Source organism: Winogradskyella thalassocola (assembly GCF_900099995.1).
GTDB lineage: Bacteria > Bacteroidota > Bacteroidia > Flavobacteriales > Flavobacteriaceae > Winogradskyella > Winogradskyella thalassocola.
The window spans coordinates 57,672-229,372 of the sequence record NZ_FNCZ01000006.1 but is presented as its reverse complement, the minus strand read 5'-3'; the positions used below and the strand labels follow the sequence as shown (position 1 = coordinate 229,372).

Genomic DNA, 171,701 nt, shown 5'->3' with positions numbered 1-171,701 from the left:
TTCATTGTTTTTAAACTGATAGTAATTACCATCAGAATCTGTAACATCAAAAACCTTTTGGCTGATGTCAATTCCAAAATATTTAATATCTTTATTCATAAGAAAATGTTTTTTTGAAAGGACATACTACGCGAGTTTCAACGACTTAAAATCGAGGTCTAAAAGCCTCACAGAACTGTACGAAATCTGTGTAGAAAAGAGAGGGGATTTTCAATGTTGACGAGATCTAAAGTCTCTGCGTGTATATTAACCTTATTCCTCTCTTTTGTCTTTTCTGATTTATGCTTAAATTTAATTAATTGTAAACTTAAGCCGTATATAATTTATTGCTAATTCTAGCCTACTTGCCAAAATCCTCGCAGACTTTCTTGGTCGGTAATAATTTACTAACTTAGTTACTTAACCACGCAACACCCGAGCGCAGCGAATAGGCGAAGTAAACCATATACAAAGCCGTAGGCAGTAATTTCAACAATAACCAATCTACCAAATGAAATCATTCAACAAAGCCTTTCTAATCCTAATTCTATTATCCAGTTGTAAAAAAAATAACGATTATATTTTAAACTCTTTTACAGTTGCTAAAGACACATTAATAATTCGTACTGAAAAACAAAAAGGTGAAAATTTATTTCCATTAGGTGCTGTTCCTATAGAATTTAAAAAGCAGTCAGACACCTTCCCCTATCCAATTAAATATCCAAATCAAATTCAAAATGCTCAACGTTTTTTATTGGAAACTGATTTTCAAGAAAAAGAACATTTTTATGTGGATATTATAAAAGGAATAAAAAATAGGCAGGAAGTATTTTCTGTTGATGAAAATAATAACAAAGACTTAAGTGATGATAAGATTAGACCGATTGAAATAATGAAATGGGACTCTACTGAACCTCTAATAAAGTGTAGATATTTAATTTCAAATGGAAATGAAATTGTAACGGATTCATCTTGGATAAAAATCGGTTTAGTCAATAAACGATTGTTTGTAGGTAGAAGTGAACATTTGTTGGCAAAGTTCAATATTGATAATAATAATTATGAAATTGGGATTATTGAATACAGAAATGCTAGAAGTTTTACTTATGGCCTAGATTCTGAAATATCATTAATTTCTCAAAATGGTAAGAGAATAGATTCAATAAATAAACGTGATTTAAGGAAGTTAGGCGAATTTATAAATCTAAATGGTGCGTCTTATAAATTCGATAGTATATCAAATAATGGAGAGTATATTAGTCTGGTAAAAGAAAAACATACGGAGTCAAAAATTGGAACTCAAGTTGGAATGATTGCACCTGCATTTAAAATTGTTACCACCAAAGGAGATACGATTAACAGTTCAAATTTGTTTAATAAAACAACTATAATCGCTAATTCTTGCGGCTGTGGTGGAGATGTCGAATCAACAAACGCCTTCTATGAAATTCAAAACAATTATAAGGATATAAACGTTCTTCATATAGATTCAAACATTAAAACAAATTTAGACGGACTACATATTGATATGCAGAATACATTCAACCAAGATTTCTATAAAAAATATAGGATGCAATATTGCTCAAGAATGTGTTACGTAATTGGAGATGACAAAAGAATATTAGACAAATTTTTAATTACGGACTGGAAAAATAATTTACCTGAATTAATAAAAGAATAAATCTACTGCCAACAAAGTACCATAGCAAAAAAAAATAACACGCATTAAATATTTTATTCCTTAAATTAGTTCCATAAAACACCTAAACATCCCTATACTAAAACCTAACCACACATTATGAAAAAAATCTTGATCGTAATAATCGTAGTTCTCGCTTCAAACATCGTAAGCGCACAGTTTGTAAAGGAAAAATCAATCAATGCCATAATCGGATACGGCATTAGCGTACCTTATAATAGCTTGGATGACGTAGCTGATAGCGGTATTTACTTTCAAGGAGAACTCGTACTAAAAGTCCGTTCTTGGTTTGAATTAAGACCTTATGCTGGTCTAATTTTAACGAGTTCAAATGGTAAAGATTTAAATAACAATCCTACCGATGAAAAAGCAGAATCCAAAGCCTTTTTACTTGGAGGAAAAGCGAGACTTAGAGCACCAATTCCTTGGGTGGCACCCTATCTTGAACTAGGAATAGGAGCGTCTATCGGTAAATTTGAAACCTTCACATACTACGATTATATTGATAAAGGCGGTATCATCTATCACATCCCATTTGCATTCGGACTAGAATTAGGAAAAAACAATAATGTCGATTTAGGATTTACCTATTACTCTCAACCTTCTGTTAAACAGTTTGTTGGAGCCATGGCGGTAGGAATCACAATTCCATTAAAAAAATAACCTCTTACAACAGAATACGGTTCTAAATCCCAGTTCCAATGCCATACCATAACGCGTCCAAACAAAATAGCGTTATACTAAAATGCTCCCTTTTTCATGCAAAAAACATACATTTCAAAATACAGGTTATAGCGTGGTTATAGTATGCTTATAACGTGGTTAAAGCAAGGTTAAAGCGAGTCATATTAAGGTCTAGACCGGCTTTACCCCAAATCACTAATAATTCACACACTAACTCAACTCATAAACCTGTTACACAACCAAAGAAGACTTACACTACGATTCCATGCAATGGAAAAATCTTCTTAACTTTACACTTGCAAATTATTGAAACCTCCATTATGAAAAACACCCTCCTTATTTTCACTTTTATCCTGACAAGCAACCTAATGATCGCACAAAAAACCATGACCCCAGAATTGTTATGGCAAGTAGAACGCCTTAGTGTTATGGGTTTAGATAGCGAAGGGGCTACCCTATTTTTCACAGTTAAAACACCAAACATAAGCGACAATAGTTACGACTCTAAGTACTTTAAAATGCCTGTAGATGGTGGCACTATCGTCGAAATTAAAAAGGAAGACGTAAAAGCGACAGACAAAAACACCTCTGCAGATGGTAACTATCAGTTATTTAATAACGAAGTTCAAATCGAAAACATAAAGGGTACAGACGTTTATAAGCATCTAGATAAATCTAATGTGTATATATTTTCAGACTTAGACATTCGCCATTGGGATACTTGGAGCGATGGCAACTTCAACCATTTGTTTTATAAAAAAGTAGGTTCAGAAGATGCCACAGGCATTGACATTATGCCTAATGAACCTTACCACACACCTCAAAAACCTTTTGGTGGTGATGAAGATTATATCTGGTCGCCAGACAGCAAAGCCATTTACTACGTCAGCAAAAAACTAAAAGGCAAAGCTTATGCTACCAGTACCAATACGGATATTTACAAATACAACTTAGCCACTAAAACTACGGAGAACATTACAGAAGATAACAAAGGCTACGATACCAATCCGGCGTTTTCTTCAAATGGTGCTTTGGCGTGGTTACAAATGAAAACCGATGGTTACGAAAGTGATAAAAATGACATCATTGTTTTAAACAACGGCATAAAACAGAATTTAACCCAACAATGGGATGGCACTGTAAGAAGCTTTACATGGAGTAACGACGGAAATCATGTGTATTTTACAGCAGCTGTTGATGGGACTATTCAACTTTTTAAAGTGAATTATCCAGGTAAAAAACGTATCGCTCCGGTAGTAGAACAACTTTCTGAAGGACAGTTTGACGTGACCAGTATTATCGCTCAAAAGGACAACACCTTATTGGTGACAAGAACCGACATGAACCATGCGGCTGATATTTATAATTTCAACCTAAAAAAGAAAAGCTTTAACCAACTCACCAACATCAACAAGGATATATACAATAGTGTCGATCTACCTAAAGTCGAAAAACGCTACGTGACTACAACAGACGGTAAGCAAATGTTAGTTTGGGTCATTTTACCTCCTAATTTTGATGCTACAAAAAAGTATCCAACGCTATTATATGCGCAAGGTGGACCGCAATCGGCATTATCTCAGTTTTATTCGTACCGTTGGAATTTCCAACTCATGGCGTCACAAGGCTATATTGTCGTAGCACCTAACCGTCGTGGTATGCCAGGACATGGTGTAAAATGGAATGAAGATATCAGTAAAGATTGGGGAGGACAAGTCATAGACGATTACCTTTCTGCTATTGATGCTATCGCAAAAGAACCCTATGTAGATAACGACCGATTGGGTGCTATTGGTGCTAGTTTTGGTGGCTATTCCGTATTTTATTTAGCAGGAATTCATAACAATCGCTTTAAAACTTTCATTTCTCACGATGGTGTTTTTGATACGAGATCTATGTATGGTACCACAGAAGAATTATTTTTTGTAAACCATGATTTTGGAGGTAACTATTGGGACACCACAAATGAAGCTGCACAAAAGGCTTATAATGAATTTAATCCTGTAAACAAGGTGGCAGAATGGAATACTCCGATGTTAATTATTCAAGGTGGAAAAGATTACAGAGTGCCAATTGAGCAAGGATTAGCTGCTTACCAAACGGCACAACTGCTAGGTTTAAAAAGTAAGTTATTGTATTTTCCTGAAGAAAACCACTGGGTTTTAAACCCTCAAAATGCATTAGTTTGGCAACACGAATTTTTTAAGTGGTTAAAGGAAACCTTATAAAATGTCATACCTTTTAAGCATAAACTGAATTTATTATAACTAACCAACGTCCATAATGAGAAATATAGTAGCAACCATAATTGGTTTTATTGCAGCATCTGTAACCGTTTACATCATCGAAAACCTTATTGGTCATAACCTATTTCCTTTACCAGATGGTGCAGACCCATTAAATATGGATTGGCTAAGCAACAACATGAATAAGATTCCTGTAGGCATCAAAATCTGTGTGGTCATAGCCCATTTCACAGGAGTTCTTATTGGAATGTTTGTAGCTGCCAAAATATCTAAAACCAGTATGGTACCAAGTTACATTGTTGGGGCGCTAATGCTTGCTGCTACATTTTTTAACATCATTATGTTACCAAAAGAACTGTGGTTTACACTTTCAGATGGTGTATTTGCAATTATTGGTTTCTATTTAGGGCATGTAGTAGCCTCTAAAACGATAAACAAACCTAAGGCAATTCATAAAACATAAATACAATAGTGTATTGGTAACTTTTAAATCCTCCTTCAAATAACTAATCAGTGCTTTTAACATGGCAGACAAAATAAGTTTAAAAGACGCGATTTCTATTGGTATAGGTGGTATGGTTGGTGGTGGTATTTTTGCCGTTCTCGGTTTAGCCGTATCCATAGCCCAAGGCGGAACACCTGTAGCCTTTTTATTTGCTGGTATTTTGGCTTTAATTACATCCTATAGTTATGTAAAACTATCGCAACACTATCCTGACCGAGGTGGCACCGTAAAGTTTATTAACCAAGGCTTTGGGGTGTCTATTTTTAGTGGAGCTATTAATAACTTACTCTGGATTAGCTATATTATTATGCTCTCGCTCTACGCTTCTGCTTTTGGATCGTATGCTCCTAATTTATTAGAGTTGACATCAAACACAACAGTCGACTTTCATATTTATGCAAGCGCCATTATCATCCTTGCCACAGCCATAAATTATTATAGTATTGCTGTTGTTGGAAAAATAGAATCTTATGCTGTGATCATAAAACTGATTATACTTTTTGGCTTTATAGGTGTTGGCGCTTATGGTCTCATCGGAAACCCTAACCTATCACAATTGGCCATTTCGCATTGGGAATCTCCAGTGCAATTATTTGCTGCAGGCATGGTGATTTTTGTAGCTTATGAAGGTTTTGAACTTATTGCGAATGCGGCTCCAGATATTATCAACCCAAAAAAGAACATCCCTAGAGCTTATTATGGCTCTGTTATTTTTGTTATTGTGTTATACATTATCATTGCCATAGTCACCGTTGGCTCATTGCCTTTTGATACAATTGCCACAGCAGAAGATTACGTATTAGCAGAAGCAGCAAAACCGATGTTAGGACAAATAGGATTTACCATTATTACGATTGCAGCGCTCATCTCTACATTCTCTGCGATAAATGCCTCCTTATATGGAGGTAGTCGTGTTAATTTTGAAATTGCAGAAGATGATGAATTACCACATCACTTTACATCTAAACTTTGGAATCAACCCATTGGTTTACTAGTCACAGCTATTTCGACTTTAGTTTTAGTGAATATATTAGATTTAGAAAGTATATCCACTGCCGGAAGTGTTGGGTTTATCATCATTTTTGGCATCGTTAATTTTGTGGGTTTCAAAACCTCTAAAGACACGAGTAGTAATAAAATAATTCCGATCGTTGGTTGTACACTTTGTGTTTTAGCCTTAGTGATATTAATCAATCAACAGTACAAATCGAACCTTACAGGTGTGCTCGTTTCTGGGGCAATTATTGCTTTATGCTTTATTGCGGAATGGATTTTTAAAACTTCTGAAAAGCGAAGAAAAAGCTAAGACAGCTTTAAAAGTAAATTAGGATCAGGACAGTTTGCTTTATAAAAGGCTAAATCGAGTTGATTACTCACGCCTGGATAATCTCCGCTAAAATCTTGGATATCTTTTATAATCTGAAAGTGTAAATGAGGAGGATAATCGCCATTAACCTCAGCGGTTCCCAGTGTTGCGATTAGGTCTCCTTGGGTTACTTCTACTCCAACTTCTAAATCTTGAATTGAAGTCAAGCTTAAATGCCCATATAAGGTATAAAATTCAGCACCTTCAATATGATGTTTTAAAATAATGGTTGGTCCATAATCTCCATGATTGGTATTGTTTTTAAAACTATGAATTGTTCCATTTAAAGGAGCGTAAATTGGAGTATGAGCCTCTATCCACAAATCCATACCTAAATGAATATTGCGTTCTTCCTCAGGATTTTGTTGATTAAAATAGGTGCTACGTTGGTAGATGCCACGCTTTTCCAAATAACCTCCATAAGCGATTTTGGCACCATTGGTTTTGATATACTTCCAAATAAAGCGTTCTAAATCATCTGAAGATGATACGTTAACGGCTTTTAATTCCGGATTATGAATTGATAAATCGAGTGTAATAAAATCGTTAGAAGTACGATCAGCGTCCAACAACGAATGTGGTTGGAGTGAATTTAAAAAGGCTTCGAAAGTGAGAAATGACATAAAAACAAAATTTCCATAAAAATAGAAAATCTATCTCATGGAAAACTGAATGTGAGTTTAATAATAAATTAAAAATCGAAGATTCGTCGCAGTCAATAAACAAATAGATGTCAACTACACGCAACCAGACATTATAATTACGCTTTAATTAATAATCACATTACTAAATTTAGCATTCACCATAATATTTCGGTTAGAACTTTGTCCTTCAGGATAATTACGAAGTGTTTTTTGCGTCGTTGCCTTATTATTGTACTTAGAACGGTTACCTTTAAAATAAAGGGTATAATCTATATCTTTTGGCAAATTAATAAGGGCATCACTATTTTCTAAAACTAAATTGAGATTTTTAAAAGTAGCACTTAAATTGGAAATCTTTAAATCGCCAAAACTCCCATCAATAATAGCCGTGTCTATTAAATTGCCTACAGTTACATTAGACGATTTAGAATTTAGCACTAAATTTTGAGCCGTTTTAATCTGAGCTTTATCCACAAAATTAAGATTTAAAGTCCCTAAATTCCATGTATTTACCATTACTGGAGAATAGGATACATTGATGGAAGTCTCGCTTCCATCAATGTATTCTGCTACTAAAAATGAATGTGAAATATCACCTTTCATATTATGTATTGCAGCTGTTATTTTTAATTCACCATGCCTAATATTAGTCTTTAGTTTGGCTTTCTTAGGGATTTTAATTTTAATCACCTTTTTTACTTTGCTATTATTTCCTGATTCTAATCGCTTCACCAAAATAGACGCTCTTTTATCCGCCAAATATTCATGCCGTTTTGCAAGTGCTTCCTGGCGTTTTTCCATTGACTCACCTCTCTTCTCCATGGCTTCAGCACGCTCCTCCATTTGTTTCGCTAAATTTTCTCCCCAAACTTCCATTTTCTCTTCCCATTCTTTTCCGAATTTCTCTCCAAATTCCTCTCCCCATTTTTCTATATCCTTACCGTAAATTTTGCCAAATTTCTCTCCCCATTCTTCCATATCTTTTGCCCACTTACCTTCAAAACGCTGACCGTACTTTTCACCCCATTTTTGCATTTTTTCTTGGTATCCTGACTCTCCAAATTTACGTGCCCAATCTTCCATTTTTTTCTGAAATTCTTTACCACCTTTCTTTTCATACTTTTTGCTCCATTCGGCTAAGTATTTTTCACCATCTTTTTGATATTCTTCGTAATCAAATTCTATAGTCGTAATGCCTTTTGGCAACTCAGGTAATTTTGGCATTATAGGCATTTCTGGCATTTCTGGTATCAATGGCATTTCTGCTATTGAAGGCATCATCGGCATCATTGGCATTTCTGGCATTTCTGGTAATTCGATTAATCGGTACTCTAATTCTGCTAAAGCATTAGAATATTCTGAATGCGGAAATAAGGCAGAACCACTCCCTCCTGTTGAAGATATAAGCACCCTATTACTAGACCCTTCTACTTTCAGATTCCAGTTTTCTAAAGCTTGTTTTAATTCGGCATCAGATAATTTATCGCCTTCAATATAAGCCTCAACTTCCACCACATCTTTATTCCATGTATCTATTTCTATCTCTACATAACTGGTGTTTAAATCGACAACGACCTCTTTGTTCACTTTGATAGATTGTGATGTTTTAGTCATCTTTTTTTGTGCATAACCAAACGTGGTTATAAGGCACATTACTAAAATTCTAATTGTGTTCATAATTTTTGATTTTTAGAAATACCCAATAAGCTGAATATAATCTGTTCGTTTTTTGATTTAATTGATTGATTGATTGATTGATTGATTTTATACTACTTTGACTGCGCTTAGCGTGGCACCACTTTAAACACTTTCTTCAGAAAATACATCGTCATTAAACTCTTTTAGTTTTTCTTTAAGTCGCATTACTAAATTGAGTCTAAATTTTAAATTATTAATTAAAGCATCTAAAGTGGCTTCATTGGGGCCATTGGTATTTAACTCAATGGTTAAGGCTTTATATTCATCGTTTAACTCTTTTAGCCGTTCCACATACCCATCAAATAATTCCTTATTCTCAGGGGTGAGTTGCACTTTAGATAATTCTAAATTAATGCTAGCTAAATAGTAATCTTCCACCTTTTTTAAACTCGGAGATACATCTCCTAAAGATTTTAGTTCTGCATCAACAATTTTAGTTGGCTCAACTGTTTCTGAAGGAGTTTGAAAATATTGATACCCTCCATAACTTAAGCCTAAAAGCAATACCACACTTGCAGCGATATTTAAAAAGCTAAATCTGTGAGTTGATTTTCGCTCCTTTGGAAACTCATTTTCTAATTTTTCAAGAAAACGTGCTTCATGACCTTCAGACATTTTTGTCTGCTGATCTTTTGAGTCTTCTTCAAATAAATTTCTAAGATCTTGTGCCATTTTTTTCTAATTTTAATGCGTCTTTTAATTTTTGTTTTCCTCGCGATAATTGTGTTCGAGATGCGATTTCAGAAATACTTAAAATTTCAGATATTTCTTTGTGATCGTAACCCTCTATTAAATACAATAGCACCACAACCTTATATTTTTCGGGTAAGGCTGCTATCGCTAATTTTACGTCTTCAACGGTAATATCATCTTCAACAGTCCAATCCATTTCGTTGTTGTCTTCAATCACACTTAAGTGATGCTCTTCTAATTCAACCAAACGCTGTTTTTTAGCCTTTAAAACATCAATACATCTATTGATGACAATGCGTTTTAACCACGCCCCAAAACTGACTTCAGCTTTAAAATGTTCTAATTTAGAAAACGCATTTATAAACGCTTCTTGTACAACATCTTCCGCCTCCATTCTATCTTTAACAAATCGAAGTGCGACAATTAACATGCCGTTACAGTATTGATTGTACAATTGCATCTGCGCTTGTCTATCGTTCTGTTTGCATTTTTCAACAATATGAATTTGAAACGTACTGATTTTGGTTTTGGTTTTTGATTGGTTACACATTAAAGACGACACAAAAATTGAAGTGTTGCAAGAATCTTAAAAAAAGTTTTCAATTTTATAAGATTTAGATAAAATTCAACGTTTGACATCCATAAAGTTAGGGATTTGAATTATCTTTAAATCTTGAATGCATAAGTTTGCACTTTCATTTTTAACCCGAATTATTTAAGATTAACAACTATGTTAAAACGCCTCCTTATTATCTTATCTATTTTAGCTTTAGGTTTGCTATTATATTCTGTATTTGTTGAAGATATTTTTTCCCCTCCCTTAAGTCCAAAAGATACTGCCGAAATATCACTTAACGATTTAACTCTTAAAGTAGAATATAATAGACCTGCAAAACGTGATCGAGATATTTTTGGGGCATTGGTACCATTCGACAAAGTATGGCGAACAGGTGCAAACGAAGCGACTACTTTTGAAACCAATCAAAGATTACTCATTGATGGCATAATATTAAATAAAGGGAAATATACCATTTGGACCGTACCAATGAAAGACAAATGGAAAGTCATGTTTAACTCTAAACAATACGATTGGGGTGTTGATGAAAAAATGGAACCAATGTGGGATCCCAACTACGATGCACTTGAGTTGCTTGTTCCTGCTCAAGAATTAGATGTTACTGTAGAACGCTTTACCATTGCTTTTGATAATAAGACAGGTCATTTAAAATTAACTATGGCTTGGGACAATACCTTAATTGAAGTCCCAATTGAAGTTAAAGAAGCAAAAATCTAAAAATAAATTAATTGCAAAGTGGCAAAGAAAAACAAGACATACAAATCTGCTTTGCATGAACAAGATGGTGTTCAATCGCCAAATAGTTTAAGCCCTAATGTCGCTAAAATTATAAAAGCGAATCGAAAAAAAATCATTTCAGTTGATGATCTAGTGTCTGGTATTCTCTCAGGAAATATAACGGCTTTAAGTAGAGCCATTACCTTAATCGAAAGTACCAATCCTTCACATACTAAAAAAACAAACGAGATTATAACTAAATGTTTACCTTATTCTAATACCTCTATTAGAATAGGAATTACAGGTGTTCCCGGTGTGGGTAAAAGCACCTTTATTGAAGCTTTTGGAATTCACCTCACGTCTTTACAAAAAAAAGTAGCTGTTTTAGCCGTAGACCCAAGTAGTAGTTTAAGTCAAGGTAGTATTTTGGGAGACAAAACTAGAATGGTAGATTTAGTAAAAAATGAAAATGCGTTTATACGCCCTTCTCCTTCCGGAAATTCTTTAGGAGGTGTCGCTAGAAAAACACGTGAAACAATTATTCTATGTGAAGCTGCTGGTTTTGATACTATTATTATTGAAACTGTTGGAGTTGGACAAAGTGAAACCGCAGTACATAGTATGGTCGATTTCTTTTTATTACTAAAACTCGCTGGAGCTGGTGATGAACTACAAGGCATAAAACGGGGCATTATAGAAATGGCAGATGCTATTGTGATTAACAAAGCCGATGGTGACAATTTAAAAGCCGCTAAAATGGCTAAAGTAGAATTTAATAGGGCATTGCATTTATATCCTGCAAAATCTTCAGAATGGACACCAAAAGTAACTCTATGCAGTGCCCTGGAACGTGAAGGTATACCTGAAGTTTGGAATATGATTGAAGATTATACTAAAACCACATCAGAGAATCAGTATTTTGAAACCAACAGAAATAATCAGAATAAATTTTGGCTACTCCAAACAATTGAAGACCGTTTAAAGTCTGATTTCTACAACGCCTCCAAAATTAAATTGGCATTACCTCAGCAAATTAAACTGGTTGAAGTTGGTAAAACAACGCCATTTGCTGCTGCTGAGTATTTGCTTTCGCTTTAATTAACACATCAAAAAAATTCCATTCAAAAATGAAGCAGACTGAAATGACTTTAGGTATTACGATACTACTATTAATGATATTACGATTATTCTTTACGTATCCTTATGCCGCATTATTAATTTCCTTACTTACCTTATTATTGGCAGTACTTTACTTTGTGTTGAGCTTTGGTCTTTTAAATCAAATAAGATTTAGGAATTTATTTAAAAAAGAATCTTACAAAGACATTAGCATATTGCGAATAATCGGAACTATAGGTACTGGCTTTGTTTTATCATTAATTTCAATTAGTGTTTTATTTAAATTTCAAAGATGGCCTTATGGAAATTTAAATCTATTGATAGGCTTAGTCAGCTTATTACCAATTCTTGCTATTGTCATTTTTAAATTTTTTACACATAAAAACAAATTTTACAGAATACTTTTAATTCGTCTTTCAATATTTTTTGCCGTTGGCGTCTTGTTTTACTTAACAAAACCGGAAACGCTATTAGAACTAAAATTTAGAGATTCCCCAGACTATGTAGAAGCCGTAAAGAATGAGATGAACGATCCTGAAAATATGGAATTACAGGAAATAACAGATAAAACACGATTAAAAATGGATTCCTCTAAGTAAACCGTTTGCTCTAAGAATTTCTATAGAATACACATTAAATCACAAGACCTTGCTGCCGTATAAAAAAACAATACTTTTGTACAGACAAAGCTATAGACCGCATGACGTACCAATTCACCATCATAGTTCCCGTTTATAATGAAGAGGATAATTTACAACGTGTAGAATCAGAACTACTAAAATATCTTCAAATTGCTAAGGTTACAACGTCTGTACTCTTTGTTAATGATGGCTCTAGTGATGATAGTCAAGCAGTAATTGAGGCTATTTGTGATCGCAATGATGCATTTGAATACATCTCATTTAAAGAAAACAGAGGTTTAAGCGCTGCTATAAAAGCGGGTTTTGACAATGTTGATTCAGAATTAGTTGGTTATATAGATTCCGATTTACAAACTACGCCAGAAGATTTCAATATCCTTTTAGACCATATTGATTCTTATGAATTAGTTACAGGAGTACGTTCTAATCGAAAAGATTCTTTTGTTAAAAGTATGTCGTCAAAAATCGCAAACGGTATAAGACGTGCTTTTACGCATGATGGAATGATTGATACAGGTTGTCCGCTGAAAATTATTAAAACAGATTATGCTAAACGCATTCCCATGTTTAGAGGACTACATCGCTTTTTACCTGCTATGATAATGCTTCAACATGGACGGGTGACTCAAATTACAGTCCGACATTTTCCCAGAATAGCTGGTACTGGAAAATTTGGATTTTGGAACCGATTATTTGGTCCTCTAATAGATTGTTTTGCCTATTTATGGATGAAGAAAAAATACATTAATTACGAGATTTCTAAATCGAGTAAATGATAGAATTAACTATTATAAAACACAGAAATTCAATTTGAAAGACTGGATTATTTACAGCATCGGATTCTTAGCTCAGATTCTATTTTCTTCTCGGCTCATCATTCAATGGATCACTTCAGAAAAGCAACGTAAAGTTAGTTCCCCAAAAGCATTTTGGATACTCAGCTTAGTAGCGTCTTTCTTATTGTTTATTTATGGGTACTTGCGCTTAGATTTCGCTATTATGTTGGGGCAGAGTTTGACGTATTATATATATATTCGAAACTTACAGCTGCAAGGTCAATGGCAAAAATTCCCTAAAATTATACAGTATTTACTTTTTATTGTTCCGATATTAATCGTTGTATTCTATTATAATAACAATAAAATTGATGTCGAGTTACTTTTTCAAAATACAGATATTCCTACATGGCTATTGGCATTAGGTATTATTGCCCAAGTTATTTTCACGCTTCGTTTTGTATATCAATGGGTTTATTCTGAACGCAACAAAGCATCTATTTTACCAATGGGATTTTGGGTACTAAGTTTAATTGGCGCATGTTTAATATTAGCGTATGCTATTATAAGAAAAGATCCTGTGTTATTTGTAGGTCATTTATTTGGTGTGGTGATTTACGCTCGTAACACGTATTTAATTAAACAAGCAACAGATAAAGATTATTGAAAATTTCTAAGTCTTAATTACTTAAGCTCTGTAATTATGATAGAAGTTTTGCTATAAATTAAGTTCTATTAAGCGATATATTTTTTGAAAATATAGTTGTACAGTTTATAGAATCCAAAACCCGAAAGTCCACCAAAAGTCATGCCACATAACAGGTCTAAAGGATAGTGAACACCGACATAAACGCGACTATAAGCAACAACTAAACTCCAAACTAATAAGAGATAAATTAAGTTCTTTAAATAAGGTCTTAATAACAAACCAGCGAAGATGGCAGCCGCCATTGAGTTAGAAGCATGACCAGAGAAAAAACCATATAAACTACAACGTGGTGCAACAAAACGTGTTAAATCCATAACACCTTCTGCTCTACATGGTCTTGGGCGTTCAAAAGAAAGCTTAAAAAGGTTTGTAATTTGATCTGTAAAGGCAATCATTCCTGCCACAATAACTACCGCAAGTATTAATGCTTTATAACCCAGTTTTTTATAAATTAAAAACAACAATAAAGCATATAAAGGGAAAGAGGTTAGTTTATTGGTGATTACCAACCATAAACCATCCCAAGTTTCAGACCCTAAATTATTGAGGTATAAAAAAAGTTCTTTATCGTACTCTATAAGTTGTTCTAGCATTAATCGTCGTATCTCGCAATTTCTCTATCGTAAAACTCGGTAGCTTGCTGAATATAGTTTTCAGTTTCAGTTTCTAGTTCCTTCTCATCGTGCTGATCAAATTCTTCAAACCACTCTACTTCATCATCTTCAAGATTAATTATAAAACGAGGAAATTCAGTATGTATAATAAATATGGCGTTAGGATAATCTGTATTGTCGCCTAATATGAATTTTGGTAATTCCATTTTTTTTGAATTTTGTGTTTGAAAGTCTGCAGTTTTTCAACTTAAGCTGCAAATATATAGATTTTGAATGAGCTACTCGAGTAATATTGAAATATCAAAACACTCGTTAAGATTATGCCTTAATTTGATGATTTAACGATAAGTTTTTTAGTCAGTAGATTAAACCGTATAAACAAAAGAATAGCTGCTACTGTTAAACCTGCAATGAGCCCAATCCAAATACCTAAACTACCATAAGCTTCTGCTTTTCCTAAATAATAACTAATTGGAAAACCGACAACCCAATACGAAATAAAGGTAATTATAGTTGGCATTTTTACATCTTGCAACCCACGCAGTGCACCAAGAGCAATCACTTGAAGACTATCACTTATCTGAAACACCGCTGCCGCTAACAATAAAGTTGCAGCAATACTTACAACTTCTGCCGTATCCATTGCATTTTTCGGATCATCTAAATCCACATACAAATCTGGAAGTAATTGATGGAAGGCCACAAACAGTAAAGCAAAAATCACTGCGAAAATAAAGCCCACAAAAAATATAGATTCCGCAATACGTTTTAACGCTGTAAAATCATTTAATCCTTTTTGGTTCCCTACCCTAACCATTGCCGCAACACTTAATCCTGTGGCTACCATAAACGTCATAGACGATAGGTTTAATGCGATTTGATTTGCAGCTTGTGCATTGGCACCTAGAGTTCCACTTAACCATATGGCTGCCGTAAAAATACCGACTTCAAAAAACATTTGCATGGCACTTGGAAGTCCTAAATTACTTAGTTTTCTTATAGGCCGTTTACTTAATTGAAAGAACTTTATATTAGTGACATAGGCTTTTGATTTTTCACGTTTTGCTAGTAACCACCATAAATAAGCGACCATAACAAAACGAGAAACTAAGGTCCCAACTGCTGCACCAACAATTCCCATTTCAGGAAAACCAAACTTTCCAAAAATCAACACATAGTTAATGGCGACGTTGAGTAAATTGGCAACTATTGTTGCATACATGGGGTATTTGGTTAGCGACAATCCGTCGCTAAATTGCTTAAAGGCTTGAAAAATAATCAATGGTACTAATGAAAATGCTACCAAATCTAAATACGGAATAGCTAAATCGACCACTTCTTCTGGCTGATCCATAATATACATTAAAGGTTTAGCAAACAACAAGATACCGAATAAAACTAATCCTAAAACTGTACAAAGAAAAAGACCATGCTTAAACACAGATTTTCCTTTTTCAAAATTTTTCTCAGTATCAGCTTCTGCCACTAAAGGGGTAATTGCCGTAGAAAACCCAATTCCGATAGACATGGCTATAAAAATAAAGCTGTTCCCTAAAGAGACTGCAGCCAATTCCGTTGCACCCAATTGGCCAACCATGATATTATCTATAAAACTCACAAAAGTATGACCAAGCATACCCAACATCACAGGAGATGCGAGCTTAAGATTGTATCTAAATTCTTTAGTGTAGTTGCTTAAAACCATGGCGCAAAAGTAATACTTCCATTTAGTTTTAAGAATGAATTATTTAGTAAATAATAGGCGTATTTTGAAATTATAACAAGACGCGATTAGCTCTTAAAATAAAAGGTTATTAATCAATTCTTTTTGCTTGCGTTAAAAAAGAGAGGCCTTGCTGACCAGATGTGGATGTCATTACCCCTTCAAAAATAGGTTCAGGAGAATTTTTAGGTGTCTGCCAATCAAAAATAAAGTTACCACCTGTACCACCTGCAATATCCACTTCATTAATAACAATATCTAAAGTTTCCATTGGAGTTAAGTAAACCGGTTTCTCAAAATACGTTTTTAATAAGGCGCCATGTGTATCAAAGTAATCTATTTTAGATAAGTATAGCGTGTCATTAGCACTTGTATTTCTTATACTTATCATAGCAGTAAGATTATACATTTTATGCTGAGAATAGCTATAAATTTGAGAATAAACGGATAGATATGATTTTCCGGATTCTAAAGAATCTGTAAGTTTAAGATTTGCTTGTCGTGCACTCCAATTAATTTTTTCGTACCCATCATCATTCAGCCCTTCATTACAAGAATAAAAACCATAAAGCACTATAAATAAAACTATTATTCTTTTCATATGTGATAATTTAATTCTTTTAAAATCGTATTGCTTCGCATTATTTTATCCACTTAATGATACTGATAAATTTTAAAACTACAAATAAAAACTAAACAATAATATTTACTCAACTGAAGCGCAATACTAATTTTAACCTATCAGCGTTTTATCAAGGATCATATTAACTTCATTTAAGCTGTCTTCATTATCTAATAAAAGTACTAAAGTATCATTAGCTTCAATAACCGTAGAACCTCCTGGACGTACAAATTTATTATTTCGTTTTATCATTACAATAAATGCTGAATTAGGAAAATGTAAATCTATAATTCGTTTATGTACTGCAAAACTATCAGGCGGTATTAAGATTTCCTCCATTGCTGATTTAGGCAAATTAAGAATGTAGCGGTCGTTCTCTGCAATAGGTTTCACTTCTTCTGGTAGAGCCACATTTAACCATTTCGCAAAAAGAGATAAGGTTGTTCCTTGAATTAAAACAGAGGTCACTGAAATAAAGAAGACAATATTAAATATCATGTTAGCTTTATCAATGCCTGCCAAAAGCGGATAGGTCGCAAATACTATCGGAACGGCACCACGTAAACCAACCCAGGAAATATAAAAGCGCCTTCTCATTTTCATCTTGAAAAACATGAGACTTATCAACACCGCTGCAGGTCGCGCCACAAGAATAAGGAATACTGAGATTAACAACCCAATTCCCATGTAAGGAATAATTTGAGACGGAAACACAAGCAAACCTAAAGTAAGGAATAATACAATTTGCATTAACCATGCTATTCCATCAAACATTTTTAAAATTGTCGACTTATGAATTAAATCTTGGTTTCCTAAATACACAGCACAGATATAGATGGCAAGAAATCCATTTCCTCCGACAAAATCAGTTGCTGAAAATGTAATAAACATCAGCGCAATAACTAAAACAGGATAAAGTCCTTCGAAACCTAATTTAATTCTATTAATAATAATCTTACTCAATTTACCAAAGGCGAAACCAGCAATACCACCTAAGATCATCTGTTGAAAAAACATAAAAATCATAGTAGGAACACTCTGGTCTTGATTTATTACTAAACTTAAACATGCCAAGGTTAACACATAAGCCATGGGATCATTACTTCCACTTTCTAACTCTAATGTTGGTCTTAAGTTTGTTTTTAATGCTAAATTTTTTGAACGCAAAATAGAAAATACAGCTGCCGCATCTGTAGAAGACACAATGGATCCCAACAACATACTTTCATAAATTGTGAAATCGGTTACAAACCAAACAAATGTTCCCAATGTTGCTGCAGTTAGAAAAACGCCAAGTGTAGATAAAACAAGCCCTTCTTTAAGAATGGGTTTTATAGCTTTGAAATTAGTATCTAGACCACCTGAAAACAATATAAAGTTAAGAGAAACAATACCTATAAACTGTGCTAATTTAGGATCATCAAAACGAATACCACCAATACCATCCGAACCGGCTAGCATTCCTATAGCCAAAAAAAGTATTAATGTTGGAACACCAAATTTATAAGATGTCTTACCTACAATAATACTTATAAAAAGTAATAGCGAACCTATTAAGAGGATGTTTTCAGTGGTTAAATTCATACATTACTAATTAAGATTAGCAAGCGCAAATTTAGGTTTTTTATTAAAAAAAAGTGAGTAAATATGAGTTTTAAAACGTAGTGATTCAATAAATTATCAACTTATAAAAAATAGAGCTAGATTAACTTTTTATGGTAAAACAAAACCACTTTAATTACCATATCTATAGTGACTTAAACGGATTTTAATTATCCGTAAATCTCAAAGCCAATTATAATGTAATTAAGGCTTTCTTAGCTTCCTCAAACTCACGTGTTATCTCCTCTACAATCTCAGCAACCGGTTTCACATCGTGAATTAAACCTGCTATTTGACCTATTTCTAATTCCCCATCGTCTAAATTACCTTCAAACATACCACGTTTGGCTCTAGCTCTTCCTAATAATTCTTTGAGTTGCTCTGTAGATGGACTGGTTTTATAAAGTTCTTGTAAGTCGTTGTAGAATTTATTTTTTATTAATCTAACAGGAGCTAATTCTTTTAAGGTTAGTTGTGTATCTCCTTCTTTAGCATCAACAACAACTTGCTTAAACGCTTGGTGCGCTGAAGATTCTTCACTCGCAACAAATCGACTTCCCACCTGTACTCCATCGGCACCCAGAATCATACAGGCTAACATGGCTTTTCCTGTGGCAATACCACCTGCTGCAATTAAAGGAATTTCAAGTTGTTCCTTTACCATTGGTATCAATGTCAACGTTGTAGTTTCATCTCTTCCATTATGTCCTCCGGCTTCAAAACCTTCTGCAACAACAGCATCGACGCCAGCGTCTTGCGCTTTTAAGGCGAACTTTACACTACTTACCACATGCACTACTGTAATGCCTTTGTCTTGTAACCATTTGGTCCAAGTTTTAGGATTTCCAGCAGAGGTAAAAACAATTTTCACACCCTCTTCAACAATGATATCCATGATTTCTTGAACATTTGGATACAACATGGGCACATTAACACCAAATGGTTGATCCGTTGCTGCTTTACATTTTTGAATGTGTTCTCGTAAAACGTCTGGATACATGGAACCTGCTCCGATTAACCCTAATACACCTGAGTTACTTGCAGCTGAAGCTAATCTCCAACCACTGTTCCAAATCATTCCAGCTTGGATGATTGGATATTTTATATTGAAAAGTGACGTGATTCTATTTGCCATTAGTGTTTTATAAATTTGAACGTTTTTGAAATAGATTTAGTTGAAAGTTTGATGATATATAATCCTGAAGCTAAACCCGAAACATTAATAGATTTAGAATTTTCATTTATAAATTGATTCAAAATTTCTTGACCTAATTGGTTATAAATCGAAACCTCTAATTGGTTTACTATAGAAAGTAGTATTACATTCAAGTTCGATTTTACCGGATTCGGGTAAATTCTAAAATCCTCAAAAGGTTCTTCATCCAGAGATAATGCTAAGTTCTTTGCTAATTCTAAATCTGGGATTCCGTATCCTAAAAAATCATCAGGATCAGTATATTGTGAAGCCGATTGCCTTACATAATCCATAATTTCAGTTGGTAAAGCATTCGGAATAGCTTGCCACAACGCTGCAATACCGCCACAAAGAATGGGCCCACTGAACGATGTTCCATTATTCTGAACAATAGTATTATTTTCATTAATCACATAAGCCAATCCTGCTCTAGCAACTACATCCGGTTTTTGATAACCTACTTGCGCAGCGCCTCCTTGCGAACTAAAAGTAACATAATCACCATCAGCATTTACACCTCCTATAGACAAGACATTTGGCGAATCTGCAGGTGCACCAACTGTTTGCCAATCTGTGGCTCCAGAATTACCTGCACTTACAACCACTAAAATTCCTTTTTCAACTGCAATAGAAGCGCCTTTAGAAATAAAGGCTGTTTCACCATTCATATCTGCAGGTGTATAATTGTAATTAGAATTATCAAAGGTTTGATATCCCAAGGACGTATTAATCATATCTACACCTAAACTATCTGCACGCTCCGCAGCTTCTACCCAATAACTTTCTTCTACAGGATTTTCACTTCCGGCATCTTCTGTTCTAAACACATAATATGATGCTTCTGGTGCAGTTCCAACATATTCATCTTCAACAAAACCAGCCATAGTACTCAACACTTTAGTGCCATGATTACTACCTATAAAGTCATATACCTCTGAAGTTCGATCTACAAAATCGTAACCCCCTAATAAGTCTCCATTATCGCGTAACCGTTGAAATGCGTCTATTGTATTCACCCCCGGAAATCCTGCATCCATAACTGCAATTGTAATCCCATCTCCTGTAAAATCAGCCAAATGAAGATGGTCTACATTAATCATTTCTACCTGATTTTGAGTATCCCCATAAGTAAAAGCAATCGTTTCGTCTTCGGTTTCTGTTTTGTTTAATCTTGAATTGCTTCTTGAAGATGTATTCAAATTTTGATTAGCAAAATCAATACTTTCAACATATGTTAGATTGCCTAGGGCATTTATATCATCTTCTGTCCCTCTAATATGAACGGCATTAAACCATTTCGATTTAGCCAAGACGGTGATTCCTGTTTGAGATTTTAAATCTGAAATATAGGTTTCGTTTACTGGAACATCACGTTCATCAATAGCAATATTATGATTCTGTTTTCTATCTATGGCCTTTTGAGTAAGAATACTGGTAGGATTAGCTATTGAAGCTGCAACGTTTGGTTTGTCTATTAGGTAAATCCATGCGTCTTCTTGCGCAAAACTCTTCGTGATAAAAATTAAAAGTAGTATTGTAAAAATGTTTTTCATAAAACTATACATCTAACTTGTTCTCGATATAATTTTTAACCAAAAAAAAATTAAAAATTACCCGAACTGACGACTTCTATTTCATCTATCAGAAAAATGATATTAAAGGCAAGTTAAGAAATAACTCCTGATCCTAATAATTCATCTTTTAAATACCATGCGACAAATTGACCTTCTGTAATTGCGGATTGTTTGTTTTCAAATTCCACATACATACCTGAAGCGACTTTATGCAAAATTGCTTTTTCTAAGGTTTGTCTGTAGCGAATTCTCGCCATGACTTCCATGGTTTCACCTTCGTTTATGGCTAAATCTTCGCGCACCCAATGCAATTCTTCGTTCGTCACAAACAATACATTTCTGTATAAACCAGGATGTTGTTTTCCTTGCCCTGTATAGATTATATTGTCTTTTACATCTGTATCTATTACAAATAAAGGTTCTACAGTACCACCAACCCCTAAACCTTTTCGTTGGCCTTTAGTAAAATAATGTGCACCTTGATGTTTACCTACCACTTTTCCGTCTGTTAGAGTATAGGTTGGTTTTTTTGATAAAGCTTCCAACTCATGTTCTTTTGAATCGAACTTTGGAAGCGCTTCATTGTAAATTTCAAACGTATCTGCCACTTCAACAATATCTCCCACCTTCGGTTTTAATTGTTGTTGTAAAAACTCTGGTAATCTTACTTTCCCTATAAAACACAAACCTTGAGAATCTTTCTTTTCGGCTGTAATTAAATCTTGTGCTTTGGCAATCTCTCTTACTTCTGGTTTTAATAATTCGCCAATAGGAAATAAAGCTTTCGCTAATTGCTGTTGCGATAATTGGCACAAAAAATAAGATTGATCTTTATTATCATCTGCACCAGCTAGCAACTGATGGATTTGTTTTCCGTCTTTTTCAATCGTTCCTTTTCTGCAGTAGTGACCTGTAGCGACATAATCTGCACCTAATTCTAAAGCGATATCCATAAAGACATCAAACTTTATTTCGCGATTACAAAGTACATCTGGATTTGGTGTGCGTCCTTTTTCATATTCGTTAAACATGTAATCTACAATACGCTCTTTGTATTGCACACTTAAATCTACCGTTTGAAAAGGAATGCCTAATTTATCTGCGACCAACATGGCATCATTGCTATCTTCTAACCACGGACATTCATCTGAAATGGTCACAGAATCATCGTGCCAATTTTTCATAAAAAGTCCAATAACTTCGTAGCCTTGCTCTTTTAAAAGATAAGCTGCAACACTAGAATCTACTCCTCCCGAAAGTCCTACGATGACTCTTTTCATATTAATTACCTGCAAAAGCAGGTATCACTTTTAATTAATAATTAGATGCTTTTTTAAAAACACCCCTAAAGTCCCCTTAAGGGGACAATTTAAAACATGAATATTAAATATTCATAACGTTTTAGTTCGAAAAACTTAGGCAAAATTACAAAATAAAAAAGGCAATCCTATTAAGATTGCCATTCTGAAATTCTATGTGATGTATAGCCTTAAACTATTCCTTTTTTGAAATTACTTCTTGTGTCGTATGGTTTATTTCTTTGTTTAGTTTTCCGTCTTCATAATACTTCCAAATTCCTTTTTTCTGACTATTACTATAATTACCTTCTGAAGTTATATCTCCAAGAGCATCATAATTAATCGTTTTGCCTTCTAACTCTCCAACTATATAATGGGTATGTCTTAGCAAAACACCTTTCTCTGAAAACCATTTAGATTCACCATCGAGTTCTCCATTTTTATAATGTGCACTTTCTGCAACACCTCCGTTTTTAAAATATACAAAACGTTCTCCTTCAAGTAAACCGTCCTCATTATAATTTTCTTCAATCATTTTTATTGAAGAATTTTTATGATAGAACGTCCATAGTCCGATAAATCGCTTGCCATTCATTTTACCTTCACTAATCACTTTTTTAGTAGATGCTATAAACGTAACATCAGCAATACTATCTGTTTCATTAAATACCTTTATAGCACTCAAAACACTTTTACCTCCGGATAAGGTGTAGAATTTAAACGAGTCAATTTCTTTTCCATGTTTAAAAACTCCTTCGTAACGTTTTTCTTTGGTTTTATGGTAATTTTTAGTCCAAAAACCGTGTCGTAGTCCGTCTTTATCCAATTGATTTACCGGATTTTGAGCAAGGGCAGATGTTAAAAATAGTGTTAAAGTGAAAAGTGCGCAAACTTTTTGTTTAATCATTTTGTAATTTTGTTAAACAAACCGGTCGAGGTTTGAATGTTGAACAATATAAAACTCAAAACAATGAAAATTATTTTAAAAAACTTCAAATTACTTTCAGTATTTCTATTGGTTATAGGATTTACTTCTTGTAGTGATGATGATGACAACGTAACAACACCAGCTACAACTACAGTTATAGATGTAGCATTAGAGAACAATTTAACATCTTTAGCTGCCGCTTTACAAGCTACCGATTTAGTAACTACTTTACAAGGTGAAGGACCTTTTACGGTTTTTGCGCCTACAAATGATGCATTTACTCAATTATTAAATGACACAGGTTTAGATTTAGATAATTTATCTACGGCTGAAGAAGCATTAGTAAAAAACATTCTATTAAATCACGTTATTATAGGTGCTACTGTAACGTCTACAGATTTAGTGAATGCTGGATCAGGATATACGAATACCGCTGCAACAGGGCCAAACGAAGCCAATCTTAGTTTATACTACACAACATCTAATGGAGTGATGTTGAATGGATCTTCAACCGTTACAAATGCAGATAACACTGCAACAAACGGTATTGTTCATATTGTTGACGAAGTTATTGGTTTACCAACTATTGCAACGTTTGCAACAACCAATCCTGCTTTATCAAATTTAGTAGCTGCTTTACAATTGGCTGACAGTGGTACACCTACAGTACCTTATATCGCTACAGTATCCGATGCAACTGCTGGACCATTCACTGTATTTGCTCCTTCAAATGATGCTTTTGCTGATTTATTATTAGAGTTAGATCCTTCTGGAAATACTGCTCTTGGTGATTTAGCCCCAGCAACAGTTGATGCTGTTTTAACATATCATATTGTAAGTGGTAATGTGCAATCTAGTGGTTTACCAAATGGAACTGTTACAACTTTAGGAGGTAACATAACTGCTGATAATACGGCATTTACATTAACAGATCCTAATGCGCGTGTAAGTAATATTGTAACGAGCCTTGTAGATATTCAATCTATTAATGGTGTGGTACATGTTATAGACAAAGTACTTTTACCAATGCAATAAAATTAAAAAATTGAGGTAGACATCCTCATTTTTATTAGGTTGATTAATTAGTTAGGAAAAGGCTCAAACGGTTAAAGGTTTGGGTCTTTTTTATTCTAATACTTTAGAAAAATAAATTCGACGATGACCTTTTGGAAAATTCTTAATTTCACCAATAACATCATAGCCATTTTTTATATAAAACTCTTCTGCTTGAAAATCAAAAGTATCTACTATTGCGATGCTCACACCTCGCTTTATAGCTTTATTTTCAAGATGTTTTAATAAGGTTCTTCCTAAACCTTGATTTCTGTAGTCTTCATCTATCCAAAGTATTTTAATTTCTAAACCATTCCAATAATTGATTCCCGCTAAAACACCGCCAATGACCTTGTCTTTCTCATTTTTTATACTAAATTCTAATCGTGTCCATATATCTGAGCAGCTACCTTATCTAAATAATAGGCGTTAAGACCATCCACAATTGTTATAGTAGCTGCTTTGTTACAAACTTCGATTTTCATCCGTTCAAATTATTTAATAAAATAGCCTCAACAAAAATGTTGAGGCTATAGGTTTCATATTTAGTAGTAAGGCAAAGATTAATTATTTCTTCTTCCCTTTTTGTTGTGATTGTTTTTGCTGTTCAGCTTGTTCCATCATCTCAGCCATTTTCTTTTGAAACTTGTTTTGTTTCTTAGGCTTCGTTTTGCTGACTTCAATTTTAGCTAACACTTTATCTTCATCAATAATGTAGTTTTTAATTACTAACATAATACCAATACTAATTAAGTTAGAAATAAAGTAATATAAACTTAAACCAGAAGCATAGTTGTTAAAGAATACCAACATTAAGATTGGAGAGAAGTAAATCATATACTTCATCATTTTCGCCATATCCGGCATCCCTTCTTGTGTTGGCTGTGTTGCCATTTGCTGACCAGTCGTCATTTTCATATAAAAGAAAATAGCAATAGCCGCTAAAATTGGGAATAATGCAACGTGATCCCCATATAATGGAATGTGAAATGGTAAATCTAAAATAGAATCATAAGAACTTAAATCGTCTGCCCAAAGGAATCCTTTTTGTCTTAATTCGAAAGCCGTTGGGAAAAACATAAATAAGGCATAGAACACAGGAATTTGCATTAAACCTGGCAAACATCCACTCAATGGACTTGCACCAGCTCGGCTTTGAATAGCCATAGTTTCTTGCTGTGCTTTTAATTTATTGTCTTTATACTTTTCTCTTACTGCATCTAACTCCGGCTTTAAGATTTTCATCTTTGCCTGAGATAAAAATTGCTTATACTGTACAAAAGACAATACGATTTTTACTAAAATGGTCATTACAATAATAGCAATACCATATGGTAAAAATCCACTAAGGAAACCAAATAATGGAATAAACAATACGACATTTATCCATCCAAAAATTCCCCAACCAAATGGTATACTTTTTTCTAAGTCTTTATCGTATGCTTTTAATGTTGAATTATCTGTTGGACCATAATACAGACCTAAGTTTTGATTTAACTCGCCACCACTATAAGCTAGAGGTATTTTAGAGGTATACAACTTTGTAAATAGAGTATCAATTTCTTCGTCCTCTACTAAATCTTCAGATGTTATTGCAGCTTTATTAAACGGACTATCGTTAGCCACTAAAATAGTACTGAAAAAATGCTGTCTGTAAGATAACCACTCTACATCATTAATCGATTCGTCATCATCACTTGCTTGCGATAATTTATCTACTTTACCATCATCATACATATACGTTAATCTCGTATAGCGATTTTCGTAACTTATACTTTTAGAATGACGAATACTTTTTTGTTTCCAATCTAATTCAATTGGTTGCGATGTATTAAAAACATTACTTAAACCTTGTGATTTAATTGAAAAGTCAATCATATAATCATTAGGTTTCAACTCGTAACGGTATTCTAAAAATGCTGTTTCAGAAACTTTAAGTTTCATAGAAACTACTGTATTTTCTCCATTTTTAGTTACACTTGGTTGAAAAGGAAAATCTTGCGTATTTAGTGTTCTATTATCCGACGTACCGAACGTAATATTGAAAGCACTATTATTATCCTTTACCATATAAATCGGTACAGAATCATAATCCACAAAGTTTTTCAATTTTACTTCTGCTAAGTGACCGCCTTTATTGTCAAACTTTAATTCAAAAACATCCGTTTCAACTCTTGTTTGTTTGTCTGTTGCAGATGGTAAGGTTAATGCATATGCAAAAGACCCTACTTTATTGTGAAGTGCTACTTTTTGAGTAGAATCTAACACTTGTGCATTAGTTGTAAAATCTGCTGAAGTCGTAACTAAAGTTTCATTTTGCTTGCTTTGCGTTTTCTCAGATTCAACCTGCTCCTGCTCTGCTTTTTTCTGTGCTTCAAGCTCTTCTGGAGTTGGCTGGTTTTGGTACATTATGTATAAAAGTATACCAAATATGAGGACAAACCCTATTATAGATTTAACGTCGAATTTCTTTTCTTCCATGTTTATTTTTCAGTTTTAGACCTGTCATGTATATTGCACCTGACAGGTCTTGCGTGGCTACAACTGGTTAACTCAAATAGTTATCCAAAGTTTTGTTTACGCCAAAGTGACATATTATTAATTACTTTTTCTTTTTTTTATATTTTAAAGCAGCAGCAACAAATGCCACAAATAATGGATGCGGATTTTTTACTGTACTCTTATATTCTGGATGGTATTGCACACCAACAAACCAATCGTTCTTAGGTATTTCTACAATTTCCACTAACCCTGTTTCAGGATTTAGACCTGTAGCTTTCATACCCGCTGCTTCGAACTGCGCTTTATAATCGTTATTAAATTCAAAACGATGTCTATGCCTTTCGGTAATCGTTTCAGCATTATAAACTTTATATGCAATGCTATCTTTTTCTATATTGCAATCCCAAGTTCCTAATCGCATGGTGCCTCCTTTATTAACCACACCTTTCTGTGACGCCATTAAATTAATTACAGGATCTGGAGTCTGCTCATCCATTTCTACAGAATTCGCATCCTTAAGATTTAATACGTTTCTGGCATATTCTATAACAGCCATCTGCATCCCTAAACAAATTCCTAAAAACGGAATATTTTGTTCACGAACAAAACGTACCGCATCAATCTTACCTTCAATACCGCGTTCTCCAAAACCTGGAGCTACTAAAACACCGTCTAAATGGCCCAATTTAAATTCTATATTGCTTTCCGACAAATACTCAGAATGGATTGGCTCTACGTTAACCTTAACCTCGTTTTCCGCTCCTGCATGAATAAACGATTCTAAAATAGATTTATAAGAATCTTGAAGCTCTACATACTTACCGATTAAACCAATGGTTACTTCGCTTTTAGGATTCTTATGACGCTTTAAAAACTCGTTCCAACGTTTTAAATCTGGCACATCACTTTTTAGTTGTAACTGATTTAAAACCACTTTATCTAAGCCTTCTTCTAGCATTAAATTTGGGACATCATATATTGTTGAAGCATCAATAGATTCTATAACAGCTTCCTTTTTCACATTACAAAAACGGGCTAATTTGGTTTTTATACCATCGTTAAGCGGATGCTCTGTTCTACACACCAAAATATCGGCTTGTACTCCACTTTCCATCAATGTTTTTACACTGTGTTGGGTTGGCTTCGTTTTTAATTCACCTGCAGCAGATAAATAAGGTACTAATGTTAAATGTATAACACATGTGTTGTGTTCACCTAAATCCCACTCCAACTGTCTTACAGCTTCGATATATGGTAAAGATTCAATATCTCCGACCGTTCCTCCAATTTCAGTAATGACAATATCATAATCACCAGAATTTCCAAGAATTTGGATTCTGCGTTTAATTTCGTCCGTAATATGAGGAATAACTTGAACTGTTTTTCCTAAAAATTCACCACGTCTTTCTTTATCGATAACACTCTGATAAATTCTACCTGTTGTGACGTTATTAGCTTGTGATGTAGGTACGTTTAAAAAACGCTCGTAATGTCCTAGATCTAAATCCGTTTCTGCACCATCATCCGTAACATAGCATTCTCCATGCTCGTAAGGATTTAAAGTACCTGGATCGATGTTAATATATGGATCTAATTTCTGAATGGTTGCTCTGTAACCTTGTGCTTGAAGGAGTTTTGCCAAAGATGCAGCTATTATGCCTTTTCCGAGAGAAGAAGACACGCCTCCTGTTACAAAAATATACTTAGGGTTTGTGGTCATAATACGCTTTTAAACGCAGGCAAAATTACGAAATTTAATGAGTTATTCTCTATTTGTTTAAGGTTTGTTAATATGTTATTAATTCAATGTGTTAATATTAAAACACAACCCCCTTAACTAATGATTTACAAATCATTACAAATAAACACTCCCTATACATTACAATCTAATAACCAACTTACTTTGCATTTAAAAGTGAAAGGTATTTGCACATGGAATCATTTAACCGAATATATGAGACATTTAACGCATTGTAGAAACACCAACTGTACCTGTATCTCTTTTGGCATTACTAAACAAAAAAGATCTTAAAGTTCTATACATGCCTTTTAAAAACATACAGTCCACTTATAGTAAATAAATCAGATTACCAATAGCAACCACGCCTGTTAAACACCCTAATATGAAATCCATTTTAGTTGCAATAAAAGTAAGTTTATGTTCAATTTTACTAGCTACTGTAGCATACAAGGCATATAGTGAAAAAGAACCTATTGTAGAGCCAACTGAAAAATAAAAACCATTTAGGAAAGAGTATTCGAAGTAATCTAACACTATTAAAAAAGAAATAGATGTAAAATAAAATGGTATCGCAAAAGTATTAAGTAGCGACATACCGATGCCATGTAAATAAGCCTTCGACTTCTTAATTTTTACTTTTATTTTCTGCTTTCTTGAAATAAAATGTAATCTAAAAAAATAAATAGATATTAGAAATAAAATCCCTGTACCAATCTTTTGAATATTAGTAATGTATTCTGAGTTTTTCATCAAAACACTTGATAAATAAGCGCCAATGTTAGCTTGAAAAAACAATACTGTTGCAAAACCTCCAATAAGATATAAAGCAGATTTTCGACCGCTTTTCAAACTGAATTTAACCACTGTTATATTTAAAAAACTTGGCGTAATACTACCTGATGCGGCAATAACAAATCCCAAAAGTAAGCAAGTAAAGAAGTTCATAATTTATGTCTTGCCACAAATAAACAATATAGAGTGTTAGCATATTACTGCATTTCATCTTTGCTGTAACCCAAAAGAATTTCATAAGAAGATTCGCACAATTAATTACCTAGTATCACTACTACCCCGAAGTTATACTTGATTAAGCATATTAACCTTGCTTTTTAAAATCTCTACGAATCGTATAAATCAACTCTTCTAAGCCATTGATTTTTATTTCGCACATCTGAGCCATCATACGTCCAAGTTTCCCGTCAGGAAATCCTTTTTGCTGGTACCAGATATAGTAATATTCTGGGATATCTATTAGGTATTGATTTTTGTATTTGCCAAATGGCATTTTGTAATGTGCTAATTCAATTAAAACTGTACCGTCTAATTCCATTTTTAATGAATTTTAATGTAGATAAAAAGTAGATTGTGTTGTATGAAATAATAATAATAAGATTTGACAATCATTAGACTACAAAGACTTGTAATCTTCAAATTCTCTAAGCTCTTTTTGAATTGTAATCTCCCATTCTTTTTGCATTTCTCTATTCATAGAATGGTTGGTTTGTGCGTCGTAACGTTTTTGAGTTTCATTAACGGCTTCATTAATTTTAGCATGCAACCTGTTCATCTGGTCTTTTACATTTTGGTTGACAACTAACTTTTTTATTTGTGCTCTAAATTTACGTGCATAAAGTTCTGTGATATCAAAATGTAACTGCTCATGAGCTAATATATAAGCATTCCCTTTGTCTTGTATATACCAAGATTTACTTGGGTAAAAATGCGCTTCAACAGAAGTAGAAAAGTCAACAATTCTTTCTCCAGATGTATTTACAGAATACCCAAAAGTAATACCAGAGGCCGTTAAAGCCACAGCATCAGATTCTAAATTAGGTGTTGCTTTAAAATCTGCCCAGGTTAGCTTAGCAGATTCATTCCACGTCATGGACTCTTCATTAGAAGTGCTTCCAAGAAAAAATAGGGCTAAAATTATAAGTAGGTTTTTCAAGTGTAATTATTTCGAATTAAAAGTAATATCTTTTTCGAAAGTAGAATACTAAATGCGATGTAAGACTAGGAAATGACTATTAATGGTATTATTAAATAAATTATTCTGCCTTTACAATTCTAAGGTCATCGTACTTTACTATGTATACAGCTTCATTAATATAACCACCTGACAGCGCTTTATTGTATCTAAATTTATTTTCTATATACTCCGTTTCAATAGAATTTATAGAAGCGTCATATAAATTTTCAGCAGAAGCCAAACGCATTAAAAGATCTAAAGTAATATCAAAACCACGTGCTACATATTTACTTGGTGTTACTCCATATTCTTTTCGATATGCCTCAACAAAGCCATTTGATTTTGTTTCATCAAAATCTTTATGCACCGATGGGTAATGAAATTTAAGATGTGATAAGTTATTATTATCTATATCTTTTCCTTCAAATGCTTTTCCTTTGTTTAACGTTGCTAGAATAATTTCAGTTTTATCTACCGCAAAAGCATTTAGCATGCTTATAACGCTCGATGCTAAAGACGAATTATCAGTTTCTAAAAACACTATTGTTCTACCGGCTGAAAATACATTCTGCAAATTAGCATGGTATATATAATACGCATCTTTTGTTTTATCTTTTTTATCTTTTTGCGTTAAGATCAATTTAGAATTAGGAAAGACCTTTTGTAACGCTTCACTACTGGTTTTATGTGCATGATCTGAAATGATAACAACTTTAGTTTTTAAACTATCTGCTTTTACAAAATCTATCATTGTTTTACTCAACAACTTATCATCTGGTATAGTCTGAAACACATTATTATAAACTTGCTTCGGCTTATTCATTGCAGCAATTACTGGTATATTATCTGCTTTTAGTGTCATTGCCACACGATTAAAACTATTTTCTTCCATTGGTCCAATCACAGCATCGTAATCAGAAAAATCATTCTCTGCAAGTACTTCTGCTGTTTTTGAAACATGATAGCGTGTGTCAAAAACCTTTAAATCTGTTGAAATTCCTAATTGCTTTGCAGAATCTAATGCCATCATAACTCCAACATGAAAATCTAATACTGTAGATAATAAACGTGTTTCTTTTATCTTCTCTTTAGTTTCTTCAACAGCATCTACATCAATCCTATCGAGACGATATGGCATCATCAAGGCTATCTTTTTAGTCTTAAAATTGGTTAAGCCACTTTTTAAATTTGTGATTTCAACAGCTTCTAATTGACTTTTAGTATCAACACCTTCTGGTACTTTTAAAATCATACCAGCTTTTAAACCTGTTTCTTTTAACTCTGGGTTTAATTGCTCTAATTCCTCTTGAGTTAAATTGAGTTTTACCTTTAATCTAAAAAACCCTTCTTTAGGTAATACTTCGTAATAACCAAATGTCGATTCTACTTGTTTTTCTTCTTTATCTTTTATATTAGGGACATTTAGCTCGTCACCAGGCTGAATGGTTTCATTCATAAATGGATTTAAAGCTTCTAAATCGGCTACTGAAATTCCAAATTTGTAGGCAATCCTCCACTTTCCCTCTTGAGGTAACACGGTGTATTTTTTTACGGTATTCGTTAAGGTTTGTTTAGAGACTACTGTTTTAAATCGTGGAATTCTAATCTTATCACCTTTCTTAAGGTTTTCAGAATATAAAGAACGGTTTGCTTTTTTTATTTCTTCTTCAGAAACACTGTATTCTTGTGCTAAGCCGTACAACGTTTCTTTTCGTTTCACCTTATGATTCTTATAACCAATAAGTTCTCTACTATCTTCTATAATAGATTCATTCTTTACCTTAGAATTTGGGATGATTAAAACAGTATTAGGCTGAAATTTGCGTCTAGCATCAGGATTTAGCGCATAAATATCAAATGGAGTCACTAAATAACCTTTGGCTATACTTTCAATCGTCTCGCCTGGTTTTACTGTATGCTCAATATAATCTTGAGCACTTAGTCCAATTGTAAACGCAATTAATATGATGGCTAAAATGTTTTTCATGAATTCTATTTTACTGTAAACTCCTATTTAAAACTGCTTACTTTTTTATTTTCTACTATAAGAGAGCCTGTAAACTCTCTTTATTCCCATTCAATAGTTGCTGGTGGTTTTGAGCTGATATCATATACAACTCTATTCACACCTTTCACTTTATTTATGATTTCGTTTGATGTTTTTTGTAAAAACTCATACGGTAAATTTACCCAATCAGCAGTCATTCCATCTGTACTTTCTACAGCTCTTAACGCTACACATTTTTCATAAGTACGTTCGTCTCCCATAACTCCAACGCTATTAACAGGTAATAACATTGCGCCTGCTTGCCATACTTTATCGTAAAGGTTCCAAGAACGCAGATTATTAATAAAAATAGCATCTACCTCTTGTAATATACGTACTTTTTCTGCCGTTAGATCTCCAAGAATCCGAATTGCCAAACCTGGACCAGGAAATGGATGACGACCTAATAGTTGTTTATCCATATTCATAGAAGCACCAACACGTCTTACTTCATCTTTAAACAAGGCTCTAAGTGGTTCTACAATTTTCAACTTCATATAATCTGGTAATCCACCTACATTATGATGACTTTTTATAGTCGCACTTGGTCCTCCTGTTGCTGAGACACTTTCAATCACATCTGGATAAATGGTTCCTTGAGCCAACCATTTTACATCTTGAATTAAATTTGCTTCAACATCAAAAACATCAATAAACGCAGATCCAATTGCTTTTCTTTTAAGCTCAGGATCACTTAATCCTTTTAGAGCATCCAAAAAGCGTGCCGAAGCATCTACACCTTTAACATTTAATCCCATGCCTTCGTATTGATGCAATACATCTTCGAACTCGTTTTTTCTTAATAAACCATTATTTACAAAGATGCAATAGAGGTTTTTTCCAATAGCTTTATGCAATAACATTGCTGCAACTGACGAATCTACTCCTCCTGATAAACCTAGGACCACTTTATCGTTTCCTAATTGCGCCTTAAGACTATCAACGGTTTCTTCAACAAAAGATTGTGGTGTCCAATCTTGTTCAACCTCAGCAATTTTAATTAAAAAGTTACTTAAAAGCTGATGACCATCTGTAGTATGGTAAACTTCAGGATGAAATTGAATAGCATACGTTTGCTCTCCTTCAATTTTGTAAGCTGCATTTTCTACATCAGTAGTACTCGCTAAAAGTACTCCTCCTGTTGGTAATTGTTTAATTGTATCACTATGGCTCATCCAAACCTGGCTGCCTTCGTGTATATTTTCAAAAAAATCTTCATCAGGTTTCACAAAACCTAAATTAGCTCTTCCGTACTCTCGTGTATTGGATTCCGCAACTTCGCCACCCGAAAAATGGGCTAAATATTGCGCTCCATAACAAACGGCTAGCATAGGCTTTTTTCCTCTGATGCCCTTTAAGTTAGGATGAAGCACTGCTTCTCCTCTCACTGAATTTGGACTACCAGATAAAATAACAGCTTTAAAGCTTTCTGAATCTGAAGGAATTTTATTGTAAGGATGAATTTCACAATAGATGTTTAATTCTCTAACTCTTCGCGCAATAAGCTGTGTGTATTGCGATCCGAAATCTAATATTAGGACTTTGTTGTGTTGCATGCGCAAAAATAAGGATTGATTTGGAAATTACGTTTTATGATTTATGATTTTTTAGATTAATTTTCTTTATTAAAATTTTATATTTTGTCATATCTCAGTTTTATTAAAAGTCGTTCAACTTAAGTCTAAAAAAGAAAAACCTTTATAAATACACTATTATATTGATAATTACTTTAATTATACCTCATCAGATTAATTCTGAAGCTTAGCCAAAAGCAAAAAAAGCTGCCCTTTTAAATAAGGACAGCTTTTGGATGCTATTACTCATTTGTTATAACCTATTTAATAATAAGCTTTTGCGTCTGAATTTGACTATCATTAAATACTTTTACAAAATAAACTCCACTTCCAACCCTTGAAACATCGACAGTGTTTATTAAATCGAAGTGAATTATGGATTGATTTAATACTAAACGACCGTGAATGTCATATAAATTAACCTTGGTAGCAGCATTAAGTGATCCTTTAATCACTATTGTTTTCGGATTTGTAGTGGTATAAATCTGTAAATTATCGAAGTCATTGTCGTCAACTGATAACACTGTTGATGCGAAACGAAGATAGAAACGCCCCGTACCGCTTAAGTCCACATTTGGTGTAAATGTATAATCCCCTGAATTTAACAATGTAGTCGTATTAGCGACGCGATCTTCTAAATACACTTCTACTGTATTTGGCAAAGTGGTTTCGCTTATACTAAATGCAATTTGCTCTCCTTGATTTGCATTAATTCCAATAGGAATTACAACATCACCTAAATCGGAATAAGGTAAAGATTGAATAGCTATATCTAAACCATTATTATCCTCTACAAGGTTTGAAAATATTGAAAATTCAGAGGTGTTTCCGTTAAACGTTCCTGCATCATAACCAACATCTAACCCTCTAGTTGTACCTTCAATAAAGTAAATTTGAGTAGAACTACTTTTATCTGCACTATTTAAGTATAATTTTGTAGATGCTATATTTGAAACGGGTTGTCTTCCTAAAATAAAATCATCAGAATTACCTGTTCTTCGCATTGCTGTTGTAAACTCAATAGTTCCTCCACCTGATTTAGCCTTCACAAAAAAGCCTTGTCCAGGTGTAATTAAATCATTAATTGATCCATCTGCGATTGTAGCCAAGTTCCAAATTGTCCATCCATCTGAAGTATTGCCATCATAACCATATAGAGCTCGGTAGGCACTATTAGAGTCTAGTTGAGATGAGTTTTCTGTAAAGAAATCCCCAAAATCAATATACGATGGGTACGGATTTCCAATTAAATTCCAATCGCGATAAGTTGCACCAGAGTTGATTATATCTACAGTAATTGCTGTTGTAGGTATAGCACCTGTAAAGGTTAAATTAGTTCCCGAAACAGTTCCTGCTCTATAACCAATTCCGCTCTTTAAAGTTGTAGTAATGTCATCGGTGTAATTGATATAACTATCAGCAGTTTTATCAAAAGGACCAAATAAATAAGTTCTTGGATTATTGTTTCCGTCATTTAATATATCTGTTGCATTGTTACCTGAAAGTAAAAAGCTTTCCCAACTTTGACCAGAAAGTGGTGGTGAAATAAGATCGTTACCTCCTACATTAGCATTAACATAGCGCTCATATTTTACTGTTCCTTCAATTATACCATCAACAATTAAACTAGAATACGATAGTGATGTTGAATTTAATGTGGTTGTATTAGCCGTTAATGTCACACCTGAATCTACTGTTACTGCTGCACCAGCATTCACAGTTAGTGTCTCGCATATCGTATTAGAAGAAATTACTGCTACACCCGATTCAACTATTATTTCATCATTTAAATTGGAAGCACCATTAGGATTGCTTGGAGACCAAACATTATTATCAAATGTATAAGTTATACCAGGTATAACTGCACAACCAATCAATTCTATTTCCGCTAACTGCGTCATACCTTCAGGATCCCCACCATTTTTAGTGATTTCTAATCGGTATGTTTTGTAAGCCGTTGCATTAGAAAATGTGAATTCGATAGATTGATAACGGTTTGGAAAATGTACTCCTGTCCAACTACTTATTTCAGTAAAGTTCCCTCCATTAGACCCTAGAAGTCTAAAATCTTCAGGATCTCTATTTGGCTCATCATTAGCACTTGTAATTATCAATCTATTTACCCATTTAGGACCATCAAACTCAATAGAAATATGACTTGGATTAGCCACTGTTGGACTACCTCCATTATCTAGCCATTTGCTAAAATTGTTCTGTGTCTTCAGATTATCAAAAGCCTTAAACCTGTTTTCTGCAGCATTAATTTCTGCTCTCGCTAGTATGGTTCCTGTACCTACAGGATCTGTATGATCTACAATTGTTCCATTACATTCAATTGATACTACTGTAATCTGCGCCACATCTGTGAATGCTCCCTCAACTGTTGTCGCAGTAATAGAGGCTACACCTTCAGCTAGTCCTACTACATTTCCTGAAGCATCTACGGTAGCTATTGTATCATCACTAGATGACCATATTACATTTTGCTCACAGGCATTATTAGGCAATACAGAAGCTGTTAAAGCTAAGCTTTCTCCTGTGAAAATTGTTGATTGCTCTTCCGAAACTGTGACTCCAGTTACAGGAACACTTAACTCTGTGAATGTCCATTTAAAAAAATCAGAGCCATCATTCACATACGTCTTAATACTAGCACCGTTAGCAGTAGAATTATTTTCTATACCTAAATATAGGTTATTAGCATTACTTTTTATGGCATATTCGTTATTTCCTAGAAATTCTAATGTAAATAATTGGGCAATTGTACCATTCTCTTGGTATTGTATCACATTAGTCCCTGGAGCTTGCCCTTGCCCTGCAACATCTATATTTTTATTACTATGAACTGCTTTGAACGTATAAGAATTGTTTCCATCAGGCGCTACATAAAATTGCTGATTAGCCCCTTCAACATATTGCCATTGATGTACATCTGCACTATTAGCAAGAGACACACCTTCTATATCCATAACTAACCCACTCGCTACGTTGGTTACAATATAAGTACAAGCACGAATTGTAGGATCTTCAAAATTAGGATCAAGCTGGTTTATCCATGCTTCAATAAGATCTACTCCTTGCTGATCCACTACATTTTTAGCAATTGGAGGCATAGCAACAGTTTGATCAACACTTTCTGTTCTATGAAAAAGAATAGAATTGGCTGCGTCTCCCGCTATAACAATTTTATCTAAACCGTCTACAGGTGTATTTGTTCCCGCAAACATAAGACCGGTTTGTAATAACGTGTTAGACAATCTTAGATCAAATTGAGCTCTTTCTCCAGATCCACCAGGTCTGTGACAGTAGGCACAATTATTATCGAGATAAGATCTTGCCTTTTCATCTAAGCTAGCATTAGGATCACCTATAGCCTTATGCGTCTGATATCCTAAAACGGTATTATCATCAATGGTTTCATCTAAAATACCCAAATGACTTAAGGTAACTAATTGATTTGCATTTATTGAGGTTTTCGGATACGTGATGTTAGAATTTAAATTTCTAGTTCGAGGTCCTAAAGTTCCTTTAGTTGCCGGATTATGACAAGCGATACAATCTTGAGTACTTGGATAAGCCCATGTTTGATATCTCGGAGTTCCGTTTGTTGTTGTTATCTCAATATCTTCTTCTAGACCAGCGTATAACAATTCAGCATCCGTTTGCGCATCATTCCATTTATAGGTTAAAAAGTAGAAATTACCCGAACTCGCCTTAACTGAAAACCTTGTTTCTAAACGCTTCGTTATACTAGGATTCGATTCATCTATAGGCATTTCAAAATGCTTTATGAGTACTGAACCAATTGGAAATTCCCAATCTCCGTCTTCAGAAAAACTGATTTTTTCTTGTGGAGTATTATGTGAACCATCATTAGGAATTACCATCCATCGTTTTTTCTCTGCTCCGTCTGACCAAAATGATTCTACTAAGTCATAAGGTAGCACCCCAGAATTTGGAGTTAATGTCGCTAAATTTAGAAATGCTTCAGTCTCTGAAAGTAATTGAGGTACGTCATCGAGTGGAGACTCATTTACCTGTGTCATTTTATAAAGAGGAACATTATTTCCTTGGGTTAACAAATAAAGTTCACCTTGGTTATCCTCTCCAAAAGATATAATATTTGTATTTTGATGTGGAGCTGCAGGATTAAATGCTGTTATTAAGTTAAAGACACCTGTAGTTGTATCTACAGCCCAAATTTCTTTACCTAGCCCATAATCTGCACATATATATTTACCATAAAATTCTGGCATATTCGTTCCACGATACACGTAACCACCCATTAGAGCATTAGCTTCTGAACGCGGAAAGGCAACTAAAGGACTTTCTTGTTGCATATTATTATACAATCCAGCATCTGGTCCACCACAATTTGCACCAGGTCCCGCGACATTACCTTCATAAACAGGCCATCCGTAATTTTTACCTTTACTAACGATATTAATTTCCTCATGTGTACCCTCACCAATTTCTCCAATATACATAGTACCTGTTAAAGCATCTTTGGTCATTCTATGTGGGTTTCTATGCCCTATAGTGTAATACTCTTCAAAATTTTGACCAGAAGGACTTAGAAATGGATTATCATTAGGAATACCATAACCTACTCCAGATATTTCATCATTAAAACGCCCTGTGTTTAACGTTCTAATTGGAGTATGACTTTTTGTTGGGTCTTCATTCACATCAAAACGTAAAACACCACCATCTAAGTTTGTCGTTATATTTTGTGGCTTAGTATAAGCCGACTGCTCACCTGTTGACAGATACAAAAATCCATCATCTCCAAATTCTAAGGCTCCTCCTCGGTGGGTAGAACTAAACATTCGCATTTTAAGCATGGTTAATTCTGATCCTGGAACAATTGTAAATGTATTTGGATTAACTTCATATCGTCTTAGATAAAGAAAACCTCCCCAATAATCCTCCTTATAGCACCCAAAACCACTCAAAAAAGCATCAGGATAATCATTACCATTTTGATCTTTAGAGGTATAATATGTATAAAAATAATTTTTACCTGGTGTACCAAATTCAGGATGGACTTCTAGACCTAAAAATCCACCATCCCAAACTACCCCTACTTCATTAGATAAATCTGCTACAAGGTTCTTTGTTGCTACTGTATTATTATTGTCAAACCAATAAATCTCACCATTTTGCTGACCTACTACCAATACATTACTATTTGGAACAGCAGTAAATGTTAAAGGTGAATTAAATGTAAGATTAGAAAAAACTGGTTGGTATGGATTAGCAGATGCTGTAACATCAGGAAACTTTCCATTTAAAAATGTCCCAACAGCTTCTGGTTGAGTAAGACCTGGCCCGAAAAAATATGGTGCCACACCTAAAATAGCAAAAATGGATAAACAAAAAAACAAAATAGAAATCTTGTTTTTCTTAGTAGAAAAATAATTCATTTGTTGAAGAGTTTGTATTAATAGCATAATAAAGAAAAGCCTTTAAATTGTAATAAAAACTTTATCTAGGCAAACTACATCTTTCATCGACGAACTATCTAAATACCAGCTAAGTAGGAAAAATTACAAACTCTAAATTGAAAAGGATATTATTGGATAAATTCTATTTTAAAAAAGCAAAATATTCAGCTCAAAAATTCATTTAGGCTATATATTTTTTTACAATAAAACTATGTTTTCAACGACATTAAATAAACTGATCAATACACCTTATCAATTTTCAAAATACAATTACCTAAAATTAGTATTAAGTCCTTTTAAACTCGGATTAGGAGATAATCACTCTTGCCATTTTTCAGAATGAGTTTACTGACTACTACATGTGTTCTTATAGTACCTAAACAACAAAAAGCTGCCTTTTATTAAAGACAACTTCTTACTAATTATTATTTTATTACTAACTATTTAATCACAAGCTTCTGTGTCTTAATTTGACTATCATTAAATACTTTTACAATATATACTCCCGTTCCAATATTTGAAATATTAATAGTATTTAATAAATTAAATTGATTGATTTTTTTATTTAATACCAATCGACCTTGAATATCATATAAGTTGACCATGGAAGCGGCATTTAGCTTTCCTTTGATATTTAATAATTTCGGATTAGCTGTTGTAAATATTTGTAAATTATTTAACTCACTATCTTTTAAGGATAATACTGAATTAGAATAATGAATATAAAAACGACCAGTACCATTTAAATCCGTAACAGGTGAGAATACATAATCTGCGTTATTTAGTAGTGTGAACGTGTTTTCTAAAGCATCCTCTAAATAAATCTTAATATTAGCTGGCAATGAAGATATATCTTCAATTCCTATACTTAGCTGAACTCCTGCTTCTGAATTTACACCTATAGGAATAACAACATCATTTATATCCGTATAAGGTAAAGATTGGATAGCGATATCTATGCCTGTATTACTTTCTACTAAATTTGAGAATATTGAAAAATCAGTAGCACTCCCTTTGTAAGAACCTGCGTCAAACCCAACATCTAACCCGCGTGTCGTACCTTCTATAAAGTAGATTTGTGTTGAACTACTGTGATTGTCACTAGTTAAATTTAGTTTATTCGATACAAAATTAGAAGTTGAAGATCTTCCTAAAATAAAATCATCAGAAGAACCTTTACGACGCATGGCGGTTGTATAATTAACTAATCCACCACCAGACTGAGCTTTCACAAAGAAACCTTGACCAGGCGCAATTAATTCAGCAATGTTTGGATCGGCAATAGTAGCATAATTCCAAACTGTCCATCCATCAGAAGCATTCCCATCATACCCATAAACAGCCAAAAACGCACCGTTAGATTCAAATTCATTTGCATTAGCAGTAAAGAATTCATTAAAATCAAGGTAAGAAGGATATGGATTTCCAATAAGGTTCCATGCAAAACCAGCTGAGGCATCCGTAATAGGTACATTTGAAATATTATTGTTTCCTACAGTACCTTTAAAAGTTAACGTACCTCCATCTAATGTAGCGGCTCTGTAGCCGGTACCAGATGTAAGTGGAAATTCTTCGGTACGATAAGCTCCTATATTAAAATTCTGATATGCACCTTCAGCTACATTATATGGTGCAAATGCAAATTCTCCAAAGTTGTTAGGGTTCTGTGGCAAATTTAAATTTGCCTTTTCAAAATCATTATTAAAGGCTGCATTTTCTACAGGAGAAGAAATGAGATCATTACCTCCGCTTACAGACGTTCCTATTTTATTAACATAACGCTTATAACTAACTTCACCATCGACAACTCCTTCAACAATTAAACTAGAATACTCTTGTGATATTGAATTTAACGTCGTTGTATTTGCTGTTAGGGTTATACCTGTGTTTACGGTTAATGACATACCTGCTTCAACTATTAAATCTTTACAAGATGTGTTGCTAGAAATTACAGCGTCACCTTCATTAATTATAATAGTATCAATACTTGTAGCTAAACCATTAGGATCACTAGGAAACCAACCATTAGAATACGTATAAGTTATTGGATTTTCAACATTAATTTGTATCGTTTTAATACATTGGTTGCTTGGTGTTAAAGCCATAATCTCTGCAGCTGATGCCCAAGCATTTCCCCCTCCTTCTGTAAGTGCACGTAAGCGTATATACCGTCCTTGTTTCTCAGTGAAATTAACGGTCTTTAAAGTATTGTTATAGGCCCATGTTCCTGAAGCGACACTTGAACCCCAATTTGAAGTTGAATTACTAACATAAATTTCATAATTGGCAATTGTACCATTTAATGTGACACCTTGGCGCGGTAAATATTCAAGACCCATCACACTTGACTCCTCTCCCAAATCTATCTGAATTTCATGAGGATATGCGGTCGTCGTTTGATTCCATTCTGTATGCCAAATGGTACTAGGATCACCATCAATTGCATTTGCGCTGCTGCCACTCTGAGTAGAAGTCAACTCTTCACTATTTACATAAATAACAGATGGAACTGGTTTTATAACAGTAATCTCAGCAGCCGATGCCCAATTTTGACCTGCAATTGCTGGCGTAAGCGCTAAGAAGCGTAAATAGCGCGCTTCCGTTGATGGAAAAGTAACTGTTTGTAAGGTCGTATTGTTTCCTCCTGTTCCAGTCGCTACAGGAGTACCCCATTCTGAAATAGAATTACTTACATAAATCTCAAAATCACCGATTCTACCATTTACTCCTGTCTGACGTGGCAAATACGTAAGGCCATATGACCCTGAGTTTTCACCTAAATCTAAAACTATTTCATGAGGGTAATCAGGATCATTATCATCTCCAGGAGGTGCCCATTCTGTATGCCAAAAAGTAGCAGGATTGTTGTCAAGTGCATTTAATGCACCAGCAGCTTCAGTAACAATCTCCTCACTGTCTACAGATACTAAAATAGGATCCACTGGGAATATTAGTGATTTACTTAAGGTACTATTTATTGAATATAGTCCAGATTGCGCAAGCGTAATATCATCAAGAACATTACTGTTTATAATACTACCATCTGGTGCTCTTAAAGTATAATCAATGCTTTCTGAATTAAGAAATAATCCTACATCATCACCTACGTTAACTGAAATCTCTGAAAACCCACTATCTATGTCTCCATTTATGTCATAAACTATCTCTAAATTTTCACACGAATTATCTCCTACCACTACTCCGCGTTCACTGTCGTATATACTTTGTATTTCTTCAGGTGAAAGGGCAACATTATATAATTTAAACTTATCCATACTTCCATCTAGCTCATCTGTGACACCACTACTGTTTCCGTATCCTACAACCGGCGCAGGACGCTTATCATAAAAACCAGAAAGGGTAAACGTATCATATAGTGGATCCGTAGTATTAATTTGAAGGTTACCTGATACAATATCACTACAGATTTGTTGTCCATTAACATAAAGTCTAGCAATAGTGCCATCATAAGTTCCTACAAGATGCTCCCAAACTCCAGGATTGTATTCTCCAGTATAACAACTGGCCTGACCATTGGTTTCTGTAAAGAATTCCAACTTATATAAGGAATTGTGATATCCAAAGAAAAAAGAGGCATAATCATGAGCAAAAATAGACACATTAGGAATCTCACCATTCTCGGGTATTATACTTCCTGTGTCTCTATTAACCCATGCCATAACCGTAATTTGATCGGTCAATGCGGCTAATGAAGGAGAAGAAGGGATTTCGACTATCGTATTACTATTAAATTCCATACCATCCATTTGAAGTGAACTTCCTGAAAAACCATTCTGATTCCAATAACCAGCACTAAGTGGTACATCAGCTCCACTATCATTATATTCCTTAATTACACCATTATTATCATTACCAGAAGTATCCGTAATATCAGAACCGTTTCCTTCAAAAAAATCAAATTCCACTAATAGATTAGCTCCTTTAATTCTAGAATCTGGAGAACCAACTAATACAGCTTCAGACATACTTGGAACACCATCTGCATTTAAGGCAAATAACATATAATATCCTGGGGGTAATATATTTGCATTAGGCATAGCTAGTTGATAATTACCATTAGTCCCTGTATAAGCAACTGGAATTCTACGTTGTTCATTATTTACACTATGCGTTGAAGACGACATTCTAACAAAAGAAAATTCAGTAACGTCTAACGAAGCGGTTACGGGCAATGTTACTCCATAATAAGCATTATCTGGAGAATTTAAAGTTGGACGAATCGCTAAATCTCCATTATCATCAAATAGATATGGTGGGCTATAAATTTCGGCATTGGGATGATTAGCTCCACCTGTTGGACAATTACCACAGAGACCTCCTCCACCTATAAAAACACGACCGTCATTTAAAAGTATGCCAGCACTATGGTACGTTCTAGGTATTTGCATGCTAGCTAATGTTCTAAATGAATTAGTAGCAGGGTTAAACATTTCAGCAGATAAGTGAGCACCAACATCCGAAAATGCGACAGCCGTATTCATACCTCCCAAAACCAAGACTTCTCCATTAGGAAGTGCCACGCTGCTTACAAATATTCTTGCGTGTGCCATATCATTAGTTGTACGAGTTACTGTAACATTATTCTCGTCATTGATATTAATAACATAGGCCTTTTCATTACTTAGTGTATTAGAAGCATAGGTCTCACTTCCACCTACTTTTAAAATCTTTCCTATATCGTACATCACAGTGTTACCATTCATAGAATATTCATCATCCCCTCTTTGACCAGCATCTACATAAGAACCATTACCGTTATCTCCATTAACATCAAGCCAATGCATTCTTTCTCCTGGACCTGCATGGAATATTTTACCATTAGGAGCGGCCCATAACCAAGCGTGGTTATCTAATCTAAACTGACCTTCTGTCTCACCACTACTATCTGCCGCGTTCCAAAGTAATTCTCCTTGCAATCCGTTAAGTACAGTCCATCCAGAATCTTCCGTCCAGATTTCTGCTGTTCTACCTCCATAAGCACCTCCACTCCATGAACCACCTATCGTAAATGCTGAGCCATCTGCTAAGGTAACTGCACCTTGATAGCCTCTAGCAATATTCATGTCATCTGCCCTACTCCATGTTTCTGTTTTAGGATCATAAATACTAGCGCGTTCACTTGAACTTCCCCCTGTTGCCATAATTCTTCCATCTGCCAAGTTGTTAATACCTGGACAGAACATATCATGATTTGTATTTGTTCTTGTTCTTGGAAAAACCGCACCATCTGTACCAATAGAAGGATCAAATATTTGAGTGAATGTGTAACCGTCGTCCCCCCCAAAATCATGATGATACTTTGAAGACCATGTAATCAATTTACCATCTGGCAAATTGGCTAAAGCCACAGGTACAATATCGAAAGGAATTGGATTGCTCCATTGACCATTTATTTCTGGGTTTTGAGAAAAGCCTTTAAAACCTATAATTAGAAATAGGAAAAAAAATTTAGAATACTTTAAGTTAATCATAATAGCAGCAAGATTTGGGTTAGTTTCTAAAGTTTAGTATAATTCTGATTGAATAAACAGATATCACTTCCCTTTAATTATACAAATTACACACTAAAATTTAACAAAAAGTATTAATTGAGATGAACTGCTCTTATTTTCGACAAACTATCTTATTTGCAGGGAAACAGAGGCGCTAACCTACTAGGGTTAAAATATTTATACTATCGTTGCGCCTTCATATTTAAATGTTTTCCGTAATGCCAGTCCGAGAAATATTTTGATAAAACAAATTAGATCCACAACTAATTTAGAAACGAAAATTCCTACTCTAAATACAAATTTCATTTATTTCAATCATGAAATTCATTCAATCTTAAAATTCATTCGAATTGACAAAATTTCATCAAAATGTACAACGAATTGAAACTGTTTTCATAAAAAGAAGTGATTCTACTTAGACATCTAAGTAGAATCACTTTTTTATAAAACTAATTAAAAATTAGGAAAGGACGCTATTGGTGATATTCTTTAAGAAATAGCTCGTTTATAATATACAGGCTCAGATACTGATTGTAATAATTGCGTCTTTATAACATCGTATCCAAAATCATTTCAATATCTCTCTCAGTGGTATCTGGATTGATAAAACAAAAACGCGAACAAGTCTCATAAGTATCCCCATTTTTCCATTTGGTTGGTGTAACTAATGCGAATCCTTTTTCGTGATTTTCATAAGTCCAATGTGTGTAATCTTCGGGTTGCCAACCTATTCTTCTGTAAAGAACACAAGACAAACTTGGCTCTCGCACCAATTCTAAATTTGGATGTGCTTCGATAAGTCGTCCTGCAATTTGTGCCAATTCTAAACCACGCTCAACCGCTTCTTTATAACGGTCTGTACCATGCGTTGCTAAAGAAAACCACAGCGGTAAACCTCTAACACGCCTCGTCAATTGAATTTGATAATCAGTTGGATTAAATCCATGGGCGCCTTCGTCTTTAAAGATTTCGAGATACGAACCTTGTTGTGAATGGGCATTTTTCGCCAATTCCATGTTCTTATAAATCACAGCCCCACAATCGTAAGGAGAAAACATCCATTTATGCGGATCTATAGTAATACTATCTGCTTTTTCAATACCATTAAATAAATGACGAACCGAATCGGCAACTAAAGCCCCTCCTCCATAAGCAGCATCAACATGAAACCATAGATTTTCCGTTTCACATACTTTTGAAACACTTTCCAAATCATCAATAATCCCAGCATTGGTTGTTCCTCCCGTAGCTACCACAGCGAATAAACATTTACGCTGATGCTCAGTTAAAGTAGCAATAGCTTCCTTAAGAGCCTCTCCTGTTAAATGTTCTTCAGAATCTACCATCACAATATCTACATCAGCGACTTTTGCCATGGCTTTTACAGATGAATGTGCTCCAATAGACGTAATAATTAATCCTTTTTCGCGCTGGTATTCTGGATTTTCTCTCCAATGTTCTCTTGCTGTAACAATAGCTGATAAGTTAGCTGCTGTACCACCACTGGTAAACACTCCAAATGCGCCTTCTGGTAAACCTGTTAAGGACACCATCCATTTCATAGCTTCATTTTCACAAAAAATACCTCCTGCACCTTCCATCCAATAGGCTCCGTGAATACTCGATGCCGACGTAATTAAATCGAACATAATAGCCGCTTTGGTTGGTGACGCTGGCACAAACGCTAAATTACGAGGATGATCTACGGGCACATTTGCGTTTGCTAAATGTTCTTTCCACAGATTAAAAGCATACTCTCCTCCGACTCCTTTTTCGGTTATAGTTTCCCCAACAGATGCTTTTAATTCTTCAAATTTTCTTGGTTTTCCAATTTTATGTTCTGTTGCTGAAACTCGTCCTATGACATATTTCATGACATCTAAGGTCATTTCAACAAGCTCAATATCAATTTTATGCATGAATTATTCTAAATTAAGAATTAAAAACTCACCTTTTAAAGGTTCTAAGGCTTTTAGTATTTCAGGAATTAACTGATCACCATATTCTAAATACAATTCAGAAAAGTTTGTATTTCGTTCTTGTAAACTTTGACCAGGAAACAATTGCTCTTGTAGTTCTGTACAACGTTCAATTTGATCTGCTAATTTTCGTTTTTGAGCTAATAATAACCGTTTTTCTAATTGTTTTAATCCTTTTATTTGTTTGACCTCTTGTGCTTTTACAGCTCCAACAAAAGATTTATCAGTTTGGTCTGCTAAATCATAAAGCCCTTTAAATTGTGATTCTAAATGTTGAATTTGCTCTGAAAAATCAATATCAATATTCGAAATTTTTCGAACTTTTTTATTGATAAATGAATGCCTATCTAAAAACAAATCTTTGTTTGAAATATTTAAATTTTCAAGTTTTGAGGCTTGCTTTTTAGATGTTACTAACGCTGAATTTCTTAATAACAACATCGGGAATGTCACATTCTGAGCTTCAAAATTAGATTTTAATTGTAACCAATAAATCATTTCTCCGCCTCCACCGATGTAACAGAGATTTGGTAAAATCACTTCTTGATATAACGGACGCATGATGACGTTGGGAGAGAATCGCTCTGGCATCTCATTGAGGTGTTCTAATAGCTCACCCTCGCTCCATGTAATATCAGTATCGAGTACTGAATACACTCCATCACTTTCTATAATACGTTCTCGTAAACCATCTTTAATATAAAAGAGGTTGATTTTTCTTGGGTTTACCTGAATCTTTAATTCTAAGTCTTCTAACTTCTTATTGGTTTCAGAAACGGTTTTAAATGCCGTTTGTTCTAACATTTCTTTTTGCATCTGCGGAATAAACAAACGTTTCAGTTCGCTATCATCGGCATCTAAAATAACTAAACCGTGTTCTCCAAATAACGCGTTTGCCAAATAACGAGTCGCATCCGCTAAATTATTATGATTGAGATATCCCTCCTTAAACCATGCTTTTAATTGTTCTGCGTTTTTTCCTGCTCCAAATTCTAAAGAAATCACTTCAAATACCTCATCTAAACCTTCGGTATCAAAATGACCAACTGCTCCGGTTTGTTTAGAATTCCATTGTATTTTTTTACCTCTAAAATTGAAATAATTTATTTCTTCAAAATCATGATCCTCCGAAGCCATCCAATAGATTGGCACAAAATTGTATTTTGGATAGGTTTCTTTTAACTGCTTGGTTAAATTTATGGTTGAAATAATTTTATATAAGAAATAAAGTGGCCCTGTAAATAAATTCAACTGGTGACCTGTAGTAATTGTAAACGTGTTTTTAGAAGCTAAGCTTTGGATATTCTCAGCCGTGGCATCTGAGGTTTCAATATCTTTATATTGCGAGGATAAAGTGTTTACTAACACCTGTCGATTCTTCGCAAAGTGATCATCATTATTTGATTGCTTCTCTTCTATCTGAGCTTCAAAATTTTCCAACAGCGGAAAACGATTATAAAAGTCGTTTAATTCCGGTTTTTGGTCTAAATAATTACAGATAAAGTCTGAGAAATAATTAGTTTCTCTAAATGGGATATAATCGGTTGGCATACAAATCTCAAATTATGGCATAAATATAAGGCTCTTCATTATTTTAATTCCTAATTTTTAGTTAATTCACTTATGCTACGTATATTTACTAGCATCAAAATAAAACCAACTTCAATGCAAAAATTAGTTACTTCTCTTCTTATTATTTTCTGTTTTCAACTTTCATTAATTGCCCAAACCATTTCATCTCCAAATGACTTTTTAGGCTATGAAATTGGCACACAATTTAGTCGAAATCATCAAGTTATCGATTACTTTAAAACGGTTGAAAAACAAGTTCCAAACCAAGTAAAACTAGAAACCTACGGTAAAACAAACGAACGAAGAGGTCTGTATTTGGCTTATATTTCTAGCGAAGAAAACATTAAAAATCTTGAAACGATTCGTGAAAATAATTTAAAAAACATTGGATTATTAGACGGAGAATCTTCTGCAGATGATATTGCCATTGTGTGGTTAAGTTATAACGTTCATGGTAACGAAGCATCAAGCTCAGAAGCATCAATGCTCACCTTATTTAAATTACTTACTGAAAAACAAGAGTGGCTTAAAAATACGGTTGTAATTATTGATCCTTCCATGAATCCTGATGGTCGTGATCGTTATATCAACTGGTATAATGAAACGGCAAGTCAGCCTTATGATATAGACATACAAGCCAGTGAACACAATGAACCTTGGCCAGGAGGACGACCAAATCATTACCTTTTTGATTTAAACAGAGACTGGGTTTGGGCATCACAAGTAGAAACACAACAACGTTTAGAGGTTTATAACAAATGGATGCCTCATGTGCATGTCGATTTTCATGAACAAGGTATTAACGAACCGTATTATTTTGCACCTGCTGCAGAACCATTTCATGAAGTGATTACCGATTGGCAACGTGATTTTCAAACCGAAATTGGAAAAAATCACGCTAAATATTTTGATGCTGAAGGTTGGTTGTTTTTTACCAGAGAACGTTTCGATTTGTTTTATCCGAGTTATGGTGACACCTATCCCACTTTTATGGGAGCTATGGGAATGACTTACGAGCAAGGTGGACATGGTATGGCAGGATTAGGCATCTTTAATGATGAAGGCCACGTTTTAACTTTAGTGGAGCGCTTAACGCATCATACAACCTCTGGACTTTCAACGGTTGAAATGGCTTCAAAAAATGCTAAAAAATTAAATACTGAATTTGCTAAATTCTTTGACAATTCCAACTTAAAATATAAAAGTTACGTTTTAAAAGGGAATGAAGATAAATTGAATAGCTTAAAAACACTTTTAAACAAACACCATATCACATTCGAAAATGCCAGAACATCTAAAGTTTCGGGCATGAATTATGCTACCGGAAAACAAGGTTCTCTAAACATTGACAATAAGGCTTTAGTTGTACATGCCAACCAGCCCAAAGGTAAAATGGTAAAAGCCTTATTTGAACCAAATGCTAAACTTTCGGATTCTTTAACTTACGATATCACAGCTTGGTCATTACCTTATGCTTATGGATTAGAAGCGATGGCGAGCACTACCAAAATTCCGAGCGAAACACTTTTAAGTAAAAAAGAACTACAAACGTTAACCGATACTTACGGCTATGTTAGTAAATGGAATTCTATGGATGATGCTCAGTTTTTAGCAGCGCTATTGAAACATAATTTCAAAGTCCGTTTTACAGAAAAACCTTTCACATCAAATAACAATAAATTTGAACGTGGTTCATTAATCATTACTAAAGGAGACAATAAACACATTACAAACTTCCTAGAAACCTTAAATACGATTGCTCAAGAACAGGCACAATCGTTGACGGAAATTAATTCAGGGTTTTCACAAACGACACCCGATATCGGCTCACCAGATATTAAACTAATAAACAAGCAAAAGGTTGCTGTGCTTTCTGGCGAGGGTACATCGTCCTTAAGTTATGGTGAAATTTGGCATTTCTTTGAGCAGCAATTGCACTATCCTTTAACCTCAATCAATACAGATGATTTTGGAAGCATAAATTTAGACAAGTACCATGTTCTAATTCTTCCGAATGGTAATTACAGAAAAGTTTTTACGGACGACAACATGACTAAACTAAAAACCTGGGTACGCGCTGGAGGGAAAGTGATTGCTATTGATGGCGCACTGCGAAGCTTTGCTGGTAAAGATGGCTTTAGCCTAAATTATAAAAAGCAAGAAGATAACGTTGAAAAGAAAGACAACCTAACCGCTTATGCAGATCGCGAACGCGAATACAGTAACAACTTAATTACAGGAGCTATTTTTAACGCAAAAGTAGATCATACACATCCTATGGCTTTTGGTTATGACGACAATTACTTCACATTAAAATTAGGTAGTACGGCGTACAGTTTATTAGATAGTGGCTACAATGTAGCTTACTTAAATAACACCAAAGTATATTCTGGTTTTGCAGGAAAAGATGCATTGAAAAGTTTAGACCAAACCTTAGTATTTGGTGAAGAACATATGGGCAATGGTAGTTTTATTTACATGGTAGATAATACACTTTTTAGAAGTTTCTGGGAAAATGGAAAACTGTTTTTAGTGAACTCTATTTTCTTTGTGAATAACAATGCTTATGAATTATAAATAGCTTTAAAAAATTAGATACAGTTTAGCAACATATCCGACTTTCAACTATGCTCAACCTGATATAACTTGAACCATCATCACTCAAATACATAATTATGAAACACATCAAATCAATACTTTTAGCCTTTTTAGTGCTTTTTACAATAACATCTTGTAAAGAAAACGACACCAAAGAAACGACTCCAGAATTTAAAGTCGAGTACGAAAAATTCACTTTAGATAATGGCTTACAAGTCATTCTTCACGTCGACAAATCAGATCCAGTAGCAGCTGTAGCATTAACAGCGCATGTAGGATCAGCACGTGAAAAAACAGGAAGAACTGGTTTTGCACATTTATTTGAGCACCTTTTATTCTTAGAATCTGAAAACTTAGGTAAAGGCGGTTTAGACCAAATGAGTGCTCGTATTGGGGGTTCTGGCGCTAATGGTTCTACAAGTCAAGATCGTACCAATTACTTTCAAACTGTACCAAAAGATGCTCTAGAGAAAATGATTTGGGCAGAAGCCGATAAACTGGGCTATTTTATTAATACAGTTACCGAACCTGTTTTGGCTAAAGAAAAACAAGTGGTTAAAAACGAAAAACGTCAGCGTGTAGACAACCAACCTTATGGTTTTAATTCTAGTGTAATAAATAGTAATCTATACCCTGAAGGCCATCCGTATAGTTGGGAAGTCATTGGATCCTTAGAAGATTTGCAAAATGCAACATTAGACGATGTTAAAGAGTTTTACAAACGTTGGTATGTTCCAAATAACGTGACTTTAACCATTGCTGGAGATATTGATGTAGCGCAAACGAAAGAATGGGTTAAAAAGTATTTTGATGAAATTCCAAGAGGAGAAGATATTCCTAAAATGGAAAAGCAACCAGTAACATTAAAAACGTCTAAACGCTTATTTTATGAAGACAATTTTGCACGTGCACCGCGATTAACCATGACGTGGCCAACCGTTTATGAATATCACCCAGATACCTATGCCCTAAGCGTATTATCGCAATACTTAACTGAAGGTAAAAAAGCGCCATTATATAAAGTTTTGGTTGAAAACCAGCAATTAACAAGCAATGTCGGCATGTATCAAAGTTCTTCTGAAATAGCCGGACAATTAATGTTAATGGTTACAGCATTCGATCAAACCAACTTAAATACCGTTGCTAATGCTATTAATGAAGGTTTAAGAGATTTTGAAATGAATGGGATTTCTGAAACGGATTTAAACCGTATAAAAGCCGGACAAGAAACATCTTTCTATAAAGGATTATCTAGTGTTTTAGGCAAAGGGTTTCAATTAGCACAATATGAAATTTTTGCAGGCGATCCTGGTTTTATCAATCAAGATGTAAAAAACATTTTAGCCGTCACTCCAGACGATGTGATGCGTGTTTACAACACATACATTAAGGATCAAAAATTTATTGCAACGAGCTTTGTTCCAAAAGGACAAATAAATTTAGTTTTAGATAATTCTCAGCATGCCATTGTAGAAGAAGAACAAATAATTGAAGGTGCAGAAGATACTTTTGATGCTAGCATAGCTGCTAATTACGAAAAAACAGCAAGCAGTTTTGATAGATCTGTAGAACCAGAATATGGAAAAAGTCCAGATTTAGTAATTCCTAAAGTGTGGAAACACAACTTAGATTCTGGAATCAAAGTTTTTGGTATTGAAAATAACGAAGTGCCATTAGTAGAATTTGAATTGGAAATAAAAGGTGGTTTACTATTAGAACAAATTGATAAAGTTGGAGTGTCAAACCTTATGGCCAACTTAATGAGCAAAGGCACAAAAAACAAAACACCTGAAGCTTTAGAAAATGCCATTGAGAGTTTAGGAGCTCAAATTTACAGCTATGCAACAGATAATAGTGTCACTATTTCTGGAACAACCTTAGCAAAACATTTTGATGCCACTATGGCTTTAGTGACTGAAATTCTTTTAGAACCACGTTGGGATGAAGAAGAATTCAACTTATTAAAGCAAAGTACTATCAGTGGAATTCAACGCCAAAAAGCAAATCCAAATAGTATTGCTGCTAATGAATTTGCAAAGCAATTATATGGTAAAAACAACATTTTAGCATATAACAATAACGGTACTGAAGCATCCGTAAATGCGATTACGATTTCAGATTTACAAAATTTTTACACGACTAAATTAACTCCGAAACTCACGAATGTACACGTTGTCGGTTCAATTCCAGAAAATGATGTTATCGCAGCTTTAGAAACTATCAATACAACTTGGGAATCTAAGGATGTTATGATTCCAGAATTACCGCAAGCTATAACACCAGAAACTTCTAAAGTGTTTTTCTATGATGTACCTGGAGCTAAACAATCGGTTATCGCATTTGGCTATCCATCCTTAAAAGCTACTGATACGGATTACTATGCTGCTTCTGTAATGAATTACCGTTTAGGAGGTGGTAGTTTTGCTTCGCAATTAACACAAGAATTACGCGAATCTAAAGGCTACACTTACGGTATAAGATCTGGATTTGATGGTGACGCTAATACAGGAGAATTTTCAATTAATAGTTCTATTCGTACTAACGTTACTTATGAATCTGCCGCTTTGATTAAAGAGATTTTAGAAAATTATGGCACCAATTATAGTGAAGCTGATTTAGAAATCACAAAAGGATTCACCTTAAAAAGTAGTGCTCGTGCGTTTGAAACTTTAGGTTCTAAATTAAACATGCTGAGTAATATTAGTAATTATGGTTATGCAGACGATTATGCTAAACAACGCCAATCTATTGTAAAAGATTTAAGCGTAGACGACATTAAAGCACTTGTTGAAAAGTACATAAACCCAAATCAAATGATTTATGTGATTGTTGGTGATGCCGAAACTCAATTAAGTAAATTAAACGGATTAGGATTTGGTGACGCTGTGTTACTGAATTAAAGTAGTAACGCTTATATTTTAAGGTATTGAAAATTCAAACATTCAATACCTTTTAGTATTACAAAAAAGAATAAATTATGAAACCAGGAGCCTTTTCAATTAGTCTAGCCGTTAAAGATATTAAAGCTTCAAAAGCTTTTTATGAAACCTTAGGATTTTCTGTTTTTGGTGGAGATTTAGAACAGAACTATCTTATTATGAAAAATGAATCAACCCTTGTGGGATTATTTCAAGGGATGTTTGAAAATAATATGCTCACCTTTAATCCTGGTTGGGATCAAAACGCCAAAACACTTAAAACTTTTGATGATGTGCGAAACATTCAAAAACATTTAAAAAGTAATACTATTAAATTAGAGAACGAAGCTGATGAAGCGACTTCAGGACCTGCAAGTTTTGTAGTTTTAGATCCTGATGGTAATGCTATTTTAATAGATCAACATATATAGAAAACAGTGAACTTATATTCTTAACACTTGGTTCAGTTCTCGCATACTCAAGAGAATTCTGAAGCCAAATAAAGGTCAATAATAATTTTCAACCGACTTATTTTTGAATTAAAAAAAGTATTATTTTTAATTAAGCATACACTTAATTTAAAACGATATGATTCACCCAAAAACAGAATTAAAATTTATAAGCCAAGAGATTGGCTACGGAGTTGTTGCCACTGAGTTTATTCCTGCCGGAACTATAACTTGGGTCTTAGATGAATTAGACCGAGAATTTAGTCCCGACACGTTTAACGCCATGGATCCTATTTATAAAACTATTTTAGACACGTATTCTTATCGAAATAATAAGGGAAATTTCATTCTTTGTTGGGATAATGGACGGTTTGTTAATCATAGTTTTAATTCTAATTGTCTCACCACAGCTTACGACTTTGAAATTGCCATTAGAGACATCTTACCTGGAGAACAATTAACAGACGATTATGGTTATTTAAATATTACAGAACCCTTTGAAGCTCTTGATGAAGGCACGGAAAGAAAAATAGTCTATCCAGATGATTTAGTTAATTACCATAACGTTTGGGACCAAAAAATTAAGGCCGTTTTTAACAAAATTATTGATAACGAACAACCGTTAAAACCCTTAATAAAAAATGATTTATGGTTAAAAATTAATCGTATTGCTAATGGAAAAGAGGAAATGGATTCTATTTTAAAAAATTATTTTAAATTAGAAAATCAGGCATAATACAATTTAAATCAAACAACTTCTTATATCAAAAGAAGCCCTGTTTTCAGGTATTAAAAATTGAAAAGAGTTATATTCGTAATCTAAGCCTTACCTATAATGAAAAAAACAATACTCTTTTTAGTTTTTTTATGCCTTTCAATTATCTCAAACCAAGCACAAACACTCACAATGCAATCGGGAGGATTTTATATGTGTTCTGGAACATTTACAGATTCGGGAGGTACGGGCGATAGTGGTAATTATTATTCTATTAATGAAAATTACATACTTACAATTTCTCCAGATAATTCTGAAAATAGCGTAAGATTAGACTTTATTCAGTTTGAGACTCAGTTTTCAGATAGGATGACTATTTATAACGGAGCAACCATTTCTAGTCCTGTTATAGGTTACTTTTCGGGTTCAGATCTAGAAGATAACCCAGGAACAATTATAGCGAATAACAGTACAGGATCTTTAACTATAAAATTTGTTAGTGATTCTAATACGTCACTTCTAGGTTGGGAGGCTAATGTGAGTTGTATGCCCCCATATTTAGGTGGCGAACCTTCAGATATGTTAGTCTGTGATGATGACAATACCGGATTTAACACATTTGATTTAACCACACAAAGTGCACCGATTTTAAATGGACTCGACGTTTCAGATTATAGTATTTCTTATTATGAAACTGAAGCTGATGCTATCAACAACCTAAATTCAATTTCTAATGCTTTTAATTACACAAACATCTCAAACCCACAAACAGTTTATGTTAGATTAGAGAACATAACAGATAATAGTTATGGTACTACACAATTTGATTTATCAGTATCTAGACCTGATTTAGACGACTATATTGTCTTTGAATGGTGCAACTCATTTGGTGACAATTTCTTACCTATTGAAAATGTTCAATATCAATACAATCTAATCAACAATGATAATGAATACAATTATACATTTTCATATTATGAAACTATAGAAGACGCTAATGCAGATACAAACGCAATACCAGACCCAAGTAATTACAGTTATACGACTAATGGGCCTTTATATATTGCTGCAACCTCTAACGCTACAGGATGCCGAAGTATTTCTCCTATTGAAGTTTATTTGTTTTATCCTTATATAGAGGACACCACACCTTTGCAAGCTTGTAGTACAACAGATACGGCAACTTTTAATTTAGAACAAAATAAAATACTGAACTCTAATTCTGGCTATGGAGACACTGAAATAACTTACCATGCAACAAACAATGATGCGTATAATAATCTAAACCCATTACCATTATACTATCAGAATAGTTCTAACCCTCAAACTATTTATATCAGATCGGAACTAACAGGCGATATAGCTGGTAATTTTCAAAATTGTTATACAGTAGAACCTTTAGATTTAATTGTAAATATCGGAACCCCCGTAACAGCAAACAACATTGAAGATCAACTGGTCTGTCATACGGGTTCTAATTTCGATTTAACGATCTATGAGTCGGCTATTACAGACGACCAAGCAGATGTAACGGTTTCTTATTATTACAACGGAAATGCCATGCTGCAAGGTGTTAACGCAATATCTATCCCTAATGACATCAGCTTAAATCAGAACTTTAATAACCGATTTTATGTTCGTGTTGATGCCGATGCATCCGATTGTTTTAGTTCAACTATACTTAATATTTCGGTACAGAACAACCCAAATTTAGATACAGCAACATTATACAATTGCAATGATTTAACCTATGATTTGCAATTAGCAATAGATCAAATTACAAATAGCTTCGATGGTAATATCACCCTACACGAGACGGAAGCTGATGCCTTAACACAGAGCAATCCTATTACAAATATTAACAACTATACAGCAACGTCTAATTATCAAATACTTTATTCTAGTGCGTTAGCTACAGAACAATGTTTCAATATTGGAACCGTAGAATTAATCACAGAAACAGAACCTGTAATCGTAAATTCGGTTGTTTTAACTGCTTGTGACCCTGATAATGATGGTTATACGCAATTCGATTATACAAGTACAGCTTCAGATATTTTGGGTACTAATGATAGTGCAGATTATGGAGTTTATTATTATTTAAATATAGAGGAGGCACTCAATAACACAAATGTTATAGCGTATTCTGATCCTTCTGGAGCTGCGAATCTTTTCGATTTTAATTTACTTCCATTTACACAAGACATATTTGTTAGAGTTCAAAGTATGAACACTGATTGCTTTGCCACAACTACGCTTCAAATTGAAACTGTTGCATTACCCGAAATTGTACAACCAACATATTTAGAAGGATGTGATGAAAACGGAAATGGCATTATAGAATTTGATTTGAATTCAAAGATCAATGAGATTCTAAATGGCCTTACGGATATCAACATCACATTTCATACTACTGAAGATGACGCTAATAATGATGTTAATCCTATAATTGGTTCGTATACAACTCCCGGAACGATCTACGTAAGAGGCACAAACACATCTGGTTGTTTTAAGGTCTTTTATTTGAATTTGATTGTAGCACCTTGTCCAATATTTGTTAATTGCGGAACACCTGTAAATACTACCTATTGTTATGGAGATAACGAGCAAACAGAATATTATTACAAAAGTGTCAATGGTGAGCCGATAACCGTCGTTTTTAACGCCGGAGAAGTAGAATTTGAATATGATGATTTAGTTGTTTTAGATACTGCAGGAAACGATCTTAATGCCAGTACTCCACATGGAAACAATGGTGATGTCTCTGGTTTAACGTTTACATCTATTGGAGGTAGTCTTACTATTTTTGTGGATGCCGATAATAGTTACAGCTGTACCAACCAAGGTTACACGCCTTTAGATTATGATGTGTTTTGTGCAGGCACAAACATCTATATTGAAGCGTTTAGAGATCGTAATAACAATTCTATTTTTGAAGACACTACAGAGAATTACTTCACGCAAGGTTATTTTACTTATGAGAAAAATAATAATGGCATAATTAACACAGTGAACTCAACTACTGGAGATTTTACAATTTTAGTTTCGGATTATAATGATACTTACGACATTGCCTTTAACTTATATTCAGAAAATGAAAACTGTTATGATGTCACGGTTCCTTTGTATGAAAATATAACGGTGACTTCTGGCACCGTTGAAAACATACAATTTGCTATTGTAGAAGAAAATCCATGTGAAGATGTTGTTGTTCGTTTATTAAACTATTCTGAACCTCCTAGACCAGGGTTTAATTATTATAATCATTTGATCATAGAAAATTACGGAGCAAATACCATTAGTTCTGGTAGCGTAGAGTTTGTTAACGATTCTAATTTAAACTTTGTAAATGCTAACAATTTGCCTCCAGGATATTCACTTACACCTACAGATAATGGTTTTATCTTAGACTTTGTTGATTTATTAACAAATGTCCCAGAATCTATTGAAATAAACTTAGGCGTGGCAACAGATCTCAATATTGGCGATTTAGTTACTAATTCCGTAACCTATATTTCGGCATCTAACGATACTGATACTGCCAATAACACCTCTTCTCTAACAGAAGTTATTGTTAATTCTTACGATCCCAATGATATTTCAGAATCGTATGGACCACAACTATTATATAATGATTTTATAACTACAGATGAGTATTTATACTATACCATTAGATTCCAAAATTTAGGTACTGCAGATGCTATAAATGTAAGTGTAGAAAACACATTAGACCCATTACTCGATGCAAGTACCATACAATTATTAAATTCTAGTCACAATGTGGTAATGACTGAAACCAATGGACAAGTCATATTTAATCATCAAAATATAAACTTAGCACCCGAAATAGTTAATGAAGCGGATAGCCATGGATTCTTATATTATAGAATAAAGCCAACTGCAGGTTACAATGTTGGCACAATTATACCAAATACTGCTGAGATTTATTTCGACTTTAATGAACCGGTTATAACCAATACATTTGAAACCGAAATTGTAGATGTGCTTTTATCGGTAGAAGAGTTTAATAATGATTTTACAATTTATCCTAACCCCGCAAAACAAGTTGTAACTATAAAACTTAAGAACGCTTCTATCGGAAATACTTCAGTAGAAATTATAGATGTTCAAGGTAAATTAATACTTCAAAATGAAATAATTGAAACACTTCAACTCAATATAGAAAACTTAGAATCTGGTTTGTATTTTGTAAAACTAAAAGCCAACAACAACCAATTAATTAAAAAGTTAATTATTGAATAGAAGATTTTTAAATTTTGCAAAAAGCTTCAGTTAACGCTGAAGCTTTTTTTGTTCGTTAGATATTCTGACATGTTTGAGCTATATCAAACTGTACTTCATTATCAACGTCTAACTCTACCTATTGAAGCATTTCACAAAGATTTTACACTTTTTTGACATTAAATTTAATGCCTTAAGTATCTATCAACAATACATTTGAGAAAATTAATCTCAAAATAATTAGATATGAAAAAGAGCATTATCATTTTTGGCACAACACTAGCAATTCTTAGCTTATTAATTCTTGGTTTTACAAACTGGAATAACAATGAGACTAATGTACCAACAAATAACAAAGACCTTGTTTTAGAGAACCAAGATATAATTGGTCCAAACCTCAAAGCTATTCCAGATTTATACTATGGTGTAGATTCTAGGTTTGCTGCCGTAAAAAAATCAGAGATAGCCAAAGCGACTAGCATTTATGATTTTCTGAATGCAGGCGAAAAAGAACAAATAGTTGATATCAAATCTGTAAATCTTACGGTTATAAAAGACAATCAACTATCTGAATTACATGAATTGGGAACCACAGACCAACTTACAAAAGAGCAAATAAAACTTTTAAGATCTTTGGATTTCTTTAATCACTTTACGATAAGAACAGAATTTAAAGGCAACAATATGATAACTGGTGTTATAGAAGATAAATTTTTTGGTCCTCATATTACAATAGTTCCAGAAATACAAGCCAATTATGTTGAGGGAAAAGAAGCCTTAATTACCTATCTCAAAGAAAGTAGTTTAGATGTAATGTATGCTATAAAAGATGATAAGATTAACGCCGTTAAATTTTCATTTATAATTACAAAAGAAGGAAAAGTAACCAATGTAAAACATGATGCCATGACAACTGGTTATCCTACTATCGACGATAAATTTATAGAACTCTTAAAAAACATACCCGGAAAATGGACACCGGCTGAAAATGCTAATGGAAAAAAAATGGAACAAGAATTAGTGTTTACTTTTGGGCCTAGAGATGGTTGCTAAGCATTCCCTTTTTATCTTGTAAAATAAAAAACGATCTAATAGCAGTTAAAAATAGCTATTAGATCGTTCTTTATTCTATTGAAAGTAAGTCTCTTATTACAAGCAAAAAACTATTACCACTAATTTACAACCTCACCATAAAGGTCAAAGTCTTCTGCTTCAGTAACTTTAATTGTTGCAAACTCACCTGTCTTTAAATATGTTTTAGTAGCATCAATGCGCACTTCATTATCAACGTCTGGTGAATCATATTCTGTACGTCCTACAAAATAATTCCCTTCTTTACGGTCAATAACCACTCTAAATTCTTGTCCTATTTTGGCTTGATTCAATTCCCATGAGATTTGAGATTGCATTTCCATAATCTCGTTAACGCGTTCCATTTTTATCTCTTCCGGAACATCATCTTCTAAATTATAGGCGTGTGTATTTTCTTCATGAGAATATGTAAAACAGCCTAAACGTTCAAAACGCATTTCTGAAACCCATTTTTTAAGTTCTTGAAAATGTGCTTCTGTTTCACCAGGATAACCAACAATAAGTGTCGTTCTAATCGTCATTTCAGGAACAATAGCTCTAAATTCATGAATCAATTTAGTCGTTTTTTCTTTGGTCGTTCCACGACGCATCGATTTTAATAAATCATCAGAAATATGCTGTAACGGAATATCTAAATAGTTACAAATTTTAGGTTCACGCTTCATAATGTCTAAAACATCCATCGGGAAACCGGTTGGAAATGCATAATGCAAACGAATCCATTCAATACCTTCAACCTTTACTAAATTTTCTAATAATTCAGCTAGGTTTCTTTTTTTGTAAATATCTAAACCGTAATACGTTAAATCTTGAGCAATAAGAATTAATTCCTTAACTCCATTGGCTGCTAATTTTTCAGCTTCTGTCACTAAATTTTCAATTGGAGTACTTTTGTGTTTTCCTCGCATAATTGGAATGGCACAAAAACTACACGGTCGGTCACATCCTTCTGCAATTTTAAGGTAAGCGTAATTCTTTGGAGTTGTTGTTAAACGTTCCCCAATCAATTCATGCTTATAATCTGCACCTAAAGCTTTTAATAAGCCAGGTAACTCTGTAGTTCCAAAATACTGATCTACATTTGGAATTTCCTTCTGTAAGTCTGGTTTGTAGCGCTCACTTAAGCAACCTGTAACAAACACTTTATCAACTTCTCCATCTTCCTTTTTTTGCATGTACTCCAATATGGTGTTCACACTTTCCTCCTTAGCATTATTAATAAAACCACAGGTATTAATAACCACAACATTACCTTCTTGCTCATGGACCACGTCCTTTCCGCTAGCTTTTAATTGTCCCATTAACACTTCGCTATCGTAAACATTTTTACTACAACCTAATGTAATGACGTTGATTCTATTCTTTTTTGTGCTCTTAGTTCTCATGCTTTTTATAAATCAGTTTGCAAAGATACGGAATGATTTACGATAATTGATTTCTGAGTAGTGAGATTAAACTTTTTCCTATTTTTATAGTCCTATTTAAAAAAACAAATTATGAAACCAACCTATTTCTACATTTTAATATTAGGTCTTTTGTTTGGCTTTTCATGTTCATCGGAAGATGATTCAACTTCGAATGAACCAGAACCTGAAGCCGTTTATTTCCCTCCTATAAATTCAGATAATTGGGAAACCACATCCATTTCAGAATTAAATTGGAATGAGAATGAGCTTCAACCCTTATTAGATTTCTTGGAAGAGAAGAACTCCAAAAGTTTTATAATTCTTCATAATGGAAAAATCGTACAAGAACATTATTTTAATGGTCATCAAAATTCAACACTTTGGTATTGGGCCAGTGCAGGAAAAACATTAACAACAGCGGTTGCTGGAATTGCACAAGAACATGGACTTATTGACATAAATAATAAAGTTTCTGATTATTTAGGAACTGGCTGGACGAGTGCTTCAATGGAAAAAGAAAACCTAATCACTTGTGAACATTTATTATCCATGACTTCTGGGTTAGATGATACTTTAGGAGACGACGTTTCAGCGAGTAATTTACAATATGTGGCAGATGCAGGCAATCGTTGGGCATATCACAATGTGTATGTAAAACTGCAAGATATTGTAGCAGAGGCAAGCAATACAACTTGGAACAATTATTTTAACACCAATCTTAGAGACAAAATAGGAATGACTGGGAATTGGATTGATATTGGTAGTCTAAGTGTATATGCAAGTACGACTAGAAGTATGGCACGATTTGGCTTATTGAGTTACGCAAATGGCAAATGGGAAGACCTGCAAATTTTAAATGAAAATTATTTAGCTCAAGCCACAAATACATCTCAAGATATTAATTTAGCTTATGGATATTTATGGTGGTTAAACGGTAAATCGACTTACCATCTACCACAAAGTCAGGTTGAATTTCTTGGTCAACTGATTCCAAATGCGCCAAGTGATATGTATGCTGCTCTAGGTAAAAATGATCAGAAAATTTATGTGGTCCCAAGTAAAAAATTGGTAATCGTAAGAATGGGACAATCTGCAGATGATGACAATTTTGCTCTTTCAAATTTTGATAATGAGCTTTGGTTGAAGATTAATGCCCTTATCAATTAAGAAAAGGCATTTAAAAATCAGAAAAAGCCGAATGTAATAATATGATTATTGCACTCGGCTTTAAACTTTGGTGTCTCTATAATTATGATTGAAGGTTTTACTCAGAGAAATAAGAATCCTGCCTTCGTCGTAAGAATTCTACTTAAAAAACGAATCCACAAATTCATATTTATTAAAAACTTGTAAATCCTCTATACCTTCTCCTACTCCAATATATTTTACAGGAATTTGAAATTGATCACTAATACCGATGACAACTCCACCTTTTGCTGTACCGTCTAATTTAGTTACTGCTAACGATGTTACTTCGGTAGCTGCTGTAAATTCTTTCGCTTGTTCAAATGCGTTTTGTCCTGTTGAGCCATCTAAAACTAATAATACATCGTGAGGTGCATCACCAACCACTTTTTGCATCACACGTTTTACTTTAGTCAATTCGTTCATTAAGTTCACTTTGTTGTGTAAACGTCCTGCTGTATCGATAATAATAACATCTGCATTTTGGTTTACTCCAGATTGTAACGCATCAAACGCTACAGACGCTGGATCCGATCCCATTTCTTGTCGTATCATTGGCACATCTACACGGTCTGCCCAAACTTGTAATTGATCTATAGCTGCTGCTCTAAACGTATCTGCTGCACCAAGTACAACGTTTAAACCTTTCTTTTTAAACTGATACGCTAATTTACCAATGGTTGTTGTTTTTCCAACACCATTGACACCAACAACCATAAGTACATACGGTGTTTTAGAACCATCTGCTTGTTTTGGCAATTCAGGAATAGTGTATTCTGTATCTTCGCCAGATTTTGTTTCTGACAATAAGCCTGCAATTTCTTCTCTTAGAATTCGGTTTAATTCAGAAGTTCCTAAGTATTTATCTTTTGAGACACGTTCTTCAATACGCGTAATCACTTTTAATGTCGTATTAACACCAACATCACTAGTCACTAAAATTTCTTCTAGATTATCTAAAACGTCGTCATCGACTTTAGATTTTCCGGCAACGGCTTTATTTAATTTATTGAAAAAAGAAGATTTAGATTTCTCTAAGCCTTTATCTAAGGTTTCTTTCTTTTCGGAAGAGAATATTTTTTTAAAAAAACTCATTTTGTTGTTAGGTTATTAATCAGCACCTCGACAAGCTCAGTGTGACAGTATTATTCGCAATTATTACATTGCAACAACCTTGCCTTTAATATTTTACTGTTAAGATGTCAGATGTTTTCAAATATAAACATAAAAAAACTGCTTTCAAATGAAAGCAGTTTAGTTAATCTATATATAAATAAAGATTATTTTTTGTTTAAAAAGTCATTGACAAATTCTGGTGCCATTACTGATTCTACAAAAGTGTAAGATCCAGATTTTTCAGATTTCACCATTTTTATAGCTTTTGTCAAACGTTTTGATCCGGTCTGTAAAGACGCAACTGATTTCTTTGCCATGTTTTCTTATTTTATCTCTTTATGAACTGTCATACGCTTAAGGATAGGATTAAATTTCTTAATCTCCATACGGTCTGGCGTATTCTTCTTATTTTTTGTTGTAATATATCTTGATGTTCCTGGTTGTCCAGAAGTTTTGTGCTCTGTGCACTCTAAGATAACTTGTATTCTATTTCCTCTTTTTGCCATTGTAAATTGACTTAAGCGCTAACGCTATTATTTGTAAAATCCTTTTGCTTTAGCTTCTTTTAACATCGCTTCGATACCAATCTTATTGATAGTCTTTAACGCTGATGTTGAAACTTTTAATGTTACCCACTTATCTTCTTCAGGAATGTAAAAACGTTTTTTGATCAAGTTTGCATCAAACTTGCGTTTCGTTTTATTCATAGCGTGTGAAACATTATTTCCAACCATCGCTTTTTTCCCAGTAAGTTCACAAACTCTTGACATTGTTTTCTTTCTTTAGGTCTATAATTAATTTTCTGCTAACTCGTATTGCTTTAAAGGAATTTCCCTAGTTAAATGACAATAAAAATTTAATATCTGAACATAGATATTTTAAACAGGGTGCAAATTTAATAAAACTTTACGTTTCAGCAAACATAAAAGCTTACTTTTTTTAATGTTTAATTGTAATTTCTTTTTGAAGCATTTCAAATGCCTTGTTTGTCCCTCTTACAATTACTTTTTCGCGATGATTTCCAAAGTTAAAAACTTCAGAATACACCTTGTCTTTTGTGGCAATAGCAATCCATACAGTTCCCACTTCTGCATCTGAATCTCCTTTTTCTGGTCCTGCGTTACCTGTAGTGCTTATGGCATAATCCGTATCAAACATGGTTCTCACATTTTTTGCCATGGCTTCCACCACTTCTTTGCTAACCACAGAATGTATATTAATATCGCTTTTTGAAACCCCTAAGAGTTTCACTTTAGATTCTGTTGCGTACGTCACCACGCTTCCTTTAAAATAAGCTGAAGCTCCCGCATTTGCCGTTATTGATTTTGCAATTCGTCCACCTGTGCAACTTTCTGCAATGGCTAAAGATTTTTTCATTTCCGTTAATCGTTTACCAATTACGGCTTCAATAGACTCATCTTCCTCATAACCCACAAAGATATCTTCAATCTGTGGCAATAATAAATTGATTTGATTTTGGATTTCTCGGTCAACGATTAATTTTTCAGCAGCTTTTCCGGATAAACGCAAACGTACACGTCCCAAACTTGGTAGATACGCTAGTTTTATAAAAACAGGTAGATGATCTTCCCACTTTTCAATACGTTCAGCCAATGCACTTTCGCCTAAACCATAGGTTAAAATCGTTTTGTGCATTATATAAGGAAACTTAAATTTTGACCTTAACTTCGGAATAACTTGCTCCTTAATTAAATCTTTCATCTCGTAAGGCACACCTGGAAGTGACACAAACACTTTTCCGTTTCTCTCTAACCACATCCCTGGCGCGGTACCGTTATGATTCATAAGCACCTGAGCCTTAGACGGCACTAATGCTTGTTGCTTATTGACATCTAAAAGAGGTGCCGAACTATACTTTGAAAAAATTTGCTCAACATTGGCCAAGACAGCTTTATCTTCAACTAATGTATCATTAAAGTATTCGCAAATTGTGAGTTTGGTAATATCATCTTTGGTAGGCCCTAAACCCCCAGTAATAATAATGATATCTGCATTTTCTTCTGCTTCTTTTAAAGCTTTTAGAATATGAGTTTTATCGTCTTGAATTGAGGTAATCTGATAGATCGAAATACCGTATTTATTAAATTCCTTTCCTATAAATGCGGAATTTGTATCTACAATCTGACCAATGAGAATCTCATCACCAATGGTAATAATTTCTGCTTGCATTTATAAATTATTTAAAGTCCGAAATCGGCTTTAATTTCATTAACCGCATTATCTACCGCAGTTAAAACGGTAATAAGTTGTTGATCTACATTTTTGTCCTTCTGCTCCAACTTTCCCCAATCTTGAACTTCTATGAGTATATCTAAAACCCCTAATTCAAATAAATCAACTGTTGGTTTCATTTTATGAGCTGCTTGGTACACTTCCTTATAATCCTTTGCTGGTACCGCTGTTCTTAAACGTTCAGCATCTTCTGGTACTTCTTCTATAAAAGCGGCTGCTAAAGCTGCAACGAAATCTTCGTCTCCCTCAGCCATTTCTCGTACGCGATGTAATTTATAATGTTCTGACATTTATTTAATTTTAATTGAAAACATTTCTATGTCTTCAAGATATCCTTTTAATTGATCTTCTGCAAAAACTTTACCAACTCCCGCTGGTGTGCCCGTAAATATAATGTCTCCTATTTTTAAAGTAAAATATTTTGACACATATTCTATAAGTTCATCAATTTTCCAGAGCATTAGCTCCGTATTTCCATTCTGAACAATGGCATCATTCTTTTTTAAGCTGAAATTGATGTTATCTATATTTTGAAATTTAACTTTAGGCAACCATTTCCCAATTACCGCAGCTCCATCAAATGCCTTGGCTTTTTCCCAAGGCAAACCTTTAGCTTTTAATTGCGCTTGAAGGTCGCGTGCTGTAAAGTCTATTCCGAGTCCAATTTCATCATAATATTTATGTGCAAACTTTTTATCGATATACTTCCCTACTTTATTGATTTTCACTAAAACCTCTACTTCATAATGTACATCGTCTGAAAAATCTGGAATAAAGAATGGTTGTTTCTTCAGTAAAATCGAAGTATCCGGTTTTAAAAACACAACAGGATCTGTTGGTTTTTCGTTTTCTAACTCTTTTATGTGGTCGGTATAATTGCGACCTATACAGATTAGTTTCATTGGTTAGCTGTTGGTTTTTAGCTTTTGGCTGTTAGCTTAACTTATTATTAAATTGACTAAGCTTAATTGCCGTCAAAACCTTTTTAGTGTACAACGGAAAATCGGCATTCAACAACCAACCAAAATAGCCGGGTTCTTTATCCAAAACCTCCAAAACACGTTTCCCTTTATGTTTTCCAAATGAAAAACATTCTTCACCTTCTTTATTAAAGATTAGAAAACCTGCAAAATCGGCGAATTTTTTACGCGAACTGAACTCTGCTAAAAACTTAGTATCGTTTTCTAAATCTTCATAACGGTCTAATTGTGCTTTTAAAACTTCGTAAGTAGCCTTTGTATCTGCTTCTGCACTATGTGCATCACTTAAGTCTTTATCACAATAAAACTTATAAGCCGCCACTAAAGTACGCTGCTCCATTTTATGAAAAATAGTCTGCACATCTACAGATTGTGTATTCTTCATGTCAAAATCTACTTCTGCTCTTAGCATTTCTTCTGCCAACAACGGAATATCGAAACGATTAGAATTGAAACCACCTAAATCTGAGTCCTTAATTAGGTTGTAAATTTCCTTAGACAATTCTTTAAACGTTGGTTTGTCAGCAACATCTGCATCCGAAATACCATGAATTGCTGTTACCTCTGCAGGAATCGGCATCTCAGGATTTACAATCCACGTTTTAGACTCTTCCTTACCATCTGGATAAACTTTAAGAATCGAGATTTCTACGATTCTATCTTTTGAAATATTGATTCCTGTAGTTTCTAAATCGAAAAAACAAATAGGTTTTGTGAGATTGAGTTGCATTTGAAATTAATTTTTCACAAAGGTACTTAGATTCTTTAACAAAGCCCTAATAGGTAAGAAAAACCTACAATGCTCGTAAATAATGGTACTAAAGCTTAACCTCGTTTCTTTTGAAGATAAATAGATTAGCTTAAACCATCTACAATAAGTACAAAACGACAATAATAAATAAGTAATTAAAATAAATTTCATCCTTTTAATATTTTAACCGATATTTAAAGACTTTACCTAACTCTAATGCGAATTTTACTACTTCCCCTAACTTTCTTTTTATTACAAAGCAGCATTTATGCGCAAAAAAGTGATAATAATCCTGATGATTTTTCAAACTCACTCGAGGATAAAGTTGCAACCCATATTGATTCTATTAAAAGTTTAATGATGGCTGACTACTATAAAGAAGATTATAGTTCTGCTATTATTAAAGCCAGTAGCATAATAGAATATGCACAAGCCAACAAACGTCCTCAGAAAGTTGCTGAAATACGAAGTTACCTTTCAAATTCCTATTTGCGTTTAAATGATTCTGTAAAATCACTTGACTATGCTAAAAAAAATATTGAGCTCGGAAAAGAACTCAATGACCCTGATATTATATTAGGTTCACAAATTGATCTTGGAAATATATATTTGGCCTTTAATAAATTAGATGAAGCAGTTAAGTCATTTAAAACGGCATTACCACTTGCTAAAGAAAAAAATGATAAAACCCGTCTTTTTATTCTCAACTATAACATTGCAGAAATATACCTAGAATACTTAGAAGACTATAAAGGCTCAAAACCATATTTAGATGCTGCAGAAGAATATGCTCCAAAAACGTTTATAATTGGTCTTGCCGGAATAAACTTATTTAAAGCCCATTATGCTTTTCAAGAAAAAGATTATCAATTGGCTTCTATTTTTTATCAGCAAGCCATTGATTTAGCAAAAGAATCTAACCATACAGAAGTACTAAAAAAAGGTTACAATGGTTATACTGAATCCCTCGCCAAGAAAGGTAATTATAAGAAAGCCTACGAAATAGGTAAAATAAAAGATAGTCTCTCAATAGCGCAAAGTAAACTTGATGTTGAAAAATCAGCTAAGACACTTAAGACCAGTCTTGAAAACACAAAAAAACAAGAAGAACTAAAAATTGAAGCCCTTAGAAATGAATTAATAGTTGAAAAGTCAGAGACTCAGAGAAAATTATTAATCTTTAGTGCCATAGTCTCTTTTATACTCTTAAGCCTCTTGTTTTATCTTTTAAAAGTGACAAAAAACAGAAGGAAACTGAATAATGAATTAAAAATAAAAAATCAAGAATACCTTGAAGCGAAACTAGAATCTGAAAAATTAGCAGAAGCGAAATCTCGTTTTCTATCTACAATGAGTCATGAACTTCGTACGCCTCTATATGGAATTATAGGTTTAAGCACCGTGCTTAACAACGATATTAATCTAAAATCTCACAAAACCGAGCTGCAATCCCTGAAGTTTTCAGCAGATTATTTACTAAATCTGGTAAACGATGTACTGACCTTAAATAAGATGGATTCTGATGAAAAAATCAAATTCGAATCAAAAGCTTTTCATCTCAAAGATTTTTTAAATAATATTAAAGAATCATTAGAATACTTAACCAGACAAACTAATAATGATTTAGTTATAACTCTAAACCCTAATATTCCTAAATGGATAAATGGAGATCAAACTAAAATGTCTCAAGTCCTCATCAATTTATTGGGTAATGCATTAAAGTTTACAACCAACGGAAAAGTAGAACTTATTGTTAGTTTATTAGATATTAAAGAAAATAACTTAAAGCTTAAGTTTGAAGTTAAGGACAACGGCCAAGGAATTCCTATTGCTGACCAGCAAAAAATCTTTGAGGAATTTGGACAACTTAAACACGAAGGTGATTTTCAAGGCTCTGGCTTAGGACTTACTATCGTTCAAAAGTTACTCATAGACATGAATTCTAACATACAACTAGAAAGCGTTATTGAGGAAGGCTCAAATTTCTTTTTCGAAATAGCATTTGGAATTGCAAAAAAGGAGCACGCAAACAAAGATATTCAAGATACGGTTTCAATTGCTATGCTTCGAGGAAAAAAGATATTAGTTGTAGATGACAACAGAATTAACCTTATGGTGACTAAAAAGACATTGGAAAGTCACGATATTTTAGTAGAAGTTGCAACTAATGGTCAAGAAGGCATAGATAAAATTATGTTAACAGATTATGACATAGTGTTAATGGATGTTCACATGCCAATAATGGACGGTATAGAAGCCACTAAAAAAATCCGTAAACTCCAAAAAACGGTCATTGTTATTGCATTAACCGCTGTAACACAAGACGAACAAGATGACCGTTTTAAAAGTGCCCATTTTGATGATTCTATTGTAAAACCTTATAAGATCAACGAATTTATAAAGACACTTGCTGCAAATCTTGTTACAAAGCCTTTATAAGTTACATTATAAAAAACAAGTGCATTAGGCTAGTTAAAGAGTAAATGTTATTAAATAAAAAAAAGCACAGTTCTAAAACTGTGCTTTTTCTATAATTTAATTCTATATTTTCTATGTTACAAACAACAAAACTAGTGATACTAAGTAATAAAGAATTACAGAACAAACAGATATAAGAATAATACCTCCTATCCAATACAATATAACTTCGCCTACTTCAATAAGTTTCGCTTTTGTTTTATCATCAATTAGTTTTTTAGAATTCATTATATCTCTCTGTCCATATCCCAACCTTCTAAATAATCCTTAACCGCTTTTACAAACTGACCTCCAAGCGCTCCATTAACGACTCTGTGATCGTATGAATGAGACAAGTACATTTTAAAACGAATACCAATATAATCTCCATCTGGACCTTCAATAACTGCAGGTGTTTTTCTAATAGCTCCTAAAGCTAAAATACCTACTTGTGGCTGATTAATAATTGGTGTTCCCATGATGCTACCAAATGTACCAACATTAGTTACTGTATATGTTCCTCCTTGAATATCATCTGGATCTAATTTTCCTAAACGCGCTCTGTTAGCTAAATCATTAACACGTTTTACCATGCCAAATAAATTTAACTGATCAGCATTTTTAATGACAGGTACAATTAAATTACCATCTGGCAAGGCTGCTGCCATACCAACATTAATAGCTTTCTTTTTAATGATTTTATCTCCTTGAACAGAAATATTCATCATTGGAAAATCCTTTAATGCTTTAGTGATCGCCTCCATAAAGATTGGAGTAAACGTTAGGTTTTCACCTTCACGCTTCATAAAGTCATCTTTAACTTTCTTTCTCCAGTTCCAAATATTAGTGACATCAGCTTCTATAAACGACTGTACATGTGCAGATGTTTGTACCGAATCTACCATATATTTAGAAATGAGTTTCCCCATTCTAGTCATTTCAATAACCTCATCTCCTCCTGAAACTGAAATTGGCGTTTCAACAGGTTTCTCAGCTTTAGGTTTCTCAGGTGCTTTAGTCGGTACAGCTGGTGTTTCCACTTTTTGTTCAACCACAGGCTCTGCCTTTGGCGTTTCAACTGGTTGCTCAGCTGATATAGGACTTGGTGCAGAACTACGAGATTCTAAATACGCTTTAATATCGTTTTTAGTAACGCGCTCATCTTTACCAGTACCAGAAATAGTATCTAATTCGGCTTGAGAAATGCCTTCTTGTTTTGCTATATTTTTTACTAGTGGAGAATAAAAACGATCTTCAGTAGACACAACAGGTTCTACTGATGCTTTTGCAGCCACAACAGTTTGTGCTACTTCTGCAACTACTTTTGGAGCTACCGGTTCTGCAACAGGTTCAGGTTCTGAAGCAGTAGCTTTTACTTCTACCGTTCCACCACCTTCAGTTTCTATAACTGCAATAGTTTGTCCTACTTGTACAACATCATCAACGTTAAATAGTTTTTCAACTAAAACGCCATCTACTTCACTCGGGACTTCACTATCGACTTTATCTGTCGCAATCTCTAAAACAGCTTCATCTGCTTCAATTGTATCTCCAACATCTTTAAGCCATGAGGTTATGGTTGCTTCCGCAACACTTTCTCCCATTTTAGGTAACTTAAGTTCAAACTTTGCCATATCTATAATTTGTAGGTCGTTATTTCCTAATCGCGTGCAAAATTACTAAAAAAATCGCTGTTTTACTGATTTTTATTCAATAAATAGTTCTTAAAAATGTCGCACTTCACCTCTATTCGTAGCACTATCGCTTCCGAGGATAAATTTACTGTTTTTTAAAAGAAATCTAAAAACAATATTTTCTTGCTTCGATTTTTCTTTCATATCGGCAATTACAGCCGAAGCTTTCAGCATATTAAAATCGTATACAAGCATGCTATTATGCTCAACTTCAAGTTGTATTGCTGTTTCAATTTGAATTGGTATTGGTAATTGTTCAAGTAAAGCATTATCAAAATCCGATGAATATAAATAAGAGGTATTCAACTTTACCGCTACCTCAACAGGATGCTTTCGCATAAAATGCGCCATTTTAATACCTAACCAAACTACAGCATTAAATAATAGATTCTGTTTAAAATGCTTTTTATAAAAAATCTGCATGGCTCCGTAAAACCGTTTCGCGTACTTAGAATCTTTTAATGTGCTTTCTCCTTTAAAGTGAACCACTGTTGTTTCCCCAAAATAGAAGTTATCATAGCCGGCTTTAACTACTTTATAAGACAAATCAATATCTTCTCCGTACATAAAATAGTCTTCATCAAAACCACCAACAGCGTCGTATACCTCTTTTTTTAGCCACATAAAAGCTCCGACTAAAATATCTACTTTACCTGTCTCTTTAATATTGACATGATTAGCGTAATAATCATTACTACTCCCTAATACTTTCTTTAAGGATACTTTTGGTGTTGGCACATTACGCTTACTTTCTGGTAGAAAATTACCTTTACCATCTATAAGTTGACAGCCTACAATTCCAAGATTATCTTTACCGTCAGTAAAATTGATAAGTTTTGTGAACGTATCTTCTGCAACCACAGTATCTGGATTAAGAATACATAAATACTCTCCTTTAGCCTGAACGACTCCTATATTGTTTCCCTTTGAAAACCCTGAATTATCTTTATTCTCAATCAATTTTACAGAAGGAAATAGTTCCTTCACCATAGCACAACTATCATCAGGAGAGTTGTTATCTATCACTATAATTTCAGCATCAATATGAGCCACAGCAGCTTCCACACTTTTTAGACATAATTCTAAAAAGTAGCGTACATTATAGTTTAATATGATGACAGATAATTTCAATATATTATTAAGATTTTAAGGATGCTTCAAAGGGCACACGATCAATAATACTCCGTCCTAATGTAATTTCGTCCGTATATTCTAATTCGTTACCAGCAGCCACACCTCTTGCAATAGTGGATGTTGCCACATTATAATCTTGAATTTGCCTGAAGATATAAAAGTTAGTCGTATCTCCTTCCATCGTTGGACTCATAGCAAAAATTAATTCTTTTACTTCTCCTGTTTTCACTTTTTCGACTAAAGTTGTAATATTTAAATCTTGAGGACCAATACCATCCATTGGAGATATTTTTCCTCCTAAAACATGATACAGACCTTTAAATGAGCTTGTATTTTCTACAGCCATAACATCTCTAATATCTTCAACAACACAAATTAATTCACTATTACGTTTTGGGTTTGAACATATTTCGCACAACACCGTATCGCTTATATTATGACACGATTTACAAAAATTAATTTCTGCTCTCACCTTCGTTAACGCATTAGCTAATTGAAAGGTTTGATTTTCTGGTTGTCGTAACATATGTAACACTAAACGTAAAGCCGTACGCTTACCAATACCTGGTAATTGCGACATTTCGTTAACTGCGTTTTCTAAGAGTTTTGATGAAAATTCCATAGGCGCGAAGGTAAAGATTTTTGAACATAAAAAAGGGGTTGTTTTAAAAGTCTATTTAAAGTTAAATCCTGAATATCTAAATAAGTTTTTCATAATTATTTCTACTTTAACGCAGTCCTTTTTTTCAAATACACTATTTTTCGTAAATATTATTAAAACTTATACATCATGTCTCCAACAGCAATACTATTATTAATTGTATGTTATTTTGGATTGCTAATTTTAATCTCTTATTTCACCGGAAAAGAAGATTCTAATGCCGCTTTTTTTAAGGCTAACAAATCTGCTCCATGGTATTTGGTCGCTTTTGGAATGATTGGAGCTTCATTGTCTGGGGTGACTTTTATCTCGGTTCCTGGTGCTATTGAAGCCAAACAATTTGGATATCTGCAGGTTGTTTTTGGTTACTTTTTTGGGTATTTGATAATTGCTTATGTGCTATTACCACTCTATTATAGACTGAACCTCACCTCTATTTATACCTATTTAAAAGACCGTTTTGGTATTGTCAGTTATAAAACAGGATCTATCGCGTTTTTGATTTCTAGAACTGTTGGTGCGTCGTTTCGTTTATTTTTAGTTGCTAAAGTTCTTCAACTTTTAGTTTTTGATCTCTTTGATATTCCATTCGCGATTACAGTAATAATTACCATTGCCTTAATTTGGCTTTACACCTTTAGAGGAGGTATAAAAACTATTATTTTCACAGACACACTTCAGACGTTATTTATGTTAGTTTCTGTAGTGGTAACAATTGTGTTTTTGGCATCGGCATTAGATTTAAATAGCATTGGAGACGTTATCACTTATACCAAAGAAAGCAACCTTAGCAAAGTCTTCTTCTTTGAAGATGGTAACGATTCTCAATATTTTTGGAAGAGCTTTTTATCTGGAATTTTTATCACCATCACCATGACTGGTTTAGACCAAGATATGATGCAAAAAAACTTAACCTGTCGTAATTTAAGAGACGCTCAGAAGAACATGGTAACCTTTAGTATTGTTTTAGTCTTTGTAAATATTCTTTTCCTTGTCCTTGGTTTGATGTTAACACAGTACGCGGCTAAAAACGGAATTACAGCGTCTAAAGATGATCTGTTCCCTACAATTGCAATGCTTCCTGAAATAGGAATTGTAACCTCAGCGTTCTTTTTACTCGGCTTAATTGCGGCTGCCTATTCTAGCGCAGACTCTGCTTTAACATCACTAACTACATCATTTTGTTTCGATATTTTAGATATTGAAAACAAACCCGAAGCCAAACGAAGAGGTTTAAGAAAACGTGTTCATATTGGCTTTAGTGCTGTACTTGTTCTGGTCATCTTATTATTCGATATCATTTTTACAGATGTCTCTGTAATTTGGGAACTCTTTAAAGCAGCAGGTTATACCTACGGACCATTATTAGGATTATTTGCTTTTGGATTAATTACCAAATTCCAAATTAAAGATAGATTAGTGTGGATTATCGCTATTGCGGCTCCACTCCTTTCGTATATCTTAAATCTATATTCTAAAGAATTATTTAATGGCCATGAAATCGGATTCGAGATATTAATCTACAATGGTCTATTAATGTTTCTAGGTTTACTTCTTATTAAAAAGAAGGCTTAATATTGTCCGGTGCTCAGTAATACTAGCGTACAGGCCACTTCATAATCAATATTATGCTGTTCTAAAATATTGTAAAACTCTGGGTTTTCTGTTCCCGGATTAAAAATGATGCGTTCAGGTTTTAAACCAATAATGTAATCGTAATACGGCTTTTGACGTTGCGGATTAAGATACAATGTCACGGTATCTATTCCATTATATGGCATTAACTCTGTATCAATAGATACATCTTCAACTTTTCCTGTTTTTAATCCAAAGGCTTTCACTTCATGATTATAACGTCTTAATCGTTTTATGGCAATGTTAGAATAGCGCTCTGGCTTTAGAGATGCTCCGATAACTAATGTTGTTTTATTCATAATGTTAAAATAATGTTAAGTAAACTTTTTAGAGTAACACAACCTAAATATAGTCGTCTATTGTTAAACAAACTGTTAAATCAATCAAAAAAATTAACCAAAATTTCAATCAAAATGAAGCATTTCTTACTAATGCTTGTAATGATCTCATCAACCATTATAAGTGCACAACCCAACTCCAATTCTGATATTAAAGACGGTTCTGTTTCAGGACGCGTTATAGATGCAGAATTAAACGAACCCTTACCTTATGTAAATATCGTCATTAAAGATATGGCGAATAAAATTATTACTGGAGGTATAACTAGTGACGATGGCACCTTTGAAATTCAAAATATTCCGGAAGGAAAAGTTATCGTTTCTATTCAATTTGTAGGTTTTAAAACCATTGACAAAAACATAACTATTGGCAAAGGCAACTACAAACCCAACCTTGGGGATATTAAGCTTGAAGAAGAATCCACCGGTTTAGATGAAGTAACGATTGTTGCAGATGTGTCTACAATTCAACAACGCGTCGATAGAAAAGTCATTACTATAGGTAAAGATTTACAAACTGCTGGCGCAACGGCAAGTGAAATTATGAACAACTTACCTTCTGTAAGCGTCGATCAACAGACTGGTTCTGTAAGTTTACGTGGTAACCAAAATGTACGAGTTATGGTCGATGGAAAGTTATCTAACATTCCTGCGGATCAATTACTAAAACAGATTCCTTCAACTTCAATTAAAAGTATTGAATTGATCACCAATCCTTCTGCAAAATACAATCCTGAAGGTATGAGTGGTATTATTAATATTATACTTCATAAAAACACACAAATCGGTTTTAATGGTAATATTAATTTTGGTTTATCGCACGAAATTGAAGCAAAATTTAATAGCTCAATTAATGCGAATTATAGAAATGGAAAATTAAATGTTTACGGTTCTTATAGTAATAGTATTGCTAAAAACGCGAATAATGGAGCGTTTAACAGGACTGAGCAAGGGATTGAACAAAACTTTGACATTTTAAACAATAACAAATCGCATTTGTTTAAAGTTGGAGTCGATTATTATTTAAATGATAAGAATACCATTTCGGTTTTCACCAACCAAAATATTTTTGATAATTGGAATACTGCAGATTCTAAAATCAATTACCTCTCTAATCCGTCATTAAATGAATCGCAATTTACAAACGGAGGTAGTGATAATGATTCGCAACAATATAATGTAAATTATAAGCACGATTTTAACGAAGAAGGCCATAGTATAGAACTTGAAGCAGATTACAATACTTTTGAAGGCTCTAATGAAGTAAATAATATCTTCTACAGTTCTCAACGTCCTAACTTTTTAGAAGATACAGACACAGAACGTACAAATACCACTTTAAATTTAGATTATGTAAATCCATTATCGGAAACCACTAAATTAGAATTAGGATTGCAAGCGCGTTTATTTGATACGAGTCTTTTTTATGAATCTGATGCACGAGAAACCAACCAAGACGGTGACTATATTCCGACAACCACACGTTTTGATTATACTAGAGATATTTATTCTGCTTATGCAACTTATGGTGCTAAATTAGAAAAATGGAGCTACCAAATTGGTTTAAGAGCAGAAACCGTAAATGTAGATTCTGAAGCTTTCAAAAAAGATTTAGCCTCTAACGACGAACTTATAATTCCTTTTGAAAACAATTATTTTGAATTGTATCCATCAGCATTTTTTACCTATTCTCCTACAGATAAAAACTCTTATCAATTAAGTTATAGCAGAAGAATAGATCGTCCTGGTATTGGACAAGTAAATCCATTACCAGAATGGAATACCCCTTTAATTTCACAATTTGGAAATCAAGAATTAAGACCTCAGTTTACGAATTCTATTGAAATGAATTACACTAGACAGCTTAAAAAAGGAAGCATTACCGGTGGTGTTTTTTACAGAATTATTGAAGACGAAATACAACAAGCCGTTTTAATAGACCGAGCAGATATCAATCGTTTAATTTTAACGAATTTGAATTTTGATAACACCACATCTTACGGTGTAGAAGTATCATCAAATTACCGCCCAACAAAATGGTGGAGTGTTAATGCTAGTTTTGATTTGTACTCACAATCTCAAAAAAGTATTGCAGAATCCTTTGATACGGATTTGAATATCATCTTAAACACTATTGAAGTAGATAACATCGCTTGGAGTGCAAGAGCTTTCAACAGCTTTAAAGTCGATGAAAGTTTGAGTCTTTCTATTTTCGGAATGTATAGAGGGAAAAACAAAAATATTCAATTTGAAATGAGCGATATGCTCATGGTTAATTTAGGCCTTAATTATAGTTTCATGGAAAAGAGAGCTAATTTCAGCTTAAGTTACAATGATATTTTTAATACTATGTATGCCGAATTCACGAGCGAAAGACCGTATGCACAAACCGGACGATTTAATTGGGAAAGTCAACAAATATCAGCACGCTTGTCTTACCGTTTTGGTGGAGGAAAATACAGAGCAAAATCTCGTAAACAGAGAGACAACGATGTAAAAGAAGGTGGAGGCATGTTCTAAAATAAATATTTAATAGTTGAGAAAAATGTTGATGGTTAGTGTTAGTACTTAACTATTAAATATAGAAAACCCGAAACGCAAATTTCGGGTTTTTGTTAAATACACGTTAAAAGTAGAAACCTGTGAAATATAATAGGACTTTTTACGTCTAGTGTAGTATAAGTTTTAAGTAATAGTAATTATAAATTAATTTTTATAATAGTGTTAGTTAAGTTGGTTAATAGCTGAAAAGCCCAGACAAATTTTTGTTTGGGCTTTTTTAGTTTTAAAGTTTGTTAAATATAATTATCGCTAATTATTAAATAACCTATTTATGAGATTCTCTTCTGTCAAACTCATTATCTATAAAAACCAGTATATGTGACATCCTTAACACATCGTAGCTGCCATTTATTTCTTGAATATAATACCAATTCTCATTGTCTTTTTTTTCAGGATATCCCCAATCTATTCGGACAAATTCTGGTTGACTCTCTTTTACAATTTCAATATTGGTATGAGGTTCGATATTATCAATCCATTTTATGGTTTCATTGTAATAATTTTTACAACCAATTACAAAAAGTGTAAAGCAAAAAAATAAAATTACTTTAAAAAAATTGCTAACGTACCTCATTCTTCTTGTACAAATACTCTAAAGTAAAAACCATTTACTTCGGGTTACTTAAATAAACGTTCCCATCTTTCATCACAAATACTATCTGTTCTATTGTGTTTATAAAATCGGTAGTTATATGTCCTTTGATCGCAATAATATCCGCTTTTGCACCAGACTTAAGGACTCCTATTTCATTTTGCTTATTTAAATTTAGCGCAGAGATATAAGTCGCCGATTGTAAAATATCTAAAGGCTTCATTCCTGCTTCAAAATACACACGAAACATATCTCTTGACGATTCACCTCGAGTACCTCTGATATCTGTATAATTATCAGAACCTGCTACAATTGTCACCCCTTTTTGAATCGCTCTATTGAGTCTCTTAGTCATTCTATCTAAATAATTATCTATCCAACCTAAATCATTGCTGTCATAACCCGCAAGTTTACCATACGTGTTCATATAGGTTCTACTGTTTTCGGTTGGTACCAAGAATACCTTTTTCTTAGCCATTAAGGTTAATGTAGAATCTGCTAATTTAAATCCATGCTCAATGCCATCTACACCTGCTTGTATGGCATTCCATGCAGATTGATTTGTAATTGAATGCGCTACAACAGAAAGAGTGTACGTTTTGGCAGTTTCTACAATAGCTTTCATCTCTGCAATAGATAAATGTGTATTATTGGGGATATTATCTGCACAAATCTTAATAACATCTACTTTTTGATTCACGTGTTCTCTAACCGCAATTTTAGCATCTTCTACTCCATTTATAATACGGTATTCTAAATCTATAAGGTTTTGATGTTTTGGAGATACACCATAAACTTGACCACCTGTAGCAGCCATAATTGGTCCTGACGCAAAAATACGTGGGCCATCAATAGTCCCTTCATTAATGGCATCACGCAACGCTACATCTAGAAAAAGTCCTGAATTACCAAGATCTTTCACACTTGTAATTCCAACATCCAAATAAGATTTCGCGCGTTTTGAACCTCTAAGTGTTCTTATGGCATCACTTTCCATAGTGAGCGAATGAATGCTATGTTCTGAAAAATCTTCGCTTGCATCTTGAGAAAAAAGCACATGTGTATGCGCGTCTATTAAACCAGGAAGTACAGTATATTCAGTTAAATCTATAATTTCGGCATTCTCGGGAATGGAATTAAAAGCACCAATAGATATGATTGTATTGCCTTTAACATGAATGACTTTATTCTTTAGTAATGCATTTTGTTCGCTGTCGTATAAAAGTCCGGCTTTAATATAAGTGTCATTCTGTTGCGCGAATGCACTTTCTGATAAGCACAAAATAAATAGTAGAAAAACGAATAGTTTGTGCATGGTGCGTATGGTTTAGTTACTGTAATTAATCATATAGTTATTCTTTTGAGCATATGAAAAATCATTCTTACTATTCTATAATATACTCTTCAAGTAAGCTTTATAATTATCACCGAAATCTAGATTATCAAAATCTAAATACGTGATTCCAAAGGTTAAAAATAATATGGCAATGAATCCGACTAATCCTAGGCTGTTTTTCATCGTTGATGCAATGTTTATTTGATAATAAATTGGGTAGGTTAGTTCAAAGAACTCAATAAACTGCATGAGATCCCTTTTTTCAAAGGGATTTGTTTACCACTTAATTATCACACTTCCCCAAGTAAATCCACTACCAAAAGCAGCTAAAACAACGGTATCTCCTTCTTTTATTTTACCTTCTTCCCAAGCCTCAGTTAATGCAATGGGGATAGAGGCTGCAGTTGTATTTCCGTATTTCTGTATATTATTAAATACTTGGTCATCGTTCAACTTAAACTTGCGCTGTATAAATTGTGAAATACGAAGATTTGCTTGGTGAGGAACCAACATATCAATGTCTTCAACTTTCAAGTTGTTTTTCATTAGGCCTTCCATAATGACTTCGCTAAAACGAACCACTGCATTTTTAAATACAAATTGGCCATTCATGTGCGGAAAATAACTTTCGTCATTAGGATCGTTATCTTCTAAAATATCACTGACCCAACGCTTCCCCATTCCTGGTGCAATTAAGACTAATTCTTCTGCATGTTCTCCTTGCGAATGTAAATGTGTCGATAAAATTCCTTTTGAGTTATCATCTTCTCTAGTTAAAATGGCAGCCCCTGCTCCATCACCAAAAATCACAGAAACTCCACGACCTCTAGTCGTTTTATCTAAACCAAAAGAATGCAATTCACTACCTATGACTAGGATGTTTTTATACATTCCTGTTTTAATAAAATTATCGGCTACAGACATGGCATATACAAAACCAGAACATTGATTACGCACATCTAGCGCTCCAACCGTTTTAATATCTAAAGCATGTTGTACTTGTACCCCTGGACCAGGAAAATACATATCAGGACTCAAGGTTGCAAAAATAATAAAGTCGATGTCATCTTTATCAATACCTGCACGTTCAATAGCAGTTTTAGCAGCTTTCACTCCCATGGTTGCTGTAGTATCTCCACTACCCTTTTTTACCCAACGACGCTCTTTTATACCTGTGCGTTCTTGGATCCATTCGTCATTAGTATCCATGAGTTTAGATAAATCATCATTGGTTACAACATTGTCTGGCACATATTTACCTAAGCCTATTATTTTTGAATTGTACATCGAAAATTTATTTTCGTTTCCGAGACCTCGGAAAACTTATTATTTAGTTCAGCAATTTAAGATATAAGATACAATTTATTTTTATTAGAATTTACATTCGTTATGCACGCATAGTATAATCTGTAATTTTAACAATTGGCTCATAGTTAGGGATTTCAATTTTAACTATATTAAGACCTTTAACCAATCAAAACAAAAACATGAAAAAATTAATCCATTTTTTTGCATTTCTATTCTTTCTAAATAGTTATGCCCAACAAAGCTTAACCTATCAGCAACCTTCTGATGAAATTTTAGAATTAGCTGATGTCGATTTGGCTCCTGGTGTACAGATTGACAGTAAAGGCGAGAATATTGTGTTACTCTATCGTAATCAATATAAATCTATTGCAGAGCTATCTGAAACAGAATTACGATTGGCTGGTCTACGTATAAACCCGGTAACAAATATTGGTAGTAGAACGACGTATTACACCAATTTAAAAGTCAAAAAAACATCAGACAAAGAAGCAAAACAAGTTTCAGGCTTACCTGAAGATGCAAGGTTATCTAACTTTAGTTGGTCGCCGGATGAATCTATGATAGCGTGCCTTAACACTACAGCAACAGGCGTAGAAGTTTGGGTATTACATATCGCCGAAGCTAAAGCAAACAAACTTACTGATGCTACTATTAATGCCAATATGGGAAGTACACTAAATTGGTTTAATGACAACCAAAATTTATTAGTAAAAATGTTACCAAGCGATAGAAAACCATTAATAGATACCGATATTGCTGTACCATCTGGACCAACTATTTCTGAAAGTGATGGTGAAAAAGCACAAAATAGAACCTATCAAGATTTATTAAAAACCCCTAATGATGAATTTAATTTCGAACAACTCGCACGTTCAGAAATCAAAAAAGTTTCAATTAATGGCAAAATAGACAGCTTTTTAGGAGCCGATATGTATCGTGGTATTGATTTTTCACCAGATGGAGAATACATTATGATCACAACGATAAAAAGACCATTTTCATATTTAGTAACCTACTCTAGATTTCCAAATGAAAGTACAATTTACACTACAACGGGACAGAAGGTTAAAACGGTAAACGAGGTGCCCTTAGATGAAGTAAGACCAAAAGGATTTATGTCTACGCGAACCGGAAAAAGAAACTTAAATTGGAGAGGTGACCAACCGTCTACTTTAGTTTGGGTAGAAGCTCTAGATCAAGGAGACCCTGAAGTTGAAGTTGATTATAGAGATGCGCTTTACCAAGTTGAAGCCCCATTTAATGGTAAGTCTAAACTTTTAATAAAAACAAAACAACGTTTTGGAGGTGTCAGTTGGGCAACTGAAACTACTGCAGTCGCTTATGATTACTGGTGGAATACTCGAAACACCAAAACCTATATTTTTAATCCTTCAAATTCTAAATCGGAACCTAAAATTATTACAGACCGCAGTTATCAAGATGTTTATAGTGATCCAGGGAATTTTGTGAGTTCTAAAAATGAATTCGGTCAATATACATTAACAATGAATGGCGATAAGTTATTCCTAATGGGAGATGGGTATTCTAAAGAAGGACAATTTCCATTTATAGATGAATACAATCTAAAAACGAATAAAACGAAACGCCTATACCAATCTCCATATACCGATAAACTCGAAAGCTTAAATTCAGCAATCGACATGAAAAAAGGTGAGATTTTGGTTAGAATTGAATCTAAAACAGAATACCCTAATTATTATATTAGAAACATCAACAAAAAAAATGATTTAACAGCAATTACTACTTTTGAAAATCCTTTTAAAAGCCTTGAAAACGTTAACAAACGTGTCATTAATTATAAACGTGATGATGGATTGGATTTAGAAGGCACACTCTATTTGCCATTAAATTACGAAGAAGGAAAAAAGTACCCAATGATTTTGTGGGCTTATCCACGTGAATTTAAAGACAAAGCAAGTGCTGCGCAAAGTACAGCAAACCCTAACGAATTTGTATATCCATATTGGGGTTCACCAATCTACTGGGTTACTAAAGGCTATGTCGTTTTAGATGATGCGGCTTTCCCGATTGTTGGTGAAGGCGAAGAAGAACCTAATGATTCATTTAGAACACAATTAGTCGCCAATGGAAAAGCGGCGATTGATGCCGTTGATGACCTCGGTTATATTGACAGAAAAAAAGTAGCCGTTGGTGGCCATAGTTATGGTGCATTTATGACGGCTAATTTATTATCTCATTCCAACTTATTTGCTGCAGGTATTGCGAGAAGTGGTGCTTATAACAGAACCTTAACCCCTTTTGGATTTCAAAGTGAAGAGCGTAGCTATTGGGATGCGCCAGAGGTGTATTACAATATGTCGCCTTTTATGCATGCAGACAAAATGAAAACTCCTTTACTTTTAATACATGGAGTTGCGGATAATAACTCGGGTACTTATCCATTACAAAGTGAGCGTTATTTTAATGCCTTAAAAGGTTTAGGCGCACCAGTAAGATTAGTGATGTTACCAAAAGAGAGTCATGGCTATAGAGCTAAAGAATCTATTATGCACATGCTTTGGGAACAAGATCAGTGGTTAGAAAAACATGTAAAAAACAGAGTTGAAAAAGCGGAAGCAATTAACACTGAAAAAGAAGAAAAACAGATAAAGGATTAAGTATCTCATATATTTTAATTTGAAAGCCATTCCGTAAAACGAATGGTTTTTTTTATGTCATCTTGTCACAAATATTTTCTTGGTATTTTATTTGACTATAACTAATCATTCAAATTAATAATACAAAAAACTATATATCATGACAAAAGGAAGTATTAATGTATCGGTAGAGAATATCTTTCCGTTAATTAAAAAGTTCTTATACAGCGATCACGAAATCTTTTTACGTGAGCTTATTAGTAATGGTACAGATGCCACGCTAAAATTAAAACACCTTACAAGTATAGGTGAATCTAAATCTGACTATGGAAATCCTATTATCGAAGTAAAGATTGATAAAGAAGGTAAAAAACTTCACATCATTGATCAAGGTTTAGGGATGACAGCCGAAGAGGTTGAAAAATACATTAACCAAGTGGCCTTTTCTGGTGCTGAAGAATTCTTAGACAAGTATAAAGATTCTGCAAAAGATTCAGGAATTATTGGACATTTTGGTCTTGGGTTCTACTCAGCTTTTATGGTGGCAGAAAAAGTTGAAATTATTACCAAGTCGCATACTGGTGCAGATGCTGCACATTGGACTTGTGATGGGTCTCCTGAATTTACACTAGAGCCTTCTGATAAAGCAGACAGAGGAACAGAAATTATTCTTCATATTGCAGAAGATTCTACTGAATTTTTAGAAGAAGCAAGAATCAGTGCTTTACTTAATAAGTACAACAAGTTTATGCCTATTCCAATTAAATTTGGAACTAAGGAAATAAACGATCCAGAATTTACTCCTGCAACGACTACTGATGCAGAAGGAAAAGAAACGACTGAGCCACATAAAAAGATTACTGTAGATAACATTATCAATAACCCTAATCCGGCTTGGACAAAACAACCAACGGAATTAGAAGATGAAGATTATAAAAGCTTCTACAGAGAATTGTATCCAATGCAATTTGAAGAGCCTTTATTTAACATTCACCTTAATGTAGATTATCCGTTCAACTTAACAGGAATTTTATATTTCCCGAAGATGACGAACGATATGAACATGCAAAAGGATAAGATTCAGTTATACCAAAACCAAGTTTATGTAACGGATAATGTTGAAGGAATTGTTCCTGAATTCTTAACCATGTTACGTGGTGTTATTGACTCTCCAGATATTCCATTAAACGTATCACGTTCGTATTTACAAGCGGATGGAGCTGTGAAGAAAATTTCATCTTACATCACGCGTAAAGTAGCAGATAAGTTGAAATCATTATTCAACGCGAATCGTGAAGATTTTGAAGCAAAATGGGATGATATTAAAATCGTAATTGAATACGGAATGCTTTCTGAAGAGAAATTCTTCGAAAAAGCTGACGCTTTTGCCTTATACCCAACAGTTGATGGTAAATTTTATACATATGAAGAGCTTTTCAACAAAACAAAAGCAGCGCAAACCGATAAAGATGGTAAGTTAGTTATTCTTTACGCTTCTAATAAAGACCAGCAACACAGCTACATTGAAGCTGCAAAAGCGAAAGGTTATGAAGTATTACTATTAGATTCACCTATCGTACCGCATTTAATTCAGAAGTTAGAATCTACTAAAGAAAATGTTTCTTTTGCTAGAGTTGACGGTGATCATATTGATAATTTAATCAAGAAAGACGAAACTGCAATTTCTAAATTATCAGAAGAGCAACAAACAGAATTAGATACCATCTTAAAAGAAGTAATACCTTCTGAAAAGTTCGCTGTACAGTTGGAAGCTATGGATAGCGATTCGTCTCCATTTATTATTACGCAACCAGAATTTATGCGTCGTATGAAAGAGATGCAACAGACTGGTGGCGGCGGAATGCAGATGTTTGGTAATATGCCAGAGATGTACAATCTTATCGTAAACACCAACTCTCCTTTGGTTAGTGAAATTTTAGAAACTAAAACCAAAAAGAAACAAGAACGTTTAATTACGCAAAGTTTAGATTTAGCACGTTTATCTCAAGGCCTTTTAAAAGGAGAAGAGTTGACGAACTTTATTAAGCGTAGTTATGAGATGATTAAATAATATTGGATATGTCATTGCGAGGACGCAAGACGTGGCAATCTCTTTAATTTAAAACCACTTTGTTAATTCAAAGTGGTTTTTTTTTCTATATTAGTAAATTAATTCTCACAAACACCTAAATCAATGATTACTAAATTATCATCACTTAAAAGCTTTATTTACATATTAATCTTTGGATTTATAACATGCAGTTGTTCAAAGCCAAAGGACGTCTACCATGCTGGACAAGGGCCATCAACCGCTGTTGGAGACTACGAATTAGTTACGTTAAATACTTCTTGGACTAATGGTACAGGCCATCCAGTAGGAATAACAGGATGCGATTTATTATGCACGCTAAAATTTAAATCTAATGAAACTTTTGAATTTACAGATTACAACTACAATAGTGACAATGATTGTACAGATTTTGAAATCATAACTGGTAATTGGATTGAAACTCGCTATTCCGCAGCAGGTTTCGGAGGTGAGCTTAATTTTAATGGTACATTTAGAGGATTCAATATTTATGATGCCACTTATAGTTCAGAAGGAAGTGTTTCAAATGGTCCTAATATTGGTATAAGATTTAAAACAGTAGTAGAGGGACAAGAATACTGGTACATGATATTATTTTACAGAGTCTAACCTTTAAATTTTAGCTATGAAGTCCTATAAAATAATTGTTTTTTTTATCGCAATTATCACATTACATTCCTGCGGTAAAGACAAAGTAGAACCAGAAGAAATAATTGAGCCAGTACTAATTTTTCCAGAATTAGTGACCTACGAAGCATCGGATATTAAACCTATATCTGTGAAACTAGGGTTTAGCGTCACTAATCAACATAACGCTGATATATTTGAAGTTGGTTTAATTGTCGGTTACGAACCAGGCTTAACATACGATAATAACACATCAAGAATTCTACTTCCTTGGGATGTCTCAGCAGATTATTATATGACCTTAGAAAATTTGCCGGAAGATAATATTACAATTTATGTGAATTCATATGCAATTAATCCAAATGGCATTGGGTATGGTAATGAAATCTCATTTAATAATCTTGGAAACAAAACCCACGGAGCAATAGAGTTAAATAACCAAGAAGAAGTAAATGCGTTTGGTAGTGAAGGTTATAATACAATAACTGGAAATTTAGAGCTAAGTGGAAATATAACCGATTTATCTCCTTTATCAGATCTGTATTCTGTTAGTGGTCTAAACGTAACCAATACACAATTACTAAATTTTGAAGGACTAAATAAGTTAGAACGAATTAGAGGTGATTTTAATGTTTCCAATAATCATTTATTAAATAATTTTCAAGGAGTTAATAACCTAACAGAAATTAGTTCAGTTTTTAGAATAGAAAGTAATGACAACTTAACAACACTTTCAGGTTTAGATAATCTTAATGCTGCTGGCACAATTATTATTCGCCAAAACCCTATTTTAAATAATCTAAACGGCTTAGAATCTACTACATTCGTTCCTTACGTAGGGTTATATTTTAATCCTTTACTTTCAAATGTTGAAGCTATTAAAAATTTAGAAACTCTTAAAGGTATCATTATTGAAGGTAATAACAGTTTAACAGCACTACCTATTTTTGAAAACATAGTAGATATTAGCACAGTTGACATAGGGTATAATACTAGTTTAAATAATCTAACTGCGTTTCAAAATGTTACAAACATAGCTTTACTAGAACTATTTCAATCTAATGTTACCAGTTTAGAAGGTCTCAATTCTTTAACTTATTTAGGCATTTTAAAATTGAATCAAAATGAATACATCACAAGTTTAAATGGCTTAGAATCACTAAGCACCTCAAATACTATTCAAATTAACTATAATCCAAATTTAGCTGATTTTTGTGCTTTAAACAATCTTTTCACTAACGGCTCTATAGGAACGTATGGAGTAGAATTCAATGCTATAAACCCTACTGAAGAAGATATTATCAACGGTAATTGCAATTAAATAAGATTTTTAACGTATATATCTCAAGGCCTTTTAAAAGGTGAAGAGTTAACGAACTTTATTAAGCGTAGTTACGAGATGATTAAGTAGATTAAAGACGCTTCGCTTTTAGAGCTAAGAGTCAAGAGTCAAGACTAAAACCACTTTGTGAATTCAAAGTGGTTTTTTCTTACACAAAAAAGCAAATCAACATTTTTTTAATTAGAGTGTCGGATTAAAGTCACACCCTCAAAAGTATTTACATACATTAACAACACCAACTAGATTTTTAAGTGCAAAACAACCCATCTATCATAAAGGAAATATTTAAAGGACTCTCATTTTCAGATGAAGAGCTTCTAATAATTTCAAGCGTATTAATGAAAATGGAATTTAAAAAAGGAAGTTTTATTTTTAAAGCGAATGATAATGTTGAAAACATGTTTTATATTTATGATGGTTGTTTAAGAACGTTTCATAGGGACAGCTCAGGAAAAGAGCATACGATTCAATTTGGGATAAAGGATTGGTGGATCACCGATTTTACAGCTTATACTTCTACTTCAAAGGCCATTATGAACCTCGAAGTTATTGAAGATGCTACACTTTACGCACTTTCAAGCACTGATAAAGAATATGTATACAATGAAGTTCCTCAAATCGAAACCTTTATGCGAAAAAAACTCGAGAGTGCATTCGCCGCTTTTCAAAAAAGAATGGTAGTTAGTTTATCACAATCTGCCAAAGAACGCTACCTCGATTTTCTTGATACTCATAATAATATTGAGAAAAAATTGAAGAATTATCATATAGCCTCTTATATAGGTATTACTAATGAAAGTTTAAGTCGCATAAGAAAAGAATTATATAATTCTTAGGTTTTTCATCATTTCTTAACATACATCAATTTTTATAAGTATTGAACCTTATAAATTTGTGGTTGTACAAACCCCTAACTAATTGTACTAAATTTTTTCCCTAAGGATTAATAGCTAAAAAGCGCAAGTTGTACAACTTGCGCTTTTTTATTACACCTAATTTAAATTCTTAAAACGGATAAATAAGAAATAATTTTTTATTTAAATTAGCCTATGGAAGAAATAAAAATACTATTCTTTGTTGTAGGTACTTTTTTCGGTGTTCATCAAAGTAACATAATTTCAGAAAAAACAACAGTTACTATAAATCCTGAAGAAAAAACTATTGTAATCGTACAAGAAAACTTAATGACTTTTATTAAAACTGAAAGTGATAGTTTAAATATTCAAAATGAATTGTCAATAATCGTACATCCTAATCATTCATGGAGACCTGAACTTGAAAACTTCCCTATAAAAGAGAAGACATTCTACAAATCTGATGATAAAAAATCGCTTAATTTAAAACTAAGTCTAACTTATTCGACCTTAAAAGATTTAAAAGTCTTTGGTATCGAAAAAAACAATAACGGAAAGTTCTCCATGATGAATTTCCCAAAATCACACACAACATCTACCGATGGTACATTAGAAGAACCCTATTGGAATTTTGAAGACGATAAACCTTTCACCTTTACCGAGGAACCTTTAACTGATTTGCCTGAAGCCTTCCAAAAACTTAAAAAGAATTTGTTACCGTTTTGGTTAGCGCTCAAATAAAAATAGTAAAAACAAAAAAAGACCATCTTTCGATGGTCTTTTCAATTATTAAGTAATTACTAACTATTAATCCAAAATCAACTTATGTGATACTCTTCCTTGTTCTGTAAATACATTAACAATATAAACTCCAGCAGACATCCCTCTAATGTCTACGGAATTTGTTCCATTCACTATCTTAACTTGCTTTACTATTCTTCCAGATAACGCAGTAACCTCAGCTTTTATTTCACCAGAAACAGAATTATCTATCACAATATTAAATTGTCCTTTTGTTGGATTTGGATAAAGATTTAAAACTGAAGCAGCATTAAAATCATCAACTGATAAAGCGACTTGTGCTTCTACAGATCCTATATCTCTTGCTCCTCCAAATACAACCTGACCAATTTGATCTACAAACATATCCGCTGCATCACCAGCATCATAAGCAGGTGAATTAGTTAATAACAGGTGTGTTAATGTAACACCTCCATTATCTTGTAACGGTCCTAATAAAGGATCTACTCCTTCGATATCATTCGTTTGAGTTGTAAATACTGATAAATCATCTGATCCAATTAAATTAAAATCATTTGATGTTAGCATTCCTGATACGTCTGTTCCTGTAACTGCAGTGTTTAAAGCTACAATCGTATTTTTTAAAGTAACAGTATTAACGGCATCAATACCTCCACCAATTCCGGCGGACGTATTCATTGCTACAGTTACCGCATTAAGATCTAAAATCGCTCCGTTATTTGTTAATCCACCACCAGAAACTGATGCTGAGTTACCAGAAATTGTACTCGTCATAACCGAAGTCATTGACCCCGTGTTATTATAAATTCCACCACCTTCAGCAGCTGTATTATTATCTATTGTAGACATAGAAACGGTCATCATCGTTCCTCCTTGATTCCACAATCCACCACCTTCATTAGCAGCAGCATTTCCTGTAATTGTACTTGTAGAAATTGTAATCATTCCTAACATTCCTGTAACGTGAAAGCCACCACCATTTCCTGGTGCAGCAGTTCCTGCTAAGCCATCAACATCATTATTAGACATTATTGAATTTGAAAACATTAAGTTACCATCAATAAGTTCAATAGCACCACCTGCTCTGTTAGCTGCATTACCATCGAATGTAGAATCCATGACAGTAACATCTCCAGCCGTACTTAATAATCCACCACCAGATGCAGAAGCTCCTGTTGCCATATTATTAGAAATTATACTACCATTTGTAATATTTAACGTTCCTCCATTATTGAAGATTCCTGCACCACCATCATCAGCTGCAGCACCTAAAGCCATATTAGAATCCACAAGAACATTATCTGTTGTCATTATACCAGAACCATTCCATAATCCACCACCTTCAAGCGCTGCACTATTTCCATTTACAGTTCCACCAGCAATATCAACAGTGCTATCTCCACTTACATGAAGTCCACCACCATTTCCAGGTGCACCTGTTCCTGTTACAACTCCTGTTATATTATTATCCAAGCTTACATCAGTCAATAATACTGGTCCACTTCCATTAGTTTCAATTCCACCACCAGCTCTATTAGATTCATTAAAAGCAATTGTAATTCCGTTCGCCATTAAAGTACCTGCTGCGTTTAAAATTCCACCACCTGTAGATTGCGCTCCATCAGCTATATTATTCGTGATTTCAGTTGTTCCTGAAAGATCAAGTGTTCCTCCTTCATTATAAATTCCACCTCCACCAGCAGCACCTGCTGTAGTAGCGTCATTTCCTGAAGCTGTATTTCCATCTACGATATGATTTACAATAGTCATTACTCCTGAACCATTCCATAAACCACCACCTTCATTAGCGGCAATATTGTTGTTAGTTGTACCACCTGTAATGTTTGTTGTCGCAGCACCAGATACATGAAGTCCACCACCAGATCCTGGTGCAGCCATTGCTGGAGAAACTCCTGCATTATTCATATCTAAGGTTGTGTTTATAAGATTTAAAGTGCCACCTGCGTGTTCAATTCCTCCACCAGCTCTATTGGCCTGATTCATTGTAACTGTAGAATTTGTTACAGTAACATCACCACCAATAGTTAATATTCCGCCACCAGAGCCAGAAGCTCCATCGGCTATATTATTGCTTATTGTTGTGTTGTTTTGAACGATTAATGTTCCTCCGTTATTAAAAATTCCGGCACCACCATCATCTGCTGCTGGTCCACTTGCCACATTCCCGCTAATTAATACTCCATCTACAGTCATTGTAGCTGTACTGTTCCATAAAGCTCCACCTTCTCTAGCAGCCACATTATCACTCATTGTACCTCCTGTTAGTGTTGCTGTTCCTGATCCACTAATATGAAGTCCTCCTCCATTACCTGGACTAGCAATCGCTGGTGAAACACCTGTATTATTACCACTAACATTGTAGTTTCCTGAGAAATCAATAGAACCGTCTATAATCTCAATAGCTCCACCTGCGCGGTTAGATTGATTAAAAGCCAAAACAGCATCTGTAATTGTAACAGCACCATCTGTACTTAAAATTCCACCACCAGAACCTGAAGTTCCATTTGCAATATTATTTGTTATTGCTGCTGCATTACCAACAACTAAAGTTCCTCCATTATTAAATATAGCTCCACCACCATCATCAGCATCATTACCTGAAGCTATATTAGCATCCAAAAAGGCTAAGCTTACATCCATGGTTCCTAAATTGTTCCATAGTCCACCACCTTCTTTAGCCGCATAATTATTTGAAACTGTTGAAAAACCCGAAATTGTTGCATTGGTTGTACCAGATAAATGTACAGCACCACCATTTCCTGGGTTTGGTGTAATTGTATTTCCTAATCCAATGTCTACACCTGCAGCATTTCCTGTAAGTGTAACACCCGATAAAATTAAAGTGCCGTTTGAACTATCTTCAATCGCTCCACCTGCTCTACTTGCATAGTTTCCTGTAATTACTAATCCATTTGCTAGGTTTAAAATTCCACCAGTATTATTAAAAATAGCACCTCCACGTCCTCCTGGAGTTGCTCCACTCGCAATGTTACCTACTATGGTTGTTCCTGCGCTAATATTAATTGTACCGTTACCATTATTAAAAATAGCACCTCCACCAGTAGCATCTCCTACTGCAGAGTTTCCTGTTATCATGACATCAATTACATCTAAAACACCACTACCATTCCATAATCCACCACCTTCTTTACCAGCGACATTTCCATTAACAGTACCTCCGCTAACAATAGCACTTCCGGCTCCTGTAATGTGTAATCCACCTCCGTTTCCGGGAGCTGCTGTTGCAGGCGATACACCTGCATTGTTATTATCTAAGTTCACATTTAATAATGTGATTGATAATCCTGCACCAGAATTATCCTCTATACCACCACCTGCTCTATTCGCTGTATTATTTGAAATTTCAGAATTATTAACCACTAAAACACCTCCAATAGCATTAAAAATTCCACCACCTGAACCTGAAGCTCCATTAGCTGTATTCCCTGATATTGTTGAATTGTTAATAGTTACAACTGCGTTTGTCATATAAATGGCACCACCATCAACATCACGACCGTTGATTAGCATTAAGTCGTTTAATACGACTAAACCTGCCGTGATATTAAATATTCTACCATTATTATTAGCATCAATAGTTAATGGTGTTATAGAATTCCCACTAATTATTAAATCTTTATCAATTAGAAGTTCGCTATTTAAAGTTATCGTAGTCACTGATGTGTCAAAAGTTATTACGCCACCAATTGGTGTGTCTGCGATTTCATTTCGTAATGTTCCGTCTGTTCCATCATCTGCTCCGCTAGTCACTAGCTGGGCAAATGCACTTGTCGAAATAAATAATGTCATTGCTGCTGCAATAACAAAAGTAATTTTGTTTTTCATGTTGATTAGTATTTGATAAAATGGTTAATTGCTTTGCCACTTTGGAAAGCACAAATACCTACGAGAAAATTTAAGGGTGGGTTTTAAAAAACAATCTCTTTAACATTTCTTTAACATTTTTAATAATTAAAATTGAACTTCAAGTCGAGTGAATTCTTAAAATCATTACAAATTATAAAACCCCTTAGTTGTACTATTTTTTTATACTTTTAGTAAATGAAAATAATTTCAACCAACATAGCACAACCCACTACCTTCGTCTGGAATGGAGAAGAGATCACCACAGGCATTTACAAAATACCAACTGAGCATCCTATTTACTTAGGTCAATCCGATGTCAAAGGTGACGAGGTTTCGGATCGAAAAGTGCATGGTGGCGAGTTTAAAGCGTGTTACTTATTTTCTACAAATCAGTATCCCTATTGGCAAGATTTATACCCTAATCTAGATTGGACTTATGGTATGTTAGGTGAAAATCTAACCGTTGAAAATTTAGATGAAAAGCAACTTTTTATTGGTGACATTTATAAATTGGGTAATGCTTTAGTTCAAATAACGCAACCTAGAGAACCCTGCTTTAAATTTGCGCATAAGTTTGGTTCAGATACTGTTTTACAACAATTTATTACACATGGTTATTCTGGAACTTATGTAAAAGTTTTAAAAGAAGGAGAGGTCAAAATTGGAGATACATTTGAATTACTAGAACGTGGAAAAGATAGTATTTCTATTTTTCAACTGTTTGAATTACTCTACGCCGAAAACAAAAATATAGCGCATATCAACTTACTTCTAGATAATGATGCCTTACCAAAACGCTTTAGAAAACGCTTAACGTTCTTTGCACGATAACCCCCTTCTACAAGCACTTAAATCTTCAAAACGCACTAGATTTAAGCTAATTCACTCTATTATCTTTATTTTATTATAAGTACCTAAAAAGCAGAATATTATTAAATAATATCCTTTTTACGCAAACGTTGTAGTTAATCTTTTAATATCTTTGCGACGACTCAAAATAAATCAAATAAAAACATTCTACCAGTCATGAAAATCAAAAAAATTCTAGTTGCCAATCGTAGTGAAATTGCCATCCGTATTCTACGCGCATGTGCGGAACTTAATATAGCAACGGTTGCTATTTATACTTATGAAGATCGGTATTCGCAACATAGAAATAAAGCTGACGAATCTTACCAAATTGGTGAAGACAATGATCCATTAAAACCGTATTTGGATATTGAAGAAATTGTGGCTTTAGCTAAAGAAAAAAATGTAGATGCTATTCATCCTGGTTATGGTTTCTTATCTGAAAACTCAGAGTTTGCCAGACGATGCGCAGAAAACGATATTATTTTTATTGGTCCAGATCCTGAAGTTATGGATGCTTTGGGTGATAAAATTACAGCTAAGAAAATCGCTGTAAAATGTAATGTTCCTATTATTGAAAGCAACAAGAAAAGCTTAAGCTCACTAAAAATTGCACTTTCTGAAGCCAATGCCATTGGTTATCCTTTAATGCTAAAAGCTGCTTCTGGAGGAGGTGGACGCGGTATGCGTGTGGTTAGGAATGATAAAGATTTAGAGCAACATTTTGATTCTGCCAAAAACGAATCTTTAAATGCATTTGGTGATGACACCATGTTTTTAGAGAAGTATGTTGAAAACCCAAAGCATATTGAAGTACAGATTGTAGCCGACAGACATGGCAATATTCGTCATTTATTTGAGCGTGATTGTTCCGTACAACGACGACATCAAAAAGTAGTTGAAATCGCTCCATCTTATAACATTTCTCAAAAGGTAAAAGATGCTTTGTACAGATATGCTGTCGCTATTACTTCCGAAGTTAATTATAACAATATTGGTACAGTTGAATTTTTAGTAGATCAGCAAGACAATATCTATTTTATTGAAGTCAATCCAAGAATTCAAGTCGAGCATACAGTTACCGAAATGGTGACAGGAATCGATTTAGTAAAAACTCAAATATTCATTGCTGGTGGTTACAAATTATCGGATCAACAAATAAAAATATACGAGCAAGAGTCCCTACAAACCTATGGTTTTGCTTTGCAATGTCGATTAACAACCGAAGATCCTGAAAACAATTTTACACCAGATTACGGAAATATTACCACTTACCGAAGTGCTTCCGGAATGGGAATTCGTTTAGATGCTGGTAGTATTTATCAAGGGTATAACGTGAGTCCGTTTTTCGATTCTATGCTTGTAAAAGTGTCTGCACATGGTAGAACACTCGATGGAGCGGTTCGGAAAATGACACGTGCGTTAAAAGAATTTAGAATTAGAGGTGTAAAAACTAACATTCATTTTCTTCAAAATGTCATTCAGCATGAAACGTTTAAGCAAGGAAAAGTCACTGTGAATTTCATTCAGAATACTCCAGCTTTATTCGAAATAAAACTACCTCAAGACCGAACAACTAAAGCTGTTAATTTCCTTGCTGAAGTTATTGTTAATGGTAATTCTGATGTCAAAAATATTGATAAAACCAAAGTCTTTAGAACAGCTAAAGTTCCTAAATATAATCGTTCTGAGGCATTTCCAAAAGGCACCAAAGATCTACTAACGGAATTAGGTCCTGAGGCCTTTTGCCAATGGTTAAAAGACGACAATAAAATACATTATACAGATACCACCATGCGCGATGCGCATCAATCGCTTTTAGCAACACGTATGCGAAGTTATGATATGCTAAAAGTGGCCGAAAGTTTTGCGAAAAATCATCCTAATACCTTTAGTATGGAAGTTTGGGGTGGGGCTACTTTTGATGTCTGTTACCGCTTTTTACACGAAAGTCCTTGGACACGCTTAAGAGAATTACGTAAAGCGGTTCCAAATATTTTATTTCAAATGTTATTACGCGGCTCTAATGCTGTAGGCTATAAAGCCTATCCTGATAATTTAATTGAGAAGTTTGTTGAAAAATCTTGGGAAAATGGAGTTGACATTTTTAGAATTTTCGATTCACTCAATTGGGTGAAAGCTATGGAACCGAGCATTAATTATGTTCGTGATAAAACAGGGGGTATTGCCCAAGCTGCCATTAGTTATACAGGAGACATTTTAGACCCAAAGCAAACCAAATACAATCTCAACTATTATACGCAACTCGCAAAAGATTTAGAAAATGCAGGGGCCCATATGATTGCCATAAAAGATATGGCTGGTTTATTAAAACCGTATGCTGCTACAGAATTAGTTGGTGCTTTGAAAGACACTGTAAATATTCCTATTCAACTACATACGCACGATACCTCATCCTTACAAACGGCAACATATTTAAAAGCCATTGAGGCTGGAGTGGATGTGGTTGATGTAGCGCTTGGAGGCTTATCTGGATTGACCTCTCAACCCAATTTTAATGCCGTTGTTGAAATGATGAAAGGTCAAGAACGCGCACATGATTTTGATATGAATACGCTCAATCAATTTTCAAACTATTGGGAAGATACACGTGAAATGTACTATCCTTTTGAATCTGGATTAAAAGCAGGAACAGCTGAGGTGTATCAACATGAAATTCCTGGTGGTCAATATTCAAATTTACGACCACAAGCCATTGCTTTAGGTCTTGGAGACCGCTTTGATGAGGTAAAAAAAATGTATGCTCAAGTTAATATGATGTTTGGTAACCTCATCAAAGTCACACCAAGCTCTAAAGTGGTTGGTGATATGGCTATTTTTATGGTGACCAATAATCTCACTCCAGAAGATGTTATGGAGCGTGGTGAAACGATTTCCTTTCCAGAATCGGTAATCAATTTCTTTAAAGGAGATTTAGGTCAACCTGTTGGAGGCTTTCCTAAAGCACTTCAAAAAATTATATTAAAAAATAAAGAAGCGTATACAGACCGACCAAATGCCCATTTAACACCTGTAGATTTTACTAAAGAATTCGCTGCTTTTAAAAAGAAGTTCCAACAAGGCTTTACAAGACCTATTGAAATAGAAGATTTCTTATCGTTTATGTTATATCCAAAGGTATTTGAGAAAGCGCACGAAAACTATAAACTTTACGGAAATATAGCCTTGATACCAACCAAAGATTTCTTTTTTGGAATGAAGCTTCAAGAGGAAACCAACATTACACTTGAGCCAGGAAAAACAATAATTGTAAAATTACTTTCGGTAAGTATTCCCAATGATGCAGGGGTAAGAACGGTCTTTTTTAAAGTGAATGGAGAAAACCGATTTGTTGAAATATTTGATACGTCATCAAATATTACTAAAGTAGAAAATGTGAAAATTGATAAAGAAGATACCAACCAAATTGGAGCTCCTTTACAAGGTTCTTTATATAAGGTTTTAGTGAAAAAAGGTACAACCGTTAAAGAAAACGATCCGTTGTTTATAATTGAAGCCATGAAAATGGAAACAACCGTTACAGCACACAAATCTGGAAAAATAAAATCGGTAAGCTTATCTGAAGGCAGTATGGTTAAACAAGATGATTTGGTAGTTACTATGGAATAGGAATCAAACTATGATGTTTAAATTAAAAATTGGCAAGACTTTTGATTTTCAACTATTATAACCAATATTTATATTTATGACGATACTAAAAACAATGTCAGTAGTAATTTTAACAGTAATGCTATCCTCCTGCTCCACAACAAAAAAAACAACGGCAACTTATTGGGTAAACAGCGCCAAAGTTGATTGCGATGCTGGTGCTGGAAAAACAACTTGCTTACAAGTTTCCAAAGCCGAGAATCATGAAAATGCCGAATGGTCGCTATTTTATTCAACCATAAATGGTTTCACTTTTGAACCTGGTTACTTACAAAAAATTGAAGTCACAGAAACACAATTAGATGCTGAAGGTGTTCCTGCTGATGCGTCTTCAATTCAATATGATCTTATAAACGTGTTAGAAAAAAAGCAAGATCCAAAATTAGCGATTCACGATATTTGGGCAACAACACATATTAATAGTAAAGCGATTGAAAGCACAACCACTGTGCCAATGCTTGAAATTAACACGACTGAGATGCGCGCTTCTGGAACTAATGGTTGTAATAATTACACCGGACAAATAAAAAACATCACTTCTAACACTATTGAGTTTGGAGCTATAGCATCCACTCGAAAAATGTGTATGGATATGGCAGTTCCAGATCGTTTTGACAAGGCATTTAATAGCATTTCAACGTATAAAAAAGAAGGCTTAACGTTATCTTTTTACAATGAAGCTGGTGACGAAATGTTACGTTTAAAAAAAGTAGATTAATTTCATTGTTATTATATTCAAAATGAATTGGGTTATTTAGGCTTAGGTCTCAATAACCCAATTTCTTTTCCACTATCTTTGCCTCCATAAATTATTAAATATTGGAAAAGAAAAAACAGCATCCTGAAGTAAAATCGGAACTTCACCCAAGAAATCAACATAGATCACGCTACAATTTTGATGCGCTTATAAAAAGTTCACCAAAATTAAGTCCTTATGTTGCACCTAATAAATACGGTGACGATTCCATCGATTTTTTTAATCCTGCAGCTGTAAAAGCATTGAACAAGGCTTTACTAATTCACCATTACGGATTAGACTACTGGGATATTCCTGAGCATTATTTATGTCCTCCGATTCCTGGAAGAGCAGATTACATTCATAATATTGCCGACCTTTTAAAAGGTGAAGGTTCAGTGATTCCAAAAGGAAATCATATAAAAGGTTTAGATATCGGTGTTGGTGCCAATTGTATTTACCCTATTATTGGTCATCACGAATATGGATGGTCATTTATAGGAAGTGATACCGATGAAGCCGCTATTATATCTGCGAAAGAAATTGAGCAGAAAAATTATGACTTAAGATCTACTTTGGAAATTAGACGTCAAGACAAAGCAAACAACTTTTTTTATGACATCTTAAAACCAGAAGAAAAAGTAGATTTCTCTATTTGTAACCCACCTTTCCATGCGTCTGCAGAAGATGCTCAAAAAGCAAGCTTAAAAAAACAAAGGAACCTTAAAGGGAAACGCCCTAATAAAGCACTTTTAAATTTTGGCGGACAACATAACGAATTATGGACCAAAGGTGGTGAAGCACGCTTTGTAAAAGACATGATTTATGAAAGCAAGCACTTTGGCAAACAATGTTTTTGGTTTACAAGTTTAATTTCGAAAGAAGTGACGCTAAAACCAACTTATAAAGTTCTAGAAAAAGTAAATGCGACTGTTGTAAAAACTATTGAAATGGGACAAGGCCATAAAATCAGTAGATTTATCGCTTGGACCTTTTTAACAGAACAAGAACAAAACGACTGGATAAAAGAACGTTTTTAGTAAGATTACGTTACTTAGAGTAATCCCCTTTTTAGCGGAATGTTTCGAGAAGGAAATGAATCAATATGATTCTCGATACTATTTGCTTAGACTTTACAAATTACTCGAAATGAGCGATTTGAAATTTTAATATTTTTATACCAAAGTTTGAATTAACAAATATTCTACCTTTGTTACCTTATTTGTCATTCTTGTGAAGGCAGGAATCTACAAGCTACGATCAACAAAGTGGATTCCTGCTTTCGCAGGAATGACAAACTTAATAAACACAATACCTATGTCATTTAAAGACTTACATCTTATAAAACCCATTCAAAAAGCTGTTGCAGCTTCTGGTTATATTGAACCTACTTTAGTACAACAACGTTCTATTCCACTAATTTTAGAGGGCAAAGATGTTATTGTATCTGCACAAACAGGTACAGGAAAAACAGCTGCTTTTGCCTTACCTATTTTGCAAAAATTGTACGATAAGCAAGATGCGCCAAAAAAGGGTAAAAAGATAAGAGCACTGATTATAAGTCCTACACGAGAATTAGCGATACAGATTCAGAAGAATTTTAAAACCTATGCTGAGTTTACTAATTTAACATCATTAGTCGTTTTTGGTGGTGCATCTATAGAACCTCAAATAGATGTGTTGAAAAAAGGTGTTGATATTTTAGTAGCCACTCCTGGTCGTTTACTCGATTTACATAAACAAGATTATATTAATCTCGATTTTATTGAAACCTTTGTTTTAGATGAAGCCGATTTAATGTTGGCCATGGGCTTTATTGATGACGTAAAAAAGATAGAACGTCTTTGTCCTCTAGAAAAGCAAACCTTATTATTCTCGGCAACGATTCCATATAAAATTGAAGAATTAGCCAATACCTTGCTTAAGGATCCTGAACGTATTGATGTGACTCCGACAAAATCAGTTGCTAAAAATGTAAATCAGTTATTGTATTATGTGCCTAAGCAAAACAAAATTGAATTGTGTTTACATTTAATGCGTAACACTATTGAAGGTAACGTTCTTATTTTTAGACGTACCAGAAATGGTGTAGATAAGCTTGAAGAAACCCTATTAAAAAATGGGTTCTCTGTAAATAGTATTCACGGTGATAAACCACAAAGTGAAAGACAAACCGCTTTAAATAAATTTAAAAACGGTTACGTTAAAATCCTTATTGCTACAGACGTTGCGGCACGTGGTATTGATATTAATGAATTAGATAACGTGCTTAATTTTGACATGCCAGGCATACCCGAAACATATGTACATAGAATTGGTAGAACTGGTAGAGCTGGTCATACAGGAAATTCGTATTCCCTATGTTCTGCCGATGAGAAAAATTACATAAAAAAGATACAACAAGCTATTAATGTTCAGATTCCGGTAGAAACGGACCATCCTTATCCGCTTGATCCGAAAGCGGAACCTGTTGTACACAAAAGGCAAGGTAGTAAGTATAAAAAAGGTCGTAAAAGTGAGGCTTCTAAGAAGAAGAAGAAACGTTGGTATTAATCAGTTGTTAAAGCATGGCATATAAAACCTTAATGTTTCTTCATTTATACACAGTTTTACCTTGTGTATTTATTGGTGCTTATCTTTTAATTGTAAAAAAAGGAACTAAAACTCATAAATTGCTTGGTAGAATTTATATGATTTTAATGCTGTTTACAGCAACCGTAACATTATTTATGCCTGCTGCAGTTGGTGGACGCTTTTTAAATCATTTTGGCTGGATTCACTTGTTTAGTGTTTTAACATTTTGGACTATACCAACAGCATATATCGCTATTAAAAAAGGCAATGTAAACGCTCATAAACGAAAAATGATTTTACTCTACTTTGGTGCAATCATTATTGCTGGCGCGTTTACATTTACTCCAGGTCGATATTTACATAGTGTATTTTTTGGATAAGGCTACTCAAATTTCATTTCGAAAAGTAAGTAATGTTTAATCCCAAATTTCTCTCCCCAGTTTTCTATATCATTACCTGACGTTCCTACGTCGCACCAAGACAAAGAACCATCTTCTCTTTCGTAAGGTAAAATATAAGCTAACAAATAGAATGACTTATCGTAGCCTATTTCTAAGTTACTTTCGTCTACTAGATTTCTTAAACTGTAATTATCAGAGTCGATAGCATCATATTTTTTAGTGATACTAAATCTAGGAAATTTAAAAGTCATTTTCAGTTGGTTATCATTGGTTCGTTTTGATATCACTTTCATTTTAAAAACAGTATCACTCAATGTTTCAAACTGTTTATAACCTATCGTTTTACTATTTATAATGACGGTATCAGATACTATTTTACCATCCCAAATTTCCTTTACAGAGAGCCTGTAACTTTTTCCTTTAAGTTGTTCTCCTGAAAATTTCAATTTCATATAATCAATGCCCTCAAAGCTTAAAAGATCACTTACTTCTTCTATATCTGATGCATATTCAGTTTCCATCCTTAAACCTGAATCCGATTTAGAATTCGTTTCCTTCTGTTGTGCTAGCAATCCACTGAAACACGTTAATGCAACAGTCATAATTAGAATTCTTTTCATAAATTAATTGTTTATTTTTTTGATTGAATCGTTGTATGAATAAATAATACCATGAATGATATTGAAGAAAATTTCACCTGAAAACTCACCATTGCCTTGTGATTTTCGTTCCATCATATTGAACTTCTCTCCTTTTTTTGTAGGCTGCATTTCTATGGTATACTTGTCAACAAAACTCTTAGTGTTATTGCCTATCACTTTAAAACTATAATCTAACTTGGGATAAAATAAATGTATCTTAGAATATTCAGAATACAGATTAAAACGTTTAAAATCTTTAGCCCAATTATAAAAATAATACTCACTATTAAAGTCTGTTATTATCGTATTTTTTTGAATCTCACCTATTTCAACTTTTGAAAATTCTGAACTAATTTTAGCATTTTGAATACTTCCTATTTTACCATTTTTAACATTTTTAAATTCAAAATCACCGCCTACTATTCCTATGACTTCTAGAGTTGCATTTTCAATTTTAAATTTATTATAAGGGTTTGAAATTAATTTTGTTTTCACTGTTCCACCATTCAATGTTATAGACAATTCATTTCTAAGATTATGTCTGGCATACACCCCCGTTTCTTTGGCATTAACTGTTAATTTTAAATACGATGGAATTTTAATTGTAAAATGACTTCTCATCATTTTTATACCTCCTTTTTTAAAATTAGTCACCTTACCATCTTTATCTACTTTTTTAAAACGGTCGTTAATATATTTTAAAGAATTCCCCTGTATACTGTGATTATTCTGTTCTATTTCTAAACGTAATGCATCTAATGATTTGCGACCAACAGTATCTTTTTTAGAATCGAAAAAGGACTTGTTTAAAGTAATCGCATCTGTAGTATTAAACTCAAAAGTTTCCATTGAAATTTTATTTTTACTACTAGCACTAAGCGTAATATGATTATCAAATTTACCGACCTCTACTTTTACCTCATCTAAAAAGGAATTAATTTCTTTCTTTGAATATCCATCAAATTCCATAATATAATCCACATGAACTTTCCCATCTGTAGACTCCTCCAACGCAACTGTAATATTATCTAAATTAAAGATGGCCGTGGTATTTTTATCAGTCGTAAAAGATTCACTGTGAATCTTGTGTTGTTGTGCATTTAGCATGACTGATGTGATGAGCATCAGTGCTAAAAGTTTAAATGGTGTTTTCATTCTGTTCGTTTGTTTGATTTAATATTTTGATGTGTTTCTGAATATCTTTTAAAATTTGAAGTCGAGTTTGAAGATTATCAACTAATGCTTCAATGACTAAAATATTATTAGAATCTTCTTTAAATTGTAGAGAGATACTTTGATAATCTGTATCTAAATCTTTTAAGTTTTTTCTAAATCGTTCCACTAAAACGTCATCGTCTGCAATGGCAATAAAGTTCTCCCATTCTGTTTCAATATCTTTAAGATATGTTGCCTCTACAGCTTCTACTTGTGCTATAATTGGTGATACTTGATTTAGTTCTGGTTTTGATTCCATTTCCATCACATTAAACCCAATAGTTAATGCAATGATTAAAATAGCTGCCGCACTTAACCAAGCATAAGGATTCTGCTTTGGTTTGGGTTGCTTTTTAAGTTTCTCTAAAAACTCATCTCTATGATTTTCCGGAAGCGTTTTTAATTCGTCTTCCTCTTTAAATAGAGTTCTAATATCTTGCTTCATTGTACTTTTGTTTTAATAAGTCTTGTAACTTTAATTTCCCACGTCTTAGATGCGTACGTGATGTTTTTACGGGAATTTCTAAGATGTCTGAAATCTCTTCGTGATCATAGCCTTCTAACAGATAAAGCTTCACTACTACTCTATGTTTTTCAATAATCTGCTCAATGGCAAATAAAATCTCTTGCTTCGTAATTGAAATATCAAATTGCCAATCATCTTCATATGAAATCTGCAATTCTGATACCTCAACCGCTTCAAACTCTAGTTTATTTTTCTTTAAAACGTCTAAACACTGGTTAATGATAATGCGTTTTAACCAAGCACCAAAGGTGGATTCGGGCTTATAAGATTCAATATGTCTAAACGCTTTTAAAAAGCCGTCTTGCATCGCATCTTTTGCATCTTCTTCACTTAAATATCGACAGGCAATGGTGAACATAGCTTGACTATACTTATCATAAACTCGCATTTGCGCAACTTGATTTCCTTTTTTGCAAAGCTTAATAAGTTTAGTTTCTAATTTCTGCATTGGGTTGGTTAGCTATTCTATAATTAAAAACGATGAAATTTGGAAAGGGTTTCAAAATAGGACAAAAAAGATTGATTTTAATTGAATATGTCTAAATTTAACCTGAATTTCAATCTACCCAATATAAAGATGAGCGACGATTACAAGAAACCTGCGTTTAAAAAATTATTAGATCGATTACAAGAAGAAAGCTGGCAATTAGAATTGCTGATTTCTGGTTTTGCTATTTTTGGATTATTCTCAGCCTATCCAGCTTTAGAAATGAAAATGGCCTATCACCAGTCTCAAAACGATAATAATCTGTTTTTTACGTTGATTTTAATTCTTGCACTTTCTGCGTGTTCCATATTAATTTTTAACTTACTTCTCCATGTGCTTTTACGAGGCCTATGGATTGGTGCCTTAGGATTACGGTATGTTTCTGGAGACATTGAATACGACACCTTAAATTACACCAAACGATTTAGCAATTATCTAAAAATAAAAGTAGGTTCTTTTGATAGGTATATTGCAAGATTAGAAGACTACTGTAGCATCATTTTCGCAATCACGTTTTTACTCATCTTTTATTTACTCGCTCTTGTTCTAATCATTGGGTCAATTGCTACAATAGTTTCGGTATTTTTAAATGGTCATACCTTTCGTGATTTTTCTACGTACGTTGGTATTATCCTTTTAGCATTTGTAGTTATTGGTATGCTACTAACTTTTATCGACTTTATAACACTCGGTTATTTAAAAAAGAAAAAATGGCTTAGCAAAGTATATTTTCCTTTCTACTGGGTTTTTAGCATTATCACACTTTCCTTTTTATACCGACCATTAATTTATAATTTTTTAGACAATAAATTTGGAAAACGCCTGAGTCTCTTTTTAGTTCCTATTTATATTTTATTGATATGGATGACTTCTTTATATTACAATCAATCTAACTATTTTACTTTTATTGAGGACTCGAGCAATAACATTTCTAATTCTTTAAATTACGAAGATATGTTAGTTAAGGAATCTGATTTTATTAAAAATATTGCGATTAATAGCAAAGTGATAAGCGATCCGTACGTTAAAGTATTTATAGCTTTTGATAAATCTATAGAAGATGAAATTTACCGATTTAATCCGAGTTTAAAACCTAAGGAAGACACCAGAGGAATTACTTCAGAAATAGGCTCCATGAATTCTGGCTCCAATGATAGTTCATTAAAAAGCGACTATTTAAAAACTTTTAATACGCTCTATTCTGTTGAAATTGATTCTACTCTGTATAAAACCGATTTTGTACTTGGAAAAACCGTAAAAAAGCAAAATGGCTTTGAAACTTATATTGGTATAAAAAACATAGATGAAGGTAAACATATGCTAAATGTAAAACGCAAGGAACGAAAAGCGTCAGATACTATATCAAAAACTGAAGTTTCTATACCATTTTGGTATTATCCAAACTAACATACGGCGTAAAAAAATGTCTCTAAATGGGGCATTTTTTTATGCCCATAAATAATGTATCTTTAAAATCTATAAGCTTAACCATGCAGAAATTTTTATTTATTCTAGTATTTATTGGACAAATCTCGTTTGCTCAAACAACAATTAAAGACAGCATTACATCTTACCCTGTGAGCTACGCCACCATTTCTTTTGGTAATGGTAACGGTCTTTTTGCTGATGATGAAGGTCAATTTATCTTTACAAAAAAATTATATCCAGATATTGATTCGTTATTTATTTCGGCTTTAGGTTTTAAGGACCTCAATGTTGCAACAAATAATTTACCACAATATTTATTAATGCAACCCGAAGCACATCAACTAGATGCGGTTATGATTGCTAATAAAATAGATCGAAAATTTAAAGAAGAAAAATTGAAACCCTCTTTAGATGACGATTATTATAATTGCTGGCTACCCACCATAGAATCTGAAATTGCTGTTTATTTTCCTAAAACCACTTCTAAAGATCAAAAACTGACACATGTATTATTTCCTATTGCTTTAGAATCTAAAGATTGGGAAAAACGTAACCGTTCTAATAGCGAAAAGAAGAAGTTCTCTACTTTGTTTAAAGTGAAATTTTACGATAACAATAATGGTGTTCCTGGTAATGTGCTTACTAATGAAACCATTGTTTTTAGAGCCACTGAAAAAGATGGTGATGCCTATGATTTGAATGTAGATGTTTATGGCATCTACATTCCTGAAAATGGTTTTTTTGTATCACTACAAGTTTTAGGCTATACCAATAAAGACGGAAAACTACTGCCTAACAAAAAGTACAAAGAGATTGTTACTAAAAGTGGTGGTGTTATTAAAATCCCAACCAACTTTAGACCGCTATTACCATTCACAGATGAAGTTGAAGCGAAAAACACTTATATCAAGCGCGTATTTATCAATGGAAATAATTGGGTTAAGTTTGATAAAGGCAATCAGTTTAAATCGAGCTTATTAGACAAAAATCTTTTTAATTACGGCATCGGTCTCACCTATAAAACATATAAAGATGAATGAGCCTATTGGTTTATACATAATGGCTGCTATCTATATTTTTGGCGGGCTAATGCACTTTTTAAAACCAAAAATGTATATGCGTATTATGCCAAAGTATTTACCAAATCATAAGGCTTTAGTGTATTTGAGTGGAGTTGCCGAAATAGTCTTAGGTATAGGTTTGTGTATTCCCGCAGTAAAAGCATTTTCTATTTACGGTATTATGGCAATGCTCGCCGTGTTTCTTCTAGTTCATGTTTACATGCTTTCTAGCGAAAAAGCAGCTGCCGGAATTCCGAAATGGATTTTAATATTACGTTTACCTCTTCAGTTTGGGCTGATGTATTGGGCTTGGATATATTTATAAGTTAATAGCTATGATTAACACCAAACATTGCCAATTCTGCGATCATCAAAAAGTAGATTTTAAAACAGGTACTATTTGTGCCTTAACAGATAGAAAACCTGACTTTGCAACTAAATGTGCAAATGCAAAACTTGATAAAAAATTAGAATCAAAAATCGAGTCGATTAACATTGCCTATGAAGCGGTATTAAAAACAAAATTATTAGTTTACATCAATTTTGTTGTATTTCTTGTGATTGCTGTCTCTGTAATATTAGCAGGATACTTTTTAGCTCAATATCTATTAAATTTTAGGGTTATTGCAGCAGCTCCTTTTATCATATCATCAGTTGGCCTTTTAATTATTCTCCCACTTGCAGTAGGTCCGCTAAACACATATAGAAATGATTTAAAACTAGCTAAAGCAAAAAAAGATGAATTAGATGCTGTTTTAAATATTTATAATATTAAATATGATATAACTATTTACTTTGGAGACAAATACCATGGCACACAAGATGTTGCCGTTGATTTACAACTTAAAAAATAATAACTACTCTACCTCAAAATCAAAATAGGTTTTAGGAAAAGGCTCCCATCGCAGTGTAAAATGCCACCATTCTTTAGGATAATTTCTAAAATTATGCTTCAGCATTACAGTTTGTAATAACTGTCTGTTTTTCTTTTGTTCATCCGTTAAAGCATCATGAGCCACCCAAGAAGCTTCACCAAAAAAATCATAAGGACTGCCCATATCTAAAGGTTCACCTGTTTCTCCATCTATAATAGTTAAGTCCACCGTACTGCCTCTACTGTGGCCAGATCGTGTTGCAATATAGCCCGATTTAAATAAGTTTTTCTTTTGAACTTCAGGATAAAAAATGGCTTTGTTAACAGTATCATTCAGCTTGCGAGCCCAAGTTATAAAATGATTCACTGCACGTTGCGGACGGTAACCATCGTACACTTTAAGACATAGGTTCTGTTCTTGTAATTCGTCTTGCACAAGCTTTAGCTTGTCAACTGTACCTGTCGTTAAGATTAACCGATTTGCTTTATAACCATCAATAGTATCTCCAACAAAATTGTTTTCAGAAAAATAACGTAGTTCCACATCCAAATCCGGAATCACAGATTTTGCATATACAAAACCATCAGGTAACGTTTGCTTTTGTTGAAATCCTAAAGTCAAAAGGATTAAACTTCCTATATAGAGTAGCGCTTTGTAATTCATATCAAAATACTAAATTAATAAAAAATACAGTACGAACTTATTTTAGTGAAGCAACATTATAAACGTTGAAATTAAAAACTAAATAATGACAATTAAAAATTGTCAAAGAAGTATTTTCTGAACTTAAAATAATCTAAAATTGAAGTTGGACACTGACGAACTTGAAGTTATAAAAAACAAAAAACCGAGATCCCTCAATCTCGGTTTTCGTTTATTTGCTTTTTTTTATGCTAGTAGATTTAGGGTCTCTAAGTCAACAAAACACAAGGCAAATATTAATTAATTAATCCATTGAACTAAAAACTAAATTTTAGTACGAGTCAAATATATAATTCATTTTCAATTACAACGCTTAAAAACACATTTAATCGCTGAAATACACATAATTTTAACATTTCAAGATAAAATGATGTATTTCAACGATGAAATACAGTTTTACGCATTGCGTTATTTTCATAATAGAACGCTTAACCTTGGTATAAAATTTGAAACATATATAGAATTCAGTCTAATATGGATTAACTTTATACTCTTAAAAAATTTAAAAATGAAACAATATTTAATTCTCGTTCTATGTTTGATAAGCAGTATTGGGTTTAGTCAAGAAAAAACGTATAATGAAGAGGAATTATCAATCTCAAAATGGATAGACGGCACATTACTTATTCCTAAAACCATAGACAAGCCTAATTTGGCAATTATCATAGCCGGCTCTGGTCCTACTAATAGAAATGGCAATCAAAACTTCCTTAAAAGCAACTCCTTAAAAAAATTAGCAGAAGGCCTTACCGAAAATGGCATTGCTACATTTAGATACGATAAGCGCATTGTAAAACAAATTCGTCAAAACAAGGTCGCTAAAGACATTCTGTTCGATGATTTTGTTAGTGATGCTTCAGACGTTTTAAATTATTTTAAAGACAAAGGGACTTACAATAAAATCTATATCGTTGGTCATAGCCAAGGCAGTTTAGTTGGTATGTTATCTGCAAAAGATAAAGCTGATGGATTTATATCATTAGCTGGTGCGGGTAATAATATAGGAGATGTACTTATAGAACAAGTCACTAAAATGGCTCCAAAATTAGGCGAAGAAACACAACGCGTTGTCGCTTTATTAAAAACAGGAAAAACGACAACGGATTATCCGGATGCATTAGGATCCCTGTTTGGTCCAGACATACAGGAGTTTATGATGAATTGGATGTCATACAATCCTACTGACATTATTAAGGAATTAAAAATACCTATCCTTATTGTTAATGGCACTAAAGACCTTCAAGTTTCTGTTAGTGAAGCTGAAGTCCTAAAAGAAGCGAATAGTGAAGCCGAACTATTAATTATAGAAAACATGAACCATGTACTTTTTGAAATTGAAGGTGATGATTTAGAAAATTCAAAATCGTATAACGAATCGTTTAGAGCTATTTCTCCGCAATTGATAAATGGTATAACAGCATTTATGAAGTCTTAATCTTTTTTTTTATCCACATAAAACAAAAAGCATCTCTACTGATAAATATCAGACATGAGATGCTTTTTTAAATTAACTAACCTAATAAAATGAAAAGCATCCCAACCACGAGATGCTTTTTCTAACTAACCAACCAATGTAATGTTACGACTTTGTAGTTCTGTTATCAGTTGATAACAGTTGTAATAATCATTACAATTAATAGTAAGCAAACCTTGTGCCAAACTTTATTTTTTCTTTCTTTTTTAAAAACTGTAACAAAATAAAAAATTTGCATACTTATAAATTAAAGTATATCTTTATGATATCATTTTAATATCACTTTGAATTAACAAAATGATTAACCAACTAAATTCTAAACTTATGAAAGAAGAAAAAATCATCGTTCCAGCCAATGGCTATTTAATGCTCTTTTTATTTTTATTACTCTTCTTTGGAAGTATTGTTTTATTTCCAATAACAGAAACTGGATGGCCCGTAATTGGTATTGTATTCGCATTAGTATTAGCTTTTGGGTTTTTAATGGTGCAACCCAACGGTTCTAGAGTTCTTCTTTTATTTGGAAAATACGTTGGTACAGTAAAAAAGAATGGTTTCTATTGGGTAAATCCGTTTTACACTAAAAAGAAAATTTCGCTTAGAGCAAGCAATTTTGATAGCGAAAGGTTGAAGGTGAATGATAAATTAGGAAATCCTATAATGATCAGCACCATCTTAGTTTGGCGCGTTCAAGACACCTATAAAGCCGCTTTTGATGTCGATAACTATGAAAACTTTGTTCGCGTACAAACAGATGCGGCCGTCCGTAAACTAGCGAGTATGTATCCTTATGATAATTTTGCAGATGAAGGTGTAGACGAAGATATTACCCTACGCTCTAGTGTTAATGAAGTGAGCAACGCCTTAGAAAAAGAAATAGACGAGCGTTTATCCATTGCAGGCATCGAAGTTTTAGAAGCACGAATTGGTTACTTGGCCTACGCACAAGAAATTGCCAATGCCATGCTTAAGCGTCAGCAAGCCACAGCGATTGTTGCAGCACGGCATAAAATTGTTGAAGGAGCTGTAAGTATGGTAGAAATGGCCATAGAGCAGTTAAGCAAAAAAAATGTTGTGGATTTAGATGAAGAACGCAAAGCAGCTATGGTTAGTAATCTTATGGTGGTGCTTTGTGGAGATAAAGATGCATCACCAGTTTTAAATACAGGAACTTTAAATCATTAAAATGACTCAAAAACAGATTTCTAGTATCGGCATAGGATCAGCTATAGGAAGTAGCATAGGTACCACAATTGGTGCCATAACAGACAATATTGCAACGGGTTTAATATTTGGTTCAATTATCGGAACACTAATAGGTATTATATTTGCCTTCGCGATTTTTAAGACAGATGGTAAAAATGATACATTATGAAAGAATATAAAGTTGTAACTCCTAAATTAGGCTTTAGAAACCGTATTCAAAATTTTGAGGACCTTCTTAACCAAAATGCTCGTGAAGGTTGGGTCGTTAAGGATATTGGTGCTAATTGGTCTTCGGTAGTTTTTGAACGAGATAAAAATAGATAATGAAAATCTTTAAAGAAGAACAACGTTTTAATCAACCATGGCTGATTATACTGATACTAATCAGTTTATTAGTCCCTATTGGTGTTGTCATAAAAACTTACATAGAAGACCCGAACACGTTAACTACCTCAGAATTATTATCAATTATTGGTTTCATTATTCTGGCTTTTGCAGTACTATTTTTGTTTAAGCTGAGTACAAGAATAGATGAAAAAGGTATTCATTATCAATTCTTTCCGTTTCATTGGAGTTATAAAACCATTACATGGAATGCTATTGATAACGCTTATGTAAGGACTTACAATCCTTTAAGAGAATATGGTGGTTGGGGCATAAGAGGTACAGCACTTTGGAATACATCATCTAAAGGAAAAGCCATAAACGTTTCTGGCAACATCGGAATTCAAATCACATTAAAAAACGGTAAAAACCTGTTAATTGGAACACAATACGAAGAAAATGCTAAAAGTACTATTGCGACCTATAAATTAAAATTTAAACAGCCACATTAATATGTCTAAGAAGAAAGCCTTTGCACTACGAATGAATGAAGATATGCTGAAAGCCATTGAAAAATGGGCTTCAGACGAATTTCGTAGCACTAATGGCCAGATAGAATGGATGCTAATGCAGTATCTAAAAGAACATAACCGGCAACCCAAGCCAAAAGATAATTCAACAGAAAAAAAGTGATCGGAAACGGTCACTTTTTTAGTTTTAAATTTTCGTATTTTGCGAGTTCTAAATAAACTAAACCATGGATAATACTCCGATTTTTACTGATGATACTATTGTATTTGGGCTCTTAATGTTAGCCTTAGGATTTGTGTTTATAACCGAATCCATAAAAACCGGTTTTTGGGCTAAGTTTTACAAAATAGTACCTGGATTATTTATGGCTTATATGGTTCCTGCTGTTTTAACAACTACAGGTTTAATTTCTCCAGAATGGACAACGATATCAGAGACAGGTGTTATTACTGAACATAGCTCTAGTCTATATTACGTGGCTAGCCGCTACTTACTGCCTGCAGCCTTAGTATTAATGACTTTGAGTATTGATTTAAAAGCTGTTTTTAATTTAGGCTGGAAAGCTTTAGTTATGTTTTTTACAGGAACATTAGGTATTGTCATCGGTGGGCCTATCGCGATTCTATTAATTGCAAGTGTATCACCAGAAACCGTTGGTGGTGTTGGACCAGATGCTGTTTGGAGAGGACTTTCTACTTTAGCAGGAAGCTGGATTGGTGGTGGTGCCAACCAAACGGCGATGTTAGAAATTTATGGATACAACCAAGCTAAATACGGCGGAATGGTCTTTGTAGATATTGTTGTGGCTAATATTTGGATGGCTATTATATTAATTGGTATCGGAAAAAGAAATCGTATAAATAAATGGCTAAATGCAGATACTTCTTCAATTGAAGAGTTGAAAGAAAAAATGTCAACTTTTTCTGAAAAAGTAAAACGAAATCCATCGCTTACGGATATAATGGTTATCTGTGCTATTGCATTTGGTACTGTAAGTATGGCACACTTAAGTGCCAATTTCCTCGCCCCTCTTTTTGATGGTATTGTTGCCGATATAGAATCTCCAACCACACGTAATATATTCACCTTTTTAGGTTCAAAATTCTTTTGGATGATTAGTGTGGCTACCATAATCGCCATTGTATTATCTAATACAAAAGCTAAAAATTATGAAGGTGCTGGTGCCAGTAAATTCGGTAGTGTATTTATCTACATTCTTGTAGCTAGTATAGGGATGAAAATGGATCTAACAATGATTTTTGATAACCTTGGACTAATTGCAATCGGTGTTGTTTGGATGACCATTCACGCTATACTTTTAGTTATTGTTGCTAAGCTTATCAAAGCACCCTATTTCTTTCTAGCGGTTGGAAGTCAAGCTAACGTTGGCGGTGCTGCCTCTGCTCCTATTGTCGCTTCTGCTTTTCACCCTTCTTTAGCTACTGTTGGAGTTTTACTAGCCGTATTTGGATATGCAGTTGGAACTATTGCTGCCATTGGTTGTACAATTTTAATGGAATTAGCAGCTGTTAGTTAGTAATATCAAAACTATTATAAGATATTTGCGCACCTAATTATTTAGCAAAACATGACAAAATTAAACAAAGTACTAAGTCTACTAATTTTAGTAACATTAGCCGTTTCTTGTGGCAAAAGCAGCAACGATAACTTCACTTTAAAAGGAAGTATTAAAGGCTTAAAAAAAGGAGTTGTTTACCTTCAAAAAGATGGAGATTCTAGTATTGTAGATTTAGATTCTATGACTATTACTGGTCAATCAGAATTTACATTACACACCAATATAGACGAACCTATTATTCTCTATTTAAAGCTTTTCAAAAATGATGGAGAAGAACATTATATTCCATTTTTTGCAGACAAAGGCGTCACTGAAATTACAACTACCCTAAAGAGCTTTAGTTATGATTCTGAAATAAAAGGTTCTAAACAACAAGAACTTTTAGAGGAGTATTTAGGAGTTATGTCTAAATACAATAATCGAAATCTAGATATCATTGAAGCCAGTTTTATGGCTCAACAAAAAAATGATAGTATTTCATTAGACTCGCTGAATAATCTAGCAGATCATATTATAAAGCGCAAATACGCTTACACTATTCAATATGCTATGAATAATAAGGATAATGAAATTGCACCTTATTTAGCACTATACGAAGCACGAAATGCCAATCCGGTTTATATAGATTCTATTTATAACAATCTAACACCTGAAGTTAAAAATTCGCTTTACGGTAAAAAGTTAGGCGAAGTTATAGCGAATAGAAATTCCGATAATTAGTACGCGATAAAAAACTTGATTACGTAATTATACCGCATTTAATTTTACATAAAAAATCCAATCATTACTATGATTGGATTTTTTGTTTTTTAAAACGTATACAAGGATAGAATTGACTTTACCATGTTCGGAGTAATCTTCTCTTCTGCCGTTCATCATTGCACCAAATAAAAAAAACTCCAACTACTTTACAGTAATTGAAGTTTTAAAATTAAGAGCCGATGGAGGGACTCGAACCCACGACCTGCTGATTACAAATCAGCTGCTCTAGCCAGCTGAGCTACATCGGCAAAAAATGCTTACCTTATTTCGGTAAGCGAGCGCAAATTTAAAATAGATTTTCAAATTTGCAAATCAATTTACTTTAATTTATTGATTTTTTCGATAAGAGCTCTTCCTTTAGTTTCAAGGTCTGCGTTAATCGCCTTAAAATGAGCTTTTTTATTTTCTGCACCTCTATCATTAACACGAGCAATTAACTCATCAAATGTTACGATAGCTTCATCTATAACAGCTTCGCTTTCTTTAGTTGGCTTTTCAGCATTCGCTAATTCCCAAACGTAAACTGCTTCAATGATATCTCCTAATACGTAGTTGATATCTTTTTTTAAATCTCTTTTATTCGACATGATAATTATTTTTTATAATAACCGCAAAAGTACTAAATCCTTTTAGTTATTTGATTCTCATTATTATTTTTTATCGTAAGTTTTAAACGTACACTTCTAGAAGTTTACCGTAAACTGATTTTAATTTAAAGTTTTTGACTTCTGCAGGAATCAAAATCGTTTCCCCTTTTGAAATATGTTCTTTAGAATCTTTAGTGATAACCTCAACATCTCCATCAACACACATGTATATTAAAAACGAATCGTGAGTGTTATCAATTGCTATTTCGGACGCTATCTCTATGAAATTTGTAGTAAAGAAAGGGCAACTTACCATTTCGTTAGATACATCTTTCTGTTTTGCATAGTCGATTCTAAAATCGTTTTTCATTTCAAAATCAAAAGCATCAATGGCTATATCGTTATGCAATTCGCGCTCATTACCTTCGTCATCAACACGATCCCAATCATAAACACGATATGTTACATCACTAGTTTGCTGAATTTCTGCTAATAATACTCCTGCTCCAATAGCATGGACTCTTCCTGCTTCTATAAAATAGGTATCTCCTTCTTTTACGTTGTCAAAATTCAAAATTTCAGTAAGTGTATTCTTTTCTAAATGCTTTAGATAGGTTGCTTTATCAACCTCACCTTTAAATCCAACAATAAGGTTAGCATCATCATCGGCTTGCATTACATACCACATCTCAGTTTTACCAAACGAATTGTGACGTTTTTTTGCCAATTCATCATTAGGATGCAACTGAATACTTAAATCTTGTTTTGCATCAATAAATTTTATGAGTAAAGGAAATTCGTTACCAAAACGTTCCCAGTTTTTATCTCCTAAAAGACCTGCTTTATAATTATTAACAAGCTCTTGTAAAGATTTTCCTTTTAATTCACCATTACCAACAACAGAAACGTCATTTGGAACAGTACTAATCTCCCAACTCTCCCCAAGATTTTTAGACTCAGAAGCTTTATTGAAATACTGATTTAACTTTTCTCCTCCCCAGATTTTATCTTTAAGAATCGGTTGAAATTTTAATGGATATAGCATGTTTTCTTTATTAATTCCCTGAATATGTTACAAAGTTACGAGGTGTTTCGTAAAGTGTAATTTCAAGATGAAAATTCGGGTTGAGTTTTGGTTTAATTTTATTATAGATCACCACTGCAATATTTTCTGCTGTAGGATTGAGGTCTTTAAATTCAGGGACTTCAACATTTAAATTCTTATGATCAAAAGCATCTTCGACCTCTGATTTAATAATATCCTTCAATGTTTTGATATCAATTACATAACCTGTTTCAGGATCAATTTCACCTGTAACGCTTGCAACTAATTCGTAATTATGCCCATGAAAATTAGGGTTATTACACAAACCAAAAACGGCATCATTCTTCTCAAAACTCCAGTCTTTTCTATAAAGTCTGTGTGCTGCATTAAAATGTGCTTTTCTATGAACTGTAACTCGCATTATTTATTAACGTTTATAAATTCATAAAACTTTTCAAAAATTATTTTGAACCAAGCCGTGTATAGTTGTGGATTTTCAGCAATATCAGCTTTTACAGCTTCTAATGACATCCATTTCCAACTCTCCACTTCATCAGGATTAATATTTGGGTCATCATTAAAATACCCAACCATTACATGATCATATTCATGCTCTGTTAATCCATTATCAAAAGGTGCCTTATAAATAAATGAGGTCTTTTCTTCTAAGTCTGTTACAAAACCCATTTCCTCTTGCAAACGGCGTCTTCCTGCTTCTAAATTACTCTCACCATCACGTTGATGACTGCAACACGTGTTAGTCCATAAACCTGGAGTATGATATTTATGCATGGCACGTCGCTGAAGCATAAGTTCGTTCTTATCATTAAATATAAATACGGAAAATGCACGATGCAAAAGCGCCTTCTCGTGCGCTTCTAATTTTGGCATTAATCCAATTTTATTATCATTTTCATCTACTAAGATGACTTGTTCTTCTATCATAACGCTAAATTAACACCTTAAAATGATATAAAAGTGAAGGAATTCATAAAAAATTAAAAGTACAATTTGTAAAAAGCGAATCTAAGATCTATTTTAATTGTCTTTAATAATAGTATCTTCGCACTCGATTTTTAATAATACCTATGAGCTTCTTAAAAGAAATAAACAGACGACGAACCTTTGGAATCATCTCGCATCCAGATGCTGGTAAAACGACTTTAACAGAAAAATTACTATTATTTGGTGGAGCCATACAAGAAGCTGGTGCTGTAAAAAGTAATAAAATAAAGAAAGGAGCTACAAGTGACTTTATGGAAATTGAACGTCAGCGTGGAATTTCTGTAGCAACTTCTGTTTTGGCCTTTGAATATAATGGTATAAAAATTAATATTTTAGATACACCAGGCCACAAGGATTTTGCAGAGGATACCTTTAGAACATTGACTGCTGTTGATAGCGTTATTGTTGTTATTGATGTCGCTAAGGGTGTTGAGGAGCAAACTGAAAAGTTAGTCGAAGTCTGCAGAATGCGTAACATCCCAATGATTGTTTTCATAAACAAAATGGATAGAGAAGGTAAAGATGCCTTTGATCTATTAGATGAAATTGAACAAAAACTTGGATTAAAAGTTGTGCCGCTAAGTTTTCCTATCGGAATGGGTTACGACTTTAAAGGGATCTACAACATCTGGGAAAAAAACATCAATTTATTTTCTGGAGATAATAGAAAAGATATTGAAGAAACTATTGAGATTTCAGATTTATCGTCTCCAGAACTAGATAAGCTTGTAGGTGAAAAAGCAGCCAATACCTTAAGAGAAGAAATAGAGCTCGTAGACGGCATATATCCTCACTTTAATAAAGAAGACTATTTAAATGGTCAGCAACAACCTGTATTTTTTGGTTCGGCATTAAACAATTTTGGTGTAAGAGAATTATTAGATTGTTTTGTGGATATTGCACCAAAACCTAGACCTAAGCACAGTGAAGAGCGTTTAGTTAAACCCGAAGAAGATCAGTTTAGTGGTTTCGTATTTAAAATTCATGCCAACATGGATCCTAATCACAGAAATCGATTGGCATTTATTAAAATTGTGTCGGGTGAGTTTAAACGAAATACACCTTACCTGCATGTAAGACATAACAAGAAAATGAAATTTTCTAGTCCTAATGCCTTTTTTGCTGAAAAGAAAGAGATTGTTGACATCTCTTACCCTGGTGATATTGTTGGTTTACAAGATACCGGCAGTTTTAAAATTGGTGACACCCTAACTGAAGGAGAACTATTAAATTATAAAGGTGTACCAAGCTTCTCTCCAGAGCATTTTAGATACATTAATAATGCAGACCCGATGAAAGCTAAACAGCTTTATAAAGGTATTGATCAGTTGATGGATGAAGGAGTTGCGCAATTATTCACCTTAGATCTAAATGGTAGAAAAGTGATTGGTACTGTTGGAGCTTTACAATATGAAGTGATCCAATATAGGCTAGAACATGAATATGGCGCAAAATGTACCTATGAGAACTTGAATGTACATAAAGCATGTTGGGTTGAAACTAAGGATAAAAAGAGTGCCGAATTTAAAGAATTCTTACGTGTAAAACAGCGTTTCTTAGCTAGAGACAAACAAAATCAGCTAGTGTTTTTAGCTGACTCTATGTTTTCTTTACAAATGACACAGCAAAAATATCCAAGTATAACATTTCACATGACCTCTGAATTTGAATAAAATTAGAGATCATGTCTTGTTGAAATGTTAAAATAACATGTATTTTATCGAAGATTTTTGCTTTTAGATTTTGATTCTATTAGGTTTACTAACTATTTATTGTTTAAAATTAAGATTAACCCCAAACTAATCTACTTATTATGGATAATAACGAAAACGTTTTCAGTAACAATGAGATTACTGTAACCTACGCACCTCGCTGTTGTACAAATGCTGAATTTTGTGCAAAACAATTATCAAATGTATTTAGAAATTCTGTGATTCCTTGGATTGATTTAGAAGGAGCACAAACTGATGATATTATTAATCAGATTAACAAATGTCCTTCTGGTGCTTTAAAATATCACTTGAACCAAAAGGAAGTTGCTTAAATTTTAAAACCTATAAAACAAAAAACCTTTGAATGCATAATTCAAAGGTTTTTTTATGCGCGCTAAAAACTACGTATTCTTATTTTACGACTCAATTAAAAGTTTAAAATTCAATTAGATTTATAGATTAGTTATAATATTTTATAATTTTTGCCCTACTACTTAGGTATAAAAACAGTAATTTTAAACCAAAAATAACTATGAAACTTAAATTACTTTTTTGTTTATTCTTTATAATTATACAGCACACCAATTCTATTTCCGCTCAAGAAACTGTGGGTTTATTATACCACAACGAGACAAAAATTGCAGAAGGCTATACATTATTCTCCCCAATTAAAAACTCTTCTGCATACTTAATTGACAATTGCGGAAACATAGTTAATGAATGGAATTTTAATGGCACTCCTAAATCAGTACCTTATATATTAGAAAATGGTACAATATTGAGAGCCGGGAGTGGAGGTTTAGAAATTAGAGATTGGCATAATACCTTATTGTGGTATTATAATCTTATGGATTCATTAGATATACGACAACATCATGATATAGAACCTTTACCTAACGGAAATATACTTCTCATCGTAAAAGAAGTTATTGAAGAAGATGAGCTAATTGATTTAGGAAAAAACCCAGCACTAATTAGTAACAGTCTCTCATCAGAAAAGATAATTGAAGTTAAACCCATTGGGACAAATGAAATTGAAATTGTTTGGGAATGGCGCTTCGCTGATCGTTTTATTCAAGATTTCGATGCTACGAAATCTAATTACGGAGTTATAGAAAATCATCCAGAATTAATAGACATTAATTATGAAGACCATAACATGTCACATGCGGATTTTATGCACATGAACGGTATAGATTATAATGCCGAATTGGATCAGATTGTAATGTCGTGTAAAAGCTTAGGAGAAATTTATATTATTGATCATAGCACAATTACGGAAGAAGCTGCTTCAAGCACTGGTGGTAGCTATAATAAAGGAGGTGATTTTTTATGGAGATGGGGTAATCCTGAAGTTTACAGAAAAGGAAGTCCGTTAGATCGTAAGCTCTTTGAACAGCATGATCCTAAGTGGATTCCAGAAGGTTTTCCTAATGCCGGTAAAATAACAGTTTTTAATAATGACGTAGGAGCCACTAATACACATAGTTCCATTAATATTATTGCATCAGTACCTACTGCTTCGGGTTATGAAATTAGTAACGATAAATATAGCCCTACAGATTTTTTCTTTAGTTGGGATGGAGAGGTTATGAACCAAACTGTATTTCAGCCAAAAATGAGTGGAGTTACTGCTTTGCAAAATGGTAATTTAATTTTTTCGGAAGCTATTAAAGGTCGGCTAACTGAGATTACTCTAGATGGAGACATCGTTTGGATTTATAGAAATCCATCTGGAGAAAACATAATTAATCAATATTCGACAGAATCAGAAATATTATTCAATACTTTATTTAAAGCAGAAAAATATCCTTCAGATTATATTGGCTTTAATGGTTTAGATCTCATACCAGGAGATATCATAGAAGATGTTAATTCTAACTCAGAAAATTGTAATGAAAACCTTTCTACTACTGACCAAACATTTACTAAAATAAGAATTTTAAACAACCCTATTCAACACGAAACAATAGTCTTTTCAACACCGTTACAAGATTCAGCTACAATTGATATTTATAGTATCAACGGTAAATCCATGGTTAAGAATGTTAAATTGATCAACAAACAACTTCACATTCCTAAAATTGAAAAAGGGTTGTATTTTATAAATATCAAAGACACTAAAACTAATAAGACTCAAGTGATTAAATTTATAAAAAGTTAATCACTTAAGTCCTAAAGTTTGTTCTATTAAGCCTGACCAGTTGGTCCAAAATTTACCGGTATTGGTGGTTCTTCGTAATTAAACATTTCGAGAACCACCTTAAAACCTTATTTTTAAATTTTGATGTTATTTTAATTATTAAGCTTGACCAGTTGGCCCAAAATTCAATGGAATTGGTGGTTGCTCGTAATCTTTAATTTCACCATGCGCTTTTTCAAAACGGGTTACATTTTCACCTAAGGCTTTTAATAAGCGTTTGGCATGCTGTGGAGTTAAGATTATCCGAGACTTTACTTTACTCTTTGGAGTACCAGGCATAATGCTTACAAAATCTACCACAAATTCTGATACTGAGTGATTGATTATTGCCAAGTTAGAATACGTCCCTTCTGCTATTTTCTCGTCTAGCTCTATATTTATTTGTCCTTTTTTATTATTAGGATTGTTCTTATCGTCTGCCATTATAAATTTATTTTATGCTTTCAAATCATTGAAAACTTTGTTTGTATTCTATTTAAATTAAAAAGCCTTCATGCAAATAAATGCTTGAAGGCTTTTTGTTATTTAGATTCCTATCATAATCATTGATTAGTCATTCAAAATTAATGAATTCCTTAATCTTAGATCTCGAAGGAATGACAATACTAGTTGAAGTTCATTTCTTCTTTAGCCTTCATCATTTCATTAAACTCTTCTCTAGAACCTACAATGATGTTTTCGTATTCTCTAACCCCTGTACCTGCTGGAATTCTATGTCCAACAATTACATTTTCTTTAAGTCCTTCAAGTGAATCAACTTTACCATTTACAGCTGCTTCGTTAAGAACCTTAGTAGTTTCTTGGAACGATGCTGCAGATATAAACGACTTAGTTTGTAATGACGCTCTAGTAATACCTTGTAATATTGGAGTTGCAGTAGCAGGACTAGCATCTCTTGCAGTAACAAGATTCTTATCTTCTCTACGTAAGCTAGAGTTTTCATCTCTTAAATCTCTAACCGTTACAATTTGACCAGATTTCAAGTTCTCTGAGTCACCAGCATCCTCAACCACTTTCATTCCGAAAATCTTATCGTTTTCTTCAATGAAATCTGATTTATGCACTAATTGATTTTCTAAGAATATTGTATCACCAGAATCAATAATTCTAACTTTACGCATCATTTGTCTTACCACAACCTCGAAGTGCTTATCATTAATCTTCACACCTTGTAAACGATATACTTCTTGTACTTCATTTACTAAGTATTGTTGAACCGCAGATGGGCCTTTAATGTTAAGAATATCGTTTGGTGTAATTGAACCATCAGATAATGGCATACCAGCTTTAACATAATCATTCTCTTGTACAAGAATCTGATTAGATAATTTTACTAAGTATTTTCTAACATCACCTTGCTTAGATTCGATAATAATCTCACGGTTACCACGTTTAATTTTACCAAATGAAACAACACCATCAATCGCACTAACAACAGCAGGATTAGAAGGGTTACGTGCTTCAAATAATTCTGTTACACGAGGAAGACCACCTGTAATATCACCTGCTTTAGACGATTTACGAGGTATCTTAACTAAAATCTTACCGATATCAATCTTATCACCATCATCAATCATAATGTGAGCTCCTACTGGTAAATTGTAAGAACGGATCGTTTCTCCTTTAGAATCTTCAATTAATAATGTTGGTATTAACTTCTTGTTTCTAGATTCTGAAATTACTTTCTCTTGGAAACCAGTTTGTTCATCAATTTCAACTTGATATGTCACACCTTGTTCAATGTTTTCATACTTCACTTGACCAGCAAATTCAGATATAATTACACCGTTATATGGATCCCAAGAACAAACTACATCGTCTTTCTTAAGCTTATCACCTGGCTTCACATAAATAAATGAACCATAAGGAATATTATTTGTACTTAAAATAATTCCTGTTTTAGCATCCATTAATTTTAACTCTGAAGTTCTAGAGATAACTACGTCAACCTCATTACCTTCATTGTCTTTAGATTTAACAGTTTTTAAATCTTCAATTTCAGCAATACCATCAAACTTAACAGTTAACTTATTATCTTCAGAAATGTTACCCGCAATACCACCTACGTGGAATGTACGTAATGTTAACTGTGTACCTGGCTCACCAATAGACTGAGCGGCAACTACACCAACAGCTTCACCTCTTTGTACTAGTTTCCCAGTAGCAAGGTTACGTCCATAACAATTAACACAAATACCTTTCTTAGCTTCACAAGTTAATGCAGAACGTACTTCTATAGAATCAATTGGAGACTCTCCAATTTTCTTAGCTATAGCATCATTAATATGACCACCTGCTTCTACTAATAACTCTTCAGTTAATGGGTTATAAACATCATTAAGTGATGTTCTACCAACGATTCTACCTTCTAAGTTTTCAACGATTTCTTCGTTTTTCTTAAGTGCAGAAACTTCGATACCTCTTAATGTACCACAATCCTCTTCGTATACAATTACATCTTGTGAAACATCTACCAAACGACGAGTTAAGTAACCTGCATCGGCTGTTTTAAGAGCCGTATCCGCAAGACCTTTACGTGCACCGTGAGTAGAAATAAAGTATTCTAAAATTGAAAGTCCTTCCTTAAAGTTAGAAAGAATTGGATTCTCAATAATTTCTCCACCAGCTGCTGTAGATTTTTTAGGCTTAGCCATTAATCCACGCATACCTGTTAACTGACGAATTTGTTCTTTAGAACCCCTTGCACCAGAATCAAGCATCATAAACACCGAGTTAAATCCTTGCTGATCTTCACGAATACGTTTCATTGACAATTCAGTCAATTCAGCATTTGTAGACGTCCAGATATCAATAACTTGATTATAACGTTCGTTGTTTGTAATAAGTCCCATGTTATAGCTACCCATAATACCATCAACCTGCTTGTTAGCAGCATCAATCATACCCTGCTTCTCCTTTGGAATAATAATATCACCTAAACTAAATGATAATCCACCTTGGAATGCAAACTTATAACCTTGAGTTTTAATTTCATCTAAGAAATCAGCTGTTTCAGGTACACTTGTCTTTTTAAGAATACCATGAATAATTTCTCTTAATGATTTTTTAGTTAAAACTTCATTTATATAACCAGCAGCTTCAGGAACTTTTTCGTTGAAAAGTACACGACCTACAGTAGTTTCTATAATTTGACTTGTTAACTCTCCTTCTTCATTAAAATCTTTTGTTCTAACTTTAATTCCTGCGTTTAAGTCAACTTTCTTCTCGTTGTAAGCAATATTTACTTCCTCTGGAGAATAGAATGTTAAACCTTCACCTAACACTTTTACCTCTGGAGTCGATTTTCTAAGTTTAGTCATATAATATAAACCAAGTACCATATCTTGAGAAGGTACAGTAACTGGAGAACCATTTGCAGGGTTCAATATATTATGTGAAGCCAACATTAAAAGTTGACATTCTAAAATAGCTTCTGGTCCTAATGGTAAATGCACAGCCATCTGATCACCATCGAAATCGGCGTTAAAAGCAGTACACACTAATGGGTGTAACTGAATTGCTTTACCTTCGATAAGTTTCGGTTGGAATGCTTGTATACCAAGTCTGTGTAACGTAGGAGCACGGTTTAAAAGAACTGGATGTCCTTTTAAAACATTCTCTAAGATATCCCAAACTACAGGTTCTTTTCTATCTATAATTTTCTTTGCAGATTTTACAGTTTTTACAATTCCTCTTTCAATTAGTTTTCTAATTACAAAAGGCTTGTAAAGTTCTGCTGCCATATCTTTTGGTAAACCACATTCGAATAATCTCAATTCTGGTCCAACAACAATTACAGAACGTGCAGAATAATCAACACGCTTACCTAGTAAGTTTTGACGGAAACGTCCTTGCTTACCTTTAAGTGAATCTGATAACGATTTTAATGGTCTGTTAGAATCTGTTTTTACTGCAGATGATTTACGTGTGTTATCAAACAATGAATCTACTGATTCTTGTAACATACGTTTTTCATTACGTAAAATAACTTCTGGTGCTTTTATCTCAACTAATCTCTTTAGACGGTTGTTACGGATAATTACACGACGGTATAAATCATTTAAATCTGAAGTCGCAAAACGACCACCATCTAAAGGCACTAAAGGTCTTAATTCTGGTGGAATTACAGGTACAGCCTTCATGATCATCCATTCTGGTCTGTTTTCTCTGTTTAAGTTTGAATCTCTAAACGCTTCAACAACTTGTAAACGTTTTAACGCTTCTGTTTTACGTTGTTTAGAGGTTTCGTTATTAGCTTTATGTCTTAAATCGTATGACAACTGATCTAAATCAATTCTAGCTAATAAATCGATAAGACACTCAGCACCCATCTTAGCGATGAATTTGTTAGGATCTGTATCGTCTAAATATTGGTTTTCTTTTTGAAGAGATTCTAAAATAGTTAAATATTCTTCTTCAGTTAAGAAATCCATTTTTTGAACTGGCTCACCTTCTGCGTTCATGGCAATACCTGGTTGAATAACCACATAACGCTCATAATAGATAATCATATCTAATTTCTTAGATGGTAATCCAAGAAGGTAACCTATTTTGTTTGGTAACGAACGGAAATACCAAATATGAGCAACCGGAACAACAAGATTAATGTGTCCTACTCTATCTCTACGTACTTTCTTTTCTGTTACTTCTACACCACAACGGTCACAAACAATCCCCTTGTAACGTATTCTTTTATATTTACCACAAGCACATTCAAAATCCTTTACAGGACCAAAAATACGCTCACAGAACAAACCATCTCTTTCTGGTTTGTGTGTTCGATAATTAATAGTTTCTGGCTTTAATACCTCACCTCGAGATGCTCCTAAAACAGATTCAGGTGACGCTAAACCAATAGAAATTTTGTTAAATTTCTGCACTGTATTTTTATCTTGTCTTCTTGCCATGTTATATTTTGTTATGTATGGGCAACTCGAAAGTTGCCCTTACATTATTCTTCTAATCTAATATCTAATCCTAAACCTTTCAATTCGTGCATAAGTACGTTGAATGATTCTGGAAGTCCTGGTTCTGGCATTGGCTCACCCTTAACGATAGCTTCGTAAGTTTTAGCTCTACCAATAACATCATCTGATTTTACAGTAAGGATCTCACGTAATGTACTTGATGCTCCATAAGCCTCAAGTGCCCATACTTCCATCTCACCAAAACGTTGACCACCAAATTGTGCTTTACCACCTAATGGTTGTTGCGTAATTAATGAATATGGTCCTATTGAACGTGCGTGCATTTTATCATCAATCATGTGACCAAGCTTAATCATATAAATTACACCAACTGTTGCTGGTTGATCAAAACGATCACCTGTTCCACCATCATAAAGATATGTATGTCCAAATCTTGGGATACCAGCTTCATCTGTGTAGGCATTAATTTGGTCTAAAGTAGCACCATCAAAAATTGGAGTTGCGTACTTTTTACCTAAATCTTTACCAGCCCAACCTAAAACGGTTTCATAAATTTGACCAATGTTCATACGAGAAGGTACACCAAGTGGATTTAATACAATATCAACCGGAGTTCCATCTTCTAAGAAAGGCATATCTTCTTGACGAACGATACGAGCAACAATACCTTTGTTACCGTGACGACCTGCCATTTTATCACCTACTTTAAGTTTACGTTTCTTAGCGATATAAACTTTAGCAAGTTTAATGATACCTGCAGGTAATTCATCACCAACAGAGATTGTAAACTTCTCACGTCTTAATGATCCTTGTAAATCATTTTCTTTAATCTTATAGTTATGGATTAGATCTGCAACAAGTTCATTTGTATGGTCGTCAGTAGTCCATTTTCCTGATGTTAAATGCGTATAATCATCTACAGCATTTAACATTTTTAATGTATACTTCTTACCTTTAGGAATAATTTCTTCTCCTAAATCATTATAAATACCTTGAGCTGTTTTTCCATTAACGATGTTGAATAATTTATCAACAAGAACATTTTTAAGATCATCGAATCTGTTATCGTAAACATCTTCTAACTTCTCGATATCTTCTTTATCTTGTGCTCTCTTACGTTTATCTTTTACTGCTCTAGCAAATAATTTCTTATCAATAACAACACCATTAAGAGATGGAGATGCTTTTAAAGAGGCATCTTTTACATCACCAGCTTTATCACCGAAAATAGCTCTTAAAAGTTTTTCTTCTGGTGTAGGATCTGACTCCCCTTTAGGTGTAATTTTACCAATTAAGATGTCTCCTGGCTTGATTTCCGCACCAATGCGAATCATTCCATTTTCATCTAAATCTTTAGTAGCTTCTTCAGAAACATTAGGAATATCATTAGTTAATTCTTCATTACCTAATTTGGTATCTCTAACTTCTAATGAATACTCATCGATATGAATAGATGTAAATACATCTTCTCTAACAACTTTTTCAGAAATTACAATCGCATCCTCAAAATTATACCCTTTCCAAGGCATAAAGGCTACTTTCATATTTCTACCAAGTGCTAATTCACCATTCTCTGTAGCATAACCTTCACAAAGTACTTGTCCTTTTTCAACTTTATCTCCTTTCTCAACGATTGGCTTTAAGTTAATAGACGTACCTTGGTTAGTCTTTCTAAACTTCACTAAAGGATACGTTTTAGTATCACTTTCAAAGCTTACCATAGCAGCTTCTTCAGTACGTTCGTATCTAATAGTTATTTTCTGAGCATCTACATACTCTACAGTACCAGCTCCTTCTGCATTTATTAATACTCTAGAGTCTGATGCTACTTGACGTTCTAAACCAGTACCTACAATCGGTGCTTCAGGACGTAATAAAGGTACAGCCTGACGCATCATGTTAGATCCCATTAATGCACGGTTGGCATCATCATGTTCCAAGAATGGAATTAAAGATGCTGAAATCGATGCAATTTGGTTTGGTGCAACATCAGTATAGTTAACGCTTGTTGGTTCAATAACAGGGAAATCACCTTCTTGACGAGAAATAATTTTATCTGCTAATATTTTACCATTTTCATCAACTTTAATAGTTGCTTGTGCAATTAGCATATCTTCTTCCTCTTCAGCACTAAGATATACCGGCGTATTTTTAATATCTACAACACCATCTTCAACTTTACGATATGGAGTTTCAATGAATCCCATAGCGTTCACTTTCGCGAAACAAGATAAAGAAGAAATTAAACCAATGTTTGGCCCTTCTGGTGTTTCAATAGGACATAAACGTCCGTAGTGTGTATAGTGAACATCACGTACTTCGAAACCTGCTCTTTCTCTAGATAAACCACCTGGTCCTAATGCTGAAAGACGACGCTTATGCGTAATCTCTGCAAGAGGATTCGTTTGATCCATAAATTGAGATAACTGGTTTGTACCAAAGAATGAATTAATTACAGACGATAAAGTCTTAGCATTAATTAAATCTATTGGAGTAAACACTTCATTATCACGAACGTTCATACGCTCACGAATAGTACGTGCCATACGTGCTAAACCAACACCAAACTGAGAAGATAACTGCTCACCTACTGTACGTACACGACGGTTAGACAAGTGGTCAATATCATCAATCTCTGCTTTAGAATTGATAAGCTCAATTAAATATTTTATAATAGTTATAATATCTAATTTGGTCAAAACTTGTTTGTCCATTCCGATATCTAACTGTAATTTTTTATTCATTCTATAACGACCTACTTCACCCAAAGAGTAACGTTGATCAGAGAAGAATAATTTATCAATAATACCACGTGCCGTTTCTTCATCTGGCGGCTCAGCATTACGTAGTTGACGGTAGATGTGCTCAACCGCTTCTTTTTCAGAGTTTGTTGGATCTTTCTGTAATGTATTATGAATAATTGCGTAATCTCCTTGCTGCGCACTTTCTTTATGTAAAAGAATCGTTTTTACGTCTGCTTCAAGAATTTCTTCAATATTGTCTTTGTCTATAATGGTGTCACGATCTAATACAATTTCGTTACGCTCAATAGATACAACTTCACCTGTATCTTCATCAACGAAATCTTCGTGCCATGTATTCAATACACGTGCAGCTAATTTACGACCGATAACTTTCTTTAATCCAGATTTTGAAACCTTTACTTCTTCAGCAAGGTCGAAAATCTCTAAAATATCTTTATCACGTTCAAAACCGATAGCACGGAAAAGCGTCGTAACTGGTAATTTTTTCTTTCTATCAATATAAGCATACATTACTTGATTGATATCAGTGGCAAATTCTATCCATGATCCTTTAAACGGAATTACTCTGGCAGAATATAATTTAGTACCATTAGCATGAAAAGACTGGCTAAAAAATACACCAGGTGATCTATGTAATTGAGAAACTACCACACGTTCTGCACCGTTGATACAAAATGTACCACTTGGAGTCATGTAAGGAATAGTACCTAAATAAACATCTTGAACGATTGTTTCGAAATCCTCATGTTCTGGATCCGTACAATACAATTTCAATCTTGCTTTTAAAGGCACACTGTATGTTAACCCTCTTTCAATACATTCTTCTATAGAATATCTTGGTGGATCTATAAAGTAATCTAAAAATTCTAATACGAATTGATTACGCGTGTCTGTGATTGGGAAGTTCTCCATGAAGGTGTTGTACAAACCTTCAGTACCTCTTTCTTCTGACTTTGTTTCTAATTGGAAAAAATCCTGGAAGGATTTAATTTGGATATCCAAAAAGTCTGGGTAATCTGTCCTATTTACAATAGAAGAGAAATTAATTCTTTCAGCCTTTTTTGCTAACATTGATGAACGAGATTTTATTAAATAAAAACTAAAAAATGTATATAACGTTTATATACACAAAAGGGTTTAGGTCTTAGAGTACGACTCCAGACCTAAACCTTGTATTGTTGAATGAGTAAGCTTACTTAAGCTCAACCTCAGCTCCTGCCTCTTCTAATTGAGATTTTAAAGCTTCTGCTTCGTCTTTTGTTACACCTTCCTTGATTGGACTTGGTGCATCATCAACTAATCCTTTAGCTTCTTTTAAACCTAAACCAGTTAATTCTTTAACTAATTTTACTACAGCTAACTTAGAAGCACCTGCTGCTTTTAAGATAACATCAAATTCAGTTTGCTCTTCAGCAGCTTCTGCACCTGCAGCTGGACCAGCCATAGCTACTGCAGCAGCAGCAGGCTCGATACCGTACTCATCTTTTAATATTGTTGCTAATTCATTAACTTCTTTTACTGTTAAGTTAACTAATTGTTCTGCGAAATCTTTTAAATCTGCCATTTTTCTATTGTTTAATAATGTGTGTTATAATATAATTTTCTATTGTGTAATTGCAATATTATCCTTCTCTTTCGGATAATGTTTTAACGATACCAGCGATTTTTCCACCACTAGATTTAAGCGCTGAGATAACGTTCTTAGCAGGAGACTGTAGTAAACCTACAATTTCACCTATAAGTTCTTCTCTTGACTTGATATCTACTAATGCATCTAATAAATCGTCACCTATGTAAACAGACTCCTCAATGAAAGCTCCTTTTAATAAAGGCTTTTCAGATTTTTTACGGAATTCTTTAATTACTTTAGCTGGTCCATTACCTGTTTCAGAATACATTACTGATGTATTTCCTTTTAAAGTTGTAGGTAAATCACCGAATTCTCTATCCGATGCTTCCATTGCTTTCTCTAAAAGTGTATTCTTTACAACCGCTAACTTTATATTAGCTTTAAAACAGGCTCTTCTTAAGTTTGAAGTTGCTACTGCATCTAATCCAGAAATATCAGTTAAATAGATATTTGTATTATCTGCTAATTGAGCAGTCAACTCTTCAATTACTTGGGATTTTTCTTCTCTTGTCATAATATTCTAAGTTTAACTACTATCCTATTTTTGTATCCACTGCTATACTTGGGCTCATTGTACTAGACATATAAATGCTCTTTACATAAACACCCTTTGAAGCAGTTGGTTTTAACTTCATAATTGTAGATAATAATTCTTGAGCATTCCCAATAATCTTATCAGTACTAAACGATGCTTTACCTATTGGTGCATGTACAATACCTGTTTTATCTACTTTAAAATCTATCTTACCAGCTTTTACTTCTGCAACTGCTTTAGCTACATCCATAGTTACTGTACCTGTCTTAGGGTTTGGCATAAGACCTCTCGGTCCTAATACTCTACCTAATGGTCCTAACTTACCCATAATGCTTGGCATAGTAACGATAACGTCAACATCTGTCCAACCTTCTTTTATTTTCTGTAAGTATTCATCTAACCCAACGTAATCAGCACCTGCTTCTTTAGCTTCTGCTTCTTTATCTGGAGTTACAAGTGCAAGAACCTTCATGTCTTTACCTGTACCGTGTGGTAATGAAACTACACCACGTACCATTTGATTGGCTTTACGTGGATCTACACCTAATCTGATTGCTAAATCGATAGAAGCATCAAACTTTGTGTATGTAATTTCTTTTAGTAAAGCTGAAGCTTCTTCTAAAGAGTAAACCTTGTTATTATCAACCTTTGCTCTTGCTTCTTTTTGCTTCTTTGTTAATCTTGCCATTTCTAAAAATTTAGTTTGGAGCTTCTCCTCCTTTAACAGTGATACCCATCGATCTTGCTGTACCGGCAACCATTTTCATAGCTGATCCGATTTCAAAGGCATTTAAATCTACCATCTTGTCTTCAGCAATCGCTTTTACTTGATCCCAAGTTACTTTTGCTACTTTACGTCGGTTTGGTTCTCCTGATCCTTTCTTTACTTTGGCCGCTTCTAATAATTGTACTGCTGCTGGTGGAGTCTTGATTACAAAGTCAAATGATTTGTCTTTGTAAACAGAGATTGCCACAGGTAAAACTTTACCTTGTTTATCTTGTGTTCTAGCATTAAACTGCTTACAGAACTCCATGATATTAACCCCAGCGGCACCTAAAGCGGGTCCTACCGGTGGCGATGGATTCGCAGCACCTCCCCGAACTTGTAGCTTAACTACTTTGTCTATTTCTTTTGCCATTTCTTAATGTTTATTACGCCTATCTATATTGGAAGCATAGATAATACGCTCTTTATGTAACAATTATTAAACTTTTTCTACTTGCATATAACTTAACTCTAATGGTGTTTTTCTTCCAAAAATCTTCACCATTACTTCAAGCTTACGCTTTTCTTCATTAATCTTCTCGATTGTACCATCAAATCCATTGAATGGACCATCGATAACTTTAACAGTTTCACCTTTTGTAAATGGAATTGCTACATTAGCATCTGCCTCTACAGACAACTCATCTACTTTACCTAACATTCTGTTTACTTCAGATTGTCTTAACGGCACAGGATCACCACCTTTTGTTTCACCTAAGAAACCGATAACATTTGTAATCGATTTAATAATGTGAGGAATTTCACCACTTAAATTGGCTTGAACCATTATATAACCAGGAAAATAAACTTTTTCCTTGTTAATTTTTTTTCCGTTACGGATTTGTATTACTTTTTCGGTTGGGACTAAAACTTGATCCACAAAATCTTCTAAACCTAATCTTGAAATTTCATTTTCAATATACGTTTTGATTTTATTTTCTTGACCGCTTACCGCTCTAACAACATACCATTTTTTATCAGACATACTCTCTTCTTGTATAATTGTTAGTGAATCATATCAAAGTAAGCTTTTACTGCTCTACTAAAAACAGTATCCACTCCCCAAATAGCTAAAGAAAATATAATTGAAAACACAGCTACAATCACTGTTAATTTTTGAGCTTCTGGCCATGGTGTCCATGACACATTGTTCTTTAACTCTCCAAACGATTCTTTTATATATGTTATTAATCCTGCCATTTGATTATTACTTTTATTAAGGATTAAAAAATAATCCAATTCTATTATTTTGCACGGGTTGAGAGACTCGAACTCACGACACCTGGTTTTGGAGACCAGTGCTCTACCAACTGAGCTAAACCCGTATTTACATTTTGCCCTATTAATCCGATAACCCTCGGAAGAGGCAAACCTGTAAACAATAATCAAGGCGTCCCGAAATATCGAGACACCTTAATTAAATATTTTAACTATATAGTTTAGTCTAAAATCTCAGTAACCTGACCAGCACCAACTGTTCTACCACCTTCACGGATAGCGAAACGTAAACCTACGTTCATTGCAATTGGTTGAATCAACTCAACAGTAATTGTTAAGTTATCACCTGGCATTACCATTTCAACTCCATCAGGAAGCATAATGTTTCCAGTTACATCAGTTGTACGAACGTAAAACTGTGGACGGTAGTTATTATGGAATGGTGTGTGACGACCACCTTCTTCTTTTTTAAGAACGTAAACCTCAGCTTTAAATTTAGCATGTGGTGTTACAGAACCTGGCTTAGTAATTACCATACCTCTAGAGATTTGAGACTTCTCAATACCTCTTAATAAGATACCAGCATTATCACCAGCTTCACCTCTATCTAATATTTGACGGAACATTTCGATACCAGTAATAGTAGATGTTAATTTCTCAGCACCCATACCAATAATCTCAACAGGATCACCTGTGTTAGCTACACCAGTTTCAATACGACCAGTTGCAACAGTACCACGACCAGTAATAGAGAATACATCTTCGATTGGCATTAAGAAAGGCTTGTCCATATCACGAACTGGCTCTTCAATCCAAGCATCAACTTGATTCATTAACTCTAATACAGTATCAACCCACTTTTGCTCACCGTTAAGTGCACCTAAAGCAGAACCTGCTACTACAGGACCATTATCACCATCATATTCGTAGAATGATAATAAATCTCTGATTTCCATTTCAACTAACTCTAATAACTCTTCATCATCAACCATATCCACTTTATTCATGAATACAACCATACGAGGAATACCTACCTGACGACCAAGTAAGATATGCTCACGAGTTTGTGGCATTGGACCATCTGTTGCAGCAACAACTAAAATAGCACCATCCATTTGAGCAGCACCAGTAACCATGTTCTTTACGTAATCCGCGTGACCTGGACAGTCAACGTGAGCGTAGTGACGATTATTAGTTGCATATTCTACGTGTGAAGTATTAATTGTAATACCTCTTTCTTTTTCTTCCGGTGCATTATCAATTTGATCAAATGATCTTGCTTCAGAATAACCTGCATCAGCTAATACTTTAGTAATAGCAGCAGTTAAAGTTGTTTTACCGTGATCTACGTGTCCAATAGTACCTATGTTTAAGTGTGGTTTTGAACGATCGAAAGTTGCCTTTGCCATGTTTAATTTATTTTAATCTTATTATATTATTAGTGTTCAATTGTATTCTAAATCTATTCTTAGAAAAAAGAGCCAATGACGAGAATTGAACTCGTGACCTCTTCCTTACCAAGGAAACGCTCTACCCCTGAGCTACACCGGCATTTCATTTACGATTACCGATTGGTTAGATTTACGAAGTGAAAATCACGCGTCTTAATTCGCAAATTTTAGAGCGAGAGACCGGGTTCGAACCGGCGACATTCAGCTTGGAAGGCTGACGCTCTACCAACTGAGCTACTCTCGCATTCTTAATTAATCTTACTTAATTAATGGTTTTCAATATTTCAAACTTAATCGCTTCGCTGTGCGTGTTGATTAAGGTAAACAAATTTCAACTTTTAGTTCAGCAAAGATATGTCTTTTATTAACTAATTGTAAAAATATTTTGTGGGGAGAGCAGGATTCGAACCTGCGAAGACGTAGTCAGCAGATTTACAGTCTGCCCTCGTTGGCCGCTTGAGTATCTCCCCAAAACTTTAAATTCAATATTTCAAAATTTATCAGCTAATTCTATTACTAAAATCAACCTCTAAAAGAGCCGATGGAGGGACTCGAACCCACGACCTGCTGATTACAAATCAGCTGCTCTAGCCAGCTGAGCTACATCGGCCTTTTTTTACTTTATCAAGGTCAAAAACTGACCATAAAAAAGTCCGCTATTTCTAACGGACTGCAAATGTAAGACTTTATTTTACTATTCAAAACATTTTTTAAAAAAAATTTAACTATGTGCCCTTAATTTTTCTTTTCGCTTTTTGATTTGCCTTCCTAATGAGGCAATTGCGGCATCTGCTCCTTCCTCAAAAGATTTACATTGTTTCTTCACCACGAAGCTATCTCCAGGTACACTAAGCTTAACTTCGAAGATTTTATTCTCTTTATCGCTTGTGTTTTCAACTTTGAGATATACATCGGATTGAATTATTTTATCATAGAACATATCTAGCTTATCCATTCGTTTCTGAATGAACTCAATTAACTTGCTATCTGCTGTGAAATTTACGGATTGAGTGTTTACTTTCATTTAGTTTATTTTAAATTAAACATAAGTATTAGATGATTTGATCTAACACGGATTTGTAAAAATTAAGCTGTGCTTAACTTTGGTTTCTGGGATGAGCCTTGGCGTGTACTTTTTTTAACTCGGCAATACTATTGTGTGTATACACTTGAGTTGCTGCCAAACTAGTATGTCCAAGAAGTTCCTTTATTGCATTTAAATCTGCACCTTGGTTTAGTAAGTGCGTTGCAAACGAATGTCTTAATACATGAGGGCTGCATTTTGCTTTCGTAGATGCTATACTAAAATACTTATTTATTATTCTGTAAACAAGCTTTTCGTAAATTTTAAGTCCTTTTTTTGTTAAAAACAAAACCTCCCTATCCTCGATACTAATTAATTCGCTTCTATACGTTAAATAGCGCTTTAAAGATTTCGTTATAGAGCCAATTAAAGGAACATAGCGTTCTTTATTTCGTTTACCAATAACTTTTATTTGATTGTTCCCTGTATCGATATCAGATAACTTCAAATTTACAAGCTCTATACGTCTAATCCCTGTGGCATAAAACAACTCTATAATCAAATGATTTCTGGCACTTTCAAAATCATCGATATTAATAGCATCTTCTAAAACTAATTTTAATTCTTGTTCCGAAAACGGAAGTTGAACCTTCTTCCCTACTTTTAAAGCTTTATGTTTTTTTAAAGGGTTGACATTAATATCTTCAGTTTTTAGTAAGAATTTATAATACGTATTTAGTGATGATACTTTTCTGTTAATCGTTCGGTTAGTAATTTTACTATCTACCAACGCAACAATCCATTGTCGTAATTCAGAATAACCTACTTGAGCTACATTTTGTGAATCGTGATACTTATTTAAAAAATCTTGAAAACTTTCAATATCTCGTGTATAAGCTAATACTGTGTGCTTAGAGTATGTCTTTTCTAATAATAAATAATCTGAAAACGATTGAAGGCTCATTAAACTTGTTTGACGAATTTTAAATATAACCATTAACTTCTACTTATATTGAATAAGAACAAAAAAAAATCCTGCCGAATAGCAGGATTTTAAATTTTATAATTATTACACCGTTACGTCGATGGCTTATAATCTTTATTGTCAATTACCATTTTAGCAAAATTGAAAACAATTTTCGCTATACTGATAATTAGAAATTTTAAGTTGATGGTTTATAATCTTTATTGTCAATTACCATTTTAGCGATAATTTCTTTCAAAATTTCAGACGTTCCTCCACCAATTGGCCCTAAACGACTATCTCTTGACATACGCGCTAAAGGGTATTCTTCCATATAACCGTAACCTCCTAAAAATTGAAGACACTGGTAAATAACATCATCGGCCATTTTTGTGGATTGTAATTTAGACATTGTAGCTTCTTTTACCACATAGTCTCCCATATCTAAACGCTTAGCGACATAATAGTTAAATTGCTTACAAATTTCCATTTGTGTTTCACAATCCGCATAGGTATGTCTTAAAGCTTGAAATTTATCAATAGTTCTTCCAAAAGCTGTTCTTTCAGACATATATTGTTTTGCATATTCTAGTGCATATTGCGCTCTTGCATGAGAATTAATTCCCATAATTAAACGTTCTAAGGCAAAATGTTGCATAATATAAGGAAAACCAAGATTCTCTTCTCCCATTAAGTTTGAAGCTGGAATCACTACATTATCAAAAGCAATCTCACCAGTATCAGAAGCTCTCCAACCTAACTTATCTAATTTCGTAGCAGAAATACCAGGAGTATCTCTATCCATCACAAAAATACTAATGCCTTTATTTCCTAATTCAGGACTAGTTTTAGCCGCCACGACTAAATAATCACTATAAACACCATTTGTGATAAAAGTTTTAGAACCGTTAATAACATAGGTATCACCTTTTTTAACAGCCGTTGTACGCATACCTGCAACATCGCTTCCTCCAAAAGGCTCCGTAATACAGAGACAACCTATGGCATCACCTAATGCGCTGGGTGTAAGATATTTTTCTTTTTGCTCGTGATTTCCTTCTTTGTTTAAGTGTGTCATCGCTAAATAAGCATGTGCCCACATAGCTGCTGCAAATCCACCAGAGTTGATACGTTGCATTTCTTCAAGAAAAATCACTGTGTAAAATAAATCTAAATCTAATCCACCATAAGCTTCCGGTGTTGCAAGACCAAAATACCCCATATCACCAAACTTCTTCCAGATGAAACGTTCTATGTGACCCGTTTCTTCCCATTTATCAATATGTGGCACCACTTCTTTTTGCAAGAAACTCCTGAGGCTTTCTCGGAATAAATTGTGCTCTTCTGTGAAATATAAATTAGACATAAATTAGTGTTTATTAAAGATGCAAATATAGCTTAATTATCTCGAATTTTTGGACAGGAAAATCTTCTACTTTTGTTAAATCCTCTAAAGATTTAAAGCCATCTCTTAAAGTTCGTTCTTCAATAATATGATGCGCTATTTCATAATCTATATACTGAATAGTCACTAGCTCATCTCTTGTTACCGTGTTGAGATTAAACTTTTTAATTGTTCTTGGCGTTTTTACCGTGAAGTCATTTTGAATACGCTCAATAACTTCTGGAGATAAACCATAAACTTCACTCAACTGCACATCTGCAATAAAACCACCGTTAAATTTATTGCGATAGGTAATAATTCGTTCAGACAGTTTCTCTCCTACTCCATAGATTTTCTTTAATTGAGCTGCCGTTGCTGTATTTAAATCTACTTTTTGATCAAATGTTTTTGGTTTTGTGTTACTTGAATAAGAATTTGAAACCCCTTGAGTTTTTGGTTTGGGATTCGTTACCCACTCTGGAAATTTAAAATACGGAGAAATAGTTTCTAAAAAGGAATCCGAAACTTTCGTGACCTGTTGAAACTGTTTGGCAGAATTCACCCATTGATTTGCGTCTCTAAATTTATGAAGCCTTTCAATTTCTTCATTGGTCATCCCTAAAGTATAACCTTTATAATCTGTAATGTAATTGGGATTGAAAGGATAGATTTTTGGTTTACTATTCTCTAATTCAACTAAACGAAGCGAATCTAATTCGTTTATAAAAGCGTCTAATTGATTTTGATTTACTGCTAGGTCTTTATTAGAGGTCGCAAAAATATCAGGAGCAAACCAATATACACATTGACCAATGAGTATAATTACTAACAATAAAAAAATCCCATTCCGTTGTTGATTAGAAAACTGGAAATGGGATTTCATATGAGATTATTTTTTTAGTTATAATATTTCATTTAGATCATCTGCACCTTCTTCAATAGCATCATTCTTTACATTAATCGCTTTGTAGTATTTCTTTAATTCCATTTTAATAACTGGTGACAATATTATCACACCAATTATATTCGGCACTACCATTGCAAAAATCATAGCATCAGAGAAATTAATAACAGCACCTAAACTAATTGACGCTCCTACCACAACAAAGAATAAGAATAAGATTTTATAAGCCAAGTCAGATATTTTACCCTTTCCGAATAAAAACACCCAACCTTGCATACCATAGTAAGACCAAGAAATCATAGTTGAAAATGCAAATAATATCACTGCAATCGTAAGTATGATTGAGAAATGTGGAATTACAGAATCAAAAGCCGTAGCTGTAATTTCTACACCCTCTGTAATTTCAACTCCATACTCCATGAAACCACCATCAAAATTAGTGATTACAATTACTAAAGCGGTCATTGTACAAATTACAACCGTATCTACAAACGGCTCTAAAAGTGCCACAATCCCTTCGGATGCTGGATATTTAGTACGAACAGCTGAATGTGCAATTGCCGCAGAACCAACACCTGCTTCGTTAGAGAAAGCACCTCTTCTAATACCTTGAATCATTACACCTACAAGTCCACCTGCTATTCCTAGTCCTGAAAAAGCTCCGTGATAAATCAATGCAAAAGCATCATCAATTAAGCTAAAATTAGCTCCTAATATGATTAAGGATGCCAATACGTATATTCCTGCCATAAACGGTACTACTTTTTCAGTCACCTTAGCAATACGCTTAATTCCACCAATAATTACAATCGCAACAAGTACTGCCATAACAATACCGAAATACATACCTGCATTAGACGCTGGATCTAGATCAAATACTTTAACAAATTGTGCAGCAGCTTGATTAGCTTGGAACATGTTTCCACCTCCAAAAGATCCACCTATAACAAATATCGCAAACAATACAGCTAGGACTTTACCAAAACCACCCATTCCTTTAGCTCTTAAGCCTTTGGTTAAGTAGTACATTGGACCACCATAAACAGTCCCATCTTCACCAACATCTCTATATTTTACACCAAGTGTACATTCTGCAAATTTTGAAGCCATCCCTAATAAACCAGCAACAATCATCCAAAATGTAGCACCAGGACCACCAATAGATAAAGCGACAGCAACACCAGCAATATTACCCAAACCTACAGTGGCAGATAATGCCGCTGTTAAAGCCTGAAAGTGTGACACTTCTCCGTCAGCACCATCATCTCTCATGGTCTCAATTATATTCTCACCTTCATTTGCAGTATTATCATCATATAAAGTATCTGCACCATGCTTTTCAATATCTTCATACTGGCCTCTAACAACTCTAATAGCCATCCTAAAACCAGTGACATTGATAAATTTAAAGTAAATCGTAAAAAACAATGCTCCACCAATTAGTACGATAAGTACCCAAGGAATTTTATAAGTTTCTGAAAATTGAATTTCATAAAAAATAGCATCAACAAACCAGCCAGTGTAATCCTTGAAAATAGCATCAATTTTTTCGGAAGTTGTTTCTTGCGCGAAAGTCAAAAAGGGTAATAAAATTGTAAAAATTGATAGAAGATATTTCTTCATGAGTTGTAGTTATTAGTTAGTTTTAAGGTTAGTTATTGCATTTTAAAGATGACAAGATGCAAAAAAAAATTGAGCTTGTAAAGTATCGCCTCATAAAATGAATGTATTAATTATTCAATATTGTACTGAGAATTCAATTTTATAATCTGTTCTGTACGTCCTAAAACAATGATTTTTGAGCCAGGAATCAATTCTGTATCTGCTTCAGGATTTACTATATATTCTCCTTTATCATCCTTAAATCCTATGACTGTACAGCCTGTCTTTTTACGTAAATCTAAGTCCCTTATTGTTTTAACTTCATTCATATTATAAAGTTGTTCTACTTTAACTTCTTCAATATTAATGTTACGCTCCCCTATAATACCTAAATTATCGATAAACTCTACCAAATCTGGAATCACCACTAAAGATGCCATGTGATCTCCTCCAATTTTATCTGGTAAAATAACATTGTTGGCACCTGCTAATTTTAGCTTATTGTACGACGTTTCCTCTGAAGCTCTACTTATAATAGATAGCTTTGCATTAATCTGCCGAGCTGATAAAACCACAAATAAATTATCTGCATCATTTGGCAAGGCGCAAATTAGCGTACTTGCTTTTTCGATACCAGCTGCAAAAAGGGTTTCATCTTCGTTGGCATTCCCTTCAATAAACGTAATTGCATCGTCTTGAAATTTCTCAATAATATCCTTATTACGTTCTATAATAACGAAAGATTTTCCGTAATCACTTAACTTTTTTGCTGCTTGTTTACCGTTTCGACCATAACCACAAATAATGATATGATTAGTCATTGCATCAATTTTCTTTTGCATCCTACGTTGTTTTATGTCTTCCATATTATTTCTACTAAGAATATAATCGGTTATTATAGAAATGGCATAACCTACAATTACTACACTGGTTAAAATTAAAAAAATTGTGAAAATCTTAGAAGCGGGATCGAGAGGTATTACTTCGGCAAAACCGACAGTTGTTACCGTAATCACTGTCATATAAACAGCATCCAGCCATAAATACCCCGAAATAAATCTATAGCCTAATATACCGATACAAAGCAACAAAACCAGCATCATTATGGCTGTGTAGATCTTAGATCTATAAAGTTTTAATAACGGATTATCCATATTACATCAACAAAATTATAAATCGAAAACTGAAGACCGTTTTGTATAAACGATATCTTTAATACGCATCCAAAAGGCTAAGAATAAATAGAGTGCAAATCCAAAACCTACAGTAACAAACGTAAGATATATAAAAGAAGTTCTTACAATTTTCGCTCTAATCCCCAAACGATCTGCTATACGTTGACAAACGTAATAGCCACGTTTTTGAAAATATAATAAAAGGTTATAGAACCAATTCATGAGTTAAATCTATTGTTTAATATAGGACACATGCTGCAAGTTACTTAATTTTCACGATAAAGCTATTACCAATGGCACATTGTAAACACTTATTTTTATCACAATACTGATGTTTCAATTGCAGTAAAGCCTGAGAATTTAAAGCGTTTTTCTCAAAAGTTTTTAAGTCTAAAAATTTAGAAACAATACTATTGCTTTCCATTTTCAGCTCTTTTAAAAGCTTAAAAACATCTTCTTCAATTGACTTCCCTTGTGCCTTAGCATAGCTGAATTTCAATGGAATAAGTGTATTTATAATTAATAAATCTATAAAAGACTTAGTTATTCCTTTCTTAAAAGGTTTTGAAGATTTGGCAAATGTATAATGCGTCATCCAAAACTGCGTCACTCCTTTGTCAAAAAATTTATAAAACGCATCTAGCGTATTTAAATCCATCACTTTTGAAAACAAATTTGGCTCTGAATTATACAAATTAGCAAATTGAGATAAACGTATGGTTGGAAAATTTGGCGGTCTTAATCTAAAAAATTGCAACGGTAAAACCCCATTGCTATCTAGATTAAATTTTCGTTTCAATAATCCATACCGCTCTTTAAGGCCTATAAAATAAATGTCTTCAATAGTGTTTTCTTCTAGCAAACCTGATTGTCCAAAAAATAAAGCCTCTAGGTTTAAAACGTCATTTTGCAATTTTCTTATTATAGAAAAATCAAATGAATTGGCTAAACTTAAGAACGGCTCTCCATTCACTTTTAACCCAAAGTTTTTCAATAGCATTTTAAATAATACCGCTTCCCAATCGTTATTAGAGGATTCTAATAAGTGCTGAATTGTTTCTGATTTTTGCTCTAAGCGTTCTATATACAAACGCTCTAACCAATTATTAAGTAGAAAAGCATCAACCTCATTGAAATCAGACTCACAATTAATCCACGATTTTGATTGCATCAGTTTTTGATACTTATGAAGTAAGGTTTTATCAACATAGTGCTTTAGTTCTAAAGTCGGAATTTCAGAATTATCTTGCCTAAAAATTTCGGTATCGTACTCCCAAACTACATGAAGAATAACATTATCGTAGGCTTTATCCGTTTCATGACTGTGTACATACCAATCTGAAGATTTAATATGAATCTCTACATTACCAGCCCAAAGCTGATTAGCAATGCTTAATTGCGCATTAAAGAAATCTGGACCAGCATTATGATTGTGTTGACCTAAATTAGTTATAACAATAGACTCATCTTTCGTTGTTTTTAACAAAGATGAATTAAAGGCTTTATGTTTCCATATGTAATGAAGGAAGTCTTCTTGCATATAGCTAAAATAAAATTTATACCACAAAAAACATAAATTAATCTTAAATCACTTTTAATCACGACTCCTATACCCCTAGAAGGGTTCCAAATTCAGGACAAATATTTGGTAAAATAATCCAAACATGCATAAAAAACATAATTATAAAAAGTAATCCTATAATTAAAGAGTGGCTAATATAAACCTCATCATCTCCTTCTGGTTTAATTTTGGGCTATAATAACCCAAAACACCCCGTTGCAAATAATAAGAAAGGTACACCTGAAAAACATACAAGAAAGAATAACGAGAACTCATTTTTTAGAACACTATAAAAGAGATACTCAATTACTAAGGATAGAATTATTAAAACCCAATAGATTTTTTTGTGTGACTTATTTTTAGAAGTTTTCATAAAGCATTAATTTTTATTCCTCTAAGATAATTTACATTAAGCACTTTGAAAATGACTTACATCACTTCTAATATTAAAACTATTATAGCCCAAGCTTTTATCAACTTATTAGTCATATCGACCCTCTAAAATTTTGATTTTCAAATGATAAATCCCAAATTTCAAACTTGTAGAATACATCTCAAAATAAAGACTTGAAGACTTTCAAATGATAAAGAAACGAGCTAAAACAATTAAAACTAATTCATGTTTTAATATATCAAACATGCGTCAGTACCCAAAGTTCTACTTCTTCAGTGTCACGATACTGTGAGCTACGCTTTGTTTTGTCAGATCCTTTTTTAACATTTTTCGTATAACACTTTTCTAATTGAAACCGTCCACCTTCAGCGATTTCTTGTTGAATAGGATTAAAATTGGCTACACCTGTTATTTGCGCAAAATTAGAGAATAAGAGTACTAATTTTCCATTTGGCAATAACATATCTTTTGCAGCTTCAAAAAAGTCAGAAAACAACGTGTCATTATAATAAATAGCTTCATCTAAATTATTTAAATCTCGTGTCTCGGATAACCAAGGCGGATTAAAAACAATGAGCTCTGTTTTATTTGTCCATTTACCAAAAAGAGAACCAAAATCGAGTTCTATTTTTCGAGATAGTTTGGTATCTCCCATCATTTCTGTTAAACCAATGATAGTATTAGGATTTGTATCTGTTGCAAAAACCTTTTGAAATCCATGCTTTACCATTTGTAATGCTAAAATACCACTTCCAACACCTACATCAATTGCAGACTTTTTTGGACCTAAATATCGTTTTAGCCAATTATCAAACAATTCTAAATGCTCAAAGCGTGTTGGAAAATAGGTTCCATAATATGGATGAATTTTATTTCGCAATCCTGGTATTGATATACCATTTGTATACCATTGCCAAGCACTGTTTAAACCTTGGACTTGCGGAAGGGTTAATAAGAAATCTCTTGTTTCGGGATATAACTTTTTTAGCCACCCTATAACTGGAGCTTTCTTTGCTACAATTTTGTGATCGTTAATTTCTACAATAATAAGGTTTGAAAGCTTATGATATTCGTCACGATAGGCACGTTGCTCCTTAAACGATTTATTGGGTAGTTTTTTATTAAGGTGTTCCTGCAAACCTTTAAGTAGGACAGATCCGTTATTATAAAACTCAGTAATTAAAACAGGATTACCAGCTTCTAATACTTTTATAATACTTTTAATATCTTCTTCTCTATTATATATAGTGACCTCTTTTAGCGGTAAAAATGGTTCTGGTTTATTTACTTTAAGATTTGTCATTATAGTTGGGTTTCCCTTTTGGGTGAAGGTAGGCAAATGCTTCTGCCAACTATGATGAATTAGGAATGAAATAACATTGAATCAATTACTATTAAACTGAAAATAAAACAAATAGTGATGATTAGCCCTTTCAAAAGGGGGTTAAACCAAAAAAAATCCTGATAATGAAATCAGGATTTTTTTATATAATGAGATTCCTGCCTTCGCAGGAATTTGTTAATCGATGTACCCCATCTTACGCATCCAATCGTCATTAAACATTTTGCCAACATAACGACTTCCGTGATCATGAAATAAAACCACAACCACATCGTCTGGCGTGAAATGCTCTTTTAATTGTAATACTCCTTTTATAGCAGAACCTGCTGAGTTTCCTAAAAACATACCTTCTTCTTTAGCTAAACGTTGTGTGTACACACAAGCATCTTTATCGGTAACTTTAGTAAACCCATCAATAATATCGAAATCTACATTCTTTGGTAAGATATCTTCACCGATCCCTTCTGTAACGTAAGGGTAGATTTCATCTTCATCAAATATTCCAGTTTCATGATATTTTTTAAATACAGAACCATAAGTATCTACACCCCAAATTTTAATATTTGGATTTTGCTCTTTTAGGTATTTTCCAACACCCGAAATAGTACCACCTGTGCCAACGCCGACTACAAAATGTGTAATCTTACCATCGGTTTGTTTCCAGATTTCTGGACCTGTACTTTCGTAATGCGCTTTTGTATTACTTGGATTATCGTATTGATTAACGTACCAAGAATTTGGTGTTTCTTCACCTAAACGTTTCGATACAGAATAATAACTACGAGGATCTGTTGGCTCCACAGCTGTTGGGCAAACGATAACCTCCGCACCTACAGCACGCATAATATCTACTTTTTCTTTAGATTGTTTATCTGCCATTACAAAAATACATTTGTAACCTTTTACTATAGCCGCTAAAGCTAACCCCATTCCAGTATTTCCAGAGGTTCCTTCAATAATTGTTCCACCAGGCTTTAATCGACCATCAGCCTCAGCATCTTCTATCATTTGTAAAGCCATTCGATCTTTTACTGAATTTCCTGGGTTAAAAGTTTCGTATTTCGCAAGTACTAAACAAGGTAAATCTTCGACTAGTTTATTCATTTTAACTAGTGGTGTATTACCTATTGTACCTAATATATTTTCTGCGTATTCCATTTCTATTTGTTATTATTTAAAAAGGAAAAATGAGTTCTCCTTTAAAAAATCTTGAAATTATTAAACCTTCCTCTTAGGCTCGTTTCTTAGTTGTTTTTTTCGAGGGAGCAAAGTTACGTTAAATGTTGTGTTTAACGAATTTTGGAATTATTAATGTTTTGTTATTAAATTTCACAGTGAGCACTGGGTAGTTAGCTTAAAGTTTTAAACCTGGTATTTTCGGACACTGTTGATAGAAGATTAAAGTCTACTTATTTTTAACACTAATCAAAGCGAATCGCTTTTACTGGCGAAATTTTAGAAATAATGATTGAAGGAATTAAGAGCATTAATAAACAGGCTACAAATGTACCTATGTTTAATAGAATTATATAATCCCAACTAATATAAACCGGAGCATTATTAACATAATAGGTATCTGGATTTAATGGAAATAGTTTGAAGTATTTCTGCGCAAACAACAAACCTAAACCTATAATATTACCCCATAATAAACCCAAACCAATTAAGTAAGAGGCGTTGTAAAGAAACACTTTTCTAATGGTCCAATTAGAACTCCCTAAAGCTTTTAGTATGCCTATCATTTGTGTACGTTCTAATATTAAAACGAGTAAGGCGGTTATCATGTTAATACCAGCTACAAGTATCATAATAGCAATGATGCCGTACGTATTGTTGTCAAAAATCTTAATCCATTCAAAAATCGTGTAATATTTTCGGGTAATGGATGTAGCGTTCATTAAAGACGGTACTTCCTTAAAGATTTCAACCGTTTTTTCTTCAATCTGCGAGAAGTCATCTATAAAGACTTCAAAACTTCCTATTTGATCCGGTTCCCATTTATTAATCCGCTGAATATGTCTTAAGTCAGCAATACAAAACTTTTCATCGAGCTCCTGAAAACCAGAATTGTAAATCCCTACAATTTCATAATTAAGGATGCGTGGCCTATCATTTAAAGGATTACCAAATAAGGTTTGAAATTTATCTCCGACTTTAAATCCTAAGCGATTGGCTAAATAATTAGAGATTAAAATTTCTTGGTTTATCTCTTTTGTAAAATCAGGAAGTCGGCCTTCAACTAAAAATTCTTTAAAATAGCCCCAATTATAATCAGCACCTACTCCTTTTACCACCACTCCTTCAAAATCTGTTTCTGTTCTAATAACAGCAAACTTTTGAGCCACACCTTGTATATGTTTGATGCCTTCTACGCTAGTGAAATTCGGGTAAAAATCTTGATTAATAGAAATTGGCATTTGCGATTCGTCAGACGCATTGGTGTCGTAATTTGTAATTTCTACATGACCGTTAAATGCTACAACTTTATCTCTAATCTTTTGTTGTAAACCGATACCTGTAGCAATTGCAATAAGCATTACAATAATTCCAATAGCAATTGCTGCGATACCAATTTTAATTATTGGAGCCGAAACACTACTTTTATACGTTTTATTGCCAATTATACGTTTAGCTATAAATAACTCGAAATTCACTCTTAGATATGCTTTTAAAGGTTTTCAAAAATACAGTTTTATTCTCTATAATTATTGGGATTTCCGCTGTAACATTTTCATGTGGAAATAGTATAAAGCAAGACGCTGAAAGCACAAAGCTGGAGACCTTAGCGGTTAATGACGCTTCTAGTACAGAACTTGCAACAAACGAAGCAAATAATGCTATTATAGTCGGTGCTAACAGATCAGAATTATATCTACCCCTATTAAAAGGAAAGCGTGTGGCTGTGGTTGCTAATCAGACGAGTGTGGTTTTTCATGAGATTGCGACAACCCAAAAAAAAATTGAGTCTAGCAAAGACGTTCCATTTACGCATTTAGTAGATACTTTATTGGGGTTAAACATTGATGTAAAAAAAGTATTTGCCCCAGAACATGGGTTTAGAGGCACTGCTGATGCTGGTGAATTGGTAAAAGATGGTAAAGACACCAAAACGGGTTTAGCTATTTTCTCGCTACATGGCAGAAATAAAAAGCCTACCAAAACACAGCTTGAAGATGTCGATATTATGGTTTTTGATATTCAGGATGTAGGTGTTCGATTTTACACCTACATTTCTACATTGCATTATATTATGGAAGCTTGTGCCGAGCAAAACATTCCTCTTTTAATTTTAGATCGTCCGAACCCGAATGGTAATTATATTGATGGTCCTGTTTTAGAAAAACAGCACAGTAGTTTTTTAGGTATGCATCCTATTCCTTTGGTTCATGGTATGACCATTGGCGAATATGCAAAAATGATAAATGGAGAAGCATGGTTAACGAATGGTATCACTTGTGACATTACGATTGTTGAAATGAAAAATTATAATCACAACAGCAGGTATAACTTAGCCATAAGACCGTCTCCGAATTTACCAAACGACCAATCTATTGTATTATATCCGAGTTTAGGTTTGTTTGAAGGCACCAACATCAATGCTGGTAGAGGAACAGAATTTCAGTTTCAACGCTATGGAGCTCCGTTTTTAGATAAGAATCATTATACATTTAATTATACTCCTATTCCTAATTTTGGGTCTAAACACCCGAAACATGAAAATGAAGTTTGCTATGGTGTTGATTTATCTAAAGTAAAGGCAGAACGCCATTTTACCTTAAAATATATTATGGATGCTTATCACAATGCTACTGATAAAACCAAAGTGTTTAACACCTCTAATTTTACCACGCACGCGGGAACTGCCACATTGCAAAAACAGATTGAAGCGGGTTTAGCTGAAGCTGAAATTAAAGCGACTTGGAAAGCTGGTATTGAATCATATAAAACGACTCGTGATAAATATCTAATTTATAAATAGGACTAATCGTTACGGCTTGTAATTTTTACTGGTGTTTCTTCAATACCGACCAAATTGGAAGTTAAAAGGTCATCGGGATCTGCTTTAGAAGCATCTCGCAATATCTTAACAACAAATACAATCTTAATTTGAGATTGTCTCGCGACAAACACATGTTTCCCTTTAGATAATTTATTTAATGGTAACTTATAAGCTATTGAATCAATTTTAAAATCGAGTTCACGAGCATATTCTTGATTTATGGTATATAAAGACGTAATAATATTTTCACTCTTTAGAATAAGCGTGTCTTTTGTAGTATTTAATTCATGAATTAAACTTTTTGCTTGAACATTTCTGTTTTTTTCGAGCTTAGCAAACGGCTCTTGTGCTTGAAGTGTAAAGCTTAATAAAAAAATAAGGATGATGACGAGACCAATGCGTATTAAATTTTTCAAAATAGTATTAATTAAGTTACACAAAATGCGTGATAACTCAACAATATGTAATTAATCCCGACTAAACATAACGCGATTTTAAGTCAAATTACTAAGAACATCCACAAACTACATAAATATCAGGGGAACTGTTATTTTTACATAGAAAAACTTGTTAACAACTTATTTTTCAATAACTTCAATAAGCTTATTTGGGTAATCTGTTATAATACCATCAACTTTCCATGACAACATTTGTTTCATATCTTCTACTTCGTTAAGCGTCCAAGGAATAACTTGATATCCCTTTGCTTGATATGCTTTAACCGATTTGGCAGTCAATAGTTTAAAGTATGGACTTATAATTTCTGGTTGAAAAGATAACTCCTCAAGTTTGTCGTCAATAATTTCATTATCCTCAACTAACAAAGCGACCACCATCGTAGGCAATTGCTTTTTAATTTCTTCGAGAATGACAACATCAAAAGATTGAAGATTCACACGACTCAACATGCCATTTAATTCAATTTCGTCTAGAACTAATTTTACGTATACTTCTGGCTGTGGTGTAAAAATGTCATAATAAGACGTTTCTGATTTGATTTCAATATTAAACTTAACTTCTGAATTCTTAGTTTTCGCTAAGTTAAAAACTTCCGCTAATAAAGGTTTGTAGGTCTTTAACTTTTCTTGTTGCGGGTATTTTGGATGAAATTTTGAACCACAATCAAATTGGTTAATCTCATCATAATTCATGTGATATAAATTATATATGTCTTCAGAATTATCAGGCAGAACGTCTCCTTCAGGATTTAGACATATAATTGGATTCATATAAGGTTCATGAGAAACAACAACCTTATGATCTTTAGAAATTACAATGTCCAATTCCAAAGTATGCACTCCCAAATCAATAGCCTTTTCAAAAGCTGGCAACGAATTTTCTGGCAACAAACCTCTACAACCTCTGTGGCCTTGAATATCAATTTGTTTTTTAGAATTACAACTCATACATAAGATTATTAAGACGATAATAGTATTAGTTTTCATCTGCAGAAAGCGTTGATTTTTCATAGTTCTGAAAAGGTTGTTTTAATAGCTCTTTGATATTTCCATTTTTAACTTCATCTGGAAACACATCTACTCCATAAATCAACTTTTCACGATCCATATACATATAGGTGCCTAACATGCGATCCCAAATACTGAAGATATTTCCAAAGTTTGAATCTGTATAAGGTAATCTATAATGGTGATGAATTTTATGCATATCTGGAGAGACAATAACATAGCTTAATGCTTTATCTAATCCTTTTGGCATTTTAATATTGGCATGTGTAAGCTGGGTAAATATAAGTGATAGCGCTTGGTAAATCATAACTAAAGCAATTGGAGTCCCAACGATAAAAATACCAAGTAATGTAAATGAAAATCGAATGACACTTTCTATTGGGTGATGTCTATTTCCCGTAGTTGTATCTACACTATGATCGGTATGATGCACTAAATGCACCATCCAAAGTGGTTTAACTCTATGCTCTACATAATGTGCTAAATAGGCGCCAAAAAAATCGAGTAACACAACTCCTAGCAACGCATATAACCATAACGGCATTTGCGGTAACCAATTTATAATCCCAAAATTATTGGCCGTTACCCAATCTGACATCCATAACAGTAAAAATGCCAAGGCAAAATTTATAATTATTGTTGTAAGCGTAAAAAAGAGATTTGGAAGCGCATGTCTCCATTTTTTATATTTAAACTTAAATAATGGAATACCACCTTCTAGCAACCAAAAGAACGTCAAACCACCAACTAAAATAAGGCTTCGATGAGATGAAGGAATGGTTTCAAAGTATGCGATAATGCTTTCCAATACTATTAAGAATTAAGATTAATAAGCAGTTGTGCTTTCTTCAAATTTACAGAAGAAATTTTAGATTCCCATAATGCAGCATTAGTTTCATCATTTAAAATCTTATATACGGTGTAATACAAAAACGCCACAAAAGACGCATTAGTCGTTTCTATACTTTCTGCATCCATTTTTTTTAATTGTCTAAGTACTTTTTTAGGGCGTTTTAATATTAAATACTGTTGAAGATCTAAAAGCGCTATCCGTTGTGTTAATGCTTGTTGATCGTCCGTTGGTTCAGTAGCAATAAGTTCAGTAGCTTCATTTAAATAAATAATTCCTAAATCAACTAATTCAGATCTAATATCATCTTTCATATACATTGAAAAATCTAAATATTTTGAAGCCAAATAATATGCAGAATAAAAATCCTTTTTAGAGTTATAACCAATTAACTCAGGTGCCATAAACTCAGTATTTATCGCATAATCATTAATTATAGTTGTGATATTTTGAAAATTTTCAGGATCACTAGAAACATTTAAGATGTTACCGTTAACATCCATTATTTTAATAGAGTCATCATTAAACTTATCAATATATTTTTGTGATCGCTTATCCTTTATATCTTCATACAAATCTGCATATTTATACTCACTAACAATAACTGGCACAAAATGTTCCCAAATTAAAGGGCTTAGAATTTCGCTTTCAAACAAACTTTCAATAAAAACAGTTTTACCAGTATCATCTTTTGCTAAAACACCATATGGATACTTGGTACTTTCTTCCCAAACCATCAACACCATTTTATTCTGAGTTATGGCTAAGTTTTGAGCAATATCTAAATTGGTCATCCATGGCTGTGAATAGGACATATTAAACGCAAACAATAGAAACAGTAATTTTACAATTAAATTATTCATAGTCTTTTTTTTATCTATTAAGCATCAAAAATTATTCCGAATACAACTTCAATTATTACTGAATACGCTTTTTCATTTCTTCAACAATATTATATGCGGCCGGACAAATAGCAACATTCTTCATCGTTAAATTAGAGATCTGTTGAAACTTCTTACGGTCCGTGTGTGGAAACTCACTACAGGCCTTTGGTCGCACATCATAAATAGAACAATAATTATCTGCCCCTAAAAATGTACACGGCACAGATTGCAACACATAATCATTTTCGTCATCTAAGCGCAAGTAGGTTTCAATGAATTGTTGTTCTTTCATTTTGAAAAACTTAGCAATCCGCTGGATATCTTTTGGCGTAAATAAAGGTCCTGTGGTTTTACAGCAATTAGCACACTTTAAACAATCGGTACGTTCAAATTCTTCTTCATGCAACTCTTGCATTAAATAGTCTAACTGTTTTGGTGGTTTCTTTTTTAGCTTCGTAAAAAAGGTTTTATTCTCCTTATGCTTATCTTTGGCGAGCTTTGGAAGATTATTAATTTGGTCTTGCATAAAACAAATTTAATTAAAGTTCTCGATACAATTTATATAAAAATAGAAATCACACGAACTAACCAATGACTATGAGTAAAGACCTCTTTGGAAAAGCCCTATTAGATTATCAGAATGGAAATTATTCTGAGGACATCATTACATATACAAACATTTCAGATGAAGATGAATTACCACTTCCTTATTTATTTAGAAATTATTCTGAAATGCCAAAACTTGAGCAAGCAGCATTAAAATTAGCAAAAGGCAATGTCTTAGATGTTGGTTGTGGTTCTGGAAGTCATGCGTTGTGGCTACAAGAACAAAACATCAAAGTTAAAGCGATTGATAGTTCTAAAGGAGCAGTTGAAGTCGCTATGAAACGTGGTGTTTTAAATGTTGAATTGAAACCACTTTTAGAAGAGACCGAAAGTTTTGATACGATTTTACTATTGATGAATGGTACGGGAATTTTCCAAGAATTATCTGAAGTTGCTAACTATTTAAAGCATTTAAAGTCACTTTTAAATCCTGACGGTCAAATTTTAATTGACTCTTCTGATATTTCATACATGTATGAAGATGACGATGGTGGCATGTGGCTAGACCTCAATCAAGGTTATCCTGGTGAATTAGATTATTTCTTATCTTATAAAGGCGAAAAAGAAGTGCCTATGAAATGGTTATATCTCGATTTTGAAACCTTGAAAACAGCTTGTTTAACGGTTGGTTTGAAGTGTGAGAAAGTTATGGATGGTGACCATTTTGATTATTTGGCGAAGCTATATTAGAGAAGGCTCAAAGGAACTTTAAAATAGACTTTTGACCTCACAACTTCTCCTAAATAAATTCCAGGTTGCCATTTAGAAAGCTCTTTTAGTTTGTTCATTAATTCAATGTTGATTATTGGTTCTGATGTTTCAGCATTTTCAAGGTGAATATCATTTATAACACCATTTTTTTCAACAACAAATGAAATTTCACAATAATTAATTGGATTAGAATAGTCAACTTCAAAATTTGCAAAACCTAAATATTTTATAAAATCTACAGCCTTACCTTCAATTAAAAATTTTGGATCTTTATGTAACCTAAATGAATAAATCTCACCAGAGTCAATCTTTGGTTTAATATCTTCTATAAACTCTTTTGTCTTTCTGAATTCATTTATCGCTTCTAATTTGGTTACTTCAAAAATATCATCCCCAAATTTTTCGTAAATAAGTTCCTCTATTTTTTCCCTGTAACAATTTGTACCATCACTAACTATACATCCGCCTAATCCAAATCGAATATTATAATTCTCTAAGATATAATTTTTGTAAAAATCATTAAAACCATCAACGTTAAAAGTAGAAATTAATCCGTAAGTAATAAGCTCATATTTACCTTCACTAGCATCTTTAATAGCATCGACTATTCCTTCTTCGCACGAATATAGTGTATATTTTAGTGAACTATTTTTGGTTTTACATGCAGTAAAAAACAAACCAAAAATGGCTACATATAGAAATAAATGTTTCATTTAAATTGAACGAAAGAGTTTTGCCCTTTATTGTACCTCACCTCCAACCACAGTCTTCAGAACTTTAATTTTTGGAATTTCATTGGCCTTAACCGTCATAATATCATTATCTAAGATGATAAAATCGGCAAACTTCCCAACTTCAATACTTCCTTTTTCATTTTCTTCAAAATTAGAATAGGCCGCCCAAATCGTCATGCCTTTTAAGGCTTCTTCTCTGCTTAGAACATTTTCCATTTGAAAACCTCCTTCTGGAAACCCTTCTAAATCTTGTCGTGCGACAGCGGCATAAAAGGTTAAAAACGGACTAACTCGCTCCACAGGAAAATCAGTTCCTAAAGCCACTTTACCATAAGCTTCTAATAATTGTTTATAAGCATAAGCTCCTTTTATACGTTCTGCTCCTACTCTATCTTCTGCCCAGTACATATCGCTTGTGGCATGTGTTGGTTGTATGGATGGCATGATATTTTTATACAATTCAAAATCTTCAGGTGATACAATTTGAGCATGCTCTACACGCCAACGACGGTTTTCCTTTCCTTCTAACACTTTAGTATAGGTTTGTAAAACCGCATGATTTGCAGAATCGCCAATAGCATGTGTATTCATTTGAAATTCTGAATTTGCAATACGCTCTGCTGATGTTTTTATAGTTTCTAAATCTGTAACTAGCAATCCTAAATGGCCAGGTTTATCTGAATATGGTTCTCTTAACATCGCACCTCGAGATCCTAAAGCTCCATCTGCGTAAAACTTAAACGAACGCACATTTAGGTAATCTGTTTTAGTAACTCCTTTATCTAAAAAGTAATCCAGATTATCTTCAGACGCAGAAATCATAGCATAAATACGCATTTTTAATTCTCCTGATTTCTGAAGACTATCAATAAGTTCAATAGTTTCTTTATGTAATCCGGCATCATCGACCGTAGTTAACCCCAAATCGAAACATAATTTTTGTGCTTCTAATAGGGCATTAGCCATATCATTTCGGGTGGGCTGTGGCCAATGTTCCATCACAAACATTTCCGCATTGTCTACTAAAATACCGGTAAGTTCGCCATTTTCTACAACAACTTCTCCTCCTTCAATTTTAGAATTTACGGTTACATTTCCTAAATCTAAGGCTGCTTGATTTACTAATATAGCGTGCCCATCAATACGTACTAATGCAATAGGTGTATTTGGATAGAGTTTATCTAATAAGCGTTTGTTAGGAAACTCCTTCTCTTCCCAATCATTTTGATCCCAACCTCGACCAAAGATAAATTCGTTATTTTTTTCATTCTGAAAATCTAAAACACGTTTTACAACGTCCTCAAAACTTTTAGTACCGACTAAATTTACCGATTGCTGATTGAACCCTAACCCCAAAAAGTGACAATGTGCATCAATAAATCCTGGCACAATAGTTTTGCCTTCAGCATTAAGTGTATCGTTAGCTTTATATATATTATCTATTTCAGAGGTCGTGCCAACAGCAATTATTTTTCCATCTTTTACAGCAAATGCTTCAGCTTTACTAAAGCTATCATCAACTGTATAAATATTAGCATTTGTGACAATTAAATCAGCTTGTTGTTTATTTTTTTCACAAGAAAACATAGCACAAATAGCGACTAACACCACTACCTTTTTACTTCGTTTAATACAATTTGTAACTGCGTGATTGTAATACTGAAATTTCATTTGTTGTTGGTTTTGAGATATGTAAAAATAAGAAAAGCGCTCCAAATTGGAACGCTTTTGATTTTTTTAGTCAATTTAAAAAGATTGCTTCGCTGCTCTCGCAATGACGGAACACTAATTTTTAGTGCTTCCTTTTAAAAGTCAAATTGGTAAGTGGCACCACCAAGAAGCTGTATGCCTTGCACAGGGAAATTTGACCAACGGTTATAATTTTGACTCGCTATGTTATTGGCTTTAACAAAAAAGGATAACTGATCATTTGCTTTATAACCAACATGCGCGTTAGCATCAAAATAACTATCTAAAGTCACTGTTGTGGTCGTAGTATTTAACGGATTTAAAACCTCAAAATAAGTACTTTGATCTTCTCGTTCGCCAACAAAGAACACACTTGCTCCGGCAAACCATTGTTCTGAAATTTGATAATCTAAAAATACAGAGGCTGTAAGATCCGGTAGATTCCAAGCTTCAGATTCGTTTTCTGTGCTGTAACTAAAGTATTCTCCTTTTACACCTAGAGTAAAGTTTCTATTTAAATCTACATTTAACTCACCAGACACAGAAAACGTCGTCACATCATCATAAGTCACAAAAAATGAATTGCCATATTGATATTCTGATAAAGCATCACTCGGTATATCATTAGATTTGTATAAGGCTTTATTTTTTTCTGCAATATAACTCCCTTTTACACTATACCCTATGTTACTAGAAAGCTTCCCTTTAGCACCCACAAACATTTTGTACTGCTGATCTGTTGGAGTTACCAAAAGTGTTGGTGATACAAATGGATTTTCGTTTACAAAATCGTAATACGAATTCTGAATTAGATCGCCTTTAAGTCCACCAAATGCAATTAAGATCTCATCCACCAATCGGTAAGACGCTTCTATGTTTGGATAGATAAAAAATTTATTCTCACTAAATTCTGTGTCGTTAAGGTAGGCTAATTTCACACCTAAATCAATCGTTAAATCATCTTGTACCAATTGATACGATGGTGCAAATCCAAACGTGACATTCCCGTAATTAATTTCACCAGTATTAGAATAATCGCGATCGAAAGTCCCACTAATATAATCTATAGAAAACTCTGATTTAATAACAGCATCTTGTACCACAAAATCAAAGCTAGTCTTAGCGACTAATCTGTTTTCAGCAGAATCGTGGTTATCTCCAAAACGTCTAAAACGAAGACTTGCGTCTTTAATAATAGCGTCTTCAAAATCAATTTTACCACCAACATATAAATCATTATAAGTCTGGCCAGCATCAATACCATCTAAATCGCTTTCATCGAAATACTCTTGAGACACACCATACCAATTATAGGTTTGTAAATTAAAACCCCCATCAACTTGCCATGTATAATCTCTATCGCTCTTTTTATAATAAGCGTTTAATTTGGTTTTCGAAAAATTATCATCCAAAAGCACATCATCAATACCTCCTTGAGACGAATGGTGACTAAAATAACCACCGACATTTTCATCTCTACTCAACTCATGGTTCAAATAAACTTCACCCAAAATTGTGGTATAACTTCCAAATCCTAATGAGGCATAATTATCATATAATTTTATCGCTTTGGCTTTATCAACCGTTGCTGCTTTACCTTTTGCTGGTGTAAATGTTGAAGCCACAGGAATTGAGAAAATATTGTACTTGATTTCCTTTTTCTTTACGGCATTAGAATCGTTCAACTTTGGATTATCTTTAATTTTAAAGGCATCCGAAATTGTTGGAGTATATGGTTTTATAACGTTAACCGTTTGGTCTCCAATAGTGTCTTTGGTACGTTCTTGAGCATAACTAAATGTCAGACTCAAAGTAAACATTGCTAATCCTATATATTTAATTTTCATGTGTATTAATTTGATTGAAAATAAGTTTAACGCTAACTAAATTGTCTTGTTGCTATTAATTATCGTCTGTTTCGATTGATGAATTCGTCTTCGCTTCTTCTGCTTTTATTTTGTTTAATTCTACTTTGGCTTCACTTACAACCTCTGTAAAATCCTGGAAGTTACTAATCACGCTTTCTAAGATATAAGTTGCTTGAAACGCATCTCCTAAAGCATAGAAGTTCTTAGCCATAACCACCAACCCTTTTGCACTAAACAATTTATAGCTGCCATAATCCTTAGCTAATTTTTGAATGGTTGTATTTGAGGCTTCGTAATCACCTGCTTTGTTTTTAAAATAACCATTGTAGAATAAGGCTTCTGCTGCAACGCTTCCTGTAGCTATTTTTTCAACTTCGGCATAAGCTATTTTGGCTTTGGCTTCATTACCTGTTTCAATCGCAGAACGTGCAATTGTTAATTTAGCATCACTCTTAACTTTGTTATCTAATTTTGAATTGCTCAATACTTTTTCAGCATAGCTTTCTGCCTTAACGTAATCTTCGGTTTGGTAATAGGCATTCATTAAATTCGATTGTGCATAAACCACATTCTGAGGATAATCAGCTTCTTGCTCTAAACGTTTTAATACCGGAATCGCTTTTTCCCAATTAGAAGTGCTTAAGTAAATCTCGGTAAGTTTCACAATAGCTTGTTCTGTGTACTCACTTTTTGAAGCCTCAACAACGGCCTTATAATGCGGTTGTGCATTATCTAATAATTCCTTTTTATAGTACAATTGCGCTAAATAGAAATGCGCTTTTAGATTATGAATCCCTTTTGGAAACTGCGTCAAATAGTTATTAAACTGACGAATGGCTTTATCGGTTTCATTATCTAAATACGGCTTTTCTGCTGCTAAATAGGTGGTATTATCCAAGTCCACATCAGAAATCTCAACATAATCTAAAGTCCTTACCCAAGTTGCATATTCATCTACTTTACCTAAATCGATATAAATTAAACGTACTGTAGACACTGCCTGAACCGCTTCACCAGAACCCGGAAAATCAGTCGCTACTTTTTTGAATTTTGTCAATGCTCGCGTGTTATCATTGCCGTTATAATACACTAACCCTTGACGCAATAAGGCTTTTGAAGTAAAGGCACTTGTTTTGTATTCAGAATTTAAGCGATCATACGTTTGCATGGCTTTGTCTGTGTCATTAGATTTTACGTACGAATTTGCTAATTCATACATCGCGTCATCTCGTAATGCCGATTTAGGATATGTATTTATAAAAGTCTGTAATGCTGAAATCTTATCAGAACCTTTTCCTAAATACCCTTCGCTCATAGCGACTTGAAACGCTGCGTAATCCGTTTCAATCTCATTAATCTGTATTGCTTTTTTATAAGCATCAATAGCGTCATTATATTTACTAGATACAAAATAACCATCTGCCAATCTTAAATAAGCATCATTTTGACGCAATTTGTCATTCGATTTATTCTTTATGAATTTCTCAAAATAGTTTGAAGAATTAATATAGTCTTTCAACTTAAAATACGTGTATGCTAAATTGTAATTCAGGTTTTCATTTTCTGCTAAACTTGAAGATTCGCTAAAACCATCAAACTGCTTAAATCCAATTAAGGCGTCGTTATAATTACTTAAATTATATTCCGTTTCGGCTTTCCAAAAGGTCGCTTTAGCCACAAAAATAGGATCTCTAGGTTCTTTTAGCGATCCATTAAAAAGGGCTAAGGCTTCATTATACTTATTCTCATTATATAATTCCACCGCTCTAAAGAAGGCCACTTTTTGATAAGCCGCTTTGTTTTCAAAACTGTTCTTCCCTTTTAAAAGTTCTAAGGCTTCCTTATAATTCTTTGATGTGATGTATGAATCTATTAATAACGTTTCAACCTCATCTTTATAACTCGTGTTTGGATATTGCTTTAAATACCCTGTTAAAACCTGAGGAACGGATTGGTACGGATTTCCAATATCGTAACTAATCTTAGCATAATTTAACCACGCATCTTCTTGAATTTTTAAATCAAAATCCATTTGTGATGCATTTCTAAAGGCGTTTAATGCTTCTTGCTTTTTCTCTAAATTAATATAACTCTCACCTAAATGGTAGTAGGCATTCTGAGCTACTGGATTATCTCCACCAATAATTTTATTGAATTCTGAAATTGCACTTTCAAAATCATTTTGCTTGTAATACGCATACCCTAATTGGTAATAATCGGTATTATTCCACTTTCTATCTTTCCCTTTATATTCTTTTAAATACGGAATTGCTTCTGCATACTTGCCAAGGTTAAAGTAACTTTCACCAATAATTTTAGATAATTCAGATTTTTCAGCCGCATTACTTTTGGCTAATTGTGCTTCGGCAAGTTCAATGGCTTTTTCAAACTTTCCTAATTTGAAATTTAAATCAGCCTGATAATAAGACAACTTCTCTTTGTACTTTTCATTATCGCTAACTTGATCAAAATACTCATTTGCTTTATCATAGTCATCACCTTGATACGCCATAAAACCAATGTAGTACTTCGCTTGCGAGCCGTATTCTTTAGAGTTTACAACACGATTAAAATACTTAGTGGCTTTCTTCTCGTCTTTAGTTGAATACAAGGTATAACCATAATTAAAATTGAAGCGTTCCTTTTCGGCTTGTGCCATATTGCGTTCGTCAACTTTATCGTACCATTTACGTGCGTAGGCATATTTTCCGTTGTTGAAATAATAATCAGCAACATCTAAAAATGCGGTATTTCGTTTGGTACTTGTCGGATAGTCTTCTACAAATTCTGTAATAAGATTATCGGCATTATTTTGATTTAAACGTACCGCACAATTCGCTATATAATAAGCGCAATCAGATTCTATGGTAGCATCGTTTGTATTTAACTTTACATCGTCAAATAAAGTTTGGGCAGCTTTAAATTGATTGTTATTATATAAAGTCAATGCCTTTTGATAATCTTGAAACTCATTGGTATAAATCGCAGATTTTTGCGCTATAGCAAGTGAAGAAAATACAAGAAAAACGATGATTAATTGTTTTTTAAAGAACATCATTTGTTGAGTGTTTTATTGATGATTTTATGTTGTGGCAAATATAATTCAATACCAAATCTATAACGATAGAAAACGCTTATAATTATACACGGAGTTATTAAATATTTATTTTCAATTGTGATCTATAGGTATTCGCAAGTAAAACGGTCAGCAAGCCATTATAGAAGTTTATAACGACATTGGGAGATTCGATTTTTAAGTTCTATTTTTACACCTCGTAAAATCAGTGCTTTTATCAATGATAACCACTGATTTTTCTTATAATTGATTTCATACATCCTAACCATTTCTGAAATTTTACAAGACTACAGAATTGGTTGATAAATACTTATATTTTGAATAGAATAAACCAAAAATTAAACGAAAGCCATAAGCTATTATCTATATATTTTACAGCCGGCTATCCAAATACAAACGATACGGTTACCATTATTGAACGCTTAGAAAAAAGTGGTGTCGATATGCTAGAAATAGGCTTACCGTTTAGTGATCCTCTAGCAGATGGCCCAACCATACAAGCCAGTTCTACGGAAGCTTTAAAAAATGGCATGACAAGCGAATTGCTGTTTGAACAACTCAAAGACATTCGGAAAACGGTTTCTATCCCCTTAATTATTATGGGGTATTTTAATCCGATGCTACAATATGGTGTTGAAGCCTTCTGTAAAAAATGCCAAGAAGTTGGAATTGATGGACTCATTATCCCTGATTTACCTGTAGATGTTTACCATTCGGAATACAAATCTATATTTGAAAAATATGGTTTAATTAATGTGCTTTTAATTACGCCTCAAACGTCTGAAGAACGCATTCGTTATATCGATTCTGTATCTAACGGCTTCATCTATATGGTAAGTTCTGCAAGTGTAACAGGAAGTAATTCTGGCTTCGGCAATACACAAACCGATTACTTTAAACGTATCGCAGACATGAAATTAAAAAACCCTCAAATTGTAGGTTTTGGTATTTCTAATAACGAAACCTTCAAGCAAGCCACCGCATATGGAAAAGGAGCTATAATTGGTAGTGCTTTTATTAAGTATATAACCACTAATGGTATCGATGATATTGATAAATTCATCACATCAATTCGCCCAAAGTCTTAAGCGATTTTAACATTTGACTTTTATATTTTATGAAAGCCTTGTGAGACAAAAGGTTCTTAGTTTTTTATATTATGATGAATCTAAAAAATGATAAATCATGGGAATTATAAAAGACAAAAAGAAATTTAAAACAACGAAAACTCAAACAAACCCAACAAATCCAACGGGTAATGTGAATCAAAAAACAAATGAGTTTGACATTGACAAGGAAACAATAAAAAGTCAACAGACTAAAAAGTAATTATTAAAAACAAGAAATTGTAAAGTCTATTCATATCTTTGAATAGACTTTTTTTTATGCTATGAAACTACTTAACGATTGGCGAATTATAATTCTGTTGTGTCTAACTTTAGGTTTAGCTCCATTTTTTCCGGAGCCACATATTTTAGGTAAACTAAAGTGGATTGCAGGAGGAGCAAACGGAATGACTTTAAAAGATTGGTTTGATGTGGTTTTTCACGGCTTTCCATTTATATTATTAATACGATTAATTATTGTAAAATTAACACGAAAAAATGTCGCTTAACATCGTCCTTATAGAACCCGAAATCCCAAATAACACTGGCAATATTGGTCGTTTAGCTTTAGCTTCAGGGTCAAAATTACATTTAGTAAAACCATTTGGATTTGAAATTGACGATAAACGCTTAAAACGTGCAGGACTCGATTACTGGCAACATTTAGAAGTTATCTATTACGATAATATCGACGATTTCTTCTCAAAAAACAAAGACTCCAAAATGGTGTTTCTATCTAGTCATGGCACAAAATCGCATTGGGATATTACCTTTGAAAAGGATATGTTTTTAGTTTTTGGCAAAGAATCTGTGGGCTTACCAAAACCCTTGTTAGAAAAGTGTTCATCACAATTATTCAAAATACCGTTGTATAGCGAATCTATACGAAGTCTCAATTTAGCCAACGCTGTTGGCATTATTGTATATGAAGGGTTAAGACAAATCAAATAGTGTCTTGAACATAAAAGCCACTTTCCTTATAATTCAAGTCTAAATAGTACGAGATCTGATTCAAGAATAATTAAGATTAGTTCGAATTAAAAAAAATTAAATTCTGATAAATAAAAAAACGTAATACACATCCGTTCTAAATGGTTTTTGTAACTTTTCCTGAATTAAAACCTAAACATTGAAACACTCAAAAACCTATAATTTTTTCTCTGAATTTGCTCAAATCACCCTTGGGATTATCTTAGCCAGTATTGGTTTAAAAGCCTTTTTGTTACCCAATGGTTTTATGGATGGAGGCGTTACAGGTATAGCGCTTTTGGTTAACAGAGTAATTGGAGTAGACATTTCATTACTCTTAGTCATCTTCAGTTTACCCTTTTTAATTTTGGGTTATTATACGGTTTCGATACGAATTGTTATAAAATCTATACTTAGTATCCTTGCCTTTGCTTTGTTAATTCATTTTGGAAATTATGATACCATTACGGATGACAAACTACTTATCTCCATTTTTGGAGGTCTATGTTTGGGTGGTGGTATTGGCATTGCCATTAGAAATGGATCCGTCTTAGATGGCTCAGAAATTTTAGGAATCTACCTTAATGATAAATTTGGACTTAGTATTGGTAGAGTCATCCTTATGTTTAACATTATATTATTCAGTATTACCGCAATGGTGGTTTCAATGGAAGTTGCGCTTTACTCCATTCTTACATACATCGTTACAGCAAAAGTAACTGATATGACCATTGAAGGTTTTGAAGATTTTATTGGTGTCACTATAGTTTCTAATGAATACGCAGACATTAAGCATGCCATTATGATTGAATTAGGTGTGGGCCTAACCACTTACAAAGGTTCTAAAGGCTTTGGAAGTAATGGACCTCAGCAAGATTTTGATATTATTCACACCATTATTAATCGTATCGACATCAAAAAAATGCATCGCATCATTGAAGACATAGACGAAAATGCTTTTATCGTTGAGTTTGATGTGAACAATGTTAAAGGTGGTGTTTTGCGCCACTATCTCGACAAGAAAAAAGGTAAGACTTTAGGTGGCAAATTATAAACTACCTGAAAACTTTAGGACACTATAAAGCAAAAAAAAAGGATGATAAAATCAATCCTTCTTATTCTTTTTTAAATAGTCTAAATACATATTTTCAACCTTAGTTCTTGCCCAAGGTGTACGCCTTAAAAACTTTAAACTCGATTTTACAGATGGATTATCCGTAAAACAGCGAATGTTGATTTGATAGCCCATGTATTCCCAACCATAATGCGCTTGCAGTTCTGTTATGATCTGTTCTAATTTTACTCCGTGAAGTGGGTTATTGGGTTGGCTTAACATTTAGTTTTCAATTAATTCCTTAATCTTAACTGCTTTTTCAAAATGATCTAATTGGTGTGTTTTAATCCACCAGGTAGCGGCTTCCATTAATAATTCTGGATTGTCATTTTTGTTTTTAAAAAATGCATAGAAGGAAATGCCAACATTAGTGCCTTTTTGGGCGATCTTTTTATCGCAAACCTCTATGATTTTATCTTTTAGATTAGGAGTCATATCACTATAATTTCTTTCAACCAACAGATTACTTCGTCATGCTTCCTCGCAATGACGTTAGCGACTAACGTCTACTATCGTTATTTCTATTACGGCTTCTACTTTTATTTCGGTCTGAACTCGAACTTTTAGACTTTCCTGAGTTTCCCGAATTTTTATTATTAGAACCTCTACCACGACCTTGATTTCTATTCTGACCTGGTTTTATCGGTTCTGTTGAAGCATTAGGATCTGGTTCGAAACCTTCAAGGATTTCAACTTCAATCTTCATAGCAATCAACTTCTCAATATCACGTAAAAAAGTCGTTTCATCTGCACTTACTAAAGAAATAGCTTCTCCACTAGCTCCTGCTCTACCTGTTCTACCAATTCTGTGAACGTAGTCTTCAGAAATATTAGGCAATTCAAAGTTAATAACATGTGGTAATAATGGGATATCTAAACCTCTTGCTGCAATATCTGTTGCCACTAAAACTCTAACCGATCCGTTTTTGAATCCAGCTAATGCTTTTGTTCTCGCTCCTTGACTTTTATTTCCATGAATCGCTGCAGCTGTAATACCAGAACTAATCATCTTTTTACAAAGCTTATTAGCTCCATGTTTTGTTCTATTAAAAACGAGAACTTGTTTCCAATTTCCTTCTGTAATCAGTTTAATGATTAAATCTGTTTTTTTACCTTTTGCAACTCTGTAAACCTTTTGTTGAATAACCTCAACAGCTGTATTTTCTGGTGTCGCTTCAACTTGAATAGGATTATTAAGAATTGAATACGCTAATTTCTTAATATCTTTAGAAAACGTTGCCGAGAACATAAGGTTCTGACGTTTAGCTGGCATAAGTTTCATAACGCGTTCTATATCGCGCAAAAAACCCATATCTAACATACGATCGGCTTCGTCCAAAACAAATATCTCTACCTTATTTAAAGATAAAACTCCTTGGTTTTCTAAATCGATTAAACGTCCTGGTGTTGCGACCAAAACATCGACTCCTTGACTCAATTTATTAACTTGTGGTTTCTGATTGACTCCTCCAAAAATAACCGTACTTCTAATATTTAAAAACTCACTGTATTCTTTAACATTAGCATAAACTTGCGCTGCTAACTCACGTGTAGGCGTTAATATTAAAGCTCTAATTGGTCTGTGCCTTTGCTCTCTTGTATCGCTAGATAAAAGGTGAAGCAGCGGTAATGTAAAACCTGCTGTTTTTCCGGTTCCGGTTTGAGCTGATGCTAAAACGTCTTTTCCTTCTAATACAGGAGGAATGGCTTTTGCTTGAATTGGTGAAGGTGTTTCGTATCCTTTTTTCTGGATAGCTTGAAGTAAAGGCTCAGATAAGCCCAATGATTTAAATGACATAAATAGTGTTTATGAAGCAAACTCTATTTATTTAGGTCACTCCTTTAATTTGGTGCAAAGTTACGGCTATTTTAAGCCTGACTCTAAAAAAATGCTTATTATATTCTAAACCCTATGAATTCTTGCGTTCCTGTAACTTAGTTAACGGACTAGTATCACGGTTTTTAAAACCATGAATAGCACTACTAATTATTAGTATAGCGGCACTCACAAATGCCACGTACATCAGTGTTTCTTTATTAAGCTTATTGGCATTTCCTATACCAATTAATGCCCAAGCACCAACAAGTGCAAACTCTCGCATATTACGTTTCCAAGTTACTACTAAATTTATAACCACAGCAATGGCGATGAGTGCAATAGTCCAAGTAACATCAGATAATCCAAAACCATCCCAACCAATTTTTACTAAATATGTTGAAACATTAGCAATACTAGCCACAGTTACCCAACCCGAATACATCACAAAAGGCCACCAAACAAAAGCAATAATTGGTAATGGCTCGTCATCTAATTCCATTCTGTTGTTGACTATAATCTTTAATAATGAAAACAGTAATAAGAAAATAAAAATACAAGAAACGGCTGTATATTCATAAATCCAAGCGAATACCCAAAGTGAATTAAATAAACACGAGAGCATAAACCACCAACCTGTTCTCAGTACAACATCGTCATTCTTTACGTTTTTAAATAAGCTTCGACCTTGATAAACAGCAAAACCTATTAGCAGCAAATAAATTAGCCCCCAAATGGCAAACGTATAACCTGCAGGCGTAAACAAGGATCTATAACTATTAGACACTTCACCAATAGTGGTATTATTTAAGGCCCCTGTATTAGAGAGATAATTGATAAATATGGTTAAAACTAGAGCTATTATATTTCCAATTTGAAGCGTCTTTTTCATGGTTTAATTTTTCTCTAATTTAAGACTTATGACGCATTAGATTGACTTATTCTCGCCATTCTTTAACGTAAATGAAATATATAAAGCTTGTTAAGCGCTCTTAATCAAACTTTAAAAATGTTAAACTATTAGATTTCTCATGACACTTTCATGGTTTTTAGAAAATTATTCAACTTGAAGAATTCATGTATATTAGCTGTTAGAGAAACACCCATGAATAAAATTTAATTATGAAAACACTACTCTTTTTTTTACTCGTATTACCACTAACACTCTTAGCACAAGAACAAACCAATTCAGAAAAATTTTGGGAACAACTCAAATCACATTGTGGTAACGCTTACGAAGGTGAAATCACAGAAGGCGGCAAAGAAGGTGATGGATTTACAGGTGAGAAATTAGTAATGCATGTACGTTCTTGTGACACTAACGATATTAGAGTTCCGTTTTTTGTAGGTGAGAACAAATCGCGTACTTGGGTTTTACATATGAATGATGAAAAAATAATTCGATTAAAGCACGATCATAGACATGAAGACGGATCGGAAGAAGATTTAACCCAATATGGCGGCACAAGTGCAAATAAAGGTTTAGCCAATTTACAAATGTTTCCTGCCGATGCACACACTTCAGAAATATTACCAGCCGCCTCTACCAATATTTGGTGGTTTACAATAGATGAAACAAGCCTAACTTATAACTTACGTCGTTTAGGTACTGATCGTTTATTTACGGTTCGTTTTGATTTAACTAAAACTATTGAAACGCCAGATGCTCCATGGGGAACTGAGGATTAAAAACTAGCGAGTACTAAAACAAAAAACACCTCTTTAGTTTTATAAAGAGGTGTTTTAGTAAAATACGAATATCTATTTTTCTGTTTATAATTCTTTTTTAAGGTCTTCAATGGTTTTAGCCATTACAACACCAGGTAATTTTATTGGGGCTGCAACTTCTGCTAAAAATGTTCCTTTAACTTCTCCTGTTTTGTAGGTTGTAAAGCCAATACGGTACAAACCAGCAGTTAAAGCTTTTGTAGGACTGCCCACTTCACTTTTATATCTTAATAAAGAATTGTAACTGCTTCCACTAGGTTGCTTAGGCATTTCACTATTATCATCATTACTAGCAAGGGTTGTCCAAGTAGCGCTTTTAGCACCCTCTTCAGTAACACCTTCTTTTGTAAAAATAGTAGAACGCTCTAAAGTAATATAAGTATCAAAATAATCGCTTGAAGACGCATTTTCTGTATACTCATCAGATGCGATGGCATCTTTAACTTTTGTTTTAGCAACAGGAGATAGCATTCTTACTCCAAGTTCTGGTGCTACAGCAGGAACCCATAAATAAATGTAATAGAATTTTTTACCATCTACAATTTCATCTTCGTTGCCTGCAGAGGCATATCCTAAATACGATATTACATCTGTGTATGGTACTTTAATGGTTTTTGGTCCCACTTTCTTCTCAACTGAACTTCCAAACTTTTTTAATTTTTGAGCTTCTGCGTTAAATACACAACAGAAAGCAAATACTGATAATACTACTAATTTAATTTTCATAATTTTTAAGTGATTTTGATTATTTAAAGACATTCGTTATTTTATTATTTTAATTCAAAAGAGACAGATACAACGTGACTTCGTGAGGTTGAAGTCCCGTAACTTTGAATATACTGAGTACTTACATTTTGATCGACAATAGAAACAATTTCTCCAATAGTTTTATTCAATTCCTTAGCTAAAGCGTTTGCTTTTTCTTTGGCATTATCTATTGCTTTTTTTGAAAGATCTACTAACTGCTGGTTGGTTAATTTCTTAGCTTCTACCTCCGTATTAACAACAGACATTCCTGCTGACTTTAACTTTGATAATTTTCGAACATCTTCCTTATTTGATGTTTTGAAGTGGTAATATTCCGACGCTCTGTTTTGTGAATACGCCATTGCAAACTCATAGTATGTATTTCTAGTAAACTGGCTAAATTCGATTCCTGAAGCTTCTAATTTTTGGATGTAATTCTTTTTAACTTCATCCAAAGAGGTTACTTCTACTTCACCTTGTCCTTCATAAACAAGTACTTGCTGTAAAGCGATTAGAACGATATAACTATCGTCATCAACTATTGTTTCTGTTTCACCAACCACAGTAATTGTGTTTTTGTGTTCTTGGGCTATTAATGGCACTGTGAATAACAATGCCATTAAAAAGATAATTTTTTTCATGTATTAATCTAATTTGAAATTTTCAGAAGAAAAGGATTGAAGCAACAATCATCCATCCACCAACAAACAACCCTACAATACCAAGCTTTCCTTGTTTTGGAGCTAGTTTCTCTCTAAGAGCTATAGCTTTTTCTTTTGCAGCGTCATTTTTAGATAAAACGTATTTATTAATAAGGCTAAATCCTAGCATAAATCCTAGAACAGCTTGTACAATACTTCCTGCTAATAATGTTACCCACCAGATAGGGAATGTTGTCAACCAGCCTAAGTTTAAAATGGAAAAAATAATACCCCAAACACCATAAAAACATAAAATAAGTCCGATCCAACCTTGGTAAGGTTCTATTTTTTCTAACAACTCTTTTGCGTTAGGTTTTTTTGATAATAATAAAGAAGGTACTGCGATGATGCTTAATAAAATAAGTGTAATTCCGAAAGTCATAATTTTGTTTTTAATGGTTAAAGTTTGTTTGTTTTTGAAATAGAAACACATTTCGTTTTTTTTTGATGTTTCTTATTTTCTTATGCAAATTTATACCAATAGCTACCTTGATTTAACCCCGTTTTTAGTGAAAAACAATACCCTGTAAACAGGGTATTAAATCACAACTAACTAGAAATAAGTGAGTTATGTGCATTTTGAGTTTGTGTGTTTTTAGATAAAATCCCTTTAGTCATAAAACCTATTTTAAGAATGTATTTATATTGAAATTCTAACGAGCTAATGCTTACTTAAGCAACAAAATTATTAGTCATAAAAAAAGGCTCTATTATAAAATAGAACCTTTGTATTAAACTGATGATAGTATATTTATGTTACGACGACACATAACCTTTTTTAATAGCGTATTTGGTAAGTCCGGCGAGGTTTCTAACATTCAATTTAGTAACTAGGTTTTTTCGGTAGCTTTCAATCGTGTGCTTACTTAAAAACAGCTGATCTGCGATTTCTTGAGTGGTAAATTCTTCTGCAATAAGCGAGATGACTTCTACTTCTCGTTTGGTTAGTTTAACTTCCTTTTCTTTATTCTTTTCAAATTTATTTTGAAGGTAGATATCTTTAATTTCCTTAGAGAAATATTTTTCACCTCCTAAAATGGTTTCTATCGCTTTTAAGAATTCTTCTTTTTGCGCATTTTTCTGAAGATACCCATCTACATTATTTTCAATAAGACTATCTATGATTTCTGGTGTGTTGTGCATACTAACCACCAATGTCTTTATTTTTCTATCCGTATTCTTTATCCACTTATTTAAAGTAATACCATCCACTTCTGGCATAGTAACATCAGTAATTACAAGATCTATTTTTTCTTCCGTATTTATAGAAATATACTTTTGAACATGGCCGCCATGCTTTGCCGTAAATAGAATATTGTAATTGCTTTCTGTATTAAGAATACTTAATAAACCATCTAAAAACATTTTGTGATCGTCGGCTATAATGAGGTTATGCTTCATTTATTTATGCTTTTAGTGGAATTTCTATATTAATATTGGTACCTCTGTTGGGTTTAGAATCGATATGTAATATACCGTTATAAGTTTCTACCCTATTCTTTATATTCGTTAAGCCTATGCCTAATGTAATTATTGATAAATCAAAGCCAATACCATCATCTTCATAAACAAAAAACAAACATTCATTTAAAAAGTCTAACTGTATATCTATAGTATTTGCTTTTGCGTACTTAAGTGTATTGGTTGCTAATTCTTGAAAAATTGAAAACAATTCGTTTTGCAAAATCTTACTTAGTGTATTGATTTTTTCTTCGTCGTAAAATGAAAGGTTAATGGTTATTTCACTTGCCTCTTCAACGGTGTGGATGTATTCTTTAATTAAAAAAACAAAA

147 protein-coding genes and 6 tRNA genes (1 of these 153 only partly in view) are annotated in these 171,701 nt (G+C 33.6%); 56 read left to right on the top strand and 97 right to left on the bottom strand.

Annotated features, from left to right (window positions below; all coding sequences use genetic code 11):
* The first annotated feature begins 490 nt into the window (after positions 1-490).
* The 5 genes from BLT80_RS14590 (at position 491) to BLT80_RS14570 (ending at position 6,419) form a co-directional block, all read left to right on the top strand.
* On the top strand, positions 491-1,660 hold the full coding sequence (locus tag BLT80_RS14590) for a hypothetical protein (protein WP_092469251.1): 1,170 nt from the start codon (positions 491-493) through the stop codon (positions 1,658-1,660).
* Positions 1,661-1,777: 117 nt separating this feature from the next.
* Positions 1,778-2,341 carry a hypothetical protein gene (locus BLT80_RS14585; protein ID WP_092469249.1) on the top strand — a complete coding sequence of 188 codons (564 nt, stop codon included), beginning with the start codon at positions 1,778-1,780 and terminating at the stop codon, positions 2,339-2,341.
* Positions 2,342-2,682: 341 nt separating this feature from the next.
* On the top strand, positions 2,683-4,590 hold the full coding sequence (locus BLT80_RS14580) for a S9 family peptidase (protein WP_092469247.1): 1,908 nt from the start codon (positions 2,683-2,685) through the stop codon (positions 4,588-4,590).
* Positions 4,591-4,645: 55 nt separating this feature from the next.
* Positions 4,646-5,071, top strand: coding sequence for a hypothetical protein (locus BLT80_RS14575; RefSeq protein ID WP_092469245.1), 426 nt, complete (start codon positions 4,646-4,648; stop codon positions 5,069-5,071).
* 61 nt (positions 5,072-5,132) lie between these two features.
* Positions 5,133-6,419, top strand: a complete 1,287-nt coding sequence (locus BLT80_RS14570; protein ID WP_092469243.1) for an APC family permease — start codon at positions 5,133-5,135, stop codon at positions 6,417-6,419.
* Here BLT80_RS14570 and BLT80_RS14565 read toward each other — a convergent pair.
* The 4 genes from BLT80_RS14565 to BLT80_RS14550 form a co-directional block, all read right to left on the bottom strand.
* Positions 6,416-7,102, bottom strand: a complete 687-nt coding sequence (locus tag BLT80_RS14565) for a peptidoglycan DD-metalloendopeptidase family protein (protein ID WP_092469241.1) — start codon at positions 7,100-7,102, stop codon at positions 6,416-6,418. The two genes, BLT80_RS14570 and BLT80_RS14565, sit on opposite strands and share 4 nt — an antisense overlap.
* 144 nt (positions 7,103-7,246) lie before the next feature.
* Complete coding sequence (locus BLT80_RS14560; protein WP_092469239.1) at positions 7,247-8,800, bottom strand: hypothetical protein; 1,554 nt, start codon at positions 8,798-8,800, stop codon at positions 7,247-7,249.
* Between the two features lie 123 nt (positions 8,801-8,923).
* Entirely contained in the window at positions 8,924-9,493 is a 570-nt protein-coding gene (locus tag BLT80_RS14555; RefSeq protein WP_092469237.1) for a hypothetical protein, read from the bottom strand.
* A complete protein-coding gene (locus BLT80_RS14550; RefSeq protein WP_092469235.1) occupies positions 9,477-10,064 on the bottom strand; it encodes an RNA polymerase sigma factor in 588 nt (195 codons plus the stop codon). Before BLT80_RS14550 ends, BLT80_RS14555 begins: the two co-directional genes overlap by 17 nt.
* Positions 10,065-10,244: 180 nt before the next feature.
* On the opposite strand from BLT80_RS14550, the gene BLT80_RS14545 reads away from it, so the two are divergent.
* The 5 genes from BLT80_RS14545 (at position 10,245) to BLT80_RS14525 (ending at position 14,011) form a co-directional block, all read left to right on the top strand.
* Positions 10,245-10,808, top strand: a complete 564-nt coding sequence (locus BLT80_RS14545; protein ID WP_092469233.1) for a DUF2911 domain-containing protein — start codon at positions 10,245-10,247, stop codon at positions 10,806-10,808.
* Between the two features lie 18 nt (positions 10,809-10,826).
* Positions 10,827-11,906 (top strand): methylmalonyl Co-A mutase-associated GTPase MeaB, encoded by a 1,080-nt coding sequence (meaB, locus tag BLT80_RS14540; RefSeq protein WP_092469231.1) that lies wholly within the window; start codon positions 10,827-10,829, stop codon positions 11,904-11,906.
* A 29-nt stretch (positions 11,907-11,935) separates the two neighbouring features.
* Positions 11,936-12,526 carry a hypothetical protein gene (locus BLT80_RS14535; protein ID WP_092469229.1) on the top strand — a complete coding sequence of 197 codons (591 nt, stop codon included), beginning with the start codon at positions 11,936-11,938 and terminating at the stop codon, positions 12,524-12,526.
* A gap of 101 nt (positions 12,527-12,627) precedes the next feature.
* Positions 12,628-13,344: a glycosyltransferase gene (locus tag BLT80_RS14530; protein WP_092469227.1), complete on the top strand. Its 717-nt coding sequence runs from the start codon at positions 12,628-12,630 to the stop codon at positions 13,342-13,344.
* 34 nt (positions 13,345-13,378) lie between these two features.
* Positions 13,379-14,011 carry a lipid-A-disaccharide synthase N-terminal domain-containing protein gene (locus BLT80_RS14525; RefSeq protein ID WP_092469225.1) on the top strand — a complete coding sequence of 211 codons (633 nt, stop codon included), beginning with the start codon at positions 13,379-13,381 and terminating at the stop codon, positions 14,009-14,011.
* 68 nt (positions 14,012-14,079) lie between these two features.
* Here BLT80_RS14525 and BLT80_RS14520 read toward each other — a convergent pair whose 3' ends face one another.
* The 9 genes from BLT80_RS14520 to BLT80_RS14480 all read right to left on the bottom strand — a co-directional run bounded on the left by BLT80_RS14520 (position 14,080) and on the right by BLT80_RS14480 (position 23,588).
* A complete protein-coding gene (locus tag BLT80_RS14520; protein ID WP_092469223.1) occupies positions 14,080-14,646 on the bottom strand; it encodes a phosphatase PAP2 family protein in 567 nt (188 codons plus the stop codon).
* Positions 14,646-14,873: a hypothetical protein gene (locus BLT80_RS14515; RefSeq protein WP_092469221.1), complete on the bottom strand. Its 228-nt coding sequence runs from the start codon at positions 14,871-14,873 to the stop codon at positions 14,646-14,648. Before BLT80_RS14515 ends, BLT80_RS14520 begins: the two co-directional genes overlap by 1 nt.
* A gap of 119 nt (positions 14,874-14,992) precedes the next feature.
* The gene (locus BLT80_RS14510) at positions 14,993-16,372 is read right to left on the bottom strand and encodes an MATE family efflux transporter (protein WP_092469219.1); all 1,380 of its coding nucleotides are present in this window, start codon (positions 16,370-16,372) and stop codon (positions 14,993-14,995) included.
* Positions 16,373-16,481: 109 nt separating this feature from the next.
* Positions 16,482-16,991 carry a DUF3124 domain-containing protein gene (locus BLT80_RS14505; protein WP_092469217.1) on the bottom strand — a complete coding sequence of 170 codons (510 nt, stop codon included), beginning with the start codon at positions 16,989-16,991 and terminating at the stop codon, positions 16,482-16,484.
* Between the two features lie 132 nt (positions 16,992-17,123).
* On the bottom strand, positions 17,124-18,596 hold the full coding sequence (locus BLT80_RS14500) for a potassium/proton antiporter (RefSeq protein WP_092469215.1): 1,473 nt from the start codon (positions 18,594-18,596) through the stop codon (positions 17,124-17,126).
* 211 nt (positions 18,597-18,807) lie between these two features.
* Complete coding sequence (locus tag BLT80_RS14495; protein ID WP_092469213.1) at positions 18,808-19,749, bottom strand: NAD(P)H-dependent flavin oxidoreductase; 942 nt, start codon at positions 19,747-19,749, stop codon at positions 18,808-18,810.
* The gene (locus tag BLT80_RS14490) at positions 19,749-21,362 is read right to left on the bottom strand and encodes a S8 family serine peptidase (protein ID WP_092469279.1); all 1,614 of its coding nucleotides are present in this window, start codon (positions 21,360-21,362) and stop codon (positions 19,749-19,751) included. The genes BLT80_RS14495 and BLT80_RS14490 overlap by 1 nt, the downstream gene beginning before the upstream one ends.
* 113 nt (positions 21,363-21,475) lie before the next feature.
* Positions 21,476-22,663: a tRNA 2-thiouridine(34) synthase MnmA gene (mnmA, locus tag BLT80_RS14485; RefSeq protein ID WP_092469211.1), complete on the bottom strand. Its 1,188-nt coding sequence runs from the start codon at positions 22,661-22,663 to the stop codon at positions 21,476-21,478.
* 214 nt (positions 22,664-22,877) lie between these two features.
* The gene (locus tag BLT80_RS14480; RefSeq protein WP_092469209.1) at positions 22,878-23,588 is read right to left on the bottom strand and encodes a toxin-antitoxin system YwqK family antitoxin; all 711 of its coding nucleotides are present in this window, start codon (positions 23,586-23,588) and stop codon (positions 22,878-22,880) included.
* Between the two features lie 63 nt (positions 23,589-23,651).
* Between BLT80_RS14480 and BLT80_RS14475 the strand changes: the two genes are divergently transcribed.
* Positions 23,652-24,644 carry a fasciclin domain-containing protein gene (locus BLT80_RS14475; RefSeq protein ID WP_245710273.1) on the top strand — a complete coding sequence of 331 codons (993 nt, stop codon included), beginning with the start codon at positions 23,652-23,654 and terminating at the stop codon, positions 24,642-24,644.
* A gap of 90 nt (positions 24,645-24,734) precedes the next feature.
* On the opposite strand, the gene BLT80_RS14470 is transcribed toward BLT80_RS14475, so the two are convergent.
* From BLT80_RS14470 to bshC, 12 genes are all read right to left on the bottom strand, one after another.
* Positions 24,735-24,989 carry a GNAT family N-acetyltransferase gene (locus BLT80_RS14470; RefSeq protein ID WP_245710274.1) on the bottom strand — a complete coding sequence of 85 codons (255 nt, stop codon included), beginning with the start codon at positions 24,987-24,989 and terminating at the stop codon, positions 24,735-24,737.
* 240 nt (positions 24,990-25,229) lie between these two features.
* Entirely contained in the window at positions 25,230-27,143 is a 1,914-nt protein-coding gene (yidC, locus tag BLT80_RS14465; RefSeq protein WP_092469205.1) for a membrane protein insertase YidC, read from the bottom strand.
* Positions 27,144-27,264: 121 nt separating this feature from the next.
* Positions 27,265-28,884 carry a CTP synthase gene (locus BLT80_RS14460; protein ID WP_092469203.1) on the bottom strand — a complete coding sequence of 540 codons (1,620 nt, stop codon included), beginning with the start codon at positions 28,882-28,884 and terminating at the stop codon, positions 27,265-27,267.
* A 348-nt stretch (positions 28,885-29,232) separates the two neighbouring features.
* A complete protein-coding gene (locus BLT80_RS14455; RefSeq protein WP_092469201.1) occupies positions 29,233-29,850 on the bottom strand; it encodes a LysE family transporter in 618 nt (205 codons plus the stop codon).
* A gap of 151 nt (positions 29,851-30,001) precedes the next feature.
* Complete coding sequence (locus tag BLT80_RS14450) at positions 30,002-30,235, bottom strand: DUF3820 family protein (RefSeq protein WP_092469200.1); 234 nt, start codon at positions 30,233-30,235, stop codon at positions 30,002-30,004.
* 78 nt (positions 30,236-30,313) lie between these two features.
* Positions 30,314-30,853, bottom strand: coding sequence for a DUF922 domain-containing protein (locus BLT80_RS14445; protein ID WP_139181084.1), 540 nt, complete (start codon positions 30,851-30,853; stop codon positions 30,314-30,316).
* Positions 30,854-30,953: 100 nt separating this feature from the next.
* The gene (locus BLT80_RS14440) at positions 30,954-32,861 is read right to left on the bottom strand and encodes an amino acid ABC transporter substrate-binding protein (protein ID WP_092469196.1); all 1,908 of its coding nucleotides are present in this window, start codon (positions 32,859-32,861) and stop codon (positions 30,954-30,956) included.
* 80 nt (positions 32,862-32,941) lie between these two features.
* Positions 32,942-34,477 (bottom strand): glutamine-hydrolyzing GMP synthase, encoded by a 1,536-nt coding sequence (guaA, locus tag BLT80_RS14435; protein ID WP_092469194.1) that lies wholly within the window; start codon positions 34,475-34,477, stop codon positions 32,942-32,944.
* Between the two features lie 278 nt (positions 34,478-34,755).
* Positions 34,756-39,921, bottom strand: coding sequence for a PQQ-dependent sugar dehydrogenase (locus BLT80_RS14430; protein ID WP_175455624.1), 5,166 nt, complete (start codon positions 39,919-39,921; stop codon positions 34,756-34,758).
* 461 nt (positions 39,922-40,382) lie between these two features.
* Positions 40,383-45,434, bottom strand: coding sequence for a discoidin domain-containing protein (locus BLT80_RS14425; RefSeq protein ID WP_092469191.1), 5,052 nt, complete (start codon positions 45,432-45,434; stop codon positions 40,383-40,385).
* 569 nt (positions 45,435-46,003) lie between these two features.
* Positions 46,004-47,374, bottom strand: a complete 1,371-nt coding sequence (locus BLT80_RS14420; protein WP_092469189.1) for a pyridoxal phosphate-dependent decarboxylase family protein — start codon at positions 47,372-47,374, stop codon at positions 46,004-46,006.
* 3 nt (positions 47,375-47,377) lie between these two features.
* On the bottom strand, positions 47,378-48,985 hold the full coding sequence (gene bshC / locus BLT80_RS14415) for a bacillithiol biosynthesis cysteine-adding enzyme BshC (RefSeq protein WP_092469187.1): 1,608 nt from the start codon (positions 48,983-48,985) through the stop codon (positions 47,378-47,380).
* A 114-nt stretch (positions 48,986-49,099) separates the two neighbouring features.
* On the opposite strand from bshC, the gene BLT80_RS14410 reads away from it, so the two are divergent.
* From BLT80_RS14410 to BLT80_RS14385, 6 genes are all read left to right on the top strand, one after another.
* Complete coding sequence (locus BLT80_RS14410; protein ID WP_092469185.1) at positions 49,100-51,583, top strand: M14 family metallopeptidase; 2,484 nt, start codon at positions 49,100-49,102, stop codon at positions 51,581-51,583.
* Positions 51,584-51,681: 98 nt separating this feature from the next.
* Positions 51,682-54,504: a M16 family metallopeptidase gene (locus tag BLT80_RS14405; RefSeq protein WP_092469183.1), complete on the top strand. Its 2,823-nt coding sequence runs from the start codon at positions 51,682-51,684 to the stop codon at positions 54,502-54,504.
* A 77-nt stretch (positions 54,505-54,581) separates the two neighbouring features.
* Positions 54,582-54,953, top strand: coding sequence for a VOC family protein (locus tag BLT80_RS14400; protein ID WP_092469181.1), 372 nt, complete (start codon positions 54,582-54,584; stop codon positions 54,951-54,953).
* Positions 54,954-55,110: 157 nt separating this feature from the next.
* Positions 55,111-55,707, top strand: a complete 597-nt coding sequence (locus tag BLT80_RS14395) for an SET domain-containing protein (protein WP_092469179.1) — start codon at positions 55,111-55,113, stop codon at positions 55,705-55,707.
* Between the two features lie 99 nt (positions 55,708-55,806).
* Complete coding sequence (locus BLT80_RS14390; RefSeq protein ID WP_092469177.1) at positions 55,807-59,949, top strand: DUF7619 domain-containing protein; 4,143 nt, start codon at positions 55,807-55,809, stop codon at positions 59,947-59,949.
* A 225-nt stretch (positions 59,950-60,174) separates the two neighbouring features.
* Positions 60,175-60,981: a hypothetical protein gene (locus tag BLT80_RS14385; protein ID WP_092469175.1), complete on the top strand. Its 807-nt coding sequence runs from the start codon at positions 60,175-60,177 to the stop codon at positions 60,979-60,981.
* Positions 60,982-61,100: 119 nt separating this feature from the next.
* Here BLT80_RS14385 and rimO read toward each other — a convergent pair whose 3' ends face one another.
* Positions 61,101-62,405 carry a 30S ribosomal protein S12 methylthiotransferase RimO gene (gene rimO, locus BLT80_RS14380; protein ID WP_092469173.1) on the bottom strand — a complete coding sequence of 435 codons (1,305 nt, stop codon included), beginning with the start codon at positions 62,403-62,405 and terminating at the stop codon, positions 61,101-61,103.
* 111 nt (positions 62,406-62,516) lie between these two features.
* Here rimO and BLT80_RS14375 point away from each other — a divergent pair, with 111 nt between their 5' ends.
* The gene (locus BLT80_RS14375) at positions 62,517-63,593 is read left to right on the top strand and encodes a serine hydrolase domain-containing protein (RefSeq protein ID WP_092469170.1); all 1,077 of its coding nucleotides are present in this window, start codon (positions 62,517-62,519) and stop codon (positions 63,591-63,593) included.
* A 138-nt stretch (positions 63,594-63,731) separates the two neighbouring features.
* Here BLT80_RS14375 and ftsY read toward each other — a convergent pair whose 3' ends face one another.
* From ftsY to BLT80_RS14335, 8 genes are all read right to left on the bottom strand, one after another.
* On the bottom strand, positions 63,732-64,706 hold the full coding sequence (gene ftsY / locus BLT80_RS14370) for a signal recognition particle-docking protein FtsY (RefSeq protein ID WP_092469168.1): 975 nt from the start codon (positions 64,704-64,706) through the stop codon (positions 63,732-63,734).
* Between the two features lie 185 nt (positions 64,707-64,891).
* A complete protein-coding gene (locus tag BLT80_RS14365) occupies positions 64,892-65,044 on the bottom strand; it encodes a DUF4295 domain-containing protein (protein WP_092469166.1) in 153 nt (50 codons plus the stop codon).
* Between the two features lie 6 nt (positions 65,045-65,050).
* Positions 65,051-65,233 (bottom strand): 50S ribosomal protein L33, encoded by a 183-nt coding sequence (gene rpmG, locus BLT80_RS14360; protein ID WP_020896723.1) that lies wholly within the window; start codon positions 65,231-65,233, stop codon positions 65,051-65,053.
* A gap of 27 nt (positions 65,234-65,260) precedes the next feature.
* Complete coding sequence (rpmB, locus tag BLT80_RS14355; RefSeq protein WP_040757375.1) at positions 65,261-65,497, bottom strand: 50S ribosomal protein L28; 237 nt, start codon at positions 65,495-65,497, stop codon at positions 65,261-65,263.
* Positions 65,498-65,666: 169 nt separating this feature from the next.
* Complete coding sequence (locus BLT80_RS14350) at positions 65,667-66,917, bottom strand: competence/damage-inducible protein A (protein WP_092469164.1); 1,251 nt, start codon at positions 66,915-66,917, stop codon at positions 65,667-65,669.
* An 11-nt stretch (positions 66,918-66,928) separates the two neighbouring features.
* Positions 66,929-67,270 carry an Hpt domain-containing protein gene (locus BLT80_RS14345; protein WP_092469162.1) on the bottom strand — a complete coding sequence of 114 codons (342 nt, stop codon included), beginning with the start codon at positions 67,268-67,270 and terminating at the stop codon, positions 66,929-66,931.
* Positions 67,271-67,882: a fumarylacetoacetate hydrolase family protein gene (locus tag BLT80_RS14340; protein ID WP_092469160.1), complete on the bottom strand. Its 612-nt coding sequence runs from the start codon at positions 67,880-67,882 to the stop codon at positions 67,271-67,273.
* Between the two features lie 31 nt (positions 67,883-67,913).
* Positions 67,914-68,690, bottom strand: coding sequence for a 3'-5' exonuclease (locus BLT80_RS14335; RefSeq protein WP_092469157.1), 777 nt, complete (start codon positions 68,688-68,690; stop codon positions 67,914-67,916).
* A 237-nt stretch (positions 68,691-68,927) separates the two neighbouring features.
* Here BLT80_RS14335 and BLT80_RS14330 point away from each other — a divergent pair, with 237 nt between their 5' ends.
* The gene (locus tag BLT80_RS14330; protein ID WP_092469155.1) at positions 68,928-71,150 is read left to right on the top strand and encodes a tetratricopeptide repeat-containing hybrid sensor histidine kinase/response regulator; all 2,223 of its coding nucleotides are present in this window, start codon (positions 68,928-68,930) and stop codon (positions 71,148-71,150) included.
* Positions 71,151-71,416: 266 nt separating this feature from the next.
* Here the strand turns inward: BLT80_RS14330 and BLT80_RS14325 are convergent, their stop codons facing one another.
* From BLT80_RS14325 to recR, 3 genes are all read right to left on the bottom strand, one after another.
* Positions 71,417-72,802, bottom strand: coding sequence for a dihydrolipoamide acetyltransferase family protein (locus BLT80_RS14325; protein ID WP_092469153.1), 1,386 nt, complete (start codon positions 72,800-72,802; stop codon positions 71,417-71,419).
* A gap of 90 nt (positions 72,803-72,892) precedes the next feature.
* Complete coding sequence (locus tag BLT80_RS14320; RefSeq protein WP_092469151.1) at positions 72,893-73,993, bottom strand: glycosyltransferase family 2 protein; 1,101 nt, start codon at positions 73,991-73,993, stop codon at positions 72,893-72,895.
* A gap of 7 nt (positions 73,994-74,000) precedes the next feature.
* Positions 74,001-74,618 (bottom strand): recombination mediator RecR, encoded by a 618-nt coding sequence (gene recR / locus BLT80_RS14315; RefSeq protein WP_092469149.1) that lies wholly within the window; start codon positions 74,616-74,618, stop codon positions 74,001-74,003.
* 168 nt (positions 74,619-74,786) lie between these two features.
* Between recR and BLT80_RS14310 the strand changes: the two genes are divergently transcribed.
* Entirely contained in the window at positions 74,787-76,232 is a 1,446-nt protein-coding gene (locus tag BLT80_RS14310; protein WP_092469146.1) for a sodium:solute symporter, read from the top strand.
* Here the strand turns inward: BLT80_RS14310 and BLT80_RS14305 are convergent.
* Complete coding sequence (locus tag BLT80_RS14305; protein ID WP_092469144.1) at positions 76,229-76,591, bottom strand: CoA-binding protein; 363 nt, start codon at positions 76,589-76,591, stop codon at positions 76,229-76,231. The genes BLT80_RS14310 and BLT80_RS14305 overlap by 4 nt on opposite strands.
* Positions 76,592-76,705: 114 nt before the next feature.
* Between BLT80_RS14305 and BLT80_RS14300 the strand changes: the two genes are divergently transcribed.
* Complete coding sequence (locus BLT80_RS14300) at positions 76,706-79,150, top strand: TonB-dependent receptor (protein ID WP_092469277.1); 2,445 nt, start codon at positions 76,706-76,708, stop codon at positions 79,148-79,150.
* Between the two features lie 307 nt (positions 79,151-79,457).
* Here BLT80_RS14300 and BLT80_RS14295 read toward each other — a convergent pair whose 3' ends face one another.
* From BLT80_RS14295 to BLT80_RS14280, 4 genes are all read right to left on the bottom strand, one after another.
* Positions 79,458-79,766 carry a hypothetical protein gene (locus tag BLT80_RS14295; protein WP_092469142.1) on the bottom strand — a complete coding sequence of 103 codons (309 nt, stop codon included), beginning with the start codon at positions 79,764-79,766 and terminating at the stop codon, positions 79,458-79,460.
* A 34-nt stretch (positions 79,767-79,800) separates the two neighbouring features.
* Positions 79,801-81,099, bottom strand: coding sequence for an amidohydrolase family protein (locus BLT80_RS14290; RefSeq protein ID WP_092469140.1), 1,299 nt, complete (start codon positions 81,097-81,099; stop codon positions 79,801-79,803).
* A 75-nt stretch (positions 81,100-81,174) separates the two neighbouring features.
* Positions 81,175-81,303: a hypothetical protein gene (locus tag BLT80_RS20415; protein WP_262508036.1), complete on the bottom strand. Its 129-nt coding sequence runs from the start codon at positions 81,301-81,303 to the stop codon at positions 81,175-81,177.
* Positions 81,304-81,396: 93 nt separating this feature from the next.
* Positions 81,397-82,407: a 3-oxoacyl-ACP synthase III family protein gene (locus BLT80_RS14280; protein WP_092469135.1), complete on the bottom strand. Its 1,011-nt coding sequence runs from the start codon at positions 82,405-82,407 to the stop codon at positions 81,397-81,399.
* Positions 82,408-82,607: 200 nt separating this feature from the next.
* On the opposite strand from BLT80_RS14280, the gene BLT80_RS14275 reads away from it, so the two are divergent.
* The 6 genes from BLT80_RS14275 to BLT80_RS14250 all read left to right on the top strand — a co-directional run bounded on the left by BLT80_RS14275 (position 82,608) and on the right by BLT80_RS14250 (position 90,699).
* Positions 82,608-85,067: a prolyl oligopeptidase family serine peptidase gene (locus BLT80_RS14275; protein ID WP_092469133.1), complete on the top strand. Its 2,460-nt coding sequence runs from the start codon at positions 82,608-82,610 to the stop codon at positions 85,065-85,067.
* Positions 85,068-85,206: 139 nt separating this feature from the next.
* A complete protein-coding gene (gene htpG, locus BLT80_RS14270; RefSeq protein ID WP_092469131.1) occupies positions 85,207-87,117 on the top strand; it encodes a molecular chaperone HtpG in 1,911 nt (636 codons plus the stop codon).
* 123 nt (positions 87,118-87,240) lie between these two features.
* Entirely contained in the window at positions 87,241-87,744 is a 504-nt protein-coding gene (locus BLT80_RS14265; protein WP_092469129.1) for a hypothetical protein, read from the top strand.
* A 16-nt stretch (positions 87,745-87,760) separates the two neighbouring features.
* A complete protein-coding gene (locus BLT80_RS14260) occupies positions 87,761-89,083 on the top strand; it encodes a hypothetical protein (protein WP_092469127.1) in 1,323 nt (440 codons plus the stop codon).
* 272 nt (positions 89,084-89,355) lie between these two features.
* Positions 89,356-89,940: a Crp/Fnr family transcriptional regulator gene (locus BLT80_RS14255; protein WP_245710271.1), complete on the top strand. Its 585-nt coding sequence runs from the start codon at positions 89,356-89,358 to the stop codon at positions 89,938-89,940.
* A gap of 213 nt (positions 89,941-90,153) precedes the next feature.
* Positions 90,154-90,699, top strand: coding sequence for a hypothetical protein (locus tag BLT80_RS14250; protein ID WP_092469125.1), 546 nt, complete (start codon positions 90,154-90,156; stop codon positions 90,697-90,699).
* A gap of 66 nt (positions 90,700-90,765) precedes the next feature.
* Here BLT80_RS14250 and BLT80_RS14245 read toward each other — a convergent pair whose 3' ends face one another.
* Entirely contained in the window at positions 90,766-94,587 is a 3,822-nt protein-coding gene (locus BLT80_RS14245; RefSeq protein ID WP_092469123.1) for a beta strand repeat-containing protein, read from the bottom strand.
* 216 nt (positions 94,588-94,803) lie between these two features.
* Between BLT80_RS14245 and BLT80_RS14240 the strand changes: the two genes are divergently transcribed.
* The 6 genes from BLT80_RS14240 to BLT80_RS14215 all read left to right on the top strand — a co-directional run bounded on the left by BLT80_RS14240 (position 94,804) and on the right by BLT80_RS14215 (position 102,816).
* Entirely contained in the window at positions 94,804-95,439 is a 636-nt protein-coding gene (locus tag BLT80_RS14240) for an MOSC domain-containing protein (RefSeq protein WP_092469121.1), read from the top strand.
* Between the two features lie 195 nt (positions 95,440-95,634).
* Positions 95,635-99,087, top strand: coding sequence for a pyruvate carboxylase (locus BLT80_RS14235; RefSeq protein ID WP_092469119.1), 3,453 nt, complete (start codon positions 95,635-95,637; stop codon positions 99,085-99,087).
* Positions 99,088-99,181: 94 nt separating this feature from the next.
* On the top strand, positions 99,182-99,844 hold the full coding sequence (locus BLT80_RS14230) for a DUF4377 domain-containing protein (protein ID WP_175455623.1): 663 nt from the start codon (positions 99,182-99,184) through the stop codon (positions 99,842-99,844).
* A gap of 101 nt (positions 99,845-99,945) precedes the next feature.
* On the top strand, positions 99,946-100,902 hold the full coding sequence (rlmF, locus tag BLT80_RS14225; protein WP_317041776.1) for a 23S rRNA (adenine(1618)-N(6))-methyltransferase RlmF: 957 nt from the start codon (positions 99,946-99,948) through the stop codon (positions 100,900-100,902).
* A 277-nt stretch (positions 100,903-101,179) separates the two neighbouring features.
* On the top strand, positions 101,180-102,415 hold the full coding sequence (locus BLT80_RS14220) for a DEAD/DEAH box helicase (protein ID WP_092469113.1): 1,236 nt from the start codon (positions 101,180-101,182) through the stop codon (positions 102,413-102,415).
* 14 nt (positions 102,416-102,429) lie between these two features.
* Entirely contained in the window at positions 102,430-102,816 is a 387-nt protein-coding gene (locus tag BLT80_RS14215) for a DUF2306 domain-containing protein (protein WP_092469111.1), read from the top strand.
* Between the two features lie 2 nt (positions 102,817-102,818).
* On the opposite strand, the gene BLT80_RS14210 is transcribed toward BLT80_RS14215, so the two are convergent.
* Genes BLT80_RS14210 through BLT80_RS14195 form a run of 4 tightly spaced genes read right to left on the bottom strand, consistent with a single transcriptional unit; the run spans position 102,819 to position 105,667 of the window.
* Complete coding sequence (locus tag BLT80_RS14210) at positions 102,819-103,457, bottom strand: hypothetical protein (RefSeq protein ID WP_139181083.1); 639 nt, start codon at positions 103,455-103,457, stop codon at positions 102,819-102,821.
* Positions 103,458-103,460: 3 nt separating this feature from the next.
* Positions 103,461-104,633, bottom strand: coding sequence for a hypothetical protein (locus tag BLT80_RS14205; RefSeq protein WP_092469107.1), 1,173 nt, complete (start codon positions 104,631-104,633; stop codon positions 103,461-103,463).
* Positions 104,617-105,138, bottom strand: coding sequence for a hypothetical protein (locus tag BLT80_RS14200; RefSeq protein WP_092469105.1), 522 nt, complete (start codon positions 105,136-105,138; stop codon positions 104,617-104,619). Before BLT80_RS14200 ends, BLT80_RS14205 begins: the two co-directional genes overlap by 17 nt.
* Positions 105,122-105,667: an RNA polymerase sigma factor gene (locus BLT80_RS14195; RefSeq protein WP_092469103.1), complete on the bottom strand. Its 546-nt coding sequence runs from the start codon at positions 105,665-105,667 to the stop codon at positions 105,122-105,124. The genes BLT80_RS14200 and BLT80_RS14195 overlap by 17 nt, the downstream gene beginning before the upstream one ends.
* Before the next feature lie 129 nt (positions 105,668-105,796).
* Here BLT80_RS14195 and BLT80_RS14190 point away from each other — a divergent pair, with 129 nt between their 5' ends.
* Genes BLT80_RS14190 through BLT80_RS14175 form a run of 4 tightly spaced genes read left to right on the top strand, consistent with a single transcriptional unit; the run spans position 105,797 to position 109,049 of the window.
* Entirely contained in the window at positions 105,797-107,113 is a 1,317-nt protein-coding gene (locus BLT80_RS14190) for a hypothetical protein (protein ID WP_092469102.1), read from the top strand.
* Between the two features lie 26 nt (positions 107,114-107,139).
* Positions 107,140-108,174 (top strand): hypothetical protein, encoded by a 1,035-nt coding sequence (locus BLT80_RS14185; RefSeq protein ID WP_245710269.1) that lies wholly within the window; start codon positions 107,140-107,142, stop codon positions 108,172-108,174.
* Complete coding sequence (locus BLT80_RS14180; protein WP_092469100.1) at positions 108,167-108,520, top strand: DoxX family protein; 354 nt, start codon at positions 108,167-108,169, stop codon at positions 108,518-108,520. The genes BLT80_RS14185 and BLT80_RS14180 overlap by 8 nt, the downstream gene beginning before the upstream one ends.
* A gap of 10 nt (positions 108,521-108,530) precedes the next feature.
* Positions 108,531-109,049, top strand: a complete 519-nt coding sequence (locus BLT80_RS14175) for a hypothetical protein (RefSeq protein WP_092469098.1) — start codon at positions 108,531-108,533, stop codon at positions 109,047-109,049.
* Positions 109,050-109,052: 3 nt separating this feature from the next.
* Here BLT80_RS14175 and BLT80_RS14170 read toward each other — a convergent pair whose 3' ends face one another.
* On the bottom strand, positions 109,053-109,733 hold the full coding sequence (locus BLT80_RS14170) for a M15 family metallopeptidase (protein ID WP_092469096.1): 681 nt from the start codon (positions 109,731-109,733) through the stop codon (positions 109,053-109,055).
* 547 nt (positions 109,734-110,280) lie between these two features.
* Between BLT80_RS14170 and BLT80_RS14165 the strand changes: the two genes are divergently transcribed.
* From BLT80_RS14165 to BLT80_RS14135, 8 genes are all read left to right on the top strand, one after another.
* The gene (locus tag BLT80_RS14165; protein ID WP_092469274.1) at positions 110,281-111,207 is read left to right on the top strand and encodes an alpha/beta hydrolase family protein; all 927 of its coding nucleotides are present in this window, start codon (positions 110,281-110,283) and stop codon (positions 111,205-111,207) included.
* Positions 111,208-111,570: 363 nt separating this feature from the next.
* A complete protein-coding gene (locus BLT80_RS14160) occupies positions 111,571-112,431 on the top strand; it encodes an SPFH domain-containing protein (protein ID WP_092469273.1) in 861 nt (286 codons plus the stop codon).
* A gap of 1 nt (position 112,432) precedes the next feature.
* Positions 112,433-112,621 (top strand): glycine zipper domain-containing protein, encoded by a 189-nt coding sequence (locus tag BLT80_RS14155; RefSeq protein ID WP_092469094.1) that lies wholly within the window; start codon positions 112,433-112,435, stop codon positions 112,619-112,621.
* Positions 112,618-112,776, top strand: coding sequence for a DUF4177 domain-containing protein (locus BLT80_RS19910; protein WP_139181082.1), 159 nt, complete (start codon positions 112,618-112,620; stop codon positions 112,774-112,776). The genes BLT80_RS14155 and BLT80_RS19910 overlap by 4 nt, the downstream gene beginning before the upstream one ends.
* On the top strand, positions 112,776-113,288 hold the full coding sequence (locus BLT80_RS20145; RefSeq protein WP_175455622.1) for a hypothetical protein: 513 nt from the start codon (positions 112,776-112,778) through the stop codon (positions 113,286-113,288). The genes BLT80_RS19910 and BLT80_RS20145 overlap by 1 nt, the downstream gene beginning before the upstream one ends.
* 1 nt (position 113,289) lies before the next feature.
* Positions 113,290-113,469, top strand: coding sequence for a type II toxin-antitoxin system antitoxin (locus tag BLT80_RS14145; RefSeq protein WP_092469092.1), 180 nt, complete (start codon positions 113,290-113,292; stop codon positions 113,467-113,469).
* A gap of 64 nt (positions 113,470-113,533) precedes the next feature.
* Complete coding sequence (locus BLT80_RS14140; protein ID WP_092469089.1) at positions 113,534-114,844, top strand: DUF819 family protein; 1,311 nt, start codon at positions 113,534-113,536, stop codon at positions 114,842-114,844.
* A 51-nt stretch (positions 114,845-114,895) separates the two neighbouring features.
* Positions 114,896-115,606 carry a DUF4369 domain-containing protein gene (locus tag BLT80_RS14135; protein ID WP_092469086.1) on the top strand — a complete coding sequence of 237 codons (711 nt, stop codon included), beginning with the start codon at positions 114,896-114,898 and terminating at the stop codon, positions 115,604-115,606.
* Positions 115,607-115,822: 216 nt separating this feature from the next.
* On the opposite strand, the gene BLT80_RS14130 is transcribed toward BLT80_RS14135, so the two are convergent.
* From BLT80_RS14130 to idi, 5 genes are all read right to left on the bottom strand, one after another.
* A tRNA-Thr gene (locus tag BLT80_RS14130) sits at positions 115,823-115,896 on the bottom strand.
* Positions 115,897-115,965: 69 nt separating this feature from the next.
* A complete protein-coding gene (locus BLT80_RS14125) occupies positions 115,966-116,235 on the bottom strand; it encodes a hypothetical protein (protein WP_092469084.1) in 270 nt (89 codons plus the stop codon).
* 82 nt (positions 116,236-116,317) lie between these two features.
* Positions 116,318-117,280 carry a type I phosphomannose isomerase catalytic subunit gene (locus tag BLT80_RS14120; protein ID WP_092469082.1) on the bottom strand — a complete coding sequence of 321 codons (963 nt, stop codon included), beginning with the start codon at positions 117,278-117,280 and terminating at the stop codon, positions 116,318-116,320.
* A gap of 10 nt (positions 117,281-117,290) precedes the next feature.
* The gene (locus BLT80_RS14115) at positions 117,291-117,701 is read right to left on the bottom strand and encodes a 6-pyruvoyl trahydropterin synthase family protein (RefSeq protein WP_092469080.1); all 411 of its coding nucleotides are present in this window, start codon (positions 117,699-117,701) and stop codon (positions 117,291-117,293) included.
* A complete protein-coding gene (idi, locus tag BLT80_RS14110; protein ID WP_092469078.1) occupies positions 117,701-118,225 on the bottom strand; it encodes an isopentenyl-diphosphate Delta-isomerase in 525 nt (174 codons plus the stop codon). Before idi ends, BLT80_RS14115 begins: the two co-directional genes overlap by 1 nt.
* Positions 118,226-118,368: 143 nt before the next feature.
* Here idi and BLT80_RS14105 point away from each other — a divergent pair, with 143 nt between their 5' ends.
* From BLT80_RS14105 to BLT80_RS14095, 3 genes are all read left to right on the top strand, one after another.
* A complete protein-coding gene (locus BLT80_RS14105) occupies positions 118,369-119,958 on the top strand; it encodes a peptide chain release factor 3 (RefSeq protein ID WP_092469076.1) in 1,590 nt (529 codons plus the stop codon).
* A 140-nt stretch (positions 119,959-120,098) separates the two neighbouring features.
* The gene (locus tag BLT80_RS14100; protein WP_092469073.1) at positions 120,099-120,329 is read left to right on the top strand and encodes a (4Fe-4S)-binding protein; all 231 of its coding nucleotides are present in this window, start codon (positions 120,099-120,101) and stop codon (positions 120,327-120,329) included.
* 200 nt (positions 120,330-120,529) lie between these two features.
* On the top strand, positions 120,530-122,161 hold the full coding sequence (locus tag BLT80_RS14095) for an aryl-sulfate sulfotransferase (RefSeq protein ID WP_092469071.1): 1,632 nt from the start codon (positions 120,530-120,532) through the stop codon (positions 122,159-122,161).
* A 138-nt stretch (positions 122,162-122,299) separates the two neighbouring features.
* Here BLT80_RS14095 and BLT80_RS14090 read toward each other — a convergent pair whose 3' ends face one another.
* From BLT80_RS14090 to BLT80_RS13960, 26 genes are all read right to left on the bottom strand, one after another.
* A complete protein-coding gene (locus tag BLT80_RS14090) occupies positions 122,300-122,623 on the bottom strand; it encodes a DUF3467 domain-containing protein (protein WP_092469069.1) in 324 nt (107 codons plus the stop codon).
* A 182-nt stretch (positions 122,624-122,805) separates the two neighbouring features.
* Positions 122,806-127,107 carry a DNA-directed RNA polymerase subunit beta' gene (gene rpoC / locus BLT80_RS14085; protein WP_092469067.1) on the bottom strand — a complete coding sequence of 1,434 codons (4,302 nt, stop codon included), beginning with the start codon at positions 127,105-127,107 and terminating at the stop codon, positions 122,806-122,808.
* Between the two features lie 44 nt (positions 127,108-127,151).
* The gene (rpoB, locus tag BLT80_RS14080; protein WP_092469065.1) at positions 127,152-130,964 is read right to left on the bottom strand and encodes a DNA-directed RNA polymerase subunit beta; all 3,813 of its coding nucleotides are present in this window, start codon (positions 130,962-130,964) and stop codon (positions 127,152-127,154) included.
* Between the two features lie 121 nt (positions 130,965-131,085).
* Complete coding sequence (rplL, locus tag BLT80_RS14075) at positions 131,086-131,457, bottom strand: 50S ribosomal protein L7/L12 (protein ID WP_020896669.1); 372 nt, start codon at positions 131,455-131,457, stop codon at positions 131,086-131,088.
* A gap of 58 nt (positions 131,458-131,515) precedes the next feature.
* Entirely contained in the window at positions 131,516-132,037 is a 522-nt protein-coding gene (rplJ, locus tag BLT80_RS14070; RefSeq protein ID WP_092469063.1) for a 50S ribosomal protein L10, read from the bottom strand.
* Positions 132,038-132,056: 19 nt separating this feature from the next.
* Complete coding sequence (gene rplA / locus BLT80_RS14065; protein WP_092469061.1) at positions 132,057-132,746, bottom strand: 50S ribosomal protein L1; 690 nt, start codon at positions 132,744-132,746, stop codon at positions 132,057-132,059.
* 10 nt (positions 132,747-132,756) lie between these two features.
* Positions 132,757-133,197 carry a 50S ribosomal protein L11 gene (gene rplK, locus BLT80_RS14060; RefSeq protein WP_020896666.1) on the bottom strand — a complete coding sequence of 147 codons (441 nt, stop codon included), beginning with the start codon at positions 133,195-133,197 and terminating at the stop codon, positions 132,757-132,759.
* 66 nt (positions 133,198-133,263) lie between these two features.
* Positions 133,264-133,809 carry a transcription termination/antitermination protein NusG gene (gene nusG, locus BLT80_RS14055; protein ID WP_092469059.1) on the bottom strand — a complete coding sequence of 182 codons (546 nt, stop codon included), beginning with the start codon at positions 133,807-133,809 and terminating at the stop codon, positions 133,264-133,266.
* Positions 133,810-133,829: 20 nt separating this feature from the next.
* Positions 133,830-134,024, bottom strand: coding sequence for a preprotein translocase subunit SecE (gene secE / locus BLT80_RS14050; protein WP_092469057.1), 195 nt, complete (start codon positions 134,022-134,024; stop codon positions 133,830-133,832).
* 52 nt (positions 134,025-134,076) lie between these two features.
* A tRNA-Trp gene (locus tag BLT80_RS14045) sits at positions 134,077-134,149 on the bottom strand.
* A 114-nt stretch (positions 134,150-134,263) separates the two neighbouring features.
* On the bottom strand, positions 134,264-135,451 hold the full coding sequence (gene tuf / locus BLT80_RS14040; protein ID WP_092469055.1) for an elongation factor Tu: 1,188 nt from the start codon (positions 135,449-135,451) through the stop codon (positions 134,264-134,266).
* Between the two features lie 70 nt (positions 135,452-135,521).
* Positions 135,522-135,593 (bottom strand) — tRNA-Thr (locus BLT80_RS14035).
* Between the two features lie 71 nt (positions 135,594-135,664).
* Positions 135,665-135,737: transfer RNA gene (locus tag BLT80_RS14030), tRNA-Gly, on the bottom strand.
* 144 nt (positions 135,738-135,881) lie between these two features.
* A tRNA-Tyr gene (locus tag BLT80_RS14025) sits at positions 135,882-135,963 on the bottom strand.
* Positions 135,964-136,029: 66 nt separating this feature from the next.
* A tRNA-Thr gene (locus BLT80_RS14020) sits at positions 136,030-136,103 on the bottom strand.
* Positions 136,104-136,214: 111 nt separating this feature from the next.
* A complete protein-coding gene (gene hpf / locus BLT80_RS14015; RefSeq protein ID WP_092469053.1) occupies positions 136,215-136,517 on the bottom strand; it encodes a ribosome hibernation-promoting factor, HPF/YfiA family in 303 nt (100 codons plus the stop codon).
* A 73-nt stretch (positions 136,518-136,590) separates the two neighbouring features.
* A complete protein-coding gene (locus BLT80_RS14010; protein WP_092469269.1) occupies positions 136,591-137,481 on the bottom strand; it encodes a tyrosine-type recombinase/integrase in 891 nt (296 codons plus the stop codon).
* Positions 137,482-137,680: 199 nt separating this feature from the next.
* The gene (locus tag BLT80_RS14005) at positions 137,681-138,847 is read right to left on the bottom strand and encodes an acyl-CoA dehydrogenase family protein (protein WP_092469051.1); all 1,167 of its coding nucleotides are present in this window, start codon (positions 138,845-138,847) and stop codon (positions 137,681-137,683) included.
* A gap of 13 nt (positions 138,848-138,860) precedes the next feature.
* Entirely contained in the window at positions 138,861-139,748 is an 888-nt protein-coding gene (locus BLT80_RS14000) for a ComEA family DNA-binding protein (RefSeq protein WP_092469049.1), read from the bottom strand.
* An 18-nt stretch (positions 139,749-139,766) separates the two neighbouring features.
* On the bottom strand, positions 139,767-141,392 hold the full coding sequence (locus tag BLT80_RS13995) for an alanine/glycine:cation symporter family protein (RefSeq protein ID WP_092469047.1): 1,626 nt from the start codon (positions 141,390-141,392) through the stop codon (positions 139,767-139,769).
* Between the two features lie 110 nt (positions 141,393-141,502).
* A complete protein-coding gene (locus BLT80_RS13990) occupies positions 141,503-142,525 on the bottom strand; it encodes a potassium channel family protein (RefSeq protein WP_092469045.1) in 1,023 nt (340 codons plus the stop codon).
* A 15-nt stretch (positions 142,526-142,540) separates the two neighbouring features.
* Positions 142,541-142,768: a PspC domain-containing protein gene (locus BLT80_RS13985; RefSeq protein WP_020896655.1), complete on the bottom strand. Its 228-nt coding sequence runs from the start codon at positions 142,766-142,768 to the stop codon at positions 142,541-142,543.
* A gap of 40 nt (positions 142,769-142,808) precedes the next feature.
* Positions 142,809-144,086 (bottom strand): DUF2851 family protein, encoded by a 1,278-nt coding sequence (locus tag BLT80_RS13980; RefSeq protein ID WP_092469043.1) that lies wholly within the window; start codon positions 144,084-144,086, stop codon positions 142,809-142,811.
* Positions 144,087-144,739: 653 nt separating this feature from the next.
* A complete protein-coding gene (locus BLT80_RS13970; RefSeq protein WP_092469041.1) occupies positions 144,740-145,804 on the bottom strand; it encodes a methyltransferase in 1,065 nt (354 codons plus the stop codon).
* A gap of 216 nt (positions 145,805-146,020) precedes the next feature.
* Positions 146,021-147,001, bottom strand: a complete 981-nt coding sequence (locus BLT80_RS13965; protein ID WP_092469039.1) for a PLP-dependent cysteine synthase family protein — start codon at positions 146,999-147,001, stop codon at positions 146,021-146,023.
* 263 nt (positions 147,002-147,264) lie between these two features.
* Positions 147,265-148,497, bottom strand: a complete 1,233-nt coding sequence (locus tag BLT80_RS13960) for an ABC transporter permease (RefSeq protein WP_092469037.1) — start codon at positions 148,495-148,497, stop codon at positions 147,265-147,267.
* Between the two features lie 8 nt (positions 148,498-148,505).
* On the opposite strand from BLT80_RS13960, the gene BLT80_RS13955 reads away from it, so the two are divergent.
* Complete coding sequence (locus BLT80_RS13955) at positions 148,506-149,822, top strand: exo-beta-N-acetylmuramidase NamZ family protein (RefSeq protein WP_092469034.1); 1,317 nt, start codon at positions 148,506-148,508, stop codon at positions 149,820-149,822.
* 2 nt (positions 149,823-149,824) lie between these two features.
* Here BLT80_RS13955 and BLT80_RS13950 read toward each other — a convergent pair whose 3' ends face one another.
* From BLT80_RS13950 to BLT80_RS13930, 5 genes are all read right to left on the bottom strand, one after another.
* Positions 149,825-150,259 (bottom strand): hypothetical protein, encoded by a 435-nt coding sequence (locus tag BLT80_RS13950; RefSeq protein WP_092469031.1) that lies wholly within the window; start codon positions 150,257-150,259, stop codon positions 149,825-149,827.
* Between the two features lie 162 nt (positions 150,260-150,421).
* Complete coding sequence (locus BLT80_RS13945) at positions 150,422-151,288, bottom strand: glycerophosphodiester phosphodiesterase (protein WP_245710267.1); 867 nt, start codon at positions 151,286-151,288, stop codon at positions 150,422-150,424.
* On the bottom strand, positions 151,278-152,117 hold the full coding sequence (locus tag BLT80_RS13940; RefSeq protein ID WP_092469028.1) for a sterol desaturase family protein: 840 nt from the start codon (positions 152,115-152,117) through the stop codon (positions 151,278-151,280). Before BLT80_RS13940 ends, BLT80_RS13945 begins: the two co-directional genes overlap by 11 nt.
* Before the next feature lie 5 nt (positions 152,118-152,122).
* The gene (locus tag BLT80_RS13935; RefSeq protein ID WP_139181081.1) at positions 152,123-153,022 is read right to left on the bottom strand and encodes a hypothetical protein; all 900 of its coding nucleotides are present in this window, start codon (positions 153,020-153,022) and stop codon (positions 152,123-152,125) included.
* Positions 153,023-153,077: 55 nt separating this feature from the next.
* A complete protein-coding gene (locus BLT80_RS13930; RefSeq protein ID WP_092469023.1) occupies positions 153,078-153,569 on the bottom strand; it encodes a YkgJ family cysteine cluster protein in 492 nt (163 codons plus the stop codon).
* A 71-nt stretch (positions 153,570-153,640) separates the two neighbouring features.
* On the opposite strand from BLT80_RS13930, the gene BLT80_RS13925 reads away from it, so the two are divergent.
* Positions 153,641-154,339, top strand: a complete 699-nt coding sequence (locus tag BLT80_RS13925) for a class I SAM-dependent methyltransferase (protein ID WP_092469265.1) — start codon at positions 153,641-153,643, stop codon at positions 154,337-154,339.
* Here BLT80_RS13925 and BLT80_RS13920 read toward each other — a convergent pair.
* The 4 genes from BLT80_RS13920 to BLT80_RS13905 form a co-directional block, all read right to left on the bottom strand.
* Positions 154,336-155,073: a hypothetical protein gene (locus BLT80_RS13920; RefSeq protein ID WP_092469021.1), complete on the bottom strand. Its 738-nt coding sequence runs from the start codon at positions 155,071-155,073 to the stop codon at positions 154,336-154,338. The two genes, BLT80_RS13925 and BLT80_RS13920, sit on opposite strands and share 4 nt — an antisense overlap.
* A 27-nt stretch (positions 155,074-155,100) precedes the next feature.
* Positions 155,101-156,765, bottom strand: a complete 1,665-nt coding sequence (locus tag BLT80_RS13915) for an amidohydrolase (RefSeq protein WP_092469019.1) — start codon at positions 156,763-156,765, stop codon at positions 155,101-155,103.
* Positions 156,766-156,899: 134 nt separating this feature from the next.
* Positions 156,900-158,630, bottom strand: coding sequence for a TonB-dependent receptor (locus BLT80_RS13910; protein ID WP_092469017.1), 1,731 nt, complete (start codon positions 158,628-158,630; stop codon positions 156,900-156,902).
* A gap of 55 nt (positions 158,631-158,685) precedes the next feature.
* The gene (locus tag BLT80_RS13905) at positions 158,686-161,709 is read right to left on the bottom strand and encodes a tetratricopeptide repeat protein (protein ID WP_092469015.1); all 3,024 of its coding nucleotides are present in this window, start codon (positions 161,707-161,709) and stop codon (positions 158,686-158,688) included.
* A gap of 335 nt (positions 161,710-162,044) precedes the next feature.
* On the opposite strand from BLT80_RS13905, the gene trpA reads away from it, so the two are divergent.
* The 5 genes from trpA (at position 162,045) to BLT80_RS13885 (ending at position 164,856) form a co-directional block, all read left to right on the top strand.
* Positions 162,045-162,815, top strand: coding sequence for a tryptophan synthase subunit alpha (gene trpA, locus BLT80_RS13900; RefSeq protein ID WP_092469013.1), 771 nt, complete (start codon positions 162,045-162,047; stop codon positions 162,813-162,815).
* Between the two features lie 97 nt (positions 162,816-162,912).
* On the top strand, positions 162,913-163,056 hold the full coding sequence (locus tag BLT80_RS20140; RefSeq protein WP_175455621.1) for a hypothetical protein: 144 nt from the start codon (positions 162,913-162,915) through the stop codon (positions 163,054-163,056).
* Between the two features lie 61 nt (positions 163,057-163,117).
* Positions 163,118-163,342 carry a hypothetical protein gene (locus BLT80_RS13895; protein WP_020896501.1) on the top strand — a complete coding sequence of 75 codons (225 nt, stop codon included), beginning with the start codon at positions 163,118-163,120 and terminating at the stop codon, positions 163,340-163,342.
* Positions 163,332-163,784, top strand: coding sequence for a tRNA (cytidine(34)-2'-O)-methyltransferase (locus BLT80_RS13890; protein ID WP_092469011.1), 453 nt, complete (start codon positions 163,332-163,334; stop codon positions 163,782-163,784). Before BLT80_RS13895 ends, BLT80_RS13890 begins: the two co-directional genes overlap by 11 nt.
* A gap of 178 nt (positions 163,785-163,962) precedes the next feature.
* Positions 163,963-164,856: a YitT family protein gene (locus BLT80_RS13885; RefSeq protein ID WP_245710258.1), complete on the top strand. Its 894-nt coding sequence runs from the start codon at positions 163,963-163,965 to the stop codon at positions 164,854-164,856.
* A 51-nt stretch (positions 164,857-164,907) separates the two neighbouring features.
* On the opposite strand, the gene BLT80_RS13880 is transcribed toward BLT80_RS13885, so the two are convergent.
* From BLT80_RS13880 to BLT80_RS13865, 4 genes are all read right to left on the bottom strand, one after another.
* Positions 164,908-165,138 carry a VF530 family protein gene (locus tag BLT80_RS13880; protein WP_092469009.1) on the bottom strand — a complete coding sequence of 77 codons (231 nt, stop codon included), beginning with the start codon at positions 165,136-165,138 and terminating at the stop codon, positions 164,908-164,910.
* Positions 165,139-165,351, bottom strand: a complete 213-nt coding sequence (locus tag BLT80_RS13875; protein ID WP_092469263.1) for a DUF6500 family protein — start codon at positions 165,349-165,351, stop codon at positions 165,139-165,141. It lies immediately after the preceding gene.
* 64 nt (positions 165,352-165,415) lie between these two features.
* Complete coding sequence (locus BLT80_RS13870; protein WP_092469007.1) at positions 165,416-166,714, bottom strand: DEAD/DEAH box helicase; 1,299 nt, start codon at positions 166,712-166,714, stop codon at positions 165,416-165,418.
* Positions 166,715-166,826: 112 nt separating this feature from the next.
* Complete coding sequence (locus tag BLT80_RS13865) at positions 166,827-167,624, bottom strand: hypothetical protein (RefSeq protein WP_092469005.1); 798 nt, start codon at positions 167,622-167,624, stop codon at positions 166,827-166,829.
* A gap of 230 nt (positions 167,625-167,854) precedes the next feature.
* Between BLT80_RS13865 and BLT80_RS13860 the strand changes: the two genes are divergently transcribed.
* Entirely contained in the window at positions 167,855-168,421 is a 567-nt protein-coding gene (locus BLT80_RS13860) for a hypothetical protein (protein WP_092469003.1), read from the top strand.
* A gap of 84 nt (positions 168,422-168,505) precedes the next feature.
* Here the strand turns inward: BLT80_RS13860 and BLT80_RS13855 are convergent, their stop codons facing one another.
* The 5 genes from BLT80_RS13855 to BLT80_RS13835 form a co-directional block, all read right to left on the bottom strand.
* Positions 168,506-169,186 (bottom strand): Lipl32 family lipoprotein, encoded by a 681-nt coding sequence (locus tag BLT80_RS13855; protein ID WP_092469261.1) that lies wholly within the window; start codon positions 169,184-169,186, stop codon positions 168,506-168,508.
* 44 nt (positions 169,187-169,230) lie between these two features.
* Positions 169,231-169,848: an SIMPL domain-containing protein gene (locus BLT80_RS13850; protein ID WP_092469000.1), complete on the bottom strand. Its 618-nt coding sequence runs from the start codon at positions 169,846-169,848 to the stop codon at positions 169,231-169,233.
* Between the two features lie 22 nt (positions 169,849-169,870).
* Positions 169,871-170,290, bottom strand: a complete 420-nt coding sequence (locus BLT80_RS13845; protein ID WP_092469259.1) for a hypothetical protein — start codon at positions 170,288-170,290, stop codon at positions 169,871-169,873.
* Positions 170,291-170,664: 374 nt separating this feature from the next.
* Complete coding sequence (locus BLT80_RS13840) at positions 170,665-171,309, bottom strand: response regulator transcription factor (protein ID WP_092468998.1); 645 nt, start codon at positions 171,307-171,309, stop codon at positions 170,665-170,667.
* Between the two features lie 4 nt (positions 171,310-171,313).
* Positions 171,314-171,701, bottom strand: partial view of a tetratricopeptide repeat-containing sensor histidine kinase gene (locus BLT80_RS13835; RefSeq protein ID WP_175455620.1) — the 3' portion only. 1,646 nt of this gene lie beyond the right edge of the window; 388 of the gene's 2,034 nt are visible here — the last part of the coding sequence; its start codon lies beyond the right edge, outside the window; the stop codon is at positions 171,314-171,316.

Bases quoted from the DNA above. Each gene is read 5' to 3' on its own strand.
- BLT80_RS14450 (WP_092469200.1), bottom strand. From the start codon at position 30,235: ATGGAATTAGACGGTACAGTTTTAATTGAATTAGCACATTACAAAATG.
- BLT80_RS14200 (WP_092469105.1), bottom strand. From the start codon at position 105,138: ATGAAGCAAGATATTAGAACTCTATTTAAAGAGGAAGACGAATTAAAA.
- BLT80_RS14480 (WP_092469209.1), bottom strand. From the start codon at position 23,588: ATGATTAAACAAAAAGTTTGCGCACTTTTCACTTTAACACTATTTTTA.
- BLT80_RS14535 (WP_092469229.1), top strand. From the start codon at position 11,936: ATGAAGCAGACTGAAATGACTTTAGGTATTACGATACTACTATTAATG.
- BLT80_RS14385 (WP_092469175.1), top strand. From the start codon at position 60,175: ATGAAAAAGAGCATTATCATTTTTGGCACAACACTAGCAATTCTTAGC.
- BLT80_RS13875 (WP_092469263.1), bottom strand. From the start codon at position 165,351: ATGACTCCTAATCTAAAAGATAAAATCATAGAGGTTTGCGATAAAAAG.
- BLT80_RS14390 (WP_092469177.1), top strand. From the start codon at position 55,807: ATGAAAAAAACAATACTCTTTTTAGTTTTTTTATGCCTTTCAATTATC.
- BLT80_RS14325 (WP_092469153.1), bottom strand. From the start codon at position 72,802: ATGGCAAAGTTTGAACTTAAGTTACCTAAAATGGGAGAAAGTGTTGCG.
- BLT80_RS13840 (WP_092468998.1), bottom strand. From the start codon at position 171,309: ATGAAGCATAACCTCATTATAGCCGACGATCACAAAATGTTTTTAGAT.
- BLT80_RS14375 (WP_092469170.1), top strand. From the start codon at position 62,517: ATGAAACCAACCTATTTCTACATTTTAATATTAGGTCTTTTGTTTGGC.
- BLT80_RS13965 (WP_092469039.1), bottom strand. From the start codon at position 147,001: ATGGAATACGCAGAAAATATATTAGGTACAATAGGTAATACACCACTA.
- BLT80_RS14000 (WP_092469049.1), bottom strand. From the start codon at position 139,748: ATGAAATCCCATTTCCAGTTTTCTAATCAACAACGGAATGGGATTTTT.
- BLT80_RS14235 (WP_092469119.1), top strand. From the start codon at position 95,635: ATGAAAATCAAAAAAATTCTAGTTGCCAATCGTAGTGAAATTGCCATC.
- BLT80_RS14250 (WP_092469125.1), top strand. From the start codon at position 90,154: ATGGAAGAAATAAAAATACTATTCTTTGTTGTAGGTACTTTTTTCGGT.
- BLT80_RS14280 (WP_092469135.1), bottom strand. From the start codon at position 82,407: ATGTACAATTCAAAAATAATAGGCTTAGGTAAATATGTGCCAGACAAT.
- BLT80_RS14215 (WP_092469111.1), top strand. From the start codon at position 102,430: ATGGCATATAAAACCTTAATGTTTCTTCATTTATACACAGTTTTACCT.
- BLT80_RS14135 (WP_092469086.1), top strand. From the start codon at position 114,896: ATGACAAAATTAAACAAAGTACTAAGTCTACTAATTTTAGTAACATTA.
- BLT80_RS14490 (WP_092469279.1), bottom strand. From the start codon at position 21,362: ATGAAAAACATTTTTACAATACTACTTTTAATTTTTATCACGAAGAGT.
- BLT80_RS14090 (WP_092469069.1), bottom strand. From the start codon at position 122,623: ATGGCAGACGATAAGAACAATCCTAATAATAAAAAAGGACAAATAAAT.
- BLT80_RS14510 (WP_092469219.1), bottom strand. From the start codon at position 16,372: ATGGTTTTAAGCAACTACACTAAAGAATTTAGATACAATCTTAAGCTC.
- BLT80_RS14335 (WP_092469157.1), bottom strand. From the start codon at position 68,690: ATGCAACTCAATCTCACAAAACCTATTTGTTTTTTCGATTTAGAAACT.
- BLT80_RS14185 (WP_245710269.1), top strand. From the start codon at position 107,140: ATGGGGCATTTTTTTATGCCCATAAATAATGTATCTTTAAAATCTATA.
- BLT80_RS20140 (WP_175455621.1), top strand. From the start codon at position 162,913: ATGGGAATTATAAAAGACAAAAAGAAATTTAAAACAACGAAAACTCAA.
- BLT80_RS14095 (WP_092469071.1), top strand. From the start codon at position 120,530: ATGAAACTTAAATTACTTTTTTGTTTATTCTTTATAATTATACAGCAC.
- BLT80_RS14245 (WP_092469123.1), bottom strand. From the start codon at position 94,587: ATGAAAAACAAAATTACTTTTGTTATTGCAGCAGCAATGACATTATTT.
- nusG (WP_092469059.1), bottom strand. From the start codon at position 133,809: ATGTCTGATAAAAAATGGTATGTTGTTAGAGCGGTAAGCGGTCAAGAA.
- BLT80_RS13925 (WP_092469265.1), top strand. From the start codon at position 153,641: ATGAGTAAAGACCTCTTTGGAAAAGCCCTATTAGATTATCAGAATGGA.
- BLT80_RS14455 (WP_092469201.1), bottom strand. From the start codon at position 29,850: ATGAACTTCTTTACTTGCTTACTTTTGGGATTTGTTATTGCCGCATCA.
- BLT80_RS14105 (WP_092469076.1), top strand. From the start codon at position 118,369: ATGAGCTTCTTAAAAGAAATAAACAGACGACGAACCTTTGGAATCATC.
- BLT80_RS14425 (WP_092469191.1), bottom strand. From the start codon at position 45,434: ATGATTAACTTAAAGTATTCTAAATTTTTTTTCCTATTTCTAATTATA.
- secE (WP_092469057.1), bottom strand. From the start codon at position 134,024: ATGGCAGGATTAATAACATATATAAAAGAATCGTTTGGAGAGTTAAAG.
- BLT80_RS14340 (WP_092469160.1), bottom strand. From the start codon at position 67,882: ATGAAACTAATCTGTATAGGTCGCAATTATACCGACCACATAAAAGAG.
- BLT80_RS13845 (WP_092469259.1), bottom strand. From the start codon at position 170,290: ATGACTTTCGGAATTACACTTATTTTATTAAGCATCATCGCAGTACCT.
- hpf (WP_092469053.1), bottom strand. From the start codon at position 136,517: ATGAAAGTAAACACTCAATCCGTAAATTTCACAGCAGATAGCAAGTTA.
- BLT80_RS14240 (WP_092469121.1), top strand. From the start codon at position 94,804: ATGAAAATAATTTCAACCAACATAGCACAACCCACTACCTTCGTCTGG.
- BLT80_RS13850 (WP_092469000.1), bottom strand. From the start codon at position 169,848: ATGAAAAAAATTATCTTTTTAATGGCATTGTTATTCACAGTGCCATTA.
- BLT80_RS14475 (WP_245710273.1), top strand. From the start codon at position 23,652: ATGAAAATTATTTTAAAAAACTTCAAATTACTTTCAGTATTTCTATTG.
- BLT80_RS14275 (WP_092469133.1), top strand. From the start codon at position 82,608: ATGAAAAAATTAATCCATTTTTTTGCATTTCTATTCTTTCTAAATAGT.
- BLT80_RS13990 (WP_092469045.1), bottom strand. From the start codon at position 142,525: ATGGATAATCCGTTATTAAAACTTTATAGATCTAAGATCTACACAGCC.
- BLT80_RS14195 (WP_092469103.1), bottom strand. From the start codon at position 105,667: ATGCAGAAATTAGAAACTAAACTTATTAAGCTTTGCAAAAAAGGAAAT.
- BLT80_RS13980 (WP_092469043.1), bottom strand. From the start codon at position 144,086: ATGCAAGAAGACTTCCTTCATTACATATGGAAACATAAAGCCTTTAAT.
- rimO (WP_092469173.1), bottom strand. From the start codon at position 62,405: ATGAGAACTAAGAGCACAAAAAAGAATAGAATCAACGTCATTACATTA.
- BLT80_RS14290 (WP_092469140.1), bottom strand. From the start codon at position 81,099: ATGCACAAACTATTCGTTTTTCTACTATTTATTTTGTGCTTATCAGAA.
- BLT80_RS14300 (WP_092469277.1), top strand. From the start codon at position 76,706: ATGAAGCATTTCTTACTAATGCTTGTAATGATCTCATCAACCATTATA.
- BLT80_RS14430 (WP_175455624.1), bottom strand. From the start codon at position 39,921: ATGAATTATTTTTCTACTAAGAAAAACAAGATTTCTATTTTGTTTTTT.
- BLT80_RS14575 (WP_092469245.1), top strand. From the start codon at position 4,646: ATGAGAAATATAGTAGCAACCATAATTGGTTTTATTGCAGCATCTGTA.
- BLT80_RS14295 (WP_092469142.1), bottom strand. From the start codon at position 79,766: ATGAGGTACGTTAGCAATTTTTTTAAAGTAATTTTATTTTTTTGCTTT.
- BLT80_RS14460 (WP_092469203.1), bottom strand. From the start codon at position 28,884: ATGACCACAAACCCTAAGTATATTTTTGTAACAGGAGGCGTGTCTTCT.
- BLT80_RS13935 (WP_139181081.1), bottom strand. From the start codon at position 153,022: ATGAATAATTTAATTGTAAAATTACTGTTTCTATTGTTTGCGTTTAAT.
- BLT80_RS13915 (WP_092469019.1), bottom strand. From the start codon at position 156,765: ATGAAATTTCAGTATTACAATCACGCAGTTACAAATTGTATTAAACGA.
- bshC (WP_092469187.1), bottom strand. From the start codon at position 48,985: ATGCCAACCGATTATATCCCATTTAGAGAAACTAATTATTTCTCAGAC.
- BLT80_RS14140 (WP_092469089.1), top strand. From the start codon at position 113,534: ATGGATAATACTCCGATTTTTACTGATGATACTATTGTATTTGGGCTC.
- BLT80_RS14410 (WP_092469185.1), top strand. From the start codon at position 49,100: ATGCAAAAATTAGTTACTTCTCTTCTTATTATTTTCTGTTTTCAACTT.
- rplL (WP_020896669.1), bottom strand. From the start codon at position 131,457: ATGGCAGATTTAAAAGATTTCGCAGAACAATTAGTTAACTTAACAGTA.
- BLT80_RS14515 (WP_092469221.1), bottom strand. From the start codon at position 14,873: ATGGAATTACCAAAATTCATATTAGGCGACAATACAGATTATCCTAAC.
- BLT80_RS14585 (WP_092469249.1), top strand. From the start codon at position 1,778: ATGAAAAAAATCTTGATCGTAATAATCGTAGTTCTCGCTTCAAACATC.
- BLT80_RS14420 (WP_092469189.1), bottom strand. From the start codon at position 47,374: ATGCATAAAATTGATATTGAGCTTGTTGAAATGACCTTAGATGTCATG.
- BLT80_RS13905 (WP_092469015.1), bottom strand. From the start codon at position 161,709: ATGATGTTCTTTAAAAAACAATTAATCATCGTTTTTCTTGTATTTTCT.
- BLT80_RS14175 (WP_092469098.1), top strand. From the start codon at position 108,531: ATGATTAACACCAAACATTGCCAATTCTGCGATCATCAAAAAGTAGAT.
- BLT80_RS14570 (WP_092469243.1), top strand. From the start codon at position 5,133: ATGGCAGACAAAATAAGTTTAAAAGACGCGATTTCTATTGGTATAGGT.
- BLT80_RS14590 (WP_092469251.1), top strand. From the start codon at position 491: ATGAAATCATTCAACAAAGCCTTTCTAATCCTAATTCTATTATCCAGT.
- BLT80_RS14145 (WP_092469092.1), top strand. From the start codon at position 113,290: ATGTCTAAGAAGAAAGCCTTTGCACTACGAATGAATGAAGATATGCTG.
- BLT80_RS13920 (WP_092469021.1), bottom strand. From the start codon at position 155,073: ATGAAACATTTATTTCTATATGTAGCCATTTTTGGTTTGTTTTTTACT.
- BLT80_RS14565 (WP_092469241.1), bottom strand. From the start codon at position 7,102: ATGTCATTTCTCACTTTCGAAGCCTTTTTAAATTCACTCCAACCACAT.
- BLT80_RS13890 (WP_092469011.1), top strand. From the start codon at position 163,332: ATGTCGCTTAACATCGTCCTTATAGAACCCGAAATCCCAAATAACACT.
- BLT80_RS14160 (WP_092469273.1), top strand. From the start codon at position 111,571: ATGAAAGAAGAAAAAATCATCGTTCCAGCCAATGGCTATTTAATGCTC.
- BLT80_RS14520 (WP_092469223.1), bottom strand. From the start codon at position 14,646: ATGCTAGAACAACTTATAGAGTACGATAAAGAACTTTTTTTATACCTC.
- BLT80_RS14530 (WP_092469227.1), top strand. From the start codon at position 12,628: ATGACGTACCAATTCACCATCATAGTTCCCGTTTATAATGAAGAGGAT.
- BLT80_RS14395 (WP_092469179.1), top strand. From the start codon at position 55,111: ATGATTCACCCAAAAACAGAATTAAAATTTATAAGCCAAGAGATTGGC.
- rplJ (WP_092469063.1), bottom strand. From the start codon at position 132,037: ATGACAAGAGAAGAAAAATCCCAAGTAATTGAAGAGTTGACTGCTCAA.
- BLT80_RS13865 (WP_092469005.1), bottom strand. From the start codon at position 167,624: ATGAAAAAGACGCTTCAAATTGGAAATATAATAGCTCTAGTTTTAACC.
- BLT80_RS14210 (WP_139181083.1), bottom strand. From the start codon at position 103,457: ATGAAAAGAATTCTAATTATGACTGTTGCATTAACGTGTTTCAGTGGA.
- rplK (WP_020896666.1), bottom strand. From the start codon at position 133,197: ATGGCAAAAGAAATAGACAAAGTAGTTAAGCTACAAGTTCGGGGAGGT.
- mnmA (WP_092469211.1), bottom strand. From the start codon at position 22,663: ATGAAAAGAGTCATCGTAGGACTTTCGGGAGGAGTAGATTCTAGTGTT.
- BLT80_RS14205 (WP_092469107.1), bottom strand. From the start codon at position 104,633: ATGAAAACACCATTTAAACTTTTAGCACTGATGCTCATCACATCAGTC.
- tuf (WP_092469055.1), bottom strand. From the start codon at position 135,451: ATGGCAAAGGCAACTTTCGATCGTTCAAAACCACACTTAAACATAGGT.
- BLT80_RS14115 (WP_092469080.1), bottom strand. From the start codon at position 117,701: ATGCGAGTTACAGTTCATAGAAAAGCACATTTTAATGCAGCACACAGA.
- BLT80_RS14170 (WP_092469096.1), bottom strand. From the start codon at position 109,733: ATGAATTACAAAGCGCTACTCTATATAGGAAGTTTAATCCTTTTGACT.
- BLT80_RS14330 (WP_092469155.1), top strand. From the start codon at position 68,928: ATGCGAATTTTACTACTTCCCCTAACTTTCTTTTTATTACAAAGCAGC.
- rplA (WP_092469061.1), bottom strand. From the start codon at position 132,746: ATGGCAAGATTAACAAAGAAGCAAAAAGAAGCAAGAGCAAAGGTTGAT.
- BLT80_RS14505 (WP_092469217.1), bottom strand. From the start codon at position 16,991: ATGAAAAGAATAATAGTTTTATTTATAGTGCTTTATGGTTTTTATTCT.
- BLT80_RS14230 (WP_175455623.1), top strand. From the start codon at position 99,182: ATGTCAGTAGTAATTTTAACAGTAATGCTATCCTCCTGCTCCACAACA.
- BLT80_RS14125 (WP_092469084.1), bottom strand. From the start codon at position 116,235: ATGTCGAATAAAAGAGATTTAAAAAAAGATATCAACTACGTATTAGGA.
- BLT80_RS13910 (WP_092469017.1), bottom strand. From the start codon at position 158,630: ATGAAAATTAAATATATAGGATTAGCAATGTTTACTTTGAGTCTGACA.
- BLT80_RS14220 (WP_092469113.1), top strand. From the start codon at position 101,180: ATGTCATTTAAAGACTTACATCTTATAAAACCCATTCAAAAAGCTGTT.
- rpmB (WP_040757375.1), bottom strand. From the start codon at position 65,497: ATGTCAAGAGTTTGTGAACTTACTGGGAAAAAAGCGATGGTTGGAAAT.
- BLT80_RS13880 (WP_092469009.1), bottom strand. From the start codon at position 165,138: ATGTTAAGCCAACCCAATAACCCACTTCACGGAGTAAAATTAGAACAG.
- BLT80_RS13955 (WP_092469034.1), top strand. From the start codon at position 148,506: ATGCTTTTAAAGGTTTTCAAAAATACAGTTTTATTCTCTATAATTATT.
- BLT80_RS13945 (WP_245710267.1), bottom strand. From the start codon at position 151,288: ATGAAAACTAATACTATTATCGTCTTAATAATCTTATGTATGAGTTGT.
- BLT80_RS13870 (WP_092469007.1), bottom strand. From the start codon at position 166,714: ATGTCATTTAAATCATTGGGCTTATCTGAGCCTTTACTTCAAGCTATC.
- BLT80_RS20415 (WP_262508036.1), bottom strand. From the start codon at position 81,303: ATGAAAAACAGCCTAGGATTAGTCGGATTCATTGCCATATTATTTTTA.
- BLT80_RS13860 (WP_092469003.1), top strand. From the start codon at position 167,855: ATGAAAACACTACTCTTTTTTTTACTCGTATTACCACTAACACTCTTA.
- htpG (WP_092469131.1), top strand. From the start codon at position 85,207: ATGACAAAAGGAAGTATTAATGTATCGGTAGAGAATATCTTTCCGTTA.
- BLT80_RS14190 (WP_092469102.1), top strand. From the start codon at position 105,797: ATGAGCGACGATTACAAGAAACCTGCGTTTAAAAAATTATTAGATCGA.
- BLT80_RS14180 (WP_092469100.1), top strand. From the start codon at position 108,167: ATGAATGAGCCTATTGGTTTATACATAATGGCTGCTATCTATATTTTT.
- BLT80_RS14440 (WP_092469196.1), bottom strand. From the start codon at position 32,861: ATGAAAAACATTTTAGCCATCATATTAATTGCGTTTACAATTGGACTA.
- BLT80_RS14155 (WP_092469094.1), top strand. From the start codon at position 112,433: ATGACTCAAAAACAGATTTCTAGTATCGGCATAGGATCAGCTATAGGA.
- ftsY (WP_092469168.1), bottom strand. From the start codon at position 64,706: ATGAGTTTTTTTAAAAAAATATTCTCTTCCGAAAAGAAAGAAACCTTA.
- BLT80_RS14500 (WP_092469215.1), bottom strand. From the start codon at position 18,596: ATGAATTTAACCACTGAAAACATCCTCTTAATAGGTTCGCTATTACTT.
- rpoB (WP_092469065.1), bottom strand. From the start codon at position 130,964: ATGTTAGCAAAAAAGGCTGAAAGAATTAATTTCTCTTCTATTGTAAAT.
- BLT80_RS13855 (WP_092469261.1), bottom strand. From the start codon at position 169,186: ATGAAAATTAAATTAGTAGTATTATCAGTATTTGCTTTCTGTTGTGTA.
- BLT80_RS13995 (WP_092469047.1), bottom strand. From the start codon at position 141,392: ATGAAGAAATATCTTCTATCAATTTTTACAATTTTATTACCCTTTTTG.
- recR (WP_092469149.1), bottom strand. From the start codon at position 74,618: ATGGAATTTTCATCAAAACTCTTAGAAAACGCAGTTAACGAAATGTCG.
- BLT80_RS14345 (WP_092469162.1), bottom strand. From the start codon at position 67,270: ATGTCAGAACATTATAAATTACATCGCGTACGAGAAATGGCTGAGGGA.
- BLT80_RS14305 (WP_092469144.1), bottom strand. From the start codon at position 76,591: ATGAATAAAACAACATTAGTTATCGGAGCATCTCTAAAGCCAGAGCGC.
- BLT80_RS14265 (WP_092469129.1), top strand. From the start codon at position 87,241: ATGATTACTAAATTATCATCACTTAAAAGCTTTATTTACATATTAATC.
- rpmG (WP_020896723.1), bottom strand. From the start codon at position 65,233: ATGGCAAAAAGAGGAAATAGAATACAAGTTATCTTAGAGTGCACAGAG.
- BLT80_RS14120 (WP_092469082.1), bottom strand. From the start codon at position 117,280: ATGCTATATCCATTAAAATTTCAACCGATTCTTAAAGATAAAATCTGG.
- BLT80_RS14350 (WP_092469164.1), bottom strand. From the start codon at position 66,917: ATGCAAGCAGAAATTATTACCATTGGTGATGAGATTCTCATTGGTCAG.
- BLT80_RS13895 (WP_020896501.1), top strand. From the start codon at position 163,118: ATGAAACTACTTAACGATTGGCGAATTATAATTCTGTTGTGTCTAACT.
- yidC (WP_092469205.1), bottom strand. From the start codon at position 27,143: ATGGAAGAAAAGAAATTCGACGTTAAATCTATAATAGGGTTTGTCCTC.
- idi (WP_092469078.1), bottom strand. From the start codon at position 118,225: ATGATAGAAGAACAAGTCATCTTAGTAGATGAAAATGATAATAAAATT.
- BLT80_RS14545 (WP_092469233.1), top strand. From the start codon at position 10,245: ATGTTAAAACGCCTCCTTATTATCTTATCTATTTTAGCTTTAGGTTTG.
- BLT80_RS20145 (WP_175455622.1), top strand. From the start codon at position 112,776: ATGAAAATCTTTAAAGAAGAACAACGTTTTAATCAACCATGGCTGATT.
- BLT80_RS14405 (WP_092469183.1), top strand. From the start codon at position 51,682: ATGAAACACATCAAATCAATACTTTTAGCCTTTTTAGTGCTTTTTACA.
- BLT80_RS14495 (WP_092469213.1), bottom strand. From the start codon at position 19,749: ATGGCAAATAGAATCACGTCACTTTTCAATATAAAATATCCAATCATC.
- BLT80_RS14580 (WP_092469247.1), top strand. From the start codon at position 2,683: ATGAAAAACACCCTCCTTATTTTCACTTTTATCCTGACAAGCAACCTA.
- guaA (WP_092469194.1), bottom strand. From the start codon at position 34,477: ATGCAACACAACAAAGTCCTAATATTAGATTTCGGATCGCAATACACA.
- BLT80_RS14005 (WP_092469051.1), bottom strand. From the start codon at position 138,847: ATGTCTAATTTATATTTCACAGAAGAGCACAATTTATTCCGAGAAAGC.
- BLT80_RS14010 (WP_092469269.1), bottom strand. From the start codon at position 137,481: ATGAGCCTTCAATCGTTTTCAGATTATTTATTATTAGAAAAGACATAC.
- BLT80_RS14555 (WP_092469237.1), bottom strand. From the start codon at position 9,493: ATGGCACAAGATCTTAGAAATTTATTTGAAGAAGACTCAAAAGATCAG.
- BLT80_RS14560 (WP_092469239.1), bottom strand. From the start codon at position 8,800: ATGAACACAATTAGAATTTTAGTAATGTGCCTTATAACCACGTTTGGT.
- BLT80_RS19910 (WP_139181082.1), top strand. From the start codon at position 112,618: ATGAAAGAATATAAAGTTGTAACTCCTAAATTAGGCTTTAGAAACCGT.
- BLT80_RS13930 (WP_092469023.1), bottom strand. From the start codon at position 153,569: ATGCAAGACCAAATTAATAATCTTCCAAAGCTCGCCAAAGATAAGCAT.
- BLT80_RS14310 (WP_092469146.1), top strand. From the start codon at position 74,787: ATGTCTCCAACAGCAATACTATTATTAATTGTATGTTATTTTGGATTG.
- BLT80_RS14100 (WP_092469073.1), top strand. From the start codon at position 120,099: ATGGATAATAACGAAAACGTTTTCAGTAACAATGAGATTACTGTAACC.
- BLT80_RS14165 (WP_092469274.1), top strand. From the start codon at position 110,281: ATGAAACAATATTTAATTCTCGTTCTATGTTTGATAAGCAGTATTGGG.
- BLT80_RS13970 (WP_092469041.1), bottom strand. From the start codon at position 145,804: ATGACAAATCTTAAAGTAAATAAACCAGAACCATTTTTACCGCTAAAA.
- BLT80_RS13985 (WP_020896655.1), bottom strand. From the start codon at position 142,768: ATGAATTGGTTCTATAACCTTTTATTATATTTTCAAAAACGTGGCTAT.
- BLT80_RS14400 (WP_092469181.1), top strand. From the start codon at position 54,582: ATGAAACCAGGAGCCTTTTCAATTAGTCTAGCCGTTAAAGATATTAAA.
- BLT80_RS14550 (WP_092469235.1), bottom strand. From the start codon at position 10,064: ATGTGTAACCAATCAAAAACCAAAACCAAAATCAGTACGTTTCAAATT.
- rpoC (WP_092469067.1), bottom strand. From the start codon at position 127,107: ATGGCAAGAAGACAAGATAAAAATACAGTGCAGAAATTTAACAAAATT.
- BLT80_RS14365 (WP_092469166.1), bottom strand. From the start codon at position 65,044: ATGGCAAAGAAATCAGTTGCGTCTTTACAGACCGGATCAAAACGTTTG.
- BLT80_RS14260 (WP_092469127.1), top strand. From the start codon at position 87,761: ATGAAGTCCTATAAAATAATTGTTTTTTTTATCGCAATTATCACATTA.